The organism is Nocardioides sp. YR527, assembly GCF_900101045.1.
Classification (GTDB): domain Bacteria; phylum Actinomycetota; class Actinomycetes; order Propionibacteriales; family Nocardioidaceae; genus Nocardioides.
The window spans coordinates 1-220,385 of record NZ_FNFN01000003.1; the positions used below are offsets into that span (position 1 = coordinate 1).

A 220,385-nucleotide genomic window follows, 5' to 3' on the forward strand; every position below is an offset into this window, starting at 1 on the left:
GTTGATAGGCCGGAGGTGTACAGCAGTGATGCCCAGCCGACCGGTACTAATAGGCCGAGGGCTTATCTTTCATAAACCCTCAACAAAAACAACAAACGAAGACCGTCAAGTCTCGCGTCCACAACCAACTGTTGTAACACAGGTTTGGTCACCCCCTCGCTGTAAGCGGGGAGCGTGATCTCTAGAGTTACGGCGGCCATAGCGAAGGGGAAATACCCGGTCCCATCCCGAACCCGGAAGTCAAGCCCTTCAGCGCCGATGGTACTGCAACCGAGAGGCTGTGGGAGAGTAGGACGCCGCCGGACATAACTTTGCGCAGGGCCACCTCTTCGGAGGTGGCCCTGCTGCCATTTGTACCGACTTTCGATGCAGTGTTTCGAGCTTGTCGTGATGCGCTGTATCGACCTTGTCGAGATGATTGTGAAGGTCTCTTCGCGCCACGCCCGGTTGACGTGGGCAGCGACGCGAGGTCCAATGTCATAGTTGCAGTCCGAACCAACCATCACGAACAAGGAGTTCCCATGGTCAAGAAGCTGCTCATCGCCGCCGTCGTTGCCGTGGGTCTCGGCGTGGCCATCAAGCTGGTCACCAGCCGCTGATCCGAGCTTCTCCAGCTGCCCGGTGCCCTCGAGGTGCCGGGCAGCTGTCATTTGGTGCCCTGGGGTGCTCCCTCGCCCGGCGTGACCGCGTCAGCAGGAGCGATGGGTTCCTCCTTCGGGAGGTCGACCTCGGCCAGCGACCGGCGAGCACCGGGGATGGCGAGGATGCCGGCAACCATGAGGAAGAGCAGCAGGCCGGCGAGGACAAGCAGGAACTCGACCGAGAACTGATCTGCGAGCGGGCCGAAGACCACCATGGAGAGTGGCATGGCGACCGACATGACGATGCCGACGATGCCGAAGACGCGCCCTTGCATCTCTGGCTCGACACGCTCCTGGAGGATCGTCATCGCGGGTGCGCTCAGTGCCGAGAAGGACACCCCGATCAGCAGGCCGAAGACGAAGAACACCCACATGTTCGTGGAGACCCCGAGTCCGACGACGAACAGTCCGATGAGGACGACAGAGCCGACCATCAAGCGCATCCGGTGGATGATCTTGGGTCCGAAGACGGCCATGGCGGCGCCGCCGACCAGCATGCCGAAGCCCCAGAACAGCTCGTTCGCGGTGAGCTTCCAGACCTCGTCGCCGAAGGTACGGGTGACCATGAGTGGGGTGAGGTAGGAGGGGGCTCCGACCATCACCATGACGAGCGTGAACAGGACGAGGATCCAACGCACGTGCGCGTGGGTCGAGACGTACTTCAGGCCGGCGCGGAGGTCGCCGAAGTAGGAGACCTTCCCTTGGTCGGGACGCGCGATACGGGCGACCGGGACGAGGGCGAGCAGGCCGACGCCGATCAGGGCCGTGACGGCGTCGATGAAGAAGACGGCGACGATGTCCATGCTGGCGTAGATGACCGCGGCGAGCGCCGGGGCCAGGAGTGTCATCGCGGACTGGATGGTCTGGAAGGCTCCGTTGATCCGGAGCAGCTGCGACTCCGGCGCGATCTGCGGGATCATCGCCGTCACGGCAGGCATCTGGATGCCGGCGAAGATCGAGCGGATGGCCAGGGCGAGATAGATGATCCAGAGGTCGTCGATCCCGCTGGCCATCAGGCCGGCCAGGATCAGGGTGGCTACCGCGATCGTCGCGTCGGACCCCATGATCAGGAACTTGCGGTGATGCCTGTCGGCCCACACGCCGCCGAAGATGGACATGAACGCCTGCGGGAGCATCCCGAAGACGAGGCTCAGCATCAGCACCGACCCGGACCGGGTCTCGATGGTGAGGTGCCACATCACGGCGTACATCACCAGCATCGAGCCGAGCAGGGAGACCGTCTGGCCGGCGAGGAAGATCGCTGCGTTGCGCCTCCAGCCGGGAAGCTCGTCGGCGGGCATGCTGAACAGCCTTGACCGGGATGCGGAACGCGTCAACCGACTTTGGTCTCCGCGAGTGCTACACGAGGATCAGTGGTGGGCCGTGGTGGGTGGAGTGGGCGAGCACGTCGCCGTCGAGGTTGAGGGCAGGACCGTCGGTGCGGATGTCCCAGCCCGAGGCCGTCTGTGCCGGGGGGACGCCTTCCATACTGACGTGGGCGATGGGCAGGCCGCTACGAGCCTCGGCGACGGCAGCGCGTACGCCGGTGCGTACCTCGATCGGCCAGTACTGCTCGGTGATCGACTGCCAGACGACCGTGAGCACGTCCCCGTCGGTCGGTTCGCTGAGCCTGTCTCTCAGCCACGTGTCGGCCGACCCGACGTCGACGGCGGGCGGCTCCGCGGCCGCGACCTGCAGCGCAGCGGCGAGCCGGGCGTGACGATCGATCTGATGCGGCCACACGAACGAGGTCAGGTACTCGCGGCCGGCCCTGGTGGAGACATCGACCGGGGCGAGATCACAGCCGCGGCGTGCGACCACCTCGAACGGAACCGGCTTCACCCCGGCGCTCTGGGTGTCGATCGTCAGCGGACTCTCAGTGGGACCGTACGCCCAGTCCTCGCCGTGGAAGCGGTAGCGGTCGACGAGCAGGTTGAGCCCGGCCGAGGCGCCCGGCTCGAGCAGCCGGATGCGGCGCAGGCCGGTGCGGCGTACGGCCTCGAAGATGCCGATGAGGAGGCAGGCGGAGCGGCCGACCTCGTTGGTCTGGGGCGCCACTTCCAGACCTGCGCGGAGCTCGTCGACGTGTGCTGCGATCACCCCCTCGAACAACGGCCAGGCGATGACGTACGAGTCGTTGCCTCCAAGGTTGGGATAGAAACGCTCGAGCTCGGGAGCGTCGCCGCGCAGGACGATGCGGTGCAGAGCGGCCAGGAGGCGCAGCTGCACGGCATCGGCACGGGAGGCGTCGGGGTGATCCCGGCAGATCTCGGCCACAGGACCACCCGCGTCGAGGTCGTCCGCGAACCGGCCGAGCAGCCAGCCGTAGAGGTGCTCCTCGTGGCCGAAGTGATCTCTGAAGAGTTCGGAGAGAGTCGCCATGGGCACATCCAAGCACTGACATCCACTTGCGACGATAGGTAAGGTAAGCCTTACTTAACGGGAGATGGAGCTGGCATGGGATTCGACGACGGCCGGAAGCTGAAGGGCGTGTACGCGGCCGAGGTGCTGCACAACAAGCAGGTCACGCCGCACATGGTGCGGCTCACCTTGGGAGGCGATGACCTGCGGCGCTTCCCGCAGCGCGGTTTCGACCAGTGGTTCCGGCTCTTCCTGCCGCGGCCGGGCGGGCAAGCCACCAACTTCGACGTGGTGCCCGAGAAGCTCGGGACGATCGACTACCTCAAGTACCTGAGGCACGGCGACCGGCCGCCGCTGCGTAACTACACCGTGCGCGAGCACCGGCCCGACCTCGGGGAGATCGACGTCGACTTCGTCGTGCACGGGGATCTCGGGATCGCGGGTCCGTGGGCGCGTACCGCACAGCTCGGGGAACAGGTCGTGCTCATGGATCAGGGCACGGGCTTCGACTTCGCTCCGGACGCTTCGTTCCACCTGCTCGTCGGGGACGAGTCGGCCCTTCCGGCGATCGTCGGGATCCTGCGCGACATGCCTCGCGACGTGCGCGGCCTGGCGATCATCGAGATCCCGGACATGGCGGACGTCCAGGACGTCTCCGGGCCCGAGGGGGTCGAGGTGCGGTGGCTGGCTCGAGGTGACTCCGCCGAGCAGCCCGGGACGCTGGCGATCGCCGAGGTGAAGGCGTTCACGCCCGAGGCGCCGGCCACGCTCTCGGCCTACCTCGTCGGTGAGCGGACGATTCCGGCCGAGGGACGGCGCCACCTGGTGTCGCTCGGGGTGCCCAAGTCGCGGATCACCTTCGTCGGCTACTGGCGGATCGGCAAGGCCCAGGCATAGAGCCTGGCGCCTGCCGATCCGCCGGGTGCTCGGAGCTCAGCCGAACAGGTCCTGGATGGAGGTGCGGATCTGGTCGAAGGCGAGCCAGGCGAAGAGCAGGGCGCAGATGATGAGGCCGATGTTGGAGACCCACTTGTTGCGCCACTCCGCGGGGGTGTGGCCGGTGTTGAGGAGCCAGAGCAGGGTGACGGCCAGGAACGGCATGAAGAACGCGCCCAGGACTCCGTAGATGAGGATCAGCCACGTGGGCTCGTCGGCGAGCAGGAGCCAGATCATCGGCGGGAAGGTGAGCCAGAGGATGTAGGAGCGGTACCAGATGCCGCCACTCTTGGCCTCGGGCTCGTCCGCCCGTCCGCGAATGGTCCCCATGAAGTCCGCGAACATCAGGCTGACGCCGTTCCAGACACCGACGAGCGAGGACATCGCCGCGGCCCAGAAGCCGATCAGGAAGAGCTTGCCGAACCAGTCGCCGTAGCGGTCGGCGAGAACCTTGGACAGGTCGAGCATGCCCTGGTCGCCGGTGCCGATGGCGATGTTGGCGGAGTAGAGCAGCTCGGCGCCGACGATGAGGGTGGCGACCACGAAGATCCCGGTCACGACGTACGCCGTGGTGTTGTCGATCCGCATCACGCGCATGAACTGCGGTGTGTGCCAGCCCTTCTCCCGCAGCCAGTAGCCGTAGGCGGCCAGGGTGATGGTGCCGCCGACGCCGCCGGCGACCGAGAGGATGTTGACCAGGGAGCCTTCGGGGATCGTCGGGACCAGGCCGACGAGGAGGTCGGGAAGATTGGGCACCGTGATGATCGCGGCGGCGACCATGGTGACGAACATGATGCCGACCAGGACCGCCAGGAACTTCTCGAAGAGGCCGTAGCGGCCGGCCCACACGATGGCGAGACCGATCAGGCCGGACAGGATGCCCCAGACCTTCACCGACGCGAACGAGAACAGCGCGGCCAGGGCCAGGCCGGTGCCGGCCATCGCGGCGGCTCCGTAGATGAAGCCCCAGATCACGATGTAGGGGCCGAAGTAGATCGTCGTCCAGATGCCCAGACGCCGCCAGCCCTGGAAGATCGTCTCGCCGGTCGCCAGGCTGTAGCGCCCGGCACCCTCGACCAGGACCACCTTCAGGACACATCCGACGATGACGGCCCACAGCAGGGCGTAGCCGTACTTGCTGCCGGCGATCAGGGTGGCGACCAGGTCGGCCGCGCCGACACCGGTGGCGGCCACCACGAGGCCGGGCCCCAAGATCCGCCAGCGCGGGGTTTCGGATGTCTCGGTCCTCGCTGCTTGTGACATGAGCGACAGGTATACCCCGTTTTAGGGAAGATCAGCGACTTTTTGCCGAAGGACGGCACGCTCGCGGTCGTTCGTGCACATGCCTGCCGCCCGCTCCAGCTCCTTGCGCGCCTCGACGGTTCGGCCCAGCCGGCGCAGCAGCTCTCCGCGTACGGTCGGGAGGAGATGGGTGTGGTCGAGCCGCTTGTCCTCCGCGATCCGATCGACGATCTCCAGGGCTCGCAGCGGTCCGTGGGCCATCGCCACCGCCACGGCGCGGTTGAGGTCGACGATCGGGTTGGGTGCGATGCGGCCCAAGGCCTCGTAGAGGACGATGATCCGCTCCCAGTCGGTGGTCTCGACCGAGTCGGCGACCGCATGGGTGGCGGCGATCGCGGCCTGGAGCCCATAGGGACCGAGGCCTCGTGGGGTCGCCTGCTCGAGGGCGGCCAGGCCGCGGCGTACGGCACCTCGGTCCCACCTGGTGCGGTCCTGGTCCTCGAGGAGGACAGGGTCACCGGCGGCATCGGTGCGGGCCGGGAAGCGGGAGGCGGTCAGCTCCATGAGCGCGAGCAGCCCGTACGCCTCCGGCTCGTCGGGCAGCACGCCGATCAGCACCCGCGTCAGTCTCCGTGCCTCGCGCGCGAGGTCGGTGCGGATCAGATCCTCGCCGGAGGTGGCGGTGGAGCCCTCGGTGAAGATCAGGTAGAGGACGTTGAGCACGCCTGCCAGACGCTGCCGGCGCTCGTCGGGCGAGGGCACCTCGAAGGGGACCTTCGCGGCCGCGATCGTCTTCTTGGCACGGGTGATCCGGGCCTGGATCGTCGGCACCGGCACCAGGAACGCCCGGGCGATCTCCTCGCTGCTGAGGCCGCCGACGACGCGGAGCGTGAGCGCCACCCGAGCCTCCTTGGACAGCACCGGGTGGCAGGAGACGAACATCAGCGCGAGGACGTCGTCGTCGATCCGCTCGATGTCCAGCTCGTCGTCGTACGCCTCGTCCTGGTCGTGGGCGATCGCCTCGTACTTCTCGCGCTGGACCCCGGCGCGACGGATGGTGTCGATCGCACGTCGCTTGGCGGTGGTCATCAACCAGCCGACCGGGTTGGCCGGCTGGCCGTCGCGCGGCCAGGCGACCAGCGCCTCCGCTAGGGCCTCCTGCGCCGCGTCCTCGGCGAGGGCGAAGTCGCCGGTGTAGCGCGCGAGCGCGCCGACGATGCGGGCGGACTCGATGCGCCAGATCGCCTCGACGGCGCGCGTCGCGTCTTGCATTGATGTCTCCTCTGAGAGTGGTCTCGACCCGCCCGTCGCGCCGGAGACTTCGTCTCCGGCGCGGGGCTCGCTCGACCTGGTCAGCGTTCTGAGCCCGCTCCTTCGTCGCGGTCTCAGAGCTGACCATTCTTGGTCCGCCAGTCGAGCTCCTTCTGGATCCACGGGTTGTCCTGCGGAAACTCGTCGATCGTCGGTACCCGGCGGATCTCGACGGCCGAGCCGGGGAAGTAGCTGAGCCGCTTGGCCCACTCGACCGCCTCCTCCTTCGAGGCGACCGAGATCAGGTAGAAGCCCCCGAAGAGCTCCTTGGTCTCGCCGTAGGGACCGTCGGTGACCACCGGCGGCTCGGCGGCGTCGGCGTAGGTGACGACCGTGTGCTCCTCGGGGTCCAGCCCCTCCATCGCGAGCAGCACGCCCGACTTGATGAGCTCGTCGTTGAGCTGACCCATCTTCTCGAGCATCTGCTCGAAGGGGATCTCGGCCATCGCGGCGTTCTGCTTGTCCTCGTCGATGGTGCGCCAGATCAGCATGTACTTCGGCATCTCGGTTTCTCCTGTGTCGGTCGGGCCGTCTTGCCGGCCCGTTCACCCCTTGGTCGAACGAGGTCTACGCGGGATCGACAACCCTGCCAAGAATATTTCTGTGGAAGTTTCGCGCGTGGGTAGGTTGGGACCGTGAAGATCTCGCTGTGGCCCAACCTCGTCTTCCCCACCGCCGACATCCTCGCCGAGGCGCAGGCGGCTGACCAGGCCGGTTGGTACGGCGTCTGGGTCGCCGACCACTACATGCCCAACACCGGCTCCGAGGACGTCGACGACGGGCCGATGCACGAGGTCTGGGGGATCCTGCCGGCGCTGGCCGCCACCACCCGGAACGTACGCATCGGGCCCCTGGTCTCCCCGACGACGATCCACCACCCGGCGCTGCTCGCGAACCGGTCCGCGACGATCGACCACATCGCAGGTGGGCGGTTCGTGCTCGGTATGGGTGCCGGCTGGCAGATCAACGAGCACAAGGCGTACGGGATCGACCTGCCGGGCGCGAAGGTGCTCGTCGACCGGTTCGAGGAGGCGATCGAGGTCACCCGGTCGCTGCTCGACAAGCCACGTACGACCTTCGAGGGGACGCACTTCCAGCTCGCCGATGCTCCGTGCGAGCCGAAGCCGGTGGCCTCTCCGCTGCCGATCCTGGTCGGTGCCAAGGGCCCGCGGATGCTGCGGGTCGTCGCCCGGTACGCCGACGAGTGGAACACCTGGGGCACGCCGGAGAGCGCCGGCGCCGTGCGGGCCAAGCTCCTGGAGGCGTGCGAGCAGGTGGGTCGCGATCCCGGGACGATCAGGACGACCACCAACTTCATGCTCGACCTCGACGGCGCGAACCCGGGCTTCGCCAGGACGCAGACCGGATCGACGGGCGAGCTGCAGGACTTCGTCGGCCGCTACGTCGAGGCCGGGTTCGACGAGTTCATCATGCCTACGTGGAACCTCGGCGAGACCGGCGCCGAGCGGATCGAGCGGGCGGCACAGCTCAAGGCCGAGGTCCTCGACCCCGCCCTCTAGTGGCGCGTCCCTGAAGTTCCTGGGCGCTTCGCGCCGCCAGGGCACGCACCTCGCTGCGTTGGCACCGCTTGAAATACCCCGGTATGACTGCGCGGTGCCGCCTTGCGATGCACACACCCTGACGACGCCAACCGTTCAGGAACTTCCGCGACGCACGACTAGCTCGGGCGGGCAAGGATCGCGCTGTTGATCACGTCGGTCCCGGGGGCGTCGACCTCGGGGTCGGCCTCGGCGACCACCGTCAGTCCGGCCAGCGCTTCGGGGCCGACCTGCGGGTAGAGCAGCGTACGCAGCCCCCGGGCGCTCCGCGCCAGGACGAGGCCGCCCGGGGCGAGAGCGGTGACCGCCTTGTCGAGCACCGCGGCCTTGGCGGCATCGTCGGACCCGACCAGGCCGGCGAGGAGCACGACGTCGACGGGGTGCGGTGGCGTGGCGGCGGAGGCTTCGGCGTGCTCGAACGTCACGCCGACGGCACCCAGACGTCCGAGCACGGCGGAGGAGAGCCGGATCGCCTCTGCGTCGTGGTCGACGCAGTGCACCGCGATGCCCTGGTCGGCCAGACAGAGCGCGGTCAGGGGAAGCGGCCCCGAGCCCAGAAGCAGCACGTGCCGTGGGACGGTGCCCTGGCGGCGTACGGCTGCCAGCTCCATCTCCACCAGGAGCCGGTAGTTCTCGCGGTAGGGGAAGCGGGCGAATGCCGCCGTGGGGTCGGCGGCGCGCGAGATCTGGTGGGCCCAGGCCCGCTCGAGCGCGTGCTCGCCGGCGGACGCGACCGATCGGAAGCGGGCCGGTGACCGTGACGGCGGCAGCGCGGCCAGCACGGTGTCGGCCTCCGGCTCGGGCACGCTCAGCACCGCGGTCACCAATCGGTTGAAGAGCGCGTCCACGACGATTCCGGGCTCCAGCGACGGCTGGTCGAGCAGGTCGTCGAGGGTGGTGACGAGACGTTCGTCAATGGCTTCGAACGTTCCCGGATTCACAATCGGTCACCTTTCCACATCGATGGCGGCCACTGCGGCGTGTTCCGCCGGGGAGCCCGCTCCGCGGCACGGAAGTCGCGACGGTCCGGGCGCGTCGCCTCACCCGTATCGCAGGTGTCGGCAGCCCACTTCTGGGACGATGTAGAACTACGCCACTCGGCTCCGACGTATCCCCGTAAGCACGCCTACGGTAGGCGCCGACGAAAGGGAAGAGCCATGAAGTACGTCATCCTGATCCACTCCAACCCGCAGCCGTGGGGTCACCCGACGGGTGACTTCATCCCCGAGTTCCAGTCGCTGCCCCAGGCCTCCCGGGAGAAGCTCAACGCGGCCTTCGAGGGAATCATGGAGGAGCTCTCGGCCAACGGTGAGCTCATCGGCGGGCAGGCGCTCGCGGATCCGGCCTCGGCCAAGCTCTACCGTTGGGAGGCCGGCGAGCCGATCTCCACGGACGGCCCCTACTCCGAGGCTAAGGAGCATCTGGCCGGCTTCTTCCTGATCGACGTCGAGTCCCAGGAGCGAGCCGAAGAGGTCGTACGCAGCTTCAGTGGCCCCGGTGAAACGGTCGAGCTGCGGCCGGTGGCAACCTACTGACATGACGGTCACGGGAGTCGAGGACGTGTGGCGGCAGGAGTCCGCCCACGTCCTCGGCGCCCTGCTCCGGGTCCATCCCGACCTCCCCGACTGCGAGGACGCCGCGCAGGAGGCGCTGATCGCCGCCAGCCAGAAGTGGCCGTGCGACGGGCTGCCGGCCGACCCGCGGGCCTGGCTGATCCGCGTGGCTCATCGGCGCCTGATCGACCAGATGCGCGCGGACACTGCCCGGACCCGGCGCGAGGTCGCCGACGGGATCGCCCGGCGGCTCGACGACCCCGACCCGGCCGCCGTGGAGATCGGGTCTGCCTACGACGACTCGCTGCGGCTGATGATGATGTGTGCCCATCCCGCGTTGCGCCGCCCGTCCCAGGTGGCGATCACGCTGCGGTGCGTGGGCGGTCTGACGACGTCGGAGATCGCGGCTGCGTATCTGGTGCCGGAGGCGACCATGGGGCAGCGGCTCAGCCGGGCGAGGGCGACGCTGAAGGACGAGGAGTTCTGCTCGCCGGCGCCGGACGAGCTGGCCGAGCGGATCGCCTGCGTGCTCGACGTCTGCCACCTGATCTTCAACGAGGGCCACACCCGCACCAGCGGCCCGGAGCTGCAGGGCGTCGAGCTCACCGACGAAGCGATCCGGCTGACCCGGATCGTGCGCGGCGTGCTCCCGGAGCACGACGAGGCCACCGGCCTGCTCGCGCTCATGCTGCTGACCCAGGCCCGCTCGTGCGGTCGTGTCGACCATCTCGGCGACCTGATCCCGCTCAAGGACCAGGACCGCTCCCAGTGGGACCAGGAGCTGATCCGCGAGGGTGTCGCACTGCTGGAGGACGTACTCCCCGAGGGGCCGGTGGGCCGCTACCAGCTGCAGGCGGCGATCGCCGCGGTCCACGCCGAGGCGGAGTCGTACGAGGCCACCGACTGGCTCCAGATCAACCTGCTCTACGGGATGCTCGCGCAGGTCGCGCCCTCGCCCGCGGTCACGCTCAACCGGGCCGTCGCCGTGGCGATGAGCCTCGGCCCCGAGCACGGGATCGAGATCGTACGCGACCTGCTGGAGCACCCGGCGATGCAGCGGCACCATCGCGCCCATGCCGTGCTGGCGCACCTGCTCGAGCAGTCCGGCGACGTCGCGACGGCTCGGGAGCACTACGTGCTGGCGGCCCGGCTGACCCGGAGCGTGCCGGAGCAGCGCTACCTGAACCGCCGGGTCGAGTCGCTCGATCAGCCCTGACTCCTCACATCTGCACGACCCCGTCGATGACGAGGATGATCCCGAAGATCGCGAACAGCGCGGCGGCGCCGTACTTGATCACGTTCTCGGGGAGCTTGCGGCCCAGGAGCGCGCCGACACCGATGGCGAGGGCATCGGCGGCGACCATCCCGACCGTGGAGCCGATCCAGGTGCCGAGCCAGCCCTCCTGAGTGGCCAGGGTGATCGTCGCGAGCATCGTCTTGTCGCCGAGCTCGGCCAGGAAGAACGCGATACCGACGGCGATGATCGCCATCCCCCGGCTGTTGCGGGCCTTCTTCGCCTCGTCCTCGGTGAGCTCGTCGCCGCGCAGGGTCCACCCGGCGAAGAACAGGAAGGCGACTCCCGCGACGATGGTGATGTAGTGCTGGTGCTCGGCGAAGGCGTCTCCGATGAGAGCGCCGATGCCGACCGATGCGAGATGGACGATCGCGGTGGCTGCGGTGATCCCGATGATCACGTCTCGAGCCCGGTAACGGGTGGCGAAGGTCATCGCCATGAGCTGGCTCTTGTCGCCGAGCTCGGCGACGAAGATGACCGCGGTCGAGAGCAGGAAGGCGTACACGGGGTTCCTCTCCGGCACCGGCCGGAGGCATCCCATGAGGTGTGGACTGTCCTTCGACCAGCACCGTCACGTAGATATACGGGTGCTTGGTCGAAGGTCTCGTCCGCCACTCTCGTGGCCGATCGCGCCGGGCCCGGGGGCCAGTGTGTCGACGCGACTGTTGAGGACTACTCCCCTTCGCGGCGCCAGTCTAGGCCAGAGGCCTTACGCCGGCCCACTCGGGCCGTCCGCGGCCCGTTCGCCGAATTCCCTCGGTGAGGTTCCGATCGTGGTTAGGCTGAGTTCATGGACGAGGCCGGGGTGCGCGCGGTCCTCTTCGACCTGCACGACACGCTCATCCCGAGCGGCCACGCTGCCGAGCACCACGCGGTGGCCCGGGGGATGGGCGCGGATCTCGGAGTCGACCCCGATGCGTTCGCGGCCGCGGTCGCGGACACCTTCGACGAGCGCGTACGCGGCTTGATGGCAGATGTGCACCACACCGTGCGCTACCTGGCACGACGGGTCGGCGGTTCGCCGACCGAGTCGCAGGTGCAGAACGCGATCACCCGGCGGCTGAACTACTCGCTCTCCCTGCATGCCGCGACCTGGGCGCTGCCTGCGCTCGAGTCGCTGCGCAAACGAGGGTTCAAGCTCGGCCTCGTCGCCGACTGTGGGGCGGAGACGGTCGCGATCTGGCCGCAGAGTCCGCTCGCGGAACACCTGGACGCCGTCTCGTTCTCCTGCCAGACCGGCGTACGCAAGCCGGACTCGGGCGCCTACCTCGTCGCTGCGGCGGCGCTGGAGGTGCGGACCGGGGAGTGCGTCTATGTCGGTGACGGTGCCGACCAAGAGCTCAGCGGGGCCGAGGCGGTCGGGATGCGGACCGTGCGGTTCCGGGCCAGAGCGCTCGAAGAGCTCGGCGAGGCGGTGGATCGAGCTTGTCGAGATGACGTCGCGGTCGACCTGGATCCCGAGTGGAGCGGGCCGACGATCAGCGACCTGGGCGAGCTCGTAGGGATGATCGGGATCCCGATTCCACGCGAAGGGTCCGAATCGCGGACGTTCGTCTCCGGCAATGTGGTGCCGTGGGGTTCGAAGAGATCGTCGCGCTGATCTCGGGCTGAGGTCGGTGCCCGACCGGTGGGTGTCTCCAGACGACTGTCGGGCGTGGGGTCAGGGTCCCATCCTGGAGGGCCGATGTCAGCCGATCCGGGGATCCGCCGGCCCTTTCGGTCCGCTCCTCGGCACGGTGCCGAGATGCCATCGGAACGGTGTCCGATATCACACCATGCCTGTTACCTGTCTTTTGACAGGTTGGGCGTCCGTCGGGTTGGTCCCGTCTGCGAGCTGATCGCTCCATCAGGCGGCACCGCACGCGGGAAATCGGCAGCAAATGGTCCTTCCCCCCTAGCGGGGTCCAGCCGAAAACGGTAAGAATCGATCGACCGACAGGGAAGAAATTCTCCGACTCCGACCCCCACATTTCGGACTCAGATTTCCAACAGTCTTGGTTTGCCCCCGACGCCCTTGACCTACATGCTTACCTGTCAGTCGACAGGTTAATCATGCTTCAAGGAGGACCCGGGTGGCGCTAGCTGCAGACCACAGCACGGACACGGTGCTGAACGCACGGGCAGACGCTCGCGCGCAAGGGGGGCAGGTCAGCGACTGGATGCCGTACCTACCGGCATCGACGAGCCCGTTCGCTCCGGACGGCGTCGATCCGGAGAGCCTGACCTGGGCCGAGACGGTCGCGCCCGGCAGCTACACCCACAAGGTCCTCGCCCGCGGTACGCGGTTCCGGCTCGAGGACCCGACCGGTGAGGCTTGCGCCCACACCCTCGTCTACAACGCGCTCGAGCCGACCGAGCGGCTCAACGTCGCCGACACCCAGAAGATCCCGTGGCAGGCCTACCTCGGCGCCGGCCACCCGCTGCTCTCCGGTGACGGCCGGGTGCTCGCCACGATCCTCGCCGACACCTCCGGCCGGCACGACGCGTTCTGCGGGACGAGCACCGCTGCCTGGAACGCGCTGCGGTACGGCACCGCGCTGCCTGAGGGGCCCGCGCCCGCCGGACGTGACCTCTTCGTGAAGGCCGCCGCCAAGCACGGGCTCGGGCCGGCCGACGTACCTCCTTCGGTCTCGTTCTTCCAAGGTGTCCGGGTGGCGGAGGACGGGAGCTTCGACTGGTCGGGCTCCTCGGGCGCCGGGACCGCGGTCGAGCTCGTGGCCGAGCTGCCCCTGCTCGTGCTGATCGCCAACGTCCCGCACCCGCGGGATCCACGTCCGGAGTACATCGTCGGGCCGCTGCGCGTGCACGCCTGGCGTACGCCGGAGACCCATCCCACGACCCCGGCGGATGAGCGTTTCGACGCCTCTCCCGAGGTTCGGCGGGCGTATCTGAACACACTCGACTATGCGGAGGCTCGGGGCCTGTGACTACCACGATCGACAACCCGGTGATGAGGCCTGTGACGACCGTTCCCGTCCCTGTGACCACCTATCTGACGCCCGACGGGCAGCTGGTCTCCAGCGTCCCGGTCGGGGCGTCGTACGCCGACGGCACTCACCTGGAGTGGGGTGACCCGCTGGTGCCGGGTGCCGTCGTGCTGGACGAGCAGGTGGCTCCGCGGGCCTCGTGGTCGGGCGTCGTACGTGCCGGGCAGGTGTTGACGATCGTCGATGTCGGTGGCAACCAGTCGGGCGACTGCCTGCTCTACAACGCGGACCACACCGACGAGCGCTACAGCGCTCCGGACACGCTCGCGTGGCAGGACAACGCCTACATCCGCACCGGAACCGTGCTGCGCAGCAACCTCGGTCGTGCCCTGATGACCGTCGTCGGCAACGAGATCGACCGCCAGGACACCATCGGTGGCGCCTGCTCGCGCGAGTCCAACACGCTGCGCTACGGCCACCACGTGATGTACCACCACGGCTGCCGGGAGAACTTCCTGACCGAGGGGGCCAAGCACGGGCTCGGCATGCGCGACATCGTCTCGAACATCAACTGGTTCATGAACGTTCCGATCGAGGAGGACGGTGCCCTCGGCATCGTCGACGGCATGTCGGCGCCCGGCAGACGGGTCGCGCTGCGTGCCGAGATCGACACGCTCGTCCTCATCTCCAACTGCCCGCAGATGAACAACCCCTGCAACGACTTCAACCCGACGCCGCTGCGGATGATCGTCACCGAGCCCGATGTCGACTACGAGGTCGGCCAGTGAGCGGTGATCCATCCTTCGACACCGTTCTCGTCGCCAACCGAGGGGAGATCGCCCGCCGGGTGATGCGCTCCGCGCGTGAGCTCGGGATGCGTACGGTCGCGGTCTTCTCCGAGGCCGACCGGGCGGCACCACACGTGCGGGAGGCCGACGAGGCCGTCTGCCTGGGTTCCGCGCCCGCACGGGACTCCTATCTCCGCGGCGACCTGATCATCGAGGCGGCCCTGCGCACCGGCGCGGGGCTGCTCCACCCCGGCTACGGGTTCCTGTCCGAGAGCGCCGCCTTCGCCCGGGAGGTGGAGGCGGCGGGACTCAGGTTCGTCGGTCCGACGCCCGAGCAGATCAGCGCGTTCGGCGAGAAGCACTCGGCCCGCCGGCTCGCCGAGAACGCCGGGGTGCCGATGCTGGCCGGCTCGGGGCTGCTCTCCGGCCCGGACGAGGCGGCCGAGGAGGCGGCCCGGATCGGGCTGCCGGTGATGGTCAAGGCGACCGGCGGCGGTGGCGGCATCGGGATGACCGCGTGCAGCTCGGAGGAGGACGTCCGGGTCGCGTTCGAGCGGGTCGCCCGGCTCGCCCAGACCAGCTTCGGGACCGCCGGGGTGTTCCTGGAGCGCCTGGTGCGGCCCGCCCGTCACGTCGAGGTGCAGGTCTTCGGCGACGGCGAGGGGCAGGTGGCCGTGCTCGGCGACCGCGACTGTTCGCTGCAGCGCCGCAACCAGAAGGTGATCGAGGAGGCGCCCGCGCCGTCCCTCCCCGAGCACGTACGCACCGTCCTGCACGACTCCGCACGCCAGCTCGCCAAGTCGGTCTCCTACCGCTCGGCGGGGACCGTGGAGTTCGTCTACGACCCGGGCCGCGAGCAGATCTCCTTCCTCGAGATGAACACCCGCCTCCAGGTCGAGCACGCCGTCACCGAGCAGGTGATGGGCATCGACATCGTCGCGCTCATGCTGAGGCTGGCCCGCGACGGCGTCACCGCCCTGCCCGACGAGCTCTTCCGCAGGTGCCCCGCACCCCAGGCGTACGCCGTCGAAGCACGGGTCTACGCGGAGGACCCGGCCAAGGACTCGATGCCGTCGTCCGGCCTGGTCACGCGCGCGCTCCTGCCGGAGCCGACCGACACCGTCAGGGTGGACTCCTGGATCGAGACCGGGCTCGAGGTCTCGCCCCACTACGACCCGCTGCTCGCGAAGGTGATCGCCACCGGCGCCACCCGCGAGGAGGCGCTCGACACGCTGGGCTCGGCGCTGGCCCGGACCCGGATCGACGGGATCGTCACCAACGTCTCCGCGCTGCGCGCGATGACGACGTATGCCGAGCTCCGCTCGGCCACGCACTCGACCACGACCCTGGCCGAACGTGCCAAGGCCGGCAGCGGCGGGGACCCTGATCCGCGCATCGACGTGCTCGACCCGGGCGTGCTCACCACCGTCCAGGACCTTCCCGGCCGGGTCGGCTACTGGCAGGTCGGCGTGCCTCCTTCGGGTCCGTTCGACCCGGTCTCCTTCGCCGAGGCCAACCTGGCCGTCGGCAACGACCGCGGTGCCCCGGGTCTCGAGGTCACGGTGCCGCTGGCGACGGGCCGGGCGACGGCCGGGGGGCCGACGCTGGTCTTCTCCGATCCCGCCGTCGTCTGCGTGACCGGTGCCCCCATGCCGGTCAGCGTCGACGGCGTCCCTGCCCCGCAGTGGGAGCCGATCGAGCTCCCCGCAGGAGCGACGTTGCAGCTGGGCCGCACCGACGGGCCGGGGCTGCGGACCTACATCGCGGTCCGGGGCGGCCTGGACGTACCCGAGTATCTGGGCAGCGCCTCGACCTTCACGCTCGGCGGGTTCGGCGGGCACGCCGGACGTACGCTCCAGCGCGGTGACGTGCTGCGGCCGGGGACAGCCGTCGACCCGCAGGCACAGCCCGCGGCGACCCCGGTGTCGCGGCGGCCGGCGCTGACCAACACCTGGGAGATCGGCGTCACCGAGGGGCCGCACGGTGCCCCGGAGTTCTTCACGCGCGCGGACCTGGACCAGCTCTACTCGACGAGCTATCAGGTGCACCACAACTCGGCTCGCACCGGCGTACGCCTGATCGGGCCGAAGCCGACCTGGGCCCGGGCCGACGGTGGCGAGGCGGGGCTGCATCCCTCGAACATCCACGACACGCCCTACACGGTGGGTTCGCTCGACTTCACCGGCGACACCCCGATCATCCTCGGCCCGGACGGGCCGTCGCTGGGAGGGTTCGTCTGTCCGGCGGTCGTCGCCAGCGGCGAGCTGTGGAAGATAGGGCAGCTGCGACCCGGCGACACCGTTCGGTTCGTGCCGGTGCGGGAGGGCAAGGCCGCCGGCCTGGTCAACCACCGGGCCTCCCTGACGGTGGCCGGCGGTGCAGGTGGGGACGGCGACGACGGTGTGCTGGGCAGGTTGCCCCGGACGCAGGCGCGGCCCGAGGTCACCTATCGGCGCAGCGGGGACAACTCCGTGCTGGTGGAGTACGGGCCGATGACCCTCGATCTTGGTCTTCGGATGCGCGTTCACGCACTGCAGTCGGCCCTGGCCGAGCACGCGCCCGCCGGCATCATCGACGTCACGCCTGGGATCCGGTCGCTGCAGGTGCACACCGACTCCTCGGTCCTGCGGGCCGGCCAGGTCGCGGGGCTGCTGCGTGAGCTGGAGGAGGACCTCCCGGCCACGTCGGAGCTGACCGTGCCCTCGCGGCGGGTGCGGCTGCCGCTCTCCTGGGACGACCCGGCGACCCGGGAGGCGATCGAGCGCTACACCGCAGGCGTACGCGACGACGCACCGTGGGCGCCGTGGAACATCGAGTTCATCCGCCGGATCAACGGACTCGCCTCGGTCGAGGAGGTCCATCGGACCGTCTTCGACGCGACGTACCTCGTGCTCGGGCTGGGAGACGTCTATCTGGGGGCGCCGGTCTCGACGCCGCTGGACCCGCGGCACCGGCTGGTGACGACCAAGTACAACCCGGCCCGCACCTGGACGGCGGAGAACTCCGTCGGCATCGGCGGTGCGTACATGTGCATCTACGGGATGGAGGGGCCGGGCGGATATCAGCTGGTCGGGCGGACGACGCAGGTGTTCAACCGTTTCCGGCGCTCCACCTCGTCCGGCGGTCTCTTCCACGACGACCCCTGGGCGCTGCGGTTCTTCGACCGGATCGAGTGGTATCCGGTCTCCGCGGCCGAGCTGCTGGAGCTGCGGGCCGAGGTCGACGCCGGGCGTGGTGAGTTCGAGACCGAGGAGGGCACCTTCTCGATCAAGGAGTACGACCGCTTCCTGCGCGCCAACGAGGACTCGATCGCAGCCTTCCGTGACCAGCAGTCCGCCGCCTTCGAGGAGGAGCGTCAGCGCTGGATGGCGGCAGGTGAGTTCGACATCTGCGACCGCATCGACGCGCGAGGCGAACCCACGGAGGTCGAGGTGCCGGAGGGGTGCGTGCAGGTGACCGCGCCGTTCACCTCGACCGTGTGGAAGGTGGTCGCTAGCCGCGGCGCGCGGTTGGCCCAGGATGCCCCGCTGATGGTCGTCGAGGCGATGAAGATGGAGGCCAGCGTCCCGGTCCCGGTCTCCGGCGAGGTGGTCGAGGTCTACGTGAAGCCGGGCGAGCAGATCGTCCCGGGGCAGGTCATCGCCGCGGTGCGGCCCGTCGACGGGCCGTCGTCTTGATCCCTTCGCTCCCCGGTGGTGCGGTCGCCCGCGCCACCGAGGCCCTGGACCGCATCGAGGCATCGGATCGGCCGGAGATCTGGATCTCGCTCCGTACCCGCGACGACCTGCTCGAGGAGGCCGCCGCGATCGATGCGAAGGTGGTCGGCGGCGAGATCCTGCCGTTGGCCGGACGCCTGCTGGCAGTCAAGGACAACATCGACGTCCGCGGCCTGCCGACGACCGCGGGAGCGCCGTCGTTCGCCTACCCGCCCACAGCTGACGCCACCGCCGTCGCCCGGCTGCGGGCGGCCGGGGCGCTGGTCGTGGGAAAGACCAACCTGGACCAGTTCGCGACCGGTCTGGTCGGCACCCGCAGTCCGTACGGAGCGGTCCGCAACGCCTGGGATCCGAGCCGGATCTCGGGCGGATCCTCGTCGGGCTCGGCGGTCGCGGTCGCCCTCGGCCTGGTCGACCTCGCGCTGGGGACAGACACCGCGGGCTCCGGCCGGGTGCCGGCGGCGCTCAACGGCATCGTCGGCGTGAAGCCCTCGCGGGGGCTGGTGCCGGTCACCGGCGTCGTGCCGGCCTGCTACACGCTCGACTGCGTCACCGTCTTCGCCCGGGATCTCGGGTCCGCGCGTGCGGCCGCGGAGCTGATGGCCGGTCCCGACCCGTCGGATCCGCTGTCGCGTACGTTGCCGGCGGATGCCGGGCTGCCGCCCGTGCCGAGGGTGGCGGTGCCGGCCGGCGAGCATCTCGACGGGCTCGCTCCGGGCTGGGCCGACGCCTTCCGGGCTGTGGTCGCGCGGCTGGCCGCTGCCGGGATCGAGATCGTCGAGACCGACATCTCGCCGTTCCTCGAGGCCGCCAGGCTGCTCTACGACGGCGCCTTCGTCGCCGAGAGGTACGCCGCGGTGGGCTCCCACCTCGAAGCCAACCGTGACCTCATCGGGACCGGCCTGGACCCGACGGTCGCCGCGATCGTGCTCGCCGGGGCATCGGCCAGTGCCGCCGACTGGGCGCGCGACGCGGCTCACCTGGCGCGCCTGGGAGCGGCGGGGAGGGAGGCCCTGGTGGGTTGCTCGGCGTTGCTGACGCCGACGACGACCTGGCATCCGACGCTGGCCGAGGTGGCAGCGGATCCGGTCGACGCGAACGCGCGCCTGGGCCGGTACACGAACTTCGCGAACCTGCTCGACATGGCCTCGCTCGCGATCCCGGCCGGTCAGGTCGGCGGGCTGCCCTTCGGGGTGATGCTGACCGGGGCCGCCGGCAGCGACCGCACCCTCGCCGCGCTCGGCCACACGCTGCTCAGTCCCAGCGTCGATCTCTTCGTGGTCGGCGCGCACCTGTCGGGACAGCCGCTCAACCACCAGCTGGTCGAGGCCGGCGCGACGCTGCTGCGCCCGGTGTCGACCTCGGCCGACTACCGGCTGTTCGCGCTCGAGACCGTGCCGCCCAAGCCCGGACTGGTCCGCGTGAGTGGCCCCGGGAACGGGGTGCCGATCGAGGGCGAGCTGTGGCGCGTCCCGGCCGCGGGCTTCGGGACATTCGTGAGTGGCGTACCTGCTCCGATGGTCATCGGAAAGGTGACGTTGTCGGACGGCCCCTCGGTCTCGGGATTTCTCGTCGAGCCATTTGCAGTCGAAAGGGCTGCCGATATCTCGGCGCATGGAGGTTGGCGTCGTTACCGGTCTGAGCAGGGCCTTTAACGTTCAGCGTGGATGTCTGTTACGGGACCGGGGTCATTCCTCCAGGTGGCACATGACTCTGTTCACGGGCCGAAACCCCCGTCACACTGGGCAGAATTCCGCCAGCATTATCGCCCCGGGAGGATGCTGTGCAGCGCCTGATGATTCGTCGTGCCTTACACTTTGTTGACAGCGAATTCAACCCTCCTGTGGGACTTTCGACTCTGTTCTTTAGGGGAAGAAGACTCTTTCGAATCTTCCCCGAAACTCGGGAGGCCGCTTAGATGGCGTACATGACAACTAGGCGTTCTCGGCCCGGCCGCCCCAGGCATGTGCCCGATTCGGGTACTGCCTCACCCCGTGACCAGATCCTCGATGCCGCTGCGCGACTCTTCGTGTCCCAGGGCTTCGCGGCGACGTCCACCCGCGAGATCGCCGACCACGTCGGCATCCGTCAGGCCTCCCTCTATTACCACTTCGCCGGCAAGGACGAGATCCTCGTCGAGCTGCTCCGTAAATCGGTCCGTCCGACCACGGACAAGGTCGACAAGATCCGCAATCAGGTGCCGCCGCTCGATTATGAGACGGCTCTTTATCTGCTGGTTCTCGTCGACGTACGCACGCTTGCCGACGTGGACCACAACGTCGGAATGCTCTACATGCTGCCGGATGTGACCAACGGCGAGGTCTACACCGAGTTCCGTAAGGAGCACGAGGAGCTGGCTGCCGCCTACGCCGATCTGGCCAGCAAGGTGGCCTCGGAGAAGGTGCTGGAGGGGGTCAGCCTGAAGCAGCTGGGCAACATGCTCATCCAGCAGGTCGAAGGCGTCATCAGCATGCGCGCCGAGATGATCACCCAAGACACGGTCCGGAGGATCTCGTGCCCGGAGGCATGGGCGATCGCCTCCTCGTGCCTGCGGATCTGCGGCGTCAGCCAGGACAAGATCCAAGCCGCGAACGCGGTCGCCGTCGAGATGCTCGACGACTTCCTCGAGGACAGGGTTCGCGAGCCCGCCTGAGAAGTCAGGCTGACAAGACGGTAACTGGTGGGTAGGGCTTGCGCGTGTGAGTTGCCCTGTTGAGGCTTGAACGACACACTTTCCGAGCCCGTTGCCCGCTTCCCCACCGCGAGGACCCCCACACGTGTGCATTGACCCTTCCGGAGGCCACTGATGGCCCGGAAGCAGACAGCCATCCTCTCCGTCACCCGCGGGGTCACGACGCTCAACGGCCTGGTGGTGGACCGTCCGTGGGGGGAGGACCCGCACCAGGCAGGCATCCGCGCCGTGCGGGAACAGCTCGCCGGCCCGAGTCGCAAGCCCGTCCAGGTCGTCGCCACCGACGACGAGGCCCGTGTCCGGATGGTCGTCCATCCCGACGGACACGTCACCGACGTCGAGACCCTCGAGGTCTTCGGGAGCTACGCCTCGCCCGACGACGTACCCGGCGCGGCCTGGCTCCCCGCTGGGGCTGGGCCCGTGATCGTCCAAGGCGTCGTCGAGCCGGAGCCGGAGCCCGAGCCCGAGCCGTACGTGCCGCCCGTCCTGGCCGTTCCGGCGCCTGTCGTCGAGCCACCTGAGCTGCAGCCGGAACCGGAGCCCGAGGCCGAACCGGAGCCCGAGCCAGAGCCCGAACCGGAACCTGAGCCGGAACCTGAGCCTGCGCCGCCGCCGGCACCTGCGCCGCCGCCGGTGCCTGAACCGGAGCCTGAACCGGAGCCGGAAGCGGAGCCGGAAGCGGACCCCGGGCCAGAGCCGGAACCTGGCGGTGGGCCCCCCGCCAGGCGGGCCGTCGCCGGACCGTTGGTGCCGCTGCACCACTTGGAGTCGGGCCCCTACCGTCGGTCGCGGATGACGCGTCGCGGCCGGGTGGTGCTGGTCGTCCTCGCCATCCTGCTGCTGATCCTGATCTACGAGGTCGTACGCGGCGTCGTGACCGGTTCCGGCACGGACCCGTCCGACAAGAAGGATCCGCAGAGCCAGCAGTCGGCGCCGAGCGCGGGGGCCAGCGACGAGGCGCCGTCGGAGAAGCCCTCGCCGAGCGCGTCGGCATCCTCGGTCAGTGTCGAGCCGACGCCGACTCCGACACCGACTCCGACGCCCAAGCCGACCAAGAAGCCCGCGCCCGAACCGACCAGGACGTTGTCGGTCGAGGCGATCGCGATGACCGAGGCCATCGGGCTGCGGATCGATGCCAGCAGGCTGCCGGTGACGGCCACGATCGCGATGGATCCGTGGGGTGCGCCGGAGCGGTTCACGCGTACGGTCACCATCACCGAGCCCGACCAGCTCGTCGTGGTCAAGCCGGTCGCCTCCGGGCACGCGGAGTGGAGTGTGCGGGTCGAGGGTGCCAAGAAGGTCACCGGCTACACGCACTCGTGGCCCAAGGGCGATCGCGAGTTCGTGCGGCGCTGACCTTGGGCTGAATTGCTACCACGGTCGGATGTGGCGGCCTCCGGTGCGGCGTACGCTGCATGAGAACGTGTTCCTGCGCCTCGGAGGTCTCGCATGCCGCTCAAGATCACGCCGCCCGCCGGCGCCGGCTCGATTGCCGGCCGGACGGTGGGCCGGACGCTGGGGACGGTGGAACGCACCGCCAAGCAGGGCGTGCGCTGGGCGCTGGGGCACGGGTTGCCGCGTACGGCCATCGTCCGGTCCGCCCGGAAGGGTGACCTCCAGGGCGACCTGATCCTGAGCGGACCCGGGTCGCACACCTTCGACCTGGTCGACCTGTTCGAGGAGTTCCGTGCCCGCGGGCCGCTCTACCAGGGCGGGTTCAGCCACCTCGCGGTCGACCACGAGGTCATCAAGGAGGTGCTGACCAGCAACGACTTCATCACCGGGTTCTTCGCGCCCGACGAGTCGGGCACCGGCCTGCTGGCGAGGGCGGCGAGCTGGTCGGCCAGCGACGTCTTCGCCCCGCTGCAGCCGCCGTCGCTGCTGGCGACCGAGCCGCCGGAGCACACCCGCTACCGCAAGCTCGTCACCCGGGTCTTCACGGTGCGCGCAGTCGAGAAGCTGCGCGCCCGGACCGAGGAGATCGCCCGAGAGCTGCTCGACGACCTGGAGAAGGAGGCCGCCTCAGGGGCCGACGTCGATCTGGTCACCCGCTACTGCGGGCTGCTGCCGATCACGGTGATCTCCGAGGTGCTCGGCGTCCCCGTCGACCTGCGCGAACGCATGCTCGAGCTCGGCAAGGGCGCGGCGCTGAGCCTCGACATCGGCCTGGGCTGGCGCACCTTCCGTGACATGGAGGCCTCCCTGGAGGAGTTCGACACCTGGCTCCGCGGCCACCTGGAGTATCTCGCCGAGCACCCCGGTGACGACCTGCTCAGCCAGCTCGTCGCCCTCCGCGACGACGGCGACCGGCTCAGCGAGCGGGAGCTGAGGGCCATCGCCGGGCTGGTCTTCGCGGCCGGCTTCGAGACCACCGTGAATCTGATCGGCAACGGCATCGCGCTGCTCCACGACAACCCGGCTCAGCTCGAGGTGCTCAAGGCGCAGCCCGACCTGTGGTCGAACGCCTCCGACGAGATCCTGCGCCTCGACCCGCCCGTGCTGCTCACCGGGCGGGTCGCCCGGCGTGACTCCACCATCGCCGGCCAGGCGATCCCGCGCGGCACGATCATCAACACTGTGCTGGCCGCCGCCAACCGTGACCCGGCCGTCTTCACCGACCCGCACACCTTCGACGTCACCCGGGAGAACGCTCGCGACCACCTCTCCTTCTCCAGCGGCCGCCACTTCTGCCTCGGTGCCGCCCTGGCCCGGATGGAGGGCGAGATCGGCCTCCGGCTCCTCTTCGAGCGCTTCCCGGATCTGAAGCTCCGCGACGACCGCGAGCGCCACCCCACCCGCATCCTCCGCGGCTACTCCCACCTCCCCGCAAGGCTCTCCTGACGATTCGTCCGGACTACCCCGAATCGGCCGGGACCGGTCAGCGCTCGGCGGCGTCGAGGAGTCGTTGACCGAGCTCGGCTACGCAGCGGCGTACCTCGTCGCCCTCGACCACGCGGAACGGGACGGCCTGTCGGGCGAGCTCCTGGGCGTACCAGCCCGGGCTGTTGGTGCTCCCGACGAGACGGCAGTGGCCCTCATCGAGGGGCTCGAGGCGGCCCAGGACGCGCGGAAGATAGCGGTCTACCTGCGCGAACGGGGCGTCGAAGACGACCTCGACCTCATAGGCCCAGCCTTCGCCGAGGTGTTCCTCGACCTCGGCGACGGGGTCGATCTGCGGACGTACGAAGCCGGTCTCCTCGATGTCGACCGCGCCCATCCGGTCGACGCGGAGCACTCGGCGCGCGTCGGCGGTGTGCGACCAGCAGAGCAGATACCAGCGGGAATGGCGTACGACGACGGCCCAGGGGTCGACGACCATCTTGCGCTCGTTGCCGTTCTCGGTCGTGTAGGCGATGGTCGTGCGCCGCCGGGAGTCGCAGGCCTGGACCAGGCTGGTGGTGATGTCCGGGTCGGGCGAGATGGCGCTCTGGTCGGGAACGGCCGAGATCGTACGCCGCACCGCGGCCACCGTCTGGGACAGCGACTCGGGCAGCACCCGGCCGATCTTGCCGACCGCGCTCCCAACCGGACCGGTGGCGTCGGCGATGTCGTGGTGGCCGTCGAGCAGGGCCATCACCAGGCCGAGCGCCTCCGCGGTCGTGAAGATGAGCGGCGTACGCATCCCCCGGCCGAGCCGGTAGCCGCCATAGGGACCGCGCTCGGACTCGACCGGGATCCCCGCCTCCCGCAGGATCGCGACGTAGCGCCGGGCGGCGCGCTCGGTGACCCGGAGCCGCTCGCCCAGCCGCTCGGCGGTGATGCCGGGGGAGGACTGCAGCAGCTCGAGGGTGAGCAGTGCGCGAGCGGTCGGGCTCTCGTCATGTGCCATCGTGGCGGCTCCCGGAAGTAGTTCGTCCGGATTCAGATTAGTCCGTCACCTCCGGTGCGGTGGGTCCCGTACCCTTACCGGCATATGAGACTTCTGCTGATCAGACACGGACAGACCCCGAGCAACGTCTCGGGGGCGCTCGACACTGCCTTCCCGGGAGCGGGGTTGACCGAGCTCGGCCTGTCCCAGGCCGCGGCGGTTCCGGATGCGCTGGCGGGGGAGAGGATCGCGGGACTGTACGCCTCGCGGCTGGTGCGTACGCAGCTGACCGCCGCGCCGCTCGCCAGCCGGCTCGGGTTGCCGGTCGTCGTGCAGGAGGGGTTCGAGGAGATCACCGCCGGCAGCCTGGAGATGGCCACCGACAAGGAGTCCGTGACGGCCTACCTCCAGGCGCTCGGCGACTGGATCGCCGGCACGCTCGAGACCCCGGTTCCCGGCGGCGAGGCGGGCCACGAGTTCCTGGCGCGCTACGACGCCGCGGTGCAGTCCGTGGCCAAGCAGCACGGGCCCGATGACACCGTCGCGATCGTCTCGCACGGTGCCGCGATCCGGATGTGGACCGGGCTGCGCACCACGCGGTCGCCCGCCTTCGGCGACGACAACCGAATCCGCAACACCGGCCTCGCGGTCGTCGAGGGCAGCCTGGAGGAGGGCTGGACGACGACCTCCTGGAACAACGACCCGCTGGGCGGTGCGCACCTGATCGGCGAGGGCTTCTGATCCTCCGCTCCCTCCCGGCCTGGCCGCCGGCGCCGCGTGGGTGAGGATGGGGCCATGGCCTCCGAGGAAGACTCACCACGCACCTTCGTCCCGGTCGCGCCCGCGGAGCGGCCTCGCCGCACCCGGAGCACGGTCCGCGTACTCCTGATCGACGACCGCGACCGGATCCTGCTCTTCGCCGACTCGGACCCGGGCATCCCGGGAGCACGCTGGTGGATCACCCCCGGCGGCGGCATCGACCCGGGCGAGAGCGAGCGGGTCGCCGCGGTGCGTGAGCTCGAGGAGGAGACCGGTCTCCGGGTCACCGAGGCCGACCTGCTCGGGCCGACGATGCGGCGCACCGTGGTGCACGGCTACAGCGACGTGGTCATCGACCAGGACGACGTCTTCTACGCCTGCTGGGTGCCGGCCTTCGAGGTCTCCACCGCCGGTCACACCGAGGAGGAGCTGCTCACCATGGCCGAGCACCGCTGGTGGACGCGGGCGGAGCTCGCGGCGACCGACGAGGAGATCTGGCCGGCGGTGCTCCTCGACCTGTGGAAGGACGCCGACGTACGCCGCGACGCGGCCGCCTCCGATCCTGCCGATGGCGGACGGGTGGAGGAGTCGTCGGTCCCGGCCTGAGGGTCGACCTGTAGACGCGCCGCAGCCGACCATCCCCCACTCGATGGTCGGCTGCGGTCTTGCGAGATCCGGTCGATATCCCCCGGTATGACGAGATCTCTCGCAGGTGCCGCCTGCGCGAGCGTGAATCCCCCGATCCGCTCGTGCGACGACACTCAGTCCGTGGTGGTGCGGCCCCCCGACCGTGCCCTGGCCCTCCCCCTCAGTAGGCCCAGGGCGTCCACCCACAGCATCAGGCTGTGTACGACGGACCGAAGATGTAGGCGCATGGTCAGCGGAAGGCGCCGAGCGCGACGATACCGACGGCTGCCACGGCGGCGACGCCGAACATCGTGGTGCCGACGGCCGGCGGCATGCCGCCGCGGTGCTTGTGCTCCGACGGGTCGGGCTTGCGGAGGCTGCGGACGGCGTCGAGGACGTTGTTGCGGATCGACTCGACGGCGGTCAGGTCACTGCGGTGACGTGCGGTGATCGTGGTGGTAGCCATGGTGTTTCCTCTTCTCGGCGGTCGGCGCTGGCCGTCCGTTGTCCGGCGGCCTTCACGTGAGAGAAACGGGGTCGCGACCAGGTCATGACGCAGCTTTTCGCCACTTTGAAGTTACAGAACATCCACATCTGAGAAACTTCATGCCGAGCCCGTACGCTGCGCGTCATGACCACGACGCTGGTGGAGATCACGCGGGAGTGGGGCCGGATCGGAGTCATCGGGTTCGGCGGACCGCCCGCCCACATCCGCCTGCTGCGCGAGACCGTCGTCGAGCGCCGCGGCTGGGTCGAGCCGGAGGAGTTCGAGGACGCGATCGCGACCTGCAACCTGCTCCCGGGCCCCTCCTCGACCCAGCTGGCGATCTTCACCGCCTGGCGGGTCCGAGGAGCCCTCGGTGCGCTGGTCGGCGGGCTTGCGTTCATCCTGCCGGGTCTGGTGCTGATCCTCGCCCTGGCGGCGCTGTTCCTGGGCGACCCGCCCGCGTGGGTGCTCGGTGCGGGCGCCGGTGCCGGTGCGGCGGTCGCCGCGGTCGCGGTCCAGGCGGGCTGGGCGCTGGTGCCGTCCTCCTATGAGCGGACCGCGTCGCGCCCGCGATGGATCCTCTACGCCGTCGTCGGCACCGTCGCCGCCGCGACGACCGGAGCCTGGGTGGTCCTCGTGCTCGTGGGCGCCGGGCTCGTCGAGGTGGCGATGCGGAGGCCGTGGCGTACGAACTCCTTCCAGTCGGTCCTCACCGTGCCGGTCCTGGCCCAAGGAGCGCTCACCGCCGCGGTGGCGGCGCCGCTGGCGTGGACGGCCTTCAAGGTCGGCGCGCTGTCGTACGGCGGCGGGTTCGTGATCATCCCGCTGATGCAGTCGGATGCGGTCGACCGCTACGGCTGGATGAGCGACGCCGAGTTCCTCAACGCGGTCGCGCTCGGGCAGATCACCCCGGGCCCGGTCGTCCACACCGTCGCGGTCGTCGGCTTCGCGGCCGCCGGACTCCTCGGCGCGCTGGGTGCTGCCGTGATCGCGTTCGGGCCGTCGTTCGTGATGATCATCGCGGGCGGACGGCACTTCGAGGCGCTGCGCTCCTCGCCGCTCGCCCGTGCCTTCCTCGACGGCGCCGGACCGGCTGCGATCGGTGCCATCCTCGGGTCCGCGGTGCCGCTGGCACTGGCGACGAGCGAATGGTGGCAGTGGGTGGTGCTGGCTGCCGCCGGCGTACTCCTGCTGCTGCTCAGGCGCGGCGTGGTCCTCACCCTGCTGCTCGCTGCAGGGGTCGGTGTCGTCGTGGCTCTTGCCGGTGGGCCGCTGCCGTGAATGTTCACCGAGGTAACTCGGTCAGCGGTCACTCACCTCGTGGAGCTCCGCGAAGGGAGTTGGCGTTCACCGAGGTACCTCGGTGAACATCCCGCCGCACGACTAGAGGTAGAGCCCGCCGGACGTGTCGCCGTGGTCGTGCTGGCCGCCCTGCTGGGGTCCGCCCTGGCCGGGGGCCGGCTGGCCCTCGGGGGAGAGGCTCACGCCCGGCGGCAGGCCCTTGCGGATCTGCTCGAACTGGGCGCGCGCGGCGACCTGCTGGGCGTAGATGGCGGTCTGGATGCCGTGGAAGAGACCTTCGAGCCAGCCGACCAGCTGAGCCTGCGCGATCCGCAGCTCACCCTCCGACGGGGTCTGCTGCTCGGCGAACGGCAGCGAGAGCCGCTCCAGCTCCTCGACCAGCTCGGGTGCGAGCCCGGACTCGAGCTCCTTTATCGAGGCCTGGTGGATCTCGCGGAGCCGGTTGCGGGAGGCCTCGTCGAGCGGTGCGGCCTTCACCTCCTCGAGCAGCTGTCGGATCATCGAACCGATCCGCATCACCTTCGCGGGCTGCTCCACGAGGTCGGTCACATCGCGCTCTTCGTCCTCGTTCGCCTCCGGCGCGGTGGCGTCCTTGAGTACGTCGGCGGGCACCGCGATCGGCTGCCCGTCGGGTCCGATGACCACGACTTCCCCGGTCTGCTCCTGCGTCATGCGCTCAACCCTACCTAGTGGTCAGCAGGATCTTGCCGGTGTGCGTGCCGGACTCCATGAGCCGGTGTGCCTCGGCGGCCTCCGCCAGCGGAAGTACGTCCTGCACGACCGCCTTCACCTCGCCGGCCTCGACCATCGGCCAGATGCGCTCGACGACCTCGGCGCAGATCGTCGCCTTCTGCTCGACCGGGCGGCCGCGGAGGTTGGTGGCGATCACCGCGGCCCGCTTGCGGAGCAGGGCGTTGATGTCGAGCTCGGCCTTGGTGCCGCCCTGCATGCCGATGATGACCAGACGACCCTCGGGGTTGAGGGCTTCGATGTTGCGGGCGAGGTATTTCGCGCCCATGTTGTCCAGGATGACGTCGGCGCCGCCGTAGACCTTGGCGACCTCGACGAAGTCCTGGTCCTTGTAGTTGATGACCGCCTCGGCGCCGAGCGACTTGGCGAGCTCGGCCTTCTCGGCGGAGCCGACCGTGGTGATCACCCGGGCGCCGATCTGGCTGGCGAGCTGGATCGCCATCGTGCCGATCCCGCCGGCGCCGCCGTGGACCAGGAACGTCTCGTCGGGAGTCAGCCCGCCGACCATGAACACGTTGGACCACACGGTGGTGGTGACCTCGGGGAGTGCGGCGGCGGTGACCAGGTCGACGCCCTCCGGCACCGGCATCACCTGTCCGGCCGGGACGGCGACCTTCGTCGCGTAGCCGCCGCCCGCCAGGAGCGCGCACACCTCGTGGCCCACCTCCCACTCGTCGACGCCCTCGCCGACCGCCGAGATCACCCCGCTGCACTCCATCCCGATGATGTCGCTGGCGCCCTTCGGGGGCGGGTAGAAGCCCTGCCGCTGCAGCAGGTCGGCCCGGTTGAGGCCCGCTGCGGCGACGTCGATCACGACCTCACCAGCTGCCGGCTCCGGGTCGGGTCGGTCGGTGACGGTGAGGACCTCAGGCCCTCCGGGCTGCTCTGCAACGACGGCTCGCATGCCACCACAGTAGGTCCGCTGAGGTCGGCTGCTGGGGCCGGGCGACGTGTAACACGTCGTTCGTAGGACTACTCGCCCCATCAGAACGACCGGATAGTCGGTGTAACAGCGTGTTACACGCTCGTGAGCGTCGCCCAGCGGACCCAGCCGGTCAGCTAGATCGACTTCAGATCGGTCCAGGTGTCGATGTCGCGATGCTCGTCGCCCTCGGACGGGACCTCGACGAGGTCGAGGTCGGCCAGGAGCTTGCGCAACGGCATCCCGTGCTGCCCCTCGTGGTCGGGACGGACCTCGGCGAGCCGTGCGGTGGAGAGGACCAGGGCCAGTTGGCGGCGCTCGTCGGGCCCGACGAGCACGGCGCCGTCGCGACCGAACGCCGCCTCCCGGAGCCGCGACAGGGTCCGCGGACGCAGGAAAGGCATGTCCACGGCGACCACACCGACGTACGCCCGCGAGGTCAGCAGTGCGTCCAGGCCGGTCAGCAGGGCCGCGACCGGGCCGCCGAAGCGGGGGTCCTCGCGGACGAAGGTCACCGGACGCTCGGTGTGCACCGGGTCGCCGACCACGACGACCTCCATCGCGTCGACCACGGCGTCCAACGTCCAGGCCAGCATCGTGCGGCCGCCGAGCTCGATGCCGGACTTGTCGATCCCGTCGAGGCGGGAGCTGCGTCCTCCGGCGAGCAGCACGGCCGCGTACGGCTCCCATTCGTCCCAAGCAGTCACACAGCGGGACTCTAGTCTGGACTCGTGACCACCTGGAACAGCCTCCGGATCAGTCTCGTGCAGCAGGCTTCCGGCCTCGAGCCGGACGCCAACCGAGCGCTCCTGGCGGAGCTGACGCCGGAGGGCAGCGATCTGGTCGTCTTCCCGGAGGTCTTCGCTCGCGACTTCGGCAAGCCGGGATCCGACCTGAGCTCCTTCGCCGAGAGCCAGGACGGGCCGTTCGGGACCGAGCTGTCCCGGGTGGCCCGGGAGCGTGCGGCCACGGTGGTGGCCGGGATGCTCGAGACGAGCGGCGACCCTGAGGGGAGGCCGTTCAACACACTGCTCGTGCGAGGCGGTGCGGAGGCGGCGTACCGGAAGATCCATCTCTACGACTCCTTCGGCTACAAGGAGTCGGACGCGCTGGTCGCCGGCTCGATCGAGCCGGTGGTGGTCGACATCGACGGAGTGCCGACGGGACTGATGACCTGCTACGACCTGCGTTTCCCCGAGCTCGCGCGACGTCTGGTCGACCAGGGTGCCGAGCTGATCGTGCTGCCGGCCGCGTGGGTGGCCGGTCCGCGCAAGGTCGACCACTGGCGCACGCTCGTGCGAGCACGCGCGATCGAGAACACCGTCTTCATCGCGGCGGCTGCCCAGTCGGCCCCTCGCTACTGCGGTCACTCGATGGTCGTCGACCCCCTCGGGGACGTGCTGGCCGAGGCCGGGGACGGCGAGGAGATCGTCTCCGCGACGATCGATCGAGCCGTGCTCGAGGAGGCGCGTCGCACCAACCCCTCCCTGGTCAACCGCAGAATGTGACCCTCGTCAACAACTCCCCGTCACAGCGGTAAACGGATATCGATGACTCGTTAGGTTCACCCCTTCCCCGGTATCCTCGCCTGTTATGGACCGAGCCCCCCGCCGTCGCGCTGACAAGAGCAAGCGTGGCCGTCGTGCAGCCGGTCGCAGTGAACCCACACCCGCTTACGTCGAGCCGACCTCGAGCGAGGCACTGGCCTACGACCAGTGGGCGGAGGACGACTGGTCGGGCTATCAGGACGCCGGCCAGACCTACGACGGACAGAGCAACAGCCAGGGCTGGAGCGAGAACGGCTGGGCCGAGGACGCGTGGTACGACGAGCGTCAGCCGCCTCAGGAGCCTCCCGCCACGGGTGGTGGTCGCCGGATCGCCGGGCGTGCCGAGCCCGAGCAGTTCGACGAGCCGAACGGCTACACGGGCAAGCGTGCCGCGCGTGCGGCGCCGGAGGAGTCCCCCTATGGCGGCTACCCGGCACCGGGGTTCCGGGCGGAGCCCGAGCCGGCGCTGAGCGGGCCGACCGCGCCGCCGCCGAGTGCGTGGCAGGCGCCCGCCTACTCCACGCCGGCTCCCTATCTCGGGACGACCGGCCTGGCGCAGGCGCCGCAGACGCCGCCCCACGTCCAGCAGCCCGCCTATCAGGCCGACCCCTACCAGTCCGGCCATCTCGAGCCGATCCATGATCCCGCGGGGCCCGGGCCCTACGACATCGAGCCGTCGGGTCGGCCCACCACCGCCGCCAAGGTGACCTCGTTCCTCGCGCAGCCGAGGGTTCCCGGAGCGGGCGCCGCCCGCGCCGGCCTCGGCATCATCGAGAGCCTGACCGCCGGCACCGTCCGGGCGATCTGGCTGGCCGCGCTCGTCGTCGGTGTGCTCGGTCTCGGGGTCAGTGCGTTCGATCTCGGCCCGGAGATCTTCGGCGGCCTCGGCGCCGTCGTGGTCGGCACCGCCTACACCTTCGCGCTGGCGCACCGCACCGGTGGCCGCCCGCTGATCTTCGGATCTCTGGCAGGGGTTGCCGGACTCGTCGTGGTGCTCGTGGACAACGAGGCGCTGCGGACGGGGGCGGCGGTTCTGGTCGCATCGGTGGCCGCGGTCCTCGCGGTGATGGCCACCGTCCCGTCTCGTCGCTTCCCGAAGACGATCCGGGAGACGTTCATCGCAGTCGGGATCGCCGCGCTCGGAAGCTTCGCCGCGCTCGGCTTCGAGCCGGTCGTGATGGTCTCCCGATTCGAGTACGCGACGCTGGCCTGCTCGCTCGCGATCGCCTTCTTCGCGGTCTACCGCCTCGGCGCGGGCCTGCACGGCCTCGGCCGGCGCGGCGCGATCATCGTCGGCATCGGTGGCCTGATGCTCGCGCTCACCCTGATCTACGCCGAGATGCTGCGCCGCTACGGCAGCACCGGCCTCATGGACTCGGTCGACGACATGCAGCGCTGGTGCCGCATCCACATCGGTGGCTACCCGCACCCGATCCAGGCGCTCTTCGGGGTCCCGGCGCTCGTCTGGGGCACCCACATGCGCTCCCGTCGACGCCAGGGCTGGTGGGTCTGCCTTTTCGGTGTCGCGCTCACAGCGCCTGTCGCGAGCACGTTCCTCAACCCCGATGTCGGGCTCGCCGAAGCGGCTCTCTCGGTCGTCTACAGCATACTCATCGGTCTGGTGATCGCGTTCATCATCATCCGCATCGACCTCGCGCTCACCGGTTCGCCTGCGGCCGGCAGCGGTCGCAGGGCGGCGCGTGAGGCCGATGAGGCCAGCGCCGTCCGCCCCGAGCCCGGCCGCACCCACGCGCTGCTCTGAGGCGCTGCCCGGCTGGGGCTACCTCGCGGTAACCCATAGGTTCTGGGGTATGAACCGAAGAGTCCCCACCACGATCGCTGCCGAGATGGTCGCGAACGTCATGAGCGTCGGAGTGCAGCCCGGGGACAAGGTTGCCGTCGGAGACACCGTCATGCTTCTGGAGTCGATGAAGATGGAGATCCCGGTCCTCGCCGAGGCCCCGGGCACCGTGGTGGCGGTCAAGGTCGCCTCCGGAGACGTCGTCCAGGAGGGCGACGTCCTCGTCGAGTTGAGCGCCTGAGCCTCAGGCGCACTAGACTCGCTCCCGCGCCCACGGGCGCATGGAGGGGTGCCGGAGTGGCCGATCGGAACCGCCTTGAAAGCGGTCGTAGGGAGACCTACCGCGGGTTCGAATCCCGCCCCCTCTGCCAAATTTGGCGTCACGCTACGTGAGCGTCACGGGACGCTAGACCTCCTGCAGATGCCGATCCACGTCGATCATCAGCCGCCGCAGCTCGAGGAGCAGATCCTCGAGGTCGGTGCGGTCGAGCACGTCGTCGGCGAGGACGGCGAGCCTGCTCAGCAGCGTGCCGCGGTCCCGGAGCGCGCCGACATCGCTGAGGGCATGCCACTCCTGACCGGTGTCGAGGACCAGCAACGCATCACGTACGCCCGCGAGGCGCTGGCGCACCGACCAGCGCCATAGGCCGACGTTGGCCCCCGGACGGGGAGCGGCGATTGCGGTATCCAGGGCCCGAAGAGCATCCGACATATTGGGAAGCACACCTGTCATGACCAGATTGTGACCTAGGTCACGTAAAGGAGCAAGCCGATGCGGCTCTCGGCTCCCGTGTCGGCCACAATGGAGAGCGTGTCATCTGCTGAGCTCACCTACTACCGCCTGGCCCCCTCCGTGCAGGCCCGCCTCCTTGGTGCCGCCGTGGTCGGCCTGGCGCTCCTCGTCTTCGCCGGCACGGCCGTCGTGATCGCGGCCCGGATCGACTTCGCGTGGCTCTTGATCCCGCTCGGCGTCGGCGTCGCCGCGGTGATCGGGTTCGGCTGGTGGCTTCGCAACAAGGCGTACGTCCTGCGCGCCAGCGCCCAGGGCTACCGGGTCGCGTTCGTGCGGGGTGCCGGCGTCCGCGAGGCCCGCTGGGTCGACATCCAGGAGGCGGTGACCACCATGCCCGCCGGCACCCCGTGCCTGGAGCTGCGGCTCAAGAAGGGTGGCGCCACCACGATCCCGGTGACCATCCTCAGCATCGACCGAGAGCAGTTCGTACGTGATCTCCAGGTCTATCTGAAGGCCACCATCAAGCCTCTCGGCACCACCTCGGGATCGTCCGACGCCCCCTGATTGGTCCCACGAGTGCAGGTCTTGTAGCCTGTTCGAGCGGTATGGAGGCGTCGCCTAGTCCGGTCTATGGCGCTCGACTGCTAATCGAGTTTGGGGCTTAAACCCCATCGAGGGTTCAAATCCCTCCGCCTCCGCCAGTTTCACTGTGTTTGGCCCCCTTCATGAGGGGGCCAAACTGCATTCTGACCTGCAGTTTTAAGCACTGCAAAGGTCCGTACGACGGAACACAGGTTGTTCGTGACATACCGCTGGCACCATAATTAACTTCGCAGGCCTCTCGGCGACACCCGCGGCCTCGAGACCACGAAGGGAAAATCTATGAAGCACGTACGCTCTGCGGCGGCTCTTGCGCTGGCCTCTGCTGCCATGGTCGCCGTCAGCCTGTTCTCGTCGACTGCCCCCGCCCAAGCAGACACGAGTTGGATCGTCCAGGCTGACACCAGTTGGCTCACCGGGAACGACACCAGCTGGTGATGTGCCGCAATTGATGCTGGTGATCTGTGGGAGCACAGATCACCAGCATCAGCTGTTCGGCAGTGGCGTTGTCCCGCCAAGCCCGTCGTTCTCGGCATCGCTGCGGCCGATCTCGTAGCCCAGTTGGAACCGAGTGTCCGCTCCGAACTCATCCTTGAGATCGGAGACATAGCCCGCGTACGTCCGTGGGCTCACGCCGAGTCGTTTCGAGGCTGCAGGGTCGGAGTGGCCCTCGATCAGCATCCGCAGCGTCATGGACCGCTGTTCGCCGGCTACTTCCTTCATCGTCGATGTGTCTCCCGCGGAGAACGGACGTGCTCGTTCCCATGACCGCTCGTAGACATCGACCAGATAAGCCACGACGGCAGGCTCTCGCACCGCTATGGCGGTATCGATCCCATCGGGTCCCGGGATGATCGCAATCCGCCGATCGAAGATGAGGATCTTGTTGAAGAACTCGTCAAGCGTTCGGACTTCGCCTCCCGCTTGGGAGACTGCGGCGACGTAGTCCCGAGTCGCAGCGTTGCGGCGGGCTGCGTGCTGGTAGAGCGTTCGCATCGTCACGCCACGTCTGAGGAGCGCGGCGTCCTTGCGGGCGGTTTCCGCGAGCACGCTGGGATCACGGGTGGCCTGCGGCTGCGCGGTGAGTGCCTCGAACTCGCATTCCGCGACCAAGGAGTCGATGAACGGCTGGATCTGTGGTCGATGGATGTTGGTGACGGCACCACGTTGATCGTCCGGCGCTGAGCGGCGCCAAGCCCCATGCAGGGCGGTGAAGTCGTTGGCCCACTCCGCCGATTCCTGGAGGAGCCTGATCCCCTCTTGGGTCATGGGCGTGACGACCTGCGCCTGAACGGTTGTCGGGTTGACGGTCACCCAGGTGTCAGGAGCCTCGTCAGGCTTGCGGACGAGCCCCAGTTGCTCGAGCGCTGCCAACGCGTCCGCGTACTCCCCATCGATGGCGACCCGTGGGTCGGATACAGGGATCCGGCCCCTGCTTGAGATGAGCTCGAACAGCTCGATGCCCTTGGCCTCGAGCAGTGCACGCGTCTTGGGCGTGCGTCCTTCGTCGATCACGTTCCTCTCCTCGCCGGACGGCGTGGGTTGACGCTTGCTCACGCTCCACCTCCCCGATGCTGTGGGCTAGCGCCAGATCTTCTCACACGCCGCGATTTCTGGTCACGGACCATCTTCCGCTAATCTTCTACACGTTGCTTCGGTAACACTGCGCCTGTAGCTCAACGGATAGAGCATCTGACTACGGATCAGAAGGTTTGGGGTTCGAATCCCTACAGGCGCGCAGAACATAGAAACCGCCTCTGACCAGTTGATTCGCTGGGACGGGGCGGTTCTGCTTTGCCCACCTCGGGCAACCGCTCCCCGTCGCTCTCCCCGCCACATCATCGCGATCACCGAGCCGAGTAGGCGGTCAGCGCGGCAGCGGCGAGGGTCAGCGCGTCATCGTGGGGGCGGGCGTAACCGTTGGTCACCCGAAGGTCGGTGTGGCCCAAGATGTCACGGACGACATGCGGGGGCACGTTGGCACTCAGGAAGTTGGTTGCCGCAGTTGCCCGCAGGTCGTGCACGCGGAAGTCGGCGAAGCCCAGACCGGCAACGAGCTTCTTCCAGTCGGTGCGCTTCTTCAACACGTTGCCACGAATCACGTACTGGGTCCGCTCGGAGCGGAACACCTGCGCATCGCGACGCTGGTCACGGGCGAGGTCGAGGAGGGCAGCGGTCAAGTGTTGGGGGATAGGCACCAGTCGAGACCGGCCACCCTTTGGGGGACCCCACACGAGGTTTCCCTCACGTCGGTATCCCGGTGCCAGGTCCTCGCCTTCCTCCTTCTTCATCTCCGAGACGCTGCGCTGCACGACGAGCACACCGCGACCGAAGTCAAGGTCTCCCACCTGGAGGCCAGCTGCTTCCCCGTAACGGAGCCCAGCCGAGCCCATCAGGTCCACCATCGTGGCGTAGCGTCCTCCACCCTCCATAGCGCGGATGGTCTCAACGAGGAGATCGAGCTGTCTTGGAGTCAGCGTCATCCCGACCTTCCGCTCATGTCTGCGTTGCTTCTCGGCCTTCGAGGACTCAGCAGAGCGAGCGGGGTTGGACGGGAGGAGCCGATCACGGACCGCGACACGGAGAACGGCCGAGAGGGCGTAACGAGCCTGCCGCGCCGTATGGATGCTGCTCTCCCGAGTCCACTCCGCTTGCGCCCGTTCAACATCACCAACCGAGATCGAACCCACTTTCATCTTGCCGAAGGTCGGGAGCACTCGGAGATTCCAGCCGTCCTTGTAGTAGGCGAACGTCTTCGGTGCCAGGCGCCGGCGCAGCACCGGTTCAGCTCGTTCCCACAGTCCTGAATCGGCGAGGGTTGTGCGCTCAAGGTCAAGGTTGCGGCCCCGTGAACGCTCCCGCTGTTTCCTTTCCCAAGTGTCAGCAGCAGACTTCGAATCGAACTCTTCCTCGACCTCGCGCCGAGGGCCATGCGGCGGGTAGGTCCACACCCGAGCCCGCCAGACAGTCCGGGTCTTCGTCCTGCCGTCAGGTCCCGTCTCGGAGTAGACGCGCTTCTTGACGCTCATGCGGCACTCTTCTGCCCACGCGACTGCACGAAGGCGTCAACATCCTCAGCGAGCCAGCGCCAGGCGCGGCCGACCTTCCAAGCCGTCGGGATCGACTTGTGCCCACGGCGAGCCAGGTCCTGAAGGGTGCTCTCTGGAATGCGGAGAACGGCAGCGACTTCGGCCTGAGTCATGATCCGCGCGCTCTCAACTTGGGTTGTCATCACGTGTTCCTCTCACCGGTTGTTGTGGTTCTTGGTTTGGGCTTTCCACTGGTCGTACTCGCGGGCGCGTGCAGCAGCTGCGAGGGCGAGCGCTTCGTCGCCGGCGTTGGTCCATCCGGTGCCTTGGTAGGCCCACTCACCGATGACGAGGGTTGTTTCCTCCTCGTCGCCCAGGAGGCGGGCTTCCAGGTCGGCGGTGGAGATCTGCTCCAGCGATTCGCCGTTACGGCGGGCGTCGGTGACGAGCTGCTGATAGCGGACACGAGCCCGACGCAGCTGGCCGAGGGTGATCGAGTAGTGCCGTGACTTCGTGGAGAAGTGGCCGCGGAACCCGAGCATGTGAGCCCACTTCTTGACCAGCTCGTAGGGGTTGTCTTGCCCGCCGTAGAGCGCGTCAGAGGTTTCGAAGATGTCGTGACAGGTCGAGGTCAGCCGCGCCAGGTGGGGGCGGGTGGTGTCCTCGAGGCGGATGCTGGCCACGTCCTTGCTGGCGTACTTGGCCAGATAGCCGGCGACCTGTCCTGGTGTCAGAGCAGCCTCAGGGTCGTCGGTGCGGTCACTGTCCCGGACGACACGGATGTCGACTTGCTTGCCCCAGGAGAGCAGCCGGGTGACGCCGGTGTGGTCGACCGGAGGAGCCTCGAAGGTGACTTTGGCGATGGTGTCGGCCAGGAGTTGGGCGAGGTCGATGCCGTCCAGGGGCGCTGGTGAGCCGGGACCGTCGTCGCCGTCGAGGCGGAGCAGGGCATGGAAGTGCACCAGGCCCCGGGTCTGGTATTCGGCGACCTTGACGAACTGCACCGAGGCGACGTTCTTGAGCCGCGATTCGGGGACGTCGAGGCGCTTGGCCAGGGCTCGTTTCAGCTCGATGGTCGTACGTCGCCACAGCTCGGGTGCCCACCATTGCCACACGATGGCGGTGGTCCAGTCATGACAGTCGGGACAGAATGGCGCGCCAACCAAGGCATCGGTGTCATCGTGGCGCGCCATGCATGACAGCGGCCGACCGTGGGGGCAGCGAGCACCCTTGTCACGACTCCGGGGACGACACCGGCCACCGTCCTTGTCGTGTCGGTGGACGTGGGTCCCGAACGATGGCGCTGTCAGGGTGGCGAATAGCAACGGGTTGTTGGCCACCGTGGCGGAGACTGTCTTGCCACCGGAGAGGCCGGCATCGATCATCGCGAAGGTGTCGCGGGCGTAGGTGCGGGAGCAGGAGGGGCAGATGTCGGCGCGTCGGTTGCCGCAGGGTCGGTAGAGCACGCCCAGGGGTGCCTCATCGGAAGAGAACGTCCCGACCGGTTCCGCCAGGGCGACCTCGCCGGGTCCGTAGGTCTTGTAGAGCGCTGCACGTAGCTCGGAGACCTCGGAGCGGTCGAAGGTCCGAGATCGACCGGTGAGCCGGATGGGACGGGCACAGTTCTTCACCGCAGCCGCGGTCTCGGCGAAGGCGTCGAAGGTCTTGTCGAGGAGTCGCGTGGTCACGGCCTGGAGGCCGGCGGGGGTGAGGCCGGACAGATTCAGCGGCGCATCCTCCCCGTACCCAGGAAACGACGCGGTGTCGCTGTCCCAGGTCGAGGAGGATGCGTCACTGTGGATGCCCGGAGCATCAGCCATCAGGGTCACGCCGAGACCTCCCGCAGCCCAGCGCAGAGAGCGTCTTGGGTCCACCACTCGACCGGGTCGTGATCGCACGAGGGGCAGGCACCGAGACGGCGGGTGATCGGGCGGGGCTGCACGACGACGCAGCCGCACCACGAGCACTGGAACAGGGACTGCTCACCACGACGCATCGCTGGGGTCGGCACTACCTCGAGGGGCTCCCAGCCCGGGATGTCGAGGACGAGCTGCTCCCACATCGTCATGCCGCCACCGTCCTCGGCAGGCTGTCAATCAGCTCGAGCAGGTCGACGGGCTGCGCGGCACAATCGGTTCCGGCCCACATGCCTCCAGAAACCCGCTCGTTGAGGGCGTACGAGTTACAGGTGGAACGGACGGCACAGCCGTCGCATGTGGCCCGCATCAGGTCAACGATGACCTCAGGCAGCTCGATGGTGTCGGTCGTCCAGGGCAGAGCCTGAGCCTCGCGAGTGGTGCAGGCACCGTCTGTCATCCAGTCGGTGGAGGTCATGACCGCACCTCCGCATCGGTCGAGTCGATCGAGCTGACCACCTGGCCGGCGACGACGTCGGAGGAGGTCTCAGCGTGGCGGGTGCGGGGCCGGCGAGGCTTCCGCGTACGAGGAGCGCCGCCAGGAGCAGCCGGACCGCGAGGGGGCCGGTTGTCGCCGGGACGCGTGTTCTTGGTCGACGCAACCGCGGGGGTCAGGTCGGACTCGGCCAGGCCGATACGGTTACCGACCTCAACCAGCTCGGACGTGCGGGGATCGAGCGTCGTGGTGTCGGTGGTGTCGGGGGTGTGCTGGTCGCGTCGACCGGTGGGGACCAGCTCGATCCCGCCGGCGCGGTAGTGCTTGTTCATGTCTTTGATCTCCTCATCGGTGACGTAGCCGGCGCGGACCCGCACGGGCTCTTTGTGGCCTTCGAGGTGGACGTAGCCGATTCCGGGCAGGTGCTCGGGGATGGCTTCGCAGTAGGCGCCGGCGTTGTGGGCCTCTTCGCCCAGGGCCATGTCGACCTGGCCAGAGGTCTTCAGGCGCAGCGCGATCCGGGTGGTGAACTGGTCACGCCACCGCACGACGTCCTTGGTCACGATCTGGGTGCAGGCGATGACCGAGAACCCCGGAGCGCGGCCCTTGGTCAACAGCCGACCCATCGAGGACTCGATCCGGTTCTGGATCTGTCGGTCCTCGTTGAGCTCGGTCACGTCGGCCAACTCGTCCACCAGCACGATCACCAGCGGTGTCTCACGAGTGACCGTGAACGAGCGAGCGATCCCGCGCAGGTCGATGGTTCGGTCATCCATGACCCCGACCGCGTCTTCGAAGAGCGTGGCCATGGCCTCGTAGTCGTCGCGTTCGTAGCGGGTGAACATGTCGCGGCCGAACTCGAGCTCCATCCCGCCCTTGGGGTCGATGGCCCACACCTGCACCAGGCCGGCCTTGATGAACGGAGCCAGGGAACGGACCGTCGACCAGGTCACCGACCCCTTGCCCGCACCGGACTCGCCAGCGAGCAGGATGTGAGTGCCCCGGACCTTGAGCCGCCAGGGCTCCAACAGGTCGGTGTAGCCGATGTGCAGCCCGTCCAGGCGTGCCACGTCGAGCGCGTCAGGACCGGTCGGGATCTCGATAGCGCCGATGGTCTTGGTCAGCGGGTTGCGCTTCTCCAGCTCCAGCCAGCACATCCCCGGCTTGTGGACCCGGACTCGTGCCTCAGCTGCTCGCATCGCGTTGGCGAGCTTGTCGTCGCAGCCCTCCAGTGCACCCGGAGCCATCCCCGCCGGCAGACGAACCAGGAGCCGGTCCAGGGCCGGGGTCGAGGAGACCTTGACCAGCCGCGGGGCCAACGTTCGGCCTGAGTGACGATCCGTGGTCGTTAGCCCGCAGCGCTGCATCCAGAAGCCCCACATCAGGCCGTACCAGAACCAGCGACCGACCCAGTTACGGACGATCCGGCCAGCCGAACGACCGGCAGGACCGGCGAAGCGAGCGAACGAAGCCGGGGCGAAGCGCCACCAGGCAGCAAGCCCGCCAGCGATCAGGGCGAGGACGCCAAGGACGAGGCCGGTGACGGGAACCCAGCCGATACGTCCAGCGGTCTCGACCAGGGCGGCAATCACGCAGCCGAGGAGGGCCAGCGGGAACACGAGGCCGGGGCGACGAACCACCGACCACAGCAGCCAGAGCACGGCCAGGAGGAGCTTGAGCGTTGCGGTGCGGAGCTTGCCCGCGATCCAGTCACCCATCACGCACCCCGCTCGTGTCTCTTGAAGGCCGCGACGACCATGCCGACCTCGGTCAAAGCCTGTGAGGCCGACATCTTCGAGGCGCGGACGTTCTCCGCGATGACCAGGCTGTAGACCGAGGAGCCGCCGCCGATGGAGGCGTGGACCAGGTCCAGGCGCATGGTGACCTCGTTCAGGTCGGTCGAGACCCGACGCAGAGCCGAGAGGGCAGCGTCGTCGTCGCGTACGCCGAGGGCATCGGCCCAGGCGTCCAGGTCAGAGCGGAGGCCAGTCCCGCCGCCGTAGATGCCCCACATCAGGACTCACCCCGCTCGTGACGCTCGAAGCCGGCCTTGAGGCGTCCCAGGAAGTGCGCGGACTCCTCCACGTTCTGCAGACCGGTGGCCAGCCAAGAGCGGACCTCGTCGGTCAGCTTCGCCCGGCGAGCACTCTCAGGCATCTGGGACAGGCAGGCCCGCAGGTCATCGGTGGCCGAGTCCAGGCGGCTCTGCAGACGCTGAATGCCAGCAATCGCCTCGTTGTCGTTGTGGGCACCGAGGGCGGTAGCCCAGGCGTCGAGTTCGGTGCTTCCGGTCTTGGTCCTCATCACGCCACACCCCGCTCGTGACGCTCGAAGGAGCGGCGCAGAAGCCGGAGCCCGTCAGCCGCATCGAGGGTTTCGCGGGCAGCGTCGTTGAGGGCAACGAGGATGTCGTCCCCGCCCACCACACCGGACTTGGAGAACTTGTTCTGGAACGTGTTCAGCTCGCCAGCGATGACGAGGAGACGCCCGTACTGGTTGGACAGCACCGTCATCGCGTCGGCGTCGTTGTCGACCCCGAGAATGTCGGCCCAGGCGTCCAGGTCTTTACGTCGTGCGGTCACCATCAGACTTGCCTTCCTTGCTACGAGTGCTGTTGAGAGTTGGGACCCGCCAGCCGCCACGCCTTCCCAAACGGGACGGCCAGCGGGCGAATGTTGGATGTGCTCAGGACCGTGGTCACAGACCTGCCGCCTTCCCGCGACAGATCGAGCACACCGGGGTTGAAAGGTCGGGGTAGTCCCACGACCAGCGGCTGCCCGCGTTGGGCTGGCCGCACAGGGTGAGGTCGGCGTTGAGTCCGGCCAGGTGCGCCGGGTCGGACCCATCACCGATCCACACCAGGTAGAGGCTCACGCCGCCAACCCCTCAGGGGTCTCGTCCGCGACGACCTCGGCGGCAGTGACCTGCACGTTGACCGGTGCGGTCTGGGAGGCATCTGCCGACCAGGCCCGCCAGGTCCGGAACTGCTTCACCGTCCCGTCCTCGTAGGAGTGCAGGCGGGAAGCATCGACGTCTTCACGAAGCCTCAGCTCCTCCACCAGCCGTCCCGCGTCGGTCCACGAGTCCGCGTGGACGTAGACCTCGATGCACTCGACCCACGGATCGGTCAGGTAGAAGGTGTCCACTCGGAGCGCGAGTGCCTCCACGTCGGCCACGGAGTCGAGCAGGCCCAGCGCCCACACCAGCTCGTGCGTACGCATCAGGCAGCCGCCTTCGAGGACGTGGAAGCACCGCCGTTGCCAGCGGGCTTGCGACCGGCACCGGGCTCGGTCATGCCGAGTGCGGTCAGGGTCCACTCGATCCGGGAGAAGTCACCCTCGCGCTTCACGTAGTAGCCCACCTCGAGCTCGGTGAACTCGACCGGGATGACCGGCAGCCCCGTGTCGTTGCGCGGCGGGACCGGCTGCACCTTGGCCAGGATCTTCACGTTGACCGTCTTCTGGTGCTTCTTCGCGTTCGGGTCCGTGTCCAGCACCGGGACCGACCAGACCAGCAGCCCGGTCTCCATGTCGCGCTTCTGCGGCCGAGGCTGACCCTTCGCCGGAGCCGGGGCGTCGAAGTCGGCCACCGGGGTCACATCGCCCACCACGTACGCGCCGTTCGGGAAGAACTGCTCGGTCGTCATCTGCATCTTCTGCGGCATCGCCATTGCTCTAGTTCCTTGTCAGTTGGCGGTGCGGGCTACTCCCGCTACCTAGGCACCTAACTAGTTAGGCTCTGTGACGAAGGTAGCACCGTTTCTGCGGCTTGACTAGTTAGGTGGCAGAATTCGTGTCATGTCCTCGAATCGACCTGGCCGCCTCTCTCCTTCACAGCAGATCGCTGAAGACCTGCGTGGGGAGATCCGAGCCGGCGTGCTGGCGGAGGGGGAACAACTCCCGTCGACCGCGCAGCTGATGGAGCGGTACGGCGTCGCCTACCAGACCGCGCGACAGGCAATCGCGGCGCTGAAAGCTGAGGGCCTCGTTGATAGCCGCACCGGTAGCGGTGTGTTCGTACGTCGCCGGCCGCCGCTGATCCGTCTCGGCTCGGGCCGCTACTCGCGGCGCATTCGCGAGGGCGGCCAGGCCCCGCTCCAGGCCGAAGCTGAGACCGCTGGGCTCGATTGGCGTCAGGAGATCCTCGAACTCGGCATCACGCCCGCGCCGGCATGGGTTGCTGAGTGGTTCGGGATCGAGGCGGGCGCAGACACGTTCGTGCGTCGCCGCCGAACCTGGGTGGAGGACGAGCCCACGCAGCTCGCAGACAGCTACTACCTCCCAGAGGTCGTGCGCGGCACCCTGGTCACTGAGGAGAACACCGGTCCTGGTGGGTCGTACGCGCGCCTCGAAGAGGCGGGCCACCACATCGTCCACTTCCGCGAGGAGCTCGAAGCGCGCCAGCCGACGCCCGAAGAAGCCGGGGAGATTCAGCTGCCGTCTGGGGTACCGGTGATTGAGCTTCACCGCATAGCCTTCACGGCCAACGGACCGCTTGAGGTCTTCCGATCCGTGATGGCTGGCAATCGCCACACGTTCGCCTACGAATTTGAGGCCCCCGAGTGACCAGCAGCATCGAGACCAGGATCTACAGCGAGACGTCGCCTACTCACGAGGTGAACGAGGACCTGGTCTTGGTTGGCCAGAACTTCGTCATCGTGCTCGACGGGGCCTCTCCAGCGGCTGGGCTTGAAACGGGCTGCATCCATGACGTGCCATGGCTCGTCAGGTCCCTCGCCGTCCAGCTCGCAGGCCAGCTGATGGCCGACGAGGAAGCGGATCTTCCTATTGCTCTGGAGGTGGCAATCCGTCGAGTCTGCGAGAGCCACGAGAACACCTGCGATCTGAGCAACCCGAACAGCCCGTCGTCCACAGTGGCGCTCCTCCGCCGACGTGGGCGAAGCCATGTTGACTACCTGGCCCTCGCCGACTCGTCGGTTGTGTTTCGATTTGTCGATGGCACGGTCCGCGCTTTCACCGACGATCGACTCGACCGCCTAACCGACTACTCGTTTGCTGGCGTTGCTGCTGTCCGGAACACCGATGAAGGCTTCTGGGTCGCCAGCACCCAGCCGAAGGCCGCGCACAAAGCGGTCAGCGGGTCAGTGAACCTCCAGGATCAGGCTGTGGAGTTGGCGGCGGTGCTCACTGATGGAGCTGCAACCCTCGTGGAACGTCATGGTCGTCCTTGGGCCGATGCGATGCGCCTGATCGAGAAGGGCCCCGAAGTCCTCATCTTGGAGACGCGTAACGTCGATGAGGACATTGAGACGAGCGGCCGGGGGAAGCGACACGACGATGCGACCGCCGTCGCGGTCCGGTTGCCTGACTACCCGTATGAGGTTGCACGGAAGCGGACGTAGATCGCGCTTCTTGGAACTAGGCCATTGACCAAGAATGGTGTCGGCGAGATGCTAGATACCGAACTACACTGATGTGATACACGGCACATCAACATATGGCAAAGGACTATGCCTCCAATCCCACCGCCCAAGCCATGCTTCCTGGATACTCAAATCAAACTCAAACGACGTGGCAACGCGAGATGGGTAAGCCCAAGTGGCGAGCGACTGTGGGAATGGGACTGGCTACACGGACACATCGAGGGCTACAACCGACGGGGAATGCATGTCGGGGTGTTCGATGCTGTAACTGGTAAGAGAATCAAGAACGCGATCAAAGGGAGGAAGATCGATGTCTAGGTCTGCGACGACCTTCGTAGACGCGTGTCTCTCCGGAGACGCGCTCCTGGAGGATGTTGACGACTGGGTAGACCAGTGGCACGAGGCGGAAGTCGACGTAACGCTCGACGAGTACCTCGGATTCACCGATGATGAAGGTTCGCTATGGGCGGAGAAGCCGCAAGCGCTGCGTTTCATCATCGCTGCCCACCGGCACCAGACTCCAGTTGCACAGATTCTGACGGGTCGCGACGACTACGCTCTCGCCGCCCGCAGCAACGCCGAAGGCAAGGCCGAAGAGGTCCTTGATTGGCTTCGTGAGACCCACCAGCTCGCCGAGTGAGCAAGAAGAAGGGACCGGCACCGCAACTTGTCGCACGCCGGGTCGCTGACCTCCTTGTCCGTCGGCTCGACCTGACACCGCCTGTAGACGTGGAAGCGCTCGTTGCTGAGCGGGCTGACCTTCAGCGCATGGAGTGGCCGTTCGAAGACACGGACGCGATCATGCTCCGGCTGGGTTCCAGTGACAGGCCAAAGATCTATTATCGCGCGACGACGAACGCCCAACGTGAACGCTTCACACTGGCCCACGAGCTGGGCCACCTGACGCTCCCCTGGCATCTGCCGCGTGCAAACTGCCAGGTCCAGTCTGAGGCAGGCCTCATGGACCTGCGTCACTACACGTCTGAGGACGAGGCCGATGTGTTCGCGTCGTGTCTGTTGCTCCCGGACAGGTGGCTTCTGGAGCTAACTCGGGCCCACGGTGACGACATGACAGGGATTCTCCAGGAGCTCGAGGTTGCCAACGTCTCGACGTTGGCCGCTCTCAGGGGACTTCGCCGGACTCTTCTCGCCGGGTGGGCGTTCGTCGCGTATCGCGGAGGATTCAGGCTCGCGACCCCTGGCACGGATGTGTCGCTTTATGCCGCTGACGCCCCAACGCGGCTCAAGAAGGACAGCGTCGCATACGGGTCCGCGGAACTAAACGGCTATCGCGTCGACTGGTTCCAGTTGGCAGAGACGTTGGTGCCGCCGAGTCGAGAGGATGGGGACCAGCGTGCCGTCGGTGACATCCTCAACGACGCCCTATCTGCCTACGCGCCGCAGGACGTTACGCACTTGGTCAGCGTGTGCAACGGAAAGGTGGGCGGTTCGCTTCGTGAGTGGGCTGGCCGACCAGCGGTAGAGACCTACTCGTCGCTCGTCTACCGGTTCCAGATCTCGGAACACGAACCTATGCTCGCGATCCCTGACTTCCGGCTCTGGCTAGCCGAAAAGGCCCGCGATGTTGAGCAGAATGGGCAGGCAAAGCGACGCCGCTAGGCGCAGCCCGCTTCGTGAGAACTTTCTCTACTGACTCAAGGCGCGCTGCCGCGCGCAGGCCCGCCGCCGGCGGGCCAGGGACCCCCGCGCTCCCGGGCATGCGGCCTGGCGGCCGGTCCCTCCCGCGCACCCCCGTCCCGACGGCACCGGGCCAAAACGAGAAGAGCGCTCAGTCCGTAGACCAAGCGCTCACTCTCCAGGCGGACAAGCTGCCCCGACCCGATCAACCGTTACCGCAACCTCGAGCCCATCGAGCCGCTACCGTTCCCGCCATGACCGAGCTCTCGCCCCTGACGCCGACGGTGCCCGAAGTGCTGCTCATTTTCGGCATCGCAGCCACGGTCCTTGTCGGCTTGGCCGTCGTCCTCGTCCTGATCGTGCTTCTCATCCGCAACGGGCTCCGACGAGCCAAGTAGGCCGGGCGCACCTCCATCCCATCCCAGTTCTTTGGCTGATGAAGAGGGCGGGGGCAGCCGTAGCGGCGTACGCTCTTCAGCCCTCGACGAGTCGAACCGGCATCGACTCCCGCACGTCAGGGGCAAGCCCCCGAACCCCCGCCGATGGGGCCACTCTCGGGAAGGCTCAGCGCTTACTCCTGCCAACTCACCCCCAGCCCGACGAGAGCTAGAAGGTCGACGAGCGGCCGGGGATCCGCCGAAGGGGTGGGGTGGAATCTCCCCGCCAGGCTCCCCGCCAAAGCCCTCGAAAACGTCGGCCGAGACCCGATTTCTCGGGTGTTTCGGGCCAGCCATCCCGCTCAACAGCGCGGAAGTGGCACGGTCCGGGTCCCTACGGATCAGAAGGTTTGGGGTTCGAATCCCTACAGGCGCGCAGAACACGAAGAGGCCCCTGACCAGCCACCGCGCCCGGTTAGGGGCCTTCGTCGTCTCCGCAAAGGACCCCGAAAAGAGGCCCTTGCTATCGCTCTTGCTTTCAGCAACACGTCAGCGGCCCTCTGCGGGGATCGTCGTCCTGGTCACCCTCGGGGCTGCTTTCAGGTGCATCTCCGCCGTCCTCCAGCAACCGGGCGAGCCGGTCGGCGACCTCGGTCGCCTCGCGTCGTCGGCGCTGCCGGTCTGGGTTGGCGGGGCACGCGGACCAATGGCAAGACGCTGGAGGACATCGAGTTCGAGGAGCCCGGCGAGGTCCGCTCCTTCACGACGGGCGCACGCCTGCCGACGGGGCGTAGAGGTCGAGCAGGGCGGTGAGGGCCGCGGTCTGGCTGTCCATCGGGAAGAGGACGTGCAGGCTGGCACGGCCTCCCTGGTCGCCGAAGAACAGGTCGTGACGGTAGTTGAGACGTCCGAGCACGGGATGGCGCACCCGCAGGCGTACCTGGCGCTGGGCCGCGGGGGCGGGGCCCCTGGCCCACATGCGCTCGAAGGCGGCACTCTCGGCGCGGAGACGGCGGATCTCCGAAACGGCCTGCCCGGTCTCGGTGCCGCCGTCCGCCTCGGCCGCCGCAGCGAGCAGCGAGAGCACAGCGCCGACGGCGTGGTGCCAGTCGAGGTAGAAGTCGGGCGCAGAGGCGTCCAGGAACCTCATGTCCGCCAGGCTCTCGTCAGCGGTGAACCCGGCGTGCAGGCCGCGCCACCGCGAGTTGGCGGAGACGACCCTCAAACCGGCGTCGAGGATGCTCGCAGGCAGGTGGTCGAGCGCGTTGAGGGCGCGGGGGAGGGCGGGCGGTGCGGCGTGGGGTCGCGAGCGAGGCGCCGCCGGGCGGGGAGCGAGCGCGAGGAGCTCTCGCCGCTCCCCGTCCGAGAGACCCAGGGCCGCAGCGAGGGCCTCGAGCACGCGGTGACTGGGATTGCGCCGGCGTCCCTGCTCGAGCTGCGCGTAGTAGCCCGTCGAGATGCCGGCTCGTGCCGCGACGTCCTCGCGGCGCAACTTCGCCGGTCCGTCGGGGGTCGAGCCGCCGGCGGTGAGTCGATGGCGTCGTAGGAGGTCGCCGAGATGGTTGACCACACGTCAACGGTAGGCGGGCGACGGGCTCCGGAGGATGGCCGTGCTGCACCCACCCACGGCGTCAGCCGCCGTCGCTGACCGACACCTCGTCGGGGGCGGCGTCCTCCTGCGGGGGACGGTGCTCGGCGAGACCGAGCAGCCGGCGCTCGCTCAGGCTGCCCGGCGCGGCCTGGTAGACCACCAGCTCGAAACCGGGCTGGTGGGCCACGTGGAAGGTGAGGAAGTTGATGGTGATCTCGCCGCCGACGAAGTGCACCAGAACCTTCTCGTCGCGGGTCTTCGGCTCTACGTCGTAAGCGCTCCACAGGGCGGCGAAGTCGGGATCGGCGAGGAGGTTGTCCATCAGCTCGCGGTGCCGTTCGGGCGAGGCCGAGAGTCGAGCCGTGGCACGCAGCGCTGCGACACACGACTCGGCCGCGCGGTTCCAGTCGGCGTAGAACGTGCGCCCCAGTGGGTCGAGAAACACCATCTCGACGAGGTTGGAGGTGTTGCGGAACGGAGCGAAGAGCGCAGCCGCGGTGGTGTTCATCTCGACGATGTCGAGAAGCGGATCCAGCACGAACGCCGCCGACCGCTCCCAGGACTCCATCATGGTGAGCAGCGCAGGGTCCACCTGCTGCGGGGTGCTGGCCAGCGGCGGCGCCCACCTGAGGTTGGCGAGGTCGTACAGGTGCTCGGTCTGGTAGCTCGTCAGCTGGAGCGCGCGGGCCAGGGCATCGACCACCTGCTGGGAGGGGCTGTCCTCGCGTCCCTGCTCCAGGCGGGTGTAGTAGTCCACGCTGACGCCGGCCATGAGCGCGACCTCGTCACGCCGGAGGCCCGGCACGCGACGGGCGCCTGACGTGGGGAAGGGGAGCGACTCGGGACTCGCCGCCGCGCGGCGCGCCCGCAGGAAACTGCCAAGCGTGGTTGCCGTCATGACGTGATCCTAAGGATCCGGTGGACGGAAGTCGACGGGCGCTCGGACTGCACCCTGCGCCCGCGACTACGAGGTCCAGGAGACCCAGCTGGTCGTGGATGCGGTCGAGGGCCGAGGCGAGGGCGACGGGGTCGCGTACGTCGGTGGCCACGGCGCTCAGCTCGACGCTCTCAGGTCGTGAGGTAGTGCCATCGGGTCATCCTCGATCGCAGGTCCAGTGTTCGGCCGTTGGTGGAGAAGGTGCCGTCGCCGCGATGGTGCAGCTCCCCGGAGCCCCTGCGTCGCTCATCCAGCCACACCTGGACCGGCTCGAGGATCCAGAGGTGGTAGTCGTCCACCAAGCGGTCGTTGGCGACGCGGCACTCGATGTTGGCGAAGCACTCCGCCACCAGCGGCGCGGCGACCTGCCGGGCGGGGAGCGGGGTGAACCCGAAGCGCTCCCACTTGTCGATCTCCGCGCCGGTGGTGTTCCCGACGTCCACGACCTTCTCCGCGATGTCAGCAGAGGGGATAGCCACGACGCACTCCCGTGTCCGGCGCAGCGCAGCGTAGGAGTGGTCCCAGGGGCCGAGCACCAGGGCCAGCGCGCCGCCGTGCACCACGGGCATGTTGAAGCCGTTCGTCATCAGGTTCGGCCCGTCGTCGCCGGCGGTGGAGACCAGGACGACCGGTCCCGGCTCGATCAGCCGGTGCACGTTCTCGATCGGGTACTCGATGGGTTCGTCATGGTGTGACATGTCTTCTCTCCTAGTTCCGTTCCATTACGAAGCCGGCGTGGTGCAGCTCCTCGTCGACGAACCGACCGAACGCCCAGAAGCCCGAGTCGTCGAGGTAGACGATGCGGTTCCGGTAGAGCCAGAAGGCACCCACGTAGGCGTTGCGCCGTCCGGCACGGGTCTCGTCGTAGCGCCCGATGCTGTGCAGGTGCTGGTGCAGGTAGCCGGTGCGGTCCACCCACGTGCCCCACCGGGGGTCGAGGGCTCCGACCGCGTCGGCGTGGGCGCGGCTGTCGACGATCGGCTCGCCGTCGCGCGCCACGATCTGCCCGTCGACGACGGCGAGCACCAGATGCTCAGGAGCCACCACGAGCTGGTGGAGCGCCGCGCTGCGCGTCACGCCGCCGGCCACCACCACGAAGCTTGCCTGGCTGCCCGGGGTGGGCACCGGGGACCCGTCCCGTCCGGGGTGCTCACTCAGCACGGTCGCGTCCAGCAGCGGGACCAGGGTCGCGCCGGCCGCAGGGATCTCCAGGGCCGGCGATCCTGCGGCGAGCCCCGCGTCCGCCACGGCGGCGATCCGCTCGCCCACCACTCGGATGCTGCTCACCCGGCCGTCGTACGCGGGATCCAGGCTGAGGATCCTTGCGTCGCGGACCAGAAGCTCGGTGTCGTGTTCGTCTGCCATGTCGCCACCGTAGGGAGGCCGTCGCGCCGCAAACAGGACGCCGTACACCCATGTTCGCGCGGAAGGTGGGAGGCGCGCACCCAGGAAGCACATGTCCTGGTTCGAGGTGCTGCGCGTTCCTAGCGTCGGTCACGTCACCCGGTCCACCGAAGAACAGGAAGCCACCTCATGACCGAGAACAACACCAACACCACCACCGCGCAGGTCCTCACCGGAGCACCCCTGGCCGGCCGTGTCGCCGTCGTGACCGGCGCTTCGAGCGGCATCGGCGAGGCGACCGCGGAGCGACTCGCGGAGCTCGGCGCCAGCGTCGCCCTGATCGCCCGTCGCGAGGGCCGCCTCAAGGAGCTGGAAGGCCGGATCGTCGCGGCCGGCGGACGGGCCGTGGCGATCCCGACCGACGTCACCGACCGGGCCGCGATGGACGCGGCGCGGGAGCGTGTGGGTCGTGAGCTCGGCACCGTCGATCTGGTCTTCGCCAACGCGGGCGTTCAGCTCATCTCCGAGATCGTCGACCTCGAGGTCGACGACTGGGACGCCCAGATCGACCTCAACATCAAGGGCGTCATGAACACCATCCGGGCGTGGGTGCGGGACCTCGAGGCCAGCGCCGCGGAGGGCAAGCCGGCCGACCTCGTCGTGACCTCCAGCATCGCCGCGACCCGAGTGCTGGAGAAGTTCCAGGTCTACTCCGGCACGAAGGCCTACATCACCCAGCTCGTCCGTCTCCTGCGCACCGAGCTCGGCCGCAAGAACGTCCGGGTCTCCAGCGTCGCGCCCGGCATGGTCGACACCGAGCTGCCGGACCACGTCACCGACGCCGACGCCTCCCGGCTGATGGCCGACCTGATCGAGCAGATCGACGTCCTGCAGTCGGCCGACGTGGCTGAGACGGTCGCGTTCCTGGCCGCTGTCCCGGCGCACGTGAACCTGACCGAGATCACCATCCTGCCCACGGCGCAGGCGATCTGACCACGCTGCGAGCTGTCGCACGACCGGAGCCGCAGGTCCGCTGCTGATCTGCGGCTCCGGGTCGGCCGGCGGCGAGTCCGCCGGAGTCCGGCCCTTCGCCCCCGCTTCCGACAGGGGCCTTCTTCGGGTTCTTCACCGAGCCCTTCGTGCCCTCGTCGACCTGAGCGCAGACGCGTACGCGAGTCACTACCGAAACGGACACGTCCGAGCACGTCCCGGGGCACGATCATTGCCGGCAGGTGCTGCTGGGTGCGGCTGCTCCGGGCGGTTCGTCGCTAGTCGCCAGAGCTGTGCGCGGCGTACCGCGTGACCATCGTGGTCACGGCTTCGGCGATGACCTCGGTGGTGCGGGTGCTGCTCACCGACCAGTCCGGGACGAGAAGTCGGGGCCAGAAGAGGTAGTTCGAGATCATCCCGAGGAACTGGGTCGTCGCCAGGTCTGCGTCCGCGACGATTGCGGTCCCGGCCTCGGCCTCGGCGAGGAGATAGTCCCGCACCGACTCGAACCACGGCATCTTGCCCTGGGCGAACTGTGCCCGGGCGAGCTCGGGGAAGCGCGGCAGCTCGGCGATGACGATCCGGAAGAGATCCGTCATCTCGGGGCGGGTCAGCAGTGCGGCGTATTTCTGGCCGATGGTCGTCAGCCCGGCAGAGACGTCTCCGGCTTCTGGCACCTCGAGTACGTCGGCACTCGTCCACGACTCGGTCACGATCGCGTCGAACAACGCGGCTTTGGTCGGGAACTGCTTGAACAGCGTGGCCTTCGAGACGCCCGCACTCTCGGCGATCCGTGCCAGCGAGGACCGGTCATAGCCGAGCTCGAGGAACAGCCCGGTCGCTGCCCGCACGATCAGGGCGCGCTTCTCGTCAGCAACCCGTTGGTGGTACGGCGACGTAGTGGAACTCACGAGTCCAGTGTAGCGAGGTGAGTGGCTTGACTCACCACTTCGGGTCATCTAGTCTCCTAATGGTGAGTCGATCGACTCACCACCTTCTCTTCAAGGAGTTCTCATGTCGACCTTCGACAATCACACCGTCCTCGTCACTGGTGGCACCGGCGGCCAGGGCGCCAGTCACGTGCGCGCGTTCCATGCGGCCGGCGCGAACGTACTCATCGGCGACATCGACGCGACTCGGGGTGCGTCGCTGGCCGAGGAGCTCGGCGAACGGGCTCGTTTCGTCCGTCTGGACGTCACCGACGAGAGCTCGTGGGACGCAGCCGTGGCTGTGGGCGAGGAGGCGTTCGGTGCCATCACGGTGCTGGTCAACAACGCCGGTGTCCAGAACCCGGCCGCTCTCATCGAGAGCACCGACCGGCGGACCTGGGACCGCATCCTCGACATCAACCTGACCGGCACCTTCCTGGGCATCAAGGCGGCTGCGCCCGCTCTGCGGCGTGCGGGCGGCGGTGCCATCGTGAACATCGCCTCCACCTCGGGAATCGGCGGCACTGCGCACTACGCGCCCTACGTCGCCAGCAAGTGGGCGGTCCGCGGACTCACTCAGACCGCCGCCTTGGAACTCGGCCGCGACAACATCCGGGTCAATGCGATCCATCCGGGAGTCATCGCCACGCCGTTCATCACCGAGCCTGCCGCCGGCAGCGACGCCCCGATCTCCGACTTCTACTCGCCCGAGCCCTTTGCCGTCCCGCGCCTCGGTGAGCCGGGGGACGTGACCCGTCTGCTGCTCTTCCTGGCCTCGCCGGAGTCGTCGTTCATCACCGGTGGTGAGTACGTCGTCGACGGCGGGCTGCTGCTCGGCCCTGCGCTGAAGGACCAGGCCGCGTGAGCGCTGACTCGCCCCTCGCGCTGTGGCCCGACGAAGTGCGTCGGGCCGTGGAGATCACGCCGGCGGCGGGCACTCGGGAGCGGATCATCGACATCACCACCACGGGGCGTCGCACCGGACTGCCTCGGCGACTCGAGATCTTCTTCTATCGGGCGCACGGTCGGACCTACCTGTGCAGCGGGGCGGGCGGCGGCGCCACGAGCTGGTATGCCAACCTCCTGGCGGATCCGACGTTCGTCTTCCACCTCAAGCACGGCGTGCGTGCCGACCTGCCGGCCCGGGCCACGCCTGTCACGGATCCGAGCGAACGGCGCGCCATCCTCGAGGTGATCGTCGACGACCTCAACCAACCCCACGATCCAGGCACCATCGCACCGACCAGGCTCGAGGACTGGCTCAGCAGTCGCATCATGCGCGTGGAGTTCGACCGCCCTGTCTGACGTCGGGCGTTACGGTCGCGCGTCGGTCGCGGGCGCCCACCCCTCCTCCTCGCGGATGCCCTGCATGATCCGGTGGCCGATCTCGCGCAGCTGTCGCGTCTGCGACGCCGTCAGTCGGTCGAGCACGAGCCTGCGGACGACCTGTACGTGGCCGGGTGAGGCCTGGCGGACCTTCTCCGCGCCGGACTCGGTGAGGATGGCCAGGGTGTAGCGCCCGTCGGCAGGGTCGGGGGTGCGGCGCAGCCACCCTCGCGACTCCAAGCGTGTGGCGGCTCGCGAGAGCCGCGACAGCGTGCTGTTGGCGTACCCGGCCAGCACGCTCATGCGGAGGGTGCTCTCGGGCGACTCCGCGAGGGCGTACAGAACGCCGTACTCGAAGTGGGTCAGCTCCGCGTCGCGCTGGAGCTGGCTGTCCAGAGCCGGGGGTAGCCACTCCAGCACGGTCGCCAGGGCGGCCCATGCCTCCAAGTCCTCGCCGGCGAGGGGCGCGGTCGAGGCGGCGGGATTGTGATCGGACATGGCGGCAGCGTACGGCAGGGCGGCTCGATGAACTTGCTCAGGCAAGTGAATCTGTCTACATTTGACTTGCCTGAGCAAGTCAAATGGTCGGAGTCGACCGATGAAGGAGAACGAGATGGACATGGGTCTGAACGGCAAGAGGGCCTTCGTGAGCGGGTCGACGCAGGGCATCGGCTTCGCCGTCGCGCGGGCACTCGCCGCGGAGGGGGCGGCCGTGATCCTGAACGGACGAACCGCCGATCGGGTGGACGACGCCGTCGAGAGGCTCCGTGCCTTCGTCCCGACCGCTGACGTGTCGGGGATCGCCGCCGACTTCGCCCATGCTGATCAGGTGCGCGACCTGATGGGCAGGCTCGGCGAGGTCGACATCCTGGTCAACAACGTCGGCGTCTTCGAGGTCAAGGCGTTCGATGACATCTCCGACGACGACTGGCAGCGCTACCTCGAGGTCAACCTCATGAGCGCAGTACGCCTGTCGCGGCACGCGCTGCCCGCGATGCTGGCCTCGGGCTGGGGGAGGATCATCTTCGTCAGCAGCGAGTCCGGGGTGAACGTCCCTGCCGACATGACGCACTACGGAGTGACCAAGGCCGGGGCGCTGGCGCTGGGCAACGGCCTGGCCAAGCTCACGCGTGGCACGAGCGTCACCGTCAACACGATCCTCGGCGGGCCGACGTACTCCGACGGCGTCGCGTCGGCCATCGAGAGCATCGCCCAGGGCCAGGGGGTGCCGGCAGAGCAGCTGAAGGGCGCCGTCGCCTCGGGCAACACGACGTCGCTGCTGCAGCGCTTCATCGAGCCGGACGAGATCGCGCACCTCGCCGTCTACGTGGCGAGCCCGCTCTCGTCGGCCACCAACGGCGCCGCGCTCCGTGCCGACGGAGGCGTCCTAACCGGCATGCTGTGAGGCCGCGGGCCTCTACCTCCCCTCCCTCGTGGACCTCGGGGACGGGCTCTTCCGGGTAGTCCGGGTGGATCAGGGCCATTGGAGATCGTTATTGCGTCAAGCAACTACCCGCTAGCCTCCTTGGTATGGATGATCGGCGGGCAGCAACTGGGGAGGTGGCCCCACTGTCGCCCGAGGAGGAGACTGCCTGGCGTGCGTTGGGGCGTGCAGTCGTGGTGATCCCGCGGGTGCTCGACGCCGATCTCATGCAGTCGGAGGGTCTGAGCCTCACGGAGTACACCGTGCTGATGAACCTGTCCGAGGCTCCCGAGCGCTCGTTGCGTATGAGCGAGCTCGCCAACTACGTCGCGATCTCGGTCAGCGGGCTGACCCGCGTCGTCGAGCGGTTGGAGCGGACCGGCTTGGTCGAGCGGGTCCGTTCGACGGCGGACGGTCGCGGCCAGCTGGCGCGCCTGACCCCGGCCGGAATGAAGTGTCTGAAGAGGGCTTGGCCGGTGCACCTGGAGAGCGTCCGGCGCCACGTGATGGATCATCTCCAGAACGTCGATCTGGGTGCGTTCGCTGATGCTCTCGCGGCGATCGCTCAGGCCGAGGTCGGACCGCCGGTTCGCCGCCGAGGTCGCTGACGATCGGCTGCGGCCGGGCCCGAGCCGTCGGCTGGCTGCTCGTCGCCGCCGCCGTGTGCTCAGTCCTTGTTCACGTTTGCCCGGACGGCCTCACGGATCGGGGTCGTGCCGGTGTTGAGCTCGAGGATCTGTCGTCGGATGCGCGGCTCGTGGAGCAGTTCGGCGAGGGTCTCGGCGACGTCGGCACGGACGATCTCGCCATGGGCCTCCGCCGGGCCGAGTGAGATCGTGCCGACGGCAGGGTCATCAAGCAGCAGCGACGGCCGGAGGATCACCCAGTCCAGGTCGCTGCGGGTGACGGCGATGTCGGCCTGCTTCTTGACGGCGAAGTAGTACTCGACCTCCTCTGGATTGTCCCGCTCGCGCCAGGACTCGGGAAGCACCGAGACCAGTAGGAACCGGTTGACCTTCGCCAGGCGTGCCGCCTCCAGGGCCTTGACGACTCCGTCACCGTCGATGGCCTTGGTGACTTCGCGGGTACCGCCGTTGGAGCCGGCGGTGTAGACGATCGCGTCGGATCCGGTCAGTGCCTCTGCCAGCTCCGGGGCTGACATCGTGCTCAACTCGCCCAGTGTGGTCTCGACGCCTCGGGCAGCGAGGTCGGCCTGCTGGACTGCGGTCCTGACCAGCCCGCGGACCTCGATACCGCGGGCGGTCAGCTTGTCGGCCAACAGGGTGCCGATCGCGCCGCTGATGCCGAGGATGAACACCTTCACGTTCCGTGCTCCGTGTCGCCCCCAGTCGCGAGACGCATGAGGTCGGTGGAGAAGTCGACGTCGCTGATCGATTGCGGTGCGCCCGCGGCGTTGCCGCCGAACTGGTGGCGATGGTGGCGCCAGTTCTGTTCGGCGATCTGGGCGCCGGTCCCGTTGCGCAGGAAGACGGCCAGCTCGCCGCCGGCTCGAGTGATCCGGTCGCCCAGATCTGGTGAGCTCCAGTCCTCGGGGGCGGCGTACAGGGATGTCGGCATCGGGATCGCACGCAGGAACGCGAACAGCGGCCGGAGCTGCTCGTCGACGACCATGGCGTGCCGGCTCGTGCCTCCGGTGGCCGCCAGGATGACCGGCTTGGCGATGAGCAGGTCGTTGTCGAGAAGGTCCGCGAAGGACTTGAACAGCCCGCTGACCCCGGCCTTGTAGACGGGGGTGCTCGCGATGATCCCATCGGAGTCGGCGAGGTCGTCGATGGCGGCGGTGACCTTTCGACTCGGCATGCCTGAGACCAGCGCCTGGGCGATGTCGACCGCGATCGTCGACAGATCGATCGAGCGGAACGTCGCGCTCAGGTCGGAGTCACCCAGGGCCTCGGCGGTACGTCGGGCCGCTCGGTCGGCGAGGAGCCGGGTCGAGGACGGGTCGCTGACACCGGCCGTGAGGACGGCGATCGTCACCTCGTTCATCAGAGCGCCGCCGGGAACTGGGCCGCCACGTTCGGGTCGCTGTCGTGGTAGGGGGAGGGGCCGGACAGGTTGTCGCCACGATTCGGGTTCGGCCGCGGCTGGCGCGGGTCGGCGTCGCCGTACTTGGCTTCGACCAACGAGGCATGGGTCGGTGCCTCGGGAACGCCGGGTGCGCGGCGTGACTCCATCTCCTTGCGCAGAACTGGGACGACCTCGGTTCCGAGAATCTCGACCTGCTCCAGCGCAACCTCGACGGGGAGGCCGAGGCCGTCGACCGCGAAGAGCTGGCGCTGATAGTCGCCGAAGCCTTCCTGGAACGTCAGGGTCTTGTCGATGACCTCCTGCGGACTGCCGACCGTCAGCGGCGTACTCGTCCTCCAGTCCTCCAGGCTCGCCCCGCGGAAAATGGGAAATGCCTCGAAGTACGGGCGGAACCTTTCGACCGCATCCTGCGACCGGGGGGGCGATGAACGCCTGCCCGCCGAGGCCGACGATCGCCTGCTCCGCGGTGCCGTGACCGTAGTGCTCGAACCGCTTGCGGTAGAGGTCGACGAGCGGCTTGAAGGCGAGATTGGGGGCCAGGATGTGATTGGCGAAGAAGCCATTGCCGTAGTACGCCGCCTGCTCGGCGATCTCGGGAGTTCGGATCGAGCCGTGCCAGACGAACGGCGGGACATCGTCGAGAGGTCGCGGCGTCGCGGTGAACCCCTGCAACGGCGTCCGGAACTTGCCCTCCCAATCCACGACGTCCTCGCGCCACAGCCGGTGGAGGAGGTTGTAGTTCTCCAGCGCCAGGGCGACGCCCTGGCGGATGTCCTTCCCGAACCAGGGGTAGACCGGGACCGTGTTGCCCCTCCCGAGCATCACGTCGAGCCGGCCATCGGCAACGTGCTGGAGCATCGCGTAGTCCTCGGCGACCTTGACCGGGTCGTTGGTCGTCATCAGCGTCACCGAGGTGCTGAGGATGATGTGCTTCGTCAGCGCCGCGATGTGACCCAGCAGGGTCGTGGGCGACGACGGGATGAACGGCGGGTTGTGGTGCTCCCCGATGGCGAAGACGTCCAGACCCACCTCGTCGGCCCGCTGCGCGATGCGGACGATGTTGCGGATGCGCTCCGCCTCGCTCTGGGTGTAGCCGGTGGTCGGGTCCTGGGTGACGTCCCCGACGCTGAAGATCCCGAACTGCATGGTGCGTGGTCCTAACGGTCGAAGGAGCAACTTGCCTGCGCGGGTAGGATACTTGTGCGCACAAACAAATACGGTGGACCGCTAGCAAGGACGAGAGATGACAGACATCGATATTGAGGTCGCACATGCCCCAGAGCGTCTGCGCTACGAAGCGCGTGTGGACGGAACCGTGGTCGGGTTCGCGGAGTACATCCTCGCCACCGACCTGATCGTGTTCACCCACACCGAGGTCGACCCCGCCTTGGAGGGGAAAGGCGTCGGCTCCGCGCTCGCCAGGTTTGCGCTCGACGACGTCCGCGACAACAGCCAGCGCAAGGTGATGCCGCTGTGCCCGTTCATCAAGGGCTGGATCGGGAACCACCGCGAGTACGTCGCTCTCGTGAAGCGTGTGCCCCCGTCGACGGCGAAGGACTGACCATGGCGCGCAAGACCTACACCGGACCTGTGGTCGACGTTTCCTTCGACGGTGATGTGTGTCAGCACGCTGCCGAGTGCGTACGCGGGATGCCCGCCGTCTTCGATCCTGCCGCGCGGCCGTGGATCGACCCCACGCAGGCCGATTCGGAGGGAACCGCTCAGACCCTGCGAGAGGTGATCGGGCGCTGCCCCTCCGGCGCCCTTCGCCTCGTCGAACACCATGACAGGACGTGGACAGCATGAACATCACAGTGATCGGGCGCGGCAACATCGGCGGCGGACTGGCCGATCTGTGGGAGCGCGCAGGCCACCAGGTGAGCAGGCTGGGGCGAGCCGGTGGTGACGCCAGCGGCTCCGACGCCGTCCTGCTCGCGGTCCCAGGAGCCGCGGTAGAGGCAGCGCTGTCATCGGTCAGCGGGCTCGAGGGCAAGATCGTGCTCGACGCCACCAACCTCTACGGCGGCGCCCGGCCTCCGGCCGGGTTCCCCTCCAACGCCGAGTACGTCAAGTCGGTGACCGGCGGGACTACGGCCAAGGCGTTCAGCACCAACTTCGCCTCGCTCTTCGGCCGGGTCGCCGATGCTCGCGTACGACCGAGCAACCTGTGGTCCGGCGACGACCAGGCCCACGAGGTCGTCAGTCAGCTCAGCCACGACGCTGGGTTCGACGCGGTCCGTCTGGGCGACCTGAGCATGGCTGCCACCCAAGAGGGCCTCGCCGGCACGATCTTCGCGATCTCGCAGTCCGGCCTCGGCGAGTTCGTCTACCGCATGGCACCACCCGAACAGCTCTGACCCACGGGCCGCAAGAGCTGAGCCTGCACGCACACCGTCAATGAGCTGCCAGCGTCGTGCTGGTCATACAGAAGGGAAAGATGATGGCTCTCATCACTGTTGGGCAGGAGAACAGCGCACCGGTCGAGCTGTACTACGAGGATCAGGGAACCGGACAGCCCGTGGTGCTCATCCACGGGTATCCGCTGAACGGCCACAGCTGGGAGAAGCAGACGCGCGAGCTGCTCGCGGCGGGCCACCGGGTGATCACCTACGATCGCCGCGGCTTCGGGCGCTCGTCCAAGGTCGGCAGCGGCTACGACTACGACACCTTCGCCGCCGACCTGAACACGGTCCTCGAGACCCTCGAGCTGAGCGACGTCGTACTCGTGGGCTTCTCGATGGGCACCGGTGAACTCGCGCGGTATGTCGCCCGATACGGGCATGAGCGCGTCGCGAAGCTCGCGTTCCTTGCGTCCCTCGAGCCGTTCCTCGTTCAGCGCGACGACAATCCCGAGGGCGTCCCGCAGGACGTGTTCGACGGCATCGCCGCGGCCGCCAAGGACGACCGCTACGCCTGGTACACCCAGTTCTTCAAGGACTTCTACAACCTGGACGAGAACCTCGGCTCTCGGATCAGCCAGGAGGCAGTCACCGGCAGCTGGAACGTCGCGATCAGCAGCGCGCCGGTGGCCGCGTACGCAGTCGTCCCGGCCTGGATCGAGGACTTCCGCAGCGATGTCGACGCGGTTCGCGCGGCCGGCAAGCCGACGCTGATCCTGCACGGAACGAACGACAACATCCTTCCCATCGACGCTACGGCACGCCGTTTCCACCAGGCGGTCCCTGACGCCGACTACGTCGAGGTCGAGGGCGCTCCTCACGGCCTCCTGTGGACCCACGCGGACGAGGTCAACGCTGCCCTCAAGGAGTTCCTCCGCAAGTGATGCACATGTGAGCGCTGGATCGTGGAGGGCAGCGGCACGGCTGCCCTCCACGATGTCCTCGCGGCGTGCACGCAACGATCGCGGCGATCGGACCCGCGTTGCGAGGCAAGGTCCTCAGTAGGGGTGGAACGGCTCGCGACCTTCTCAGGTCTGGGCTCAGGTCTGGTTCTCTCCGCCGTCGACGTAGAGGTTCGAGCCGACGACGTAGCTGCTCTGCTCCGAGGCCAGGAAGGCCACGACTGCCGCAGCCTCCTCGGGCCGACCCATGCGGCCCTTGGCCACGGTCGCTGCGACATGCTCCTTCATGGCCCGGGCGGTCTCCTCGTCGCCGAAAGCCGCGGTGCCCCCGGGAGTCTCGATCCATGCCGGCGAGACCACGTTGACCCGGATGCCACGACTCTTCAGCTCGGTGGACCAGGTCCGTGCGAAGGAGCGCACCGCCGCCTTCGATGCCGCGTACGCGCCGAACGCTTCCATGCCACGATCGGCCGCCGTGGAGCCGGTCAGGATGATCGAAGCGCCGTCGTTGAGCAGCGGGAGCGCCTTCTGCACGGTGAACAGCGTGCCTCGGGTGTTGACCCCGAAGGTCTGGTCGAAGTGCTCCTCGGTGGTCTGCTCCAACGTCACGAACGTGCCAACCGCCGCGTTCGCCACGAGCACGTCCAACCCTTTGCCGCGAGCCCGGACCTCGTCGTAGAGCCGGTCCAGGTCGGCCAGCTTGGAGATATCGCCAGTCACGCCCGTCGCCCGGTCCGATCCGATGGTCTTGACGGCGGCCTCCAGCTCGGCCTCACGCCGCCCGGTGACGAACACATACGCGCCCTCGTCCGCCAGCCGCACGGCGGCGGCGAGGCCGATCCCGCTGCTTCCGCCGGTGACTACCGCCGTCTTGCCGTCCAAATGTCCCACGTGAGTCATCTCCATCATTTCTCTCGATGCCAATCTGTTCGGGTGGTCCGGCTCGACCGGATCAGCCGGCGAGCTGCTTCTTCAGGGCCTCGACGTCGTGGACGTTGGACATCTGCACGAACTTCCCGTCGCGGACCTTGTACATGGCGATCTCGTCGATCTCGATCCGTGCGCCGGTGGGAGCCACGCCGAGCCATTCCTTCGTGGGGGTGCCGTGGTTGACGGAGTGGCACGACAGCGTCCCGCCTTCGGCGTCGATCACGATCTCCTTGATCTCCCACTGGATGTCGGGGACCGCGTCGGCGATGCCCTTGAGCGCCGCGACGACGTCTTCCCGGGTGGCCGGCTGGCCGTGCGAGAGGATGGACTCGGCGACGAACTCGTCCATGCGGTCGAATTCGTGGGCGTTGAGCGCCTCGGTGTAGCGGTCGTAGAACTCGCGGATGTCGAAGTCGGACATGACTGCCTTTCTTGCCCGATGTCCGGGCTGCACTCGTGTGCTCTTGGTTGCGCTTGCAACATCGATAGTGCGGGATCACAGGCGTATGATCCATAATGCAGAGTCCGGCTTTCATTACATATCGTCCAGAAGGGTCGCTGATGCTCGGTTTCCGGGATCCGATGGCCGACGCCATCGGCCTGCTCAGGCCCCGCACCGTGGTGGGGCCCAGCCTCCGGGCCACGGGAGAGTGGGCATTGCGCTTCGACACGTTCTTGCACGTGCGGATCGGTGGGCTCGTGCGCGGCACGTGCTGGCTGATCCTCGACGGGCACGAGCCGGTGCTCCTGCAGGAGGGTGACACCTTCATGCTGGGCGACCCGCCGCCCTACGTGCTGGCCAGCACGCTCGACGCGCGCCCGCGCCCCGCGGAGCAGGTGTGGGCGGGTGCCGAGGACGGGTTCGTGCGGATCGGCCCTGAGTCCGAGGACGACCTCTACCTCTGCGCCGGGCACATCGCGTTCGACGACAGCAACGCGGCCCTCCTGACCGATCTACTGCCGCCGCTCGTGCTCGTCCGTGCGGGCGACCCTCATGGCGCGCGGCTCGCGCAGCTGATCGACCTCCTCGCCAACGAGGTCGGGGTGGCTGCCGCCGGCGGCCCGCTGGTGCAGAACCACCTCGCACAGATCCTGCTCGTGCACATGCTGCGTGCTCACGCCAGCCAGACAGATTGGCCCTGCGGCTGGCTGGGAGCTCTGAACGACGACGACATCGGCGCCGCCCTCCGTGCCATGCACGCGGACATGGCCCACCCCTGGACACTCAAGGAGCTCGCCGAGATCAGCAACATGTCGCGCTCTGCGTTCGCCCATGCCTTCAAGGGCCATGTCGGCATCCCGCCCCTGGAGTACCTGATCCAATGGCGCATGAACCTCGCCCGCGACGCCCTCGCCCGCGACACGTTGTCGATCTCTGAGCTCGCACGAGCTACGGGCTACCAGTCCGAGAGCGCATTCAGCACCGCGTTCCGCCGCGTCGCCGGCTCGTCACCTGCGAAGTTCCGGGCCGAGGTACGCCGCTCGGTCGCGCACGCAGGCTGAAGGATCTGGTTGGCGGGCGACGTGCGCGAGGCGGCTCGCCTCAGGCAGGCCAGGTCAGCGGGTCGAGCAGCAGATAGAACTGCTGCCTCTCCGCGTCGAGGTCGATTCCATACAACTCGGCGAACTCCTCGTCAGCCTGGCGAGCGGTGGTCTCGTCGGGCCACGTCTCGCGGGCGTTGGCCAGCAGCAGTGAGATGTCGGCATACGGGTCCGCCAAACCGAGGCGGCCCAGGTCGATCAGCCCAGCCACGCCCATCGTGTCGGGGTCGATCAGGATGTTCGGCAGGCAGAGGTCGCCGTGGCAGACGACTCGTTCGACCTTCTCCTGCCGTTGGCGCTGCGGCAGCTGGTCCTCGAGCCGCCCGAGGATCCGTGCCGGTGGCACCTGCTGCAGCGAGACCGGCAGGAACTCGGCCTGGACCCGGTTCTCTGCCACCGTCGTACGTGCCAGGGGCATCATCGACGCGAGCCCCCGGTCGAACGGACAGTCCGCCGTGCGGAGGTCGTGCAGCGCCCGCGCGATGGCCGCGATCCCCGGCCAGGCGCGCCGGAGCGCAGCAGCATCGAGCTGATCGGCCGGAACACCGGCAACGGCACTGGTGATCAGGCATGCGCCATCGTCGGTGGCCCGCCATTCGAGCACGGACGCAGCGGGGAGGCCCGCCTCGCCGAGCCAGGCGACCCGGTTCCGCTCCGCAGCGAGGTCACCCCTGTCCGCAGCGGGGACGAGCTTGGCAAACCGTCCATGGGCACGGTCGTGGAGGACGACGGCGCCGGACTCTCCAGTCGTGACCGGTTTCCATTCCGTGCCGTCGGTGGGCAGCAGTCCGGCTGGTATCGAGGAGATGTCGACCGACATGGGCCCATGATCACTGCGGACCGCTTCGCGTCCAACACGGTGCAGCCCGTCTGTCGTGGTCTCAAACGGCGCCGAGTGGCAATCGGCGAGATCGACGGGCTGCGCGCGCCGGCCTGAGGTCCGGCCTCATAATGTCCCAGGTGACCCTTCCCCAGACCCTCGGGCGCTTGCGCCAGGTCAAGCCACTCGGTTCCGGCGGATTCGCCGAGGTGTGGCTCTACCACGACCCGGACCTCGACTCGCCCGTTGCCGTGAAGGTGCTCAGTGCCCAGTGGACGCAGGCGGCCGACATCCGAGAGCGCTTCCTGCAGGAGGCGCGGTTCCTCCGGTCGGTGGACTCGCCCCACGTCGTCTCGGTCCACGACATCGGCGAGACTCCGGAGGGTGCGCCCTACTTCGTGATGGCGTACGCCGATGGGGGCAGCGTCGCGGAGCTGATCACCCAGCACCCGCAAGGCATGCCGCCGCAGATGGTGGCCGACCTGGTGACACAGGCCGCGTCCGGCCTCGACGCACTGCACGTGCGCTCGGTCATCCACCGCGACGTGAAGCCGGCCAACATCCTGCTCTCCGGCGGTTCCGACGGGCGGCTGCGCGCGATGGTCGCCGACCTCGGCGTGGCCCGCGCGCTCGACCAGCACTCGGAGGTGACCCGGCAGATCGGGACGCCCGCCTACATGGCGCCCGAGCAGTTCGACGAGTCGCTGCCGATCGACCATCGCGCTGACGTACGCAGCCTGGGTGCGGTCGCGTGGGCGATGTTCGCCGGGCGCTCGCCCGCGCCGGCGTTGACGATCGCATCCCGGGTTCCCGACCTCGGCACCGTCGCGCCGGTGCCGGCGACTGTGTCCGCGGTGATCATGCGTGCCCTCGAGCCGAGGGCTGAGGACCGGTGGCCGGACGCGGGGAGCTTCGCCGCGGCGCTCACGGCCGCGGCCGAGGGACGGGCGGTCGCCGTACCTCCTCCGCCTCCTCACGCCGCGCAGACCGTGCTCCGTTCGCCGTCGCAGCCGCCGACCCATCCCCCGACGCAGCCCCCGTCGCAACCCCCGACGCAGCCGCAGCCGGCGCCGGGCCGACGTACCGCCGTCATCGTCGTGGCCGCCGTCGCGGCCGCGCTGGTGCTGGGCGGCGCCGCGACCTGGTTCGTGACGCGCGGCGGCTCGGCCGAGGATCCGGCCGGCGGCGAGGAGACCGCGGCCGGGGAGCCGGTGAGCGGTGCGGAGACGGCGGCTGTCCGGTTCGTCGACGCGCTCCAGGCAGGTGACTGCGAGGCCGCGGGCCTCTACATCCCCGACCTCGACGACCCGGCCTCGTGGGACTGCACTGATGACGCCAACGGAGGCGACGGCTTCTACTACCACATCCTCGACGACCTCGACGCCGGCGGCGAGCGCCGGGTCGAGGACCTCGGGGACGGGCTCTTCAGGGTGGTCTGGGTCGACCAGGGCTACGTCAACATGCAGCGCCAGGAGGACACTCTGTTCACGGTGCAGCAGGTCGTCTGCTGCTAGCCCGAGATCCGGGTGACCGTCCCGGGCAGACTGAGCAGGACGAAGGCGCCGGTCGCGGTGAGGGTTCGTAGGGTGTGGAAGATCAGCCACGGCCTCTCGAACGAGGACACGGAGCCGCCGTTCGCCAGGGCGTCGTTCAGCGGCAGGTTCGCCGCGAAGGTGATGACCACGGCCGCGACGGACAGGCAGGCGGCGGTGATGGCGAGCGGGCTCCGGTGCCAGCCGAGGAGGACCAGCGCCAGGAGCGGTGCGCCCAGGAAGAAGACCATGAACACCGGGTTGACGATGACCACGTTGAGCCGGTTCATGACCCGCGTGTAGACCTCGTCGGGCTGGCCGTGCAGCGCCGGCATGAAGGCGACCAGGAAGGCGATGTAGATGCCGGCGGTGACGCCGTTGAGCAGCCTCGCGCCGGTGAGTACGACCTCGCTCATGACTGCTCACCACCGGCGAGACCGTCGATGCTCCGAGCAGCGCGGCCCAGCACCGTTTCGACGTCCTGGGTGACGTACGCGTTGCGGCCGTCGAGCACCTCCTCGAAGAGGTACGCCAGCCCGGCCGCGTCCGCGGCCGGCAACCCGGCCTCGGTCAGGACCGTGATGTAGTCCTCGGTGGGCATGGAGAGGTACGCGACGCCGGGCCCGCCGACGGCGCGCGCGGCCTCCTCGAAGGTGAGCAGCTGCGGTCCGGTGAGCTCCAGGACGCGGCCGACGTAGCCCTTGTCGAGGAGGGTGGCGACGGCGACCTCGGCGATGTCGTCGGCGTCGACGAACGGCTCGGCGACGGTGTGCTCGACCATGGTGAGCGACCCGGCGGCGAGCTCGTCCGCGAACGCGCCTTCGGTGAAGTTCTGCATGAAGAAGGCCGAGCGCAGGATCGTCCACTCGGCGCCCGAGGCCGTCATGGCCTGCTCGGCGCGCTGGGCGCCGTCCTCGCCGCGGCCGGAGAGCAGCACCAGCCGGGTGCAGCCGGCGGCGACCGCCTGGGCGGCGAACGCGCCGATGATCTCGTCGGCACCCGGCAGGCCGAGGTCGGGCTGGAAGGTCAGGTAGGCCGACTCGCAGCCGTCGACGGCCCCGGCCCAGGTGGTCCGGTCGTGCCAGTCGAACCGGGGTGTCGAGTGGCGGGTGACGCCACGTACGTCGTGGTCGAGGGTCTGGAGGCGGTGGGCGACGCGCTGGCCGGTCTTGCCGGTGGCGCCGGTGATGAGAGTTGTCATGCCTCTAATCTGGCCGCCCGAGAGCGACGATGGAATACGTGTGACTCCAGGCAGAATGCGTTATCGTCTCACTCATGTCGTCGCTGGATCTGCTCATGGACGGTCCACGGGCCCAGGCCGCCTTCCTGCTGAAGGCCGTGTTCTCCGGGGAGTGGTCGATCACCGCCGAGGACGAGGTGCCGCTCACGGTCATCGCGATCGCACGCGGCGAAGCGGTCTTCACCGGCTGCGAGGGACCGCAGAAGGTGGCGGCGGGTGACGTGATCGTGTGCCGCGGGCCGGCGACCTATGTCATCGCCGACTCGGCCGATCGCCCGGCCGACATCCGGATCCTGCCCGGCCAGGTCTGCGTCGACCCGAACGGGGCGCTGCTGGCCGAGGAGCTGGCGTTGGGCGTACGCACCTGGGGAAACAGTCGCTCGCCGGAGGCGACCGTGATGCTCATCGGGACCTATGAGCGCGAGACGTCGGTGGGCTCGCTGCTGTTGTCCCGGCTGCCGACCAGCGTGGTGCTGCGCGGCTTCGACACCGCCGTTCTCGACCTCCTGGCGGCCGAGCTGGTGCGCGAGGAGGCCGGCCAGGCAGCCCTGCTCGACCGGCTGCTGGACGTACTCGTGGTCAAAGCCGTGCGCGAGGTGCTCGCGGCCTCCCCGGCCCTTCCTGCCGATGACGCGGTGGCCGCGGTGCTGCGGGCGATGGAACAGCACCCGCAGCTGCCCTGGACGGTCGCCGGCCTCGGTGAGCAGGTCGGTCTCTCGCGAGCCGCTCTGGCCCGGCGCTTCACCGAGCAGGTCGGCGAGCCACCACTGGCGTACCTGACCCGGTGGCGGCTCGCCCTGGCCGCGGACCTGCTGGTCGGCACGGACCTGACCCTGTCGGCGATCGCCGCCCGCGTCGGCTACGCCAACCCGTTCGCCCTCAGTGCCGCCTTCAAGCGCCTCCACGGCACCTCGCCGACCTCCTTCCGGAGCCGTCACGTCGCCTGACGCCTCACCGGCGACCGGTCAGAACCGCTCCGCGAGGAAGGCCAGCTGGTCGGGGACCACGCGGCGCCAGTAGCCGAGGTCATGGTCGCCGAGGGTGAAGCCGCCGGCGGGCCGGGGATCGAGGAGATCGACGAAGTCGCGGGTGGCGGCGTAGAACGGGTCGCCCTCACCGCAGTCCACGCGCAGCGGGATGTCGGTCAGCGACGCCTCCCTGCCGAACACCGTCACCTCGGCGAAGTCGTCCTCGTCGTCGTACGCCCCGGGCCTGGTGTCGCCGAACTCGTGCCAGAGCGCCGGGCTCATCACGGAGACGCCACGGAGGCGGGGGACCCGCGGTGCGAGATGCAGGGCGCCGAAGCCGCCCATCGACCAGCCGAGCAGTGCGACCCGGTCGGTGTCGAGGCCGCGTTCGGTGAGAAGCGGCAGGAACTCGTCGACGACCATCGTGCCGGCGTCCTCGCCGGTGTCCCGGGCGTGCCAGTAGCTGTCGCCGCCGTCCACGCTCGCTATGGCGTACGGCGCGGTGCCGCTGGCCACGGCGTCCGCGAGAAATCGGTCGAGGGCGAGGCGGTCGGGGGCGAAGGCCGCGGAGTGGTCGTGGCCGTGCCCGTGCAGGGTGAGAACCACGGGCAGTCCGTCGTCGAGAGCTGATCCGGGTGGCAGCGCCAACGCCCACCTGCATACCGCGCCGAGCCGGGCCTGCGAGACGAACTCGCCGTGTTCGACCCTGCCGCCCGCGATGTCCGGCACCTTCCCGTCCTCGCCGTCGAGGCCGAGGCGGCCGTAGAGCCATGAGCGTCCGGGCAGCAGCTCGGTCTGAACCGTCAGTGCACCTGCGACCCCGATGCCGGCCACCGCGCCGCCGCCCGTCAAGAGGGCGCGGCGCGAGAGTCGGCGGGGGTGATCGAGCACGCCCTCAGCGTAGGGGCCCACCACACACGCTGGCCGGTTCCGGTCACACGATTGACCCCTGTTACCAGCCCTTCATAGCGTGGTCACTGGGTTGATACGTTTCAACATCTCGGGTGTCACCCCTTTGCCGGAGACCCCCAGCCGTTGGAGGACCGATGTCCTGGACCCGTTCGATCGTCGTGCTGATGTCGACGTCGCTCATGCTCGCCGCCGCGCAGCTGACGACCACCGGTCCGGCCGGCGCGGCCGAGACGGCCCGTCCTGGCGCGATGGTGCCGGTGCGGCTCGAGACCGCCGGCCTCGCCGACCCGATCGGGATCGACGACACCGAGCCGACCCTCAGCTGGGAGCTGAAGACCGGCCGGGAGGAGAGCCGCCAGGCGGCGTACCAGATCCGCGCGGCGAGCACGAGCGCTCGGCTGGCCGCCGGGCGGGCGGACCTGTGGGATTCCGGCCGGGTGCGTTCCTCGATCAACCACGGGGTGGCGTACGACGGGCGTGCCGTCGACTCCCGCGACCACGTCTTCTGGCAGGTGCGGGTGTGGGACGAGCGTGGCGGAGTGTCGCGGTGGAGTGACCCGGCCAGCTGGGAGGTCGGCCTGGTCGACGAGGCCGACTGGGACGCCGACTGGATCGGCAACCCGGTGTGGGAGGAGCCGGTGGCGCACCCGATGCCGGTGGACCTGTCCACGCCCGCGAGCGGTCGCTATCTGCGGATCAGCGTCACGCGTCTGGATGGCGCGACCACCGACCCGTTCGCCGAGAATCGCGAGGCGCGCCTGCAACTGGGCGAGATCGAGGTGTTCGACAGCACCGACCCGAGCGCCAACTTCGCCGCGGGCGCGGACGTGGTGGCCTCCGAGAGCGACGACACCGACGGCGAGTGGGCGCCGGGCTACCTGACCGACGGCGAGCGGCTCTCCTCCGCGGCCCCGCGCGGTTACAGCAGCGAGTCACACCCCACGCTCGACGTCTCGAGCAAGCCCATCACGTTGACCGTCGACCTCGGGGAGAAGCGGTCGTTCAACCGCGTACGCCTCTATCCCCGCAGCGACCTGCAGGACCAGTTCGCCCGCAGCGCCAACTACCCCCGGAACTTCTCCGTGGAGGTCTCCGACGCTCCGGACACCGGCTTCCAGACGGTACGAAGCTACTCCAACCAGCAGCCGCCGTCGGCCCAGCACACCCAGCCCATGGCGCTGCCGATCTTCGCGAAGCAGTTCGACCTGAAGCGGGACGTGCGCAGCGCGCGGCTGTACGTGACCGGCATGGGCGTCTACTCCGCGACGATCAACGGACAGGCTGTCACCGACGCGGTGCTCGAGCCGCCGAACACCGACGTGAGGGACCAGGTGGTCGCCTCGGCGTACGACGTCACCGGGCTGCTGCGTTCGGGGCAGAACCGGTTCGCCGCGGAGCTGGGCACGGGGATGGCACAGGTCAACCGTGCCGCGTCCAACCGCTACCAGTACATGAACAGCGACTACAGCCCGCCGCGGCTGCTCGCCCAGCTGGAGATCACCACCACCGACGGCAGGCGCCACGTGGTCGCCACGGACGGTTCCTGGCAGACGACGCTGGGCGCGACCACCACCGCGAACTGGTACGGCGGCGAGGACTACGACGCTCGTCGCGAGCAGGCGGGCTGGCGCGAGCCGGGGACCAGCCTGACCGGCTGGGACACCGCCGAGGTCACCGAGCCGCCGTTCGAGACCACCGAGATCGTGGGGCGCACGGCACCGCCGATCACCCAGGTCGACGCGCTCCGGGCGACGTCGGTCACCAACCCCGAGGCCGGGACCTACATCGTCGACTTCGGCACGAACGTCGTCGGCTGGCCCGAGCTGACCGCCGACGGCGCGGCCGGCACCGAGGTGCGGATGTACCCGGCCGAGCAGCTGGACAAGGACGGGACGGTGCTGCAGACGCAGTACAGCGGGCGCAATCGGGTGTGGCAGGCGATGACCCTGGACGGCACCGGCCCGCTCACCTGGCACCCGAGGTTCAACTACTCGGGGTTCCGCTACCTGGAGATCACCGGGCTCAGCGCCGCGCCCGCGCTCGCCGACGTGCGCGCGCTGGTGCTGCGTACGGACAACGCCGCGGCAGGCACGGTCGAGTCCTCCGATCCGCTGCTGAACAGCATCCACGGCATCATCAACCGTGCGATCCAGGGCAACATGTACTCGGTCCTCACCGACTGCCCGCACCGCGAGAAGTTCGGTTGGACCGAGCAGCTGAACCTGGTCTTCGACTCGGTCGCGAAGAACTACGACGTCGAGGCCTACTACCGCAAGATCGTCCAGGACATGGCCGACTCCCAGACCTCCTTCGGGCTGGTCCCGGACATCACGCCGGAGTACACCGAGTTCTCCGAGTGGAACGTCGGCTACCGCGACGACGCCAACTGGGGCGGCAGCATCATCCTCGCCCCGTGGCTGATGTATCGCGCCTACGGGGACGTCGAGACGATGCGTACGTTCTATCCGAACATGCAGCGCTACCTCGACTACCTCTCCGGTCGCGCCGACGGGCACATCCTCGGCCAGGGGCTCGGTGACTGGATCGCGATCGACACGACCACCCCGCTGGAGCTGGTCGGGACCCAGGCCTACTACAAGCTCGCGTCGACGTTGAGCCAGGTCGCCCGGACCATCGGGAAGAAGCAGGACGCCGAGAAGTACGCCGCGCTCGCCGCCGACATCGCCGACGCCTTCAACGCCGAGTTCTTCGATGCGGCGACCGGCGACTACGGGCCGGGCAACCAGACCAGCAACGGACTGGCTCTGGACGCCGACCTGGTCCCGGCGGACCACCGCGACCAGGTCCTCGGCAACCTGATCGAGAGCATCCGGGCGGCCGACGACCATCTTCGTGTCGGCGAGATCGGTCTGCCCGCGATCCTCGACGTGCTGGCCGAGGAGGGGCGCGACGACGTCATCTACGACATCGCCACGCAGACCACCTACCCGAGCTACGGCTACCTCGTGGAGACCGGCTCGACCGCGCTGCCCGAGGCCTGGACCGGGATGACCAAGTCCGGATCCCAGAACCACTACATGCTCGGCGCGATCGACGACTGGTTCTGGTCAGGCCTCGGCGGTATCGAGCAGGCGCCCGGGTCGGTCGCCTTCCGCGACCTGGTGATCGCTCCGGCGGTCGTCGGAGACCTCACCTCCCACCACGCCGGCTACCGCACCCCGCAGGGCGAGGTCGTCACCGACTGGCAGCTCGACGGAGACCGGCTGGACCTGCAGGTGACCGTTCCGGCCAACACCACCGCGACGGTCAAGGTGCCGTTGGACAAGGTCGGTGGCGCCGACGCGAAGCTCTCGGCCGGCGGGCTGCGCCCGACGCGGGTCAGCGACGAGTACGCCGTCTACGAGGTCCGGGCCGGCGCGTGGAGGTTCGTCGCGTCGGCCCGGTGAGACGGCCGTAGCCGTCGGTTCGATGTCCTCTGTTCAGCTCACCGTCTCGCTGCGAGCGGGGTGCGACTCCACCCAGAAGTCAGCACCCTTGATGCCGAGGGCCTCAGGATCGAAGACGGGGTCGAGGCCTTGGCTGCGCTGGCGCTCGTAGTCGCGGTAGATGCGGTAGACGAGCGGGGCGAGGAGGGCGAGGCAGGCGAGGTTGACCCAGGTGATCAGGCCGAGGCCGATGTCGCCGATGGCCCAGATCATCTCGGTCGGCACGATCCCGCCGAGGAAGACGATGGCGAGGGTCCCGAACTTCAGCACCCGCGACCAGATCGGCGAGGTCCTGCCGTCGAGCAGGTAGAGGAGGTTCGAGCTGGCGACATAGAAGTAGGCGAGGAGGCAGGCGAAGCCGAAGAGCAGCACCGCCACCGCGACGAACCCGGCGCCCCAGCCCTGGGCGAGCGTGTCGATGGAGGCCTGGACCCAGTTCGGGCCGACGGGGATGTCGCCCATGTTGTCGATCCGGACCACGCCCGAGGCGTCGGTGACGTTGTAGGACCCGGAGACGACGATCATCAGGCCGGTGGCCATGCAGATCAGCAGCACGTCGATGTAGATGCTGAAGGTCTGCACGAGGCCCTGCTTGCCCGGGTGCGATGTACGCGCCGCGGCGGCCGCGAAGGTCGCCTCGCCGAGGCCGTTGGAGGAGGCGAAGACGGCGCGACGGACACCCCAGGCGACGGCCGCACCGGCCATGCCGGCCAGCATCGGCTCCTGGCCGAACGCCGAGTGGACGATCAGCGAGATCGCCTCGGGGACGGCCTCGATGTTCACCGCGATGACGGTGAAGGCCAGGATCAGGTAGCCGACCGCCAGGAACGGCACGAGCACCTGGGTGACCTTGACGATGCGGGTGGTGCCGCCGAAGATCACCGCGCCGATCATGGCGGTGATGAGCAGTGCGGGGACGATCGGCGGGATTCCGAAGGCGCGCTCGGAGCTGGCCGCGATCGTGCTCACCTGGAAGCCCGGGAAGAGGAAGCCGTACCCGACGAGGCCGAGCAGCGCGATCAGCCCGGCGACCTTCGGCAGGTTGAGGCCGTGCCGGATGTAGTACGGCATGCCGCCGATGTCCTCGCCGGCCTCGCGGCGGTCCTCGTCGGTGACCCGGCGCTTGAACGTCTGGGACAGCGTCGCCTCGGCGTACCCGACGGTGCAGCCGACCAGGCCGGTGGCGGCCATCCACAGCAGGGCACCCGGGCCACCGGCGCCGATGGCGGTGGCGACGCCGGCGATGCTGCCGACGCCGACCCGGCTGGCGAGCGCCATCACCAGGGCCTGGTACGACGAGAGGCCGCCGGTCACGTCGCTGCCCTCGCGCAGCTGGCGGACCATGTCCGGCATGCGCCGGAACTGCACGCCCTTCATCGCGATGGTCCCGATCGCGCCGAGCCCGAGGACGACGTACGCCATGGGGGCCGACCAGAGGAGGTCGGCAATGCTCACCAGGAACTCGGTCGCCGCGTCCATGTCAACCGACCTCCTTGCCGAGCGCCTTCAGCAGCGAGCGGAGACCCTCGACGTCCTCGGCGGCGAGCGGAGCCAGCGGACGGCGGGGGACGCCGACCGGGATGCCCTGGAGCTCGAGGCCGGCCTTGATGCCGGGGATGAAGCCGGTGGCGAAGAGGTGCGAGATCACCGGGTAGACCCGCTTCCACTCGGCCAGGGCATCGGTGAGGTTGCCCTCGGCGATGAGCCGGGTGACGGTGACGATCTCGTCAGGTACGACGTTGGCGGCGCCGGCCATCACCGCGACGGCCCCCTCGGCGAGGGCGCTGTAGGTGTAGACGTCCCAGCCGACGATGGTGCCGATGACGTCGCTGTGGTCGTGGATCAGGGTCAGCGCCTGCTCCCAGTTGGCGCTGGAGTCCTTGATGTAGCGGATGTTGTCGACCTCGGTCGCCAGCGCGCGCACGGTGTCGGGCGCGAGGTTCACACCGGTCACCGGCGGGATGTTGTAGAGCATGACCGGGATGTCGACCGAGCCCGCGACGTCCTTGATGTAGCTGACCGTCTCGGCCTCCGACAGCGGCTCGTAGAACGGCGTCAGGAGCATGAGTACGTCGGCGCCGCTCCTCTGGGCGGCCTGGGAGAGGCGGATCGCCTCGGCGGTGGTGGTGGCACCGGTCTGGGCGACCACCGGCACCCGGCCGGCGGTCTGCTCGATGATGGTGTCGACCAGCAAGAGCCGCTCGTCGGAGGAGAGCGAGCCGACCTCGCCGGTGGAACCGGCCGCGACGACGCCGTTGACGCCGGCGTCGATCGAGCGGTCGACGACCTTGCGCAGCGTGGCCACGTCGATCGACTCGTCGGGGTTGAACGGGGTGGTGAGGGCGGTCAGTACGCCGTGGAGCTCGGTGGTCATGCGAGGGTTCCTTCGGTGGTGGGGCGGGTGGTCTGGGCGGAGTTCGGGATGGTGATGGGGCGCCGACCGTCGTTGGCCAGCAGATCGGAGGCGTTCTGGGCTGCGGAGAAGCCCGAGGTGATGGCGGTCTCGGTGTAGAGGGTCCCGAGGTAGTCGCCGGCGAGGAACACGCGACCGCCGCCGCGCAGCAGGGTGGGCTGGAGCTTCGCGCGCCCCGGGAAGCAGTACGGCGAGGCGACCCGCCAGCGCTGGGTCTGCGCCTCCACGACCGAGTCGGAGAAGCCCGGGTGGTCGAGGACCTGCTCGAGGTCGGCGAGGTGGATCTGCGCCACCTCCTCGTCGGACTTGTCGAGGAGGGCCGCGCCGAGGGCAGCGGGGGAGAAGGTCATGAAGCTGCCGCCGGGCTTCCGCTCGCCGGCACCCTCGCGCCCGCGGACGATGCTCGCCTGGTTGAGGGCGATGGCGAAGGATCGCTTGGGGGCGGCGATCGCGTAGATGTCGTCCCAGGGGCGGGCCGAGGTCTCGTCGGTGAGGAACGCGGTGCTGACGTGGGGGCCGTACTTGATCTGGCCGAGCGCGTCGCGCATATCGGTGTCGAGGTCGACGGCGACCCGGTGGGAGACGTCGGCGGTGGTGGCCAGCACGACCGTGCGGGCCTCGACCTCCCGGTCGACCCCGTCCTGGCGGTAGCGCACCACGACCGAGTCCTTCTTCTGCACGACCTCGTGGACCGTGGCACCGAGCTGGAGCCGGTCGCCGAGCGCGTCGGCGAGGGCACCGGTCAGCGTGGACGGTCCGCCGACGATGCCGCGGCTCAGGCCCTGGCCGAAGCCGAGCACCAGGCTGAAGTAGCCGATGCCCGCGCCCTCGGAGATCTGGTCCATGTTGCCGGCCGAGCGGGTCACGGTGGTCTTGAAGAGCGCCGCGGCGTCCTCGGGGAGGTTGCCGACGAGGTCGTCGAACGTGCGGTCGTTGGCGAAGTCGTAGATCCGCTGCTGCCGCTCGGCGCCGGACTCGCCGGCCCGCTTGCGTACGACCTGGGTGTAGCGGGCGACTCCGGCGACGACCTTCGACCCCGCGGTCATGGTGGCCACCCGGGCCTTCAGCGGCATCGGGATCCGGAACGGGTACGTCGCGATGTGCCCCTTGCGCAGGAACTTGCCGTTCATCGACAGCGCCTGCAGCGAGCCCGGGATGTCGGTGGCCTCGACGCCGACCTCGTTCAGCAGCTCGTCGGTGGAGGAGTCGTGTCCGGCGAAGACGTGACCGCCCCAGTTCAGCCAGTAGGCGCCGCGGCGCTCCGAGCGGATCCGGCCGCCGACGCGGTCGTCGGACTCGAGCACGAGCACGTCGGTGTGGCGCAGCCGCCAGGCGGCGGAGAGGCCGGCGAGGCCGGCCCCGACGACAACGGCGTCCTTCATGGTGACTCCTCTTTCGGTGGTGGTGTGACCAAGACCATACGTTTGTGATCACAGATCACACAAGAGGTGACAGGGTAAATAGCGCCGAGTCGGCGCGTCATGACGCGCCGACTCGGCGGGGGTTCTGGTCAGGATGCGCCGACTCGGCGCGGGGGGTCAGGAGTCGTTCATCGATGCCCGGATGCGGTCGATCGCCGCGTCCAGGGAGGCGGCCGTGATGGTCGTCGCCCGCGTCTCGTCACGGTCGGAGGCCGCCTCCAGGAGCTGCTCCTGCCAGGTCAGCAGCTCGGCCGGATGGGCGGTGTCGAATGCCTGACGGGCGCCGAGGATCTTGTAGCTCCGGCAGCGGTTCCACAGCGCCTGGATGAGCTCGACGAGGACCGAGTTGGCGGCCGCCCGGTAGAGGATCGCCAGGAACCGCTCGTCGCTGTCGAGGTATTCGAGGGAGTCGCCGTCGGCGACGGCGGTCTCCATCGCGGCGTACTCCTTCCGCATCGACGCCAGGTCCTCGGGGGAGACCCGGGTCGTGCCCAGGCGGGTCGCCTCGATCTCCAGCAGGCGGCGGGTCGAGTAGAGCTCGAGGAGCTCGGTGTGGGTGAACCCCCGCACCACGGCGCCGCGGTAGGGCAGTGACTCGGCCAGCCCGATCTCCTCGAGCCGGCGGATCGCCTCGCGCACCGGCATCACGCTGGTGCCGAGCTCCTCGGCGAGGTCGCGGATGCGCAGCCGGTCGCCGACGGCGAGCTCGCCGCTGAGGATCGCTGACTGCATGGCCGCGAACACCTGGTCGCCAACGCGTCCGCTCAGCTCGATGCGAGGTAAAGGCATGACCTGAGCCTATCCCGGATGTGATCACACTTGTCGAAGGCGGGGCATTTCGCAGTTCAGGACCGGCTCCCGAGGTGGGGATCGCCGTGTCGGGCTCTCGTTGGCAGGGATCAGCCTGCGCTCAGGCCCTCGCCGAGCGGCTGGTCCACGACGCCGCTCGCCTCAGCGTCTCTCGCGGCCGACCGCGACATGCCGCCGTGCCGGACGGAACCTCGATCTCACTCTTGCGAAACCCTTCTGAAACATCCAGGATGTTCACTGTGAATACACAGTGATTCATACTACGAAACGGAGAACGAGAGATGGAGACACTGAAGGAGCTGGCCGAGCAGGCCGGCACCCGGTTCATCCTCGCGCTGTTCGTCGACCTGCGCGGCAAGCCGTGCGCCAAGCTGGTCCCGGTCGAGGCCGTGGACGAGCTCGCCGAGGACGGTGTCGGCTTCGCCGGATACGCCGTCGGTGCGATCGGCCAGGAACCCAAGGATCCCGACCTGATCGCGATCCCCGACACCACCTCGTTCACGCCGATCCCGTTCGTCAAGGAGGGGCTGGCGCTCGTCCACTGCGACCCCCACGTCGGCGGCAAGCCGTGGCCGTACGCACCACGGGTGATCCTGAAGTCGGTCATCGCCAAGGCTGCGGCCATGGGCTACCAGCCGTGGGTCGGTGCCGAGGTCGAGTACTTCCTCGTCCAGCGCAACGAGGACGGCTCGCTCCGTACGGCCGACGCCGCCGACGACGCGGATCAGCCGTGCTACGACGCCCGCGGCGTCTTCCGGATGTATGACCACCTCACCTCGATCTCCACCGCGATGAACGACCTCGGGTGGGGCAACTACGCCAACGACCACGAGGACGGCAACGGGCAGTTCGAGCAGAACTTCGCGTACGCCGACGCGCTGACCACGGCCGACCGGGTCGTCACCCTGCGCTACCTGCTCTCCGTCATGGCGGCTGAGCGCGGCATGGTGGCGACCTTCATGCCGAAGCCATTCACCGACCGGACCGGCAGCGGCCTGCACCTCCACCTCTCGCTGACCTCCCAGGACACGGCGGTCTTCCCGGGGGAGGACGAGTCCGGGCTCGGGCTGTCGCCGACGGCGTACTCGTTCGTCGGGGGGATCCTCGAGCACGCCCAGGCCCTGCAGGGGCTGATCGCGCCGACGGTGAACTCCTACAAGCGCACCGGCGCGGTCGCCACCGCCTCGGGTGCGTCATGGGCGCCGCGCACCCCGACATACGGGGGCAACGACCGTACGCACTACATCCGGGTGCCCGACAACCAGCGGATCGAGATGCGTGGCGGCGACGCGGCGGCCAACCCGTATCTCGCCGTCGCCGGCGCGCTCGGTGCCGGGCTCGACGGGATCGAGCGCGGCGTACACCCGGGACCGATCGGCAGCGGCCCGGCCGGCGAGCTGCCCGACACGCTCCTGCAGGCCATCGACCTGATGGTCGCCGACCCGGTGGTGTGCGGGGTGCTCGACGCGGTCGGCCCCGGGGTCGCCGACTACTTCGCCGACCTGAAGCGGGCCGAGTTCCGCGAGTACCACGCGGCCGTCAGCGCGTGGGAGATCGACCGCTACCTCACGGCCTTCTGACCCGAGCCGACCTGAGCTGACACGAGAGGAACCGACACGATGTGTGGAATCGTCGGGTTGCACCTGCGCAACCCCGAGCTCTACCCCCGGCTGGGAGAGCTGCTCGCCGACATGCTGGGCGAGATGCAGGACCGCGGCGCGGACTCCGCCGGCGTCGCCGTCTACGGGGACCCGACCTGGACCCCTGCGGGCCACGGCGCGGTCTCGCTGCTCGAGCTCGATCTGCCCGCCGCCGAGGTCGCCGCCGCGATCGGTACGTCGCTGGGCAGCCCGGTCGACGTACGTCTGCTCGACGCGACCCTCCTGATGACCGCTCCGGTCACCTCCGAGGACCTGCTCGCCGCCGCCCGGTCCGCCTTCCCGGACGCGCTCGTCGCCGGGTTCGGCGCCGATCTCGCCGTGCTCAAGGGTGTCGGTGCGCCGCGCGACCTGGCACACGAGTGGGGCCTGGCCGGCGCCCAGGGGTGGCAGGGGGTCGGCCACACCCGGATGGCCACCGAGTCGGCGGTGACGCCCAGCGGCGCGCACCCCTACGCGGTCGGGCCGGAGCAGTGCCTGGTGCACAACGGCTCGTTCTCGAACCACGCGACCATCCGGCGCGAGCTGCGCGCCGCGGGCGTCGAGTTCGACAGCGAGAACGACACCGAGGTGGGTGCCCGCTTCGTCGCGAAGGCGCTGGCCGACGGCAAGGACGTCGAGGTCGCGCTGAAGGAGCTGTGCGCGACCTTCGACGGCTTCTACACGCTGCTGGTGTCGAACCGCGACTCCTTCGCGGTCGTCCGTGACGCGATCGCCTGCAAGCCGGCGGTCATCGCCGAGACCGACGACTGGGTGGCGATGGCGAGCGAGTACCGCGCGCTCGCCGGGCTGCCCGGCGTGGAGAACGCCCGTATCTGGGAGCCCGAGCCCGAGGTGGTGTACGCATGGACCCGCTGATCTTCGACCTCTCGACCACGCCGTTGCGCGAGGTCAACGCCGCGTTGCACGCGGCCGATCTCGACGGCGAGATCGTCCGCGAGATCGTCATCGACAAGCCGGCCGGGGCGCACAGCGTCGCCGTCGGTCTCGACGCCCCGGTGAAGGTGAGCGTCGAGGGCCACGTCGGCTACTACGCCGCCGGGATGAACCAGCAGGCCGAGGTCGTCATCGCCGGCAATGCCGGCACCGGCGTCGCCGAGAACATGATGAGCGGCACCGTCGTGGTGCGCGGCAACGCCTCGCAGTCCGCGGGCGCCACCGCCCACGGTGGCCTCCTCGTCATCGAGGGGGACGCCGCCGCCCGGTGCGGCATCTCGATGAAGGGCGTGGACATCGTCGTCGGCGGCAACGTCGGTCACAGCTCCGCGTTCATGGCGCAGGCCGGACGGCTGGTCGTTCGCGGCGACGCCGGCGAGGGTCTGGGCGACTCGATCTACGAGACCCGGATCTACGTACGCGGCACCGTCGCCTCTCTCGGGGCCGACTGCGTGGCCAAGGAGATGAGGGCCGAGCACCTCGAGGAGCTCGCCGGGCTGCTCAAGGCGGCCGGCTTCGAGGGCGACGACCTCTCGGCGTACACGCGCTACGGGTCGGCGCGCTCGCTCTACCACTTCCACGTCGACAACACGGGGGCCTACTGATGAGCACCAGCAACTGGGGGCTGCGCGAGTCTGCCACCTTCGACCGGCAGACCATCGCCGCCATCCAGCGCGCCGCCGAGACCGGCATCTACGACATCCGCGGCGGGGGCGCCAAGCGGGCCCTCCCGCACTTCGACGACCTGCTCTTCCTCGGCGCCTCGATGTCGCGCTACCCGCTCGAGGGCTACCGCGAGCGTTGCGACACGGATGTCGTCCTCGGATCGCGCTTCGCGAAGTTCCCACTACACCTGGCGACCCCGGTGACCATCGCGGGCATGTCGTTCGGTGCGCTGAGCGGCCGCGCGAAGGAGGCGCTGGGTCGCGGTGCGTCGGAGGTCGGCACATCGACCACCACCGGCGACGGCGGCATGACCCCCGAGGAGCGCGGCCAGTCCAAGCACCTCGTCTACCAGTACCTGCCGAGCCGCTACGGGATGAACCCCGACGACCTGCGCAAGGCCGACGCAATCGAGGTCGTCCTCGGCCAGGGCGCAAAGCCCGGTGGCGGTGGCATGCTCCTCGGGCAGAAGATCTCCGAGCGGGTGGCCGGCATGCGCACCCTGCCGCAGGGCATCGACCAGCGCTCGGCGTCGCGGCACCCCGACTGGACCGGGCCCGACGACCTCGCGATCAAGATCAACGAGCTGCGCGAGATCACCGACTGGGAGAAGCCGATCTACGTCAAGGTCGGTGCGACCCGCACCTACTACGACGTGAAGCTCGCCTGCCACTCCGGCGCCGACGTGGTCGTCGTCGACGGCATGCAGGGCGGGACCGCGGCCACCCAGGACGTCTTCATCGAGCACGTCGGGATCCCGACGCTCGCCGCGATCCCGCAGGCCGTCCAGGCGCTGCAGGAGCTCGACCTGCACCGCAAGGTCCAGCTCGTCGTCTCCGGCGGCATCCGCAACGGTGCCGACGTCGCGAAGGCGATGGCGCTCGGCGCGGACGCGGTCGCGATCGGGTCGGCCGCACTCATCGCGCTCGGCGACAACGACCCGCGTCTCGCCGCCGAGTACGAGGCCCTGGGCTCCGCCGCCGGCTTCTACGACGACTTCCAGGACGGTCGCGACCCCGCGGGCATCACCACCCAGGATCCCGAGCTGGCCGCCCGGTTCGACCCGGTCGCCGGCGGGCACCGCCTCGCCAACTTCCTGCGGGTCATGACGATGGAGGCACAGACCATCGCGCGCGCCTGCGGGAAGGCACACCTGCAGCACCTCGAGCCCGAGGACCTGGTCGCGATCTCGATCGAGGCCGCCGCGATGGCCCGGGTCCCGCTGGCCGGCACCAGCTGGATCCCCGGCCAGGGCGGGTTCTGAGCCGATGCCCGGGCCGGCGCACGTCCTCATCGACAGCGGGGACGTGGCGCCGGTGCCGTGGCGCAACGGGCTCGGGCGCACCCGCGAGCTGCTCGTGGGCCCCGGGTGGCGACTCAGCCTCGCCGACCTCGCCGCACCCGGCCCGTTCTCGTCGTTCCCCGACAGCGACCGGGTGCACCTGCCCCTCGAGGGCGGCTACGCGCTGGTGGTCGGCGGCCACCCGATCCAGGCCCGTGCCCTCCAGCCGGTGGGCTTCCCGGGCGAGGCTCCGGTGGTGCTGCAGGACCTGGAGCGGCCGACCTCCGCGCTCAATCTGATCACCGACCGGTCGATCTGCAGCGGCACGCTCCTCGTGGCCCGCCACGAGGGCACGGTCACCTGGCCGGCGTACGTCCGGGCGGTGGTGCTGCTCGATCGGCCCACGCCGCTGGTCGCCGTGGCCGGCGACGAGCCGCTCACCCTCCACCTCACCGGCGGTCCCGTCGCCGAGGTCCATATCCCCGAACCCAAGGAGCACCAGTCATGACCGGCAATCGAGTCGTCATCGTCGGCGGCGGGCTGATCGGCCTCTCGATCGCTCGCGCGCTGACCGAACGCGGCATCGGCGACGTACTCGTCCTCGAGCGGCACAGCCTCGCCAGCGGCGGGACCGGAAAGTCCAGCGGCATCGTCCGCGCCCACTACGGCGTCCCGTCGATCGCCGCGATGGCCTGGCGCAGCCTGCCGGTCATCGAGAAGCTCGGTGACGCCGTCGGCTTCCGGCAGGTCGGCTACACCGTCATCGTCGGCGAGGAGAACGAGGAGCCGCTGCGTGCCAACATCGCCATGCACCAGTCGCTGGGCATCGAGGCCGAGATGCTCGACGTCGACGAGCTGGCCGCGCTGTGGCCGATGATGAACGTCGAGGACGTCGCCGCGGCGGCGATCGAACGTCGAGGCGGGTACGCCGACGCCTCCCAGCTCGCGCTCCACTTCGGCCAGGTCGCCCGCGAGAAGGGCGCGAAGGTCCGGCAGAACACCCCGGTCGCGCGCGTCCTGACCCAGGGCGACAAGGTCACCGGCGTCGCGCTGGAGTCCGGCGAGGTGATCGAGGCCGACACCGTGATCGTCGCCGCCGGCTGGTGGTCGGCGAAGCTCCTCGCCGACCTCGGCCTCGACTTCCCCATCGAGGGCTACCGCTCGGAGCTGCTCATCGTCGACGCGGGCGTCCCGCTCGTCGATGTGCCCGTGGTCTCCGACCTGGTCAGCCTGCAGTACTGCCGGATCGAGGGCTCCGGTCAGTTCCTCGTCGGCAACAGCGACCACGGCGACCACGAGAACCGCTACGTCGACCCCGACGACTACTCCAACATCGCCAGCGAGGCCGGCATCGAGAAGTACGCCGAGAAGGTCATGCACCGCTTCCCGGGCTTCCCGGACCCCTCGGTGACCCACACCTACGCCGGCGTCTACGACGTCCCGCCCGACTGGAACCCGGTCATCGCGCCGGTCGGCCCGGACGGGCTCGTGCTCTGCGCCGGCTTCGCCGGCCACGGCTTCAAGATCAGCCCGGCGGTCGGGGACCTGGTCGCCGATCTCGTGCTCGAGGGCGACAGCACCGACCCGGACGTACCGGCCCGCGACTTCCGCTTCGAACGGTTCGCCGAGGGCGACCTGCTCCGCAGCCCGCACCCGTACGTCGGCGCGGGGGAGATGCGATGAGCGGCCCTCGCCCCGACACCGTCAGCGGGCTGCTCGCCGAGATCGCCGACATCGGCCGGGACCCGGTCCGAGGTGGCTACTCCAGGCCGGTGCTGTCGGGAGCGGAGCTGAGCCTGCGCGAATGGTTCGTCGCCCACGCCGACAAGCGCGGTCTCGAGGTGACCACCGACCGCAACGGCGTCATCTGGGCCTGGCACACGCCGGACGGCAGCTATGCCGACGCCGTGGTCACCGGGTCCCACCTCGACTCCGTCCCCGGTGGCGGCGCCTACGACGGCCCGCTCGGTGTCGCCTCCGCGCTGGTCGCCTTCGACCGGCTGTCGGCGGCCGGTGTCGGTGGTCGGCCGCGGGCGATCGCGGTGTTCCCCGAGGAGGAGGGCTCCCGGTTCGGCGTCGCCTGCCTGGGCTCCCGGCTGCTGACCGGAGCCATCGATCCGGCGCGCGCCCTGGCGCTGGCGGACCCCGGCGGGCGTACGTTCGCGGAGGCGTTGCGGGCGGCGGGCGCGACGCCGGAGCATCTGGGCCCGGACCCCGAGGCGCTGGGCCGGATCGGGACCTTCGTCGAGCTCCACGTCGAGCAGGGCCGGGGGCTGATCGACCTCGGTCAGCCGGTCGCCGTCGGCTCCTCGATCCTCGGCCACGGCCGCTGGCGGGTGACCCTCTCCGGAGCCGGCAACCACGCCGGCACCACGCTCATGTCGGACCGTCGCGACCCGATGGTGGCCGCCGGTGCGCTCGTCGTCGGGGTGCGGCGACTGGCCCGTGAGGTCCCCGAGGCGCGGGCGACCGTCGGCCGGCTTGTGCCGACCCCCGGCGGCACGAACGTCATCGCCTCACGTGTGGACCTCTGGCTCGACGTACGTCATCACGACGACGCCACGACGCTCGCCCTCGTCGAGCGGATCCGGCAGGAGGCCGAGCTCGCGGCCGCGGAGGAGGGGTGCTCGGCGGTCATGGCCGAGGAGTCGTTCAGCGCCACGGTCGACTTCGACGCCGGGCTGCGCGACGAGCTCTGCGAGGTGCTGCCGGGCGCTCCGGTGCTCGCGACCGGCGCCGGCCACGACGCCGGGGTGCTCAAGGCCCACGTGCCCACCGCGATGCTCTTCGTACGCAACCCCACCGGTGTCTCGCACGCTCCTGACGAAGCGGTCGAGGACGTCGACGCCGAGCACGGTGCCCTCGCCCTGGCGCATACGCTCGAGCATCTCGCCTAGGCTTCCCGCGTGGGCACCGAGCAGGAAGACCTGATCCGCAACACCGCAGGCATCGCGCGCGACCGCGACCCCGGGGCGGTGGCGGAGGAGCTTGCGCTCGAGAACGCGATCGGTGCGAACGTACGCGCCCTACGGTTGCGCTACGAGCTCTCCGTCACCGAGCTGGCCGACCGCATCGGCATCTCCAAGGCGATGCTGTCGAAGATCGAGAACGCCCAGACCTCGTGCAGCCTCGGCACCCTGGCCCGCCTCGCCCACGGACTCGACGTCCCGGTCTCCGCGCTGATCCGCGGCGCTGACGGCGAGCGTGAAGCCTCCTATACGAAGGCCGGACAGGGCGCGGAGATCACCCGCACGGGCACCAAGCAGGGCCATGCCTACGAGCTGCTCGGTGCGCTGCGCGGCGAGCACAAGCGGCTGGAGTGCCTGATGGTCACGCTCTCCGAGGACAGCGAGGTCTACCCCCTCTTCCAGCACCCCGGGACCGAGTTCCTGCACATGCTCGAGGGCGTCATGGACTACGGCCACGGCCGCTCGGTCTACCGGATGGAGCCGGGCGACTCGCTCACCCTCGACGGGGAGGGGCCTCACGGCCCGACGGGCCTGGTGCAGCTGCCGGTCCGGTTCCTCTCCGTGATCGCCTTCCCCGACGGCACCTGACTACTCCTCGCGGAGGATCTTCGGGGGGCCTGCGGGGGTGGCCTCGCCGCGCTCGACGGCGGCGTTGTGGCTGGCGAGGGCGCGTTCGAGGAGCTCCATGAGAGGGGTCTCGTCGCGGGCCGTCTGCAGCGACTTCGGGCCGAGGGAGACGATGAGGTCGCGCTCGGCGAGGAGTGCGTTGTGGATGCGCTCGCGCTCGGCCGGGTCGGCGGTGTATTCGGAGTCGAGGTAGGCGGCGGCGTGGCGGCGGGCGTTGTTGATGGCGTTCTTCGTGCGACCGCGCTTGCTGAAGAGCGAGGCGACGATGGTGACGACGAGGACACCGAGGATGACGGTCAGGGAGAGGCCGGTGCTGATCTCGACCACGTGCACGGGGTCGCCGTCGTTGATGAACGGGACGTTGTTCTCGTGGAGGGCGTGCAGGATCAGCTTGACGCCGATGAAGGCGAGGATCGCGGCCAGTCCGTAGGACAGGTAGATGAGCCGGTCGAGCAGGCCGTCGAGCAGGAAGTAGAGCTGGCGTAGGCCGAGCAGCGAGAACGCGGTCGCGGTGAAGACGATGTAGACGTTCTGGGTGAGGCCGAAGATCGCCGGGATCGAGTCGAGGGCGAAGAGGATGTCGGTGCCGCCGATGGCGACCATGACCAGCAGCATCGGGGTCAGGATGCGCTTGCCGTCCTCCACCGTGAAGAGCTTGTCGCCGTCGTAGTGCTCGCTGACGTGGAACAGCCGCCGGGCCAGGCGGACGACGAAGTTCTCCCCGTGGGAGTCGTCGTCGGGCTTGAGCATGTTGCCGGCCGTCATCAGCAGGATGAGGCCGAACAGGTAGAAGACCCAGGCGAAGGTGTTGATCAGGGCAGCGCCCACGAAGATGAACCCGGTGCGCGCGATCAGCGAGAAGGTGATCCCGAAGAGGAGCACCTTCTGCTGGTCCTCGCGGGGCACCCGGAAGCTGGTCATGATGATCAGGAAGACGAACAGGTTGTCGACCGAGAGCGCCTTCTCGGTGATGTAGCCGGCGAAGTACTCCCCGCCCATCGCGCCGCCGCCGAAGACCAGCACGCCGACGCCGAACAGGAGCGCGATCGCGACGTAGATCGCCGACCAGGTCGCGGACTCCCTCAGCGTGGGCGTGTGGGCCTTGCGTACGTGGAAGACGTAGTCGAACGCGAGCAGGCCGACGATCGCGGCCACGGTGACCAGCCACACCCATGTCGGTGCGCCCATGTGACAACCCCCTGAGAATCGACCCGAGAGTGGGACCGGACCTCAGCCTAGGCGGAGGCCCTCGGGATCGACAGCCCATCGATGATCTGCGGGAGCGCGTCTTCGAGAAGCCGGTCGGCACGGGGGTCCTCGGGGCGGATCGTACGCATCGTGACGCTGTGCAGGAACACGCCCATCATCGTCTGGGCGAGGAGGTCGCTCGGCATCGTGGAGGTGCGGTCGAGGCGGTCCAGGGCGAGGTCGACGACCTCGACGAGCTGCTCGCTGAGCGCCGTGAACGTCGCAGAGCTGATCTCTCGCGCATCGGCGTCACGCAGACTCTGCAGCACCACCTCGCTCTGCAGGACGAACCAGCGGTCCTGGAGCGGGCGGATCGCGTCGAAGGCCGCGCCGATCAGTGATCCGCTCGAGTCGGCGTCGCTGTGCTCGCCGACGGCGGTGCGTACGGCCGCGATCAACCGCTCCGACTCCTCCTTGAACGCCTCGAGCAGCACCTCCTCGACGCTGCCGAAGTTGGAGTAGAACGCTCCGCGCGTGTAGCCGGCCGCGCTGACCAGGTCGTCGACGGTGACCCGGCGCGCCCCACGCTCGACGAAGACGTCGACGGCCGCGGACAGCAGCCGGGCGCGGGTGTTCGTACGTCGCCTGGGGGCCTTCACCTCGGTCATGTAGCAATCCTCACATACGCCGACGATACAGTTTCGTATTGAATGCGTTAATGTATCGAACGTGTCCTCCTACCTCTACCGCCTCGGCCGACAGGTCGCGCGCCACGCCAAGACCGTGCTGGCGCTCTGGCTCCTGCTCGCGGTGCTCCTGGGTGCGCTGACGGTCTCGCTCGGCGGCAAGCTCCAGAACGACTTCACGATCCCCGGCACAGAGTCCCAGCAGGGTCTGGACGCGCTCACGCAGCGCTTCCCCGAGGTCTCCGGGACCTCTGCCCAGCTGGTCTTCGTCGCTCCCGAGGGGGAGAAGATCGTCGACCACCGCCAGGAGATCGAGAAGGTGCTCGCGGAGGTCGAGAAGGTGGACCACGTCGCGACGGTCACCGACCCGCTCGCGAAGGACAGCAGGACGGTCAGCGACAACGGCCGGGACGCGCTCGCGACGGTGCAGTTCGACCTCGGTCTCGACGAGCTCCCCGAGGGCGTGACCTCGGATCTGGAGAGCGCCGCCGAGCTGCCGGCGGGGTCTGCGCTGGAGCTCCACATCGGTGGCGATGCGTACTCCGTCACCGGGGTGCACGTCAGCGCGACCGAGGCGATCGGGATCCTCATCGCCCTGCTGGTCCTGGCGATCACGTTCGGGTCGCTGCTGGCCGCCGGCCTGCCGATCCTGACCGCGCTGCTCGGGGTGGCGATCGCGATGGCGGGGATCTTCTCGGTCGCCGCGGTCACCACGATCTCGGCCACCACCCCGACGCTCGCGCTGATGATCGGTCTCGCGGTCGGGATCGACTACGCGCTCTTCGTGATCGCCAGGCACCGCAGCCAGCTCGCCGCCGGTCTCGGGGTGGAGGAGTCGATCGCCCGGGCGCTCGCCACCGCCGGCAGCGCGGTCATCTTCGCGGGTGTCACGGTCATCATCGCCTTGTGCGGGCTCGTGGTCGCGGGCATCCCGTTCCTGGCGGTGATGGGGTACGCAGCGGCCTCCGCCGTCCTGGTCGCCGTGCTCGTCGCGCTCACCGCCGTGCCGGCGCTCCTCGCGGTCGCGGGTGAGCGGCTGCGTCCGAAGCCTGGGTCTCGGGCCCACCGGCGTGAGGCTGTCGCGGAGGGGCGGCCTCACGCCACCCTCGGGGCTCGGTGGGTGCGGCTGGTGACCAAGGTGCCGGTCCTCACCGTCGTGGTCTCGCTGCTGGTGATCGCCGTCCTGGCGATCCCTGCGCGCGACCTCGCGCTGGGGCTCAACGACAACGGCAGCGCCGAGCCGGGAAGCAGTCAGCGGGAGACGTACGACCTGATCAGCCGTGACTTCGGGCCCGGCTACAACGCGCCGCTGTTCGTGACCGCGGACATCATCGACACCACCGACCCGATCGGGGTGATGGACTCTCTGGGCAAGGCGTTGGGGGCTCATGACGGGGTCCAGAAGGTCGCGCTGGCCACGCCGAACCGGACCGCCGATCTCGGGCTCGTGGTGATCTACCCGACCACCGAGAAGAGCGACCCGGCGACGGCCGCGCTCGTCGAGGAGATCCGCGCGGACTCGGCCGAGCTCGAGGAGCGGTTCGGGATCGAGGACGTCATGGTCACCGGGCAGACCGCGGTCGCGATCGACGTCAGCGCTCGTCTCTCCGGAGCGATCCTGCCGTTCGGGGCCGTCGTCGTCGGGCTGTCGCTGATCCTGCTGACGATCGTGTTCCGCTCGATCGCGGTCCCGCTGAAGGCGACGCTGGGCTACGTCCTGTCGGTGGCCGCCTCGTTCGGAGTGGTCGCCGCGGTCTTCGAGTGGGGTTGGGGCGCTGAGCTCTTGAACGTCGCGAAGGTCGGTCCGGTGATCGCGTTCTTCCCGATCATCCTGATGGGCGTGCTCTTCGGGCTGGCGATGGACTACGAGGTCTTCCTGGTCTCCCGGATGCGGGAGGACTACGTCCACACCGGCGACGCGCGGGCTTCCGTGGACAGCGGCTTCGCCGCCAGCGCCCGGGTCGTCACCGCCGCGGCTCTCATCATGATCGGAGTCTTCGCCGCCTTCGTGCCCAACGGCGACCCGATCGTGAAGCCGATGGCGCTGGGCCTCACCGTGGGGGTGCTCGTGGACGCGTTCCTGGTGCGGATGACGCTGGTTCCGGCCGTGCTCACGCTGCTCGGGCGGGGTGCCTGGTGGCTGCCGGGCTGGCTGGACCGGCGGCTGCCGGTCCTCGACATCGAGGGCGAGGCGCTCGTCCACCACCTCGAGCACGTCGACTACGTCGCCGCCAACGGTGAGGTCGCGGTCCGGGCGCGGCAGGTCGAGGTTTCGGGGGCGCTCGCGCCGCTCGACCTTCACGTGCGGCCGGGAGGGCTCGGGATCGTCCATGGGGCCGATCCGGTCGCGCGATCCGCTGCCCTCGCCGCGTTCACCGGGCGGCTCGCCTTCACCGGGCAGCTGGTGGTGCTCGACCGGCTGCTGCCGGAGGAGGCGGGCGCGGTACGCGCCCGGGCCGCGCTCGTCGGCGACGTCGCGGAGGCACTCCGGCTCGTGGGCGCCCGGCGGGTGCCGGCGCTGGTCGCCGTCGACAGCCCGACCTCGCTCGACAGCGGGCAGCTCGCGGCGCTGTCCGCGCTGACCTCGCGAGGCACGACGGTCCTGCTCGGGATGCCGTCGTTGCCCGCGGTGCCGCAGGTCGCGGACGCGCTCGCTCATGCCGCGCCCGCACGCACCTCAGCCGATCCTGAGCTCACCGACCCTGCGGCTTCGGTCGCCGACCTGGAGACAGTCCGATGAAACGTACGAAATCATGGTGGTCGGGCCGCCGCCTGGTGGCCGCCGCGATCCTGCTCCCGGTCGTCGTGACGGCGCTCGCGCTCGTCGCGCTCAGCGACCGCGCCGAGCACCTCGACGAGGTGCCCGCCGCGGTGGTCAACCTCGACGAGCCGGTGACGACGGGGAGCGGGAAGGACAAGCAGACGGTCTACGCCGGCCGCGCGCTCGCCGCGGACCTGGTCTCCTCCTCGGGTTCTGGCTCGTCGAGCCCCACGCTCGGCTGGGAGCTCACCGACGAGGAGGACGCGCGCTCGGGCTATGCGGACGGGACGTACGCGGCGGTGATCACGATCCCCGCGGACCTGTCCAAGACGCTGTCGGGGGTGCAGGGGAGCGACCCGAGCGCCGGCCGGGTCAGCGTCGAGGCGTCCGACGCCTCCAGCGAGGTGACCGCCGAGATCGCCCGGCAGGTCGCGCGCCAGTCGGCCTCGACCCTGGGGCGTACGGTCACGACGACCTACCTCGACGGGGTCCGGGACCAGACCGGGAAGCTCAAGACCAGCCTGGACTCGGCCGCCGACGGTGCCGACCAGCTCGCCGACGGCACGGCTGCCGCCGACTCGGGTGCCGAGAAGGTCGCCGACGGGGCGAATGCGCTCAGCTCCGGTGCGTCCGGCGCTGCCGACGGCGCCTCGCAGGTCGCGGGCGGGCTCGACACGCTCGCCGGCGGGACCGCTCAGCTGGAGACCGGGGCGGGGTCGCTGGCCGGGGGCGCGGGCAAGGCGTCGAAGGGCGCGTCCTCGCTCGCCGCCGGTGCCGAGGAGCTGAGCGGCGGGCTCGACCAGCTGGAGAGGTCGACCGCGGGGCTCCCGTCGCAGGCCTCGTCGCTCGCGACCGGCGCCTCGCAGGTGTCGGAGGGAGTGGCCGGCTACACCCAGCTCGCCAAGGGCTGGGCGCAGGCGTGCGCGAGCGACCCGCTGCTCGCGGCCTCCAAGCCGCAGCTGTGCGGCGCCACCGCCTCGGCGGTCGGCTCCGGCGGCGGGCAGGCCGACCAGCTCGCCGCAGGAGCGGCGCAGGTCGCCTCGGGGGCTTCGGCGCTGTCGCAGGCGGCTCCTGAGCTGAGCGGAGGGATCGCCTCGGCGGCCGACGGTGCCGACTCGGTCGCGTCCGGGGCGTCCCGGGTCGCCGACGCCAACGCGCGTCTCGCCAAGGGGGCGCGTGAGCTCGAGTCCGGTCTCGGGGAGGCCAACGACGGCGCCACTGCGCTGGCCTCCGGGGCCGATCAGCTCGCGTCCGGGACCAAGCAGCTCCAGAGCGGTTCGGCTTCGCTGGCCTCCGGTGCCGACTCGCTGGCCTCCGGTACGTCCTCGCTGACCGAGGGTGCCGACTCGCTCGCCTCGGGTCTCGACGACGGTGCCTCGCAGATCGCGGTTCCCGGTGAGAAGCAGGCCGAGGTCGTCGCCGACCCGGTACAGGTCTCGGTCGCCTCCGACACCTCCACCTCAGGGGCGACCCGGCTGGCACCGACGGTGATCGCGCTGGCGCTGTGGCTCGGTGCGCTCGCGATCTACCTGCTCCGTCCGGCCTTCCCCGCCGGGCGGCTGCGGGACGCGCTCACGGCGCGGCGGCTCACCTTCGCCGGTCTGTGGCCGGCGGCTCTCGTCGGGCTGGCGCAGGCGGTGCTCCTCGTGGTGGCTGCCGATCTTCTCGGCGCCGATCTCGCGCAGCCGATCGCCACGGTCGGGATCGCGGTGCTCGCCGCGTCGGTGTTCGTCGCCGTCCACCAGGCCGTCGTCGCGCTCGCCGGCCAGCGTCGTGGCTGGTTGATCTCGCTCGCCTTCCTCGCCCTGCAGCTGGTCTCCCTCGGCGGGCTGCTGCCGGTCGCCGCCGCGTCTGCGCCGTTCGGTGCGCTCGCGGGCATCCTGCCGGTCCCGCTCGCCGCCGAGGCACTCCGCGGGGTCGCCGTCGCGCAGAGCGGTGCCGCGGTCGGTGCACCGGTCGGGGGCCTGGTCCTCTGGCTCCTGCTCGCGGTGGCGGTCAGCCTCTTCGCGGCGGGTCGGGCGCAGCGTACGTCTGTGGCGGAGATCCGCGGGGCAGCGCACGTGTAACACGTCGTTCGTAGGACTATCCGGTCGTTCTAATAGGGCGAGAAGTCCTACGAACGACGTGTTACAGCATTTCGCGCCGGCTCAGAGCGAGGTGTCGTGCAGCACGATGTGCTCGTCGAGCGGTGCCCGGCCGACGTCGAGCCGGTTCACTGCGGCGTCGGGGTCGGCGGTGCCGAAGGAGATGCCGTAGAGCAGCTTGAGGTCGGCGGGCAGGCCGAGGTGGGCGCGGACGGTGTCGGCGAAGAGGCCGTGCATGCCCTGGGGCACGCCGTGGTAGCCGCGGGCGGTGAGGGAGAGCAGGAAGTTCTGGGCGTACATGCCGACGTCGTTGGCGGCGCGCACGACATCGCCGAGCTCCGGTACGAAGAGCAGGGCCACGTGCGGCGCACCGTAGAAGCGGAGGTTCTCGGCGACGGCCTTGGTGCGGCCGGCGGCGTCCTCGCGGGCGATGCCCAGAGCGCCGTAGAGATCGGCCCCGGTCTGCTGAGAGCGCTGGACGTGGACGCTGTCGTCGGCACCGTACGTCGTGGTGAAGTCGGGGCTCATCTGGCCGGCCTCGAACGCCTTGAGCATCGCCTCGCTGAGGCGCTCGCGGGCCTCACCGGAGAAGACGTGGACCTCCCACGGCTGGGTGTTGCTGTGCGACGGGGCGCGCTGGGCGTCCTCGAGCGCACCGCGGATGTCGTCGGCGGGCACGGGGTCGGGCAGGAAGGCTCGCGCGGAGCGGCGCGAGCGGATCACGTCCGTGAAGGTGTCGACGGCGGTCGTGGTCACAAGGAGTTCCTCTCAGGTCTGCCGAGGCCGATGGCCTCGATCCACTCCTGACGCAAGACGGAGAGACTCTCCGGTATTCCCGGCGGCGGTGTCGAGGTGGCCCATCACACAATCCGGGGCTACCCGGTTCGGGTGATACCCGGGGATCGGACAGAGGCCTTTACCGGGGTGCGACGAAGACTCGAGTTCCGACCTATCCGAGGGGGAAACCCATGATCCGAAAGCTCGTCTGTGCGGTCGCGGCGGGGGTCGCCGCGGCGGCGCTCTGGTCGATGCCGGCCTCGTCTGCACCCTTGCTGCAGCTATCCGGCGCGATCTTCACCACCGACGTCACCGGTGCGCCCGTCAACCTCAACCACTACGCCGCCAAGGAGGACGTCTATCTGAACGGTGGTCCCGGCATCAATGCGCCCGATGACGCTGCCGGACTGCCCGCCGGGATCTACGCCTTCCAGGTGACCGATCCTTCCGGCAAGACGCTGCTCTCCACCGATCCGGTCGCCTGCCGCCGGGTCGAGGTCGACGCCAGCGGCCGCTTCGTCAGCGTCGCCCCGAGCGGCGTCTGCGCTCACGCGACCGGCACCGACGCGGAGGACGCCGGCATCACCGTGCAGCTGTTCCCGTACTTCGACACCCCGAACAACGGTGGCGAGTACAAGGTCTGGCTGACCCCGTACGACGCGCTCGACCCGACCGCTCCGGGCAACCGGCACGGTTTCGTCCCCGCCGACAGCAAGACCGACAACTTCAAGGTCAAGGCGAAGGCGATCGTCGAGATCGACACCCGGTTCTCGCGACACGGTGGACCGTTCATCGACGGGCTGGCTGCCCACTGGACCGACACCCTGGGTGCGCACAACGTGAAGTACTCCGAGTACAACCCGGCGGTCCTCGCGTTCCACGAGGCGCACGTCGAGGCCGCGGAGGCGGGCCTGCACAAGATCACCGTGACCGACCAGGCCGGCTGCGAGATCGAGGACGTGCACCACGCCGGGCAGACCTTCCTCCCCGGCGCGAACGGCTCGGTCACCGTCGCGGTCCAGGTCAAGAAGCACATGAGCGGGGAGCACACCTACTGGGTGGACGTGCACTGCGTCTGAGGCACTGTTTCCGAACTCTCTGATCCGGTCACCGCGGCCATCAACCTAGCATTTGCTTGGTAGGCGCTCTAGACTGCCGCACATGGCAGTCGAGATCGACTTCAGCGGCAAGGTGGTCGCGGTGACCGGTGGTGCCCGCGGTGTGGGCGCCGGGATCGTCGCGCGGTTCCTCGAGGCCGGCGCGGAGGTCGAGATCTGCGGCCGAAACGCACCCGAGGAAATGCCCGTCGTGGACGGGCGCAAGCCGGCCTTCTCGCAGGTCGACGTGCGAGACCCGGAGCAGGTCGCGGCCTGGATCGGCGCCATCACCGACCGGCTCGGGCGGCTCGACGTGGTCGTCAACAACGCCGGGGGAGCGCCGTACGCCGACTTCGCGACCGCGTCGCCGCGCTTCCACGAGAAGATCTCCGCGCTCAACTTCCTCGCCACCGCCTACGTCAGCCAGGCGGCGTACGAGGCGTTGAAGGTCTCGCGCGGATCCATCGTCAACATCAGCTCGATCTCGGCACGGCGGCCCAGTCCCGGGACCGCGGTCTACGGGGCCGCCAAGGCTGCCGTCGAGAGCCTGACCGGGTCGCTCGCGGTGGAGTGGGCTCCGGACGTACGCGTCAACGCCATCTCCTGCGGGCTCGTCGCCACGCCGGGGTCCGAGGACCACTACGGCAGCCCGGAGCAGCGGGCCGCGGTGGCCGCGACCATCCCGCGCGGCGTCTTCGCGACCCCCGAAGAGGTCGGCGACGCCTGCCTCATGCTCGCCTCCCCGCTCGCCGTGCACGTCACCGGCGCCGTCCTCGCCGTCGACGGCGGCGGCGAGTGGCCCGCCTTCCTCCAGCACACCCCCAACTCCTGAGGAGCCCCCATGCCTGAAGCCGTCATCGTCTCCGCCGCCCGCTCGCCCATCGGCCGCGCCTTCAAGGGATCGCTCAAGGACCTGCGGCCCGACGAGCTGGCCGAGCAGGTCGTACGCAGCGCCCTCGCGTCGGTTCCGGAGCTGGACCCGACGCGGATCGACGACCTGATGATGGGCTGTGCCCAGCCCGCGGGGGAGCAGGGCTACAACATCGGCCGGGTCGTCGGCGTACGTCTGGGCCTGGACGCCGTGCCCGGCACCACGGTCCACCGCTACTGCGCATCCTCGCTGCAGACCACCCGGATGGCCTTCCACGCGATCCGTGCGGGGGAGGGAGATGCGTTCGTCTCCGCCGGGGTCGAGTGCGTGTCCCGCTACGAGCGCGGCAAGGCCGACGGGATGCCGGACACCAAGGCCGAGGAGTTCCTCAAGGCGGGCGAGCGCGGTGCCGCCCGGGTGGCCGCGGGCGAAGCCTGGACCGACCCTCGCGAGTCCGGCGACCTGCCCGACTACCACCTCGCGATGGGCGAGACCGCCGAGAACGTCGCCGAGATGTACGGCGTCACGCGCGAGGCACAGGACGAGTGGGGCGTACGTTCCCAGAACCGCGCCGAGGCCGCCGCCGCCCGGGGCTTCTGGGAGCGGGACATCACGCCCGTGACGCTGCCGTCGGGTGAGATCGTGGCCACGGACGACGGGCCGCGTGCCGGGGTCACCCTGGAGAAGGTCGCCGGGCTCAAGCCGGTGTTCCGCGAGAACGGCACCGTCACCGCCGGCAACTGCTGTCCGCTCAACGACGGCGCGGCCGCCCTGGTGATCATGAGCGACGTACGCGCCGCCGAGCTCGGCATCACGCCCCTGGCCCGGATCGTGTCGACAGGTGTCTCCGGGCTCTCGCCCGAGATCATGGGCCTCGGGCCGGTCGAGGCGTCCCGCCAGGCGCTCGCACGCGCCGGGCTCACCGCCGACGACATCGACCTGGTGGAGATGAACGAGGCCTTCGCCGCCCAGGTGCTCCCCAGCGTCGCGCAGATCGGCCTGGACCCCGAGCGGGTCAACGTCAACGGCGGCGCGATCGCCCTCGGCCACCCCTTCGGCTCCACCGGCGCCCGCCTCACGACCACGCTCCTCCACGGTCTGCAGGAGACCGGCGGCCGCTACGGCCTCGAGACCATGTGTGCCGCCGGCGGCCAGGGGATGGCGCTGGTCATCGAGCGGCTGAACTGATCTGGCTGGTCGCATCAGACCTGTAACACGCTGTTCGTAGTACTACTCGCCCTATCAGATAGGGCGAGTAGTACTACGAACAGCGTGTTACACGTGTGCCGGCGGCTCAAGCGGCGGCTAGACGCTCCGGCGACCCAGGTGGATGACGGCGACGGTGATGCGGCGCTCCTCGACCACGTACACGATGCGGTAGCGGCCGACGCGGAGGCGGTAGCGGTCCTTGCCCCATGCGTAGGCGCCGACGTCGCGCGGGGTCTCGGCGAGGGAGTCGACGGTGTCGAAGACCTGGATCAGGCCGATCGGGTCGTCGTCGACGTACGTCTCGGCCGACTGCAACGCCTCGTCGGCCCAGACGACTTGATAGGTCACTCGCCGAGCGGGCGGTCGAGACCGAGGGCGCGGCGGGCCTCGGCATGCGGGGTGTAGCTGACCTCGCCGAGCTCGCGGCGCAGGGAATAGCGCGCGATGGCGAGATCGTCCTCGAGATCCTCGATGCGCCGGTCGTGGTCGTTGAGGTAGGCGCGGATGGCCTCGCGGGCGATCTCCTGCTTCGACCGGTTCTCTGTCCGGGCGCGATCGGACAGCAGCCGGTCGTCGGCCTCGCTGAGTCGCAGAGTCATAGCCATGGACCCACTGTAACCCCGCGTGGTATCACGCGGTATCGTACGTGTGTCCGAACCGTCGAGCTTTACCCTGGGGGACGTCCATATGTCGCTGACCGCGCTCTACCTGCTTGTCGCACTAGGAGCAGGGCTGGTCGCGATGTTCCTGAAACTTCCGCCGATGGTCGGCTTCCTCGCCGCCGGGTTCGGGCTGCACGCCGCCGGCGTCGGCGAGCTGGAGGGGCTGCACACGCTCTCCGAGCTCGGCGTGACGCTGCTCCTGTTCGGCATCGGTCTCAAGCTCGATGTGAGATCGCTGCTCCGGCCCGACGTGTGGCTGAGCACCTTCGCCCACCTGGGGTTCAGCGTCATCATCGGGATCGGCATGCTGGCCGGGATCGCACCGCTCGGCTTCGCGCTCCTCGCCGACGCCGACCTGGGCGAGATGGCGCTGATCGCCTTCGTCCTCTCCTTCTCGAGCACCGTCTTCGCGATCAAGGTCCTCGACGAGCGCCACGACAACAACACCCTCTACGGCCGGATCGCCATCGGTGTGCTGGTCATGCAGGACATCGTCGCGGTGGCGTTCCTGACCATCTCCAAGGGCCACTGGCCCTCGCCGTGGGTCTTCGCGCTGGTGCTGCTCCTCCCGGGCGCCTGGCTCGCCCACCGGGTCTGGGACCGGATCACCTCCGCCGAGCTGACCGCGCTCTTCGGGCTGACGATCGCGCTCGTGCCGGGCTACTGGGCCTTCGAGGCCGTGGGGCTCAAGGGTGACCTCGGAGCCCTGGTGGTCGGCGTACTCCTCGGGTCGCACGTCAAGGCGCCGGCGCTGGCCAAGCTGCTGTTCAGCACCAAGGAGCTCCTGCTCATCGCGTTCTTCCTGAGCATCGGACTGACCGGGGTGCCCTCGCTGGAGGACTTCGCCCTGGCCGCCGTGCTGCAGGTCCTGCTGCCGCTCCAGGCCGCGGCGTACGTCGTGATCTTCGCGTTCATGGGGCTGCGCTACCGCACCGCGACGCTGGCCTCGTTCACCCTGGCCAACTACTCCGAGTTCGGGCTCATCGTCATCGTCATCGCGTCGGCCTCCGGGCTCGCATCGGCCCAGTGGCAGACCGTGCTCGCGGTCGCGACCGCACTCTCGTTCCTGGTCGACGCGCTGTTCAACGCGTACGCCCCGGCGATCATCAATCTGCTCAACCGCCGGCTGCCGGTGCGGAGGCCGGAGCGACTCCAGGAGGCGGACCGGCCGATCAACCTCGGCGACGCCAAGGCGCTGGTGGTCGGCATGGGCCGGGTGGGGCGTACGACCTACGAGGAGCTGCGCGACACCCAGGGCTACCACGTGCTCGCCGTCGAGCACGACTCGCTACGGGCCGACTCGCTCAAGGAGGAGGGCTTCGACGTGGTCGAGGCCGACGCCACCGACCAGGACTTCTGGGAGCGGGTCAAGAAGGGCACCGGCATGGAGCTGGTCGTCCTCACGATGCCCTTCCACGGCGACAACCTGCTCGCCATGGACCTGCTCCAGAAGCTCGGGTTCACCGGCACCGTCGCCGCCATCGCCCTGCGCCCCGAGGAGCGCGACGAGCTCAAGAAGCGCGGCGCCCACGCCGTCCTGAACCTGTACGCCTCCGCCGGATCCGACCTCGCCGAGAAGGCGCTCCGGGTCAACCAGGAGCGCCAGCTCGCGACCCAGGCTCAGCCGAGCAGGTCGTAGCCCGTCGACAGCGCGCCGAGGTAGGTGCGGGTCACGCCGGTTCCGGTGCTGTTGCGCTCGAAGGCGTAGAGGTAGCTGCCGGAGCGGGCGATCAGGTCACCGCCGGCACCCCCACGCAGGTCACGCACGCCGAGGACCGCGTTGTAGCCGGACAGATCGACCGAGAGGGTGCGGTAGGAGACCAGGCCGCCGGGACCGTTGCTCTCGTGGACGACCAGCGAGCTGCCGTTCACGAAGAGCACGTCCGGGGTGTTGCCCGAGTTCCAGCGACCGGCTCCCACCAGACGGGTGCCGGAGGCCGAGGAGCGCATCACGATCGAGGCGCCGACCTTGGTCGAGCCCTTGCCCGGCCACAGCTTGATCGTCCCGTCCGAGGTGCGGCCCATCAGGTCCGGGAAGCCGTCGCCCGTGACGTCGCCGACCGCGTCCATCACGCCGACCGAGCCGAGGCCGGTCGCGATCGTGACGGGGCTGGTGAACTTGCCGGTGCCGTAGCCCCGGTAGAGGCGTACGGAACCGTCGGACATCTTCGCCAGGAAGTCGCCCTTGCCGTCGCGGTTCCAGTCACCGGCGTTCATCAGCGCAGTCGCACCGGCGAGGTTCACGCCGGAGTCGATCGGCTTGGCCAGGCTGACGCGACCGCTGTTGGGCTTGACGTAGAGCGTCGAGCCCGACCGCATCATCAGGTCCGGCAGGCTGTTGCCGGCCAGGTTGACCGCGCCGACGAGGGTCTTGTCGACACCGGAGAACGGACCCAGCGGCTTGCCGAAGCCGGAGCCGCTGGCGGGGTAGATCCAGCCGCGGTTGGAGCCGTCGCGGCCGATCAGGTCACCACGGCCGTCGCCGGTGAAGTCGCCGTAGCCGCTGATCTGGGCCAGCGAGGACCAGGCCGGGCTCTGGGTGGCGAGCTTGACGGGCGCGCCGAACGTACCGCTGCCCGATCCCTTGAAGTAGTAGAGCGCCCCGGACTTGCGGCCGATCAGGTCGCGCCTGCCGTCCTGGTTGACGTCGCCGGTCGCGGCGAGCTTGTCGAAGCCGCCCAGCGAGCGCGTCGTGCCTGCTCGGGTGAACCCGCCGGCACCGTTGCCGGTGTAGCGCACCAGGTAGCCCTTCGCGTTCTTCCCGACGAGGTCGTTGGCGGACGTACCGCCGATGTTGCCGACCGCGGTGATCTTCGAGACGCCGGAGAAGGTCGAGGTCGAGAGGTTCTTGAAGACCGCCGCGAAGGTGCCGTCGCCGCGACCCTTGCGGATGCCCGCGGAGCCGTCGTTGCGGACGAAGATCAGGTCCGCCTTGCCGTCGCCGGTGACGTCCGGGGTCACGACCTGCTCACGCGTGGTGCTGCCGAACGTCGTCGACGTCCTGGTGGAGTCGAAGCCGGCGAAGCCGCCGGTACGCATCGTGAACACGCGTCCGTCCGACTTCCGTCGCGCGACGAGGTCGGAGTGGCTGGTGCCGGCGATGTTGGACTCCAGGTCGCGGCCGGCCCAGCTCTTCTGCAGGCTCGCGGCCAGCGTACGGATCTGGGGGATCGCGTCGTAGAGGTTCTGGCCCGGGCACAGGGTCTGCCCGGCGTCGCGGTGGCCCTTGATCGCGTGCGAGAACGTGGTGCCGTTGATGTCGACGTTCGTCGCGCCCGCGCTGACGCCGTGGAGCGAGAGCTTCCAGGCGAAGAGGGCGCCGTACGCCTGGATCAGCTCCGGCGTCGGCTCGACGGTCTCGAAGTTGCCGAGCGCGGAGGCGGCGAAGCTGTCGGTGTTGTAGCCGGAGGTGTGGGCGCCCTCGACCGGCATCGCGACGCCGCCGTTGCGGCCCTCCCAGATCCGGCCGAACTTGTCGATGAAGAAGTTGTAACCGACGTCGCGCCAGCCGTTGGTCTGCACGTGGTAGGCGTAGATCCCCTGGATGATCGAGGGGACGTCGGCCTCGGTGTAGTCGTTGGTGCCGGCGGTGTGGTGGACGAAGCCGCCGTGGATCGTGCGGTACGTCGGTGGAACGTCCTCGCGGATCGACTCGTCCGCGCCCCACTGGGCGCGGCTGTAGATCGTCGGGCTCGGGGTGTAGCTGCCGGCCGCGAGGTTCAGGTCGGCGTCCGTCTTCTTCTTGTGGGTCGACGGGGCCTTGGTGGTGCCGTCGTCGGTGTCGATCGCCGGAAGCTCCTCGACGGTGTCCTCGGGCTTACCGGGTTCGATGACCGCGAGCTCGAGGTCATCGGGGAGTTCGGCGTCCGCCGGGACGACCAGCCGGGTCTGGACCTTGTCGACGTGACCGACGAGGAACTCACGGGTGCCCTCGCGGTTGCCCTTCGCCTCGGCGCTGCCCGCATCGGGGGCGTGCTCGTCGAGGTGGACCTCCATCGGACGCCACTTCGACCACGCGCCGTCGCTCTTGGTGCGGACCTTGGCCCTGACGGCCTCGGTGTCGATGTCGCTGCCGGGTGACCAGGTCATCCCGACGACGCCGAAGCCGGTGACGTCCTGGGGGACGCTGGTGAGGATGGTCCTGCGGGGCTTGGTCACCAGCGTCGTGCCGTCGGTCTCCTCGCCGGCGCTCGTGGTCAGGTCGATCTCCTCGACCTGAGCCTTCACGGGCCCTTCCGGGAGCGTCGACGGCTTCGACGAGGCGGCCTGGAAGGCGGCAAGGGAGCCGGTCGTGCTCGATCCGGGACGGGCGATGTCGAGGTCCAGCGTCGCCGGAAGCGCGACCGCGGTGGCGGCACCGATGACGAGGATGGTGCCGGAGAGAGACGCGATCGTGGCGCGTCGGGGCATCGAAGCCTCCGAGGGGGAAGTGAAGACGGGCTGACGAAACCTATACCCCCGCGGGGTGGGGTGTCTCACCTATATCGAGGTGTCGCGCAGCTCCGTCTTCAGGACCTTGCCGCTGGCGTTGCGCGGAAGGCTGTCGACCAGGACGTACGCCCTCGGCTGCTTGTAGTTGGCCAGGCGGTCCTTGAGCCAGGTCGCGATCGAATCGGCGGTCAGGTCGTCGCGTACGACGACGAAGGCCTTGCCCACCTGGCCGAGGCGTGCGTCGGGGACGCCGATGACCGCGGCCTCGACGATGCCGGGGTGGCCGGCGAGGGTGTTCTCGACCTCGGCCGGATAGACGTTGAAGCCGCCGACGGTGAACATGTCCTTGATCCGGTCGGTGATCTTCAGGCAGCCGTGCTCGTCGAGGAAGCCGACGTCGCCGGTGTGGAGCCAGCCGTCCTCGTCAATCGCCTCGGCGGTCGCCTCGGGATTCTCGAAGTAGCCGAGCATGACGTTGTCGCCGCGGATCCAGACCTCGCCGTCCTCACCGGGCTCCGCGTCCTCCCCGGTGGGGGTGACGGTGCGGATCTCCAGCCCCTCGACCGCGGGGCCGACCACCTTGGCCACGTGGGCCGGGTCCTCGCCGGGGCGGGTGGTGGTCGCGACCAGGCACTCGGTGAGGCCGTAGGCGCCCTTGACCTCGTCGATCCCGAGGACGTCGCGCATGTCGGCGAAGAGGCTCTCCGGGACGCTCGCCGCGCCGGCGATCGCGAAGCGCAGCGAGGAGAGGTCGTACGCCTTCAGGTCCTCGTGGTTGATGAGGGTCGTGAAGATCGTGGGGGCGCCGGGGAGGACGGTGATCCGCTCGTCCTGGATCAGCTGCAACGTCTGCGTCGGGGTGTAGGTCGCGATCGGGTAGATCGTGGCGCCCGCGCTGAATGCCGCGAGGAAGCCCGCCTTGTAGCCGAACCCGTGGAAGAACGGGTTGACGATGGCGTAGCGGTCCTCCGGGCTGAGTGCGGCGCCGCGGGCCCAGACGTCGGCGGTCCCGATCGTCTGGCGCTGTGCGCACATCACGCCCTTCGGCTTGCCGGTCGTGCCGGAGGTGAACAGCAGGTCGGCCAGGGTGTCGGGGGTGACGGTCGCCTTGGCGTCCTCGAGGCGCTTGTCGGTGATGTCGTCGCCTCTGGCCAGGAACTCGTCCCAGTCGCCGCCGAGGTCGACGATGGTGAGCAGGTGCTCCGGGAGCGGGCCGGCGTCGTGGAGCATCTGGACGTAGTCGGTGCCGAGGAAGCCGTTGACGGTGATCAGCGCGGTGGCGCGGGAGCGCTCCAGGATCTCGCGCGCCTCATGGCCGCGGTAGCGGGTGTTGAGCGGCACCACGGCCGCCCCGATCGTCTGCGCGCCGAGGGCCGCGACCGGGAACTCCCATCGGTTGGGGGCCCAGATGGCGACGCGGTCGCCGCTGCGTACGCCGCTGGCCAGGAAGGCACGCGCGGCCCGGTCGGTCGCGTCGGCGAGCTCGGCGTAGGTGAGCGTCGTGGTGCCGTCGACGATGGCCGGGTGGTCGGCGTAGGTCTGCTTGGCCTTCTCGATCAGGGCCGAGATCGTGCGGGGGGTCATCCTGGCAAGCGTAGTTGAGCAACTGCTTGTTTGGTAGGCTTCGTCCATGACTGACACGGGGGTTGCGCCGAGAAGGCGGGGGACGGCGTCGGGGTCGTCACGGCGGGCCGAGCTGCTCACGCTGGCTGCCGAGATGTTCGCGACCAAGGGCTTCGCCCAGACGACCGTACGCGACATCGCCGATGCCGCGGGGATCCTCTCGGGCTCGCTCTACCACCACTTCCGCTCCAAGGAAGCGATGCTGACCGAGCTGCTGTCGGGGTTCCTCGACGGGCTCAACGCGCGGTTCACCGAGATCGTCGAGAGCGGGGTCGACCCGCAGGCCGACCTGGACGGACTGATCACCGAGTCGTTCCGGACGATCCACAACGAGCGGCTCGCCGTCGCGCTCTACCAGAACGAGGCGTCCTTCCTGGCGACCGTCGAGGGCTTCGAGTTCGTCGCCGATCGCTCGCGCGACAACGAGGCGCTGTGGATCCGGGTCATCGAGGCCGGCCAGGCCTCGGGCGCCTTCCAGGCGTCGTTGGACCCCGCCTTGACCTACCGGTTCATCCGTGACGGCGTCTGGTCCACCGTCGCCTGGTATCGCCCCGGCGGCCGACACACCCCCGAGACGCTCTCGGAGCAGTATCTGAACCTGCTCCACGCCGGCATCCTCGCGTAGCTTGCTGATCGAGCCATCCCGTCGGTCGCGCAGGCGGCCGCGAGGCTCGGAGGGCAGCACATATCATCGGTGCCGATCAATGGCGCCTAATTGAGTACTTATCAATCTCTATCGGCGGACGTAGCCTTTGTAGGCCCTCCTCGGGTCGTGTTCACAAAGGAGATCCATGACCTTCACGCGCCGTTTCGCGCTGAGACAGGACGCACGTGCCGGGGACGGGACTGACCCGGATCTGCCCGACCACGAGCGGGAGCGACGAGCTCGAAAGGGCCTCTCAGGTGACGTAGTCGTGGGCAGCGACCTCGACGTCCGTCCGCTGGACGGCCGGATCCGACGGTAGCCCCGCGCTCCGCCGGATCGCGAGAACCCACCGCTTCATTGCTCGAAGCATCCGCGCGCTTTCATCGATCGCTACAGCCGACTCCCGCACGACATACGGAGTCGGCACAGAAGGGAATGACACATGTCCAACCACCTCCATCTCGACCGCCGAGGAACCCTCGGCCTTGCGGCCCTCGGCCTGTCGGCGATGGCCTACGGCGCCGCACCTGCTGGTGCGGCTGTGCCCACGCGTGCCCGGCAGCGGAGCGACTCTGCGCTCACGGTCACTCTCCTGGGGACCGGGAGTCCCGTGCCGTCCATCGAACGGATGGGCAACTCGACCCTCGTCCAGGCCGGCGGATACAACCTGGTCTTCGACGGCGGTCGTGGCTTGCCGATCAGGTTGGTACAGGCAGGTCTCCACTGCGGACAGATCGACGGGATCTTCCTGACCCACTACCACTCCGACCACGTCAACGGGGTTGCAGACGCGTGGATGATGGGCTACGTCCCGGCGCTCGGTGCCCGCACCAAGGCGCTCGACCTGTATGGGCCAACCGGTGTCCACCGACTTGCAGCAGGCCTCCGACTGGCGCACGCGGACGACATCCGGGTACGGGTCGCCGACAAGGAGGTCAACCCGGCCGCGGCCGCCTTGGAGTCTCACGAGTCGCAGGTCAACGACGCTGTGGTCTTCAACCGTGACGGTGTGGTGGTCCGGATGTTCGAGGTCGACCACGACAAGGCCGACGCCATCACCCCGGCCGTGGGGTATCGCGTCGACTATCGAGGCCATTCAGTTCTCATCAGCGGTGACACCCGCCCGTGTGAGAACGTCATCAAGTGGGGACGGAGCGTGGACCTGCTCATCCACGAGGTCGCCGATTTCCTGGATCCCACCGACCCGGTGATCCAGGGTGTGTACGAACATCACACGAGCCCCCAGCAAGCGGGCAAGATCTTCGACGCCACACGCCCCCAGATGGCGGCGTACTCCCACATCGTGGCGGGGATCCCGCCGCGGTTCCCTGAGGTTCCCATCGCGACCCTCGTCGATCGGACGCGCGAGAACTACGGTGGCGCGCTGACCGTGGGTGAGGATCTCTTGACCTTCACCATCGACAACTCCGGCATCGACGTGGTGCGCGCGACCGGCTGACGCGGGCCGGTTCTGCTCCTCGCCTGAGATCGCCGAGTCGGCTCGTCCTGACCGCAAACCTCGCCGAGTCGGCTCGTCATGACGAGCCGACTCGGCGCGAATCTTGGTCAGAATGAGCCGACTCGGCGGGCTACGGAACCTCTTTGAAGCGGAGGCCCTTGGGGTCTTCGGCCTCGATGATCTTCAGCTCGTCCGGGGTGGGCTCGCGGGTGAGGGGCGCGTTCGAGGCGTCGATCTCGAAGCCGGTGGCCTCCTGGAGCTCCTCGGGGGTCACGCCGGGGTGGATGGAGTCGACCTTGACGAGACCGGCGTCGTCGTAGCCGAAGACGGCGAGATTGGTGACGATGACGCCGAGGTCGTGGAAGCGGCCGGCGGTGCCGACCGCGCGGTCGTTGCCGACGCCGCTGGCGACGTCGACGCGGTCGACGAAGACCCGGGCGGAGTGCTTGGCGACCCAGTAGTCGACACGGTGGTTGACGGTGTTGCCGGGGGCGCCGCGTACGCCGATCAGCTGGCGCTTCGGCTGGCGCCAGTCGCCGATCGAGGAGATGTTCTGGTTGCCGTGCCGGTCGATCTGGCTGGCGCCCATCATCGAGTGCCGGCGGCCGCTGGCGACGATGTCGAAGATGCTGCGGAACGGGACCCAGGCCTCGGGGGTGCCACCGGCGGCCGCGGTCTTCAGCAGCGGCGGAGCCTCGGACATCATGAACGCCTCGCCGTCGCTGAGCGCGAGCTCGGGGGTGTGGGTGGCCTTGGCCAGGCGTACGCCGATGGCCGGGACGATCCCGACGGCGTGGGCGAGCACCTCACCGGAGCCCTGGAAGGCGTCGGAGACGGCGGCGACGCAGATGTCTGCTCGGCTGATCGTCTGCATGGTCACAGGTAACGCTCCTCGAACTCGATCCAGGCGTTGTCGGTCTCAGGGTCGGCCTTGGCCGCGGCGACGTACGCCTTCTGGAACTCTTCGTCGCGGCCGTAGTCGGGCTCGCAGGTGGTGAAGTGGGCACCGCCGGGCGCCTCGACGACGTGGTTGACGAAGATCCGGGGGACCAGGAGGGTCTGCGGCGGGGCCTTGGCGGTCAGGTCGTCGGTGGAGACGATCTGCTCGACCGACATGATCGTGGTGTCCGCGGCCATCGCGAAGAGGTCGTCGAAGTAGGGGTCCGGGCCGAGGTACTGGCCGTTGCCGGCCGCGTCGGCGCGGTTGAGGTGGATCAGCGAGACGTCGAGGCGGAGGCCGGGGACGGCGACGTACTCCTCGTCGTCGTAGGGCGACTTCACCGTCTTGAGGTCCGGGTTCATCGCCATCACGTCGCTGCCGAGGCCGGCCCGGATCGGCTGGAAGGAGAGCCGGTTCGCGCCCGCGCGCAGCCCGGCGACGAACATGCCCTCGTCGTACTCGCTCGTCTCCGGGATCTCGCCGCGCTCGCGGGCACGGGTGAAGTTGGGGTCGAGCGGGATCGAGTCGAGGCTGACGAAGCCGTAGACCAGCTTGCGGATCCTCCCCGCGCGAGCCAGCAGGCCGACGTCGGGGCCGCCGAACGCGACCACGGTGAGGTCGGTGATGTCGCTGCGGAGGATCTCCTTGACCAGCGCCATCGGCTTGCGGCGCGAGCCCCAGCCGCCGATCCCGATGGTCATCCCGGACTCGAGCTTGCTGGCGACCTCGGTGAGAGGCAATGTCTTGTCGAGCGGGGTCTTGTTCACGTGTCTCCTCGGAAGAGCTGGGCGGTGGCGTGAGCGCGCTTGAAGTAGAGGTGGGCGTCGTGCTCCCAGGTGATCGCCACGCCGCCGTGGAGCTGGATCATCTCGGCTGCTACCTGCGAGAACGCGTCCGAGCACCAGGTCTTTGCGGCTCGGATGAGCTGTCGGTCCGGCGTGGGCTGGGTCAGCTCCCAGGCCGCCGCCCAGCTCATCGTCCTGGCCGTCTCGACCTGCACCAGCAGGTCGGCGCAGCGGTGCTTGAGCGCCTGGAACGAGCCGAGCGGGCGGCCGAACTGGTGGCGCTCCTTGAGATAGCCGACCGTACGCTCCAGCGCCTCGCGCGCGGCCCCGGCCTGCAGGGCGGTCATCATGGTGGCGCCGACGGTGGTGACGTACGCGGGGTCGACCGTGCCGATGGGACGGCCGGGGTCGTCGACGGTGACCGTCGCGAACCGCCAGGTCGGGTCCAGGGCCGGGGTCGGGGTGACCGTGGCCGTCGCCGGGTCCACCGTGTGGGCCTGGTCGCCGCGCAGCACGAGAAGGATCTCCGCGCCGGACGCGTCGATGACGACATCCGATCCCGGGACCACGACCGCGGCGGTGGCCCCGCCGGCGATCCGCTCGAGGAGCGCGCCGGCCTCGGGCGTCCCGGCGGCGGTCAGGACCTGGGTCGCCAGCAGGGTGCCGACGAACGGCGAGGGTGTGAGCGCGGCGCCGAGCTCCTCGAGGACGAGATGGGCCTCGATGTAGGAGCAGCCGACGCCTCCGTACGTCTCGGGGATCGCCAGCGCGGTCACCCCGATCTGCTCGGAGAGCGTCTGCCACAGAGCGGTGTCGTAGCCCTCGGGCGCCGCGATCGCCGCCCGCAGATCCGTCGTCGTGGAGCGTTTGGCGATCGCGGTGTGAACCGTCGCCACCAGGTCGGTTTGCTCCTCGGTGAGCGCGAACCTCATCGGCTCTCCACCAGGGACTCGAGGATCCGGGCGCGGTGCTCGGCGGGCGTGCCCCAGGCGCCGACGAGCGCGCGGACCTTGAGGATCCACAGGCTCAGGTCGAACTCCCGGGTGTACCCGATCGCGCCGTGGACCTGGAGCGCGGTGCGCGAGGCGAGGTACGCCGCATCCCCTGCCGCCACCTTCGCCGCCGAGACCGCCCGCGCCGCCGTCGGTGCCTCGGCGTCGATCTCGACCGCCGCGTTGTGGACCAGCGGGGCGGCGAAGTCCAGGGCGACGCGTACGTCGGCGAGCAGGTGCTTCACGGCCTGGAACTCGCCGATCGGCCGCCCGAACTGAGTCCGCTGCTTCACGTACGCGACCGTGTCGTCGAGCAGCCTCAGGCCCGCGCCGAGGAGCTGGGCCGAGCAGGCGAGGGTGCCGACCTCGAGGGCGGGCTGCGCGTCGACCGTCGAGATCTCCTCGCCCGCGGTGATGTCGAAGAGCCGGCGGGTCGGGTCGACGGACTTCCGCTCGACTCCGAGGACCGCGTGGTGGAGGGTCGCGGAAGGGACTGTGTTGGTTTCGACACCGGCTCGCTGGGGAGCGTCGCTGGTCGAGCCGCCGGAGCCGCTAGGCGGAGGCGTGTCGAGACCAACACGGTCGCTGACCGCGTACGTCTGCTCGGAGATGTCTGCATCCAGGGCCCGAGCTGCGGAGGCGACCGAGATGATCGCTTCGCCAGAGGCCACCCGTTGGAGGATGTCCGAGTCCGGCGTCCGCGCGAGGAGTCCGGGCGCGACGGCGACGGACTCGATCCACGGTCCAGGGGTGCCGTGATAGCCGAGCCGCTCGAAGGCGACGGTCAGATCGACCGGGGTCGCTCCCACGCCCCCGTGCTCCTCCGGCACGAGCAGCCCGGTGACACCGAGCTCTGCGAGCCGCTGCCACAGCTTCAGCCCGGCAGAGTGGTCACCGGTCGCCCAGGCGCGCGCGGCCGCAGGGACCTCCGCGGCGCCGAGCAGGTCGTCGAGTGCTTCGGAGAAGGCATGCTGCTCCGGCGTACGTCCGAATCTCATCGGCCACCTCTCGGCAGGCCGAGCACGCGCTCGGCGACGATGTTGCGCTGGATCTGGTTGGTGCCGGCGTAGATCGGGCCGGAGAGGGAGAAGAGGTAGTCGTCGACCCAGGGACCGGAGAGCTCGGCGTCGGCGCCCAGCAGGGACAGCGCGGTCTCGTGCAGCGCGAGGTCGAGGTCGGACCACCACAGCTTGTTGATCGAGCCCTCGGCGCCGACCGAGCCGCCGGACTCGACGTGGGTGACGGTGCCCCAGGTGTAGAGGCGGTACGCCTCGGCGCCGATCCAGGCGTCGACCACCTGATCGCGCAGGTGCGGCTGCGGGTCGATCTTCCATAGGTCGAGAAGACGGTCGGCCGCGGCGCAGAACCGCCCCGGAGAGCGCAGCGACAGCCCCCGCTCGTTCCCCGCGGTCGACATCGCGACCTTCCAGCCGTCACCGACGCCACCGAGCACGTCCTCGTCGGCCACGAAGACGTCGTCGAAGAAGATCTCCGCGAAACCCGGCGTCCCGTCGAGCTGGTCGATCGGACGGACGGTGACGCCGTCGGCGTCGAGCGGAAAGAGGAAGTACGTCAGGCCTCGGTGCCGCTCCGCCTCCGGGTCGCTCCGGAAGAGGCCGAAGCCGCGGTCGGCGAAGGGTGCCCGGCTGCTCCAGGTCTTCTGTCCGTTGAGCCTCCAGCCTCCTGCGTCCCGGGTCGCGGTCGCGCGGAGCGAAGCCAGATCGGACCCCGCCTCGGGCTCGGACCACGCCTGCGCCCAGACCAATGTGCCGTCGGTCATGTCGCGCAGGTAGCGCTCCTTCTGGGCCTCGGTCCCGTGCCCGAAGATGATCGGCGCGAGCAGCGAGATGCCGTTCTGGCTGATCCTGGTCGGGGCGCCGGCGAGGTAGTACTCCTCCTCGAAGACGACCCAATCGGTCAGCGCGGCGTCCCGGCCGCCGTAGATCTCGGGCCAGGTGACGACCGACCAGCGCCCCGACGCCAGCGTGCGCTCCCACTCCCGGTGCGCCGCGGCCCCCTCGGCGGTGTCCATCGACGGCAGCCGTCCGGGGTTGTTGGCGGCGAGCCACTCACGAGCCTCGAGCCGGAAGGCCTCCTCGGCCTCGGTGAACTCCAACGTACTCATCGCGCTCCTCGGTCCGTGTAACACGTCGTTCGTAGGACTATCCGGTCGTTCAGATAGGGCGAGTAGTCCGACGAACAGCGTGTTACAGCTCGCCGGCCCGGCACACCACGCTCGAGGCTCACGACTTCATCGACCTCGCGTTCATCCCAGCGAGCGAGTCCTTGCCGACCTCGGCGTTGTGGGCATGGGCGGCGTGGTGGAGGCCGAAGACGGAGTCCATCCCGGCGCGCATGCCCATCAGATCCTCGGCCTGATTGACCGCCTTCTTCGCCAGCGCCAGCCCCAGGCGCGGCATCTCGGCGATCCGCTCGGCGAGGGCGAGCGTCTCGGTCTCGAGGTCGTCGCGGCGTACGACATGGTTGACCATGCCCCAGCGCTCGGCCTGCTCGGCGGAGAAGCGGCCGCCGGTGAAGAGCATCTCCTTGGCGGCACGGGGGTTGGTGACCCACGGGTGGGCGAAGTACTCGACCCCGGGGATGCCCATCTTGACCACCGGGTCGGAGAAGAAGGCGTCGTCGGAGGCGACGATGAAGTCGCAGGACCAGGCCAGCATCAGGCCGCCGGCGATGCAGGCTCCCTGCACCATCGCGATCGTCGGCTTCGGCAGCTCGCGCCAGCGGCGGCACATGCCGAGGTAGACCTCGGACTCGCGCGCGAAGCGGGAGTCGACGCCCTCCTTGCCGACGTGGTCCCACCACATCACGGCCTTGCGCTCGAAAGTCTCGTCGATGTCGCGGCCCGGGGTGCCGATGTCGTGGCCGGCGCAGAAGTGCTTGCCGTTGCCGCCGAGGACGATCACCTTGATCTCGTCGTCGTTGGTCGCTCGCGTGAATGCCTCGTCGAGTGCGTAGGTCACCTTCGAGTTCTGGGCGTTGCGGTATTCGGGGCGGTTCAGCCGCACCACCGCGACGGGTCCGTGGGTCTCGTACGTCACGACGTCCTCACTCATGCCGCAGACGCTACCAAACAAGTGCTTGGTTTGGAATGGCGATTGAACGCCTCGCTATACTGACGCATCAGTAATCCATCAGTAAGGAGACGCATGGCGCCGCGGACAGTCACAGGCAGTGCTCGGCTCGGAGAATTGATCAGGGAGAGACGCGACGAGCTCGGACTGACGATCGAGGAGGCTGCTCGAGCGGGAGGCGTTGGGAGCGAGTCTTGGCGGCGTTATGAGGGTGGTGCATCGATCAGGCAGGACAAGGTCCGTGGCATCTGCAAGGCGCTCAGGTGGCGTACGCTCCCGGCGGTCGATGATGCGGGTGAAGAGTCTGTCGATGCTGATCGACGGCTGAATGTCGAACTTGCAGACGCGGTAGACCAGCACGCATCTTGGATGGTTGATGCCATCGGCCCGGATGGCGTCCTGGTGTTGTCCTACGGGCTCGAGATCAGCCTTGACCAGATTCGGATGGACCTCGATGAGCTAGCCCGTCGTCCCCGAGGTGCGCACCTGGGTGAGATTCCTGGAAGTCTGTTGCTGGATGATCTCCCGGAGCAGTGGGTCACTCATTACGACTATGAGTTCGTCTACCGGTTCCGGTGCACGATCGAGCGGCTGCGTCTACGGGCAGTTCATGATCTCGGCTGGGACGGCACGGGTGGGTACGTGCGCTCGGTTGCAGATGACATTGCCCTGTACATCGTGATGGAGACGGGGGCGGGGGCCGTGGGACTCGTGCACGAGGAGAACGAGACGGAGGTCGAACACGACTGGCTCGACTGGTACTACCAGCTCAATGGCGAGGACGACCGAACCGTGCCGGCGCTCTATTCTTCACTCCCCTACCTCAAGGCGGATGCACTCTTTATACGAGAGGGAAGTGATCTGCACTTTGACCGCTGGTTCAACGACGATGATGCCCTCTTGCCGTTCCTCTAAGAGTGTTGTCGGTGACCTCTCGAATGTTCTCCAGCTCAAGATTCCCATGCGGTGAGAAGATCGTCGGCAGACCAGATCGCGGCTAGGTCCAGATCGGTGGTACCGCCGGCCGGGCACACCCCGACCAGGGCGGTCGAGTCCGTGAACCCGGGGACCAAGGCTGCGTCTCGACGGAGTTGGTCGCTGTCGTGGCGGTTCAGGGGCTTGTTGTCTCGCCACTTGATCGTGCCGACGAAGCTGATCTCCTTGGCCGGCCGAGAGTCGGTCGCGACCAGATCGATCTCGGGATTGTTCGTGCGGGGCCACCAGCCGCCCACGTGGCGTACGTTGGGCCAGTCTTCATGGTGAAGCCGCTGGACCGAGTCGCGTACAACAGCCTCGATGGCTCGGCCGCGCCACGTGCTGTAGCTCGTGCGGATCTGTTGCAGCACGCCTTTCGGCCGGCCGGCCTCGATGTCAGCCAATCCCTTTTCGAGAAACGCAAGGTGGAATCGCAAACCTGGATCGGCGACCCGAAAGCGCCGATCCTTCGGGGCGGTCCTGATTGAGAGCGGCTCGTCAGCAGCAATCACTCGACGGTCGAGGAGTCGATTGATCGTCGAGGTCAGGGTCTGCGGATGGGGGGTGCTGGGGCCTTCGAGGGCTCGCTGGACGTTGGTAAACGTGCGCTCGCCCTGTCCGCCGATAGCGGTCAGCACCTGGCGCGCCAGCGATCCTTCGCTGAACTCGGAGTCGAGGATCCGAGTGCCGTTGACAAGCAGAGCGCTCGTCTGACGCTCCAGACTGTCCTGGAGGAAGGCATCAAGCGTCGATCCGGGCTCCCACTCCTGGGCGACGAGCGGTTGGCCACCGGTCACAAGGTACGCGTCGAATGCCTCGATCCCGGCTGTCTGGGTCATCGTGGCGATGTCGTGGGGATTGAGTTCACGGAGGATCATCTCAGTGGCTCGGCCGTAGAACGGCTGGTCGGCCTGGGTGATTCGTTCCATCATGCTGATGTCGCTGCCGAGCAGAATCAGCAAGACGGGCTTGCGGGACAACTCGAGGTCCCATGCGCGCTGTAGTTCGCCCGCGCCGCCGGGGATGGCTTCCAAGAGCCAAGGGATCTCATCGAGAACGACGACCGATGGATTGTCTTCGGGTAGGAGGTCGGCAAGATTGGTCAGTGCCTCAGTGAGTGTCGCTGCGGTCAATCTGCTGGCGAGCCCTGCTCCAGGCAATGATGAACGCGCAATGGCACGGTGGAAGGTTGCGAGCTCTTGGGTGAGCGGGGCTCCTCGGGACGCTTGAAAGTGGACGTACGGCGCCCCGGTCCGGGTGGCGAACTCCGAGGCGAGACGTGACTTGCCGACGCGCCGTCGGCCGCGGATCATGACCGCGATTCCGCGGTCCAGCCGTTTGCCGCGTGATACGGCGTCGAACTCGGCCTGCAATGCGGCCAACTCGCGGCGTCGTCCGATGAACATCTGCTCCTCCTAGGGATACTTCAGTTCAACATAGTATAGGCGGGTGAAGTATTCTGTTGCGCTACCAAACAAGTGCTTGGTTTGGTAGGTTGTCCGGCATGGACCTGACCTACTCCGCCGAGGACGAGGCGTTCCGTGCCGAGGTGCGCGAGTGGCTGGCCGACCATCTGGTCGGCGAGTGGGCCGCGCTGCGCGGCACCGGCGGGAACGGCCGCGACCACGAGTCGTACGAGGGGCGGCTGGCGTGGAACCGCTACCTGTCCTCACACGGGTGGACCTGTCTGGGGTGGCCCGAGGAGCACGGCGGGCGCGGCCTGCCGCTGTTCCAGCAGGTGATCTTCCATGAGGAGTACGCCCGGGCGGACGCCCCGGTCCGGATCAACCATCTCGGTGAGGAGCTGCTCGGCCCGACCTTGATCGCCCATGGGACCGACGCCCAGAAGGCGCGGTTCCTGCCGAAGATCGTGGCCGTGGAGGAACTGTGGTGCCAGGGCTACTCCGAGCCCGGCGCGGGCTCCGACCTGGCCGGCGTCCGGACCCGGGCAACGCTGGACGGCGACAGATGGGTCGTCGACGGCCAGAAGGTCTGGACGTCGAACGCCCACCTCTCCGACTGGTGCTTCGTGGTGTGCCGGACCGAACCGGGATCGTCACGGCATCACGGGCTGTCCTATCTGCTCGTGCCGATGGCGCAACCCGGCGTCGACGTACGCCCGATCGAGCAGCTCACCGGCACCTCCGAGTTCAACGAGGTCTTCTTCGACGGCGCCGTCACCGACGCGGACCTGGTGGTCGGCGAGCCGGGCGACGGCTGGAAGGTCGCGATGGCGACCCTCGGGTTCGAGCGCGGGGTCTCCACGATCGGCCAACAGGTCGGGTTCGCGCGCGAGCTGGAGACGGTCGAGGAGGCCGCGCGAGCGAACGGCGCCATCGACGACCCCGGCATCGCCTCCCGACTCAGCCAGGCCCACGTCGGGCTGGAGGTGCTCCGGCTGCACGCGCTGCGGACCCTCTCCGCGTACGACTCCGGCTCCTCCGGCCCCGAGGCGAGCGTCTCCAAGCTGCTCTGGGCCCGGTGGCACCGCGACCTCGGCGAGCTGGCGATGGACGTCGTCGGGCTCGCCGGGCTGACCACCGGCGAGGACTACGCCCTCGACCGGCTCCAGTCCCTATACCTCTTCTCCCGCGCCGACACGATCTACGGCGGCTCGGACGAGATCCAACGGAACATCATCGCCGAGCGCGTGCTCGGCCTGCCCAGAGAACCACGCAGAGAGGCCCGTGCATGAAGCCGGAACAGCCAACCCCCGCGTACGTCCCCGGCCACTCGCTCCTGGAGGGCCGGGTCGTCGTCGTGACCGCCGCCGCCGGTGCGGGGATCGGGGCGGCGGTGGTGCGGAAGGTGCTCGAGGAGGGGGCCAAGGCGGTCGTCGTCTCGGACACCCACGAGCGACGGCTCAAGGAGTCGCGCGATGCCCTCGCCGAGGAGTTCGGGGAAGACCGGATCACGGCCGTGACCTGCGATGTCACCCAGGAGGACCAGGTCCAGGCGCTGCTCGACGCGGCTGAGCCGTACGGCGGTGTCGACGTGATGATCAACAACGCCGGCCTCGGCGGGACCGCGTCGGTGCTGGAGATGACCGACGACCAGTGGGGGAAGGTTCTCGACATCACTCTGACCGGGACGTTCCGGTGCATCCGGGCCGTCGGGCAGCGGTTCGTGGCCGCCGGGAAGCGCGGCGTGATCGTCAACAACGCCTCCGTCATCGGCTGGCGAGCCCAGGAGGGGCAGGCGCACTACGCCGCCGCCAAGGCCGGCGTGATGGCGCTGACCCGCTCCGCCGCCGCCGACCTCGCGCCGCACGGGATCCGCGTCAACGCGGTCTCGCCGTCGCTCGCGATGCATCCGTTCCTGGAGAAGGTCACCTCGCCCGAGCTGCTCGTCGAGCTCAAGGGCCGCGAGGCGTTCGGCCGTGCCGCCGAGCCCTGGGAGGTCGCCAACGTCATGGTCTTCCTGGCCAGCGACTACTCGTCCTACATGACCGGCGAGGTCCTCTCGGTGAGCAGCCAACATGCCTAGCAACACCCCGCTGGTCGAGCCGGGAGGCCGCCTGCGGCCGAGCGTGTCGAGACCAACACAGTCCCATCGAGCGCCGCAGGGACCGTGTTGGTCTCGACACGACGTCGCTCGTACCTCACGACGTCGGCTCGACCGACGTGGGTCAAGGAGTCAGAACATTGCCTGAGGCATTCATCATCGACGCCGTCCGTACGCCGGTAGGCAAGCGCGGCGGCGCGCTGGCCGGCCTCCACCCGGCCGACCTGGGCGCCCACTCGCTGGCCGCGCTCGTCGACCGCACCGGGATCGATCCGGGGGCCGTCGACGACGTGATCATGGGCTGCTGCGACACCATCGGCGGCCAGGCCGGCGACGTGGCGCGGACCGCGTGGCTGGTCGCCGGGCTGCCCGACCATGTGCCGGGCGTGACCGTCGACCGGCAGTGCGGCTCCTCGCAGCAGGCGGTGCACTTCGCGGCTCAGGGCGTCATGTCCGGGACGCAGGACCTGGTGGTCGCGGGTGGGCTGCAGAACATGTCCGCGATCCCGATATCGGCGGCGATGCTGGTGGGCCAGCAGTACGGGTTCAGCACTCCCTTCGCCGAGTCGCCCGGCTGGGTGAAGCGCTACGGCGACCAGGAGGTCTCCCAGTTCCGCTCCGCCGAGATGATCGCCGAGAAGTGGGACGTCTTGCGCGAGGACATGGAGGCCTACGCGCTCGCCTCCCACCAGCGCGCGAAGACCGCGATCGCCGAGGGACGTTTCGACCGGGAGATCGTGCCGGTCGGTGACTTCGCCGTCGACCAGTGTCCCCGCGAGACCTCGCTGGAGAAGATGGCCTCGCTGGAGCCGCTCGCTCCCGGCGGACGGATCACCGCCGCCGTCGCCTCCCAGATCTGCGACGCCTCCTCAGCGCTGCTGGTCGCCTCGGCCGCGGCCGTACGCACCTTCGGCCTCACCCCGCGAGCTCGGATCCACCACCTCTCGGTCCGCGGCGACGACCCGGTCTGGATGCTCACCGGCCCGATCGAGGCCACCCGCCATGCGCTGGCCAAGACCGGCCTGTCGGTCGACGACATCGACCTGTTCGAGTGCAACGAGGCCTTCGCCTCCGTCGTCCTGGCGTGGATGAAGGAGCTCGACGTCCCGCATTCCAAGGTGAATGTGAATGGCGGCGGCATCGCCCTGGGCCACCCCATCGGCGCCACCGGAACCCGGCTGATGACGACCCTGCTCAACGAGCTCGAGCGCACCGGTGGCCGCTACGGTCTGCAGACCATGTGCGAGGGCGGCGGTCAGGCCAACGTCACGATCATCGAGCGGTTGTGAGCACGGCTCGCTTCTCGTGTCGCTTCTCGGCGCGTGCTGCGGCGGGGGAGCCGGGGGTGGGGAACCAGCGGTGGATGACCGCGGCCTGACCGGCGGTCCACAGGCCGCTGATGACCCAGTAGACCAGCAGGGCGAGGGGGACGCTGCTGCCGGCCAGGAGCATGCCGCCGGCGGAGATGACCGGCATCATCTCCTGGATCCGGATCATCGACTCGGGCATGTCGGCGCGCACCATGTTGGGCAGGACCCACAGCCGCTGGCTGAGGTAACTGACCAGTGCGGCGGTGGCGGCGAGGCCGAGGGTGATCACCAGATGGGTCGTGTCACCGGAGAGGTAGCCGTGGCCGGTCAGCGGCGCGCCCAGGAAGGTCGCGTTCCCGAGCGAGGCGACCAGCGAGTCGTTCATCACGCCGACCGCGTTGTTCCGGCTGACGTCGGAGAGCAGGTGGTAGAGCGCCAGGAAGATCGGCAGCTGGGCGAAGGCGGCGAGCATCGCGAAGCGGGGTACGCCGTGCTCCTCGTTGATCTTTCGACGCTCCTCCATCATCGCCATCATGTCGGCCTGGCTCGCGCTGCCGGAGGAGTTCTTCTTGGCGTACTTCTTGGTCAGTGCCTGCATCTGTGGACGGGCGCGGGCGGAGGCGTGGGCGGTGCGTACGCCGCGGATCGTCAACGGCAGGAGGGCGAGCCTGACCAGGACGACGACGGCGGCGATGGCCAGCAGCCAGCTGGCGTTGTCGCCCGCGAAGGACAGGACGTGGTGGGCGCCGGCGAGGACGGCCGCGAGGGCGTGCGACAAGGGGGCGAGAACGGACATGGGTGTGCTCCTGAGGTGAGTGGGTAGGTCTGACGGGCTCGCTGGTGGGCGAGCGGTCAGACCTGCTCAGGGGCGCGCGGACGGCGCGGGGAGCACACCGGGTCGGTGACCCGGGCAGCAAGATGATGAGGTCCGTCGGACACGTCCGGCGGGACCGTCGAACGCGCCCTCACCAGGGCGAACGCACTGACGTTGTGAAGCGCTCCGACGGCGACGGCCGCGAGCGCGGTCGAGACGGCGATGGTGAGCAGCGCCTGCTCGGGATCGACGCTCATCAGCGCCGGGAGCATCAGCGTGAAAAGTGCGACGAGCGCGATGCGTACGCGGCTCGTCTCGGTCTTCACGACTCACACTGTACCGATCGTGGTCAACCAGCGCCTCATCTCAGGTCACGGCGCATCAGCACGCGCGGGTGGCCGGCGAGGACCGAGGTGGTGTCGGCGGCCCAGGAGAATCCCGCGGCCTCGAAGTTCTTGCGGATCCCCGCGTACGCCATGGTCAGGTCGACCTTCGCGCCCTGGTTGTCGAGCGGGTAGGCCTCGATGGCCGGGGCGCCGCGGTCGCGCGCGAAGTCGACGGCACCCTCGATGAGCGTGTGCGAGATGCCCGTGCCGCGGTGGCCCGGCCGGACCCGGATGCACCACAGCGACCAGACCGGGAGGTCGTCGACGTGCGGGATCTTCCGGTTGCGGGCGAAGGACGTGTCGGCGCGCGGCGCGACGGCGGCCCAGCCGACGGGCTCCTCGCCGTCGTAGGCGAGCACGCCCAGCGGGCCCTGCTCGAGCAGGCCGCGTACGTGCTCCCCGCGCGCCGGCCCCTGCAGCTCGTTGTTGAGCTTCGACGGGATCCGGTAGCTCAGGCACCAGCACACGCTGGCGTCGGGGCGTTTGGGGCCGACGAGAGCGCGTACGTCCTCGAACACCGTCGCCGGGCGAACCTCGATGGCCATGGGTCCACCCTGAGGCTCAGGCGCGGGTCGCGTCCAGGTGTTTGAGGCGGTCGGCGGCCTGGGCGACGATGCGGTCGACCAGCTCCTCGCAGGTGGGGAGGTCGTCGAGGAGGCCGACGACCTGGCCGCTGGAGAGCATCCCGGCGTTCGTGTCGCCCTCGACCAGGCCAGCGCGGAGCAGCATGGGGGTGTTGGCGGCCAGGACCACCTCGGCCCAGGTGCGGTCGCCGCCGTGGACCATCGCGCGGCCGTCCTTGATCAGGGTGCGCCAGGGGAGGCCGGACATCTGCTGGAACTGCCGGGTGCGCTTGAGCGTGCGCAGCAGCTTCGCGGTGATGCCCTCCTTCTCGAGCGTGTCGATGAACTCGGTGCGGAGCAGGCGGTGCGGCATCCCGTCTGCCTTGGTGGTCACGACGGTGCCGTCGAGGCCGAAGCTCAGGTAGCGCCGTCGGACGTCCTCGGGGACGGCCGAGTCGGCGGTGAGCAGGAAGCGTGTGCCCATGCCGATCCCGGCGGCGCCGTAGGCCATGGCCGCGGCGAGTCCGCGGCCGTCGAAGAAACCGCCCGCGGCGACGACGGGGATGTCGACGGCGTCCAGGACGCTCGGGAGGAGCAGGGTCGTCGGGACCGCGCCGGTGTGGCCGCCGCCCTCGCCGCCCTGGATCATCACCATGTCGGCGCCCCAGCCCGCCACCTTCTTGGCGTGCTTGGCCGCGCCGATCGAGGGCATCACGACGATGTCGTGCTCCTTGAGCTTGCTGATCAGCTCGGGCTTGGGTGCCAGCGCGAAGCTCGCGACCTTCACGTCGTGGTCGATGAGCAGCCGGCAGCGGTCGGGGGCGTCCGAGGCGTCGGCGCGCAAGTTGACGCCGAACGGCTTGTCGGTGCGGCCCTTGACCTCGACGATCGCCTTCTCCAGCTCGACGAGGGTCATCGTGGCCGAGGCCAGGATGCCGAGCGCGCCCGCGTTGGCGGTCGCGGAGACGAGCCGCGGGCCGGCGACCCAGCCCATCCCGGTCTGGACGATCGGGTGGTCGACCCCGGTCAGCTCGGTGAGCCGGGTGCGGAAGGTCTGGGCGGTGCTCATCGGCCATCCTTCACGAAGGCGTCGCGGCGCTCGTCGGCCACGCCGGCGAGGTTGAGCTCGTAGGTGAAGCCCTGCTCGAAGCGGTAGGAGGCGTTCACGTCGACCGGGTCGATGCCGTTGAGTGCGGCCTTGGCCGCGCGGATCACCTGCGGGTCCTTGGCGGCGATCTGTCGCGCGACCTCGAGGGCGGCCTCGTCGAGGTCCTCCCGGGGAACGACCTGGTGGACCGATCCCAGCTCGTGCAGGCGCTGGGCGGTGATGGTCTGGGCGGTGAAGTAGAGCGTACGCAGCATGTGCTGGGGCACCAGACGGCTCAGGTGGGTGGCGGCACCGAGGGCTCCGCGGTCGACCTCGGGTACGCCGAAGAAGGCGTCGTCGCTGGCCACGATCGTGTCCGCGTTGCCGACCAGGCCGACGCCTCCGCCGAGGCAGAAGCCGTTGACCGCGGCGATCACCGGGACCGGACACTCGTAGATCGCCTTGAACGCCGCGTAGCAGCCGCGGTTGGCGCCGAGGATGCCCTCGAACCCCTCGATCTGCTGCATCTCCTTGATGTCGACGCCGGCGTTGAATCCCTTGCCCTCGGCGCGCAGGATCACGACTCGTGCGCCTTGGTCGGCGGCGGCCGTGACGGCGTCGGCGACCTCGAACCAGCCCTTCACCGGCAGCGCGTTCACCGGTGGGTGGTTCATCGTGACGACGGCGATCTGCTCGTCGGTGATCTCGGTGGAGATGCCCATGGTCCGTTCCTAACCTAGCGATTGCTTGGTAGCCTAGCAGTTGCTTGGTTTCTGAACGCAAGACTGAAAGGGACGCCACCATGGCTCGACTGCTCGAAGGCCGGATCGCGATCGTCACCGGAGCGGGGCGAGGCATCGGCCGGGCGCACGCTCTCGAGCTCGCCCGTCACGGGGCGAAGGTGGTCGTCAACGACTTCGGCGTCTCGCTCGCGGGCGAAGGCACCGGAGAGTCGCCCGCGTCCCAGGTGGTCGACGAGATCGTCTCCGCAGGTGGGCAGGCGGTGGCAAACGCCGCCGATGTGGCGGACTTCGCGCAGGCCGAGGCGATGGTGCGACAGGCCATCGAGACGTACGGGGGCCTGGACATCCTCGTCAACAACGCCGGATTCGTACGCGACCGGATGCTGGTCAACACCTCCGAGGAGGAGTGGGACGCCGTCATCCGGGTGCACCTGAAGGGACACTTCGCGACGCTGCGGCACGCGGGTGCGTACTGGCGGGCCGAGTCGAAGGCCGGGCGCCAGCGGGAGGCCCGGGTCATCAACACCTCGTCCGGCGCGGGCCTGCAGGGCTCGATCGGACAGGGCACCTACTCGGCGGCCAAGGCCGGGATCGCCGGGCTGACCCTGGTCGCCGCCGCCGAGATGGTGCGGTACGGCGTCACCGTCAACGCGATCGCACCGGTCGCCAAGACCCGGATGACCGAGGGTGCCTTCGACACTTCCGCGATGGCGCTCCCCGAGGACAACTCACCCGTCGTCGCCTGGCTCGCCTCCGAGGACGCCCGCGACGTCACCGGCCGCGTCATCGAGATCGACGGCCCGCAGATCACCGTCGAGAACGGCTGGGCCCACGGTCCTTCCGCCGACGCCGGCGCCCGCTGGGAGGCCGCAGAGGTCGGGCCCGCTCTCCGCAAGCTGCTCGGTGAGGCCCCGGTCCCCGAGAACGTCTACGGAGCCTGACCCGCCGAGATCGGGCCGGTCCGGCACCTGTAACACGTCGTTCGTAGGACTATCCGGTCGTTCTGATAGGGCGAGAAGATCTACGAACGACGTGTTACAGCTCGACGGCCGCCGCGGCAGGTCAGCCGAGCTCCGCACAGACGGTCGCCGCGATGTCCGCGAGCGGGACGTCGAGCGGTGGGGCGGCGGGGTCGTCGGAGCGGGTGAGGGCGGCGATGACGATCGGGGCGCCGTCGGTGGTCCAGGTGACGCCGACGTCGTTCCTCGATGCGTAGTCACCACCACCGGTCTTGTCGGCGAGCCGCCAGCCGGCGGGAACCCCGGCGCCGAACCTGGTGACGGTCGACTGGTTGGCCAGCATCCAGGTGATCAGCTGGTCCCGGTCGGCGCGGTCGAGGGCGTCGCCGAGGACGAGCTTGGTGTAGGTCTGCGCGATCGCACGCGGCGAGGTGGTGTCGCGCTGGTCGCCCGGGATCGCGCTGTTGAGCTCGGGCTCCCAGCGGTCCAGCCGGGTCACGGAGTCGCCGAGCGAGCGGGCGAAGCGGGTGATGCCGGTGGGGCCGCCGATGAGGTGGAGCAGCTCGTTGGCGGCGGTGTTGTCGGACCGGGTGATCGCCGCCTCGGCGAGCTGCGCGACGGTGAGACCGTTGCGGACGGTGAGCGAGGTGATCGGTGAGTTCACGACGACGTCGGCAGCGTCCCAGGTGAGGCGCTGCTGGAGCGTACGCGCGGGGTGATCGCGCAGGATCGAGGCCGCGAGCAGGGTCTTGAAGGTCGACAGCATCGGGAAGCGCTCGTCGGCACGGTGCTCGATGACGCGGCCGGTCCGCATGTTCCGCGCCCAGACGCCGAGGTGGCGCTGGTGCTTCTGCTCCAGCGCGGCGATCGAAGGGCTGTCGGCGGCGTACGCCACGGAGGCGCTGACTCCGGTCGCGGCGACGGCGGCCGCGGTGGCGGCTCCGCCCAGGAGGGTGCGGCGGCTGAGGATCGGGTTGGTCATGCCGAGCATCGTGACCCCGATGCGGCGACGGCGTCCAAGGACGATCCGGCATGGACGTATGCATCGCCGACATGGGACGAGGTGGGGCCGATCAGCCATCCTGTACGCGTGGACCTACTGCTTCACCTGCGCGGCTTCGCCGCCGTCGCGGACGAGATGAGCGTCTCCGAGGCCGCCCTCGAGCTGGGCGTCGACCAGCCGCTCCTCAGCCGTCGCCTACGTGCTCTCGAGCGGGAGCTCGGGGTGGAGCTGCTCGACCGCACCCGGCGCCAGATCGCCCTCACCCCGGCCGGCACCGCGCTGCTGCCGCGGGCCAGGCACCTGCTCGACCAGGCCGACCATCTGCTGCGGAGCATCCGCCGGCACGACCGGGAGAGCTTCGTGGTCGCGGTGCCGTCCGGCGGCGATCCCGCTCCTCTCGCGCGGTTGGTCGCGCTGCTGGAGGCGGAAGGCGTCGACGTACGCCTCGCGAGCGACAGCGACGAGATCCCGGAGTCGGCCGCCTGGACGGTCGAGGCGTGCGACCCGGATGCGGCCACCTGGCTCACCCCGCTGGGTGCGGCCACCGCTCCCGGGACCGCCAGTGGGCCGGTGTCGCTGAGCTCGCTGCGCCCCCGCCGAGGGGAACGTACGCAGCTGCTGGCCCTCCCGCGAGACCTCGACGACCCCGCCGGCCGGCTGCGACGGCTCGCGGATCGCGCCGGCATCGGGCCGGCCACGCTGCGTCGAGCCCCGCACCAGCTCGCCGTGGCCGAGACGATGGCGGGACGCGCGAGCCTGGTCTGTGCGCAGCATGAGGCGGTGACGTACGGACTGAGCTGGTCGCCCTTCGTCGACCAGGTGCCGCGCGGTCATCGGCTGGTCGAGCAGCCACCGCCGCCCGGACCGCTGGCGGCCGGCCCCGTACGAGAGCAGGCGCTCGCCCTTCTCGGCGCGTGCGTCGGTGCACCCGAGGACGGGCGCGGATGAGTCCGCTCGTCGGCAGCGACCGCGGCCTGATCGACCTCGCCGAGGCCACCGCCGAGCGCTTCCAGGAGCTTCGGGTCCGGGTCGCCTTCCTCGCCCGCGACATCGACACCGGCCACGAGATCGGGGTCGGCGGAGACCGGCCGATGCCGCTGGCGTCGGTGGCCAAGGTGCCGCTCGCCCTGGTCGTGGCGGACCGGATCGCCCGCGGCGAGATCGACGGGGGCGCGATGGTGACGCTGACCGCGGCGGAGCGGAGCTACGGTCCGTACGGCATCTCGGCCTTCGCCCACGACGCGACCTGCTCGGTCGCCGACCTGATGCTGATGATGCTCGGCCTCAGCGACAACGCCGCCGCCGACGCGCTCTTCGACAGGGTCTCGCCGCGCGAGGTCGACGAGCAGCTCGCCGAGTGGGGCGTGGAGGGGTTGCGGGTGCGGCACCGGATGCAGCCGATGTACGACTACGCCACCCGCGTCGCCGGTCCCGACTTCGCCCTCGCCACCCAGCTCGCGGTCGAGGGTCGTCGGCCGGGTGGCCGGCACGTCATCGACTCGCTCGACGTCGAGCGCGCGACGGTAGGCTCGCCGCGCGCCTGCGTCGACCTGCTCGAGCGCGTCTGGCGCGACGAGGTCGCCAAGCCCGAGGCGACCGAGCTGGTACGTCGGCTGATGGGCAAGCAGGTCTTCACCCATCGGATCGCCGCCGACCTGCTCGCCGACGACATCCACCTCGCCGGTAAGACCGGCGGGTTCCTCACCCTGCGGCACGAGATCGCCGTCGTCACCCACCCCGGCGGCCGTGTCGCCATCGCCGTGCTCACCGACTCCGACCGCACCGCCCGGATCCAGAACGACGTCGACCTCGCTATCGCCGCCACCGCCCGCGACGCCGTCGAAGCCCTCGCCTCCCGCCACCCCTGAGCCGAGCCGTCACCCACGTCGGCCGAGACGTCGCTCCCGTCGGCCGAGGTGGCACACCGATGCCACCTCGGCCGACGCACCTGACGCCTCGGCCGACCGGGGCGACGCCTCGGCAAAACCAGATGGCAACCACCCGTTCTCGGTGGTGGAATTGGCCGGTGCCCGCCCTGCCCGGATTCATCAACAACCTCATCCCGCCGACGCCGTTGTCGAAGCGTCTGGCGACCCAGTCGCTGCTCTTCGCGGCGGGGGACGGGACCTTCAACACCGCGTCGGCGTTCTACCTGGTCGCCTTCGTCGGTCTGAGCCCGGCACAGATCGGTGTGGGGCTGACGGTCGCCGGGATCGCGAGCTTCCTCACCGCCTACCCGATGGGCCGGCTGGCCGACTTCATCGGCCCGAAGCGGATCTGGGCGATCGGCGCGCTGATCAGTGCGCTGATGTTCGCGACGATGCCGTTCATCCACGGCTTCTGGGCCTACCTGGCGGTCATCGTCGTCTTCGAGGTGGTCAACAATGCCGGCGGCGCCGGCCGGAATGCGTACGTCCTCGATGTGCTTCCCGACAAGGAGCGGGTCGAGACGCAGGCGTTCATGTACTCCAGCCTCAACCTCGGCTTCACCATCGGTGCCCTGATCGCCGGCATCGCGCTCGCGCTGGACACCGACACGGTCCTCAAGTGGGGCGTGCCGTTCTTCGCGCTGGCCATCGGGATCGCCAACTCCGTCTGGATCACCCGGCTGCCGAGGGCGCCTCACGACGAGCGCCGCGCGGCCGGCGAGGTCACCGAGAAGCTGCCCGGCCCCGGCGCGCTGCGCAACGTCGGCTGGCTCCTGGTGACCACCTTCACCGGCACGCTGTGGAGCAACCAGGTCCTGCTGCACACCGTGATCCCGCTCTGGCTGGTCGAATACACCGACTCCCCGCGCTGGCTGCTGGCCTGGCTCTTCGCGACCAACACGGTGCTGTGCATCATCCTCCCGGCCTACACGTCCAAGGGTGTCCGCAACGTACGCGACGCGTTGCGCCGGGTGTGGTGGAGCAGCGGGTTCTTCGTCGCCGCCTGCGCGATCACGCTGGTCACCCACGACACCCGCGGGTTCCTCACCATCTTCCTGGTCTGGCTCGGCCACGTCGCCGTGACCGGCGCCGAGCTGGCCATCGGCTCCGCCTCGTGGGCCTTCCAGGCCGAGCTCATGGACCCCGACCGACGGGGTGAGTACGAGGGTGTCGCCGGCATCGGCCGCCAGCTCGGCGGCGCGTGGGCGCCGGCCCTGTTCACCTTCCTCGCGATGGGCTGGCACCCCGACTTCTACAGCGGCGCCGGCTGGATCGTGATCGGCGCCATCGTCGTCGCCGCTGCCGCCGCCATGGGGCCCTCGACCAGGTTGGCCGTACGTTTCAAGCAGACGCACTTCCCCCGCGAGGACGAGCCGGAGCCGGCCGTCGCCTAACTCAGGATCGTCGCGATCCGGTCGCCGAGATAGGGGGCGAGGGTGGCGGCGTAGAGCGGCGAGACGTGGAAGCCGTCCTGATAGACCTCCAGGTTCCCGACGACGGGGGAGCAGGTGTCGGGCTCGCAGAAGTAGTCGGTGAGGTCGACGCGATGAGCGTTCGAGGTCAGTCGAACCGCGCCGGCGGAGCCGTCGTCGCGTACGACCCGGTCCCGGTCGCGCGCACAGGCCGACCGCGCGGCGAGGCCGGCGTCGTCGACGCACGGCTGGACCACACGTGCGAACCGGGTGGTGCTGCCCTCGAAGATCGGGCTGTCCTGGATCGCGATGACCGGCACCGACGGGTCCGGCCGGCTCGCCCAGGCCTCGGCAAGACCACGACTGAGCGCCTCGCCGGGCCTCTCGTCACCCCGCGACTCCACCGAGATCTGGCTGGAGTGGATGACGAGGTACGCGTCGATCCCCTGCTCCTCGGTGAGGTAGGTCGCGAGCCGTGACTTCCACTCCCTGCACAGCTCGACCGTGGTCGCAGGAGCCCCGACACGGTCCCGCGCGTTCCAGTGGCAGCCGGCGCGGCTGGCGACGTCGATGCGCCAGCCGCGCCGCTCGGCGATCTCGCGGTAGGCGGGGACGAGCTGGTGGTTGTGCGAGTCGCCGATCGCGAGGAGACGACGGGAGTAGCCCTTGGAAGGCCCGAGCGTGCAGACCTTGAACCGCACCGGCCGCTCCTTGTTGGACCAGCAGCTCGACCCGTCGGGCGCCTGGTAGCCGAGACTGGCGTCGAGCAGCCGGTCCGGACCCTCGCAGCCGGCGGTCGCGGGATCCAGGGCGGCCGCGCCGATGCAGCCGGCGTACGTCTTCGCGGCCGCGACGGCGGCCGCTCTCGCCGCGGTGTCCTGGCGCTCGACAACGATGGCGCCCGCGATCGTCGTGCCCGCGACCAGCGAGAGCACGACCGGGATCGCCACGAGGCGACCGACGCCGGAGCTGTGCGGTCCGAGGCGCGTGACCGGCACCTCGACGTACCGGTGGGTGAGCCAGGCCAGGACCACCGAGGCCGAGAGCACCACGACCGCGGCGAGGAGCGTGGTCCGGGTGGCGTACGTCCAGCTCAGCCACGCCACGAGCAGCGGCCAGTGCCACAGGTAGAGCGGGAAGGAGATGTCCGCGACGAACCGCAGCGGCCTCACCGCGAGGAGCCGCTGCGGCCCCCACCGGACTGCCGACCCGGAGCCGATCACGACCAGCAGCGCCCCGCCGACCGGCCACAGCGCCCACGGGCCGGGGAAGAGCGCCGCGCCGTCCAGCACGAACCCCGAGCTCGCGACGAGCAGCAGCCCGACCCAGGCGAGCACCGGGCGCGCGGCCCCCGGAGGGCGGAGACGATCGAGCCCGAGCGCCAGCAGCGCCCCGACGCCGAGCTCCCAGAAGCGCGCCCCGGTGTGGAAGTACGCCACCTGCTGGTCGGCCATCCCGAGTCGCCAGGCGAAGACGAACGAGGTGACCGTCGCCAGAGCCACGACCACCGCCAGCGCCACCCGGAGGCGCGCTCGCGCCACCCACCAGACCCCCATCAGGACCATCGGCCAGACCAGCAGGAACTGTCCCTGCACCGCCAGCGACCAGAAGTGCTGCAGCGGGCTCGCGCTCGGCCCGGCCGCCCCGTAGGCGAGCTGGGAGCGGATCATCTCCCAGTTCAGGACGTACGTCACCGACGCCGCGATCTCCCGCAGCGTCGAGCCCCAAATCGCCCGCGGCATGACCGCCACCATCAGCCCCGCCGTCCCGGCGAGCACGACCAGCGTAGGAGCCGAGAGCCGCAGGAACGTACGCCCGTAGTGGTCGGCCAGGCGCAGCTCGGAGGCCGCGACCCGGCGGACGAGTGACCGGGTCACCAGGAACCCGGTCAGCGCCAGGAAGACGTCGACGCCGCCGGAGACCCGGCCGTTGCCGAAGAGGTGGAAGACCACCACGAGCGCCAGCGCCAGCCCCCGCAGCCCGTGGATCTCGGCGATGCGCTGAGACGAGGGAGGCGGCGGCATCGGGTCACGCTAAGGGCCGCCGGTGACACCCGGGAGACGCGCAGATGAAGCCGAGTCGGCGCATCCTGACCAAAACCCTCGCCGAGTCGGCGCGTCATAACGCGCCGACTCGGCGAGGGTTTTGGTGAAGTTGCGCCGACTCGGCATCTCTGGGCGGGACAGTTGCGCCGAGTCGGCGGGTTTGGTCAGGAGCCGAGGACCTGCTCGAGGTAGGGGTTGCCGAAGGTGCGGGACGGGTCGAGCTTGTCGCGAAGCGTGACGAAGTCGCCGAACCGCGGATAGCGTTCACCCAGCTCAGCGGCGGTGAGGGTGTGCATCTTGCCCCAGTGCGGACGCCCTCCGGCCTCGCCGGTGATGCGCTCGAAGGTCGCGAAGTACTCCTCGCGCCACGGCGAGGACGGCGCGGTGTGGATGGCGATGTAGACGTTCTCGCGCTCGAACCCCGTCGACAGCGGGATGTCGTCGGCGCCCGCGACCCGGACCTCGACCGGGAAGGAGATGTTCCACGACGAGGCCTCGACCGCACGCTGTAGCTCGGCGAGGACCTCCATGCCGACGGCACGCGGGACGGCGTACTCGCTCTCCACGAACCGCACCTTCCGCTGCGAGGTGAAGACGCGGTAGGAGATGTCGGTGAACTCGCGTGGCGAGAGGGCGGAGGCGGCGAAGCGGGCCAGCGGCTTCACCAGGCCGGGAACCCGGAGGCCGAGCCCGACGGTCGCTCCGAACGCGGTGTTGGAGAGGAGCTCGTCGTCGAACCACCCGCGGACCCGGCCCACCGGCGCCAGCGGAGTCTCCGGCAGCGGCAGCCGGGTGTTGTGCTTGCTCAGGACCCGGGTGGTGTGCGGGAACCAGTAGAACTCGAAGTGGTCGGTCTCCGACGCGTGCGAGTCGAAGGCGGCCATCACCTCGGCGAGCTCCCCGTTGCCCTCCCGCGCGCGCAGCGCGAAGAGCGGTTCGGTCTGGAGCGTGACCTCGACGATGATCCCGAGGGCGCCGAGCCCCACGCGGGCGAGGTCGAAGATCTCCGGGTTCTCCGATGCCGAGCACGAGACCACGGAGCCGTCGGCGAGGAGCAGCCGCAGGCCGCGTACCTGGGTCGCCAGGCCGCCGAAGCGCGCTCCGGTGCCGTGGGTGCCGGTCGAGATCGCCCCGGAGATCGACTGCTCCTCGATGTCACCGAGGTTGGTCATCGACAGGCCGAGCGACTCGAGCGCACGGTTGAGGACCTTGAGCCGGGTGCCACCACGCACCGTCACCAGCCCGGTGGTCGAGTCGGCCCGGACGATCCCGGACAGACGGTCCAGGCTGACCTGGACGTCGACGGGCGACCCGATCGCGGTGAACGAGTGTCCCGCGCCGATCGGCTTGATCCTCCGTCCGGCCTCCCGCGCGGCCGCGACGACCGCCGAGAGCTCTGCCTCGTCGCGAGGCACGACGACCTCGACCGCTCCCGCCTGCTGATTCCCTGCCCAGTTCTGCCACTCGCTCACGCGGCAAGGGTGTCGGGTCGGTCGCGTCCGGTCAACGGTTGGTTCTGTTCCGTTCATGTGAACCGGTGTGCCGGGGGCGATCTAGGCGCCGTCGTTGCCGCCGCGCAGGGAGTGGATCATGCTCCGCAGGCTCCGGAAGGCGTCGGACTGCTCGGACTCGGTCATGCCGGAAAGCATCCTGACCTCGACCGACCGAACCGCCGCCGACGCTCTCTCGAGACTCCGCCGGCCGCTGGGGGTGAGGCGGGTGGGAAGGGCCTTCCCGACGGGCGCCTCCGTTGCCCTGGTCACGTAGCCGTCCCGCTCCAGGGCCTGGAGAAGCACGTTCATCGACTGCCGGGTCACGAATGCGCCCCTCGCGAGCTCGGAGTTGGACAGACCCGGCCGTTGAGCCAGCAGTTCGAGGCAGGAGTAGTGCGTCACGCTCATCCCGAGCGGGCGCAGCACTCCCTCCATGGCTGCTCGCAGGGCACTCGACGCCTCTTTCAGCAGATAGCCCAGGGACGTCTCGAGGTCGACGCCGGCACCGTCTTGACTCATGTCAGTATCCTGACATACCGTCAGGTGTGTCAGAAAACTGACACACCGATAGAGGAGTATCCATGCCCGCGACCGGCCCAGACTTCATCTCGCTCCAAGCGCGCGACCTCGACGCCTCGCAAGCGTTCTACGAGCACTATCTCGGCCTGGTCCGCTCGCCATCCGGGCCACCGCATGCTGTCGTCTTCGAGACGAAGCCCATCGCGTTCGCGATCCGCGAGGTCATCCCGGGCACCGACCTCGCGTCCGTCGCACAGCCCGGCGTCGGGGTTGCGATCTGGCTCCACGCCACCGATGTACAGGCGATCCACGACGCTCTCGTCGCCGACTGTCACACCGTCGTCGCCGCGCCGATCGACGGCCCTTTCGGTCGGACGTTCACCTTCGCCGACCCCGACGGCTACCACGTCACGCTTCACGACCGCGCCTGATGCCCGAGCCATACGTCGGAACGGTTGGTCACCTGGCGTTGACGTGAGTGCCTCGCTGGGCATAGACACTTGCGTCGTGGTCACGACTTCCCACCATCTCTCCGCCCAGCAGCACGAACGGCTCGACCGGGCGACCGCCTGCCTCGACGGACCCGTCGGGGCCGTGGACCTCGCGGCGTTCGACGCCAACGCCGACGATCTCGTGCGCCGTGCGGCCGGCACCCCGATCCGGGTTGCCAGCAAGTCCGTACGCTGCCGGGCGCTGATCGACCGGGTGCTCGCCCGCGAGGGATACGAGGGGATCCTGGCCTTCACGCTGTTCGAGGCGTTGTGGCTGGCCGAGACGCACTACGACGTCGTGGTCGGCTACCCGACCGTCGACCGAGCCGCGCTCGCCGCTCTCGCGAAGGACGAGGAGAAGCTCGCCCGGGTCACCCTGATGATCGACAGCGCCGAGGGGTTGTCGCTGGTCAAGTCCGCGATCGGCACGCCCGCCGCCCCCGTACGCGTGGCCATCGACCTCGACGCTGCGCTGGTCATCGCGCGCCGGATCTGGCTCGGCGCCCGCCGCTCCCCGGTCCGCACCCCCGAGGACGCCGTCGCTCTCGCCCGGATCGTCGCCGAGGACCCGGACTTCCAGCTGGTCGGGTTGATGGCCTACGAGGGCCAGGTCGCCGGCACCGTCGACCGGCCGCTCGGCGGTAACCCGCCCGCGGCCGTCATCAGGAGGATGAAGAAGGCCTCCATCGCCGAGATCACCGAGCGCCGCGGGAAGATCGTCGCCGCCGTACGCTCGCTGACCGACCTCGAGTTCGTCAACGGCGGTGGCACCGGTTCGATCGAGTCCACCCATGCCGACCCCTCGGTGACCGAGATCGCGGCCGGGTCCGGCCTCTACGGCCCGACCCTCTTCGACCGCTACGACGGCTTCACGCCCCACCCCGCGGCGTACTTCGGGCTGAGCGTCGTCCGCCGCCCCGCGCCCGGCATCGTCACCGTCGCCGGTGGCGGCTGGATCGCGTCGGGCCCGCCCGGACTCGACCGCGTCCCGAGCCCGACCTACCCCTTCGGGCTGGAGTACGTCGGCACCGAAGGCGCCGGGGAGGTCCAGACGCCGCTGCGCGGGCATGCCGCCGACGAGCTCGCGATCGGCGACAAGGTCTGGTTCCGGCACGCGAAGGCGGGTGAGGTCTGCGAGCGGCTCGACGCGCTCCAGCTGATCGAGGGCGACTCGATCATCACGGTCGCGCCGACCTATCGGGGCGAGAGCCAGACGTTCCTGTGAACTGCTGGGTCAGGCCGGGTCGCCCAGCAGCATGACCCAGCTCTCGGTGACCAGCTCGCACATGCGGTCGTGCTCGACACCCCAGAACCCGTCGGCCCAGCGCTGGAAGAGGTAGTCGAGCTGGCCGACCGCCAGGGCGCCCCGCAGCCGCCGGCTGTCGGCGTCGAACCTGTCCGCCTTGTCCAGACCCGTGCTGACGTCCTCGATCGTCTCGTCCGTCCAGGCATCGACGATGCGGGTGAGATCGGGATCGACGGCCTGGGCGGCCCGGGCGATCGTGACGATCGGACGCACCTCCGGCCACCGGACCATGGCCTGCCGGATCCAGGCACCGAGCTGCTCGCTGGTGCCGGCCGCCACCGCGTCGGCGAGGCCGCCGAGCGAGCTGTCCCGTGGGGCGCGGAGCTGGACCAGCTCGTCCTCGAGGCGCTCGGCGATCAAGGCCTTGATGACGTCGGACTTCGAGGGGAAGTAGGCGTAGAACGTCACCCGGGTGGTGCCTGCCGCCGAGGCGATCTCGTCGATCGTCGTGGCCGCATAGCCGCTCGCGACGAACCGATCCATCGCCGCGTCCAGCAGGAGCTGGCGAGTCATCGCCCTCTGAGCTGCACGGTTGGCCATGGCGTCACGATAAGCGACGCCGATACCTGCCCGGGGATTTCCACGGTTTCTCGAAAACTCGATGTCTGACAGCTGGGCCGTCGGTAGGTTCTGTCTCGATGGACGATCATGTGACTTGGGCGGACAAGGGCTTCTGGGAACCGGGGGAAGCCGTCGATCTCACCACGTACGCAGCCTCCGGCCGCAACCTCTTCGACGGCTCGTTCACCTGGCCGGTGATGGTGCTCAAGCAGAGCGCGCTGGAGCACAACATCGCGACCCTCGCGGGCTTCGCGGAGGAGCACGGCCTGCTGTTCGCCCCGCACGGCAAGACCACGATGGCGCCCTCGCTCTACCAGCGGCAGCTGGACGCCGGCGCGTGGGCGATCACCGTCGCCTCGCCCAGCCAGGCCCTGGTCGCTCGCCATGCCGGCGTACGCCGGGTCATGGTCGCCAACGAGATCCTCGACCACAGCGCTCTGAGCTGGGTGGCCTCCGAGCGCGCGGCCGACCCCGAGTTCCTCCACCTGCACTGGGTCGACTCGGTCGAGGGTGTCGAGGCGGCGGCCGAGGCATCGGCACTGGTCGGCGTCGAGGACCGGCCGATGGCCGTGCTGATCGATCTGGGCTTCCCGGGCGGGCGCACGGGCTGTCGCTCCGTCGAGGAGGCCGTCGAGCTCGCGCGGCTGGTCGACGCCACGCCGGGCGTGCTCCTGGCGGGGGTGGCCGGCTACGAGGGCGGGCTGGACACGGCGGAGGAGGTCGGTGACTACTTCGACCGTCTCAAGGAGCTCGCCTCGACCCTCTTCACCAAGGGCCTGGTCGCCGCCGACGCCATCGTCTCCGCAGGCGGCAGCGCCTTCTTCGACGTCCTCGCCGAGCGCTGGTCAGCGGGCTGGCCGGACGAGATGACGCCTCGCCGGGTGCTGCGCAGCGGTGCGTACGTCTCCCACGACCACGGCCTCTACGCCGACGAAACGCCCTACGGCCGCATCGCGGGCACCCTGGACCCCGCCATCGAGGTGTGGGCCCAGGTGATCTCGGCCCCCGAGGAGGGGCTGGTCATCGTCGGCATGGGCCGGCGGGACGCGCCGTACGATCACGGCCTTCCCGTCGCGCTCGCGGTCCGGCGCGACGGCTTCCACGGCGCGGAGCCGCTCGAGGGCACCGTCGAGAAGCTGGCCGACCAGCACGCCTTCCTGCGCACGGATGCCGGACTGCGGCCGGGCGACCTGGTCAGCTTCGGGATCTCGCACCCGTGCACCGCGTTCGACAAGTGGCGCCTGATCCCGGTCGTCGATCTCGACTACACCGTGACCGACCTGGTCCGGACGTACTTCTGAGGGCTCAGGCGATTCCGGAGAGACGGACCCTGACCTGGTAGAACGCGCCGTGGTCGGTGGCCCGGCGGGCCGACGGGCCGGAGTAGACCCGGTAGCGGTCGGGCCGCAGAGACGGGCTGAGGAAGGCCTGGTCGATCGGCGCTCGGCGGGCGGTTGCGCACTTCTCGTGCGTCGCGAGCGGACTCACCAGACCGGTCCCGGGTGAGGTCAGGTCGCACAGGATGTCGTTGCGCTGGTTGAAGTCACCGGCCACGACCATCGGCACCTCGGCGCGCGCGACCGCGTCCTTGACGATCCGGGCGTTCACGTCGCGCCACTTCTTCTGCCTGGGCGCGGAGGGGAGGGTCGCCGGGAAGTGCACGGGCAGGACCCCGACGCGCTGTCCCGAGGAACGCTCCTCCAGCACCACCACAGGTGCGGTGACGCGGGCTCCGTGGCGGTAGTACATGGTGACCGTGTCCTTGCTGACCAGCCGGAACACCGAGCGGCGGTAGAAGACCGCGTCGTCGGTGGCGTCGGGTGTGGAGACCAGCGCGTACTCCCGGCCGAACGACTCGAAGGCCTCCCGCTGCGGCGCCTCCACCTCGACGAGCACGCCGAAGTCGATGACCGTACGCCGCAGGTGACCCACCACGATCCGCATCCGCGGCACGCCGTCGAGCCGCCCGGCGGCAGCGCCTCCGGGCGCGGTGTGGTGGTCGGCCCAGGCGTTGAGCCAGGCGAAGCGCTGGAAACCGGGTTGCACCGGTGCGGCCTGGGCGACCTTGATGGTCGGGCCGGCTGAGGCGGTCGTCGGGACGAGGAAGCTCAAGGTGGCGGCGATGACGCCGCACAGCGCGACCGCGGGCACGACGGCCCGCCATCGGTGGTCGAGCCTGGCGAGACGGTCCGAGGCAGTGGGGGACACGCCTACCGACGGTATGAGTCGGTCGTGTGCGCCGAACCAAACGCTTTCGAATACTCGGGAACCCTCGGGTGAACTCCGGCGTCTACAGGTCCATGAAGATCAGGGCGCCGGCGATGTCGGCGGTGCCGTAGTGGAGGTAGTCGTCGACGGTCTCCTCCGAGACGCCCTTCTGTGCGGTCACGAAGCCGACGACGACCGCCTTGCCGGAGTCCTTGGCGACCCATTTCCCGATCACGTCGTCCGCGACGAGGCTGCCGGTGGGCAGGTCGATGTCGGTCTCCTCGACCGACTCCGCGGCCTCCGTCGCCTCTGCCTCGCTGTCGAAGACGTAGATCACCCGGAGCATCCGCAGCTTGCCGCCCTCGGCGTCGTGGATCCCCATCGCGGCGTAGCGGCAGCCCTTCTTCTCCAGGGCCGCCGACGCGATCGGCCCGCAGTCCGGATAGTCCTGGGCGGCCACGTACGTCGCGTTCATGCTCACGTCGCCGAGCTTGAACCTCCAGTCACCCTCGAACAGGTCGGCGGCCAGCCCTCCCGGGGCGGGTGCGGTCGCCGACGTGCTCGGCGTGGCCGTCACCGTCAACGGCCCGGGCTTGCCGGTCGGGTCCTCCTCGCCGCTGAGCAGGACGATGGCGGCGGTGATGATCACGCCGATCACCAGCACCCCGGCGATCGCACCGAGCCCAATCACGATGGGCCACGGGTTGTGCGGCTTCTCCGGCGGCGGTTCTCCGGGGCCGAACGAATTTTCGTTCGCCGGCCAACCGGGCCGAGTGCCGAGGTTCGGCGCCGGAGGCATCGCGCCGTACCCCTCCGGTGGAGGAGGTGGTGTCGGTGTCGTCATCGTTCCCCTGAGTCCCCTGCCCGAGTAAAGAATCCCGTGGGAGAAGCGTTCCCACGTAGTTCCAAGATTCTCTCGTACGTCCCAACCGCCGCTGCTACTTTCTGCGATGCGCCAACGGGTGAGCGCCCGACTCCGCCCCTCACGTCGGCCGCGACAGCAATCGGTAGGCCCGAAAAGTAGTCCGGGACGTTCCCGTCCATCTACCCGCAGGTAATAGGCGGAAACGTCCCGAACTATCTCGTACGCGCCTGCTCGATCAGGGGGCGACGGGGTAGTGGCTCGAGATGGCGATCCGGTTCCAGGTGTTGATCGCGATCGCGACCCAGGTGAGCGCGGCGATCTGCTTGGCGTCGAGGATGCTCTCGACGTCGACCTTGGGGGCGGGGGCGGTGTGCAGGTCGCCGATGCGGGTGATCTGCTCGGCGATGGTGAGGGCGGCCTGCTCCTCGGGGGTGAAGTACTGCGACTCCCACCAGGCCGCGACGACGGCGAGGCGGTCGGTGGTCTCACCGTTCTTGAGGGCGTCCTGGGTGTGCATCCGCAGGCAGAAGGCGCAGCCGTTGATCTGGGAGGCGCGGAGCTTGACGAGGTCGACGGCGAGCCGGTCGATACCGGCGACGGTGATGGCCTCCTCGACCGCCTCCTCGACGGCCATCTGCGCCTTGTACGCGGCGGGGAAGAGCTTGGTGACGTTGACGTTGGCGAGCATCGGGGTCCTTCGGGTCCGGCCCGCCACAGCGCGGGCACTCAGCAGGTTGACGAGGTGGCGGACTCGAATGTGAGGTCGCCACCTCACATTCGCGCTGTCTGCCTCGTCACAGTGAGCGAGGGCCAGAGAATGTGCCGGAGAAAGGTGCCACGATGCCTGACATGGACGACCTGGGTGAGGTGATGGTCGAGCGCCGCCGCCTGATCGCGCTCGCCTACCGCCTGCTCGGCACGGTCGAGGAGGCCGAGGATGCGGTCCAGGAGACCTACCTGCGGTGGTACCGCCTCTCCGACGAGGAGCGGGCGACGATCGACAACCCCTCCGGGTGGCTGAGCCGGGTCACCAGCCGGGTCTGCCTCGACGTGCTCAAGTCGGCGCGCTCGCGCCGGGAGAGGTACGTCGGTCCGTGGCTGCCCGAGCCGGTCCGCCCGGGCTTCCTGGGGGCGCCCGAGGATCCCGCGGACCGGGCGACCCTGGACGACACGGTGAGCACGGCCCTGCTGGTGGTGCTCGACGCGATGACCCCGGCCGAGCGGGTCGCGTTCGTGCTCCACGACATCTTCGCCGTCCCGTTCGGCGACATCGCCGCAGTGGTCGGTCGCTCCCCGGCCGCGGTGCGGCAGCTCGCCGCCTCGGCGCGACGCCGGGTCGCCGAGCAGCGCGCCGACGTCGCCCCGCTGCCCGAGCACGACGACGTCGTCCGCGCCTTCGTCTCGGCGACTGCGGGTGGCGACCTCGGCCGGCTGGTGACGCTGCTGGACCCGTCGGTCGTCCTCCGCTCCGACGGTGGTGGCCGGGTCAGCGCGGCCCGCAACCCGATCAGCGGACCGGAGCGGGTCGGCCGGTTCCTGCTCGGCGTGCTCGGGAAGCACCCGACCTGGACGATCAGCACCGAACCCACCGCCGACGGCCTCGGGTTCACGCTCGTCGAGGACGGTGCGAACCGCGGGGTCGCCAACCTGCGGGTCGTCGGCGGCCGGGTCACCGACGTCTGGATCATGCTCAACCCGGACAAGCTCGGCGCCTGGCGCTGACCTCGGACCAGGCCCGGGCCGGGCTCAGACCAGGGATGCGTCCGCGGTCCCGAGCGGGATCGGCCGGAACATCTCGGGCTCGTCCTCCGGCCACAGCGCGGTCGTGGCGTAGAGCCAGTCGATCATCGAGTAGTCGCCGGTCTCCCGTGCCCGGAGGAGCGCGTTGCGCTGCTCGCGAGGACGCCCGTCGAGGTGCCAGAGCACACCCCACGCGCGGGAGGTCTCGACGACGCGCCGGCAGTGCTCGGGACGTACGGCCTGGTAGGCGGCGAGCGCACGGTCCCAGTCGACCGAGCCGTCCTCGGTGCGCAGGCGCCGGACGTGCTCACCGAGCACCCAGCCGTCCTCGATGGCCATGATGGCGCCCTGGGCGATGTACTGCAGCGGGGGATGCGCCGAGTCGCCCAGCAGCGCGACGCGGCCGTGGACCCACTGGTCGATCGGGTCTCGGTCGTACATCCGCCACCACTTGTCGCGCCACATGTGCGCCAGGCCGTCCTGGATGAACGGGGTGGTGGCGGCGAAGGCGGCGTCGAGCTCGTCGGGCGTGCCCCAGGCCTCCTCGCCCGCGAGCGCCTTGGGCGACTCGAAGACGGCGACCTGGTTGAGCAGCTCACCACCGCGCAGGCCGTAGTGGACGAAGTGGCAGTCCGGGCCGATGTGCACGACGACCTCGGCGAGGTCGACCTCGGCCCCGCGCCCGGAGCCGGTCGGCATGGTGCCGCGATAGGCGACGTACGCCGAGGAGACCGGCTGGTCGCCGACGAACTTGTAGCGGGCGGGGGAGTGCAGGCCGTCGGCCGCGATCACGAACGGCGCGGTCTGGGTCGAGCCGTCCTCGAGGTGGACGGTCGCCTCGTCCGAGCCGGCCGTGTAGTCGACGATCTTGGCGTTCGTGACCAGCTCGACGCCCGCCTGCGAGGCCGCCCGCAGGAACATCGCGTGCAGGTCGGAGCGGTGGATCACCAGGTAGGGGTAGCCGTAGCGCTCCTCCATGTCGCGCAGGTCGAGCCGGGTCAGCTCCTCGCCGGAGACGGCGTCCCGCATCACCATCGCCTCCGGGACGACACCGAGCGACCGGGCCTCCTCCAGGAGCCCGTAGTCGTCGAGGATGCGCGTGCAGTTGGGCGCGAGCTGGATGCCGGCGCCGACCTCGCCGAAGGCGGACGCCTGCTCCAGCACCCGGACCCGCAGCCCCTGACGGGCCAGGGAGTACGCCGCGGAGAGCCCGCCGATGCCGCCGCCGACGATGATCACGTCGGTCGCCTCGGCCGATGAGCGCGTCACAGCCATGGTCCCAGCTCCGGTGCGTCGACGAGGCCGTGCGGCCGCCCGGCGAGCCAGGCGGCGACCTCGGGCAGCGGGCCCGTGACACCGCGCAGGTCGTCGTCGGTCAGGCCCCGTTTCGCGCGGATCTCGCCGGCGAGGGCGAGCAGGAAGTCGTCGGGCAGGTCCGCGAAGGTGATCCCGACGCCGAGGTCGACGGCGTGGACGAAGACCTCGCGAGCGCGCATCCAGGGGACGTCGCTCGCCTTGCGGGTGACCAGCTGCGCGGTGATCACCTCGTGGTCCCACTGCTCGGGGCTCAGCCGGTTCATCGCCGCCTCGAGCTCCCCGAGGCCGCGGAGATACCAGGCGCGGAGCTCCTCGGCCGGACGGGTCGCGGCCGCCTCGATGTCGGCGTTGCGCTGCTCGGGGGAGGCGTACATCCGCTTCTCGACCCCGGTCTCCGCCCAGGAGAGGAGGTTGCCGAGGGCGTCGGCGTTGGCGGCGACGTGGCCGACCAGGTGCTTGCGGGTCCAGCCCGGCAGCAGCGAGTCGGCGTCGAAATCGGCGACGGAGAGGCCGTCGACGCCGCCGGTCAGCAGGGCGGTGCCCTCCGCGACCCAGCGGCGGGCGTCGTCGAACGTACGCGTCGGGGTGGTGCCGATCAGGACGGACATCGCGATCAGCCCTTCGCGATCGTGTTGGTGAGGGTGCCGATCCCCTCGACGGTGATCTCGACGGTCTCGCCGCCCCACAGGAACTCCTGCGGCGAGCGGGCGTGCCCGACCCCGCCGTTGGTGCCGGTGAGGATCAGGTCGCCGGGGCGGAGCGTGGTGATCGTGGAGACGTACCGCACCAGGGCGACCGGGTCGAAGAGCAGGTCGGAGGTGTTCGCGCTCTGCTTCTCGACGCCGTCGACGGTCAGCCGCGTGGCCAGCTCCGGGCGTACGCCGCCGGGCAGCTCGTCGGGGGTGACGACGTAGGGGCCGACCGGCGTGGTGGCCTCCCACATCTTGCCCTGCAGCCACTCGCGGGTGCGGAACTGCCAGTCGCGGACCGAGTAGTCGTTGGCGGCGGTGAAGCCGGCGATCGCGGCGACGGCCTGCTCCTCGTCCGCATGGCGCACGGTCGAGCCGATCACGATGGTCAGCTCGCACTCCCAGTCGAGCTGCTCGGTCTCGGCCGGCTTGGTCACCGGGTCGTTCGCGCCGGTCAGCGTGTCGGCGAACTTCGCGAACAGCACCGGGTACTCGGGCAGGTCACGGCCCATCTCCTCGATGTGGCTGCGGTAGTTGAGCCCCACGCAGACGACCTTGCTGGGCTGCAGGACGACCGGCGCGAAGTCGGCCGCCTCGACCGGGTAGGTCACCGAGCCGCCAGGCAGGTCGGGCGAACCAGCGGCCAGGTACGCGCCCAGGTCGGGGTAGCCGAGGTCGACGAGCTGATCGCCGTCGAGCCGGACCCCGCGGGTGCCGTCTGCGGTGCGGATGGTGGCGAACTTGGGCATCAGGAGTCCTTCTGGGTGCGGTTGAGCTGGAGTGCTTCGAAGACGGGTGCGTCGGAGAAGCGGAACAGGTCGAGTGCGCCGGAGTCCGAGTCCGACGCGCCCGCCTCGGATCTGGCCGAGAACGGCTCCCACGAGGGAACCACGAACAGGTCGCCGCGGGACACGGTCCAGGACTTCGTACCCACGGTGACGACGCCGGAGCCGTCGAAGACCTGGTAGACGCTGGACCCGGTCTCGCGCACGGGCGCGGTCTGGGCACCGGCGGTGATGCGGTGGAACTCGGCGCGCATCGTCGGCAGTACGTCCCCGCCGGTGGCCGGGTTGGTGTAGCGGACCGCCGCGTGGCCGGGCTCGACGGTGCCGCCGTAGCCCTCCTTCTCGAGCGCGAGCTGGTCGGCGAGGGCCCGGTCGGTGAACTCCCACTTGTACGAGAGCAGCGGGCTGCCGGGGGCGGTGTGCGCGACCGCGACGGGGGAGAGGCCGGGGTGGCCCCACAGCCGCTCGGAGCGGGAGAGGTCGGGCGTGGTCCGCTCGGTCTCGGAGATCTCGTCGCGGCCGAACTCGAAGAACTGGGACTCGGTGGCGTACTGGAACGGGATGTCGAGGCCGTCGATCCAGGCCATCGGCTCGGAGGTCGCGTTGTGGTGGGCGTGCATGTTCCAGCCGGCCTGGGGGAGGAAGTCGCCGCGGTTCATCGGCACCGCATCCCCGCCGACGACCGTCCACACGCCCGAGCCCTCGACGACGAAGCGGAAGGCGTGCTGGGTGTGGCGGTGCTCGGGAGCGTCCTCGCCGGGCATGAGGTACTGGATCGCGGCCCACAGCGTCGGTGTCGCGAACGGGCGGCCACCGAGGGACGGGTTGGCCAGCGCGATCGCGCGGCGCTCGCCGCCGCGGCCGACGGGCACGATCTCGCCGGCCTGCCCGGCCAGGCGGAGGAGGTTCTCCCACTTCCACAGGTGGGGGACGGCGCGGCTGCGCGGGTGGGCAGGCATCAGGTCGCCGATCTCGGTCCACAGCGGGACCAGGAGCTCCTGCTCGAAGCCGCGATAGAGGGCTTCGAGCGCGGGCGAGACGGCGGGCTGGTCCTCGGCCTCGACTGCCTTCAGCCTCACCGGCGAGGCGGATGTGGTGGGCGCGGGCGTGGTGTTCATGGTCACAGCGTGCTGGTTCCAGGCGTGAAAGAACCAATAATTCTGCCCTAAAGAACGACTGGCTCGGTCAATCTCCTGCGGAGCCGAGCGATAGGTGCTTGGTTTGGTGTGATCAGGAAGAGGTGGGATGGACAAGCCGCTCAAGACACGGCCCCCGTATGCGATCACCAGCGTCGACCACGCGCTCAAGCTGGCGGCGATCCTTCAGCTCGAAGGCCGCTTGACCGTTTCGGAGGCAGCGGCTCGGCTCGACGTGGCCCGCTCCACCGCCCACCGGCTGCTGGCGATGCTGGTCTACCGCGACTTCGCGGTCCAGGACGAGGACAAGGTCTACCGGGCCGGACCCGTGCTGGAGCTGGCCGCCCACTCCCGCTCGACCGCGTCTCGGCTCCGCCAGGTGGCGATGCCGCATCTGCAGCGCCTGGTCGACCTGCTCGGCGAGTCCGCCAACGTCGCCGTGCGCGCCGGTGACACCTGCCGCTTCATCGCCTCGGTCGAGTCGCCCCAGTCGCTCAAGGTCGGCTCCCGCGAGGGCATGGTCTTCCCCGCCCACCGCACCACCGCCGGCCTCCTGCTCCTGGCCCAGATCTCCGAGGACGAGCTCGCCTCGATCTACTCCCGGGAGAGGTACGCCGACCACCTGGCCGACCGCCCGGACGTCGAGGCGCTGCGTACCGAGCTCGAGCGCGTACGCCGCAACGGCTTCGCCTTCAACGACGGCCGCTCCGAGCGTGGCGTGGTCGCGGTCGGAGTCCCGGTCCGTGGTTCCGCGGGCGACGTCGTCGCCGGGATGTCGATCTCGATGCCCAGCGTCCGCTACGACAAGGAGTCCCTGCCGAGCGTCGTCGCCACCCTGATGTCCGGCGCAGCGGCTCTGGAGCGTGACCTGAGCCAGGGGTGATCTCCGTCAAGTTGGTGCCGGTAGCGTCGGTTCGCGAGTTAATCTGGGCCCAATGAGCGACACCCCGCCCTCCAGCGACACCCGAGGAACGAAACCGGCCCGCATCGACTGGCTCGCGACCACCGCGGGTGCCCTTGCTGCCGTCACATCGGCGGTGCTGCTCTCCACGCTCGGTGCCGTCGGCACCCTCGTCGGCGCGGCACTCGGCAGCGTCGCGGCGACGATCGGCACCAACCTCTACTCCCAGTGGCTCGCGAAGAGCCACGAGAAGGTGGTCAGCGTCCATGCCCTGGCCCGGTGGCGGTCTGCTGGGCTCGCCGGCGCACGGGCCGGCTCGGATCCTGTGTCCGATCCGGCTTCGGACTCCGTGGCCGAGGCGCCCGAGGTGGCCGGTGCGACCGGTGCGGCCGAGGGCGGCGACGCGGAGCCGATGTCGTCGTGGCGCGAGCGCCTCAAGGTGCTGCCCTGGAAGCGGATCGCCCTGCTCTCGCTGGCGATGTTCGTGGTCGTGGTCGCCGCGATCACGATCTTCGAGCTGCTGGCCGGGCGCAGTGTCAGCGCGATCGTGGGCGATGGCGACAGCAGCACGACGATCTCCCGGGTGACCGGTGGCGGTTCCGACAAGCGCGACGAGAAGAAGGGCGAGGACCCGTCGCCGGGCGCCACCGCGACTCCCGAGGAGTCCGCGAGCGCCGAGCCCTCGGAGTCGGCCGAGCCGTCCGAGACGGCAACGACGGAGGAGACGGACACGCCGAGCGCCGAGCCGTCGGCCTCGACCGGGTCGAGCACCTCGCCGTCGGCACAGCCGAACGAGGGTGGCGGCGTCTCGGCGGAGCCGTCGCCCACGGAAGAAGCCACGCCCTAGGCGACTCCGTGAGCCGGGCTCACATCCGGAAGAGGATCTCCGCGCCGAGGTCGGTGTTGCCGTAGGAGGTGTACTCCTTGCCCTGGGCCTCGGTGATGGCGTCGCTGGCCGTGACCATGGTGTAGACGACGTACTTCCCGTAGTCCTTCACCTTGAACCAGCCCTGGGTGTAGTCGGGCAGGGAGGCTTCCGCGGGCGGGATCACGTGCCGCGGCTCGATCTTCTTGGCGGCCTCGCCGGCGGCCTCGACGGTGCTGAAGTCGTAGATGAAGTGCGTCATCCGCAGGTTGCCCCGCTGAGCCTTGTACGAGACCCGCACGGCGTAGTCGCAGCCGAGGGTGCGGATCGCGGGCTTGAGCATCGCCTTGCAGCCGGAGTAGTCCTTGCCGCTCAGGTAGCGGGCCTTCAGGGTGACGTCGCCGTAGGTGAACTCCCAGGGGCGAGGGACGTCGGCCTTGGCGAGGTGTTCGGGGCCGATGGTCGAACGCGAGGTGGTGGCGCCGTCGCCGGGGTCGGCCGGGGAGCTGGTCTCGGGCCAGTCGGGCTTGCCGCTGGACTCACCGCTGACGTCGGCGCTTCCGCCGCCCTGGCTCGCCGACCCGCTCGGTGTCCTGCCGGCCGAGGCCGTGTCGCTGGCGGTCGGTGCTCCGGCGATCGTGGCAGCGTCGTCGCCGCGGGTGAAGAGGGCGTAGACGACCACCCCGCACACGACGACGAGCGCAAGGGAGACGGCGATGGTCAGGACCTGGCGCAGCGGCCCACCCTGGCCGGCTCGCTCCTTGCGGGCGTTGAACGCCGGTCGGTTGCCGCCCATCTCCTCGGAGAGCCCGATCAGGCGCTCGTTGTAGTCGAAAGGGGCAGGCTGCTTCTGCGGCTCCTCGTCAGGCGCGCCCGAACCGGGGGAGCCTGGGGGCGGCGGATACGGCATGGGGTTTGTCTACCATCTATCAACGGTCGCCACGCCGAAGGTGTGGAAGACGGACGAAATCCCGCCCGATTCCCCGCTCGGGCAGCGAGATGAACACGGATACCCACCGTACGCGGCCCGGGACCCGGGCACCTACAAGTTGGCAATGCTTACCCAATCCTCTGCTGTCGGCGCGGCGCCGAAAACCCTGCGGGATCGCGTGTTGCTGCATTGCAAGGATTCGATGAACGAGTCTTTGCAATGCAGATTCTTGGGGAATCGAATGTGGTGCGAGGCAAGGGAAAGAACACGAAACTCAGTTACCTGCCCCCGGTAAACAGCGAAACCCGTGGTTTCGGGGGCGGAAGCCCGCAACACGTGGGCCTTTCCCCCAGGAGGAGACGTATGAGGTTCGAACGCACCACCTTCCGTCCCCGCACGATCGCCGCGCTCGCCGCGGGTGTGGGTCTCGCGGCCTCCGCCGCCGTCGCCGTCCCGGCAGCCGCCGCGGACGCCGAGTTCAGCAAGGCCGAGGTCGCGTCGGTCAAGTCGGCCGTCGCCGAGTCCGCCCCGGTCGGCTCGTCGTGGTACACCGACCCGGCCACCAACAAGGTCGTGGTCACCGTCGACGAGACCGTCTCCAAGGCCGAGATCGCCGAGGTCAAGGAGGCCGCGGCCGAGAAGACCAGCCAGGGCGACCAGGCGGTCACGGTCAAGCACACCAAGGGCGAGTTCACCCCGCTCATCGGTGCCGGTGACGCCATCTACGGCGGCGGGTACCGCTGCTCGCTCGGCTTCAACGTCAAGGTCGGCGGAGCCGACTACTTCCTGACCGCGGGCCACTGCACCAACGACGTCTCGACCTGGTACGCCAACTCGTCGCAGAGCACGCTGCTCGGCTCGACCGCGGGCTCCAGCTTCCCGGGCAACGACTACGGCATCGTCCGTTACAACTCGACCATCTCGAAGTCCGGTGGCTTCACCGCGGGCACCGCTCGGGTCGGTCAGAGCGTCACCCGCGACGGCTCGACCACCGGTGTCCACACCGGCACGGTGACGGCGGTCAACGCCAGCGTCCGCTACGCCGAGGGCACCGTCAGCGGCCTGATCCAGACCAACGTGTGCGCCGAGCCCGGTGACTCCGGCGGCGCTCTCTACTCCGGTTCGACCGCGCTGGGTCTGACCTCCGGCGGCAGCGGCAACTGCAGCTCCGGTGGAACGACCTTCTTCCAGCCGGTGACCGAGGCGCTCAGCGTGTACGGCGCCACCATCTACTGATCAATCACAGGTACGCCGCGGGGCGAGGTGGTTTGAGCCACTTTGCTCCGCGGCGTACGAATTTTGGTCGAACTGCGAAAGTTTTTTGCCGACGACTGGCCGTTGGGGTGTCGACAACGACATACTCACAGTGATCGTGTTCGGGCACATCGCGGTGGTCGTGCACGTGGCGCGCGCTACCGGGGCGGGCGCCTGGGTCGTCCCAGGAGGAACGCATGAGGTTCACCAGGTCACGCAGCCGTCTGCTCGCAGCAGCGGTCGGTCTAGGGCTGGCGGCTACCGCCATGGCCATGCCGGCGGTCGCCGAGCCCGCGGAGACCGCGGAGACCGGGGTGGGCGCCAAGAGGTTGGCCGCCGCCTACGCAGCCGTCGACGCCGCGGTCAACAGATCCGCGCTGTCGGGCATCGCCTGGTACACCGACGAGGCCACCGGAAAGGTGGTCGTGACCGCGGACTCCACCGTCCCCGCGTCCGCGCTGAGCAGGTTGACCGAGACCGTCGGCGCCGCTGCCGACGCGGTCACCATCAAGCGTGCCAAAGGCGAGTTCAAGCCGTTCCTCGGCGCCGGCGACGCGATCTACGGGTCGGGCTTCCGGTGTTCGGTCGGCTTCAACGTACGCAGCGGCGGCACCCACTACTTCCTCACCGCCGGCCACTGCGCCGAAGAGGTGGGGACGTGGTACACCAACTCCGGCCGGACCACCCGGATCGGGCCGACGGTGAAGTCGAGCTTCCCGGGTAACGACTACGCGCTGGTGCGTTACGACAACACCTCGCTGACCCACCAGGGCGGCTACTCCGTCGGTGATGCCCGCGTCGGCCAGCGGGTCACCCGCGACGGCTCGTCCACCGGCGTGCACTCCGGCCGGGTCGAGGCGCTCGACGTCTCGGTCCGCTACCGCGATTCAGGCACCGTCCGCGGCATGATCCAGACCGACATCTGTGCCGAGTCGGGCGACTCCGGAGGCCCCCTCTACGCCGGCTCGACGGCACTCGGGATCACCTCGGGCGGCTCCGGTGACTGCGAATCGGGCGGCACCACCTTCTTCCAGCCCGTCCGCGAGGCCGTCAACGCCTACGACGTACGCCTCTACTGACTCGCCACGCTGGTCGAGCCGCCGGAGCCGCTAGGCGGAGGCGTGTCGAGACCAACACGGTCCCGCCCGCGCTCGGGGGCCGTGTTGGTCTCGACACCGGCTCGCTGGCGCTCGCCGGGCTCGACCAACAGTGGTGAGCTCAGACCGCGAGCGGGATGACGGCTGCGTCGGCGGAGTCCTTGATGAGCCGGGCGTACGCATCGAAGAGCCGCTGCTCGGAGAGGCGCTGCCGGTTGCGGAAGATGCGCTCGAAGTGCTCCTCGCGCTGGGCGAAGGCGGCCTTCCAGGACTCGGCCATCTCGGCCGGGTCGAAGCTCGAGACCAGGCGGATGTCGCCGACCATCGCCGGAGCGTCGCCGACCGGCGTGGTCACCGGGACCGCGCCGCAGGCCATCCCCTCGAGCAGGCACAGCGGGGCGGCCTCGCCGAACGCCGAGGTGAGCGTGATCAGGTCGGCGGCGTTGTAGAGCGGAGCCATCTGGCTCTGGATCCCGAGGGCGTGGAGGTTGGTCTCCAGCGCCGGCCACGCGCCGAGCTCCTCGGTGATGAGCTCGGCGAAGGCCGGGTTGTCCGAGGTCATCCCGGCGCCGCACATGACGAGGTGGGCGTCGGGGTGCTCCTGGACGAACCGGCGCGCGGCCCGGACGAAGAGCGGGATGTTCTTCATCTCGTCGAAGCGGGCCGCGATCATCACGACCGGTTCCTCGCCGCTCACCCCGAGCTCGGCGCGTTTGCTCGCCCGCAGCTCGGCATCGGTGCGGAACTTGTGGAGGTCCACGCCGTTCGGGAAGACCGGAAGTCGTTCGAGGGGGATCCCGGTCGCCTCGTGGTAGGCCCGCTGGGTCGACTCCGCGCAGCACACCGCCGCGGTCAGCAGTCCGGCGCGGTCGAGGTCGATGAGCTCCTGTACGCCTGCCCCCTGGTGCTCCGGGTCGGAGCGGTGCAGCGCGGTGATCAGTGGGGTGCCCGAGGTGCCGACCCTGCCCAGCACCGTGAGCGGCTGCTCCTTGAGGGAGAGCACCACGTCGGCCTTCGCCACCGACTGCGCCACGCGCCTGAGCTGGCTGGTGGTGATCGGGCCCGTCGGCGTACGTCTCAGCGCCCGCACCGGCACGCCGGCCGAGGTCAGGCGGCGGTAGGAGTTGTCGGAGGAGATCCGCTGGGCGGTGAACTCGCGCTGTACGCGGTCGCTGAGGCTCAGCACGCTGTGTCGCTGAGGCGTGGTGGCGTCGAGCGCGCGGACGACTGCGGTGTGCAGGATCCGGGCTCCACCGGCGAAGAAACCTTCGTACAGGGAGAGGACGGACGGGCCGTCCTCGAGATACGTCACGGTGGACATGTCGACCTCACTTTTTCCGCAGGAGGCATCGCCCGAGCGGTGATGGTGGTGGGGCTACGGCAGAGATATGCGGCTTCGTCCGGACGCTAACGCGTCCGTGGGCGCATCCCAAGGCGTCGTCGGCTCGGGGCGAAGGATTTCACTTGATCGTCATCTTCACGCGCGCATCGTAGGGAGCGACGGAGGATTTATCGAAACCGGCGGGGATCCGGGCTCGATTTACGTTATCCGATGTGGCGTACGTCACGCTACGCGTTCACCGACATTGTTCCGTGAACGATTGGCGCGGGTCTCGGACGCGCTGCCGAATAGGGCCGCTAGGGGTGGCTGGATCCCGCTACCTTCAGGTGTATGACGACCGAGGTGACGACGTACCGCTATGTCCGTTTCGCTCTGTGCTGTCTGCTCGCGGGACTCGCGATCTCAGTGGGTGCCGAGACGATCGCGAGCGGGGAGTGGCAGACCTCCATCTCGTCCTACTACTACACCCCGGCGGGGCCGGTCTTCACCGCGGTGCTGTGTTCGCTGGGCGTGTGTCTGGTGGTGCTGCGGGGCTACACCGACGCGGAGGACACCGCGCTCAACCTCGCCGGGCTCTCGGCGCCGATGGTCGGCTTCGTGCCCACGCCCGAGATCGGGCAGCAGATCGACAAGGCAGCCATCGTCAACAACGCCTGGAGCTATCTGGCGGTGATGGCGATCGGCTGGGTGGTCGTGCTGATCTTCGGGCTCCGCAAGCGCGCCGCCGCCGGGGCCTGGCCCTCGCGCTGGGGTGCCGTCGGCCTGGTCTCCGTCGCGGGGGCGTGGGTTGTCGGGGTGGGCTGGCTGCTGATCGACCAGGAGAGCTTCGCGACGAAGGCGCACGGGCTGGCCGCGATCTTCACCTTCACGCCGTTCGCTCTGGCGGTCGTGCTCAACACCGACTGGGGCGTGCGGAAGATCGCGCGAGAGGCCGACAAGGCGCGTACGCGGCTGGACAAGACCTACTGGGCGCTGGTCGTGGCGATGGTCGTGCTGCTGGTGGCCGGCATCGTGCTGGGCCTGACCGGCTGGACGTACTGGCTGCTGGCGACCGAGGTCTCGCTGCTGGTCTGCTTCACGATCTTCTGGGTCATCCAGAGCTTCGACCTGATCGATCCCCAGCGCGACGCGCTCACCACGCGCCCGCGGACAGTGCTTTGATCGCGGGACTCACCGGAAGTCGATGAGCAGGTCGTCGTCGCCGTTCTCGGGGTCGGTGATGACGCGAGGCAGGCGTACGGCGGTGTCGGTGCGCTTGGCCAGCGGCACCTTCGGCTCCGCTTCCTCGTCCGTCTCGACGACCTCGACGGTGTGCTTGATCTGCGCGTGCGGGAGCACCTGCGCACGCCAGGCGTGGCAGTTGTAGGGCAGCTGCATGCCGTCCATGCCGCGGCCGTAGCCGTTGTAGAAGGCCAGCACCTCGCGCCGCTTCTGCTCCTGGGCCTCCGGCTCGAGGGTGGCGATGTTGGAGCGCGACTGGACCAGGTCCTGGATGGAGTGGCGGTCGACGACCTGCCAGTGCCGGAAGGCCTGGGCCTCGACCGCGGAGAAGAGCCCGGAGTCGTCGAGGATCGGGGTCGGGTCGAAGCCGCCGTCGTGCTTGCCGATCAGCTTGCCCAGCTTGCGCACCCAGGGGATCCGCTCGTCACGCTCGTTCTGGACCACGGCGAGCCGTCCGTCCGTACGCAGCACCCGCCCGATCTCCGCCAGCGCCTTGCCATGGTCGAACCAGTGGAACGCCTGGCCCACGACGACCACGTCGTAGAGGCTGTCGCCGATCGGGATCTGCTCGGCGGTGCCGCTGGTGGCGCGTACGTCCGGGAGCTTCTCGGAGAGGATGTCGAGCATCGCGTCGTCCGGGTCGGTCGCGAAGACGTCGTGGCCGAGGCCGACCAGCACCTCGGTGAGCTTGCCGGTGCCTGCCCCGAGCTCGAGGACCGAGCACGGCTCCTCGCCGACCAGCCACTTCACCGCATCGACCGGGTAGGACGGGCGCCCGCGGTCATAGCTGTCCGCCACGCCACCGAAGGAGCGCGCCGGATCGGGGTTGGCTGGGTCCGTCATCTCGGTCAGGGTAACGCGCGCTTAAGGTTGACGCGTGAAGGACGATCCGCTTGCCCGGTTGGTGTCGCTCGAAGGTGTGGCCTCGGGCTTCGCCGCAGCTCGTGACGGTATCGACGTGATGCTGCGTGACCGGGGACTGCGGCGTACGTCTCCGGAGACCACCGCCGAGTCATTGCTGCGCGGTGCGCACGCCTCGGCCGTGCTGGAAGGGTCTTCGTCGTCCTTGGGTGAGGTCCGCGCCTCCGGTGGGGACGCGATCGCGCAGGACGCGGTGCGGCTCTCGACCGAGCTTCTCTCGCTGGTGCCGGTGGTGAAGAACGCGCCGCTGCAGGCGTTCGCGCGGCTGCACGCGCTGGCGGCTGCGGGGTCGCTGGACGCTGAGGAGCTGGGCCGTCCGCGCTCTGCCGAGTCGGCCGAGCGGTTGCGGCGTCTCTCCGATCTGCTGCTCGCCCCGACGTCCGCGCCGGCGCTGGTCGTGGCGGCGTTCGTGCACGCCGATCTGGCGACTGCCGCTCCGTTCGCGTCCCACAACGGTCTGGTCGCGCGTGCCGCAGAGCGGCTCATCCTGGTCGCGCGCGGCGTGGACGAGAAGTCGCTGGTCGTGCCGGAGGCCGGCCATCTGGCGCTGCGCGCCGCCTACGAGTCGAACCTGCGTGGCTTCCGCGAGGGTGGTCAGGCGGGGGCGCACTCGTGGCTGCTCTACGCGGCCGAGGCGTTCGCCGCCGGAGCCGAAGCCTCGCCGCTACGCCTGGACGCGGCCGAGTAGAAGGTGCAAAAGCAGGTGGCACCCGGTGGGTTGTGAGCACCGGGTGCCACCGCTGACACGAGTGTTTCTGGTTACCAAGCGTGCAAGGTCTGGTCACTGCGTCGGGATTTCTCCCCGGCTACAGCACCCCATCAGATGGGTGGATCGCCGCGTGGGTGCCTGTCACTCGTGTGCGTCTTGTTACACCTCTGTTTCTACGCTGATCGGCGACCAGATTCAAGGCTGGAAATTCTGCAGGATGAGGAGGATGATGACGCTTCTGCAGAATCGGCTCAGGCGCCGAGGCGACGGCGCTTCGTGCCCGCCCAGATGACGCCGCCGGCGATCGCGACGGCGCCCCCGACGGCCAGCGCGGCCAGGGTCGGCGTGGACGGGGTCAGCACCCGGCTGCGCAGCGCTACCGGCTTGTTGAAGACCAGGATGTCCCAGCCGCGTTCCTTGGCCGCCTTGCGGAGGTCCTTGTCGGGATTGACCGCGAACGCGTGCCCGACCTCCTCCAGCATGGGGATGTCGGTGACGGAGTCGGAGTAGGCGTACGACTGCTCTAGGTCGTAGCCGAAGCGCTCGGCCAGCTGCTGGACCGCGCGGGCCTTCTCCTCGCGGTAGGCGTAGAGCGCGATCTCGCCGGTGTAGCGGCCGTCCTCGATCTCCATCTGGGTGGCGACCACGTGGTCGGCGCCGAGCATCGCGCCGATCGGCTCGACCAGCTCGGTGCCGGAGGCGGAGACGATGATGACGTCGTGGCCCTGTGCGTGGTGCTGCTCGATGAGCTGCACGGCCTCCTCGTAGACGAGCGGGTCGACCACGTTGTGGAGGGTGTCGGCGACGATCTCCTTGACGGTCGCGACGTCCCATCCGGTGACCATCTCGGAGAGCGCCTTGCGCATCTTCTCCATCTGGTCGTGGTCGGCACCGCCGACGACGTAGACGAACTGCGTGTAGGCCGAGCGGATCATGGCCGCACGGGTGATCAGGCCGCCGGCCTGGAAGTGCTTGGAGAACGCAAGCGTGCTCGACCTCGCGATGATCGTCTTGTCGAGGTCGAAGAACGCAGCGATGCGTGTCATGGCCACATCGTAGACGGCCGCTGGGCGGGCCGATCACCATCCACAGGGCGGGTTCGGTCCGAGGTTGTCCACAGGTGGTGGATTTTCGGGTGGAAAGGTCGGTGTCCCGGCGGATCCTGCTGCCATGGAACCTCTCGTCATCACCTCGGACTCGTTGCTGGCCGCCGAGGCGGCTCGTCTGGCCGCCGCCTCCGGCGTCACCGTCGAGGAGTGCACCGACGCCATCGGCGCTCTGCGCCGATGGCAGCGACCACCACTGATCCTCGTCGGCGCCGACCTCCTGGCGGAGGTGGCCTCGCTGCGTCCACCCCGAAGAGACGGGGTGTATGTCGTGGGATGGGGCTCGACCGGCGAGCCCCTGCTCCGAGCCGCCCTGGAGGTCGGCGCCGAGACGATCCTCGAGCTCCCGTCGGCCGAGACCGTGGTCGCCGGCCTCCTCGCCGACGTCAGCGACGGTGAGGGTGGCGACGGCATGGTCGTCGGCGTGCTGGCCGGATCGGGCGGAGCCGGTGCGACGACGTACGCCGCGGCCCTGGCCAGCCTCGGAGCCGACCGTGGGTCGACGCTGCTGATCGACGCCGACCGGCTCGGTCCCGGAGCCGGGCGGGTGCTCGGTCTCGACGAGATCCCCGGTGTGACCTGGGGCGATCTCGGCCAGACCGCCGGTCGGCTGGGGGCGCGGGCGCTGCGGGAGGCGGTGCCACATGTCGGGTCGCTGGGTCTGCTGGGATGGCCGGGCGGCGACGTGGTGGCACCTAAGCCGGAGGTGGTGCGCGAGGTGCTCGCTGCCGCTCGTCGCGGCCACGACCTGGTCGTGGTCGACCTGCCGCGCGAGTCCGACACCGGGACCGAGGCGCTGCTGACCGGATGCGACCTCGTGCTCGTCGTGGTTCGGGCGAACGTCACCGGCACCGCGTCCGCCGCCCGGCTGGTCGCCCGGCTTCCCGAGCGGGATCGGGTGCGGGTCGTCGTCCGCGGTCGGGCGGCCGAACCGGAGGCGGTCGGGCGTGCGCTCGGGCTCCCGGTGATCGCGTCGATGTCGGACCAGCGCGGGCTCTCGGAGGCCATCGATCTGGGGCTGGGGCCGATCCGCTCGAAGCGGGCGCCGCTGGCCCGTGCCGCGGCCGAGGTGCTGATGCGCTGCCGGGTCCGCGCGGGGGTGATGGCCGCATGATCGGCGCTGTCGACATCGCGCCCCAGGTCGTCGACCTCGTCCGCGACCACCTGGCGCGTACGCCGGGAGAGCTCACCCCGCACCGGGTCCAGGAGGCACTGCGTGCGGAGGGGCGGATCGTCGGTGACGCGACCGTGCTGGCGGTCTTCGAGATGCTGCGCCGCGACGTGGTCGGCGCGGGGCCGTTGGAGCCGCTGCTGCGGTTGCCTGGGGTGACCGACGTCCTCGTCAACGGACCCGATCAGGTCTTCATCGACCGCGGATCCGGCCTGGAGCCCGCTCCGGTCGCGTTTCCTGACGACGACGCGGTTCGACGGCTGGCGCAGCGGTTGGCTGCCGGGGCGGGCCGTCGCCTGGACGACGCCTCGCCCTATGTCGATCTGAGGCTGGGCGACGGCAGCCGGTTCCATGCGGTGCTCGCGCCACTGGCGCGACCGGGCACGGTGATCTCGTTGCGGGTGCCTTCGGCGCGCGTGTTCACCCTCGCCGAGCTGGAGTCTTCGGGGATGATCGTTCCCTGGGTGGCCGATCTGTTGCGGCGCCTGGTGCTGGCCCGGTCGGCCTTTCTCATCTCCGGTGGCACCGGCACCGGGAAGACCACCCTGCTGGCGTCGCTGTTGTCCTTGGTGCCGCCGGAGGAGCGCCTCGTGCTGGTGGAGGACGCCTCCGAGCTGCGTCCGGACCATCCGCACGTGGTCGGCCTCGAGGCGCGCCCGGCCAACATCGAGGCCGCCGGAGCCGTCGAGCTCCATACGCTGGTCCGCCAGGCCCTGAGGATGCGGCCGGACCGGCTGGTCGTGGGGGAGGTGCGTGGCGCCGAGGTCGTCGACCTCCTCGCCGCGTTGAACACCGGCCACGAGGGCGGCTGCGGCACGCTGCACGCCAACTCCGCCGCCGACGTGCCGGCACGCGTCGAGGCGCTGGCGCTCGCCGCCGGCCTCGGCAGGGAGGCGGCCCACAGCCAGTTCGCCTCCGGGGTGGACGTCGTCGTGCACCTGCGCCGACGTGACGGCCGCCGGGTGCTGACCGAGATCGCGGTCCCGTGTCGCGGAGCCGACGGGCTGGTCCGGATGGAGGCGGCCTGCTCGGTCGACGCCGGCGGCGACGTTCTCGCCGGACCGGCCTCGGACCGGCTCGAGGGGCTGCTGGGAGCGGATCGGTGAGCGGGCTCAGCCTCGGGCTGGTCGCCGGCCTGCTCGGCGTCGCCGCGGCGCTGCTCGTCCGTCCGCGGGCTGTGCTCGGATCAGGTCCGGCGCCGGTATGGCGGGTGCCTCGGTCGTCGTTCCTCCTGGTCGCCCTGATCCCCATCGTCTTCCCGGGCAGGGCGGTCGTCGCGGCTGTCCTGCTCGGGATCGCAACCTTCGGCGGGGTCGCGCTGTGGCGGCGCCGCTGCGAGCGGATCGCGGCAGGGCGTACGGCTGACCGTGTGGTCGAGGCCTGCGAGCAGATGGCCGCTGAGCTGGCCGCCGGGCACCCGCCCGGTCCGGCGCTGACGCAGCTCGCCACGGAGTGGCCGGTGATCGAGCCGGTCGCGGAGGCGCAGCGGATGGGCTCCGACGTGCCAGCCGCCTGGCGGCAGGTCGCCAAGGTGCCCGGGGCGGGATCGCTCCGTGTGGTCGCCGCGGCCTGGCAGATCGCCCACCAGACCGGGAGCGGTCTCGCGGACGCTCTGGATCGGGTGGCGCTCGATCTGCGGGCTGCGGCCGCGACCCAACGGGTGGTCGGTGGCGAGCTCGGATCGGCCCGATCCACCGCCCGCCTGATCGCAGGCCTGCCGGTGGCCGCCCTGGCGATGGGCAGCGGGGTCGGCGGCGACCCGCTGGCGTTCCTCTTCGGGTCGCCGGTGGGGCTGGCCTGCCTCGGTCTCGGGCTGCTGCTCGGCTGGCTGGGGCTGTGGTGGATCGAGGGCATCGCGCGTGGGGTGGAGGAGCGATGAGCATATGGATCGCGGCCGTCTCGCTCGGGCTGGCGGCGGCGTTGTTGCCCGCGCCGACCTCACCACTTCCCGTCAGGGTCGCGTCCGTCGCGGATCGGGGCGATCCCGGCGGTTGGATGATGCGCTGGCGAGCGCTGCTGGCTCTGCTCGCGGCCGGCGCCGTCTACTCCTTCGTCGGAGGCACGGCTGGTGCCGTACTCGCCGCGCCGGCGGGTCTCGTCTGCTGGCTGGTCATCGGCCGGGCCGAGCCCGCCGAGGTCCGACGTGAGCGGGAGGCCGCGAAGGCCGAGCTGCCGGCCCTGGTCCGCCTGCTCTCCGCCGCACTCTCCTCCGGCGCGGCGCCTGCCGAGGCGCTGGTGGCGGTCGCGGCAGCGCTGCCCGGGCCGGCCGCCGCCCGACTCCTGCCAGCGGCCTCCCGGCTTCGCATGGGAGCCGATCCGGAGAAGACGTGGCGCACCCTGGTGGACGATCCCGCGCTGGCGCCGTTGGGTCGGGCGTTGGCGCGGGCTCAGGCGACCGGTGCCCCGGTCGCCACGACCGTTGAGCGCCTTGCCGACGACCTGACCAGAAATGCCCGCGCCGAGGTCGAGGACCGCGCCCGCGCGGTGGGCGTCAAGGCCGCCGTCCCGCTCGGCATCTGCCTCCTCCCCGCCTTCCTGCTGTTGGGCGTCGTCCCGGTCGTAGGCGGCCTCCTCTCCAACCTCGGCATCTGACCCCACCAGCCGAGGCGTCGCCCCGGCCGGCCGAGGCGTCACCCGCGTCGGTCGAGTTGGCAGCCGAATGCCGACTCGACCGACGTACGTGACGTCTCGGCGGGCTCTTTTCCCTGTTCAACGTGCCGTTTGTCATCCACAGGGCGGGTTCGGGATCGGGTTGTCCACAGCTGGCGATATGGCGGTCGCGAATGTCGGTGGAGCAGTTCATCGTCGTCCTTGAACGGCCGTACCGACGGCCATCGACAAGAGAGGACCAACCATGGCCAAGGCACATCTTCGGAAGGACGAGAAGGGGATCACGACGGCCGAATACGCTGTCGGCACGGCAGCCGGTGCGGGGCTCGCCGGGCTGCTCTACAAGCTGCTCACCGGCGGCTTCGGCAATGACCTGCTCAACAGGCTGTTCCAGCACGTCCTCAGCCTGCTGGGGATCTGACCGATGGTCCGCGGGCAGCGGGACGAGCGGGGCGCGGCCACCGCGGAGTTGGTGATGGTGATCCCGCTCCTGGTGGCCGTGACCATCGGGCTGGTGTGGTTGCTGTCGGTGGGAGCGGCGCAGATCCAGGTGGTCGACGCGGCCCGGGAGACTGCCAGGGCTGTCGCCCGAGGGGACGACAGCGGCTCCGCCGCCGCCCGCGGACGTCGGGTCGGGCCCGCGGGCACGCAGGTGAGTGTCAGCGCCGGTGCCGAGGAGGTCGTGGCTTCGGCCCAGGCCCGGGTGGCCGGTCCTGGTGGGATCTTCCGCTGGATGCCGGGTGTGACCGTGCGCGGCGAGGCGGTCGCCGCAACCGAGGCGACGCGGGGGGAGCAGTGAGCACGGGCCGGTCAGGCAAGGACGAACGCGGATCGGCAGCCCCGTTCGCGGTTGGCGCCATCGGGCTGCTGCTCCTCCTCGGTGCAGCGCTGGGTGTGGTGGGCGCGGTCTTCGTCGCCCACCGCACCGCACAGTCCGCGGCCGATCTGGCGGCGTTGGCAGGGGCCAACGCGCTCCAGGTCTCCGAAGACGCATGTGCGGCGGCGACGACGATCGCCGACCGCAACGGCGCCACCTTGGAGTCGTGCGAGATCGCCGGGGAGGACGTCACCGTCACCGTGCGGGTCGAGGGACCGCGCTGGCTCGGTCAGCCGGGGGACCCGGTCGCCGGGGCGAGGGCCGGCCCGACGAGGTCACGGCCGGACTAGACGTCCTCTGGCCTGGGCAGCGGCTTGGTCTCGGGTCCGGTCTCGGGCTTGGTGTCGGGTGTGGTGTCGGGCGTGGTCTCCGTCTTGGCCTCGGCTTCCTGCAGCGTCTTGGCCATGCTCCGCATCTGGCGCTTGTCCTTCATGTACTTCATCTGGTGCTTGCCGCCCCACTTGGTGAGCGAGACGCCGAAGAGGAGAAGGACGCCGGCAACGAGGCCGATCACGAAGATCGTGGTCGAGCCGACCGGGAGGCCGAGCAGGGTGGCGGTCGGGTCGTCGAGATCACCGTTACCGGTGGTGAAGAGACCCAGCACGATGAGGGCTGCGGCAACGACGATCAGCACGAGGCCAAGGATCAGCATTTCTCCACATTAGGCCCATTTGCCGAGAAGGAGCCGCAACAACACGATCGCGCCTTGCTTGTCGAGAGGGTTGTTCTGGTTGCCGCACTTCGGGGACTGCACGCAGGAGGGGCAGCCGTCGTCGCACTCGCACGCCTCGATGGTCTCCAGCGTGGCGCTGAGCCACTCCCGGGCGGCACGGAACCCGCGCTCGGAGAATCCGGCCCCGCCGGGATGTCCGTCGTAGACGAAGACGGTGAGCATGCCGGTGTCCGGGTGTGACGCGGTGCTGACGCCACCGATGTCCCAGCGATCGCAGGTCGCGATCAGCGGGAGCAGCCCGATCGAGCAGTGCTCGGCGGCGTGGGCGGATCCCGGGATGTCCGCCTCCTCCAAGCCGGCCGCCTCGAGCGCCGAGGTGGGGACGGTCCACCAGACGGCGGAGGTACGCAGCGTACGTTCGGGAAGGTCGAGGAGCTCCTCACCCAGCACCTCGCCGCTCGGCTGGCGCCGCCGCAGGAAGGAGACGACCTGATGGGTGACGTCGACGTCGCCGTACGCCAGGCGGCACTCGCCCCAGGCGACCTGCTCCCGCTCGGCGACGATCGAGATCTCGGTGATCTCCCGGGCGAAGGTGGAATAGCCGGGGTCGTCGCGGGAGATGACCGCGACGTTCTCCTCCAGGTCGAGCTCGTGCACGAGATAGGTCTCGCCACGGTGGACGTAGACGGCGCCGGCGTGCGCGCTGGCGTGCGAGCTCGCCGCGTCGACCGTACCGACGACCCGGCCGGTCTCGGCCTCGATCAGCTGCACCTGCGACCCACCCGAGGAGCGGATGTCGGCGAGGTCAGCCGCGCGGCGGCGGTCGGTCCAGAACCAGCCACGGGGCCGCTTGCGCAGTAGCCCCGAGGCCACCAGGTTGTCCAGGATCTCCCGGGCGCCCGGCCCGAAGAGCGGCAGGTCCGGCTCGGTCAGCGGCAGCTCCTGCGCCGCGGCGCACAGGTGGGGACCGACGACGTACGGGTTCGCGGGGTCGAAGACGGTGGCCTCGACAGGCTGGCCGAGCAGCGCATCAGGATGGGTGACGAGGTAGGTGTCCAGCGGGTCGTCGCGGGCGACCAGGATGCCGAGCGCATCGCCCGCACCCCGACCGGCCCGGCCGATCTGCTGCCAGAAGGCCGAGCGCCTGCCCGGATAGCCGGCCAGCACCACCGCGTCCAGGCCGCTGATGTCGATGCCGAGCTCGAGCGCGTTCGTCGCCGCCAGTCCCAGCAGCTCGCCCGACCGCAGCGACGCCTCGATCGCCCGGCGCTCCTCGGGCAGATAGCCACCGCGGTAGGACGCCACCCGCCCCGGCAGTGAGGGGTCGACCTCGGCCAGCTCAGCGGCCGCGGTCAGAGCGACCTGCTCGGCGCCGACCCGGGAGCGTACGAAGGCCAGGGTGCGAACGTCCGAGGAGACCAGGTCGGCGAGGAGATCGGCGGTCTCGGCGGAGGCCGCGCGGCGAACGGGAGCGCCGTTCTCGCCGGCGTGCGTCGTCAGCGGTGGCTGCCACAGGGCGATCGAGAGCTCCCCGCGTGGTGACGCGTCGGCGGTCACCGGCAGTACCGGAAGGCCGGTGAGCCGCTCGCCCGCGATCGACGGCTCGGCGACGGTCGCCGAGGCGAGGATGAACGTCGGCGAGGAACCGTAGAGCGCACAGATGCGCCGAAGGCGCCGCAGCACGTGCGAGACGTGCGCCCCGAAGACCCCTCGGTAGTGGTGGCACTCGTCGATGACGACGTAGCGCAGCGAGCGGAAGTACGCGGTCCAGCGCTGATGACCGGGGAGCAGCGATCGGTGCAGCATGTCGGGGTTGGTCAGGATGTACTCGCCGAAGTCGCGGGCCCAGTCCCGCTGCTCCCGGGTGCTGTCACCGTCGTGGGTCACCGCGCGCACATCGACGCCCAGCTCGCGCAGCCCGGTCAGCTGATCCTGGGCGAGCGCTTTGGTGGGTGCGAGGTAGAGAACGCCGGCACCGCGCTCACCACGTGGACCTCGTCCGTCTCGGATCGCGGTCAGCGCGGGAAGTTGATAGGCCAGCGACTTTCCGGAGGCGGTGCCGGTCGAGACGATCACATGGGTGCCGTCGTGGGCTGCCTCCGCCGCCACCGCCTGATGCTGCCAAGGACGTTCGATCCCGCGAGCGGTGAACGCAGCGACGACCTCGACCGAGGCCCATGTCGGCCAGTCGACGAAGACGGCCTCTCGCGGCGGGACCTGCTCGAGGTGGGCGAGCCGGTCCTCGCGGCCCGGGACGTCCGCGAGCCGGCGGATGAGATCACCGGTCGCCGTCGTCAACACCTGTCTATTCTCCCAGAATCCTGGTGGCCGCCACGCTCACGGCCCCGCATCGTGGCCATGACGTTGCGAGTTTCTTGCGCGCATCCTGGTGAGCCGTGGTTACATTACGATCGACTCCGGCTATCGGACACCAGGCATGCCGACCGGAGCTGGTTGTCTCACGTTCCTTGGCAGGAGAACTTCGAAGTGGATCTGACGCTTGCGACTCGCGAGCTCGACTCGGCCACCATCGTGGCCGTGGGCGGCGAGATCGACGTCTATACCGCGCCGAAGCTGAGGGACAAGATCACTGAGCTCGTCGCCCGGGGTCACTACGACATCGTGGTCGACCTCGAAGCCGTGGAGTTCCTCGACTCGACCGGCCTCGGCGTCCTGGTGGGTGGCCTGAAGAAGGTGCGCCAGCACAACGGCATGCTCCGCCTGGTCTGTACGCAGGAGCGGCTGCTCAAGATCTTCCGGATCACCGGTCTCGCCAAGGTCTTCGACATCCACGCCAGCGCCGAGGGCGCGGCAGCGGGCTGACCCTGCCACACACCAGGACCAGCACTAGGCTCCAGGTGTGAGTGACCTCCCGCACCGGCTCCGTGACGCCCTCCAGCAGGCCGACTTCTCCTACGACTCCGTCGCCGACCTGCTCGGCCCGATCGCCCACGGCGCGCTGAGTCGCAACGAGACGCTGCCGGGCCGGCGGCGTACTCATGGCGGCACCCCGCTGGAGACGCTCATCCGGCTCTTCCTGCTGCAGACGACCGTCTCCCTCGGCCACGCCGAGGCAGCCCTCCCGGGGCTCGTCGACCGGCTCGCCGTCGAAGGGATCCTGGAGCAGTCGGTCGGAGAGGTCGCCGCCCGCCTCGACGTACGTCCGTACGCCACCGATGACACCGCCCTCTGGGTCGTCTCCGACCTCACCCCGGGGCTCGACGGCGGCCCGCAGCGCGTCGGCCACGAGCACGTGCTCGGGATCAGCCCCGCCTCGACCTCCCTGGCGCAGCTGACCATCCGCGACCAGGTCGGCACCGCCCTCGATCTCGGCACCGGCTGTGGCGTCCAGGCCCTCCACCTCGCCACCCACAGCGACCGGGTGGTCGCGACCGACGTCAATCAGCGAGCCCTGTGGATCACCACGTTCAACGCCGCCCTCAACGACGTGGCGGACCGGATCGACGTACGCAACGGGTCGTTCTTCGAGCCCGTCGCCGGTGAGCGATTCGACCTGATCGCCACCAACCCGCCGTTCGTGATCAGCCCGGCAACCGGCGAGCGCCTCGTCTACCGCGACTCCGGGCTCCCCGGCGACCAGGTGGTCGAGGACATCGTCCGGGCCGCTCCCGGCATGCTCACCGAGGGCGGCTGGTGTCAGATCCTGGGCAACTGGATCATCTCCGAGGACCAGCCCTGGGACGACCGCCTCGAGGGATGGCTCGCGGACGAGGTCGACGCGTTCGTGGTCCAGCGTGAGGTGCTCGACCCCGCGGCGTACGTCGAGCTGTGGCTCAAGGACTCCGGCCACCACGGCGCCCAGGACTACCTGACCCGCTACGACACCTGGCTGTCCTGGTTCGAGGAGCACAAGATCGAGGGCGTCGGGTTCGGCTGGATCAATCTGCACCGCACGGGCACGGCCAACCCGAAGCGCGAGCTCCTCGAGTGGCCCTACGACGTCGAGCAGCCGATCGCCCCGGCGCTCGAGGCGTGGGGCAAGGCGGCCCGCGTCGAGGTCACCGAAGACTCCACGCTGGTGCTCGTCGAGGACGTCCAGCAGGAGACCCTCGGCCAGCCCGGCGCCGAGGACCCCAGCACCGTCATCCTGCGCCAGCAGCGTGGCCTGCGCCGCGCGCGCCAGGCGGACACGATCGAGGCAGCTTTCGCAGGCGCGTGCGACGGTGACCTGACCGTCGGTCAGATCCTCGACGCGCTCGCGCAGATCCTCGACCGCGACCCCGCGGTCGTGCGCAGCAGCTATCTGCCGATCGCCCAGGAGCTGGTCAGCGAGGGCTTCCTCCGTCCCGCGCCAGGCACGCCTGGTCCCGCAGCCTGATCAGGCGTCTGCGCACGCTCGAGACCAGCAGGTCCGGGTAGCCCAGCGGCTCGAGGTCGGGAAGGTCACGCATGCCCCATGGCCGCTGGGTCTGCCACGGCCAGAAGCCACGCAGCGCGGCCGCCAGCTGCTTGCCGTAGGCCGAGGGCATCTTCGTGACGCCCAGCCGCTCCTTGAGCTCGAACGCGGTCACCAGGCCGCCCGGTCCGGCGAGCCCGTTGGCGCCCAAGACCGTCCAGACGATCCCGGCGGCGACCTGAGCCGGCCGGGTGGGCCGGTCGACGACCAGCGGGTCGATCTCCCACAGCCGCAGCAGCGCCCGCCGCAACGCGTTGCCGACCTCTCCGACCGGGAAGTCGGCCGCGACCTCGTCGAGCAGCGCGGCGACCGCCTCCAGCTGCGTACGTCCCGCCGCATCCTCCACGACCGGCAGGTCCAGGCCGTCCTCGGTCAGCGGCGCGGCCTTCAGCGCGGTGACCGCCTCGTGGCCGCCGCACAGCGCGGCCAGCCAGTCCAGCGCGACCTCGTGGTCGGGCCGTAGCGGTGTGTCCGGCCGGGTGAGCTCGGCCTCCAGGCGCTCCAGGATCACGTTGGTCCGGGTGAGCAGCTGGGCGCACTCGGAGCAGACCAGATGCTCCGGGGGCGTGGCCAGACCTTCCACGTAGTTGATGTACTCAGTGTCGATGTATTCGGCGTCGATCATCAGCAGAGACCTCTCGGGTTGTGATGGGTCTCGCCGTCCTCGAAAGCCACCTTAGGGACGACCACCGACAGTTTGTGGACAGGATCGGATGAGACACCGATTTCACGCTCCCGACGCCGAGCGTGCTAGGTATTGTCATCGCGGCGCCCAAGGCAACACGCCATGTTGCCCGAGAGCTCAGTGCCGCATGAACCGCGGTGACTGGACCCATGCCGGCTGGAGACACGCGCTAACGTGTCTCGCCAGAGCTTGTCGGTGGTGCCAGGCTCTGCTGCAGTGAGATAAGGACGTCAGTGGCACACAAGTTGGTGATCGTCGAGTCCCCGGCGAAGGCTCAGAAGATCGGCGGATACCTCGGACAGGGGTATGTCGTCGAGGCATCCGTCGGGCACATCCGCGACCTTCCGCAGAGCGCGGCAGACACCCCCGCCAAGATCAAGGACAAGCCGTGGGGGCGCTTCGGCGTCGATGTCGACAACGGCTTCACCCCTTACTACGTCGTGCCCAGCGACAAGAAGAAGCAGATCGCCAAGCTCAAGTCGCTCCTCAAGGACGCCGACGAGCTCTACCTCGCCACCGATGAGGACCGCGAGGGTGAGGCGATCGCCTGGCACCTCCTCGACGAGCTGAAGCCGAAGAAGGGCATCCCGGTCAAGCGGATGGTCTTCCACGAGATCACCAAGCCCGCGATCCTGGCCGCCGCCGAGAACCCCCGCGAGCTCGACATGGACCTCGTCGAGGCCCAGGAGTCCCGCCGCATCCTCGACCGTCTCTACGGCTACGAGATCTCCCCGGTGCTGTGGAAGAAGGTCATGCCCCGGCTGAGTGCCGGGCGCGTCCAGTCCGTCGCCACCAGACTCGTCGTCGACCGCGAGCGCGAGCGGATCGCCTTCCGGACCGCCTCCTACTGGGATCTGGCCGGCACCTTCGACGCCGGCTCCGACCACGACCCGCGGATGTTCCCGGCCAAGATCACCTCGATCGACGGCGGCCGGGTCGCCCGCGGCTCCGACTTCGGTCCGGACGGCCTGTTGAAGGGCGACAAGGTCGTCCACCTCGACCGCACCCGCGCCGAGGCCCTCGTCGCCGCCCTCGAGGGCCAGACCTACGAGGTCCGCAGCGTCGAGTCCAAGCCCTACAAGCGCAGCCCGTACGCCCCCTTCCGCACCACCACGATGCAGCAGGAGGCCAGCCGCAAGCTCGGGATGAGCGCCTCGACCACCATGTCGGTCGCCCAGCGTCTCTACGAGAACGGCTTCATCACCTACATGCGTACCGACTCCACGACCCTGAGCGGAGACGCCGTCAGCGCGGCCCGCGCTCAGGTCCGGGAGCTCTACGGTGCCGAATACCTGCCCGATGCCCCCCGGACGTACGCCTCGAAGGTCAAGAACGCCCAGGAGGCCCACGAGGCGATCCGCCCCGCGGGTGACTCGTTCCGCACCCCGGCGCAGACCGGTCTGACCGGCGATCAGTTCCGCCTCTACGAGCTCATCTGGATGCGCACCGTCGCCTCCCAGATGAAGGACGCCGTCGGCAACTCGGTCGCGATCCGCCTCGGCGCCACGGCGGCCACGGGCGAGGACGTGGTCTTCTCCGCTACCGGCCGCGTGATCACCTTCCACGGCTTCCTGAAGGCGTACGTCGAGGGCACCGACTCCGCCGACCAGACCTCCGACGACCAGCAGACCAGGCTCCCGAACCTCGCCGAGGGCGACACGGTCAACGCAGCCAGCCTCACCGCCGACGGCCACGAGACCAAGCCCCCGGCCCGCTACACCGAGGCCACCCTCGTCCGCGAGCTGGAAGAGCGCGAGATCGGCCGCCCGTCGACCTACGCGAGCATCATCCAGACGATCATCAACCGCGGGTACGTCTTCAAGAAGGGCACCGCGCTGGTCCCGGCCTGGGTCGCGTTCTCGGTGGTCAGGCTGCTGGAGGAGCACTTCCCTCGCCAGATCGACTACCGGTTCACGGCGAGCATGGAGGAGACCCTCGACGAGATCGCCAACGGCCGCAAGGACATGACCACCGAGCTCGGGGAGTTCTACTTCGGCTCCGAGCGGGTCAAGGGCATCAAGCCGCTGGTCGACGGTCTCGGCGACATCGACGCCCGTGAGCTGGCGACCTTCCCGGTCGGTGACCAGGAGTCCGGCGTCAACCTCCGCGTCGGTCGCTACGGCCCCTACATCGAGGGCCCCGGCGACGACGGCACCCCGTTCGCGGTGCGTGCCAACGTCCCCGACGACCTGCCGCCCGACGAGCTCACCCTGGAGAAGGCCAAGGAGCTCTTCGCCAACCCGGCCGGCGAGGAGCTCAACCTCGGCGTCCACCCCGACACCGGGCTCACCGTCGTCGCCAAGAGCGGCCGGTTCGGTCCCTACGTGACCGAGCAGCTCCCCGAGGACGCGAAGAAGGGCGCCAAGCCCCGCACCGCCAGTCTCTTCAAGTCGATGTCGCTGCAGACGATCTCGCTCGAGGACGCCGTCAAGCTGCTGACCCTGCCCCGGGTCGTCGGCACCGGCGCCGACGGCGAGGAGATCACCGCCCAGAACGGCCGCTACGGGCCGTACCTGAAGAAGGGCACCGACTCCCGCACGCTGAGCTCCGAGGACCAGCTGCTCACGATCACCCTCGAAGAGGCCGAGCAGATCTACTCCCAGCCGAAGCAGCGCGGCCGTGCCGCCGCCAAGCCGCCGCTCAAGGAGCTCGGCCCCGACCCGGTCTCCGGGCAGCCGATGGTCGTCAAGGACGGTCGCTTCGGTCCCTACGTCACCGACGGTGAATACAACGCCACCCTCCGGGCCGCCGACGACCTGGAGACCCTGACCGCCGAGCGTGCCGCCGAGCTGCTCGCCGACAAGCGCGCCAAGGGCCCGGCGAAGAAGACCACCAAGCGGACGACGAAGAAGACCACGAAGAAGTCCACGGCGAAGAAGTCGACCGCCAAGAAGACGACCAAGAAGGCCGCGACCAAGAAGGCCTGAGCCGTACGCCGCGGTGCGGCCGTCTCCAACGACAGAACCCCGCCATGGCGGGGTTCTGTTGCTTTGTCGGCGTCAGCCGAGCGACCCAGCCACCTCGTCGTAGTCCAACCGGTCGGCGGCGATGTAGAAGAGCCGAGCGCCGGGGGAGACGGGCAGGTCCCAGGACGGGCTGACCTGGATGCCGTCCTCGGCACGTACGGCCAGGAGAGTGGCGCCGTGCTTACGGCCGAGAGCCCCTTGCCAGGCCTCGACCGTCGAGGTCGCGGCCGAGGCAGGCACGGTGAGCGAGTAGGTGCCCTTGCCCCCGGCGGTGGCGAGCTCCTGGTAGACCTCCGCGATCCCCGGGTCGCTGAGCTCCTCGGCGATCAGCTGGGTGTTGTGCCACTGGACGCAGTGGACGGTGGTGTCGACGCGGAAGATGGTGCGCTGCACCCGCAGGTCCCGCAGCGCGACGATGGTGTGCACCGCCGGCGCGGCGGTGTTGGCGGCGACGGTGAGCGTGACCGCCTCGTTGTCGTCGCGCGGGTCGATCAGCACGCTGTGCGCGCAGGACAGCCCGGCGCGAGCGAGCACGTCGAGATCGGTGATGTCGCCGCGCACGAAATGAAGGCGGTCCTCCCCGGGCAGCGGGTGCTCGGCGAGCTGGTCCTCCCAGGTCGCGAGCACGACCTCGCGGTCGGGCTCGGAGAGCAGCTCGACCAAGATCCGCTCGGTGCGCCCGGCGGTGTAGCCGAGCATCACGATGTGGTTCTGTCCGCTGAAGGTGATCTCTCCACGCATGCGGCGTCCTTTGGCGTTCTCGATGATTGCCGAGATCCGGCTGAACAAGATGGCGAGGGTGGTGATGGAGCCGAAGACGACGTACGCCCCGACGAACCGGCCACCGGTGGTCTCCGGGAAGAGGTCGCCGTAGCCGACCGTGGTCGCGGTGACCAGGAACCACCACCAGTAGTTGGCGGGGTGCACGATGTCGCTCTCCGGCTGGGCCAGCGCCATCGCGATCCAGCCGGTGGCGAAGACGAAGCCGATGATCGCGAGCGGGAGCACCCAGGCGTAGTGCCGCGAGGTGCGCCGGACCAGCCGGATCAGGAAGAACATCAGTAACCCACCCAGCCGTTCCGGGCGTAGTCCAGGATCGCCGGGTCCAGCAGCGTGGTGACCGAGGTCGGCCGCTCGGCACGGTCGGGCGGGAACGAGGAGGCGGCCGCGAGCACGGCGTCGCTGGCGTACCGCAGCCCACCCGGCGCCTCGTCGTCGAGCGCGAGCTCAGGGGCGGAGCCGTCGCGGGAGGCGAGCACGTAGCCCCAGTTCCCGAAGGAAGGTACGTCCGCCTGATAGGGCGTGGTCCGGTAGCCGGCCTCGGTGAGGGTGTGCCGCACCGACCAGAACGCGTCCGGCGCGAAGAACGGGCTTCCGGACTGCACGACCATCCGTGCGGACGGGGCGAGCAGCCGCGCGATCATGCTGTAGTTCTCGACGGAGTAGAGCTTGGCCAGAGAGGTCGAGTCCGGGTCGGGGAAGTCGGCGATGACCACGTCGAACGGTGCCCCCGAGTAGTCGCGCACCCAGGAGAACGCGTCGTCGGCGACGTACGTCAGCCGGGGGTCCTCGAGGGACCCCGCCGTCAGTGACGAGACCGGATCGAAGGAGCGCGCCAGCGACACCACCGCAGGGTCGAGATCGACCAGCGTCACCGACGAGACCGACTGGTAGCGCAGCACCTCCCGCGCCGCGAGCCCGTCGCCACCGCCGAGGATCAGCACCCGCTGGTGCGGCCCGTTCATCGCCGGATGGACGAGCATCTCGTGGTAGCGGTACTCGTCCAGCGAGGAGAACTGCAGGTCACCGTCGAGGAAGAGGCGTACGTCGTCGAACTCCGGCCCCACCGGAGCGCCGCGGGTCACCACGATCTCCTGGTAGGCCGAGCGCTCGGAGTGGATGATCGGGTCGCGGTAGAGCGCCTGGCGGGCGTTGAGCTCGAAGGAGTCGGCCGTCATCGCGGTCAGGCCGAGGGCGACCGCGAGCGCGCCACAGATCGCCGTGACCGTCCCGCGCTGCCGGCGTGAGCCGGCCAGCGCGACGCCGACCGTCCAGGCGGCGAGGACGTTCAGGGCAGCTGTCGCCACCGTCCCCACCAGCAGCCCCAGGGTCGGCAGCAGCACGAACGGGAACGCCAGCCCGCCGATGAGCGCCCCGACGTAGTCGACCGCGTTGATGTCGGCGACCGCGAGCGAGGCCTGCTGGCGCCGCAGCCGCTGCAGCAGCTCCATTAGCAGCGGGATCTCGGCGCCCACCAAGGCGCCGATCAGGAACGTCACCAGCAGCATCATCGGGGTGTAGAGGTGCAGCCACGCGAACGCCGCGTAGAGCGCCGGCACCGAGGCGCCGCCGACCGCGGCGAGCGCGATCTCCACACCCACGAACGAGCGCAGCGGCCGCGCGGTCAGCGGCTTGGCGAGCACGGCGCCGATGCCCATCGCGAACATGGACACCGCGATCACCAGCGACGTCTGCGCGATCGAGTTGCCGAGCAGATAGCTCCCCAGCGTCACCAGCGCGAGCTCGTACACCAGGCCGCACGCCGCGCAGACGAACACCGCCGCGAGGACGAGCAGTCGAGCCGCTCGTCCCGCGGGCAGCGCGGGCAACGAAGGGAGGGTCAGGCTCACGTGATCGAGGCCGCCACGATCACGCCGACGGCCAGCTGCACCGCGACGGCGACCCAGATCGCCGGGTCGTCCTTCTCATCGGTCATCAGCTCACCGAGCCGGCCCGGGGTGAGCAGGTCGAGGATCACGAACGCGAACGCGAGCAGGGCGATCCCGATGAGACCGTACGCACCGGTCTCGGCGAGCCCCTGAAGCGTGTCCGCCTCCGCGGTGTAGATCGAGGTGGCCACGATCGTCGCGATCGCGACGACCGAGGAGCCGAGCAGCAGCGCCGGGTCGCGGCGGTGCTCCACGAAGATCAGCTGCCCCAGCCGGCCGGGCGTGAGCAGGTCGATCACGTAGAAGCCGATCATCAGCAGAACCAGCCCGAGGGCGGCAAAGGCAACGGTGGACAGCAGTCCGCTCACAAGGTCAGTCATCGGTTCATCTCCAGTCTGGGGGTGGTCACTTGCCGAATCCGCTGCCGCCGCCGCGGAAGGAATCACCGCTGCTGCCGCCACCGCTGTTGCGGCCGTAGAAGCTGTTCCAGCCCCACAGCCCGATCACCGTGGCGTGGCTGCGGTAGCCGCGGTCGTACTCGTAGAGCGTGATCGTCGAGCCCGAGGGCGTGCGCGGCTCCACGACGACCAGCCAGTCGTCGTCGTAGCGCAGGTAGTGGCTGGATCCCTCGGCCCGGTTCTCGTCGGCGTCGGTGCCGCTGGCGATCTGGTTGGCGACCGAGCTCACCGAGCCGTCGTCCTCGAAGACGATCCCGCCCTCGCTGTCGGGGTCGGTGCCGCTGACGTGGTCGAAGTTCTTGCGCAGGTACTTCTCGGGGCTGTTCCCGTCGCCGGACACGGCGATGGCGATGATGATGGCGAGCGCGACGCATCCCGCGACGATCGCCCAGCCGATCAGCTTGCGGTTCGAGCCCCCGGAGCCGTTGGGTTCAGACACTTGTGACCTCCTCGGGCCGGTAGCTGGTGGTGGTGGCGACGATCTCGCCGGTCTGTGGGTAGGTGTGCCAGGTGTTCCAGGTGATCTGCCGCTCGCCGACCTTGTCGAGAGCCAGCGCAGTCACGGCATGCGGGTCGCCCGGGAAGTGCGCGACGACAGCATCGGTACGCCCCTCCAGCCGCTCCACGAGCCGCGACGCCTGCGCGGCGAGCTCCTCGGGTCGCATCTCGCCCACGTGCGAGGCGAGGCGGTAGCCGCCCGCCGCGTGCGCCGCGGGAAGGGGCGAGGCCTCGGCGATCCCGCACGCGACCGTCTCGTGCAGGAGCGGGCGGCCGTGGCGGCGTACGACGACCTGGTGGCTGGCCCCCAGGACGCTCAGCGTCACCGTCAGACCGGCCGTGAGGCTCACCGTCCGGCATGCCAGCGGGGTGCAGGGGATCGGTGCGAGGGTCCAGCGCAGGGTGTCACCGCGTACGTCCGCGAACGGGACGTCGAGAAGCGTCACGCGTCGTCCAGGGTGGCCGGCCGGTCGGAGGAGGGGTAGACGGTCAGCTCGAACGGCTGCAGCACCTCGCCGAGGGAGGGCTCCCAGTTGCTGCCCCACTTCTCGAAGCCGAGCAGCTTGCCGTCGACCGACTTGTAGTCGGCGTACTCGGCCGTGCCCGACGGCGCGGTGCCGGTCGCGCCGGTGGCGGTGAAGGCGGCGGCGCCCTTCTCCTGGAGGCGGTAGGCGACGCCGCCGACGATGATGTCGCGGTCACCGACGGTGCCCTGCTCGATGTCGCCGAGCGGGATCGCGTGCCACAGCGAGACCTCGAAGCTCTCGTCGTCCTCGATCGAGAGCCACTTCTTGCCCTCGGCGTCGTCGAGCATGTGCTCGGTCCAGCGGTAGCCGTGCTCGTCGAAGTCGATCCGCCCGCGGACGAACCAGTTGTGGCCCAGGTACTCGATGACGTCGCCGTTGCGCACCTGGCGCAGCTGGTCGGAGGCGTGCTTGTGCTGGTCGCCGATGAAGTCGTCGGGTTCCTTCTGCGCCGTCGGCTGCTGCCGGCTCTTCCAGAGCAGGTAGGCCGCGACCGCGAGGGCGGCCAGCAGCAGGACGATCAGGACGTAGATCACCAAAGACTCCTTGGGTCGGCGTGAGGGCGACCCGAACCATAGCCTGGCGGTGTGCGGTTCGGCAGCCTGAATCGCGGCGGCGCCGGGCGGCGTACGTCTCATGTCGGTGGCACCCCGTAGGTTTGGCTCGTGAGGTTTCCGGGTGTCTACGCAGAGCACGGCGTCTTCGTCTGTTTCGAGGGCGGCGAGGGCTCGGGCAAGTCGACCCAGTCGCGCCTGCTCCACGAGGCCCTGACCGCCCGCGGCCACCAGGTCCTGCTGACCTTCGAGCCGGGCGACACGGCCGTGGGCAAGGACGTACGCCGCATCGTGCTGTCTCCGGAGACCGGCGACCTCGACGACCGGACCGAGGCGCTCCTGTTCGCCGCCGACAAGGCCGAGCACATCGAGTCGATGGTCCGCCCGGCGCTGGAGCGGGGCGAGGTGGTCATCACCGACCGCTATGTCGACTCGATGCTGGCCTACCAGGGCGCCGGCCGGGTGCTGGACGCCGCGCAGCTCGAGGAGGTCGCGCGCTGGGCGACCGCCGACCTGCGGCCCCACCTGACCGTGCTGCTCGACCTGGACCCGACGGCCGGCTTCACCCGGTTCGCCGAGCGCGACCGGATGGAGCAGGAGTCGGCCGAGTTCCATCAGCGGGTGCGGTCGGCGTTCGTCGCGCTCGCGTCGCGCAACCCCGAGCACTACCTGGTGCTGGACGCGCGGGCTCCGGTCGAGGAGATCCACGCGGCGGTGCTCGCCCACCTCGAGCCGCTGCTCGCCCAGGCGGTGACGGCATGAACCTCGCCACCGCCTCGGTCTGGGACAACCTGGTCGGCCAGCGCCACATCATCTCTACGCTGCGGACCGCGGCCTCGGGGCACGGCATGACCCAGAGCTGGCTCTTCACGGGTCCGCCCGGCTCGGGCCGGTCCAACGCCGCGATCGCCTTCGCCGCGGCCCTCCAGTGCCCCAACGGTGGCTGCGGCCAGTGCCACGAGTGCCACACGGTGCTCGCCGGAAGCCATGCCGACGTCAACCTGGTCCGCACCGAGAAGCTGACCCTCGGGGTCGACGAGATCCGCGACCTCGTCCGCCAGGCTGCCCTCACCCCGGCCGGAAGCCGCTGGCAGATCCTGATCATCGAGGACGCCGACCGGCTCACCGAGCAGGCCAACAACGCGCTGCTCAAGGCGGTCGAGGAGCCCGGCGCCCGCACGGTCTGGATGCTCTGCGCGCCGACGGTCGAGGACGTCCTCCCGACCATCCGGTCGCGGTGTCGGCTGGTCACGCTGACCACCCCGACGGTGCCCGACGTGACCGCCTTCCTCCAGCGCACGCTCGGTGTCGACGAGGCACGCGCCGCCTATGCGGCGCGTGCGAGCCAGAGCCACATCGGCCGGGCCAAGGCGCTCGCCCGCGACGACGACACCCGGCGCCGGCGCGAGCAGGTGGTGGCCTACCCGGCCCGGTTGACCACCCTCGCCGACGCGCTCCGGGCCGCGGGCGAGCTCGCCGCGGTCTCGAAGGAGGAGGCCGACGCGGTCACCGCCGACCTCGACGCCCGGGAGAAGGCCGACCTCGACGCCGGCTACGGCGTGGTCGAGCGGGGCCGCCGACCGCGTGAATACGGTCCGGCGCTGTCCGCGCTCGAGAAGGACCAGAAACGCCGCGCCACCCGCCGCCACCGCGACGTGATCGACCGCGGGCTGATGGACCTGGTCTCGGTCTACCGCGACGCGATCACGATGGCCGCCGGCGCTCCGGTGACCCTGGTCAACGAGGAGCACCGGCGCGAGATCGAGCAGCTCGTCGCGGCCTCGACCCCCGAGCTCAACCTGCAGCGGATCGGCGCGATCTTCGAAGCCCGTGAGCAGCTGCTGGAGTTCAACGTGCAGCCCCAGTTGGTGCTGGAGGCGATGATGGTGGCGCTGTTGCCGCCCGGAGGAGACCAGTGAAACTCAACGCAGTGACCGGCGCCGTCGCGCTGACCGCTCTGACCGTGATCACCGCAGGCTGTGGTGCCGGTGGCGGCACCCCCGACGCCGACCAGGTGAGCCCGAGCGCGGAGGCGACCGCGGCCCCGAGCGAGGGGCTGCAGACCTTCTACAGCCAGAAGCTCGACTGGAAGGACTGCAACGGCGCCTTCGAGTGCGCGACCCTCGAGGTCCCGCTCGACTACTCCGACCCCACCGGTCGCACCATCGAGGTCTCGGTCATCAAGGACCCGGCCAACAAGAAGAAGATCGGCTCGCTGGCCATCAACCCGGGTGGCCCGGGCGGGTCGGGCATCGACTACGCGCTCTACAACAACCAGTCGTTCAGCTCCACCGTCCGCGACTCCTACGACATCGTCGGGTTCGACCCGCGCGGGGTCGGGCAGAGCACCCCGGTCGACTGCCTCGAGGACGACGCCCTGGACGCCTACGTCGCGGTCGACCCCGACCCCGACACCCCCGCCGAGGAGAAGGCGTACGTCGACACCGGCGTCGAGATGGCCAACGGCTGCGCGGGCCAGAAGGATGGCATCTCCGCTCACGTCAGCACCGTCGAGGCGGCCCGGGACATGGACGTACTCCGGGCTGCGCTCGGGGAGGACCAGCTCGACTACTTCGGTGCCTCCTACGGCACCCAGCTCGGCTCGACCTACGCCGAGCTCTACCCCGACCGGGTCGGCCGGTTCGTGCTCGACGGCGCGATCGAGCCCGGGCTGAGCGTCCTCGACGCCAACCTCGCCCAGGCGAAGGGCTTCGAGGTCGCCCTCCGCTCCTACGTCGAGAACTGCGTCGACGAGGGCAGCTGCTTCCTCGGTGACAGCGTCGACGAGGGCGTCGAGAGCGTCCAGAAGCTGATGGCCGACATCGATGCCGAGCCGCTGCCCGCCGGCGACCGTGAGCTGACCGCCGGCAACGCCCTCTACGGCCTGATCACCCCGCTCTACGTCGAGTCCTACTGGCCCTATCTCACCGACGCCCTCCAGGCGGCGATGAAGGGCGACGGCACCCAGCTGATGAGCCTCTCGGACAACTACGCGGGCCGTGACCCCGAGGGCGGCTACATCAACAACACTATGGAGGCCAACTGGGCGATCAACTGCCTCGACGACTCCTCCGGGCTCAGCCCGGCAGAGGTGCGCGAGCAGCTGCCCGCCTTCGAGGAGGCCGCTCCCACCTTCGGTGCCGCCCTGGCCTGGATGCTCAACGGCTGCGCCGCGGAGAAGTTCAAGGCCACCGAGCCCGAGCCCGAGATCGACGCCGCGGGCTCCAACCCGATCGTCGTCGTCGGCACCACCCGCGACCCGGCGACTCCCTACGAGTGGGCCGAGGCCCTCGCGAAGGCGCTGGACAACGGCGTACTCGTCTCCCGCGACGGCGACGGCCACACCGGCTACATGCAGGGCAACGGCTGCGTCGACGACGCCATCGACGACTACCTGGTCGACGGCAAGGTCCCCGACGACGGCTTGGAGTGCTGATTTACCCCATGTGGGGTGGGTTGCCGCCGTCTCCACCCGCCGGATCTCGCTGACCAAGAGGATCGCTTCTCGTAATTTTACTTCGAGAAGAAGGGTCACGAGCAAGTGATCATGAACCAGCGAGTCCGTTCGACGACGAAGGCATTCGCTGCCTCCGCGGTCGCCGCCCTGGCGATCGCGGTCGCCCCCGTCATCAGTCAGCCCGCCCACGCCGCTACGCCCCCGGCGACCGTGTCGGCCAAGGTCGTCACCAAGGTCGTCAAGGTCTCCGCCCCCAAGTACGGCACGAAGTCCTACCGCCCCGTCGGCAAGCTGACCGCGGGCGGCAAGGCCGTCAAGGGCAAGCGCATCCACCTGCAGAAGAAGGCCAGCGGCCGCTGGAGCAGCGTGACCTCCTGCGTGACGAACAAGTACGGCAAGTGCGCCGTGGTCGTGACGCCCAAGGTCAGCCGCTACTACCGCTGGAAGTACGCCGGCGACGCCAACCGTCGTGCCGACGTGTCCGCCTCGTTCTACCTGAAGAAGCGCGGCTCGTCCGGCGGCACGACCTCAGGCCTGGACTACACCTACGCCAACGGCGAGAAGGTCTACAACGCCTCCTCGGCCAACGACCGCGACTGCGGCGAGATCCCCGCATCCAAGAAGCCTGTCCGGATCAACAACAGCTCCGACCCGTGGCGCCTCGACGCCGACAACGACGGCTACGGCTGCGAGTGAGCTAGACCTTCATCAAGGTATGCAGACTGGGGCTCACATCCCCAGCGGAGCTCCGCACGGGATGTGAGCCTTCGTCTGCATACCTTGACGAAGGAACGCCCGCTACCGCCGGTGGACCGGATCCGCGATGGCCTGGATCCGCTTGGTGGCCAGCTCGATCATCAGCGTGGCGGCGGGGGAGAGGGTGGCGTCGGTGCGGTGGACGACGGCGAACGTGTCGTACGTCCGGGGCCGCAGTGACACCCAGCCGGCCTTCGGCGCCAGCCGGGGGAGCAGCTGCTCGGCTGCTCCCTTGGCGATGACGCTGTCGGCGTACCCCATCCCGACCAGCTCGACGGCCGTCTCGATGTCCTCGACCTCGATCCGGCTGGGTGGATTGCGCCCGGTCTCGTGGAGCAGGTTGCGGATGGTGACCCGGGTGGGGTCCTCGGAGCTCCAGCTCGTGTCGGACATGACCAGCGAGGCCAGCGAGAGCCGGTGGGCGGTGACCGGTGTGGCCAGGTGGGCCGGGTCGGCCGAGATGTAGACGAGCTCGTCGCGAGCCACCGGCGTGACCTTGAGGCCCGGACCGGAGACGCTGCCGACGAGCAGCATCGCCGCCTCGAGCCGTCCGCGGCGCAGGTCGTCCTGGACCTCGGTGGAGTTCTGCCCGATCAGCTCGACGCGCACGCCCGGGTATCGGTCGAGCACGTCGGCCACCAGCCCGGCCCCGCCGTATAGCCGCGCGATCCCGAACATCCCGAACCGGATCGTTCCGGTCTCGAACTGTTTCACCGCCTGCACGGCCTTGCGCGCGTCCTCGGCGGCAGCGACCGTACGCTCCGCGTGCGGCCTCAGCTCGTCGGCCACCCCGGTCGGAACCACTCCACGCCCGACGCGGCGGAAGAGCTGGACGCCGAGCGTACGCTCGAGGCTCCTGACCTGCTCCGAGATAGACGGCTGCGCATAGCCGAGCTCCTCGGCCGCCGCGGTCAGCGAGCCATGCTCGTAGACCGCGAGGAACACCCGGAGCTGGTGCAGCGACAACATAGCGACATCCTATGACTTTCCAAGGAAAGATCGTCTACCTCTATGAATCGCCGGGGGTCATCATTGAATCACCACCGCTGCGTCCGCAGTCGGTGGTTGATCCATGTTCATAGGGGAGTAGAGCAGTAATGAAGCACGGCGTTCGCCGCCTGGGCCGCCTCATCGGCAAGGGCAAGCCCACCCGCATCACCATCGACGAGCACGTCGAGGCGCACCGTTTTAGTGTCGAGCGCGCAGTCTCGGTACACTCGTCCGGTCCGCTCAACCAGAGCCGCTACATGCGGTAACGGATGACGGTACGCCGCCTTAGCTCAGTCGGTAGAGCGTCTCACTCGTAATGAGAAGGTCGTCGGTTCGATTCCGACAGGCGGCTCGGATAGAAACCCCCGTCTGACCAGCCCGAACACGGCAGGTACGGCGGGGGTTCTTCGTTGTCGTTCGCCTGCCTCGCCGGTTTGTGGCCCCCCGGTGGCCACCGGACCCTCCTCTACGAGCGCTGTTGGGGTTCTGTGTTCCGAATTCACTGACGGATACCTGCATGGGTGTTTCAATGCGAGCGCGCCGCATGTCGCAGCGCCCTCGACTTCGAAAGAAGACCCCATGCTCCGCAAGTTCACGCTCGCTGCCGCCGCCCTCGCGCTCGGCGCAGCGACCCTGTCACTCGGTGGTTCCGCGCAGGCTGCGACCACGCCATCCGTCAATGTCACAAGCGCCTGCCAGGGCGGCGCTGGTGTCATCACCGTCGGCGCCCGGCGCTCGCCCACCGGTGGCACCATCGGAACGACGGTGATTCGTGGCGTGACGAGGCCCAACTGGTCCGGATGGACGATGATCGGCAACGGCGAGCCATCGGGTCCGTCGCCTGAGTCACCGATGCTCCACCCGGTCGACGGCGTCGTACGCGACACCACGAAGTCCGCCCGCGCCTGGCCGAAGCCGGTCATGGGTGTGTACTTCTCGGGTGACTACTCGGTCCTCTGCGTCGGACATGTCGACCAGAACCCCTACCGAGTCATCGGCATGGGCCCGTCCTCCCAGATCACCGTCCGCCGCGACTCCGGCGTTGTCCGGGTCGAGGGCGAGGCGAACCGGATCGGCAAGTACCGCCTCACCGTACGCCTGTGGACTCCGGCCGGCTTCCAGGAGAAGTCGAAGGTGGTCAACGTGGGCGTTGACACGAACATCGGCGAGTTCCGGCACCGCTTCACCGGCTTTCAGCGGACCAACAAGTTCACCAAGGCCGTACTGATCACAAAGAACATCCGAAGCGGCAAGACCACCACGGTCACAGTGCGACGCACGTTCTGATCTTCAATACTGCTCGTGGCCCCGTCGATCCGGCGGGGCCACGATGTCTGAGAAGGTTCAGGCGCGGCGAGCGAGAGCTGTCCGGAGGAACGCCACAGCTCCGACTAGGAGGGCGCCGCCAGCGAGAAGAAGGGCAGCGTCGAGGTCCGCAGCGATGCAGACCAGCGTTCTGCCCGAGAGCCGTGGCCCCGGTGGCCTCGGACCTGAGATTGGGTCGAGGATGTGCAACGGATGCAATGCCCCGGCGAGCACGGCCACTGACTCTGGCAGCGCCGTAGGCTGTCGGCAGCCCGCAAACTTCTTCAGAACGATTCCAAGACTTGGTTCTCGACGACGCAGCGAAGCTCGACGACGGGAAGATTCCGAAGTTCCTTGGCAAGGCTGGCAAGGTTCTTGGCCCCCTTGGGCTTGGACTTGGTCTTTACAACGACTACCAGGAGGGCGAGACGGGGACGCAGATCGTGGTTTCGCAAGGTGTTTCGGCAGCAGCTGGAATCGGCGCAGGTGCCGGCGCTTCGATGCTGACCGGAATGGCGGTCGGTGCTGCTGCTGGATCGGTCGTTCCCGGCCTCGGTACGGCAGTTGGAGCCGTAGTTGGAACAGCTGTTGGCGCTGGAATTGCGATCTTCTCGGATGGCGCGATCGATTCGCTCTTCGAGAACGGACCCGATGTGGGCAAAGCGCTCAACGAAGGGTGGAAGTCGCTCGAGGACACGGGCGAAGCGATCGGCGACGGAGTCTCCGGGGCCATAGACGCCGTAGGAGGGTTGTTCAGTTGAGCACTCAGCAGACACCCAGCCGCTTTCTCAGCGTCGCAGGTGTGATCGCTGGATTGGGATCGATGGGCATCTGCATAGGGCTGGTGGCTCGCAACCACGAGGAACCCTTCGGCCTCGTGTGGTCGCTGCTCTTCGTTGTCCTGGGCCTGATCGTCTTGATCTCCTTCGTCGGACTGGTTCTCGCCAAGCGCCCACGGTTGCCGGCTCTCCCGGGCCGGGACACCACCTTTGAGGACGAGCCCGCGCGGTTCCTGCCCCGGAGTGCGAACCCGGGCACGCTCGTCAGCACCACCATCTTGGTCATGCTCGGGGGCTGGTTCTTGGTGATGGGTGTCGTCGGCGCCATCGAGGAGAACTGGCTCTGGCCGGTGCTCGCGGCGTTCCCCGCGGCGTACTTTCTGGGCTTCCCCATCCTTCGCGCGGTGGGCTTGTTCCGGCCGGGCGGTGTGTGGCTGACTCCGACGCGGGTTGTGAACGAGCAGTACGGGCTCCGGAGTGAGATCGCGCTGGCCGGGGTGAAGACGGCGTACTCGGTCATGGAAAACGTGCGGATTGAGCCGAACGATCCAGCTGCGGTGCATCACGCCAGGCGTACGCCGCGATTGTGGTGCGCTCGGCTTGTTCCGGGCGAGATGCTCGTTCTAGCTGAAGGTCTCGAGGGAGGCGTCGACGGATTCGCTGCTGAGGTTCGTCGGCTCGCTGAGGCAGCGCAGGGCGGCGGCCGCAAGAGTCGATGGCCAAGGGGTTAGCGCCGACCCAGTTGAGATCGGCTTGGATCTCGGGTGCGCTGCCGTCATGAGTAGGTCGTCGGTTCGATTCCGACAGGCGGCTCCGACAAAACCCCCGTCTGACCAGCCCGAACAGGGCAGGAACAGCGGGGGTTCTTGCGTTGTCGCTCGCGGGCGGCCCGTCAGCTCGCTCCCCGCCATCCGCTCGCCTCGCCGAACGGCAGCGCGAGCACGTCGTCGTACGCCTCGTCATCCAGATCACCGGGAGCCATCGGCAGCTCCAACAGGTCCGGCAGCGGCGACGTGGGATCGTCGGGCAGTCCCGCCGGATGGTCGACAACGAGCTCTCTCATGACTGGCCTCATACCCCGCCCGGCTCGTTCTAAACCGAACTCGGGAAAGTTCTCACGAACCCGCGAGCCAGGCGACACCGGTGAGAACATTTGTTACCAGATATCGACGTTTGGTGGCTGTCGATGCGGGAAGGCTGCTATCTCTTCCGTGTGCGGTCCGGGTGTCCACGCTGCTGGAGTACCCCCCACTCGGTAGCGAGGGCGTCCTGGGCCGCACGCCAATCAGGCTCGATCCGCGGCCACGGGCTCGAGCGACGGCTCGGTGTGAGGCCCGGCCCACCAGACGAGGGTGGTGATCACGCCGATCACGAGGAGCGCCGAGGTCAGCCAGAACGGGTAGGTGCGGTCGATCCCCGAGAGCCAGCCGGAGATCCAGCCGAACGGGGCGGCAGCCAGCATCACCGCGGTGCGCTGCAGCGCCATCACGCGTGAGCGCTCGGCCTCGTCGACGTGGAACGCGACGAGCGACTCCGAGAGCATGAAGAGCATCCCGGCGCCGAAGCTGTCGAGGAGGAGACAGACCCCCAGAAGCGCGTACGTCATCAGGTCGGCGTCGCCCTCGGCGGCCGGGATCGCGACGAGCGCCAGCTGGCCGGCCAGATAGATGCCGAAGCCCCACAGGGTCGCCTGTTTGAGGTCGTGGCCGGAGGTCAGCCGGCGGATCAGGGTGAAGAGGAAGAGCACCGACAGCAGCGAGCGCACCATCGGGAAGAACGGCAGCAACGGGTCGGGCACGTGCAGGCGATGGCTGACCAGGACCTGCCAGAAGGTGCCGTTGACGAGGGTGACGGCCGCGACGACGGCGGCGATGGCCAGCGCGAGCAGCGAGCCGCGGGACCGGCCCAGCAGTCGCGCGGCGCCGCGGTAGCCGGCGAAGAGCCGCCAGAGGCTCTCGTGCCGGGTCTCCTCCATCCGGATCCGGCCCTGGCGGGTCTCGGTGGAGGCGGCGTACAGCAGGATGATCTTGGCCAGCATCACCACTGCCGCGTTGATGAAGAGCACCCGCACCGCGGGCTCCAGGCCGAACTGCGCGACCATGAAGGCGGCGATCGGGGCGAAGAGCGCCGAGCAGTCCGCCGCGACCCGCACCAGGGAGTAGATGCCGGTGAGCTGGTCGCGCTCCGCGTCCTCGACCATCAGGCAGTCCCAGGCGTTCGCGGTGACCTGCAGCGCGCCGTTGAGCAGCGACGCGGCCAGGAAGGCCCAGAAGTCCTGTGCGAACGCCCAGATCAGACACGGGATCACGAACGCGATCACGTCGAAGACCGCGTTCGTCAGCCGGCGCCCCATCCGGTCGGTGATGATGCCGCCGGCGAGCCCGAAGAACACCTGGGAGATCATCCCGGCGGTCGCGAGCAGGCCGATCTGCGCGTCGTGCAGGCCGAGCGTGAGCATGAAGACGGAGAGGTACGGCAGCACCAGCGCCATCGACAGGCCCCACATCGGCTCGGTCCACACGCAGGCGCGCGGGTTGCCGCGGAGATGGATCAGGGTGTGCCACAGGGAGCCGGGGGAGGATGCCACCGGAGAAGTGAATCAGGTGTCGTCTGACGTCGGAAAACGATTTCACGGCGACTTCGGTGGCCGCCGACCTGGACGTTAGTCTTGGTCGGGTGACAAGGGTTTCTGCCGACGAGCGGCGACGGTTGCTGGTGCAGGCGGCCATCCGGGTGATGGCGCGCGAAGGCGTGGCCCAGGCGACGACGCGGTCGATCGTGGCCGAGGCGGACATGTCGCTCGGCACCTTCCACTACTGCTTCCGCTCCAAGGAGGAGTTGCTCGAGCAGGTGATCACCACGATCACCAGCCACACGCTGGCGCCCGCCCTGGAGATCATCGAAGGTCCGGGCACGCTCGAGGAGAAGCTGCGCGGCGGCCTGGCGTCCTACTGGCGGCACGTGCTGGACAACCCCGACGAGCACCGGGTGACGTACGAGCTGACGCAGTACGCGACGCGCAACCCGGCGCTGGCAGAGGTCGCGCGGATGCAGTACCGCACCTACCTCGACGCTCACACCACGGTGATCGAGACGCTCGCGACCAGTGCCGGGGTGACCTGGACGGTCGACGTCGAGGTGCTGGCGCGGTACCTGACCGCGATCGTGGACGGTCTGACCCTGCTCTATCTCAACGAGGGCGACGCGGAGACCGCGGGCGCGGCGATCGAGCTGGCCGCCACGCAGCTCCTGGGGCTGGTCGAACAGCCGTCCTGACCGGCAGGCCCGACGGGTCAGAGGAAGGTCTTCCCCTCGCCGCGGTAGGTCGGGACCACGTCGAGGATGCGGTCACCCTCGACGAGGACGATCTCGTCGACGTGCTCGGAGAGCTCGCCGGCCTTGGTGTGCCGGAACCACACGTGGTCACCGAGGCCGAGCTCACCGACCCGGTCGCCCACCAACGGCGTCTGCACCTCGCCGGCACCCTCCTGATCGACCAGCGACAGCCCCGGTGGCCACACCGGCGTCGGCAGCCGGTCCTTCCCGGCGGCACCCGACGCGATCCAGCCGCCGCCCAGCACCGTGGCGTGCTGCGGTGAGGGGCGGCGTACGACCGACAGCACGAAGTACGCGGCGGGCTGGGGCTGGAAGCGGGTGTAGAAGTCGAACAGGCGTGGGGCGAACAGCCCTGACCCGGCTGCCACCTCGGTGACCGGCGGCTCGGCCGCGGTGAGCTCGAGGCTTCCGGTGCCGCCACCGTTGACGAACTCCAGGGGTGCGACGCTCCGGACGGCGGCGACCGCGGCCGCGCGCCGCTCGGCGAGCTCCGCGGCCGACCGGCGCTGCATCGCTCGCACCGCGAACCGGCGTACGCCCGGCTGGTTGTCGCCGATGCCCGCGATCTGGCCCTCGTAGCCCATCAGACCCACCAGGTCGAAGCGCGGATGAGCGGCCACCTTGCGTGCCAACGCGCCGGCCTCCTCGGGCGTGTACACCGGTGAGCGGCGAGCACCCAGGTGGAGCCGCCCACCGGCGAGCCGGAGCGAGACGTCGAGCTCCAGACAGATCCGGAGCGGCGGGCCGTCGGGACCTACGATCGAGGCCGTCAGGTCGAGATGATCGGGGCTGTCGACCATCAGCGTGACCCGGGAGGCGAGCCTCTCGTCCGCGGCCAGCCGTTGGAGCGCCGCGCGGTGCGTGGTGGGGTAGCCGACGACCACGTCCTCGTGCTCCTCGGCGAGCCAGAGTGCCTCGGGCAGGGTGTAGGCGAGGATGCCGGACATCCCGGGGATCTCGAGCGCCTCCCGGATCACCGAGCGCACCCGGATCGACTTGCTGGCGACCCGGATCGGCTTCCCGGCGGCGCGGCGGACCAGCTGGTGGGCGTTGGTTCGGAGCGCCGCCACGTCGAGGACGGCGAACGGCGGGTCCAGATGCTCGGTCGCGGCGAGCAGGTCCGGCCACGAGGAGCGGGCGGGACCGCCGAGCTGGGTCAACGTCATCGTGATGCCTCCGGAGCAGGGCCGAGCACGCGGTCCAGGTAGGGGTTGGTGAAGGCGCCCGTGGGATCGAGCCGGTCGCGGAGCGCGACGAAGTCGTCGAAGCGCGGGTAGCGCTCACGCATCGCCGGTGCGTCGAGTCGGTGCATCTTGCCCCAGTGCGGTCGACCGCCGGCGGCGCCGAGCACGTCCTCGCAGATGCCGAACCAGCGCTCGTGCGGCATCCGGTGGTACTGATGGAAGGCGACGACGGCGGAGTCCCGCTCGTAGGCCGGCGAGAGCCAGATGTCGTCGTGACGTACGAACCGGACCTCGAAGGGGAACGAGACGGCCTCGTCGTGGGTGTCGACCCACCGCTTCAGCTCGCGCAGCGCGGGCACGAGTGCCTCACGTGGCACGAAGTACTCACCCTCGCGGAAACGTACGTCCCGGTCGGAGGCGAACACGTTCGGGGCCAGGTCGGTGAAGTCGCGCGAGGAGATCGCCCTGGTCACGAACCGGGTGATCCCGGGAACCAGGCGCGGGAAGCGGGTGCCCACGCGCAGCATCGCCTCGAAGCCGATGTTGGTGACGATCTTGTCGTCGACCGTACGCGTCAGCCGGCTCATCGGGTGCAGCTCGGTGTCGCCGGGCAGCCGCTGGAACCTCCGGGTCAGCGCGGTGGTCGTGTGTGGGAACCAGAAGAACTCGAAGTGGTCGTTGGCGGCCACCAGCTCGTCGACGCCGTCGAGCACCTCCTCCAGCGGCGCGGCCGCGTCGACGGCCCGTAGCGCGTAGAGCGGCACGCACTGCAGCGTCACCTTGGTGATCACGCCGAGCGCACCGAACGAGACCCGCGCGGCCTCGAACAGCTCCGGCCGCTCGGTCGCCGAGCACGCCACGATCGAGCCGTCGGCGAGGACCAGCTCGAGCCCGCGCACCTGGGTCGAGATGCTGCCGAACGCGGCGCCGCTGCCGTGGGTGCCGGTCGAGATCGCTCCGGCCAGGGTCTGCCGGTCGATGTCCCCGAGGATCTCCATCGCCAGCCCGTGATCGGCCAGGATCGGGTTGAGCCGGTGCAGCGGGATGCCCGCGTCAACCGTCACCAGCCCGGACTCGCGGTCGACCGCGTGGACCCCGTCGAGCCGGTCCGGCCGCAGCTGTACGCCGGGCGCGACCGCCGCGCCGGTGAACGAGTGCCCCGACCCGATCATCCGGACCTTCAGCCGGTCGCGGGAGGCCTCCTTGACGGCGGCCGCCACCTCGTCGGTCGTCGCGGGGTCGATCACGCGCACGGGCGTGACCCGCTCGGTGCCTGCCCAGTTCTGCCAGCTCACGGCGTCCCTCCCAGGACCGGATAGTGGTCGGAGTAGTCCGTGTAGGTCGTCCCGCCGGAGCTCCACGGCGGCGAGGTCGGCGTCAGCGTGGTGTTGGTCCACCCGCGAGGCTGCTGGTGGCCGCGCCGGAACAGCACGTAGTCCAGCTGCTCGCGCCCGCCCGAGCTCGCCAGCGGGTTGGTCTCCGGGTCCCAGCTGTAGGGATGCCCGGCGAAGGACGGGGCGGTGGCGTCGAGCGCGGCCAGCATGGTGGCGTACTCCGGGGACTCCTTGACGACGTTGAGGTCGCCGGTGATCACGATCGGCTCCTCAGCCGGGATCGCGAGCCCGTCGAGGAAGCCGTCGAGCTCGGCGAACTGCTCGGCTCGGACGCTCGCACCGCCGCCGAAGCAGGCCGGGTCCTCGGCCTGCACATGTGTGCCGACCACGTGCACCGGCCTGCCGTCGACGTCCAGGCGGGCGTAGACGAACCCCTTGTTCGAGAACCAGTCGGCGCCACACCCGTCGGCGTACACGTACTGGACGCGATGCGTGATCGGCCACCTGCTCAGGATGGTCACGCCGCCGTCCTCGGGACTCAGCGAGGAGTACGACCCGAGGGTCTCGTCCCAGCCCGAGCGGGAGCGGCCGAGGACCGGTGTCTGGTGGGGATACTGGCTCGCCAGGCGCGACTTGAGCGTGTCGGCAGGGCCGTTGTCGAACGCCTCCTCCAGCACCACGACATCGTGCCCGCGCAGATGGTCGGCCTCCGCGAACAGGTCCGCCCGGGTGCCGTTGGCCTTCCCGCCCAGGATCGTCGGCAGCATCGCGACGTTGTGGGTCAGGATGCTGAGGTCGGGCGGCGGAGGCGCGGCCGAGGCCGCCGGGCCGGGCAGCAACGTCGTGGCGACGGCGCACACCGCCGCGACGCCCACCGCTGCGGACCTCATCGGCCCACGACCGAGAAGGTCGGGCTGGTGCCGCTGATGGACCGGATGCTCCCGAGCAGACTCCGGGCGTCGCCGAAGTAGCGGATCCGATAGCTTCCGGCCGCCACGTCGTCGGGTACGTCCCAGGTGATCGTCACCTTCGACGCCGCGACGCCGTAGCGCTTCCAGTGGAGCTTCGTCGACCAGTCACCGTCGTCGGCGATCCGCTCCCAACCCTCCGCCGTGCGGCGCTCCACAGTGAGGTAGCTGCCGCCATGGTGCAGGTCGTTGTTCGGATGCGCGCCGGCGAACGTGACGCTCGCCTGTTCGCCCGGGCGGTACGTCGCGGCCGGCGCGGTCAGCACGTCGCCGTAGCCCTTCCCGAGCGGCGGCGCGTCGGCGACCACCGCGCCCTGGAGCGAGGGGAACTGGCCGGCGCTGCGGTCGCGCTCCTTCTCGCCGAGCGGTACGTCGACCCCGTCCCGCATCGCGGCACCCAGGTCGGCCGCGGTCTGCATGAACGCCGGGAGCTCGTAGCGTCCGAAGAGGGTCGAGGCGCCCTCGTACTCCTTGGCGTCGTACTCCTCCGGCGTGGTCAGGTAGTGCGCGTAGGCGTTGGCGTAGCCCTGCACGAGCACGTGGTCGATGTCGGTGCCGACCGCCTCGGCGACCGCCTGCCGCAGCCGCAGGCCGGACACCACGGTCACCTCGGCAGGCATCCCGACGAGGTAGAAGTCGCCGATCCGGACCAGCTGTACCGGCAGCTTCTGCTGCACCATGTCGAGCGGCCCGACCGGGAGCAGGATCTCCTTCGAGCCCTGGCAGGCACGCAGCGCCGGGCTCGCCGTGTAGAGCGCCTCGGAGATCGCTGCGACCGCCGGGTTGCCGCCGTCCTTGCCCTCCTTGAAGATCGGCAGCCCGCCGCCACCGTCCTCGGTGCTGCCCGCCGCGAACGCCGCGCCGAGCGCGGCGGGGCAGGTGCTGTGCGGCTTCCCGTCGGGGGTGAACTCGGGCCGTACCGTGGTGTCGGCGAGGTCGACGTAGACGATCCGGGAGTCGACGCCGCCGCTCAGCTCGCGGTCGTCATCGAGTCCGCGGCGGGCGGCGTCGTACGTCCTGGTGCCGATGATCTTGGTGTTCTCGAACTGGTCGGTGGTCGGGCCGTCGGAGGGCCGCAGGTTGAGGTTCGGAGACATGTCGCCGGAGTTGGTCTGCGCGAACGACGCGACGAAGCCGGGGTCGTGGCTGTCCTCGACGTAGTCGACGCCGCTGGCGATCCGTTCCCACGCGTACTCGGCGTAGCCCTTGTTGTCGGGGCTCACCAGCGTGTTGTCGGTCGACATGCTCGTCGCGTGGACCGGGAACCAGTTGATCACCCCGTCGAGCTCGCCGTCCCGGTGGACCTGGAGGGTGGTGCTCCGGGTGTCGACGCCACCCGGGAAGTACGCCTTGTCGGCATCCGGGTTGCGGTCGAACGCCGTCTTCGAGCGGTTGACGTTGGCGTTGGTCAGCTCGCTGGTCGACAGGCTCAGCTCGGCGGGCGCGAGGTCGGCGTCCGCCCGCTCGATCGAGGCGACGATCCCGTCGACGAGGGCCCGGAACGTCTTGCCGTGGTAGCCGAGCGTGGTGACGTTGTAGAGCGTGTGGTGCGAGAAGCCGCCGGGCGCCGCGTGCGTGTGGGTCGCGGTCAGCATCACGTTGCGCTCGGTGTAGGTCTCGCCGAAGCGCTGCTCGAGCTTCGCCAGCACGGCGTCGCGGACGCTCTGGAAGATCATGCCCGCGTCGGCGAGGACGTGGACCACGCGCTCGCCCGACTCGGGGTCGGCGATCACGAAGGCGCGGGCGCGCTGGCGCATGTGCAGACCGCTGCTGACCTGGCCGAGGTCGGCGTAGCCCATCATCCCGGCCTCGGCGACCTCGCCCGTGACGTCGGCGATGCCGCGGCCGACGAGGTAGTCGGCGCTCCCGGCCTGCCGATCCGTGGCGTGCGGCGCGGTCGTGGCGCTCGCCGATGGTGACGACGTTGCGGGTCCGAGGGCGGCGACCGCCACCAGCGCAACAGCCGTCGCGGTCCTCCATGTGACGCTCGTCATGACAGGAGGATGCCTGCTCGGAACTCGTTCGGTCAAGAGTCTTGGACAAGCGACCTAGTACATGGACAGGTGTCCTCCGGCCCCGGGATCCCGGGGCCGGAGAGTGCCGCTCGGCCGGCTCAGCCGGCCGCGATCTCCACGAGGAGGTCGGCGGCGGGAGCCGGGTGGACGAGCCAGCCGAGGTGGCTCGACCTCAGCGTGTGGACGGCGTACGAGTTGTCCGGGGTGAGGGCGTCGCCCTCGCGGATCAGTCGGTCCTGCATGGCCGGCGGCATGCTGACGTCCTCGCTGAGGCGTACGAACGCACGGGGCACGGTGCCCCAGGTGGCCGCCTGGGCGCGGTCCTCGGGACCACCCGCGTCGAGGTTCTCGTCGGGCTGGAAGGTGTTGAGGAACGTACGGAACTCGTCGTCGGTGCCGTCGGCCATGAACGCGTGCTTGAGGCCGGCCAGGACCTCGGGGGAGGCGGTGCGGAAGTTGCAGCGCAGCAGGCCGACGTCGGCGGGATTCGCGGCGGCCGCGCCGATCAGCACGGAGGCGTCGAAGGAGGCCATCTCCGGCTCGGCGTTGTACGCCACCGCGTCCAGCTCCACCGGCGCCCAGGCCGAGACGTAGACCATCGAATCGATCAGGTCCGGGCGGGCGTTGGCGGCCGCGGTCAGGGTGATCCCGCCGCGGCTGTGCGCGACGACGATCACCGGGCCGTGCTCCTTGGCCCGCTCGAGCACCGAGACCAGATGGGCCACGTTGTCGGCGAGGGTCACACCCTTGATCCCGCCCGGAGCCGAAGCGAGCGCGGCGAGGTCCTGGGGTGCCTGGTAGGCCTGCGGGAACGTCGCCCCGAAACCGTGGCCGGGCAGGTCGACCGCGAGCGAGCGGAACCCGCGCAGCGCCAGTTCGGCCTGGAGCGGTGCGAACGAGAACGAGTTGGCGAAGGCGCCGTGGACCAGGACGAAGGTCGGGGAAGACATGGCCGAGACCCTAGTGCCGATCCGGAGCCGACCGCCGGGCATTTATGGCTCGGAGCGACCGCCGAACGGCACGGAATCCGGCGCCGGGCCCATCGGCGTACCGCCGTAGACGACCGACCCGTCGGCCCGCTGATAGGTCAGCCACGGCACGGTCTCGGTGAAGCCCGTGCCCGGCTTGCTGTAGTCGCACACGCCGTCAGGGAAGGCGGCCTCCAGCCGCGTCCACTGGGCGTCGGTGAGCCCGAACGCGCCGTAGTCGTCGGTGCGGCGCAGCGGCTTGAGGTGGCACTTGGCGTTGTCGGAGTAGTTGTTGTCGCCGGCCACGATCCGCGGCGTCGCGAAGTCGGTCTTGACCAGGTCGCTGACCGGCCCGAGACCGCACACCAGGTCCGAGACCGGGTCGACGACGAGGTTGAGCGCGGGATCCAGGACGGGCTGGACAGCACCGTTGAGGCCGTCGAGCACCCCGCCGGTGAGGTCGTCCACGAGCGGGTCCGCGACCGGCAGGAACAGGCCGTCCTCGCTGGAGACGCCCTGGGTCTGGGTGCAGCGGTCGTGGAGGTCGCCGGGGCGGTCCTGGACGATCTTGTCCGCCAGCGCCACGTCGCGCCGATCCGCCTCGACGGACGCCAGCCAGCGGTCCATCGCGAGCAGCGCCTCCTTGGAGTAGCTCGGGTCGCCGATGACGGGCGTCACGCCGTACCAGATCACCTGGTTGTCCGCGTGGCCCTGCTCCCGGGTCAGCCGGTCGCGCATGGCCCAGGCCCAGCGCGCGTCGTGCGCGACGCCCGGGTCCGGTCCGCGGTGGTCGATGATCGCCACGTCGGAGAGGTTGCTGGCGGTGTTGACCATGCCGCTGCGGTAGGCGTTGGTGAGTGCCGTCGGGTCGGCGACCGAGCGCTGTGCCCGCGGCTGGACGTCGATGTCGAGCCCACCGATCTTCTCGTTCACGTCGACGAACTGCTCCGGGGTGATCGCCCCGGCTCGCAGCGCCTCCAGGCCGTACTGCACACCGGTGTTGTCCAGCGGCGAGCCCGCGAAGCCACGCCCGATCTGCTTCTCCTGAGGCGTCCACACGCTCTCCGGGCGCGGGCCGAAGACGTTGATCGCGCCGTCGATGATGGAGCACCGTACGCCGCCGGGGTTCGTCGCAGCGTCGTACCGCTCCTGGTCGCTGACGCCGGAGCACGGGTGGGTCGGCATGACCGCCTGCTTGAACAGGCCCTCGTCGGCGGTGACGGCGTTGAGCGGCAGCAGGTGGCCCTCGACCGCCGCCCACTGCAGCGGGTTCCAGAACTTGCCGTCGGTCAGGCGCTCGGAGCTCTCGAAGTACTTGCGGAGCAGGTGGTAGTCGGAGAACTGCAGGCCCGGCGAGAGCGAGTCGGGGTAGGAGCAGGTCACGACCAGGCCCTGGTAGATCCCCGGGTAGGCGTTCGCGATCGTCTGCTGGGCGATCGAGCCGCCGGAGCAGCCGCTGCCGATCGTGTAGCGAAGGTCGCCGTACGTCTCGACGAGGTGCTCCTTGGCCATCAACAGCGACTCGGCCGCGCTCGTCACGGTGCAGTTGTGGCCGGTGTTGGCCAGCGCGGTCGAGAGCATCGCGAAGCCGCGGCCCAGCGCCACGGTCGGGCTGTCGCCGAGGGCGTCGGCGACGACCGGGATGCCGAGGTCGAAGGTGCCGGCGTAGTCCGTCGTCGGCGCCGTGCCGACCTCGTGGTCGACCCCGCAGCTGCCGCCGTGCGGGATGAACAGCTTGTTGTTCCACTGCTGCTGCGGCCGCCAGCGCCGCCACGGCTCACCCGGCTGCCAGAGCACGGCGATCCGGTACTGGTCGCGGTTCTGATAGCCGGTCTCCACACGGACGACGAACGGCACCTTCACGCCCTCGTCGGTGGTCGTGCGGGCGACGTCACGGGGAGCGTTCGCGGGATCGTACGGCTGGAGCCCGTCGAGCAGTGGATTTGTCGATTTGTAGAGCCAGCTGATCGTCGGCTCCTGGTTGCACTGCGCGTCCGTCGCGGTCGGCTGGCAGCGCCACGGCTGCAGCTGGGGTCCCGAGAAGATCGGCCCGCCGCGCGGGTGGTTGGTGATCGTGAGCCGGGCACCGCGACCATCGGCGAGGCGCGCGGTCAGCTCGTTGGTCCCGACCCGCAGGCCGCGTACGACGCCCTCGATCTCGCCGTCGGGCCGCTCGCCGAAGGCCTTGGTGACGTCGCGGTCCTTCACCGACACCTTCAGGTCCTCGGGGTCGGCGTCCTTCGGCAGGGTGACTCGCACCAGCGCGTTGCCGTCGGAGATCAGGTCGGCCCGGTTGGAGAGCGTCTCCAGGACGACGTCCCCGTCCGAAGCCGCCGACGCCGGCGTCACGCCGAGCAGCAGGCCGGCGACGAGTGCGGACACCGTCGCGATCGAGAGGGGCAGGGCGCGAGCGGGCATGGCATGCCTTTCCGAGAGCTGCGCACGTCCCCCGAACAGACGGTCGCCGTGACAGGAGAATGCCCCCTGCCACGGCGACCGTCAAGGATGCCTCAGCCGGCGACCGCCTCCCCGCGGGCGACCATGCCGGCCTCGTTGGAGAGCTTGACCTCCTTGAGGAACAGCGCGAGCGCGAGACCGAGGAGGATCAGCGGTACGAGGTACCAGAACGCCGGTGCGAGCGCCTCGGTGAAGGCGTCGACGACCCAGCCGTGCAGCGGCTCGGGCAGCTGCTCGACAGCGGCCGGGGTGAGGCTCCCCCCGGAGAACCCGGCACCGTCGGCTGGCATCATCCCCGAGGAGGCCATCTTCTCGGCCAGGCCCCCGAAGTTGTCCGTCAGGCGCGTGGTGAACACGGTCGTGAACAGCGCCGTACCGACGGTCGCACCGATCTCCCGGAAGAAGTTGTTCGCCGAGGTCGCGGTGCCGAGCTCGTGCGGGTCGACGGCGTTCTGCACGGCCAGGACGATGGTCTGCATGACCAGACCCATGCCGGCGCCGAGGACGAAGATCATCAGTCCGAAGACGATCATCGACATGTCGGCGGTGATCTGCGTGAGCCAGGCGATGCCCGCCGCGGTGATGAGCAGTCCGGCGATCGGGAAGACCTTGTAGCGACCCGTCTTGGAGATCGCGATGCCCGAGACGATCGCGGTGAGCATCAGCCCGACCATCATCGGCAGCATCAGCAGCCCGGAGCTGGTGATCGAGGCGCCGGTCGACATCTGCAGGAACGTCGGCAGCATCGCCATCGCCGAGAACATGCCCATCCCGAGCACCAGGCCGATCAGCGTGGTCACGGTGAAGGTGGCGTTCTTGAAGAGGCGCAGCGGGATCAGCGGCTCGGGCGCGAGGGTCTCGGTGACGATGAACGCGGCGATCGAGGCCAGGGTGCCGACCAAGAGCCCGAGCAGCTGTGGCGAGGACCAGTCGTAGCCGTCGTGGCCGAGCGACTCCCACGAGGTCAGCAGCACGATGCCGCAGGTGGAGAGCACCATGAACATGATCCCCAGCCAGTCCACCGGTCGGTTGGAGCGGTGCGAGGGCAGCTTCAGGGCGTACCAGGCCACGACCAGCGCGATGATGCCGACCGGCACATTGATCCAGAAGGTCCAGCGCCAGCCCGGGCCGTCGGTGAGCCAGCCACCGAGGAGCGGCCCGATCACCGCGGAGATACCGAAGAGAGCACCCATCGGGCCCATGTACTTGCCGCGCTCGGAGGCCGGCACGATGTCGGCGATGATCGCCTGGGACAGGATCATCAGCCCGCCACCGCCGAGCCCCTGGAGACCGCGGGCGGCGACCAGCTCGGGGAAGGTCTGCGCCATCCCGCCGAAGAGCGAGCCGAGGGTGAACAGCGTGACGGCGACCAGGAACGGCCAGCGGCGACCCCACAGGTCACCGAACTTCCCGTACAGCGGCATCACGATCGCGATCGCCATGATGTAGGACGTGATCACCCACCCCTGGTGCTCGACGCCGTCGAGCTCCCCGACGATCGTCGGCATGGCCGTGCTCACGATCGTCTGGTCGAGGGACGAGAGGAACATCGAGGCCATCAGGGCACCGAAGATCAGCCAGACCGTACGCGGCGTGAGCACGATCAGCGGCTTGTCGGGCGCGTCGGGCGCGACCGTATGACTCATGGGGTTGGACCTTCCAGGCAGGAGTTGAAGAGGTGGTGACACACGGGTCCCGTGTGAGGTGAGAATTCCCGAGAGAGTTGCGGCTAGTCGTCGAGGAGCAGGCGGAGCTGGGCGACGGCCTCGGGCAGATGCGCTGCCGCATCGCCCTCGTAACCCGACCGCGCCCAGGCGAGCGCGCTCGCCCGCAGCAGCAGCCCGGCGACCATCCCGATCGTGTCGTCGTCGACAGGGGAGGGCCGTGCCGTGCGTCGTTCGGAGAGCAGTGCCTCGAGCTCGGCCACGACGCGCTGGTGCCAGGCGATGTGTCGCTGGACGAGGCGGGGCTCGGCGATCATCAGCCGCATCGCCCGCTCGCCCTGCTCGATGTTGGGGGCGGCATGGTCGAGGAAGCCCGCCACCAGCGCCTCCAGGTCGCTCATCAGCCGACCCGTCGGCCCGCCGGAGACGAACTGGGCGCGCACCTCGGCGTCCACGCCGATCTCCTGGATGCCGAGCACGGCGTCGTCCTTGGAGTCGAAGTAGTTGAAGAACGTACGCGTCGACAACCCTGCCGCGGAGCTGATCTCCTCCACGGTGACGTCATCGAGACCACGCTCGCCGACCAGTCGCTGAGCAGCCTCGATCAGCGCCAGCCGACGCTCCCGCTTCTGGCGCTCGCGGGCGTTCGAAGGTGGGGCAGAGGTGGGCACGGCAGTATTCTTGCAGTGAGTGCAAGTTGCAGTCAATGCAAGAAGTCGTGGTCCCTGCCACACTGGCCCCCATGCAACACCAGATCGACCTCACCCCGCTGGGGCTGGCGACCGGCGCCGTCATCGCGGTCAGCCGGGCGGGCCACCGCCAGATCGCCGAGCAGGGCGCGGCGACGGCCGAGACCCCGTTCCGGATCGCCTCGCTGACCAAGCCGTTGACCGCGATCGCCACGGTGCTGGCCGCGGAGGCTGCCGGCGTGGACCTCGAGACCCCGGTCGTCGACCTCGGCGCCTCGAGCTCGGTGGCGGATCCAGGCCTGACCGTGTCCCACCTGCTGGCGCAGACCTCGGGGCTGGCGCCGGTCGTGACCGGCGAGGCTGTCGCGGCCCTCGGCGACGGAGAGGATGCGCTCGGGAAGGCGGCCAGGCTCGTGCTCGGAGCCGGTCAGGTGCGGCGTCCCGGGGATCGCTGGGAGTACTACAACGGCAACTACTTCGTCGCCGGAGCGTTGCTCGCCTCGCTGTCCGGTGATCGCTACGAGAGCGCGCTCGATGACCTGCTGCTCCGCCCGTGGGGCCTGACCCGCACCACGTTCGCCGTGCCCGAGGACCTCATCCCGGGGAGCGAGTGCGGCCGGACCCTTCCTGTGACCGGCTACCCGCGTGGACGGCGGCCGAGCGGCGGTCTGTGTGCGACCGCCTCGGACCTGCTGACCGTCGGCGAGCGACTGCTCGCCCGTCCGCGACTGCTCGAGGTGCTGCGTACGGTCAGGACCCGGCGGGAGGACCCGATGCGCTACGGCTTCGGATGGGCGATCGGCCGTTCGGGGCAGATGTACCTCAACGGGCGCCTCCCCGGCTATCGCGCGGCCTGGCTGATCGTGCCCGACCACGACCTCGTCGTGGCCGGGCTGGCCGCCGGGTCGGAGGCGCTCCCGGCGCTGGCGCGCATCCTCTCCGAGCAGCAGGCGTCGCTCACCGGGGACGAGATCGCGGACGACATCGACGCGTTCGCGGCCTGACCCACCCGCCTGGGTGGCTTCAGGCCCCAGCGGCGGCCTCGTGGAGCTTGCGGATCTCGTCGACCAGCTCGGGGACCGGGCCGACGACGTCGACCGCCGGCGCGACCTCCTGGATCGGCAGCGGCCGGACCGGCGACTCAGCCGCTCCCCAGCCGGCCCGCCACTGTGTCAGCTGCTCGGAGGAGGCGACGTAGACGATCCGCCCGACCCCGGACCAGCCGTGCGCCGCCGAGCACATCGGGCAGTGCTCGCCCGAGGTGTATACCGTCGCCCCGGCCCGGGTCGCCGGATCGAGGTGGATCGCCGCCCAGCGGGCGAGCTCGATCTCCGGGTGGGCGGTCGGGTCGCCGGTCGAGTGCTCGCGGTTGCGGCCCTCCTGGAGCGGCGTGCCGGTGCTGTCGGCAAGGACGGACCCGAACGGTCCGTCGCCGTCCGCCAACGCCTCGGCCGCCAGCTCCAGGCAGCGTCGCAGGTGGGCCATGTCGGTCTGGGTGAGGTCGGTGGTCACCGTTCCAGTCTGCTGTCCCGAACGACGTACGTCGCCTCATTTCGCGACGGTCAGCCGGCCTCGATCACGGCGCAGGCGATCCGGTCGCCGGCGTCACCGGTCTTGGTGGTGTCCTCGTCCGGGCCCTCGGGGGCGTAGCGCTCGGGGACGTTGGCGTAGTTGTCCGGGCCCGCGTGGATCATGACCGCGCTGCCGTCCGCGTCGCGGAGGTCGGTGAGCGTGAACGGGCCGGTGAACTCCAGGCTGCCGGTGCCGTCCTCGTTCACGAGCAGCGCCGGCAGGTCACCGAGGTGCTCGCCGTGGGCGCTGTCGTCGGGGTTGAGGTGACCGCCCGCGGAGAGGAAGTCGCCGGTCTTCGACGAGTCGTCCGGCGCGGCGCTGTCGGCCTCGCACTTGCCGGTCGTATGCACGTGGAAGCCGTGGTAGCCGGCCGACAGGCCGCTCACCCGGACGTTGATCTGGGTGGCTCCGTCGTCCTCCTCGATCTCGACGGTCCCGACCTTCTTGCCGTCGGGGTCGGCGAGCTTCGCGCTCACCTCGTTGCGGTCGTCCGGGTCTGCCTCCTCTCCACAGGCGGCGAGAGTCAGCAGGCCACACGCAGCGAGTGCGGCAGCCGATGCACGACGGGACATGGGATACCTCCACGAGAACGGGATCCGGTCACCTCCACCCTACGCCGCGGGAAGGTGACCGGAGCGCGAGGGATCAGCAGCCGTCGCGGAGGAGACCGGGCTGGCGCCCGACGGAGACCTCGATGAACTCGATCTTCGCGTCGCGAGCGTTGGCGGAGAGCAGGAAGCCGATCCAGCGGTTGCCGTCCTGGACGACCCAGGTCGTCTGGCCGTAGTCGTTGGTCTTCTGCGAGCCCATCCCGTAGATGTCCTTGAGGACCATGAGGGAGTCGCCGATCGTGACGCCCTGGGCGGTCTCGAGGACGGGCTTGCTCATCCCGAAGGACACGATCTCGCCCTGCTGGTCGTAGGTGACGTCCACGCCGTCGCCGACCTGGTCGGCCCACTTCCAGTGCTTGCCCTCGCAGGCCTCCTCCCGTGCGGTGTCACGGGTCATCCAGCCCTGCTGAACGAGAGAACGTACGTTGCCCTCGGCCTTGATCCGCCCGAAGGCCCCGGGCGCCAGCGGGCCGCCCCAGTCGAGCTTCGGCGTCGGCTCGGCCGGCGACGGAACGGCCGAGACCGGGACCTCCGACGGGGCCGGCGTGGGAGTCGAGGACGGCACCGGGGACGGCACCGAGGAGGAGGGGTCGGCGGAAGGAGACTCGGCAGACGGGGCCGGGTCGCTCCCGCACCCGGCCAGGCCGAGCAGGCCGACCACGGCGGTCGCCGCGAGCGCGGCACGGAGCTGGATGCGGGATGTGGACATGGGTGACTCCTCATCGGTCGTACGCCCCGAGCGGGCGTCCTGCCGATCTAGACGGTCCACGGCCCGTCCCGGTTGCACCCGGGACGGGCCGGTTCCGGGTGCCTAGGCCGAGGCCATGTCGGGAACGGTCCGAGCGGCCCGCCCGGTCCGCAGGAACAGCAGCGCGACGGCGGAGATCGCGACGACGACGGCAGCGCCGACGTACAGGTTGACCGGCGTCCACGAGGCGTCGAGCAGGCGCCCGGCGAGCATCGGCGACAGGATCGCCCCGATGCGGCCGATGCCGATCGCCCAGCCCATGCCGGTGCTGCGGATCTCGGTGCCGTAGACCGCCGGGGTGATCGTGTAGAGGCCGGCGATGCAGCCGTTGATGAGCGCCCCGACGAGCACGCCGATGATCAGCGCGACGGTGAGCAGCGCCGTGCTGGTGATGAAGACGACCATGGTCAGCGCCGAGAGCACCGTGAAGCCGATCAGGACCAGGCGGCTGTCCAGCCGGGAGGCGATGAGGCCGTAGAGGACCGAGCCGGCGGTGCCGCCCAGTGCCAGCATCATGCCGGCGGTGACCGCGTCCGCCTCGGACATCCCGGAAGTCACCAGCAGCTGCGGGGTCCAGCTGTTGACGAAGTAGAAGCCGAACATCGTCGCCAGGAACGCCACCCAGATGAGCAGGGTCGAGCGGCGCAGATCGGCGCCCAGCAGGACACCGGGGTTGCCGCTCCGACGCCCGGCGGCCGGAACCGGGGCGGAACCGAGCGACTCCGCGGTGACGGCGGGCTGACCGAGCCGCCCGAGGATCCGGTTGATCCGCTCGACCGCCTGACGCGGCTGGCGCTGGACCAGGAAGTCGACCGACTCGGGCAGCAGCACCACGAGGAGGACCAGGGCGATCCCGGTCGCGACGCCACCGGCGACGAAGACGCTGCGCCAGCCGAGGTCGGCCAGCATGCTGCGCGCGGCCACGCCACCCAGGGTGGCGCCGATGCCGTAGCCGGCCGTGTAGAGGCCGATCGCCAGACCGCGCCAGCGCGCCGAGGCGTACTCGCTCGCGATCACGTTGGTGCTGGCCAGGATGCCGCCGACCCCGAGTCCGGTGACGACGCGGGCGAGGCCGAGCAGGACGGCGGTCGGGGCGGCCGCGGAGAGCAGCATGCCGAGGGTCGCCAGGCCGACGCTGATCAGGATCAGCGGCCGGCGTCCGATGACGTCGGCGACCGGCGCGAGCGCGAGCGAGCCGACCGCCATGCCGACCAGACCGGCGCTCAGCAGCACGCCGAGCTCCGAGCCGCTCAGCGCGAACTCCTCGGTCAGCGAGGAGGCCGTGAAGGCCATCGCCATCACGTCGAATCCGTCCAGACAGTTGAGCAGGACGCAGAGGGCGACGACCATCCACTGGTAGGGAGTCATCGCGGCGGCGTCGATGCGCGCACGAAGGTTCATCTCGGGTCTCTTTCGGGGTGGGCGTTCACGGAAGGTGGAGGGTCACGGCGGCCGGTTCGGAGGCTTTGCCGGGCTCGCCGCGGGCGGCACGGGCGACGCAGAGGCACAAGGAGGAGTACGTCTCCTTCTGCTGCTGGCTCAGGAACACGTCGCGGTGGTCGATCCGGCCGCTGACGTCGAGGACCTTGACCTGGCAGATCCCGCACTCGCCCTTGCGGCAGTCCCACATCACGTCGACGCCGGCGTCCTCGAGCGCGTCGAGCATCGAGCTGTCCTTGCCGACGCGGACCGAGCGGTCGAGCTGGGGGAGGTGCACGACGAAGTCCTCCGCCGCCCAGGCGCCGCTGCTGCCGAAGGTCTCGAACCGCAGGTTGGGCTCGGGCAGCTCATGGGCCACCCAGGCACGGCGGATCGCGTCCATCAGCCGGATCGGCCCGCACATGTACATCTCGGTCCGCGTCGGAGCGGCCGAGCCGGCGATCCCGCCGACCAGCGTCTCCACGTCGAGGCGTACGTCCTCGTCGTCGACGAACACCCGCACGCGATCGCCGTGCACCTCGACGAGCTCGTCGAGGTAGGCCATCACGGCGCGCCGCCGGCCGGCCAGGACGAGCGTGTAGTCGGCGCCGCGGCGGCGCAGGGTGTCGGCCATCGCCACCAGCGCGGTGACGCCGATGCCGCCCGCGACCAGTACGTAGCGGTCCGCGCCGACCCCGAGCGGGAAGCTCTGGACCGGACCGGTCATCTCGACGACGTCACCGACGCGGAGGCCGTGCATGTGCCGCGATCCGCCGCGGGACGTCGGCGCGAGCTGGACGCCGAGGGTGAGCCGGCGGCCGCCGTCCTCGGAGCGGACGACCGAGTAGGAGCGCTTCCGGACGTGCCCGGAGAGGTCGAGTCGCAGGTCGACGTGGGCGCCGGGGACGGCGTGGACGGGGCGGTCGGGGGCGAGCACGACGCGGCGTACGCCCTCAGCGAGATCGGAGGTCTCGACCACGCGGCCCTGCTGCCACCAGGTCTGGGTGTTCACTGCCATGGCGGCCGCCTCACTTCGCAGCCGCGGCGGCGGGGAGACCCTCCGCCTGCAGCATGCGGTCCAGGATCCGGCGTACCCACATCCCGCCGGCGTCGATGTTGAGGCTGTAGAACTCGTGGTCCGGGTTGGCGTCGATCGCGCGCTGCTGGGCGGCCAGCATGTCCTCGTCCTCGCCGAAGACGCCGTGGACCCCTTGGCGCAGCTGGGTCGTGATGGTCTGGCTCTCCAGGCGGTAGTTGCGCATGAAGGCCCAGAAGTAGTGCGACGTGCGCGCGGTCTCGGGGGTGATCGTGTTCATCACGAAGCCGTTCACGCCCTGGCTGCGGTCGCCCTCGGGGGCGCCGGTGCCGGCCTTGGCGACGCCGACGTCGATGCGGATCGTCGAGGGCGCCTCGAAGTGGATGATCTGCCAGCGGTCGACCTTCCCGGTGAAGCCGGGGAACCGGTCGCGCATGTTCTTCAGCCAGAACGGAGGCGCGTCGATGTCGCGCATCCAGCGGGTCACGGTCACGCCGCGATCGGTGTGGCTCACCTCGAACTCGGCCTCGGAGAGCTCGTCCTGACCGATGCTCGAGCTGTGCACGAACTCCTCGTGGGTGAGGTCCATCAGGTTGTCGAGCACGAGCTGGTAGTTGCAGGGCGCGTAGATCGTCTCGCCGTCGCCGGCCCACTCCGGGGAGTCCATCTGGTGCATGTCCGGAACGCAGGAGGGGTCGGCCAGGTCGGGGTCGCCCACCCAGACCCACACGTAGCGATGGCGCTCCACGACCGGGTAGGAGGGGACGATCGCGCTCGGGTTGATCGTCTCCTGCGCGGGCATGCTCGTGCAGCGGCCGGCGGAGTTGTAGCGCAGCCCGTGGTAGGGGCACTGGATCTCGTCGCCGAGCACCTTGCCCTTCGACAGCGGCGCCAGCCGGTGCCAGCAGGCGTCGGCGAGCGCGACGGCACGGCCGTCGCTGTTGCGCCACAGCGCCAGCGGGCGGTCCGCGATGGTGCGGGCGAGCGGCTGCTTCGCGGTCACCTCGTGGTCCCACGCCGCGACGTACCAGGCGTTGCGGGGGAAGTTGAAGATCTTGCTGGCGGCGGTGACCGGCGGCGAATCCAGGATGGTCATGGAGAAACTCCCTATGGAGATAGGTGTTGTGCTCGTCACAAACTACCTATCTCTATAGTGAGTGGCAAGAGTTGGATACGCTCGCGCCACGATCACTGCGTGAAGAGGGGGTCACGATGTCGCTGAGGTACGCGCTGCTCGCGCTGCTCACCTCACGCCCGATGACCGGCTACGACGTCTCCAAGCAGTTCAGCCAGTCGGTCGCCCACGTGTGGCACGCGCCCGACTCGCAGATCTATCCGGAGCTCAACCGGATGGAGCGCGACGGCCTGCTCGAGTCCACGGTCGTGCCGTGGGGCAAGAAGGGCACCAAGAAGGAGTACGCCGTCACCGAGGCCGGGATCGCGGCCTTCCGGGAGTGGATGGACGCGCCCATCGAGATCCGCCGGCAGCGCGAGCCCGCCTACCTCAAGGCGGCCTACCTGGAGTGGGCCGAACCCGGCGCCGCGCGCGCCGAGCTGGAGCAGTTCCGCGACCACTGGACCGAGCACCTGACCATGCTCGAGGCCACCCGCGCCACCCTCGTCGACCGCAGCCACCCCACGCTCGCCCGACGGCTCGAGCACTACGACGCGAACCAGTGGGACCGCATCGTGCGCTACAAGATCTTCGCCTACGACGGCCTGATCGACCAGGCCCGCGCCGCGGTCGCCTGGGCCGAGCGGGGTCTCGTGCTCGTCGACGAACTGGAGGGCTCGACCGTCGACTGAGCGGTCACGCCGGCAGGCGTACGTGGAACCGGCAGCCGGTCGCCGCCGGAAGGTTCTCCACCCAGACCCTGCCGCGGTGCGCGTCGACGAGGCCCTTGACGATGGCGAGACCGAACCCGGCGCCCTGGGCGCCGGCGCCGCCGGCTCCCTCGGGTGCGGTCGGGGTGCGCGCGGGGCTGCCCTGCCAGCCGAGATCGAAGACGCGCTCCATGTCGCCGGGATCCAGGCCGCCACAGCCGTCGCTGACGCTGAGATCGACGCTGCGTACGTCTCCGGGGGCCATCCGGCAGTGCACCTCGACAGTGCCGTCCGCGGGGGTGTGGCGGATGGCGTTCATCAGCAGGTTGGAGACGACGCGGGACAGGCTGGCCGGGTCGGCGGTGATCTCGAGGCCGTCCTCGACCTCGCCACCGAGCCGGACCCGCCGCTCCCGGGCGACTGGGTCGGCCCCGGCCAGCGCCTCGCTGACCAGGTCGCCGAGCAGGACCGGCTCCGGGGTCAGCGTCAGGGCGCCGGCCTGGATCCGGGACAGCTCGAAGAGGTCGTCCACGAGCCTCGCCAGCCGCTCGACCTCGACGCGGATGCGCTGGTGATAGCGGTGGGGGTCGGCGGCGATGCCGTCCTCGAGGGCCTCGGCCATCGCCCGCAGCCCGGCGAGCGGCGTACGCAGATCGTGGGCGACCCAGGAGATCAGCTCGCGGCGAGACTCCTCGAGCCGGGCCTCCCGTGCGCTGGCCTCCTCGAGCCGCCGCTGGGTCTCGGCGAGCTCGGCCGACAGCGACCGGAGCTCGCGCGGCCCGCTCTCGGCAGGCTGCTGATGGCCCCCGAGCACCATCTGCCGGGCCTGCTGCTGGACCGCGCCCGACCAGCGCACCATCGCAGAGCCGATGACGAACGCCACCAGGATCGCCACCACCACGGCGATCGAGGTGACCACGGTGATGACCTGCAGGTCGTGGCCGGAGAGGAACATGAGCCACGCGATCCCGAGTACGCCACCGAAGACCGTCAGCACCGCGACGGCGGCGACCAGGGTGAGCTGCCAGCGGATCGACCAGCGGCGGGTCAGCCAGGCGACCAGGAGCCCCGCCAGACCGACGGCGAGCCCGGCGCCGGCGGCGACGAGGGCGATCTGGACGGCGTCGGCGGTCTTCATGCGCGTGCCTCCACGGGCTCCCAGCGATAGCCGACGCCCCAGACCGTCACCAGCCGCTCCGGCCGGGTCGGGTCGGACTCGATCTTCTCCCTCAGCCGGCGTACGTGGACCGTGACCGTCGAGCGGTCGCCGATCGTCCATCCCCAGACGTGCTCGAGCAGATCCTCCCGGGTGAAGGCCTTGCCGGGATGGGCGATCAGGTAGCGGAGCAGGTCGAACTCGCGGGTGGTCAAGGACAGCTCCGCCCCGGCACTGGTCGCCACCCGCCGGTCCGCGTCGACCACCAGGGAGCCGTCGGAGACCACGCCGCCCTCGCCGGAGTGGCCGGTGCGCTTGAGCACGGAGTCGACGCGCAGCACCAGCTCCCGCGGGCTGAACGGCTTGCCCACGTAGTCGTCGGCGCCCAGTTCGAGGCCCATGATCCGGTCGGCCTCGCTGCCGAGCGCGGTGAGCATGATGATCGGCACCTCGCTCGTCTGCCGCAGCCGACGGCACACCTCCAGCCCGTCGATGTCGGGCAGCATCAGGTCGAGGACGACGATGTCGGCGGGTCGCTCGCTCATCGCGCGCAGCGCCTGCTCGCCGTCGCCGGCCTCGACGACGTCGTGCGCGCCCGCGCGCAGATAGGAGGCCAGCACCTCGCGAACGGTGAGGTCGTCGTCGACCACAAGCACACGTGCCATCGGTCCCTACTCCTCCTCGACGTTCGTCCGGGCGGGCTGTCGTGAGCGTAGTTCGCCGAGGGCGACGGCGACACCGGCGCACACGCACAGGGTCGCGAAGACCAGCAGCCCCTGGGTGTAGTCGCGGTCGAGCAGCGTCGGGTTGTCCGGTTTCGCACCGAACCGGTCGAGGACCGGGATCGCGATCAGAGCCGCCGGCCCGAGCAGCACGAGCACCGTCACCGCACCGCGGGCGACCGCCCGTGGCAGCAGCCGGCCACCGACCCACCCGAGCCCGAGCACCATCGGCGCCAGGATCCCGTCGTGGATCACGACGGCCGCCGCGAGCCAGAGCACTACCTCGACGATCTGGCCGAGGTCCTGTCGGCTCACCAGCAGCCAGGCTCCATACGCCATCCCTACCGTGCCGAGAAGGATGAGCCCTCCGCGCGTCGCTCTCATCCGAGCACCTCGATCCGGGAGACCCATTTCGTCTGCATGACCCCGGGACGGTCGGGCGCGATCAGCCGGACCGGGTAGCCGTGGTCCATCGAGAGCGTCTCGCCGTCGAGCACGAGGGCCATCAGGGTCCGGTCGTCGTCGGCGAAGTTCGGCGGAAGCACCGTGTCGGCCGAGGCGCTGAACGTCTGGATCGACCGGACCCGCACCTCGCGTCCAGGTGGGGCGCCGACCAGGTCGAGCAGGTCGCGGAGGCGTACGCCGCCCCACTCGCCGGCGACGCTCCAGCCCTCGACGCAGGCGATCGGGAGGATGTGGGTGCGCTGCTTCATGGCGACCAGGTCGTCGCGGGTCAGCGACCGCGTCGTGGCGCCGTGGACGACCTCGAGCCGGTAGGCGGCGCTGCTGGCCTCGGCGACCACTCCGGCCGAGTGCGCGGTGCGGTTGATCGGGATGCCGTGCTCACGGGAACGTGGGGAGAGGGCGGCGATCCGACTGAGACCCGGGACGGTGCCCGCCGCGTAGAGCACGGCCGCGGCGACCGCGGAGGTGCCGGCCAGGGCCAGTACGCCGCGCCGGCTGACCGAGCCCGGTCGGACCGCGTTCGGCCGGTCGTGGGAGGTGTCGTCGACGTCGCCCTTCAGGGCGTCGCGGATGATCGGGAGCTTCACCGCGATGTGCACCAGCAGCGCCCCGACGGCGACGAACGCGAGCGCGTAGTGGGTGCTGCGGAAGCTGAAGCCCCACGGATACCACTGGGCGACGTTGAGGAGGCCGGTGGCGAGCTGGACGATCGACGTACTGACCAGGACGGCGATCGAGCCGCGCTCCAGTGCGGTCGGCAGCGCCTCGCGGACCTGGCGCGGCAGCGGCTGGAAGAGCTTGGGGAAGACGACCCAGAGCTTGATCAGCAGCAGCGGGATCGCCGCGGTGCCGGCGGCGACGTGCAGGCCCTGGGTGACCCGGTAGAACCACGACGGGCTGGCCGGGAGCGGCACCGGTTGGTGGTCGACCTGGGCGTAGTGGCTGATCAGCCCGGTCGCGAGCGCGACCAGGAAGCAGATCCCGAGCCACAGCCCGACCCGTGCGGCGACCGCGGCGCTGCGCAGGCGCGAGGTGAACGAGTCCTCCGAGGGGATTCTCATGCGGCGTCCTCCACGAGTACGGCGACCCAGCGGTCACCGGCGGGGGTGAGCGGGGCCGGGGCTGACGGGCGGGGCAGTGCCCGCGGATGCGGGAGCGGCTCGAGCCGCCTCACCGCGAGTCCGACCTCGGTGGCGATCGATCCGATCGCGTCGGCGCCGACGACCGCCCACGGGAACTGCGAGGAGCCACCGCAGTCGCAGACCAGCTCAGCGAGCAACGGGCCGCTCGGTGTCCCGGGCGGATGCACCTCGGCGACGACCCGGCCACCCGGCACCAGCAGTCGGCGTACGCGGGCGAGGAGGGCGAGCGGGTCCCCGCCGATCCCGAGGTTGCCGTCGGCGAGGAGAGCGGTCGCCCACCAGCCCTCGCCGGGCAGGGGTTCGAAGAGATCGCGACGGACCGCGCGGCCACCACGGGCCTCGGTCTGGGCAACGGCCTCCGCGACGACGTCGACGCCGAGCGACGGCAGGCCCCGAGCGGTGAGCGCTTCGGTCATCCGGCCCGGGCCGCAGCCGAGGTCGACCGTCGGTCCGGCGCAGTGCGAGAGCAGGGCGAGGTCCGCGGCGTCGGCGGTGCGGGTCCAGTCCTCGACCGGAAGTCGGGAGGACCTGCCGTCGACGCTCACCACCCGGCACTCCTCGCGGGCGAAGGCATGCGCGAACGCCGTCTCGGCCGCCACCGCGGTCATCGGGCGACCCGCGCGATCTCGGCCGCGGTCATGGCGAACCGGGTGGTCGGGGCGGCCGCGGCGACGGGCGCGACGTCGGCGAGGTGGTCGACGTCGCGCAGCCGCTCACCGGCGGTGACCCGGAGGCCGAGTGCTTCGAGGGCGGAGCGGGTGGCTGCGTACGTCTGGGGGGTGGACATGGGGACGTCGCGCAGCGCGGTGGCGGCCGACGGGTCGCGGAGCGCCAGGGCCCACCAGCCGCCGTCCTCGGCAGGAGCGAGCACGGCATCGGCCGCCCCCAGACCGTCGGCCACGGCGAGCAGTCCGTCCGGGGTCACCTGCGGGGTGTCCATGCCGATCTGCACCACCGGTCCGGTGACCTCGGAGTGGGCGTGCGCGAGTCGCTCGCCGAGTCCGTCTCCGCGTTGCCGGGCGAGGGTCCACCCGGCGAGAGCGGTCCGGATCTCGTCCGCCCGGACTCCCTCGGCGAGATCGCCGGAGAGGGCGAGCCGGCACCGGTCCGGTCCCACCGCCAACGTGCACACCTCGATCGTGTCCAGCAGCGCGGCCGCCGCCACCGCGGTGGCGGTCGCCACCCCGACCCCGGCCGCCAGCCGGGTCTTCACCAGGCCGGGCACCGGTGCCTTGGCGACGAGGAGGAGGGTCGGCGTCGTCACGAGAGCACCCGCCAGAAGTCGTACGCCGCAAGCAGGCTGCCCCGCACGGAGCCCGAGACCTTCGAGCGGGTCCCGGCCGCCCGAGGGTGGTAGTCGACGTCGATCTCGTGGACGCGCCAGCCGGCCCGGGCCGCGCGATCGAGGAGCTCGACCGGATAGCCCGAGCGCCGGTCCTCCACGCCGAGCCCGAGCAGCGCCTCCCGGCGGGCCGCGCGCAGCGGGGCGATGTCACGCACCCGCAGGCCGGTGCGCCTCCGCAGTGCGGTCAGGACCAGCCGGTTGCCGACCAGGGCGTGCCACGGCTGGGCGCCCCGGACCACCGGCCTGCGGCGGCCCAGCGCCAGGTCGGCCTCGTCGCGCCTGATCGTCTCGACCAGGGGCAGCGCGGCAGCGGGATCGAAGGAGCCGTCGCCGTCCATTACGACGACGAAGGGAGCGGTCGCAGCCAGCAGGCCGGCGTGCACCGCCGCCCCGTACCCCGGCCGAGACTCCGACACCACCCGCGCCCCCTGCGCGCGGGCGACGTCGGCAGTGCCGTCCGTCGAGCCGTTGTCGACGACGATCACGGAGAGTCCCGCCGGCACCCGCGGCAGCAGCTCGCGCAGGGCTGCGGCCTCGTCGCGGCAGGGCAGCACGAGGTCGATCTCTGGGTCTGGGTCGGGGCTGGTTTCGGCCATGCGATCGACTCTAGGAACGCGTCGCCGCCGATGGGGCCCGCAGATCTTACGGTCCGATGACGGGCCCCGTGCGCCGGCGGTCATCGAGCCGTCACGGACCTACGCTCGCAGTCGTGAACTCCTCAGCTCACCGCGCCGCCATGGTGGGGTTCGTCGTCACGGTCGCCCTCGTCGTGACGGCCGTCGTCGTGCCGCCCCTCTTCGACTGGCAGGTGTGGCCACGGGTGCACCTCGACGACGGCACGTTCGCCCCGCTCCACGGATACCCGCAGGTCAAGGTGGGTATCGGCACGCTGCCGGCGGTCCTGCTCGCGCTCGCGTCGCTGCGCTGGGCGGACCCGATGTCAAGGCGGCTGCCCTGGCGACGCCTGCTCCTGGTCGCGTACGCCGCCGGGCTGGTGTGGCTGCTGGCGCTGGCGCTGGTGGACGGCCCCGAGGGCATCTCGCGGGTGCTGGGGAACCCGACCGAGTACCTCGAAACGGCCAGGTCCGTCGACGACGTCCCGGGGCTGCTGCGGGAGTACGTCTCCCGGATCCCCTACGACGCCCCGGCAGGGAACTGGCCGGTCCACATCGCCGGGCACCCGCCCGGGATGGTGCTCTTCTTCGTGCTCCTCGTGAAGGTCGGGCTCGGCGGGGACCTGGCCGCCGGCCTGGTCGTCACGGTGATCGCCGCGACCCTGCCGTTGGCGGTCATGACGACGGTCCGTGTCCTCGGTGCCGAGGATGCGGCCCGGGCGGCGGCGCCGTACCTGGTGCTGTCCCCGAGCGCGGTGTTCCTGGCGGTCTCGGCCGATGCGGTGATGGCGGTCGCGGTCGCCTGGGGGATGTGTCTCCTCGCGGTCGCCTCGGTCGGGATACGACGGGACGTTTCCGTCGGTCTACCGGCCGGTAACGGACAAGAACGTCCCGTCGTATCCCGCAGGGCGGCCCGGGTGGCGGGCGTCTTCGCGGGGATCCTCCTTGGGTACGTCGTGTTCATGTCGTACGGGCTCTTGCTCGCCGGGGTCCTCGCGCTCGCGGTGATCTGGGTGGGCGGGGGGTGGCGGGTCCTGCCGATCGCGATCGCGTCCGCGGTGGCCGTTGCTCTCGCCTTCGCCGTCGGCGGCTTCGCCTGGTGGGAGGCGTACCCCGTGCTGGTCGACCGCTATTGGGACGGGCTGGCGCACCAGCGTCCCGGCGCGTACTGGACCTGGGGGAACCTGGCCGCGCTCGCGATCAGCGCAGGGCCGCTCGTCGGTGCCGGGCTCGGTGCCACCTGGGCCGCCCGTCGCGACCGGGCCGACCGGGTGGTCGTGGTCCTGGTCGCGGCCGCGGTGATCATGGTCGCTCTCGCGGACGCCTCCCAGATGAGCCGGGCGGAGGTGGAGCGGATCTGGCTGCCGTTCATCCCCTGGCTCACCCTCGGCTGCGCCCTCCTACCCGAGCGCTGGCGCCGCCCTGGTCTGGCCCTCCAGCTCGGCACCGCCCTGCTCGTCCAGCACCTCCTCTACACCAGCTGGTGACTGCCCGCTGGTCTCGACACGCCTTCGCCTAGCGGCTCCGGCGGCTCGACCAGCGGGGGATCGGCTACGACCGCAGGGGAGCGGTGGCGAAGGCGGGGAGACCGACCTCCGGCAGCACCTGGGCGCGGAAGCCGAGCTCCTTCTCCGCGAGCTCCGGGGAGGCGACGACATGGCGTACGTCCCCGATCCGGTAGCGCCCGGTGACCACCGGCGCGACCTCCGTCCGAGTTCCGCGCGCGACCAGCGAGGCCACCTCGCTGATCGTGACCGGATGCCCGGACGCGACGTTGTAGGCGGCCAGCTCGCCGGGTGACCGCTCGGAGGTCGCCTCCAGCGCAGCCAGGTTGGCGCGCGCCACGTCGTCGACGTGGACGAAGTCGCGCTGCTGGCCGCCGTCCTCGAAGACCTGAGGCGCCTCGCCCCGCTCCAAGGAGGACCGGAAGATGGCGGCGACCCCGGAGTAGGGCGTGTCCGCCGGCATGTGCGGCCCGTAGACGTTGTGGTAGCGCAGCGCGATCGCCGTCGCGTCGGCCTGGCGCGCCCACGCGGAGGCGTAGTGCTCCTGGGCGACCTTGCTGGCGGCGTACGAGCTGCGGGGGTCGAGCCGGGCGGACTCGGCCACCGCCGCCCAGGCCAGCGCGCCGCCGCAGAGGTCGCAGTGGTTCTCGAAGTCTCCGGAGTCGAGCGCGGCCCGCGAGCGCGGCGGCGGGACCCGGTCACCGTGGGTCGCGCAGACATAGCGGCCCTCGCCGTAGACGACCATCGAAGAGGCGAGCACCAGCCGGGAGACCCCGTGCTCGCTCATCGCGGCCAGGAGCGCGGCGGTGCCGAGGTCGTTGTGCGCGGCGTACAGCGGGAGATCGGCCACCGTGACCCCGGCGCCGACGACCGCGGCCTGGTGGCAGACCGCGTCGATGCCATCCAGCAGGTCGCCCCAGCCGCCGGCGTCGCGGACGTCGAGGAGGTGGGTCCCGGGCGGCGCCGCGGCGGTCTCGCCGTGGGCCATCGGCAACAGCACGTCGACACGTACGACCTCGTGCCCGGCATCCTCCAGGGCCCGGCCGATAGCGGTGCCGATGAAACCGGCGGACCCGGTGAGCAGGACCCTCACGGGATCTCGTAGGCGAGCTGCTTGCCCTCGGCCCAGGTCGAGCAGGGACAGTCGACCGGGTCGGGCAGGCCGCCGATCGTGTCGGTCAGGATGGTGCGCATCCGCTCCAGGTTGGCGGCGAAGAGCGCGTAGACGTCGTCCTCGTCGACGCCCTCGCCCTCGGCCGCGCCCGCGTCCATGTCGGTGACCAGGCACAACGGCGCGTAACACATCCGCAGCTCGCGGGCGAGCGCCGCCTCCGGGGCGCCGGTCATCCCGACCAGCGTCCAGCCCTGGGCGGCATGGTGGACCGACTCCGCGCGTGTCGAGAACCGCGGCCCCTCGATCACGATGAGCGTGCCACCGGACTTCACGGACGGGTCGGCGGACACGTACGCCTTGGCGATCCGCGCGCAGTAGGGGTCGGCCAGAGGTACGTGGGTCGCGCCGGTCTCCACGTAGCTGGGGATCCGGCGCCAGGTGCGGTCGACGAGCTGGTCGGGGGTGACCAGGTCGCCGGTGGCGACGGCATCCGGCCGGAGACCGCCGACGGCGCTGGGGGAGAGCACCTGGGTCACGCCGAGCGACTTCAGCGCCCAGAGGTTGGCCCGGTAGGGGATGGCGTGCGGCGGGTACTCGTGCGAGCGGCCGTGGCGGGGCACGAAGGCCACCGACCGCCCCGCGACGGTGCCTATCGTCACCGGCGCGGAAGGATCGCCGTAAGGGGTCTCGACCGCCACCTCCTCGGCATCGGTCAAGAACTCGTAGAGCCCGGTCCCGCCGATGACCCCGACCTCGGCGAGGCGTGCCTGTCCCATGTCCAGCCCAGTCATGCCCTCACTGTGCCAGCGCTGGTCCCTGGGCGACAGGGGTCGACGCATCCGTCACCGTTCGGTAATACCTGCGGTGAGTCGCGTGGGTCTCGACCCGCTTTGCGGGTTCGCAGGCTCGAACGTCGGTGGTCGCGGGCACAATGCGACGGCGTGGGAAGACGTACGTCGCTGGGCGCGCTGGTCGTCCTGCTGGCGGTCGCCGGCTGGGCGATCTCGTTGTGGCTGCCCGACGAGGCTCCGGCGACACGACATACGTCTCCGGGTACGCCTCCGATGGCGATCCCGCAGGCTTCGCCGGGGCCGGTCGACGTGCCCGAGGTGCGCGGTGATCTCGCCGCGTTGGCGACGGTCGCGAGGCGACCCGACGGGCTGGCCGGCTACGTACGCTCGTCGTTCGGCGGAGGCTGGGCCGACAGCGACGGCAACGGGTGCAACCAGCGCGACGACGTGCTCCTGCGCGACGCCGTCGAGGTGCGGACCCGGCCGCAGGGCAGCTGCGACCACGACGTGCTCGCCGGGACGTGGGTCGACCCCTACACCGGCAGACGGCTGGTCTTCACCGACCTGAAGGAGCCCGGCCAGGCCCAGGCGATCCAGATCGACCACGTCGTGCCGCTCTCGGAGGCCTGGCGCTCCGGGGCGAGCGCCTGGCCCCCGGACCGGCGCCGAGCCTTCGCCGACGATCTGGGCAACCTGCTCGCCGTCGACGGCCCGACCAACATGGGCAAGAGCGACGACGACCCGGCGGGCTGGCGTCCTCGGAAGGGGTTCCAGTGTGCGTACGCAGCCCGCTGGATCGCGACCAAGGCACGCTGGTCTCTCGCCGTCGACGACAGCGAGAGGCGGGCGCTCGGCGAGATGCTCGGCTACTGCTGAGGGCCTGAGGCTCAGACGGCGCGCCGGTAGTTGGCCATCGCCCGGTCGTACGCCGCCCACGCCCGCCACGACTCCAGCGCCCGTTCGCCCTGGGGCTTGAGGCCGTCGACCTTGTGATAGGACTCGCCGCTCGCGTACTGCGACTCCCGGCCCGTCACCAGCGAGAGCAGCATCGGCAGCACGCTCTCGTCGGTGACCGTGATCGTGCCGACCTGGAAGGTCTCCCGCACCCACTCGGCCCGCTGGTCGGAGCCCAGGACGAGCACCACGGGCAGCTGCGTCGCCCGGGCGATCGCGTCGAGGATCGGCCCGAGCCCGTCGGGCACCCACCGGGCGTCCGACGGAGCGGTAGGCGCCTTCGGGATGCTCATGGTCGTGTATGCCGGGAGCGGGCCGGTCAACGGGCTGGCGATCTTCTCGACCGCCTTCGGTGCCGGGTCGGGAGCGACGTCCGCAGCGACCTCCGGGGCGGGCTTGTCGCCGGCCCTCCGGCGGGGCCTGACGGCGGGGATCTTCGAGGTGAAGTTGAAGCTGCCGGTGCGGGTGGGATCGAGGTGGCGGCCGGGCATCGGCTCGGGTGCCCGGCCGAGGGCCGGCGTCGGCGCCGGTGCGGTGGCCGTCGTGACCAGCTCGGCCGCGTGCTTCCCGTGCGGGCGGATCGACCCGTCGGAGGCGAACTCGAACAGCGCGACCCGGACCTTGTCGGCCCACTCGACCGCGTCCACCGTGAAGCCGGCCCGGCTGAAGAGCGCGACCGTCCGGGCGTCGTAGGCGTAGCCCGCGCCGCGTACGGCACAGACGCTGCGGGCCTCGGTCGGTGCGCGGGTGAGCACGACCTGGGCGACGACGACGTTGTCGGGGCGGCCGCCGATGATGTCGACGTCGGCGGCCGCGGTGCTGCCCGAGGGGGCGGCGTCGGGCCAGCCGAGGGATTGCAGATGCTCCGCGGCGTACTTCTCGGCGTCTTCGCCCGTTCTGGGCTGCCTCGGGGGTGCCAACGTAGGGGTCCTTCCTCGATCCTCCACTCGGGCCTCCCTGCCCGATCGAGATTGGGGAGGATGATAGGCCCGCCGCGTACGTCTTGTCCGGCGGGGTGGCGAATCGGCCCGGGCTGTTCGCTCCTGGCGGATCCAGTCACGTTTGTCGGTGCTCGCCGCTAGCGTGATGTACATGAGGCGCCCGCATGAGAACGTCGCTACGGTCCTGGTGGATCCGCGCGTTCTGGGCGACATCGAGATCCAGCTGATGTCCCTCGACATGCCGCTGTGGCGGGTGTGCGCGGCGCCGATCGTCAAGGACGGTCAGCGACTCGCGTTCCAGGTCCGCAACCGGCTGCTGATGTCCAAGCGCGGCGAGTGGGACTGCGCCAAGGACTGGGTCCCGGTCTGGATCGGCTTCGGCTCCACCTGGGCGTTCCCCGGCGAGGCCATCCCCTGGCCGGCCCACAAGGCGCTGTGGACGCTCCTGGAGGGCTACTCCGACCAGGTCCGCTACAACAAGCGGCTCGGCGGCATCCCTAGGATCCCGCGGCTGCGGGAAGCCTGCTAGGCCGGCTCGAGGAATCGGGGCGTCTGAAGTAGGCGTTCGCTGTCGGCGTGTACATGGCGACGGTCGCGACGATCACCAGCACCACGTGGATGACGCGCACCGTGACGAACACGGTTCCGAGGAGGCCGCCGTCGCTGCCGAGGGCGGCCGCGACCGAGGATCCACCCACGATCTCGAGTGCTGCCGGGACGACGAGGGAGGCAAGACCCGCCACGCTCAGGAGGCCGGTCAGTGCGAGCCGTGCGGTCCGGGAGCCGCGTACGAGGCCGGTGATGAGTGCGGCCGCGGCCGCGTAGACGGCCACGCGGATGCCGAGGCCGAGCCAGTCGCCGGGTTCCATGGCGCCCTCGCCGAGGATCCGGGTCACGGCGAGCACCGACTCGATCACGCCGGCGGCGACCGCGCCCGCCCAGGCGATGCTCGCGAGCTTGATGGTGTGGGGAAGAGATCGCCGAGGTGTCATGGGGGAAGAGTCACGGACGGGCACCCGCGATCGGATCCCTCTGTGGAGCCATCCGTCCCCCTACGTGCGTACGGGGACGGGTCCCTCCTCCGGCTGACGCTCGATCTGCTTCCAGGTCGGATCGATCGCGGGGAACATGGTGACCACGAAGTACGCGATCCCGCAGACCACCAGCGCCGTGGTCAGGCCGAACGCCGAGACCAGGCTGCCGCCGAGGAGGCCGCCGAGCGGCATCAGCCCCCAGGCGAAGGCCGAGATCAGCGACATCACCCGGCCGAGGACGTGGGCCGGGATCCGCTCGAACTGGATCGCCCCGAGGATCGGGTTGATGAACCCGCTGCTGGTCCCGCCGATCGCGAACACCACGAACACGACCCACAGCGGCGCCCCGAAGGCGAGCACCAGGAACCGTGGGATCCCGGTGATGAGGAAGCAGACCAGGTACGTCGGGTAGCGCCGCATCCGGTCGCCGAGCGCCGCGGCCACGGCCGATCCCAACGCGGAGAAGCCGGAGAAGGTCGCGAACAGCAGGCCGATCGTCTCGGGGCCGGCGTGCTGCTGGCCCCAGACCGGCATCAGCACGCTGCTCCAGGCCAGGTCGATCAGGTTGGTCAGCGCGACCATGAACGCGATCCCGAGGAGGACCCGGTCGCGGCGGAGGAAGTGCCAGCCCTCGGCGAGCTGGGCGCGGTAGGGCGTGGGCCGTGCGACCTGCTCCGCGGGTTCCGGTCCTCGGGCTCGCGTCAGCCCGGCGGTCGTCGTGGCGAGCACCAGAGCACCGAGAGCGAACGAGGCGGCGTCGATCACGATCGCGTCGGTCGCGCCGACCAGACCGATCAGCAGGCCCGCCGCGGCGGCGCCGAGCATGGAGGCGGTGCGTTCGACGAACGAGTGGAGCCCGGTGGCCCGCTCCGTCGGTACGCCGGCCGCCTCGACCAGCTGCGGGATCATCGAGGACTTCGCGGAGTCACCGGGACCGCGCAGCGCGCCGGCCATGGCGACGAGCAGCAGCAGGATCGGGAAGTGCAGGAGGCCTGCTGCGTACAGAAGAGGGATGAGGCCGACCACGACGGCCGAGCCGAGGTCGCAGGCGATCGCGACGCGGCGTGGGCCGATGCGGTCGATCACCGGGCCGCCGAAGATCTTGCTGAGCACCAGCGGGGTCATCTCGAAGAGCGCGATCAGGCCGGCCTTGGCGGGACTACCGGTCGTCTCGAGCACGAACCAGGGCAGCGCCAGCATCGAGATGCGGGTGCCGACCAGCGAGATGGTCTCGGCGGCGAGCCAGCCGTAGAGGGGGAGCTTCATGGCCTATCTCTCCGGGTTTGTCTCGTGGCCGGTGCTGACATGACCTGGCAGTGGGAAGACGTGGAACTGGAACATCACGGCCTCGCCCTCCGGCTCCTCCTCCAGGTCGTCGATGATCTTGTTGACCTGCTCCTCGACGCGTGAGGCCTGGGCGGGTGTCAGCCGGACGACCCGGTCGTTGAGGCCGAAGGTCTCGCGCCACTCCTGAGGGAGGAGCGCCCGCTCCTCGATCGCCTCCTGGAGGCGCTGGGCGTAGATGGTGACGACCGTCTGCAGGTACGCGTCGAGGGTCTCGCGGCCCTCGTCGGTGTCCGGCACGCTGCTGTCGCCGGTGACAGTCGCCTGATGGGCGGCCTTCCACCAGCGCTCCCGGGCGTTGCCGCGGCTCTCGTCGTCCTCGATGAATCCGTGCTGCGCGAGCTGCCGGAGGTGGTAGGACGTCGCGCCGCTGTTGATGCCGAGCCGGGCGGCCAGGGTCGTCGCAGTTGCTGGGCCGTCGACGCGGAGGATGCCGAGCATGCGTACGCGCAAGGGGTGGGTGAGGGCCTTGAGCTGGTCGACTCCGGGGACGATCTCGCGAGCTGCCATGGGTCAACCATAGACTGCAAAGAGATCTTTGCAAATATATTTATGCGGTTTCGCTGAATATGGAGTAACCAGGTGAACAAAGCCCGGATAGCGCAGTTACCCTGTCGGGGTGACGACTGATGCCGCGCCGCCCACGCCGACCTCCACCCCGACGGTGGCGATCATCGGAGGAGGAGCCAGCGGCACGCTGACCGCGATCAACCTGCTCCGCCGCGGTGCTTCGGTGACATTGTTCGAGTCGCGCGGCGAGGCTGGTTACGGAGTGGCCTATTCGACGACCGACGGCCGCCATCTCCTCAACGTCCGGGCCAACAACATGTCGGGTTTCCCCGACGACCGTGACGATCTGCTCGACTGGGCGGCCGAGGCCGGCATCGAGCTCGGCCCGATCGACTTCCTGCCCCGGCGCGACTACGCGCGCTACCTGCGCGACCGGCTCGCGAGCGCTGCCGAGGGTGGTCCGGGGGCGTTTGAGATCGTCGGCGAGACGGTCATCGACGTCGAGCCGGTCGGTGCCGGTTTCCGGGTGCTGACCAGCGACGACGAAGGACATGTGGCCGACGCCGTCGTCCTCGCGTACGGCAACCCGCCGCCCCAGCCGCTGGCGGGACTCCCCGAGGCGCCGTGGAACCTGTCGGACCCCTGGGACGTGGCCCGGATCAGCGCACTGCCTGTCGATGCGACCGTGCTCGTCGTCGGCACCGGCCTGACCGCCGTCGACACGACCGTCACGCTCCTCGACGACGCCCCGGACCGCCGGGTGATCATGGTCAGCCGCCACGGCCTGGTCCCCAACCCCCACGTCGACGACCAGTTCACCTCTTGGGTCACTCCGATCCCCGACGGCCCGCTGACCGCCGACGGCATCGCCTCGCTCGTACGCGACCAGATCGAGCACGCGGCCCGCCTCGGCGTCGACTGGCGAGCCGTCATCGACGGCCTCCGCGGCCCGACCCAGTCGATCTGGCGCCGCCTGCCCGAGCCGGAGCGCCGTCGCTTCCGCGAGGTCTACGCCCGCGAGTGGGAGGTACGCCGCCACCGCATGGCTCCGCGCATCGCCGCCCTCCTCGACGCCTACCGGGCAGAGGGACGCCTGGAGATCCTCGGCGGCGGGGTGCTCGGCTCCCGGGTCGACGGCGCGCGGAATGGGACCGCCCAGCCGGTCATCACGCTGGCCGACGGCGACCGCGAGGTCACCGCGGTGATCAACTGCACCGGCCCCTCACCCGACATCACCCGCACCGACAACCCGCTCCTGCTCGCGCTCCAGAAGCGCGGCCTGATCGCCCCCGACCCTCTCCGCCTCGGCATCGACGTCACCGAGGACGGCCACGCCATCGGAGCGGACGGCAGCGTCGTACCGAATCTTCTGACCGTCGGCCCGCCCTGCAAGGGCGCGCTCTACGAGGCCACCGCCATCCCCGAGATCCGAGGACAAGCAGCCTCCGTAGCCGCCCACCTCACCAGCGGTGACGGCGGCTCGACCAGCGACTAACCGAGGTGGAGCTGGCGGTCGGTGCGCGCGAAGGTCTCGGCGGCGAGCTCGGGGTCGGCGCTGAGCTCGGCACCGGTGGCCGGGATCATCGCCTTGAGCTGGGGCTGCCAGCCGTCCCAACGGTCGGGGAAGCAGCGGCGCAGGACGTTGACCATGATGGCCGGGGCGGTCGAGGCACCGGGCGAGGCGCCCAGGAGACCCGCGATGGTGCCGTCCTCGGCGGTGATGACCTCGGTGCCGAACTGGAGTACGCCGTCGGGGCGGATGACCTGCACCCGCTGACCGGCGATGATCCGCTCCCAGTCCTTGCGGTCCGCGGCGGGGAAGAAGTCCTGGAGGTCGTCGAACTTCTTGCGCGGCGAGCGCAGCAGCTCCTTGACCAGGTAGACGGTGAGGTCCATGTTGGTGAGCCCGGCCCGCAGCATCGGCAGCAGGTTGTGGGGCCGCACCGAGAGGAACAGGTCGGTGAGCGAGCCGGTCTTGAGGAAGCGCGGGCTCCAGCCGGCGTACGGACCGAACATCAGGTGGGTCTTGCCCTCGACGTAACGGGTGTCGAGGTGGGGCACCGACATCGGCGGAGCGCCGACGGCGGCCTTGCCGTAGGCCTTGGCGCGGTGCTGGGCGACGAGCTCCGGCTTGGACGTACGCAGGAACTCACCGGAGACGGGGAAGCCGCCGAAGCCGCGGATCTCCCGGATGGCGGCCTTCTGCAGCAGCGGCAGCGCGTAGCCGCCGGCGCCGACGAAGACGAAGCGGGAACGCAGGTGGTACTTACCGGTCTCGTTGCGGCCGTAGACGTGCCAGAAGCCGTCCATCGTCTGGTGCAGGTCGGTGACCTCGGACCCGGTCTCCAGGTCGGCGCCCTTGTCGACCAGGGTGCGGGTCAGCATCGAGGTGAGCGAGCCGAAGTCGACGTCGGTGCCGGCGTTGGTCCAGGTCGCCGCGACGGGCTCGTCGGCGAGGGACTTCGCGGAGCGACCCTCGAGCAGCAGCGGAGCCCAGCCCTTGATGACCTCGGGGTCCTCGCTGAACTCCATCCCGCCGAAGAGCGGGTGGACCGACAGCGCCTCGTAGCGCTTGCGGAGGTAGTCGACGTTCTCGGCACCCCACACGAAGGACATGTGCGGAACGGTGTGGATGAACTTGTCCGGGTCCGGGATCCGGCCGTTCTCGACCAGGAAGGACCACAGCTGACGGGAGAGCTGGAACTGCTCGTTGACGTTGACGGCCTTGGAGATGTCGACCGAGCCGTCGGCCTTCTGCGGGCTGTAGTTGAGCTCGCACAGCGCGGAGTGACCGGTGCCGGCGTTGTTCCACGGGCCGGAGGACTCGACGGCGAGCGAGTCGAGCCGCTCGATCATCTTGATGGACCAGCTGGGCTCCAGCTCCTGGAGGAGCACGCCCAGGGTGGCGCTCATGATGCCGCCGCCGATCAGCACTACGTCAAGAGGTTCGTCCACAGGTCTTTTGTCTCGCTTTTGGGGCCGCAATGGTTAATCGGGGTCCTTAGATCGGTCTAACTTGTGGGCAACTTCACTGCCCGGACCCGATCGTGTTTCTGGCTGCCATTGTGGCCCACCGCACATGCCGGGGACAGAACAGGGTGGAGTTACGCTCGGCCGGTGCCACGCCTCTCTGACTCTCACCGCGCCTGGATCGATGAAGCCGTACGCCGCGTCGAGGCCGACGCACAGCGCTCGGCCGACACCCATCTGCACGTCGTTCCGCTCCCCGCCCGCGGCGGTGCGAGCGGCGGTGTCGATCTCTATCTGAAGGACGAGTCGGTCCATCCCACGGGCTCGCTGAAGCACCGTCTGGCCCGGTCCCTGTTCCTCTACGCGGTCTGCAACGGCTGGCTCCACGAGGGCTCGACCGTCGTCGAGGCCTCTTCGGGATCCACAGCCGTCTCGGAGGCCTACTTCGCCGGCCTTCTCGGGCTGCCGTTCGTCGCGGTGATGCCGCGCTCGACCTCGGAGGAGAAGGTGCGCCTGATCGAGTGGCACGGCGGCCGCTGCCACTTCGTGGATCGAGCTCCCGACATGTACGCGGAGGCCGAGCGCCTCGCCCGCGAGTGCGACGGCCACTACATGGACCAGTTCACCTACGCCGAGCGGGCCACCGACTGGCGCGGCAACAACAACATCGCCGAGTCGATCTTCGACCAGATGTCGCAGGAGCGACACCCGGTACCGACCTGGATCGTCGTCTCGGCCGGCACCGGCGGCACCTCGGCGACGATCGGCCGCTACCTCCACTACCGCCGTCACCCCACCAAGCTGCTGGTCGCCGACCCGGAGAACTCCGCCTTCTACGGCGGCTGGGAGACGGACACCTCCGACTACGCCACCGGCATGCCCTCGCGCATCGAGGGGATCGGCCGGCCGCGCGTCGAGCCGTCCTTCGTCGGCGGGGTCGTCGACGACATGGTTCAGGTCCCCGACGCGGCGTCGATCGCGACGATGCGCTGGCTCTCGACCCGGATGGGCCGCTCGGTCGGCCCCTCGACGGGCACGAACGTGTGGGCATCGCTGGGTGTCGTACGCGAGATGGGGGAGGCCGGCACCGCGGGCAGCGTCGTCTCGCTGCTGTGCGACTCCGGGGAGCGCTACCGCTCGTCCTACTACGACGACGGCTGGGTGAGCGAGAAGGGCATCGACCTGGCCCCGTACGCCTCGGCTCTCGCCGACTACGAGCGCACCGGCGTCCTCGTCGACCCGTCCTGACGCGCCCAGATCCGCAGCCCCAGCGTCATCACGGCCCAGACAGCGGCGATCAGCGCGATCTCGCTGAGGATGTAGAACGGCCACGGACCGAGCAGGTCGAGCATCGAGGCGAACTCCGGCTTGCGCCGCAGGTAGCCGTAGTTCGCGTCGAGGACGAGGTTGAGGACGTACGCCACCACGGCCCACGCCGCGGTGGTCGCGACCGTCCAGCCGTAGCCACGCCAGCCGGGTAGCAGCTTGAGCCCGAAGACCAGGTAGACGGCGGCCAGCACGACCATCAGGTGCATCACCCAGAAGGTGATGTAGCTGACGTCGGGGAAGTCCATCACGTCCGGGGTGAACACGCCCTGCGTGGTCAGGGTGAGGCCCCAGAAGCAGGTCAGCGCGGTCGGGTAGGGATGGTGGGTCCACAGCGCGATCGCCGCCGCGATCCACGCCAGATCACACAGCTGGACCGGCAGGTCGATGAAGAGGTCGAAGTCGGTGACCCACTCGTGACCCAGCAGCGGGATCACCGTGAGCGGAAGCGCGATCGCGAATCCTCGGGAGAATCTCGACGGCTTCGCGTCGGTCCGCTGCCGCCTGCCCAGCCAGACCACGGCCACGATCCCCGCTGTGAGCAGGGACAACGGCACCAGATGGGTCAGACCGTAAGCCTGCATATCGGAAGTCTGACGGGATTCTCGAAAAAATTCTTCCCAACCCGCGTCATGGGTAGGCGGGTGGCCCGTTTCATCGGCGAGAAGTTCGTCCGCCGGTGGGGGGTGGACGAACTTCACGGTGGCGGTCCCTCTGAATGCACACCGCGGGGGTGGTGTGCAATCAGAGGGACGCCTCGCTTTTCGGCGCAGCCCGTCGGCGAGCCGTTCCGGTCACCGCGGTCGCGTAGAGGTCCTCGTCGTGATGGATCTCCGCGAGGAGCCCCTGCCCCCGCATCAGGCTCGCCGTGACGGGCGCCTGCTCCTGGCCGGCCTCGATCACGAGTACGCCCCCAGGGGCCAGATGCTTCGGCGCCTGCTCGATCACGCGACGCTGCACCTCGAGCCCGTCCGTGCCGCCGTCGAGAGCCACGTGGTGCTCGTGGTCGCGCGCCTCGGGCGGCATGTTCCGGATCTGGTCGCTCGGCACGTAGGGAGCGTTGGCCACGATCACGTCGAGCTGGAGGTCGTGGGGCAGCGGGTCGTACAGGTCGCCGAGGAGCACCCGGCTCGGCGGCAGATTCTGTCGTGCGCACTCCACTGCGGCCGGATCGATGTCGGTGGCCCAGACCTCGGCGTCCGGGACACGTGCTGCGATGGCGGCGCCCAAAGCGCCGGTCCCGCAGCCGAGGTCGAGCACCTTCCGGACCGCGCCTCGCCCAGCCTGCCGGAGGGCGAGCTCGACCATCAGCGCCGAGCGCTGCCGGGGCACGAACACCCCCGGCGCGACCCGGATCCGGAGCCCGCAGAACTCGGCCCAGCCCAGGATGAGCTCCAGCGGCTCGCCGGCCACGCGGCGTACGACCATCTCCTCCCGCTCCCGGGCGGTGACCGGGGCGGACTCGAGCAGCGCCGCCTCGTCCTCGGCGAAGACACAGCCGGCGGCGCGGAGCCGGGCGACGAGCCCCGGATCGGGAGATGTGGAGGTCATTGGAGAAGATTGGCACGTGGACGCCGTGACCCTGATCGGTTTTATCGTGGCCGGATATGCCGCGTTCGTGACGATCGCGGCCGTGCTCGGCGTGGTCCTGAAGGCGCCGCGGCCGAAGTGGCTGGACCAGGTGGCGTGGATGCTGGAGATCCTGGCGGTCGTGCTCGCGATCGGAGCGCTGGCGGCCTGGTCGGGCGGACGCAAGCCCGAGTCGCTGTCGACCTTCCTCGGCTATCTGGGGGCGCTGGTGTGCCTGATGCCGCTGGCGCTGCAGACGATGCGCGCGGACCGCTCGACCTGGTCCTCGGGCGTGATCGCGGCGGCGGCCCTGGCGACGGGCGTCGTGGCCGTACGCGTCATGATGGTCCGGTGACCGAGACTTCCGCCAAGACCCGTTCCGGTCCGCATCTGGTGCTGCTGACCGTCTATGCGATCTTCGTGCTCGCCGCGGGAGCCAGGTCGCTGGTGCAGGTCTTCACCCACTTCGACGAGGCCCCGATCGCCTACTCGCTCTCGGTGGTCGCCGCGGCGACGTACGTCGCGGGCTGGTTCGCGATCCGCCGGGCGGCCGCTGGGTCGGCGGGTTTCGCGAAGGTCATGCTGTGGATCGAGCTGGCCGGCGTGATCGTCGTCGGTGTCCTGTCCTTGGCCGTGCCGTCCTGGTTCCCGGACGACTCGGTATGGTCGAAGTTCGGGAGCGGATACGGATTCGTTCCCGCACTGTTGCCGATCCTGGGTCTGCTCTGGCTCTGGCGAGGCCGACCGAAGGAGAACGATGAGTCAGTCGACAGCCACCGCCATCTCGCCTGACTCGGGGGAGCACTGGTCCGCTCCCGGCGCGTGGACCGTCGCCGACGGCGTACATCGGATCCCGCTGCCGCTGCCGATGGACGGGCTCAAGGCGGTCAACATCTACGTCCTCGAGGGCGACGACGGGCTCTCGCTGGTCGACGGCGGCTGGGCGATCACCGAGGGGCGCTCGGCGCTGGAGGCCGGGCTGAAGAAGCTCGGCTTCGGGTTCGCCGACATCCGCCGGTTCCTGGTCACCCACGTGCATCGCGATCACTACACGCTCGCTTCGGTGCTCGGTCAGGAGTACGGCGCGGACGTCCTCCTCGGCGCCGGCGACCGGCCCACGCTCGAGCTCACCAACGGTCATCTCGACGGCTGGGTCTCCACCGATCGGATCCTCGCTCACGCGGGGGCGCACGAGCTCGCCGCGGAGTGGGCCGCGAGCCCGCCTCCCGTGCCGGACCTGTCCCACTGGCGCATGCCCTCGCAGTGGTTGGAGGGCGACGTACGCCTCGACGTGGCCGGTCGCGACCTCGACGCCGTGCACACCCCTGGTCACACCCAGGGCCACTACGTCTATGCCGACCTGGCCGGCTCGGTCCTGTTCGCCGGCGACCACGTGCTGCCCACGATCACGCCGTCGATCGGTTTCGAGCCGGTGCCGGTCATCGACCCGCTGGGCGACTTCATGGCCTCGCTGACCAAGGTCCGCACCCTGCCCGACCTGCGCCTTCTCCCCGCCCACGGCCCGGTCGCCTCGTCGTCGCACGCCCGCGTCGACGAGCTCCTGGCCCACCACGAGTCCCGGCTGGCCCAGTCGCTGGCCTCCCTGAAGGCCGGCCGGCGCTCGGCGCTCGAGGTCGCGGGCGACCTCGGCTGGACCCGCCACGAGCGTGCCCTCGAGTCGCTCGACTACTTCAACGCCGGCCTCGCGGTCATGGAGACCAAGGCCCACCTCGAGCTGTTGGCGGCGCGCGGTCAGGCCACCCGTGAGGAGACCGAGGCGAGCGTGCTGTTCGCCCCCGTCAGCGGGTGAGGCGCATCGGGGTGTGGGGGATGTCGTCCTCGAGGAACTCCTCGCCGTCCTTCGCGAACCCGAACTTGGCGTACCAGCCGGCCAGCGGAGTCTGAGCGTCGAGGACGATGTCGCGGTCGGTGACGGCCTCGACGGCGGCCTGCATGATCACGTCGGCCAGACCCTGACCGCGGTGGGAGGGGGCGAGGACGACGCGGCCGATCCGCCACGCGTCGCCGTCGTCGAGGATGCGGGCGGTGCCGGCGAGCTGGTCGCCGTCGGAGAGCACCACGTGAAGCGTCGACGGCTCGAGGTCGCGGCCGTCCAGGTCGAGGTAGGGGCAGTCCTGCTCGACGATGAAGACCTCCTGGCGGAGCTGCCACAGGGCGTACGCGGTCTTCGGGGGAAGGTCGTCGAAGGACGAGATGGCGACGTCGGTCATGGCTGAATTCTCGCAAGCAGTAGTGTTGGCGGGAACAGACAGGGGAGGCCGGGAGGCCTGAGAGTGCGGCGAACAGCGCCGCAGACCCTCCGAACCTGCTCCGGTTGATACCGGCGAAGGGAGTCAGGAATGCGCATGCGTAAGCCTGCCATCGCGGCCACTGCGATCACTGCTGTCTCGGCGATGCTGCTGTCCGCGTGCGGGGGCAGCCCCGCCGAGCCGGACGCCGAGAAGTCGAGCGGGTCGAAGGGGGCCGACGACAAGGCGGTCGTGCTGCTGACGCACGACAGCTTCACGCTGCCGAAGGAGGTGCTGGCCGAGTTCACCGAGAAGACCGGCTACACCGCCGAGATCCGGCACGCCGGCGACGGTGGCGAGCTGACCACCAAGGTCGCCATGGACACCGGCAACCCCGACGGTGACGCGGTCTTCGGCGTCGACAACACCTTCGCCAGCCGTGCGATCGACCAGGGCGCGCTGGAGGCCTACACGCCGAAGACGGTCCCGGCCGGGGTCGACGAGTTCAACCTCCCGGGCGACGAGAAGCACTTCCTCACCCCGGTCGACAACGGCAGCGTGTGCGTCAACATCGACACCGAGTGGTTCGCGGCGAAGAAGCTGACGCCGCCGGAGTCGCTCGACGATCTGGCCGAGCCGGCGTACAAGGATCTCTTCGTGACCCCCGGCGCGGCGACGTCGACGCCGGGCATGGCGTTCCTGCTGGCGACCGTCGCCGAGTACGGCGAGGACGGCTG

General features: G+C 69.7%; 225 protein-coding genes, 4 tRNA genes, 1 rRNA gene, 1 pseudogene and 1 riboswitch (1 of these 232 running past the window's edge). Of the genes and pseudogenes, 107 read left to right on the forward strand and 124 right to left on the reverse strand.

The window, feature by feature from the left end; genetic code table 11:
• Positions 1-188: 188 nt before the first annotated feature.
• A 5S ribosomal RNA gene (gene rrf / locus BLT25_RS08555) occupies positions 189-305 on the forward strand.
• A gap of 341 nt (positions 306-646) precedes the next feature.
• Here rrf and BLT25_RS08560 read toward each other — a convergent pair.
• Positions 647-1,942, reverse strand: a complete 1,296-nt coding sequence (locus BLT25_RS08560; protein ID WP_091044404.1) for an MFS transporter — start codon at positions 1,940-1,942, stop codon at positions 647-649.
• 58 nt (positions 1,943-2,000) lie between these two features.
• Entirely contained in the window at positions 2,001-3,023 is a 1,023-nt protein-coding gene (locus BLT25_RS08565) for a DUF2332 domain-containing protein (RefSeq protein WP_091044407.1), read from the reverse strand.
• A gap of 75 nt (positions 3,024-3,098) precedes the next feature.
• On the opposite strand from BLT25_RS08565, the gene BLT25_RS08570 reads away from it, so the two are divergent.
• A complete protein-coding gene (locus BLT25_RS08570; protein WP_091044409.1) occupies positions 3,099-3,899 on the forward strand; it encodes a siderophore-interacting protein in 801 nt (266 codons plus the stop codon).
• A gap of 36 nt (positions 3,900-3,935) precedes the next feature.
• On the opposite strand, the gene BLT25_RS08575 is transcribed toward BLT25_RS08570, so the two are convergent.
• The 3 genes from BLT25_RS08575 to BLT25_RS08585 all read right to left on the reverse strand — a co-directional run bounded on the left by BLT25_RS08575 (position 3,936) and on the right by BLT25_RS08585 (position 6,994).
• A complete protein-coding gene (locus BLT25_RS08575) occupies positions 3,936-5,201 on the reverse strand; it encodes an Nramp family divalent metal transporter (RefSeq protein WP_091044411.1) in 1,266 nt (421 codons plus the stop codon).
• A 21-nt stretch (positions 5,202-5,222) separates the two neighbouring features.
• Positions 5,223-6,452, reverse strand: a complete 1,230-nt coding sequence (locus tag BLT25_RS08580) for an RNA polymerase sigma factor (protein ID WP_091044413.1) — start codon at positions 6,450-6,452, stop codon at positions 5,223-5,225.
• A 113-nt stretch (positions 6,453-6,565) separates the two neighbouring features.
• Positions 6,566-6,994 (reverse strand): YciI family protein, encoded by a 429-nt coding sequence (locus tag BLT25_RS08585; RefSeq protein ID WP_091044415.1) that lies wholly within the window; start codon positions 6,992-6,994, stop codon positions 6,566-6,568.
• A 132-nt stretch (positions 6,995-7,126) separates the two neighbouring features.
• Here BLT25_RS08585 and BLT25_RS08590 point away from each other — a divergent pair, with 132 nt between their 5' ends.
• Entirely contained in the window at positions 7,127-8,011 is an 885-nt protein-coding gene (locus BLT25_RS08590) for an LLM class flavin-dependent oxidoreductase (protein WP_091044417.1), read from the forward strand.
• Between the two features lie 158 nt (positions 8,012-8,169).
• On the opposite strand, the gene BLT25_RS08595 is transcribed toward BLT25_RS08590, so the two are convergent.
• Positions 8,170-8,991, reverse strand: a complete 822-nt coding sequence (locus tag BLT25_RS08595; RefSeq protein ID WP_176883726.1) for a nicotianamine synthase family protein — start codon at positions 8,989-8,991, stop codon at positions 8,170-8,172.
• Between the two features lie 216 nt (positions 8,992-9,207).
• On the opposite strand from BLT25_RS08595, the gene BLT25_RS08600 reads away from it, so the two are divergent.
• Both BLT25_RS08600 and BLT25_RS08605 read left to right on the forward strand, forming a co-directional pair.
• Entirely contained in the window at positions 9,208-9,585 is a 378-nt protein-coding gene (locus BLT25_RS08600) for a YciI family protein (RefSeq protein WP_091044421.1), read from the forward strand.
• Position 9,586: 1 nt separating this feature from the next.
• A complete protein-coding gene (locus BLT25_RS08605; RefSeq protein ID WP_091044423.1) occupies positions 9,587-10,819 on the forward strand; it encodes an RNA polymerase sigma factor in 1,233 nt (410 codons plus the stop codon).
• Between the two features lie 4 nt (positions 10,820-10,823).
• On the opposite strand, the gene BLT25_RS08610 is transcribed toward BLT25_RS08605, so the two are convergent.
• Positions 10,824-11,402: a TMEM165/GDT1 family protein gene (locus tag BLT25_RS08610; protein WP_091044426.1), complete on the reverse strand. Its 579-nt coding sequence runs from the start codon at positions 11,400-11,402 to the stop codon at positions 10,824-10,826.
• A gap of 285 nt (positions 11,403-11,687) precedes the next feature.
• Here BLT25_RS08610 and BLT25_RS08615 point away from each other — a divergent pair, with 285 nt between their 5' ends.
• The 8 genes from BLT25_RS08615 (at position 11,688) to BLT25_RS08650 (ending at position 23,861) form a co-directional block, all read left to right on the forward strand.
• A complete protein-coding gene (locus tag BLT25_RS08615) occupies positions 11,688-12,497 on the forward strand; it encodes an HAD family hydrolase (RefSeq protein ID WP_091044429.1) in 810 nt (269 codons plus the stop codon).
• A 472-nt stretch (positions 12,498-12,969) separates the two neighbouring features.
• Positions 12,970-13,824 (forward strand): urea amidolyase associated protein UAAP1, encoded by an 855-nt coding sequence (locus tag BLT25_RS08620; RefSeq protein WP_091044432.1) that lies wholly within the window; start codon positions 12,970-12,972, stop codon positions 13,822-13,824.
• A complete protein-coding gene (locus tag BLT25_RS08625) occupies positions 13,821-14,612 on the forward strand; it encodes an urea amidolyase associated protein UAAP2 (protein ID WP_256328515.1) in 792 nt (263 codons plus the stop codon). The genes BLT25_RS08620 and BLT25_RS08625 overlap by 4 nt, the downstream gene beginning before the upstream one ends.
• The gene (uca, locus tag BLT25_RS08630) at positions 14,609-18,289 is read left to right on the forward strand and encodes an urea carboxylase (protein WP_091044434.1); all 3,681 of its coding nucleotides are present in this window, start codon (positions 14,609-14,611) and stop codon (positions 18,287-18,289) included. Before BLT25_RS08625 ends, uca begins: the two co-directional genes overlap by 4 nt.
• On the forward strand, positions 18,286-19,983 hold the full coding sequence (atzF, locus tag BLT25_RS08635) for an allophanate hydrolase (RefSeq protein WP_091044436.1): 1,698 nt from the start codon (positions 18,286-18,288) through the stop codon (positions 19,981-19,983). The genes uca and atzF overlap by 4 nt, the downstream gene beginning before the upstream one ends.
• A 272-nt stretch (positions 19,984-20,255) precedes the next feature.
• Complete coding sequence (locus tag BLT25_RS08640) at positions 20,256-20,981, forward strand: TetR/AcrR family transcriptional regulator (protein ID WP_371113329.1); 726 nt, start codon at positions 20,256-20,258, stop codon at positions 20,979-20,981.
• A gap of 153 nt (positions 20,982-21,134) precedes the next feature.
• Positions 21,135-22,376 carry a hypothetical protein gene (locus BLT25_RS29800; protein WP_176883728.1) on the forward strand — a complete coding sequence of 414 codons (1,242 nt, stop codon included), beginning with the start codon at positions 21,135-21,137 and terminating at the stop codon, positions 22,374-22,376.
• Between the two features lie 93 nt (positions 22,377-22,469).
• A complete protein-coding gene (locus BLT25_RS08650) occupies positions 22,470-23,861 on the forward strand; it encodes a cytochrome P450 (RefSeq protein WP_091044441.1) in 1,392 nt (463 codons plus the stop codon).
• Between the two features lie 37 nt (positions 23,862-23,898).
• Here the strand turns inward: BLT25_RS08650 and BLT25_RS08655 are convergent, their stop codons facing one another.
• On the reverse strand, positions 23,899-24,849 hold the full coding sequence (locus tag BLT25_RS08655; protein ID WP_091044443.1) for a helix-turn-helix transcriptional regulator: 951 nt from the start codon (positions 24,847-24,849) through the stop codon (positions 23,899-23,901).
• Positions 24,850-24,933: 84 nt separating this feature from the next.
• On the opposite strand from BLT25_RS08655, the gene BLT25_RS08660 reads away from it, so the two are divergent.
• Positions 24,934-25,569: a histidine phosphatase family protein gene (locus tag BLT25_RS08660; RefSeq protein ID WP_091044446.1), complete on the forward strand. Its 636-nt coding sequence runs from the start codon at positions 24,934-24,936 to the stop codon at positions 25,567-25,569.
• Positions 25,570-25,623: 54 nt separating this feature from the next.
• Positions 25,624-26,193: an NUDIX hydrolase gene (locus BLT25_RS08665; protein WP_091044447.1), complete on the forward strand. Its 570-nt coding sequence runs from the start codon at positions 25,624-25,626 to the stop codon at positions 26,191-26,193.
• A 271-nt stretch (positions 26,194-26,464) separates the two neighbouring features.
• On the opposite strand, the gene BLT25_RS08670 is transcribed toward BLT25_RS08665, so the two are convergent.
• Complete coding sequence (locus tag BLT25_RS08670) at positions 26,465-26,680, reverse strand: hypothetical protein (RefSeq protein ID WP_091044450.1); 216 nt, start codon at positions 26,678-26,680, stop codon at positions 26,465-26,467.
• Between the two features lie 165 nt (positions 26,681-26,845).
• On the opposite strand from BLT25_RS08670, the gene chrA reads away from it, so the two are divergent.
• Positions 26,846-27,982, forward strand: a complete 1,137-nt coding sequence (chrA, locus tag BLT25_RS08675; protein WP_091044451.1) for a chromate efflux transporter — start codon at positions 26,846-26,848, stop codon at positions 27,980-27,982.
• 102 nt (positions 27,983-28,084) lie between these two features.
• Here the strand turns inward: chrA and BLT25_RS08680 are convergent, their stop codons facing one another.
• From BLT25_RS08680 to BLT25_RS08690, 3 genes are all read right to left on the reverse strand, one after another.
• Positions 28,085-28,675 (reverse strand): bacterial proteasome activator family protein, encoded by a 591-nt coding sequence (locus tag BLT25_RS08680; protein WP_091044454.1) that lies wholly within the window; start codon positions 28,673-28,675, stop codon positions 28,085-28,087.
• Between the two features lie 10 nt (positions 28,676-28,685).
• Complete coding sequence (locus BLT25_RS08685) at positions 28,686-29,657, reverse strand: NAD(P)H-quinone oxidoreductase (RefSeq protein ID WP_091044456.1); 972 nt, start codon at positions 29,655-29,657, stop codon at positions 28,686-28,688.
• Positions 29,658-29,812: 155 nt separating this feature from the next.
• Positions 29,813-30,382 carry a molybdenum cofactor guanylyltransferase gene (locus tag BLT25_RS08690; protein ID WP_091044459.1) on the reverse strand — a complete coding sequence of 190 codons (570 nt, stop codon included), beginning with the start codon at positions 30,380-30,382 and terminating at the stop codon, positions 29,813-29,815.
• Positions 30,383-30,406: 24 nt separating this feature from the next.
• Between BLT25_RS08690 and BLT25_RS08695 the strand changes: the two genes are divergently transcribed.
• From BLT25_RS08695 to BLT25_RS08710, 4 genes are all read left to right on the forward strand, one after another.
• A complete protein-coding gene (locus BLT25_RS08695; protein ID WP_091044460.1) occupies positions 30,407-31,183 on the forward strand; it encodes a carbon-nitrogen hydrolase family protein in 777 nt (258 codons plus the stop codon).
• 85 nt (positions 31,184-31,268) lie between these two features.
• Positions 31,269-32,984, forward strand: a complete 1,716-nt coding sequence (locus BLT25_RS30330) for a hypothetical protein (RefSeq protein WP_256328516.1) — start codon at positions 31,269-31,271, stop codon at positions 32,982-32,984.
• 49 nt (positions 32,985-33,033) lie between these two features.
• On the forward strand, positions 33,034-33,264 hold the full coding sequence (locus BLT25_RS08705; protein WP_091044463.1) for a biotin/lipoyl-binding carrier protein: 231 nt from the start codon (positions 33,034-33,036) through the stop codon (positions 33,262-33,264).
• A gap of 42 nt (positions 33,265-33,306) precedes the next feature.
• Positions 33,307-33,394: transfer RNA gene (locus BLT25_RS08710), tRNA-Ser, on the forward strand.
• Between the two features lie 35 nt (positions 33,395-33,429).
• Here the strand turns inward: BLT25_RS08710 and BLT25_RS29805 are convergent.
• Positions 33,430-33,735 carry a hypothetical protein gene (locus BLT25_RS29805; RefSeq protein WP_176883730.1) on the reverse strand — a complete coding sequence of 102 codons (306 nt, stop codon included), beginning with the start codon at positions 33,733-33,735 and terminating at the stop codon, positions 33,430-33,432.
• Positions 33,736-33,825: 90 nt separating this feature from the next.
• Here BLT25_RS29805 and BLT25_RS08720 point away from each other — a divergent pair, with 90 nt between their 5' ends.
• Together BLT25_RS08720 and BLT25_RS08725 are read left to right on the forward strand one after the other, a co-directional pair.
• Positions 33,826-34,320, forward strand: coding sequence for a hypothetical protein (locus tag BLT25_RS08720; protein WP_256328567.1), 495 nt, complete (start codon positions 33,826-33,828; stop codon positions 34,318-34,320).
• Between the two features lie 43 nt (positions 34,321-34,363).
• A tRNA-Ser gene (locus BLT25_RS08725) sits at positions 34,364-34,457 on the forward strand.
• A gap of 385 nt (positions 34,458-34,842) precedes the next feature.
• Here the strand turns inward: BLT25_RS08725 and BLT25_RS08730 are convergent.
• Complete coding sequence (locus BLT25_RS08730) at positions 34,843-35,913, reverse strand: LuxR family transcriptional regulator (protein ID WP_256328517.1); 1,071 nt, start codon at positions 35,911-35,913, stop codon at positions 34,843-34,845.
• Positions 35,914-36,021: 108 nt separating this feature from the next.
• Here BLT25_RS08730 and BLT25_RS08735 point away from each other — a divergent pair.
• Positions 36,022-36,094: transfer RNA gene (locus tag BLT25_RS08735), tRNA-Arg, on the forward strand.
• A gap of 109 nt (positions 36,095-36,203) precedes the next feature.
• Here BLT25_RS08735 and BLT25_RS08740 read toward each other — a convergent pair.
• The 12 genes from BLT25_RS08740 to BLT25_RS08790 form a co-directional block, all read right to left on the reverse strand.
• Positions 36,204-37,385 (reverse strand): tyrosine-type recombinase/integrase, encoded by a 1,182-nt coding sequence (locus BLT25_RS08740; protein WP_091044471.1) that lies wholly within the window; start codon positions 37,383-37,385, stop codon positions 36,204-36,206.
• On the reverse strand, positions 37,382-37,588 hold the full coding sequence (locus tag BLT25_RS30665) for a helix-turn-helix transcriptional regulator (RefSeq protein ID WP_091044472.1): 207 nt from the start codon (positions 37,586-37,588) through the stop codon (positions 37,382-37,384). Before BLT25_RS30665 ends, BLT25_RS08740 begins: the two co-directional genes overlap by 4 nt.
• A gap of 12 nt (positions 37,589-37,600) precedes the next feature.
• Complete coding sequence (locus BLT25_RS08750; protein ID WP_371113335.1) at positions 37,601-39,205, reverse strand: replication initiator; 1,605 nt, start codon at positions 39,203-39,205, stop codon at positions 37,601-37,603.
• Between the two features lie 5 nt (positions 39,206-39,210).
• Positions 39,211-39,453 (reverse strand): hypothetical protein, encoded by a 243-nt coding sequence (locus BLT25_RS08755; RefSeq protein ID WP_091044477.1) that lies wholly within the window; start codon positions 39,451-39,453, stop codon positions 39,211-39,213.
• Positions 39,450-39,719, reverse strand: coding sequence for a WhiB family transcriptional regulator (locus BLT25_RS08760; RefSeq protein WP_091044480.1), 270 nt, complete (start codon positions 39,717-39,719; stop codon positions 39,450-39,452). The genes BLT25_RS08755 and BLT25_RS08760 overlap by 4 nt, the downstream gene beginning before the upstream one ends.
• A complete protein-coding gene (locus BLT25_RS08765; protein WP_091044481.1) occupies positions 39,716-41,455 on the reverse strand; it encodes an FtsK/SpoIIIE domain-containing protein in 1,740 nt (579 codons plus the stop codon). The genes BLT25_RS08760 and BLT25_RS08765 overlap by 4 nt, the downstream gene beginning before the upstream one ends.
• A complete protein-coding gene (locus BLT25_RS08770) occupies positions 41,455-41,751 on the reverse strand; it encodes a hypothetical protein (protein WP_091044483.1) in 297 nt (98 codons plus the stop codon). Before BLT25_RS08770 ends, BLT25_RS08765 begins: the two co-directional genes overlap by 1 nt.
• Positions 41,751-42,041, reverse strand: coding sequence for a hypothetical protein (locus BLT25_RS08775; RefSeq protein WP_091044485.1), 291 nt, complete (start codon positions 42,039-42,041; stop codon positions 41,751-41,753). Before BLT25_RS08775 ends, BLT25_RS08770 begins: the two co-directional genes overlap by 1 nt.
• Complete coding sequence (locus BLT25_RS08780) at positions 42,041-42,322, reverse strand: hypothetical protein (protein WP_091044488.1); 282 nt, start codon at positions 42,320-42,322, stop codon at positions 42,041-42,043. The genes BLT25_RS08775 and BLT25_RS08780 overlap by 1 nt, the downstream gene beginning before the upstream one ends.
• Positions 42,323-42,434: 112 nt before the next feature.
• Positions 42,435-42,611: a hypothetical protein gene (locus BLT25_RS29810; protein WP_176883732.1), complete on the reverse strand. Its 177-nt coding sequence runs from the start codon at positions 42,609-42,611 to the stop codon at positions 42,435-42,437.
• The gene (locus BLT25_RS08785) at positions 42,608-42,958 is read right to left on the reverse strand and encodes a hypothetical protein (protein ID WP_091044489.1); all 351 of its coding nucleotides are present in this window, start codon (positions 42,956-42,958) and stop codon (positions 42,608-42,610) included. The genes BLT25_RS29810 and BLT25_RS08785 overlap by 4 nt, the downstream gene beginning before the upstream one ends.
• On the reverse strand, positions 42,958-43,407 hold the full coding sequence (locus tag BLT25_RS08790) for a hypothetical protein (protein WP_091044492.1): 450 nt from the start codon (positions 43,405-43,407) through the stop codon (positions 42,958-42,960). The genes BLT25_RS08785 and BLT25_RS08790 overlap by 1 nt, the downstream gene beginning before the upstream one ends.
• 127 nt (positions 43,408-43,534) lie before the next feature.
• Between BLT25_RS08790 and BLT25_RS08795 the strand changes: the two genes are divergently transcribed.
• From BLT25_RS08795 to BLT25_RS29815, 6 genes are all read left to right on the forward strand, one after another.
• Entirely contained in the window at positions 43,535-44,302 is a 768-nt protein-coding gene (locus BLT25_RS08795; RefSeq protein ID WP_091044494.1) for a GntR family transcriptional regulator, read from the forward strand.
• Entirely contained in the window at positions 44,299-45,099 is an 801-nt protein-coding gene (locus tag BLT25_RS08800; protein ID WP_256328518.1) for a protein phosphatase 2C domain-containing protein, read from the forward strand. Before BLT25_RS08795 ends, BLT25_RS08800 begins: the two co-directional genes overlap by 4 nt.
• Positions 45,100-45,207: 108 nt before the next feature.
• Positions 45,208-45,438, forward strand: coding sequence for a colicin E3/pyocin S6 family cytotoxin (locus BLT25_RS30670; RefSeq protein ID WP_091044497.1), 231 nt, complete (start codon positions 45,208-45,210; stop codon positions 45,436-45,438).
• Complete coding sequence (locus tag BLT25_RS08810) at positions 45,431-45,760, forward strand: hypothetical protein (RefSeq protein ID WP_218131286.1); 330 nt, start codon at positions 45,431-45,433, stop codon at positions 45,758-45,760. The genes BLT25_RS30670 and BLT25_RS08810 overlap by 8 nt, the downstream gene beginning before the upstream one ends.
• On the forward strand, positions 45,757-46,740 hold the full coding sequence (locus tag BLT25_RS08815) for an ImmA/IrrE family metallo-endopeptidase (RefSeq protein WP_143033687.1): 984 nt from the start codon (positions 45,757-45,759) through the stop codon (positions 46,738-46,740). Before BLT25_RS08810 ends, BLT25_RS08815 begins: the two co-directional genes overlap by 4 nt.
• A gap of 272 nt (positions 46,741-47,012) precedes the next feature.
• Entirely contained in the window at positions 47,013-47,156 is a 144-nt protein-coding gene (locus tag BLT25_RS29815) for a hypothetical protein (RefSeq protein WP_176883734.1), read from the forward strand.
• A gap of 739 nt (positions 47,157-47,895) precedes the next feature.
• Here BLT25_RS29815 and BLT25_RS08820 read toward each other — a convergent pair.
• The 4 genes from BLT25_RS08820 to BLT25_RS08835 form a co-directional block, all read right to left on the reverse strand.
• Complete coding sequence (locus BLT25_RS08820) at positions 47,896-48,705, reverse strand: helix-turn-helix domain-containing protein (protein ID WP_091044502.1); 810 nt, start codon at positions 48,703-48,705, stop codon at positions 47,896-47,898.
• A gap of 61 nt (positions 48,706-48,766) precedes the next feature.
• On the reverse strand, positions 48,767-49,624 hold the full coding sequence (locus tag BLT25_RS08825; protein ID WP_091044505.1) for a helix-turn-helix transcriptional regulator: 858 nt from the start codon (positions 49,622-49,624) through the stop codon (positions 48,767-48,769).
• 170 nt (positions 49,625-49,794) lie between these two features.
• Entirely contained in the window at positions 49,795-50,361 is a 567-nt protein-coding gene (locus tag BLT25_RS08830; RefSeq protein WP_091044507.1) for a flavin reductase family protein, read from the reverse strand.
• A gap of 10 nt (positions 50,362-50,371) precedes the next feature.
• Complete coding sequence (locus BLT25_RS08835) at positions 50,372-51,028, reverse strand: Atu4866 domain-containing protein (protein ID WP_143033688.1); 657 nt, start codon at positions 51,026-51,028, stop codon at positions 50,372-50,374.
• 168 nt (positions 51,029-51,196) lie between these two features.
• Between BLT25_RS08835 and BLT25_RS08840 the strand changes: the two genes are divergently transcribed.
• Complete coding sequence (locus BLT25_RS08840) at positions 51,197-52,000, forward strand: SDR family oxidoreductase (protein WP_091044511.1); 804 nt, start codon at positions 51,197-51,199, stop codon at positions 51,998-52,000.
• A gap of 275 nt (positions 52,001-52,275) precedes the next feature.
• Here BLT25_RS08840 and BLT25_RS08845 read toward each other — a convergent pair whose 3' ends face one another.
• The gene (locus tag BLT25_RS08845) at positions 52,276-52,908 is read right to left on the reverse strand and encodes a TetR/AcrR family transcriptional regulator (RefSeq protein ID WP_256328519.1); all 633 of its coding nucleotides are present in this window, start codon (positions 52,906-52,908) and stop codon (positions 52,276-52,278) included.
• A gap of 103 nt (positions 52,909-53,011) precedes the next feature.
• On the opposite strand from BLT25_RS08845, the gene BLT25_RS08850 reads away from it, so the two are divergent.
• Together BLT25_RS08850 and BLT25_RS08855 are read left to right on the forward strand one after the other, a co-directional pair.
• Positions 53,012-53,791, forward strand: a complete 780-nt coding sequence (locus BLT25_RS08850) for an SDR family NAD(P)-dependent oxidoreductase (RefSeq protein WP_091044517.1) — start codon at positions 53,012-53,014, stop codon at positions 53,789-53,791.
• Positions 53,788-54,231, forward strand: a complete 444-nt coding sequence (locus BLT25_RS08855) for a nitroreductase/quinone reductase family protein (protein ID WP_091044520.1) — start codon at positions 53,788-53,790, stop codon at positions 54,229-54,231. Before BLT25_RS08850 ends, BLT25_RS08855 begins: the two co-directional genes overlap by 4 nt.
• Positions 54,232-54,240: 9 nt before the next feature.
• Here BLT25_RS08855 and BLT25_RS08860 read toward each other — a convergent pair whose 3' ends face one another.
• Complete coding sequence (locus BLT25_RS08860) at positions 54,241-54,750, reverse strand: MarR family winged helix-turn-helix transcriptional regulator (RefSeq protein WP_091044521.1); 510 nt, start codon at positions 54,748-54,750, stop codon at positions 54,241-54,243.
• Between the two features lie 115 nt (positions 54,751-54,865).
• Here BLT25_RS08860 and BLT25_RS08865 point away from each other — a divergent pair, with 115 nt between their 5' ends.
• On the forward strand, positions 54,866-55,657 hold the full coding sequence (locus tag BLT25_RS08865) for an SDR family NAD(P)-dependent oxidoreductase (RefSeq protein WP_091046179.1): 792 nt from the start codon (positions 54,866-54,868) through the stop codon (positions 55,655-55,657).
• A 125-nt stretch (positions 55,658-55,782) separates the two neighbouring features.
• Positions 55,783-56,283, forward strand: a complete 501-nt coding sequence (locus BLT25_RS08870) for a MarR family winged helix-turn-helix transcriptional regulator (RefSeq protein WP_176883737.1) — start codon at positions 55,783-55,785, stop codon at positions 56,281-56,283.
• Between the two features lie 59 nt (positions 56,284-56,342).
• On the opposite strand, the gene BLT25_RS08875 is transcribed toward BLT25_RS08870, so the two are convergent.
• From BLT25_RS08875 to BLT25_RS30680, 4 genes and pseudogenes are all read right to left on the reverse strand, one after another.
• Positions 56,343-56,999, reverse strand: coding sequence for an NAD(P)H-binding protein (locus BLT25_RS08875; protein ID WP_091044525.1), 657 nt, complete (start codon positions 56,997-56,999; stop codon positions 56,343-56,345).
• A complete protein-coding gene (locus BLT25_RS30335) occupies positions 56,996-57,682 on the reverse strand; it encodes a CE1759 family FMN reductase (protein ID WP_256328520.1) in 687 nt (228 codons plus the stop codon). The genes BLT25_RS08875 and BLT25_RS30335 overlap by 4 nt, the downstream gene beginning before the upstream one ends.
• Positions 57,682-57,870: a hypothetical protein gene (locus BLT25_RS30675; RefSeq protein WP_371113339.1), complete on the reverse strand. Its 189-nt coding sequence runs from the start codon at positions 57,868-57,870 to the stop codon at positions 57,682-57,684. The genes BLT25_RS30335 and BLT25_RS30675 overlap by 1 nt, the downstream gene beginning before the upstream one ends.
• Positions 57,871-58,162: 292 nt before the next feature.
• A pseudogene (locus BLT25_RS30680) lies at positions 58,163-58,870 on the reverse strand (LLM class flavin-dependent oxidoreductase); the annotation flags it as partial.
• Positions 58,871-58,967: 97 nt separating this feature from the next.
• Here BLT25_RS30680 and BLT25_RS08885 point away from each other — a divergent pair.
• From BLT25_RS08885 to BLT25_RS08900, 4 genes are all read left to right on the forward strand, one after another.
• Positions 58,968-59,285 carry a GNAT family N-acetyltransferase gene (locus BLT25_RS08885; RefSeq protein ID WP_091044531.1) on the forward strand — a complete coding sequence of 106 codons (318 nt, stop codon included), beginning with the start codon at positions 58,968-58,970 and terminating at the stop codon, positions 59,283-59,285.
• A gap of 2 nt (positions 59,286-59,287) precedes the next feature.
• Positions 59,288-59,530 carry a (4Fe-4S)-binding protein gene (locus tag BLT25_RS08890; RefSeq protein WP_091044533.1) on the forward strand — a complete coding sequence of 81 codons (243 nt, stop codon included), beginning with the start codon at positions 59,288-59,290 and terminating at the stop codon, positions 59,528-59,530.
• The gene (locus BLT25_RS08895; protein ID WP_091044536.1) at positions 59,527-60,081 is read left to right on the forward strand and encodes an NADPH-dependent F420 reductase; all 555 of its coding nucleotides are present in this window, start codon (positions 59,527-59,529) and stop codon (positions 60,079-60,081) included. The genes BLT25_RS08890 and BLT25_RS08895 overlap by 4 nt, the downstream gene beginning before the upstream one ends.
• 83 nt (positions 60,082-60,164) lie before the next feature.
• The gene (locus BLT25_RS08900; protein ID WP_091046181.1) at positions 60,165-61,007 is read left to right on the forward strand and encodes an alpha/beta fold hydrolase; all 843 of its coding nucleotides are present in this window, start codon (positions 60,165-60,167) and stop codon (positions 61,005-61,007) included.
• A 156-nt stretch (positions 61,008-61,163) separates the two neighbouring features.
• Here the strand turns inward: BLT25_RS08900 and BLT25_RS08905 are convergent, their stop codons facing one another.
• Positions 61,164-61,916, reverse strand: a complete 753-nt coding sequence (locus tag BLT25_RS08905; protein WP_091046183.1) for an SDR family NAD(P)-dependent oxidoreductase — start codon at positions 61,914-61,916, stop codon at positions 61,164-61,166.
• A gap of 61 nt (positions 61,917-61,977) precedes the next feature.
• On the reverse strand, positions 61,978-62,376 hold the full coding sequence (locus tag BLT25_RS08910; RefSeq protein WP_091044538.1) for an ester cyclase: 399 nt from the start codon (positions 62,374-62,376) through the stop codon (positions 61,978-61,980).
• A gap of 140 nt (positions 62,377-62,516) precedes the next feature.
• Between BLT25_RS08910 and BLT25_RS08915 the strand changes: the two genes are divergently transcribed.
• Positions 62,517-63,458 carry an AraC family transcriptional regulator gene (locus tag BLT25_RS08915; protein ID WP_091044540.1) on the forward strand — a complete coding sequence of 314 codons (942 nt, stop codon included), beginning with the start codon at positions 62,517-62,519 and terminating at the stop codon, positions 63,456-63,458.
• Positions 63,459-63,498: 40 nt separating this feature from the next.
• Here BLT25_RS08915 and BLT25_RS08920 read toward each other — a convergent pair whose 3' ends face one another.
• Positions 63,499-64,317 (reverse strand): APH(3'') family aminoglycoside O-phosphotransferase, encoded by an 819-nt coding sequence (locus BLT25_RS08920; RefSeq protein WP_091044542.1) that lies wholly within the window; start codon positions 64,315-64,317, stop codon positions 63,499-63,501.
• A 140-nt stretch (positions 64,318-64,457) separates the two neighbouring features.
• Here BLT25_RS08920 and BLT25_RS08925 point away from each other — a divergent pair, with 140 nt between their 5' ends.
• Positions 64,458-65,831 carry a serine/threonine-protein kinase gene (locus tag BLT25_RS08925; RefSeq protein ID WP_176883739.1) on the forward strand — a complete coding sequence of 458 codons (1,374 nt, stop codon included), beginning with the start codon at positions 64,458-64,460 and terminating at the stop codon, positions 65,829-65,831.
• Here BLT25_RS08925 and BLT25_RS08930 read toward each other — a convergent pair.
• Positions 65,828-66,265: an anthrone oxygenase family protein gene (locus BLT25_RS08930; RefSeq protein ID WP_091044548.1), complete on the reverse strand. Its 438-nt coding sequence runs from the start codon at positions 66,263-66,265 to the stop codon at positions 65,828-65,830. The genes BLT25_RS08925 and BLT25_RS08930 overlap by 4 nt on opposite strands.
• Complete coding sequence (locus BLT25_RS08935) at positions 66,262-67,050, reverse strand: Rossmann-fold NAD(P)-binding domain-containing protein (protein WP_091044551.1); 789 nt, start codon at positions 67,048-67,050, stop codon at positions 66,262-66,264. Before BLT25_RS08935 ends, BLT25_RS08930 begins: the two co-directional genes overlap by 4 nt.
• Before the next feature lie 74 nt (positions 67,051-67,124).
• Between BLT25_RS08935 and BLT25_RS08940 the strand changes: the two genes are divergently transcribed.
• Positions 67,125-68,036 carry an AraC family transcriptional regulator gene (locus BLT25_RS08940; RefSeq protein ID WP_091044553.1) on the forward strand — a complete coding sequence of 304 codons (912 nt, stop codon included), beginning with the start codon at positions 67,125-67,127 and terminating at the stop codon, positions 68,034-68,036.
• 18 nt (positions 68,037-68,054) lie between these two features.
• Here the strand turns inward: BLT25_RS08940 and BLT25_RS08945 are convergent, their stop codons facing one another.
• A complete protein-coding gene (locus tag BLT25_RS08945) occupies positions 68,055-68,948 on the reverse strand; it encodes an alpha/beta hydrolase (RefSeq protein WP_091046186.1) in 894 nt (297 codons plus the stop codon).
• A 155-nt stretch (positions 68,949-69,103) separates the two neighbouring features.
• Between BLT25_RS08945 and BLT25_RS08950 the strand changes: the two genes are divergently transcribed.
• Positions 69,104-72,376, forward strand: coding sequence for a family 78 glycoside hydrolase catalytic domain (locus BLT25_RS08950; RefSeq protein ID WP_091044555.1), 3,273 nt, complete (start codon positions 69,104-69,106; stop codon positions 72,374-72,376).
• Between the two features lie 33 nt (positions 72,377-72,409).
• Here BLT25_RS08950 and BLT25_RS08955 read toward each other — a convergent pair whose 3' ends face one another.
• From BLT25_RS08955 to BLT25_RS08970, 4 genes are all read right to left on the reverse strand, one after another.
• Positions 72,410-73,894, reverse strand: a complete 1,485-nt coding sequence (locus BLT25_RS08955; protein WP_091044557.1) for an alanine/glycine:cation symporter family protein — start codon at positions 73,892-73,894, stop codon at positions 72,410-72,412.
• A gap of 1 nt (position 73,895) precedes the next feature.
• Positions 73,896-74,789 (reverse strand): dihydrodipicolinate synthase family protein, encoded by an 894-nt coding sequence (locus BLT25_RS08960; protein ID WP_091044560.1) that lies wholly within the window; start codon positions 74,787-74,789, stop codon positions 73,896-73,898.
• Entirely contained in the window at positions 74,786-76,210 is a 1,425-nt protein-coding gene (locus tag BLT25_RS08965) for a protoporphyrinogen/coproporphyrinogen oxidase (protein WP_091044562.1), read from the reverse strand. The genes BLT25_RS08960 and BLT25_RS08965 overlap by 4 nt, the downstream gene beginning before the upstream one ends.
• 156 nt (positions 76,211-76,366) lie before the next feature.
• Positions 76,367-77,038, reverse strand: coding sequence for a GntR family transcriptional regulator (locus tag BLT25_RS08970; protein WP_091044564.1), 672 nt, complete (start codon positions 77,036-77,038; stop codon positions 76,367-76,369).
• Positions 77,039-77,340: 302 nt separating this feature from the next.
• Between BLT25_RS08970 and glnT the strand changes: the two genes are divergently transcribed.
• The 8 genes from glnT to BLT25_RS09010 are packed head-to-tail and all read left to right on the forward strand — an operon-like array spanning position 77,341 to position 85,155.
• Positions 77,341-78,639 carry a type III glutamate--ammonia ligase gene (gene glnT / locus BLT25_RS08975; protein WP_091044567.1) on the forward strand — a complete coding sequence of 433 codons (1,299 nt, stop codon included), beginning with the start codon at positions 77,341-77,343 and terminating at the stop codon, positions 78,637-78,639.
• A 39-nt stretch (positions 78,640-78,678) separates the two neighbouring features.
• Positions 78,679-79,575, forward strand: coding sequence for a class II glutamine amidotransferase domain-containing protein (locus tag BLT25_RS08980; RefSeq protein ID WP_091044570.1), 897 nt, complete (start codon positions 78,679-78,681; stop codon positions 79,573-79,575).
• Complete coding sequence (locus BLT25_RS08985) at positions 79,563-80,258, forward strand: protein glxC (RefSeq protein WP_091044573.1); 696 nt, start codon at positions 79,563-79,565, stop codon at positions 80,256-80,258. The genes BLT25_RS08980 and BLT25_RS08985 overlap by 13 nt, the downstream gene beginning before the upstream one ends.
• The gene (locus BLT25_RS08990) at positions 80,258-81,580 is read left to right on the forward strand and encodes an FMN-binding glutamate synthase family protein (protein ID WP_091044575.1); all 1,323 of its coding nucleotides are present in this window, start codon (positions 80,258-80,260) and stop codon (positions 81,578-81,580) included. The genes BLT25_RS08985 and BLT25_RS08990 overlap by 1 nt, the downstream gene beginning before the upstream one ends.
• Before the next feature lie 4 nt (positions 81,581-81,584).
• The gene (locus tag BLT25_RS08995; RefSeq protein ID WP_091044578.1) at positions 81,585-82,106 is read left to right on the forward strand and encodes a HutD/Ves family protein; all 522 of its coding nucleotides are present in this window, start codon (positions 81,585-81,587) and stop codon (positions 82,104-82,106) included.
• Entirely contained in the window at positions 82,103-83,281 is a 1,179-nt protein-coding gene (locus BLT25_RS09000; RefSeq protein WP_091044580.1) for an NAD(P)/FAD-dependent oxidoreductase, read from the forward strand. Before BLT25_RS08995 ends, BLT25_RS09000 begins: the two co-directional genes overlap by 4 nt.
• Positions 83,278-84,495, forward strand: coding sequence for an allantoate amidohydrolase (locus tag BLT25_RS09005; RefSeq protein WP_091044583.1), 1,218 nt, complete (start codon positions 83,278-83,280; stop codon positions 84,493-84,495). The genes BLT25_RS09000 and BLT25_RS09005 overlap by 4 nt, the downstream gene beginning before the upstream one ends.
• A 9-nt stretch (positions 84,496-84,504) precedes the next feature.
• On the forward strand, positions 84,505-85,155 hold the full coding sequence (locus tag BLT25_RS09010; RefSeq protein ID WP_091044586.1) for a helix-turn-helix domain-containing protein: 651 nt from the start codon (positions 84,505-84,507) through the stop codon (positions 85,153-85,155).
• Here BLT25_RS09010 and BLT25_RS09015 read toward each other — a convergent pair whose 3' ends face one another.
• Together BLT25_RS09015 and BLT25_RS09020 are read right to left on the reverse strand one after the other, a co-directional pair.
• Positions 85,156-86,382: a TerC family protein gene (locus tag BLT25_RS09015; RefSeq protein ID WP_091044588.1), complete on the reverse strand. Its 1,227-nt coding sequence runs from the start codon at positions 86,380-86,382 to the stop codon at positions 85,156-85,158. It abuts the gene before it with no gap.
• 47 nt (positions 86,383-86,429) lie between these two features.
• The gene (locus BLT25_RS09020; protein ID WP_091044591.1) at positions 86,430-87,050 is read right to left on the reverse strand and encodes a TetR/AcrR family transcriptional regulator; all 621 of its coding nucleotides are present in this window, start codon (positions 87,048-87,050) and stop codon (positions 86,430-86,432) included.
• A gap of 61 nt (positions 87,051-87,111) precedes the next feature.
• Between BLT25_RS09020 and BLT25_RS09025 the strand changes: the two genes are divergently transcribed.
• Both BLT25_RS09025 and BLT25_RS09030 read left to right on the forward strand, forming a co-directional pair.
• Entirely contained in the window at positions 87,112-89,808 is a 2,697-nt protein-coding gene (locus tag BLT25_RS09025; protein ID WP_091044594.1) for an MMPL family transporter, read from the forward strand.
• Complete coding sequence (locus tag BLT25_RS09030) at positions 89,805-91,895, forward strand: YhgE/Pip domain-containing protein (protein WP_143033689.1); 2,091 nt, start codon at positions 89,805-89,807, stop codon at positions 91,893-91,895. Before BLT25_RS09025 ends, BLT25_RS09030 begins: the two co-directional genes overlap by 4 nt.
• Positions 91,896-91,976: 81 nt before the next feature.
• Here BLT25_RS09030 and BLT25_RS09035 read toward each other — a convergent pair whose 3' ends face one another.
• Positions 91,977-92,669: a nitroreductase gene (locus BLT25_RS09035; protein ID WP_091044598.1), complete on the reverse strand. Its 693-nt coding sequence runs from the start codon at positions 92,667-92,669 to the stop codon at positions 91,977-91,979.
• A gap of 212 nt (positions 92,670-92,881) precedes the next feature.
• Between BLT25_RS09035 and BLT25_RS09040 the strand changes: the two genes are divergently transcribed.
• The 3 genes from BLT25_RS09040 to BLT25_RS09050 all read left to right on the forward strand — a co-directional run bounded on the left by BLT25_RS09040 (position 92,882) and on the right by BLT25_RS09050 (position 95,846).
• On the forward strand, positions 92,882-93,769 hold the full coding sequence (locus BLT25_RS09040; protein ID WP_091044601.1) for a hypothetical protein: 888 nt from the start codon (positions 92,882-92,884) through the stop codon (positions 93,767-93,769).
• An 82-nt stretch (positions 93,770-93,851) separates the two neighbouring features.
• The gene (locus tag BLT25_RS09045) at positions 93,852-94,619 is read left to right on the forward strand and encodes an SDR family oxidoreductase (RefSeq protein ID WP_091044603.1); all 768 of its coding nucleotides are present in this window, start codon (positions 93,852-93,854) and stop codon (positions 94,617-94,619) included.
• Positions 94,620-94,628: 9 nt separating this feature from the next.
• On the forward strand, positions 94,629-95,846 hold the full coding sequence (locus tag BLT25_RS09050; RefSeq protein ID WP_091044605.1) for an acetyl-CoA C-acetyltransferase: 1,218 nt from the start codon (positions 94,629-94,631) through the stop codon (positions 95,844-95,846).
• Between the two features lie 117 nt (positions 95,847-95,963).
• Here the strand turns inward: BLT25_RS09050 and BLT25_RS09055 are convergent, their stop codons facing one another.
• On the reverse strand, positions 95,964-96,215 hold the full coding sequence (locus BLT25_RS09055) for a type II toxin-antitoxin system RelE family toxin (protein ID WP_091044607.1): 252 nt from the start codon (positions 96,213-96,215) through the stop codon (positions 95,964-95,966).
• Positions 96,212-96,472 carry a ribbon-helix-helix protein, CopG family gene (locus BLT25_RS09060; RefSeq protein ID WP_091044610.1) on the reverse strand — a complete coding sequence of 87 codons (261 nt, stop codon included), beginning with the start codon at positions 96,470-96,472 and terminating at the stop codon, positions 96,212-96,214. The genes BLT25_RS09055 and BLT25_RS09060 overlap by 4 nt, the downstream gene beginning before the upstream one ends.
• An 82-nt stretch (positions 96,473-96,554) precedes the next feature.
• On the opposite strand from BLT25_RS09060, the gene BLT25_RS09065 reads away from it, so the two are divergent.
• Positions 96,555-98,168, forward strand: a complete 1,614-nt coding sequence (locus tag BLT25_RS09065) for a cation:proton antiporter family protein (RefSeq protein ID WP_091044613.1) — start codon at positions 96,555-96,557, stop codon at positions 98,166-98,168.
• Here the strand turns inward: BLT25_RS09065 and BLT25_RS09070 are convergent.
• Positions 98,150-100,939 carry an FG-GAP-like repeat-containing protein gene (locus BLT25_RS09070; protein ID WP_091044616.1) on the reverse strand — a complete coding sequence of 930 codons (2,790 nt, stop codon included), beginning with the start codon at positions 100,937-100,939 and terminating at the stop codon, positions 98,150-98,152. The two genes, BLT25_RS09065 and BLT25_RS09070, sit on opposite strands and share 19 nt — an antisense overlap.
• A 69-nt stretch (positions 100,940-101,008) precedes the next feature.
• On the reverse strand, positions 101,009-102,544 hold the full coding sequence (locus BLT25_RS09075) for an AMP-binding protein (RefSeq protein ID WP_091044619.1): 1,536 nt from the start codon (positions 102,542-102,544) through the stop codon (positions 101,009-101,011).
• A 46-nt stretch (positions 102,545-102,590) separates the two neighbouring features.
• On the opposite strand from BLT25_RS09075, the gene BLT25_RS09080 reads away from it, so the two are divergent.
• Both BLT25_RS09080 and BLT25_RS09085 read left to right on the forward strand, forming a co-directional pair.
• The gene (locus BLT25_RS09080; RefSeq protein WP_091044622.1) at positions 102,591-103,208 is read left to right on the forward strand and encodes a TetR/AcrR family transcriptional regulator; all 618 of its coding nucleotides are present in this window, start codon (positions 102,591-102,593) and stop codon (positions 103,206-103,208) included.
• Between the two features lie 463 nt (positions 103,209-103,671).
• Positions 103,672-104,688 (forward strand): MBL fold metallo-hydrolase, encoded by a 1,017-nt coding sequence (locus BLT25_RS09085; RefSeq protein ID WP_091044625.1) that lies wholly within the window; start codon positions 103,672-103,674, stop codon positions 104,686-104,688.
• Between the two features lie 130 nt (positions 104,689-104,818).
• Here BLT25_RS09085 and BLT25_RS09090 read toward each other — a convergent pair whose 3' ends face one another.
• From BLT25_RS09090 to BLT25_RS09115, 6 genes are all read right to left on the reverse strand, one after another.
• On the reverse strand, positions 104,819-105,562 hold the full coding sequence (locus tag BLT25_RS09090; RefSeq protein WP_091046187.1) for a CoA-transferase subunit beta: 744 nt from the start codon (positions 105,560-105,562) through the stop codon (positions 104,819-104,821).
• Positions 105,563-105,564: 2 nt separating this feature from the next.
• The gene (locus tag BLT25_RS09095) at positions 105,565-106,395 is read right to left on the reverse strand and encodes a CoA transferase subunit A (protein WP_091044626.1); all 831 of its coding nucleotides are present in this window, start codon (positions 106,393-106,395) and stop codon (positions 105,565-105,567) included.
• Positions 106,392-107,345 (reverse strand): acyl-CoA dehydrogenase family protein, encoded by a 954-nt coding sequence (locus BLT25_RS09100; RefSeq protein WP_091044629.1) that lies wholly within the window; start codon positions 107,343-107,345, stop codon positions 106,392-106,394. The genes BLT25_RS09095 and BLT25_RS09100 overlap by 4 nt, the downstream gene beginning before the upstream one ends.
• Positions 107,342-108,403, reverse strand: coding sequence for an acyl-CoA dehydrogenase family protein (locus tag BLT25_RS09105; RefSeq protein ID WP_091044632.1), 1,062 nt, complete (start codon positions 108,401-108,403; stop codon positions 107,342-107,344). The genes BLT25_RS09100 and BLT25_RS09105 overlap by 4 nt, the downstream gene beginning before the upstream one ends.
• The gene (locus tag BLT25_RS09110; RefSeq protein ID WP_091044634.1) at positions 108,400-109,530 is read right to left on the reverse strand and encodes an acyl-CoA dehydrogenase family protein; all 1,131 of its coding nucleotides are present in this window, start codon (positions 109,528-109,530) and stop codon (positions 108,400-108,402) included. The genes BLT25_RS09105 and BLT25_RS09110 overlap by 4 nt, the downstream gene beginning before the upstream one ends.
• Before the next feature lie 118 nt (positions 109,531-109,648).
• On the reverse strand, positions 109,649-110,479 hold the full coding sequence (locus BLT25_RS09115; protein ID WP_091044637.1) for an enoyl-CoA hydratase: 831 nt from the start codon (positions 110,477-110,479) through the stop codon (positions 109,649-109,651).
• A 93-nt stretch (positions 110,480-110,572) separates the two neighbouring features.
• On the opposite strand from BLT25_RS09115, the gene BLT25_RS09120 reads away from it, so the two are divergent.
• Positions 110,573-111,412, forward strand: coding sequence for a helix-turn-helix domain-containing protein (locus tag BLT25_RS09120; protein WP_091044638.1), 840 nt, complete (start codon positions 110,573-110,575; stop codon positions 111,410-111,412).
• A gap of 35 nt (positions 111,413-111,447) precedes the next feature.
• Here the strand turns inward: BLT25_RS09120 and BLT25_RS09125 are convergent, their stop codons facing one another.
• Positions 111,448-112,878 (reverse strand): ATP-binding protein, encoded by a 1,431-nt coding sequence (locus tag BLT25_RS09125; RefSeq protein WP_091044641.1) that lies wholly within the window; start codon positions 112,876-112,878, stop codon positions 111,448-111,450.
• A gap of 98 nt (positions 112,879-112,976) precedes the next feature.
• Between BLT25_RS09125 and BLT25_RS09130 the strand changes: the two genes are divergently transcribed.
• The 3 genes from BLT25_RS09130 to BLT25_RS09140 all read left to right on the forward strand — a co-directional run bounded on the left by BLT25_RS09130 (position 112,977) and on the right by BLT25_RS09140 (position 116,265).
• Positions 112,977-114,167, forward strand: coding sequence for an acyl-CoA dehydrogenase family protein (locus tag BLT25_RS09130; protein ID WP_091044644.1), 1,191 nt, complete (start codon positions 112,977-112,979; stop codon positions 114,165-114,167).
• On the forward strand, positions 114,164-114,958 hold the full coding sequence (locus BLT25_RS09135) for an SDR family oxidoreductase (RefSeq protein WP_091044646.1): 795 nt from the start codon (positions 114,164-114,166) through the stop codon (positions 114,956-114,958). The genes BLT25_RS09130 and BLT25_RS09135 overlap by 4 nt, the downstream gene beginning before the upstream one ends.
• 158 nt (positions 114,959-115,116) lie before the next feature.
• Complete coding sequence (locus tag BLT25_RS09140; RefSeq protein WP_091044648.1) at positions 115,117-116,265, forward strand: acetyl-CoA C-acetyltransferase; 1,149 nt, start codon at positions 115,117-115,119, stop codon at positions 116,263-116,265.
• Here the strand turns inward: BLT25_RS09140 and yidC are convergent.
• From yidC to BLT25_RS09165, 5 genes are read right to left on the reverse strand one after another with little or no spacing between them, the layout of a single operon-like run.
• A complete protein-coding gene (gene yidC / locus BLT25_RS09145; RefSeq protein ID WP_091044651.1) occupies positions 116,249-117,082 on the reverse strand; it encodes a membrane protein insertase YidC in 834 nt (277 codons plus the stop codon). The genes BLT25_RS09140 and yidC overlap by 17 nt on opposite strands.
• A gap of 56 nt (positions 117,083-117,138) precedes the next feature.
• Complete coding sequence (locus BLT25_RS09150; protein ID WP_091044654.1) at positions 117,139-117,426, reverse strand: hypothetical protein; 288 nt, start codon at positions 117,424-117,426, stop codon at positions 117,139-117,141.
• 35 nt (positions 117,427-117,461) lie between these two features.
• Complete coding sequence (locus BLT25_RS09155) at positions 117,462-118,031, reverse strand: GNAT family N-acetyltransferase (protein ID WP_091044656.1); 570 nt, start codon at positions 118,029-118,031, stop codon at positions 117,462-117,464.
• A gap of 16 nt (positions 118,032-118,047) precedes the next feature.
• Positions 118,048-119,118, reverse strand: a complete 1,071-nt coding sequence (locus BLT25_RS09160) for an NAD(P)H-dependent flavin oxidoreductase (protein WP_091044658.1) — start codon at positions 119,116-119,118, stop codon at positions 118,048-118,050.
• Complete coding sequence (locus BLT25_RS09165; RefSeq protein WP_091044661.1) at positions 119,115-119,858, reverse strand: enoyl-CoA hydratase family protein; 744 nt, start codon at positions 119,856-119,858, stop codon at positions 119,115-119,117. Before BLT25_RS09165 ends, BLT25_RS09160 begins: the two co-directional genes overlap by 4 nt.
• An 80-nt stretch (positions 119,859-119,938) precedes the next feature.
• On the opposite strand from BLT25_RS09165, the gene BLT25_RS09170 reads away from it, so the two are divergent.
• Positions 119,939-120,820 (forward strand): SDR family oxidoreductase, encoded by an 882-nt coding sequence (locus BLT25_RS09170; RefSeq protein ID WP_091044664.1) that lies wholly within the window; start codon positions 119,939-119,941, stop codon positions 120,818-120,820.
• Between the two features lie 121 nt (positions 120,821-120,941).
• Here the strand turns inward: BLT25_RS09170 and bla are convergent, their stop codons facing one another.
• The gene (gene bla / locus BLT25_RS09175) at positions 120,942-121,820 is read right to left on the reverse strand and encodes a class A beta-lactamase (protein WP_091046190.1); all 879 of its coding nucleotides are present in this window, start codon (positions 121,818-121,820) and stop codon (positions 120,942-120,944) included.
• A gap of 108 nt (positions 121,821-121,928) precedes the next feature.
• Here bla and BLT25_RS09180 point away from each other — a divergent pair, with 108 nt between their 5' ends.
• The 3 genes from BLT25_RS09180 to BLT25_RS09190 all read left to right on the forward strand — a co-directional run bounded on the left by BLT25_RS09180 (position 121,929) and on the right by BLT25_RS09190 (position 125,163).
• Entirely contained in the window at positions 121,929-122,789 is an 861-nt protein-coding gene (locus BLT25_RS09180; RefSeq protein ID WP_091044666.1) for a LysR family transcriptional regulator, read from the forward strand.
• Positions 122,786-123,709: a serine hydrolase gene (locus BLT25_RS09185; RefSeq protein ID WP_091044668.1), complete on the forward strand. Its 924-nt coding sequence runs from the start codon at positions 122,786-122,788 to the stop codon at positions 123,707-123,709. The genes BLT25_RS09180 and BLT25_RS09185 overlap by 4 nt, the downstream gene beginning before the upstream one ends.
• Positions 123,710-123,867: 158 nt before the next feature.
• On the forward strand, positions 123,868-125,163 hold the full coding sequence (locus tag BLT25_RS09190) for an MFS transporter (RefSeq protein ID WP_256328521.1): 1,296 nt from the start codon (positions 123,868-123,870) through the stop codon (positions 125,161-125,163).
• Here the strand turns inward: BLT25_RS09190 and BLT25_RS09195 are convergent.
• The 3 genes from BLT25_RS09195 to BLT25_RS09205 form a co-directional block, all read right to left on the reverse strand.
• On the reverse strand, positions 125,160-127,205 hold the full coding sequence (locus tag BLT25_RS09195; RefSeq protein WP_091044673.1) for an acyltransferase family protein: 2,046 nt from the start codon (positions 127,203-127,205) through the stop codon (positions 125,160-125,162). The two genes, BLT25_RS09190 and BLT25_RS09195, sit on opposite strands and share 4 nt — an antisense overlap.
• Before the next feature lie 185 nt (positions 127,206-127,390).
• A complete protein-coding gene (locus BLT25_RS09200; RefSeq protein WP_091044675.1) occupies positions 127,391-128,698 on the reverse strand; it encodes a D-arabinono-1,4-lactone oxidase in 1,308 nt (435 codons plus the stop codon).
• 81 nt (positions 128,699-128,779) lie between these two features.
• Complete coding sequence (locus BLT25_RS09205) at positions 128,780-129,238, reverse strand: MarR family winged helix-turn-helix transcriptional regulator (protein ID WP_091044678.1); 459 nt, start codon at positions 129,236-129,238, stop codon at positions 128,780-128,782.
• A 62-nt stretch (positions 129,239-129,300) separates the two neighbouring features.
• Here BLT25_RS09205 and BLT25_RS09210 point away from each other — a divergent pair, with 62 nt between their 5' ends.
• Positions 129,301-129,669, forward strand: a complete 369-nt coding sequence (locus BLT25_RS09210) for a VOC family protein (RefSeq protein WP_091044680.1) — start codon at positions 129,301-129,303, stop codon at positions 129,667-129,669.
• A gap of 76 nt (positions 129,670-129,745) precedes the next feature.
• Entirely contained in the window at positions 129,746-130,954 is a 1,209-nt protein-coding gene (locus tag BLT25_RS09215; protein WP_091044682.1) for an amino acid deaminase/aldolase, read from the forward strand.
• Between the two features lie 9 nt (positions 130,955-130,963).
• On the opposite strand, the gene BLT25_RS09220 is transcribed toward BLT25_RS09215, so the two are convergent.
• Entirely contained in the window at positions 130,964-131,575 is a 612-nt protein-coding gene (locus tag BLT25_RS09220) for a TetR/AcrR family transcriptional regulator (protein WP_091044685.1), read from the reverse strand.
• Between the two features lie 98 nt (positions 131,576-131,673).
• On the opposite strand from BLT25_RS09220, the gene BLT25_RS09225 reads away from it, so the two are divergent.
• Positions 131,674-132,897, forward strand: a complete 1,224-nt coding sequence (locus BLT25_RS09225; protein WP_091044687.1) for an alanine racemase — start codon at positions 131,674-131,676, stop codon at positions 132,895-132,897.
• Positions 132,898-132,901: 4 nt separating this feature from the next.
• On the opposite strand, the gene BLT25_RS09230 is transcribed toward BLT25_RS09225, so the two are convergent.
• The 3 genes from BLT25_RS09230 to BLT25_RS09240 form a co-directional block, all read right to left on the reverse strand.
• Positions 132,902-133,804 (reverse strand): endonuclease/exonuclease/phosphatase family protein, encoded by a 903-nt coding sequence (locus BLT25_RS09230; RefSeq protein ID WP_091044689.1) that lies wholly within the window; start codon positions 133,802-133,804, stop codon positions 132,902-132,904.
• A gap of 82 nt (positions 133,805-133,886) precedes the next feature.
• Complete coding sequence (locus BLT25_RS09235; RefSeq protein WP_091044692.1) at positions 133,887-134,495, reverse strand: hypothetical protein; 609 nt, start codon at positions 134,493-134,495, stop codon at positions 133,887-133,889.
• A 409-nt stretch (positions 134,496-134,904) separates the two neighbouring features.
• Entirely contained in the window at positions 134,905-135,357 is a 453-nt protein-coding gene (locus tag BLT25_RS09240; protein ID WP_091044694.1) for a carboxymuconolactone decarboxylase family protein, read from the reverse strand.
• Between the two features lie 152 nt (positions 135,358-135,509).
• On the opposite strand from BLT25_RS09240, the gene sigJ reads away from it, so the two are divergent.
• Entirely contained in the window at positions 135,510-136,391 is an 882-nt protein-coding gene (gene sigJ / locus BLT25_RS09245) for an RNA polymerase sigma factor SigJ (protein WP_091044697.1), read from the forward strand.
• A gap of 24 nt (positions 136,392-136,415) precedes the next feature.
• Here the strand turns inward: sigJ and BLT25_RS09250 are convergent, their stop codons facing one another.
• Genes BLT25_RS09250 through BLT25_RS09265 form a run of 4 tightly spaced genes read right to left on the reverse strand, consistent with a single transcriptional unit; the run spans position 136,416 to position 140,318 of the window.
• Positions 136,416-137,684, reverse strand: a complete 1,269-nt coding sequence (locus BLT25_RS09250) for an FAD-dependent oxidoreductase (RefSeq protein WP_218131289.1) — start codon at positions 137,682-137,684, stop codon at positions 136,416-136,418.
• Positions 137,675-138,334 carry a maleylpyruvate isomerase family mycothiol-dependent enzyme gene (locus BLT25_RS09255; RefSeq protein ID WP_091044700.1) on the reverse strand — a complete coding sequence of 220 codons (660 nt, stop codon included), beginning with the start codon at positions 138,332-138,334 and terminating at the stop codon, positions 137,675-137,677. The genes BLT25_RS09250 and BLT25_RS09255 overlap by 10 nt, the downstream gene beginning before the upstream one ends.
• 5 nt (positions 138,335-138,339) lie before the next feature.
• Positions 138,340-139,164: a fumarylacetoacetate hydrolase family protein gene (locus BLT25_RS09260; RefSeq protein WP_091044703.1), complete on the reverse strand. Its 825-nt coding sequence runs from the start codon at positions 139,162-139,164 to the stop codon at positions 138,340-138,342.
• The gene (locus tag BLT25_RS09265; RefSeq protein ID WP_091046193.1) at positions 139,164-140,318 is read right to left on the reverse strand and encodes a cupin domain-containing protein; all 1,155 of its coding nucleotides are present in this window, start codon (positions 140,316-140,318) and stop codon (positions 139,164-139,166) included. Before BLT25_RS09265 ends, BLT25_RS09260 begins: the two co-directional genes overlap by 1 nt.
• Positions 140,319-140,445: 127 nt before the next feature.
• Here BLT25_RS09265 and BLT25_RS09270 point away from each other — a divergent pair, with 127 nt between their 5' ends.
• Both BLT25_RS09270 and BLT25_RS09275 read left to right on the forward strand, forming a co-directional pair.
• Positions 140,446-141,219: an IclR family transcriptional regulator gene (locus tag BLT25_RS09270; protein WP_091044706.1), complete on the forward strand. Its 774-nt coding sequence runs from the start codon at positions 140,446-140,448 to the stop codon at positions 141,217-141,219.
• A gap of 52 nt (positions 141,220-141,271) precedes the next feature.
• Positions 141,272-142,084, forward strand: a complete 813-nt coding sequence (locus tag BLT25_RS09275) for a hypothetical protein (protein WP_091044708.1) — start codon at positions 141,272-141,274, stop codon at positions 142,082-142,084.
• A 19-nt stretch (positions 142,085-142,103) separates the two neighbouring features.
• On the opposite strand, the gene BLT25_RS09280 is transcribed toward BLT25_RS09275, so the two are convergent.
• The gene (locus tag BLT25_RS09280; RefSeq protein WP_091044711.1) at positions 142,104-143,012 is read right to left on the reverse strand and encodes a hypothetical protein; all 909 of its coding nucleotides are present in this window, start codon (positions 143,010-143,012) and stop codon (positions 142,104-142,106) included.
• Between the two features lie 384 nt (positions 143,013-143,396).
• On the opposite strand from BLT25_RS09280, the gene BLT25_RS09285 reads away from it, so the two are divergent.
• Both BLT25_RS09285 and BLT25_RS09290 read left to right on the forward strand, forming a co-directional pair.
• Positions 143,397-144,269 carry a S1 family peptidase gene (locus tag BLT25_RS09285; RefSeq protein ID WP_091044714.1) on the forward strand — a complete coding sequence of 291 codons (873 nt, stop codon included), beginning with the start codon at positions 143,397-143,399 and terminating at the stop codon, positions 144,267-144,269.
• A gap of 215 nt (positions 144,270-144,484) precedes the next feature.
• Complete coding sequence (locus tag BLT25_RS09290) at positions 144,485-145,366, forward strand: S1 family peptidase (protein ID WP_091044717.1); 882 nt, start codon at positions 144,485-144,487, stop codon at positions 145,364-145,366.
• A gap of 139 nt (positions 145,367-145,505) precedes the next feature.
• Here BLT25_RS09290 and BLT25_RS09295 read toward each other — a convergent pair whose 3' ends face one another.
• The gene (locus BLT25_RS09295) at positions 145,506-146,705 is read right to left on the reverse strand and encodes a glycosyltransferase (protein ID WP_091044720.1); all 1,200 of its coding nucleotides are present in this window, start codon (positions 146,703-146,705) and stop codon (positions 145,506-145,508) included.
• A gap of 351 nt (positions 146,706-147,056) precedes the next feature.
• Between BLT25_RS09295 and BLT25_RS09300 the strand changes: the two genes are divergently transcribed.
• Entirely contained in the window at positions 147,057-147,887 is an 831-nt protein-coding gene (locus BLT25_RS09300; RefSeq protein WP_091044722.1) for a hypothetical protein, read from the forward strand.
• 9 nt (positions 147,888-147,896) lie between these two features.
• Here the strand turns inward: BLT25_RS09300 and BLT25_RS09305 are convergent, their stop codons facing one another.
• Positions 147,897-148,790, reverse strand: coding sequence for a class I SAM-dependent methyltransferase (locus tag BLT25_RS09305; protein WP_256328522.1), 894 nt, complete (start codon positions 148,788-148,790; stop codon positions 147,897-147,899).
• Positions 148,791-148,824: 34 nt separating this feature from the next.
• Here BLT25_RS09305 and BLT25_RS09310 point away from each other — a divergent pair, with 34 nt between their 5' ends.
• Complete coding sequence (locus BLT25_RS09310) at positions 148,825-149,556, forward strand: Fic family protein (protein WP_091044725.1); 732 nt, start codon at positions 148,825-148,827, stop codon at positions 149,554-149,556.
• A 272-nt stretch (positions 149,557-149,828) separates the two neighbouring features.
• Here the strand turns inward: BLT25_RS09310 and BLT25_RS09315 are convergent, their stop codons facing one another.
• A complete protein-coding gene (locus BLT25_RS09315; protein ID WP_091044727.1) occupies positions 149,829-150,623 on the reverse strand; it encodes an HAD family hydrolase in 795 nt (264 codons plus the stop codon).
• A 124-nt stretch (positions 150,624-150,747) separates the two neighbouring features.
• Here BLT25_RS09315 and ssd point away from each other — a divergent pair, with 124 nt between their 5' ends.
• The 7 genes from ssd (at position 150,748) to BLT25_RS09345 (ending at position 155,631) form a co-directional block, all read left to right on the forward strand.
• A complete protein-coding gene (gene ssd, locus BLT25_RS30140; protein ID WP_218131290.1) occupies positions 150,748-151,797 on the forward strand; it encodes a septum site-determining protein Ssd in 1,050 nt (349 codons plus the stop codon).
• Positions 151,794-152,960, forward strand: a complete 1,167-nt coding sequence (locus BLT25_RS09320) for a TadA family conjugal transfer-associated ATPase (RefSeq protein ID WP_218131291.1) — start codon at positions 151,794-151,796, stop codon at positions 152,958-152,960. Before ssd ends, BLT25_RS09320 begins: the two co-directional genes overlap by 4 nt.
• Positions 152,957-153,733, forward strand: coding sequence for a type II secretion system F family protein (locus tag BLT25_RS09325; RefSeq protein WP_091044732.1), 777 nt, complete (start codon positions 152,957-152,959; stop codon positions 153,731-153,733). Before BLT25_RS09320 ends, BLT25_RS09325 begins: the two co-directional genes overlap by 4 nt.
• A complete protein-coding gene (locus BLT25_RS09330) occupies positions 153,730-154,446 on the forward strand; it encodes a type II secretion system F family protein (RefSeq protein ID WP_091044734.1) in 717 nt (238 codons plus the stop codon). The genes BLT25_RS09325 and BLT25_RS09330 overlap by 4 nt, the downstream gene beginning before the upstream one ends.
• A 262-nt stretch (positions 154,447-154,708) precedes the next feature.
• Positions 154,709-154,885, forward strand: a complete 177-nt coding sequence (locus BLT25_RS09335) for a DUF4244 domain-containing protein (RefSeq protein WP_091044736.1) — start codon at positions 154,709-154,711, stop codon at positions 154,883-154,885.
• A 3-nt stretch (positions 154,886-154,888) separates the two neighbouring features.
• Positions 154,889-155,263, forward strand: coding sequence for a TadE family protein (locus BLT25_RS09340; RefSeq protein WP_091044739.1), 375 nt, complete (start codon positions 154,889-154,891; stop codon positions 155,261-155,263).
• Positions 155,260-155,631 carry an Rv3654c family TadE-like protein gene (locus BLT25_RS09345; RefSeq protein WP_091044741.1) on the forward strand — a complete coding sequence of 124 codons (372 nt, stop codon included), beginning with the start codon at positions 155,260-155,262 and terminating at the stop codon, positions 155,629-155,631. The genes BLT25_RS09340 and BLT25_RS09345 overlap by 4 nt, the downstream gene beginning before the upstream one ends.
• Here the strand turns inward: BLT25_RS09345 and BLT25_RS09350 are convergent.
• Positions 155,628-155,993: a hypothetical protein gene (locus BLT25_RS09350; RefSeq protein ID WP_091044743.1), complete on the reverse strand. Its 366-nt coding sequence runs from the start codon at positions 155,991-155,993 to the stop codon at positions 155,628-155,630. The two genes, BLT25_RS09345 and BLT25_RS09350, sit on opposite strands and share 4 nt — an antisense overlap.
• 9 nt (positions 155,994-156,002) lie before the next feature.
• Positions 156,003-158,315, reverse strand: coding sequence for a DEAD/DEAH box helicase (locus BLT25_RS09355; RefSeq protein ID WP_091044746.1), 2,313 nt, complete (start codon positions 158,313-158,315; stop codon positions 156,003-156,005).
• 186 nt (positions 158,316-158,501) lie between these two features.
• On the opposite strand from BLT25_RS09355, the gene BLT25_RS09360 reads away from it, so the two are divergent.
• Together BLT25_RS09360 and BLT25_RS09365 are read left to right on the forward strand one after the other, a co-directional pair.
• Complete coding sequence (locus tag BLT25_RS09360; RefSeq protein ID WP_091044749.1) at positions 158,502-158,837, forward strand: anti-sigma factor antagonist; 336 nt, start codon at positions 158,502-158,504, stop codon at positions 158,835-158,837.
• Positions 158,838-158,874: 37 nt separating this feature from the next.
• On the forward strand, positions 158,875-160,353 hold the full coding sequence (locus tag BLT25_RS09365) for a DUF7059 domain-containing protein (protein ID WP_091044752.1): 1,479 nt from the start codon (positions 158,875-158,877) through the stop codon (positions 160,351-160,353).
• On the opposite strand, the gene BLT25_RS09370 is transcribed toward BLT25_RS09365, so the two are convergent.
• Positions 160,301-161,056, reverse strand: a complete 756-nt coding sequence (locus BLT25_RS09370) for a hypothetical protein (RefSeq protein WP_091044754.1) — start codon at positions 161,054-161,056, stop codon at positions 160,301-160,303. The genes BLT25_RS09365 and BLT25_RS09370 overlap by 53 nt on opposite strands.
• A gap of 293 nt (positions 161,057-161,349) precedes the next feature.
• Between BLT25_RS09370 and topA the strand changes: the two genes are divergently transcribed.
• Entirely contained in the window at positions 161,350-164,043 is a 2,694-nt protein-coding gene (gene topA / locus BLT25_RS09375) for a type I DNA topoisomerase (RefSeq protein WP_091044756.1), read from the forward strand.
• Between the two features lie 72 nt (positions 164,044-164,115).
• Here the strand turns inward: topA and BLT25_RS09380 are convergent, their stop codons facing one another.
• The 6 genes from BLT25_RS09380 to BLT25_RS09405 are packed head-to-tail and all read right to left on the reverse strand — an operon-like array spanning position 164,116 to position 168,767.
• Positions 164,116-165,141 (reverse strand): ion channel, encoded by a 1,026-nt coding sequence (locus tag BLT25_RS09380; protein ID WP_091044758.1) that lies wholly within the window; start codon positions 165,139-165,141, stop codon positions 164,116-164,118.
• Positions 165,141-166,712: a polyamine aminopropyltransferase gene (locus BLT25_RS09385; protein WP_176883741.1), complete on the reverse strand. Its 1,572-nt coding sequence runs from the start codon at positions 166,710-166,712 to the stop codon at positions 165,141-165,143. The genes BLT25_RS09380 and BLT25_RS09385 overlap by 1 nt, the downstream gene beginning before the upstream one ends.
• The gene (locus BLT25_RS09390; RefSeq protein WP_091044761.1) at positions 166,709-167,131 is read right to left on the reverse strand and encodes a DUF350 domain-containing protein; all 423 of its coding nucleotides are present in this window, start codon (positions 167,129-167,131) and stop codon (positions 166,709-166,711) included. The genes BLT25_RS09385 and BLT25_RS09390 overlap by 4 nt, the downstream gene beginning before the upstream one ends.
• Positions 167,132-167,156: 25 nt before the next feature.
• A complete protein-coding gene (locus BLT25_RS09395) occupies positions 167,157-167,648 on the reverse strand; it encodes a DUF4247 domain-containing protein (RefSeq protein WP_176883743.1) in 492 nt (163 codons plus the stop codon).
• On the reverse strand, positions 167,641-168,153 hold the full coding sequence (locus BLT25_RS09400) for a DUF2617 family protein (RefSeq protein WP_176883745.1): 513 nt from the start codon (positions 168,151-168,153) through the stop codon (positions 167,641-167,643). Before BLT25_RS09400 ends, BLT25_RS09395 begins: the two co-directional genes overlap by 8 nt.
• Positions 168,150-168,767 (reverse strand): DUF4178 domain-containing protein, encoded by a 618-nt coding sequence (locus BLT25_RS09405; protein WP_176883747.1) that lies wholly within the window; start codon positions 168,765-168,767, stop codon positions 168,150-168,152. The genes BLT25_RS09400 and BLT25_RS09405 overlap by 4 nt, the downstream gene beginning before the upstream one ends.
• A 129-nt stretch (positions 168,768-168,896) precedes the next feature.
• Between BLT25_RS09405 and tmk the strand changes: the two genes are divergently transcribed.
• The 4 genes from tmk to BLT25_RS09425 all read left to right on the forward strand — a co-directional run bounded on the left by tmk (position 168,897) and on the right by BLT25_RS09425 (position 172,938).
• On the forward strand, positions 168,897-169,547 hold the full coding sequence (tmk, locus tag BLT25_RS09410) for a dTMP kinase (RefSeq protein ID WP_091044771.1): 651 nt from the start codon (positions 168,897-168,899) through the stop codon (positions 169,545-169,547).
• Positions 169,544-170,704, forward strand: a complete 1,161-nt coding sequence (locus tag BLT25_RS09415) for a DNA polymerase III subunit delta' (RefSeq protein ID WP_091044774.1) — start codon at positions 169,544-169,546, stop codon at positions 170,702-170,704. Before tmk ends, BLT25_RS09415 begins: the two co-directional genes overlap by 4 nt.
• Entirely contained in the window at positions 170,701-172,221 is a 1,521-nt protein-coding gene (locus tag BLT25_RS09420; RefSeq protein WP_256328523.1) for an alpha/beta hydrolase, read from the forward strand. The genes BLT25_RS09415 and BLT25_RS09420 overlap by 4 nt, the downstream gene beginning before the upstream one ends.
• Positions 172,222-172,332: 111 nt before the next feature.
• Complete coding sequence (locus BLT25_RS09425) at positions 172,333-172,938, forward strand: hypothetical protein (RefSeq protein ID WP_143033691.1); 606 nt, start codon at positions 172,333-172,335, stop codon at positions 172,936-172,938.
• Between the two features lie 102 nt (positions 172,939-173,040).
• On the opposite strand, the gene BLT25_RS09430 is transcribed toward BLT25_RS09425, so the two are convergent.
• Positions 173,041-173,967 (reverse strand): LysR family transcriptional regulator, encoded by a 927-nt coding sequence (locus BLT25_RS09430; protein WP_091044781.1) that lies wholly within the window; start codon positions 173,965-173,967, stop codon positions 173,041-173,043.
• A 128-nt stretch (positions 173,968-174,095) separates the two neighbouring features.
• Here BLT25_RS09430 and BLT25_RS29820 point away from each other — a divergent pair, with 128 nt between their 5' ends.
• The 5 genes from BLT25_RS29820 (at position 174,096) to BLT25_RS09445 (ending at position 176,803) form a co-directional block, all read left to right on the forward strand.
• Positions 174,096-174,254: a hypothetical protein gene (locus tag BLT25_RS29820; protein WP_176883750.1), complete on the forward strand. Its 159-nt coding sequence runs from the start codon at positions 174,096-174,098 to the stop codon at positions 174,252-174,254.
• A 13-nt stretch (positions 174,255-174,267) separates the two neighbouring features.
• Positions 174,268-174,340 (forward strand) — tRNA-Thr (locus tag BLT25_RS09435).
• Between the two features lie 227 nt (positions 174,341-174,567).
• Entirely contained in the window at positions 174,568-175,275 is a 708-nt protein-coding gene (locus BLT25_RS09440; protein ID WP_091044784.1) for a hypothetical protein, read from the forward strand.
• A gap of 320 nt (positions 175,276-175,595) precedes the next feature.
• Positions 175,596-176,054 carry a hypothetical protein gene (locus BLT25_RS29470; RefSeq protein WP_143033692.1) on the forward strand — a complete coding sequence of 153 codons (459 nt, stop codon included), beginning with the start codon at positions 175,596-175,598 and terminating at the stop codon, positions 176,052-176,054.
• Complete coding sequence (locus BLT25_RS09445; RefSeq protein WP_143033693.1) at positions 176,051-176,803, forward strand: hypothetical protein; 753 nt, start codon at positions 176,051-176,053, stop codon at positions 176,801-176,803. The genes BLT25_RS29470 and BLT25_RS09445 overlap by 4 nt, the downstream gene beginning before the upstream one ends.
• A 161-nt stretch (positions 176,804-176,964) precedes the next feature.
• On the opposite strand, the gene BLT25_RS29825 is transcribed toward BLT25_RS09445, so the two are convergent.
• Together BLT25_RS29825 and BLT25_RS09450 are read right to left on the reverse strand one after the other, a co-directional pair.
• Positions 176,965-177,135, reverse strand: a complete 171-nt coding sequence (locus tag BLT25_RS29825) for a hypothetical protein (protein ID WP_176883752.1) — start codon at positions 177,133-177,135, stop codon at positions 176,965-176,967.
• A 222-nt stretch (positions 177,136-177,357) separates the two neighbouring features.
• Entirely contained in the window at positions 177,358-178,659 is a 1,302-nt protein-coding gene (locus BLT25_RS09450; RefSeq protein WP_091044788.1) for an MFS transporter, read from the reverse strand.
• Between the two features lie 89 nt (positions 178,660-178,748).
• Between BLT25_RS09450 and BLT25_RS09455 the strand changes: the two genes are divergently transcribed.
• Positions 178,749-179,348, forward strand: a complete 600-nt coding sequence (locus tag BLT25_RS09455; protein ID WP_091044791.1) for a TetR/AcrR family transcriptional regulator — start codon at positions 178,749-178,751, stop codon at positions 179,346-179,348.
• 17 nt (positions 179,349-179,365) lie between these two features.
• Here BLT25_RS09455 and BLT25_RS09460 read toward each other — a convergent pair whose 3' ends face one another.
• The 8 genes from BLT25_RS09460 to BLT25_RS09495 all read right to left on the reverse strand — a co-directional run bounded on the left by BLT25_RS09460 (position 179,366) and on the right by BLT25_RS09495 (position 190,669).
• Positions 179,366-180,574 (reverse strand): amino acid deaminase/aldolase, encoded by a 1,209-nt coding sequence (locus BLT25_RS09460; protein WP_091044793.1) that lies wholly within the window; start codon positions 180,572-180,574, stop codon positions 179,366-179,368.
• A complete protein-coding gene (locus BLT25_RS09465) occupies positions 180,571-181,887 on the reverse strand; it encodes a D-arabinono-1,4-lactone oxidase (protein ID WP_091044796.1) in 1,317 nt (438 codons plus the stop codon). Before BLT25_RS09465 ends, BLT25_RS09460 begins: the two co-directional genes overlap by 4 nt.
• Positions 181,884-182,816 carry a sphingomyelin phosphodiesterase gene (gene sph / locus BLT25_RS09470; protein WP_091044799.1) on the reverse strand — a complete coding sequence of 311 codons (933 nt, stop codon included), beginning with the start codon at positions 182,814-182,816 and terminating at the stop codon, positions 181,884-181,886. The genes BLT25_RS09465 and sph overlap by 4 nt, the downstream gene beginning before the upstream one ends.
• Positions 182,813-184,888, reverse strand: coding sequence for a neutral/alkaline ceramidase (locus BLT25_RS09475; RefSeq protein ID WP_091044801.1), 2,076 nt, complete (start codon positions 184,886-184,888; stop codon positions 182,813-182,815). The genes sph and BLT25_RS09475 overlap by 4 nt, the downstream gene beginning before the upstream one ends.
• Positions 184,889-185,007: 119 nt before the next feature.
• The gene (locus BLT25_RS09480; protein WP_091044803.1) at positions 185,008-185,859 is read right to left on the reverse strand and encodes an alpha/beta fold hydrolase; all 852 of its coding nucleotides are present in this window, start codon (positions 185,857-185,859) and stop codon (positions 185,008-185,010) included.
• A gap of 42 nt (positions 185,860-185,901) precedes the next feature.
• Positions 185,902-188,295, reverse strand: coding sequence for a DUF6351 family protein (locus BLT25_RS09485; RefSeq protein WP_091044806.1), 2,394 nt, complete (start codon positions 188,293-188,295; stop codon positions 185,902-185,904).
• A gap of 92 nt (positions 188,296-188,387) precedes the next feature.
• The gene (locus tag BLT25_RS09490; protein WP_091044809.1) at positions 188,388-189,980 is read right to left on the reverse strand and encodes an MDR family MFS transporter; all 1,593 of its coding nucleotides are present in this window, start codon (positions 189,978-189,980) and stop codon (positions 188,388-188,390) included.
• Between the two features lie 83 nt (positions 189,981-190,063).
• On the reverse strand, positions 190,064-190,669 hold the full coding sequence (locus BLT25_RS09495; RefSeq protein ID WP_091044812.1) for a TetR/AcrR family transcriptional regulator: 606 nt from the start codon (positions 190,667-190,669) through the stop codon (positions 190,064-190,066).
• A 71-nt stretch (positions 190,670-190,740) separates the two neighbouring features.
• Here BLT25_RS09495 and BLT25_RS09500 point away from each other — a divergent pair, with 71 nt between their 5' ends.
• Entirely contained in the window at positions 190,741-191,691 is a 951-nt protein-coding gene (locus BLT25_RS09500; protein ID WP_176883755.1) for a serine hydrolase domain-containing protein, read from the forward strand.
• Positions 191,692-191,710: 19 nt separating this feature from the next.
• Here BLT25_RS09500 and BLT25_RS09505 read toward each other — a convergent pair whose 3' ends face one another.
• From BLT25_RS09505 to BLT25_RS09530, 6 genes are all read right to left on the reverse strand, one after another.
• Positions 191,711-192,199 carry a nucleoside deaminase gene (locus BLT25_RS09505; protein ID WP_218131292.1) on the reverse strand — a complete coding sequence of 163 codons (489 nt, stop codon included), beginning with the start codon at positions 192,197-192,199 and terminating at the stop codon, positions 191,711-191,713.
• 50 nt (positions 192,200-192,249) lie between these two features.
• Positions 192,250-192,831, reverse strand: a complete 582-nt coding sequence (locus BLT25_RS09510) for a superoxide dismutase family protein (protein ID WP_091044818.1) — start codon at positions 192,829-192,831, stop codon at positions 192,250-192,252.
• A 73-nt stretch (positions 192,832-192,904) separates the two neighbouring features.
• A complete protein-coding gene (locus tag BLT25_RS09515) occupies positions 192,905-193,579 on the reverse strand; it encodes a hypothetical protein (protein ID WP_091044821.1) in 675 nt (224 codons plus the stop codon).
• Between the two features lie 102 nt (positions 193,580-193,681).
• Complete coding sequence (locus BLT25_RS09520; RefSeq protein WP_091044824.1) at positions 193,682-195,019, reverse strand: MFS transporter; 1,338 nt, start codon at positions 195,017-195,019, stop codon at positions 193,682-193,684.
• Positions 195,020-195,044: 25 nt separating this feature from the next.
• A complete protein-coding gene (locus BLT25_RS09525) occupies positions 195,045-196,055 on the reverse strand; it encodes a PDR/VanB family oxidoreductase (protein ID WP_091044826.1) in 1,011 nt (336 codons plus the stop codon).
• A gap of 10 nt (positions 196,056-196,065) precedes the next feature.
• Positions 196,066-197,169, reverse strand: coding sequence for an aromatic ring-hydroxylating dioxygenase subunit alpha (locus tag BLT25_RS09530; RefSeq protein ID WP_091044829.1), 1,104 nt, complete (start codon positions 197,167-197,169; stop codon positions 196,066-196,068).
• Between the two features lie 116 nt (positions 197,170-197,285).
• Between BLT25_RS09530 and BLT25_RS09535 the strand changes: the two genes are divergently transcribed.
• Positions 197,286-197,879 carry a PadR family transcriptional regulator gene (locus BLT25_RS09535; protein ID WP_091044832.1) on the forward strand — a complete coding sequence of 198 codons (594 nt, stop codon included), beginning with the start codon at positions 197,286-197,288 and terminating at the stop codon, positions 197,877-197,879.
• Between the two features lie 4 nt (positions 197,880-197,883).
• On the opposite strand, the gene BLT25_RS09540 is transcribed toward BLT25_RS09535, so the two are convergent.
• The 7 genes from BLT25_RS09540 to BLT25_RS09570 are packed head-to-tail and all read right to left on the reverse strand — an operon-like array spanning position 197,884 to position 203,323.
• On the reverse strand, positions 197,884-199,035 hold the full coding sequence (locus BLT25_RS09540) for a sensor histidine kinase (protein WP_091044833.1): 1,152 nt from the start codon (positions 199,033-199,035) through the stop codon (positions 197,884-197,886).
• Positions 199,032-199,718 (reverse strand): response regulator transcription factor, encoded by a 687-nt coding sequence (locus BLT25_RS09545; protein WP_091044834.1) that lies wholly within the window; start codon positions 199,716-199,718, stop codon positions 199,032-199,034. Before BLT25_RS09545 ends, BLT25_RS09540 begins: the two co-directional genes overlap by 4 nt.
• Positions 199,719-199,724: 6 nt before the next feature.
• Positions 199,725-200,159 (reverse strand): hypothetical protein, encoded by a 435-nt coding sequence (locus tag BLT25_RS09550; RefSeq protein ID WP_143033694.1) that lies wholly within the window; start codon positions 200,157-200,159, stop codon positions 199,725-199,727.
• Positions 200,156-201,301 (reverse strand): molybdopterin-dependent oxidoreductase, encoded by a 1,146-nt coding sequence (locus tag BLT25_RS09555; RefSeq protein ID WP_091044836.1) that lies wholly within the window; start codon positions 201,299-201,301, stop codon positions 200,156-200,158. The genes BLT25_RS09550 and BLT25_RS09555 overlap by 4 nt, the downstream gene beginning before the upstream one ends.
• Positions 201,298-201,990: a methyltransferase domain-containing protein gene (locus BLT25_RS09560; protein ID WP_091044837.1), complete on the reverse strand. Its 693-nt coding sequence runs from the start codon at positions 201,988-201,990 to the stop codon at positions 201,298-201,300. The genes BLT25_RS09555 and BLT25_RS09560 overlap by 4 nt, the downstream gene beginning before the upstream one ends.
• Positions 201,987-202,646, reverse strand: a complete 660-nt coding sequence (locus BLT25_RS09565; protein WP_091044838.1) for a TIGR04282 family arsenosugar biosynthesis glycosyltransferase — start codon at positions 202,644-202,646, stop codon at positions 201,987-201,989. The genes BLT25_RS09560 and BLT25_RS09565 overlap by 4 nt, the downstream gene beginning before the upstream one ends.
• A complete protein-coding gene (locus tag BLT25_RS09570) occupies positions 202,643-203,323 on the reverse strand; it encodes a glycosyltransferase family 2 protein (protein WP_091044839.1) in 681 nt (226 codons plus the stop codon). Before BLT25_RS09570 ends, BLT25_RS09565 begins: the two co-directional genes overlap by 4 nt.
• 113 nt (positions 203,324-203,436) lie before the next feature.
• On the opposite strand from BLT25_RS09570, the gene BLT25_RS09575 reads away from it, so the two are divergent.
• Positions 203,437-204,828: a hypothetical protein gene (locus tag BLT25_RS09575; protein ID WP_091044840.1), complete on the forward strand. Its 1,392-nt coding sequence runs from the start codon at positions 203,437-203,439 to the stop codon at positions 204,826-204,828.
• Positions 204,829-204,892: 64 nt separating this feature from the next.
• Here BLT25_RS09575 and BLT25_RS09580 read toward each other — a convergent pair whose 3' ends face one another.
• Positions 204,893-205,939 (reverse strand): NAD-dependent epimerase/dehydratase family protein, encoded by a 1,047-nt coding sequence (locus BLT25_RS09580; RefSeq protein WP_091044841.1) that lies wholly within the window; start codon positions 205,937-205,939, stop codon positions 204,893-204,895.
• Entirely contained in the window at positions 205,936-206,751 is an 816-nt protein-coding gene (locus tag BLT25_RS09585) for an S-methyl-5'-thioadenosine phosphorylase (RefSeq protein ID WP_091044842.1), read from the reverse strand. The genes BLT25_RS09580 and BLT25_RS09585 overlap by 4 nt, the downstream gene beginning before the upstream one ends.
• A 150-nt stretch (positions 206,752-206,901) precedes the next feature.
• Here BLT25_RS09585 and BLT25_RS09590 point away from each other — a divergent pair, with 150 nt between their 5' ends.
• Positions 206,902-207,627 (forward strand): HNH endonuclease family protein, encoded by a 726-nt coding sequence (locus BLT25_RS09590; RefSeq protein ID WP_143033695.1) that lies wholly within the window; start codon positions 206,902-206,904, stop codon positions 207,625-207,627.
• 11 nt (positions 207,628-207,638) lie between these two features.
• Here the strand turns inward: BLT25_RS09590 and BLT25_RS09595 are convergent, their stop codons facing one another.
• The gene (locus tag BLT25_RS09595; RefSeq protein WP_091044861.1) at positions 207,639-208,625 is read right to left on the reverse strand and encodes a restriction endonuclease; all 987 of its coding nucleotides are present in this window, start codon (positions 208,623-208,625) and stop codon (positions 207,639-207,641) included.
• Between the two features lie 172 nt (positions 208,626-208,797).
• On the opposite strand from BLT25_RS09595, the gene BLT25_RS09600 reads away from it, so the two are divergent.
• The gene (locus tag BLT25_RS09600; protein WP_256328524.1) at positions 208,798-209,175 is read left to right on the forward strand and encodes a hypothetical protein; all 378 of its coding nucleotides are present in this window, start codon (positions 208,798-208,800) and stop codon (positions 209,173-209,175) included.
• Here BLT25_RS09600 and BLT25_RS09605 read toward each other — a convergent pair.
• Genes BLT25_RS09605 through BLT25_RS09615 form a run of 3 tightly spaced genes read right to left on the reverse strand, consistent with a single transcriptional unit; the run spans position 209,144 to position 211,534 of the window.
• The gene (locus BLT25_RS09605) at positions 209,144-209,638 is read right to left on the reverse strand and encodes a hypothetical protein (RefSeq protein WP_091044865.1); all 495 of its coding nucleotides are present in this window, start codon (positions 209,636-209,638) and stop codon (positions 209,144-209,146) included. The two genes, BLT25_RS09600 and BLT25_RS09605, sit on opposite strands and share 32 nt — an antisense overlap.
• A gap of 60 nt (positions 209,639-209,698) precedes the next feature.
• Positions 209,699-210,946: an MFS transporter gene (locus BLT25_RS09610; RefSeq protein ID WP_091044867.1), complete on the reverse strand. Its 1,248-nt coding sequence runs from the start codon at positions 210,944-210,946 to the stop codon at positions 209,699-209,701.
• A 3-nt stretch (positions 210,947-210,949) separates the two neighbouring features.
• A complete protein-coding gene (locus tag BLT25_RS09615) occupies positions 210,950-211,534 on the reverse strand; it encodes a helix-turn-helix domain-containing protein (RefSeq protein ID WP_091044869.1) in 585 nt (194 codons plus the stop codon).
• 109 nt (positions 211,535-211,643) lie between these two features.
• Between BLT25_RS09615 and BLT25_RS09620 the strand changes: the two genes are divergently transcribed.
• Positions 211,644-213,029: an FAD/NAD(P)-binding protein gene (locus tag BLT25_RS09620; protein ID WP_256328525.1), complete on the forward strand. Its 1,386-nt coding sequence runs from the start codon at positions 211,644-211,646 to the stop codon at positions 213,027-213,029.
• Here BLT25_RS09620 and BLT25_RS09625 read toward each other — a convergent pair.
• Complete coding sequence (locus tag BLT25_RS09625; protein WP_091044877.1) at positions 213,026-214,489, reverse strand: malate:quinone oxidoreductase; 1,464 nt, start codon at positions 214,487-214,489, stop codon at positions 213,026-213,028. The genes BLT25_RS09620 and BLT25_RS09625 overlap by 4 nt on opposite strands.
• Positions 214,490-214,651: 162 nt before the next feature.
• On the opposite strand from BLT25_RS09625, the gene BLT25_RS09630 reads away from it, so the two are divergent.
• Positions 214,652-215,752 carry an L-cysteine desulfhydrase Cds1 gene (locus BLT25_RS09630; protein WP_091044884.1) on the forward strand — a complete coding sequence of 367 codons (1,101 nt, stop codon included), beginning with the start codon at positions 214,652-214,654 and terminating at the stop codon, positions 215,750-215,752.
• Here the strand turns inward: BLT25_RS09630 and BLT25_RS09635 are convergent.
• Both BLT25_RS09635 and BLT25_RS09640 read right to left on the reverse strand, forming a co-directional pair.
• Positions 215,716-216,414: a YwaF family protein gene (locus tag BLT25_RS09635; RefSeq protein ID WP_091044885.1), complete on the reverse strand. Its 699-nt coding sequence runs from the start codon at positions 216,412-216,414 to the stop codon at positions 215,716-215,718. The genes BLT25_RS09630 and BLT25_RS09635 overlap by 37 nt on opposite strands.
• A gap of 160 nt (positions 216,415-216,574) precedes the next feature.
• Entirely contained in the window at positions 216,575-217,381 is an 807-nt protein-coding gene (locus BLT25_RS09640) for a putative protein N(5)-glutamine methyltransferase (protein WP_091044886.1), read from the reverse strand.
• Positions 217,382-217,397: 16 nt separating this feature from the next.
• Between BLT25_RS09640 and BLT25_RS09645 the strand changes: the two genes are divergently transcribed.
• Genes BLT25_RS09645 through BLT25_RS09655 form a run of 3 tightly spaced genes read left to right on the forward strand, consistent with a single transcriptional unit; the run spans position 217,398 to position 219,209 of the window.
• Positions 217,398-217,754 carry a hypothetical protein gene (locus BLT25_RS09645; RefSeq protein WP_091044887.1) on the forward strand — a complete coding sequence of 119 codons (357 nt, stop codon included), beginning with the start codon at positions 217,398-217,400 and terminating at the stop codon, positions 217,752-217,754.
• A complete protein-coding gene (locus tag BLT25_RS09650; RefSeq protein ID WP_091044888.1) occupies positions 217,751-218,191 on the forward strand; it encodes a hypothetical protein in 441 nt (146 codons plus the stop codon). The genes BLT25_RS09645 and BLT25_RS09650 overlap by 4 nt, the downstream gene beginning before the upstream one ends.
• Positions 218,157-219,209, forward strand: coding sequence for an MBL fold metallo-hydrolase (locus tag BLT25_RS09655; RefSeq protein WP_091044890.1), 1,053 nt, complete (start codon positions 218,157-218,159; stop codon positions 219,207-219,209). Before BLT25_RS09650 ends, BLT25_RS09655 begins: the two co-directional genes overlap by 35 nt.
• Here BLT25_RS09655 and BLT25_RS09660 read toward each other — a convergent pair.
• A complete protein-coding gene (locus BLT25_RS09660; RefSeq protein ID WP_091044893.1) occupies positions 219,199-219,630 on the reverse strand; it encodes a GNAT family N-acetyltransferase in 432 nt (143 codons plus the stop codon). The two genes, BLT25_RS09655 and BLT25_RS09660, sit on opposite strands and share 11 nt — an antisense overlap.
• Before the next feature lie 30 nt (positions 219,631-219,660).
• Positions 219,661-219,769, forward strand: a riboswitch (TPP riboswitch).
• On the opposite strand from BLT25_RS09660, the gene BLT25_RS09665 reads away from it, so the two are divergent.
• On the forward strand, positions 219,766-220,385 hold the 5' portion of the coding sequence (locus tag BLT25_RS09665; RefSeq protein ID WP_256328526.1) for a thiamine ABC transporter substrate-binding protein. It continues 460 nt past the right edge of the window; only the first 620 of its 1,080 coding nucleotides appear in the window; the start codon lies at positions 219,766-219,768; its stop codon lies beyond the right edge, outside the window. Its footprint overlaps the riboswitch before it by 4 nt.

Bases quoted from the DNA above. Each gene is read 5' to 3' on its own strand.
- BLT25_RS08560 (WP_091044404.1), bottom strand. From the start codon at position 1,942: ATGCCCGCCGACGAGCTTCCCGGCTGGAGGCGCAACGCAGCGATCTTC.
- BLT25_RS08565 (WP_091044407.1), bottom strand. From the start codon at position 3,023: ATGGCGACTCTCTCCGAACTCTTCAGAGATCACTTCGGCCACGAGGAG.
- BLT25_RS08570 (WP_091044409.1), top strand. From the start codon at position 3,099: ATGGGATTCGACGACGGCCGGAAGCTGAAGGGCGTGTACGCGGCCGAG.
- BLT25_RS08575 (WP_091044411.1), bottom strand. From the start codon at position 5,201: ATGTCACAAGCAGCGAGGACCGAGACATCCGAAACCCCGCGCTGGCGG.
- BLT25_RS08580 (WP_091044413.1), bottom strand. From the start codon at position 6,452: ATGCAAGACGCGACGCGCGCCGTCGAGGCGATCTGGCGCATCGAGTCC.
- BLT25_RS08585 (WP_091044415.1), bottom strand. From the start codon at position 6,994: ATGCCGAAGTACATGCTGATCTGGCGCACCATCGACGAGGACAAGCAG.
- BLT25_RS08600 (WP_091044421.1), top strand. From the start codon at position 9,208: ATGAAGTACGTCATCCTGATCCACTCCAACCCGCAGCCGTGGGGTCAC.
- BLT25_RS08605 (WP_091044423.1), top strand. From the start codon at position 9,587: ATGACGGTCACGGGAGTCGAGGACGTGTGGCGGCAGGAGTCCGCCCAC.
- BLT25_RS08615 (WP_091044429.1), top strand. From the start codon at position 11,688: ATGGACGAGGCCGGGGTGCGCGCGGTCCTCTTCGACCTGCACGACACG.
- BLT25_RS08640 (WP_371113329.1), top strand. From the start codon at position 20,256: ATGACAACTAGGCGTTCTCGGCCCGGCCGCCCCAGGCATGTGCCCGAT.
- BLT25_RS29800 (WP_176883728.1), top strand. From the start codon at position 21,135: ATGGCCCGGAAGCAGACAGCCATCCTCTCCGTCACCCGCGGGGTCACG.
- BLT25_RS08650 (WP_091044441.1), top strand. From the start codon at position 22,470: ATGCCGCTCAAGATCACGCCGCCCGCCGGCGCCGGCTCGATTGCCGGC.
- BLT25_RS08655 (WP_091044443.1), bottom strand. From the start codon at position 24,849: ATGGCACATGACGAGAGCCCGACCGCTCGCGCACTGCTCACCCTCGAG.
- BLT25_RS08660 (WP_091044446.1), top strand. From the start codon at position 24,934: ATGAGACTTCTGCTGATCAGACACGGACAGACCCCGAGCAACGTCTCG.
- BLT25_RS08665 (WP_091044447.1), top strand. From the start codon at position 25,624: ATGGCCTCCGAGGAAGACTCACCACGCACCTTCGTCCCGGTCGCGCCC.
- BLT25_RS08670 (WP_091044450.1), bottom strand. From the start codon at position 26,680: ATGGCTACCACCACGATCACCGCACGTCACCGCAGTGACCTGACCGCC.
- chrA (WP_091044451.1), top strand. From the start codon at position 26,846: ATGACCACGACGCTGGTGGAGATCACGCGGGAGTGGGGCCGGATCGGA.
- BLT25_RS08680 (WP_091044454.1), bottom strand. From the start codon at position 28,675: ATGACGCAGGAGCAGACCGGGGAAGTCGTGGTCATCGGACCCGACGGG.
- BLT25_RS08685 (WP_091044456.1), bottom strand. From the start codon at position 29,657: ATGCGAGCCGTCGTTGCAGAGCAGCCCGGAGGGCCTGAGGTCCTCACC.
- BLT25_RS30330 (WP_256328516.1), top strand. From the start codon at position 31,269: ATGGACCGAGCCCCCCGCCGTCGCGCTGACAAGAGCAAGCGTGGCCGT.
- BLT25_RS08705 (WP_091044463.1), top strand. From the start codon at position 33,034: ATGAACCGAAGAGTCCCCACCACGATCGCTGCCGAGATGGTCGCGAAC.
- BLT25_RS29805 (WP_176883730.1), bottom strand. From the start codon at position 33,735: ATGTCGGATGCTCTTCGGGCCCTGGATACCGCAATCGCCGCTCCCCGT.
- BLT25_RS08720 (WP_256328567.1), top strand. From the start codon at position 33,826: ATGGAGAGCGTGTCATCTGCTGAGCTCACCTACTACCGCCTGGCCCCC.
- BLT25_RS08740 (WP_091044471.1), bottom strand. From the start codon at position 37,385: ATGAGCGTCAAGAAGCGCGTCTACTCCGAGACGGGACCTGACGGCAGG.
- BLT25_RS30665 (WP_091044472.1), bottom strand. From the start codon at position 37,588: ATGACAACCCAAGTTGAGAGCGCGCGGATCATGACTCAGGCCGAAGTC.
- BLT25_RS08750 (WP_371113335.1), bottom strand. From the start codon at position 39,205: ATGGCTGATGCTCCGGGCATCCACAGTGACGCATCCTCCTCGACCTGG.
- BLT25_RS08755 (WP_091044477.1), bottom strand. From the start codon at position 39,453: ATGACGATGTGGGAGCAGCTCGTCCTCGACATCCCGGGCTGGGAGCCC.
- BLT25_RS08760 (WP_091044480.1), bottom strand. From the start codon at position 39,719: ATGACCTCCACCGACTGGATGACAGACGGTGCCTGCACCACTCGCGAG.
- BLT25_RS08765 (WP_091044481.1), bottom strand. From the start codon at position 41,455: ATGGGTGACTGGATCGCGGGCAAGCTCCGCACCGCAACGCTCAAGCTC.
- BLT25_RS08770 (WP_091044483.1), bottom strand. From the start codon at position 41,751: ATGTGGGGCATCTACGGCGGCGGGACTGGCCTCCGCTCTGACCTGGAC.
- BLT25_RS08775 (WP_091044485.1), bottom strand. From the start codon at position 42,041: ATGAGGACCAAGACCGGAAGCACCGAACTCGACGCCTGGGCTACCGCC.
- BLT25_RS08780 (WP_091044488.1), bottom strand. From the start codon at position 42,322: ATGGTGACCGCACGACGTAAAGACCTGGACGCCTGGGCCGACATTCTC.
- BLT25_RS08785 (WP_091044489.1), bottom strand. From the start codon at position 42,958: ATGCGTACGCACGAGCTGGTGTGGGCGCTGGGCCTGCTCGACTCCGTG.
- BLT25_RS08790 (WP_091044492.1), bottom strand. From the start codon at position 43,407: ATGGCGATGCCGCAGAAGATGCAGATGACGACCGAGCAGTTCTTCCCG.
- BLT25_RS08795 (WP_091044494.1), top strand. From the start codon at position 43,535: ATGTCCTCGAATCGACCTGGCCGCCTCTCTCCTTCACAGCAGATCGCT.
- BLT25_RS30670 (WP_091044497.1), top strand. From the start codon at position 45,208: ATGCCTCCAATCCCACCGCCCAAGCCATGCTTCCTGGATACTCAAATC.
- BLT25_RS08810 (WP_218131286.1), top strand. From the start codon at position 45,431: ATGTCTAGGTCTGCGACGACCTTCGTAGACGCGTGTCTCTCCGGAGAC.
- BLT25_RS29815 (WP_176883734.1), top strand. From the start codon at position 47,013: ATGACCGAGCTCTCGCCCCTGACGCCGACGGTGCCCGAAGTGCTGCTC.
- BLT25_RS08825 (WP_091044505.1), bottom strand. From the start codon at position 49,624: ATGACGGCAACCACGCTTGGCAGTTTCCTGCGGGCGCGCCGCGCGGCG.
- BLT25_RS08830 (WP_091044507.1), bottom strand. From the start codon at position 50,361: ATGTCACACCATGACGAACCCATCGAGTACCCGATCGAGAACGTGCAC.
- BLT25_RS08835 (WP_143033688.1), bottom strand. From the start codon at position 51,028: ATGGCAGACGAACACGACACCGAGCTTCTGGTCCGCGACGCAAGGATC.
- BLT25_RS08840 (WP_091044511.1), top strand. From the start codon at position 51,197: ATGACCGAGAACAACACCAACACCACCACCGCGCAGGTCCTCACCGGA.
- BLT25_RS08850 (WP_091044517.1), top strand. From the start codon at position 53,012: ATGTCGACCTTCGACAATCACACCGTCCTCGTCACTGGTGGCACCGGC.
- BLT25_RS08860 (WP_091044521.1), bottom strand. From the start codon at position 54,750: ATGTCCGATCACAATCCCGCCGCCTCGACCGCGCCCCTCGCCGGCGAG.
- BLT25_RS08865 (WP_091046179.1), top strand. From the start codon at position 54,866: ATGGACATGGGTCTGAACGGCAAGAGGGCCTTCGTGAGCGGGTCGACG.
- BLT25_RS08870 (WP_176883737.1), top strand. From the start codon at position 55,783: ATGGATGATCGGCGGGCAGCAACTGGGGAGGTGGCCCCACTGTCGCCC.
- BLT25_RS30335 (WP_256328520.1), bottom strand. From the start codon at position 57,682: ATGAACGAGGTGACGATCGCCGTCCTCACGGCCGGTGTCAGCGACCCG.
- BLT25_RS30675 (WP_371113339.1), bottom strand. From the start codon at position 57,870: ATGGAGTCACGCCGCGCACCCGGCGTTCCCGAGGCACCGACCCATGCC.
- BLT25_RS08885 (WP_091044531.1), top strand. From the start codon at position 58,968: ATGACAGACATCGATATTGAGGTCGCACATGCCCCAGAGCGTCTGCGC.
- BLT25_RS08890 (WP_091044533.1), top strand. From the start codon at position 59,288: ATGGCGCGCAAGACCTACACCGGACCTGTGGTCGACGTTTCCTTCGAC.
- BLT25_RS08895 (WP_091044536.1), top strand. From the start codon at position 59,527: ATGAACATCACAGTGATCGGGCGCGGCAACATCGGCGGCGGACTGGCC.
- BLT25_RS08900 (WP_091046181.1), top strand. From the start codon at position 60,165: ATGGCTCTCATCACTGTTGGGCAGGAGAACAGCGCACCGGTCGAGCTG.
- BLT25_RS08910 (WP_091044538.1), bottom strand. From the start codon at position 62,376: ATGTCCGACTTCGACATCCGCGAGTTCTACGACCGCTACACCGAGGCG.
- BLT25_RS08915 (WP_091044540.1), top strand. From the start codon at position 62,517: ATGCTCGGTTTCCGGGATCCGATGGCCGACGCCATCGGCCTGCTCAGG.
- BLT25_RS08920 (WP_091044542.1), bottom strand. From the start codon at position 64,317: ATGTCGGTCGACATCTCCTCGATACCAGCCGGACTGCTGCCCACCGAC.
- BLT25_RS08930 (WP_091044548.1), bottom strand. From the start codon at position 66,265: ATGAGCGAGGTCGTACTCACCGGCGCGAGGCTGCTCAACGGCGTCACC.
- BLT25_RS08935 (WP_091044551.1), bottom strand. From the start codon at position 67,050: ATGACAACTCTCATCACCGGCGCCACCGGCAAGACCGGCCAGCGCGTC.
- BLT25_RS08940 (WP_091044553.1), top strand. From the start codon at position 67,125: ATGTCGTCGCTGGATCTGCTCATGGACGGTCCACGGGCCCAGGCCGCC.
- BLT25_RS08950 (WP_091044555.1), top strand. From the start codon at position 69,104: ATGTCCTGGACCCGTTCGATCGTCGTGCTGATGTCGACGTCGCTCATG.
- BLT25_RS08955 (WP_091044557.1), bottom strand. From the start codon at position 73,894: ATGGACGCGGCGACCGAGTTCCTGGTGAGCATTGCCGACCTCCTCTGG.
- BLT25_RS08960 (WP_091044560.1), bottom strand. From the start codon at position 74,789: ATGACCACCGAGCTCCACGGCGTACTGACCGCCCTCACCACCCCGTTC.
- BLT25_RS08965 (WP_091044562.1), bottom strand. From the start codon at position 76,210: ATGAAGGACGCCGTTGTCGTCGGGGCCGGCCTCGCCGGCCTCTCCGCC.
- BLT25_RS08970 (WP_091044564.1), bottom strand. From the start codon at position 77,038: ATGCCTTTACCTCGCATCGAGCTGAGCGGACGCGTTGGCGACCAGGTG.
- glnT (WP_091044567.1), top strand. From the start codon at position 77,341: ATGGAGACACTGAAGGAGCTGGCCGAGCAGGCCGGCACCCGGTTCATC.
- BLT25_RS08980 (WP_091044570.1), top strand. From the start codon at position 78,679: ATGTGTGGAATCGTCGGGTTGCACCTGCGCAACCCCGAGCTCTACCCC.
- BLT25_RS08985 (WP_091044573.1), top strand. From the start codon at position 79,563: ATGGACCCGCTGATCTTCGACCTCTCGACCACGCCGTTGCGCGAGGTC.
- BLT25_RS08990 (WP_091044575.1), top strand. From the start codon at position 80,258: ATGAGCACCAGCAACTGGGGGCTGCGCGAGTCTGCCACCTTCGACCGG.
- BLT25_RS08995 (WP_091044578.1), top strand. From the start codon at position 81,585: ATGCCCGGGCCGGCGCACGTCCTCATCGACAGCGGGGACGTGGCGCCG.
- BLT25_RS09000 (WP_091044580.1), top strand. From the start codon at position 82,103: ATGACCGGCAATCGAGTCGTCATCGTCGGCGGCGGGCTGATCGGCCTC.
- BLT25_RS09005 (WP_091044583.1), top strand. From the start codon at position 83,278: ATGAGCGGCCCTCGCCCCGACACCGTCAGCGGGCTGCTCGCCGAGATC.
- BLT25_RS09015 (WP_091044588.1), bottom strand. From the start codon at position 86,382: ATGGGCGCACCGACATGGGTGTGGCTGGTCACCGTGGCCGCGATCGTC.
- BLT25_RS09020 (WP_091044591.1), bottom strand. From the start codon at position 87,050: ATGACCGAGGTGAAGGCCCCCAGGCGACGTACGAACACCCGCGCCCGG.
- BLT25_RS09030 (WP_143033689.1), top strand. From the start codon at position 89,805: ATGAAACGTACGAAATCATGGTGGTCGGGCCGCCGCCTGGTGGCCGCC.
- BLT25_RS09040 (WP_091044601.1), top strand. From the start codon at position 92,882: ATGATCCGAAAGCTCGTCTGTGCGGTCGCGGCGGGGGTCGCCGCGGCG.
- BLT25_RS09045 (WP_091044603.1), top strand. From the start codon at position 93,852: ATGGCAGTCGAGATCGACTTCAGCGGCAAGGTGGTCGCGGTGACCGGT.
- BLT25_RS09050 (WP_091044605.1), top strand. From the start codon at position 94,629: ATGCCTGAAGCCGTCATCGTCTCCGCCGCCCGCTCGCCCATCGGCCGC.
- BLT25_RS09060 (WP_091044610.1), bottom strand. From the start codon at position 96,472: ATGGCTATGACTCTGCGACTCAGCGAGGCCGACGACCGGCTGCTGTCC.
- BLT25_RS09065 (WP_091044613.1), top strand. From the start codon at position 96,555: ATGTCGCTGACCGCGCTCTACCTGCTTGTCGCACTAGGAGCAGGGCTG.
- BLT25_RS09070 (WP_091044616.1), bottom strand. From the start codon at position 100,939: ATGCCCCGACGCGCCACGATCGCGTCTCTCTCCGGCACCATCCTCGTC.
- BLT25_RS09075 (WP_091044619.1), bottom strand. From the start codon at position 102,544: ATGACCCCCCGCACGATCTCGGCCCTGATCGAGAAGGCCAAGCAGACC.
- BLT25_RS09080 (WP_091044622.1), top strand. From the start codon at position 102,591: ATGACTGACACGGGGGTTGCGCCGAGAAGGCGGGGGACGGCGTCGGGG.
- BLT25_RS09085 (WP_091044625.1), top strand. From the start codon at position 103,672: ATGTCCAACCACCTCCATCTCGACCGCCGAGGAACCCTCGGCCTTGCG.
- BLT25_RS09090 (WP_091046187.1), bottom strand. From the start codon at position 105,562: ATGCAGACGATCAGCCGAGCAGACATCTGCGTCGCCGCCGTCTCCGAC.
- BLT25_RS09100 (WP_091044629.1), bottom strand. From the start codon at position 107,345: ATGAGGTTCGCGCTCACCGAGGAGCAAACCGACCTGGTGGCGACGGTT.
- BLT25_RS09105 (WP_091044632.1), bottom strand. From the start codon at position 108,403: ATGAGATTCGGACGTACGCCGGAGCAGCATGCCTTCTCCGAAGCACTC.
- BLT25_RS09110 (WP_091044634.1), bottom strand. From the start codon at position 109,530: ATGAGTACGTTGGAGTTCACCGAGGCCGAGGAGGCCTTCCGGCTCGAG.
- BLT25_RS09115 (WP_091044637.1), bottom strand. From the start codon at position 110,479: ATGAGTGAGGACGTCGTGACGTACGAGACCCACGGACCCGTCGCGGTG.
- BLT25_RS09120 (WP_091044638.1), top strand. From the start codon at position 110,573: ATGGCGCCGCGGACAGTCACAGGCAGTGCTCGGCTCGGAGAATTGATC.
- BLT25_RS09125 (WP_091044641.1), bottom strand. From the start codon at position 112,878: ATGTTCATCGGACGACGCCGCGAGTTGGCCGCATTGCAGGCCGAGTTC.
- BLT25_RS09130 (WP_091044644.1), top strand. From the start codon at position 112,977: ATGGACCTGACCTACTCCGCCGAGGACGAGGCGTTCCGTGCCGAGGTG.
- BLT25_RS09135 (WP_091044646.1), top strand. From the start codon at position 114,164: ATGAAGCCGGAACAGCCAACCCCCGCGTACGTCCCCGGCCACTCGCTC.
- yidC (WP_091044651.1), bottom strand. From the start codon at position 117,082: ATGTCCGTTCTCGCCCCCTTGTCGCACGCCCTCGCGGCCGTCCTCGCC.
- BLT25_RS09155 (WP_091044656.1), bottom strand. From the start codon at position 118,031: ATGGCCATCGAGGTTCGCCCGGCGACGGTGTTCGAGGACGTACGCGCT.
- BLT25_RS09160 (WP_091044658.1), bottom strand. From the start codon at position 119,118: ATGAGCACCGCCCAGACCTTCCGCACCCGGCTCACCGAGCTGACCGGG.
- BLT25_RS09165 (WP_091044661.1), bottom strand. From the start codon at position 119,858: ATGGGCATCTCCACCGAGATCACCGACGAGCAGATCGCCGTCGTCACG.
- BLT25_RS09170 (WP_091044664.1), top strand. From the start codon at position 119,939: ATGGCTCGACTGCTCGAAGGCCGGATCGCGATCGTCACCGGAGCGGGG.
- bla (WP_091046190.1), bottom strand. From the start codon at position 121,820: ATGACCAACCCGATCCTCAGCCGCCGCACCCTCCTGGGCGGAGCCGCC.
- BLT25_RS09185 (WP_091044668.1), top strand. From the start codon at position 122,786: ATGAGTCCGCTCGTCGGCAGCGACCGCGGCCTGATCGACCTCGCCGAG.
- BLT25_RS09195 (WP_091044673.1), bottom strand. From the start codon at position 127,205: ATGCCGCCGCCTCCCTCGTCTCAGCGCATCGCCGAGATCCACGGGCTG.
- BLT25_RS09205 (WP_091044678.1), bottom strand. From the start codon at position 129,238: ATGAGTCAAGACGGTGCCGGCGTCGACCTCGAGACGTCCCTGGGCTAT.
- BLT25_RS09210 (WP_091044680.1), top strand. From the start codon at position 129,301: ATGCCCGCGACCGGCCCAGACTTCATCTCGCTCCAAGCGCGCGACCTC.
- BLT25_RS09220 (WP_091044685.1), bottom strand. From the start codon at position 131,575: ATGGCCAACCGTGCAGCTCAGAGGGCGATGACTCGCCAGCTCCTGCTG.
- BLT25_RS09225 (WP_091044687.1), top strand. From the start codon at position 131,674: ATGGACGATCATGTGACTTGGGCGGACAAGGGCTTCTGGGAACCGGGG.
- BLT25_RS09240 (WP_091044694.1), bottom strand. From the start codon at position 135,357: ATGCTCGCCAACGTCAACGTCACCAAGCTCTTCCCCGCCGCGTACAAG.
- sigJ (WP_091044697.1), top strand. From the start codon at position 135,510: ATGCCTGACATGGACGACCTGGGTGAGGTGATGGTCGAGCGCCGCCGC.
- BLT25_RS09250 (WP_218131289.1), bottom strand. From the start codon at position 137,684: ATGGCTGTGACGCGCTCATCGGCCGAGGCGACCGACGTGATCATCGTC.
- BLT25_RS09255 (WP_091044700.1), bottom strand. From the start codon at position 138,334: ATGTCCGTCCTGATCGGCACCACCCCGACGCGTACGTTCGACGACGCC.
- BLT25_RS09260 (WP_091044703.1), bottom strand. From the start codon at position 139,164: ATGCCCAAGTTCGCCACCATCCGCACCGCAGACGGCACCCGCGGGGTC.
- BLT25_RS09265 (WP_091046193.1), bottom strand. From the start codon at position 140,318: ATGAACACCACGCCCGCGCCCACCACATCCGCCTCGCCGGTGAGGCTG.
- BLT25_RS09270 (WP_091044706.1), top strand. From the start codon at position 140,446: ATGGACAAGCCGCTCAAGACACGGCCCCCGTATGCGATCACCAGCGTC.
- BLT25_RS09275 (WP_091044708.1), top strand. From the start codon at position 141,272: ATGAGCGACACCCCGCCCTCCAGCGACACCCGAGGAACGAAACCGGCC.
- BLT25_RS09280 (WP_091044711.1), bottom strand. From the start codon at position 143,012: ATGCCGTATCCGCCGCCCCCAGGCTCCCCCGGTTCGGGCGCGCCTGAC.
- BLT25_RS09285 (WP_091044714.1), top strand. From the start codon at position 143,397: ATGAGGTTCGAACGCACCACCTTCCGTCCCCGCACGATCGCCGCGCTC.
- BLT25_RS09290 (WP_091044717.1), top strand. From the start codon at position 144,485: ATGAGGTTCACCAGGTCACGCAGCCGTCTGCTCGCAGCAGCGGTCGGT.
- BLT25_RS09295 (WP_091044720.1), bottom strand. From the start codon at position 146,705: ATGTCCACCGTGACGTATCTCGAGGACGGCCCGTCCGTCCTCTCCCTG.
- BLT25_RS09300 (WP_091044722.1), top strand. From the start codon at position 147,057: ATGACGACCGAGGTGACGACGTACCGCTATGTCCGTTTCGCTCTGTGC.
- BLT25_RS09305 (WP_256328522.1), bottom strand. From the start codon at position 148,790: ATGACGGACCCAGCCAACCCCGATCCGGCGCGCTCCTTCGGTGGCGTG.
- BLT25_RS09315 (WP_091044727.1), bottom strand. From the start codon at position 150,623: ATGACACGCATCGCTGCGTTCTTCGACCTCGACAAGACGATCATCGCG.
- ssd (WP_218131290.1), top strand. From the start codon at position 150,748: ATGGAACCTCTCGTCATCACCTCGGACTCGTTGCTGGCCGCCGAGGCG.
- BLT25_RS09320 (WP_218131291.1), top strand. From the start codon at position 151,794: ATGATCGGCGCTGTCGACATCGCGCCCCAGGTCGTCGACCTCGTCCGC.
- BLT25_RS09330 (WP_091044734.1), top strand. From the start codon at position 153,730: ATGAGCATATGGATCGCGGCCGTCTCGCTCGGGCTGGCGGCGGCGTTG.
- BLT25_RS09335 (WP_091044736.1), top strand. From the start codon at position 154,709: ATGGCCAAGGCACATCTTCGGAAGGACGAGAAGGGGATCACGACGGCC.
- BLT25_RS09340 (WP_091044739.1), top strand. From the start codon at position 154,889: ATGGTCCGCGGGCAGCGGGACGAGCGGGGCGCGGCCACCGCGGAGTTG.
- BLT25_RS09350 (WP_091044743.1), bottom strand. From the start codon at position 155,993: ATGCTGATCCTTGGCCTCGTGCTGATCGTCGTTGCCGCAGCCCTCATC.
- BLT25_RS09370 (WP_091044754.1), bottom strand. From the start codon at position 161,056: ATGATCGACGCCGAATACATCGACACTGAGTACATCAACTACGTGGAA.
- BLT25_RS09380 (WP_091044758.1), bottom strand. From the start codon at position 165,141: ATGTTCTTCCTGATCCGGCTGGTCCGGCGCACCTCGCGGCACTACGCC.
- BLT25_RS09390 (WP_091044761.1), bottom strand. From the start codon at position 167,131: ATGACTGACCTTGTGAGCGGACTGCTGTCCACCGTTGCCTTTGCCGCC.
- BLT25_RS09415 (WP_091044774.1), top strand. From the start codon at position 169,544: ATGAACCTCGCCACCGCCTCGGTCTGGGACAACCTGGTCGGCCAGCGC.
- BLT25_RS09425 (WP_143033691.1), top strand. From the start codon at position 172,333: ATGAACCAGCGAGTCCGTTCGACGACGAAGGCATTCGCTGCCTCCGCG.
- BLT25_RS09430 (WP_091044781.1), bottom strand. From the start codon at position 173,967: ATGTTGTCGCTGCACCAGCTCCGGGTGTTCCTCGCGGTCTACGAGCAT.
- BLT25_RS29820 (WP_176883750.1), top strand. From the start codon at position 174,096: ATGAAGCACGGCGTTCGCCGCCTGGGCCGCCTCATCGGCAAGGGCAAG.
- BLT25_RS09440 (WP_091044784.1), top strand. From the start codon at position 174,568: ATGCTCCGCAAGTTCACGCTCGCTGCCGCCGCCCTCGCGCTCGGCGCA.
- BLT25_RS29825 (WP_176883752.1), bottom strand. From the start codon at position 177,135: ATGAGAGAGCTCGTTGTCGACCATCCGGCGGGACTGCCCGACGATCCC.
- BLT25_RS09460 (WP_091044793.1), bottom strand. From the start codon at position 180,574: ATGACGTTGACCCAGCTCGGCGGTCCCGCCCGCTCCTCGTGGCCGGAC.
- sph (WP_091044799.1), bottom strand. From the start codon at position 182,816: ATGAGGTCCGCAGCGGTGGGCGTCGCGGCGGTGTGCGCCGTCGCCACG.
- BLT25_RS09475 (WP_091044801.1), bottom strand. From the start codon at position 184,888: ATGACGAGCGTCACATGGAGGACCGCGACGGCTGTTGCGCTGGTGGCG.
- BLT25_RS09480 (WP_091044803.1), bottom strand. From the start codon at position 185,859: ATGTCTTCCCCGACCTTCGTCCTGGTCCACGGCGCCTTCGCCAACTCG.
- BLT25_RS09485 (WP_091044806.1), bottom strand. From the start codon at position 188,295: ATGCCCGCTCGCGCCCTGCCCCTCTCGATCGCGACGGTGTCCGCACTC.
- BLT25_RS09490 (WP_091044809.1), bottom strand. From the start codon at position 189,980: ATGAGTCATACGGTCGCGCCCGACGCGCCCGACAAGCCGCTGATCGTG.
- BLT25_RS09500 (WP_176883755.1), top strand. From the start codon at position 190,741: ATGCAACACCAGATCGACCTCACCCCGCTGGGGCTGGCGACCGGCGCC.
- BLT25_RS09510 (WP_091044818.1), bottom strand. From the start codon at position 192,831: ATGTCCCGTCGTGCATCGGCTGCCGCACTCGCTGCGTGTGGCCTGCTG.
- BLT25_RS09515 (WP_091044821.1), bottom strand. From the start codon at position 193,579: ATGTCCACATCCCGCATCCAGCTCCGTGCCGCGCTCGCGGCGACCGCC.
- BLT25_RS09520 (WP_091044824.1), bottom strand. From the start codon at position 195,019: ATGAACCTTCGTGCGCGCATCGACGCCGCCGCGATGACTCCCTACCAG.
- BLT25_RS09525 (WP_091044826.1), bottom strand. From the start codon at position 196,055: ATGGCAGTGAACACCCAGACCTGGTGGCAGCAGGGCCGCGTGGTCGAG.
- BLT25_RS09530 (WP_091044829.1), bottom strand. From the start codon at position 197,169: ATGACCATCCTGGATTCGCCGCCGGTCACCGCCGCCAGCAAGATCTTC.
- BLT25_RS09535 (WP_091044832.1), top strand. From the start codon at position 197,286: ATGTCGCTGAGGTACGCGCTGCTCGCGCTGCTCACCTCACGCCCGATG.
- BLT25_RS09540 (WP_091044833.1), bottom strand. From the start codon at position 199,035: ATGAAGACCGCCGACGCCGTCCAGATCGCCCTCGTCGCCGCCGGCGCC.
- BLT25_RS09545 (WP_091044834.1), bottom strand. From the start codon at position 199,718: ATGGCACGTGTGCTTGTGGTCGACGACGACCTCACCGTTCGCGAGGTG.
- BLT25_RS09550 (WP_143033694.1), bottom strand. From the start codon at position 200,159: ATGAGAGCGACGCGCGGAGGGCTCATCCTTCTCGGCACGGTAGGGATG.
- BLT25_RS09555 (WP_091044836.1), bottom strand. From the start codon at position 201,301: ATGAGAATCCCCTCGGAGGACTCGTTCACCTCGCGCCTGCGCAGCGCC.
- BLT25_RS09560 (WP_091044837.1), bottom strand. From the start codon at position 201,990: ATGACCGCGGTGGCGGCCGAGACGGCGTTCGCGCATGCCTTCGCCCGC.
- BLT25_RS09570 (WP_091044839.1), bottom strand. From the start codon at position 203,323: ATGGCCGAAACCAGCCCCGACCCAGACCCAGAGATCGACCTCGTGCTG.
- BLT25_RS09585 (WP_091044842.1), bottom strand. From the start codon at position 206,751: ATGACTGGGCTGGACATGGGACAGGCACGCCTCGCCGAGGTCGGGGTC.
- BLT25_RS09600 (WP_256328524.1), top strand. From the start codon at position 208,798: ATGAGGCGCCCGCATGAGAACGTCGCTACGGTCCTGGTGGATCCGCGC.
- BLT25_RS09605 (WP_091044865.1), bottom strand. From the start codon at position 209,638: ATGACACCTCGGCGATCTCTTCCCCACACCATCAAGCTCGCGAGCATC.
- BLT25_RS09610 (WP_091044867.1), bottom strand. From the start codon at position 210,946: ATGAAGCTCCCCCTCTACGGCTGGCTCGCCGCCGAGACCATCTCGCTG.
- BLT25_RS09615 (WP_091044869.1), bottom strand. From the start codon at position 211,534: ATGGCAGCTCGCGAGATCGTCCCCGGAGTCGACCAGCTCAAGGCCCTC.
- BLT25_RS09635 (WP_091044885.1), bottom strand. From the start codon at position 216,414: ATGCAGGCTTACGGTCTGACCCATCTGGTGCCGTTGTCCCTGCTCACA.
- BLT25_RS09640 (WP_091044886.1), bottom strand. From the start codon at position 217,381: ATGACCTCCACATCTCCCGATCCGGGGCTCGTCGCCCGGCTCCGCGCC.
- BLT25_RS09655 (WP_091044890.1), top strand. From the start codon at position 218,157: ATGAGTCAGTCGACAGCCACCGCCATCTCGCCTGACTCGGGGGAGCAC.
- BLT25_RS09660 (WP_091044893.1), bottom strand. From the start codon at position 219,630: ATGACCGACGTCGCCATCTCGTCCTTCGACGACCTTCCCCCGAAGACC.